The organism is Alloprevotella rava, from assembly GCF_014195585.1.
Classification (GTDB): Bacteria; Bacteroidota; Bacteroidia; order Bacteroidales; family Bacteroidaceae; genus Alloprevotella; species Alloprevotella rava.
In genome coordinates, this window is sequence record NZ_JACICA010000003.1 from 1 (window position 1) to 230,686 (window position 230,686).

At 47.7% G+C, this 230,686-nt stretch carries 174 protein-coding genes, 4 tRNA genes and 5 pseudogenes (1 of these 183 cut by a window edge); 85 read left to right on the plus strand and 98 right to left on the minus strand.

The genetic code is table 11. The features are described from left to right. From FHS60_RS10285 to FHS60_RS03565, 4 genes and pseudogenes are all read left to right on the plus strand, one after another. A pseudogene (locus tag FHS60_RS10285) lies at positions 1 to 195 on the plus strand (hypothetical protein); the annotation flags it as partial. 16 nt (positions 196 to 211) lie between these two features. Then, on the plus strand, positions 212 to 805 hold the full coding sequence (locus tag FHS60_RS03555) for a type 1 glutamine amidotransferase family protein (RefSeq protein WP_077085282.1): 594 nt from the start codon (positions 212 to 214) through the stop codon (positions 803 to 805). A gap of 115 nt (positions 806 to 920) precedes the next feature. After that, positions 921 to 1,544 (plus strand): class I SAM-dependent methyltransferase, encoded by a 624-nt coding sequence (locus tag FHS60_RS03560; RefSeq protein ID WP_244957421.1) that lies wholly within the window; start codon positions 921 to 923, stop codon positions 1,542 to 1,544. 10 nt (positions 1,545 to 1,554) lie between these two features. Next, entirely contained in the window at positions 1,555 to 1,917 is a 363-nt protein-coding gene (locus tag FHS60_RS03565; protein WP_025882206.1) for a VOC family protein, read from the plus strand. Between the two features lie 766 nt (positions 1,918 to 2,683). On the opposite strand, the pseudogene FHS60_RS03570 reads toward FHS60_RS03565, so the two are convergent. Beyond that, positions 2,684 to 3,319 (minus strand): annotated as a pseudogene (locus FHS60_RS03570) (phage integrase SAM-like domain-containing protein); the annotation flags it as partial. 693 nt (positions 3,320 to 4,012) lie between these two features. On the opposite strand from FHS60_RS03570, the gene FHS60_RS03575 reads away from it, so the two are divergent. Next, the gene (locus FHS60_RS03575) at positions 4,013 to 6,052 is read left to right on the plus strand and encodes a TonB-dependent receptor domain-containing protein (protein WP_183695164.1); all 2,040 of its coding nucleotides are present in this window, start codon (positions 4,013 to 4,015) and stop codon (positions 6,050 to 6,052) included. An 840-nt stretch (positions 6,053 to 6,892) separates the two neighbouring features. On the opposite strand, the gene purL is transcribed toward FHS60_RS03575, so the two are convergent. Further along, complete coding sequence (gene purL, locus FHS60_RS03580) at positions 6,893 to 10,594, minus strand: phosphoribosylformylglycinamidine synthase (protein ID WP_183695167.1); 3,702 nt, start codon at positions 10,592 to 10,594, stop codon at positions 6,893 to 6,895. Between the two features lie 267 nt (positions 10,595 to 10,861). Here purL and FHS60_RS03585 point away from each other — a divergent pair, with 267 nt between their 5' ends. Continuing rightward, positions 10,862 to 11,443, plus strand: a complete 582-nt coding sequence (locus FHS60_RS03585; protein WP_221189634.1) for a UpxY family transcription antiterminator — start codon at positions 10,862 to 10,864, stop codon at positions 11,441 to 11,443. Between the two features lie 262 nt (positions 11,444 to 11,705). Here FHS60_RS03585 and FHS60_RS03590 read toward each other — a convergent pair whose 3' ends face one another. Both FHS60_RS03590 and FHS60_RS03595 read right to left on the minus strand, forming a co-directional pair. Beyond that, a complete protein-coding gene (locus tag FHS60_RS03590; RefSeq protein ID WP_183695174.1) occupies positions 11,706 to 11,876 on the minus strand; it encodes a hypothetical protein in 171 nt (56 codons plus the stop codon). Positions 11,877 to 12,041: 165 nt separating this feature from the next. Further along, positions 12,042 to 12,977 carry a response regulator transcription factor gene (locus tag FHS60_RS03595; RefSeq protein WP_183695177.1) on the minus strand — a complete coding sequence of 312 codons (936 nt, stop codon included), beginning with the start codon at positions 12,975 to 12,977 and terminating at the stop codon, positions 12,042 to 12,044. 203 nt (positions 12,978 to 13,180) lie between these two features. Between FHS60_RS03595 and FHS60_RS03600 the strand changes: the two genes are divergently transcribed. Next, entirely contained in the window at positions 13,181 to 15,601 is a 2,421-nt protein-coding gene (locus FHS60_RS03600) for a TonB-dependent receptor (RefSeq protein WP_183695180.1), read from the plus strand. 145 nt (positions 15,602 to 15,746) lie between these two features. Here FHS60_RS03600 and FHS60_RS03605 read toward each other — a convergent pair whose 3' ends face one another. From FHS60_RS03605 to FHS60_RS03620, 4 genes are all read right to left on the minus strand, one after another. Continuing rightward, a complete protein-coding gene (locus FHS60_RS03605) occupies positions 15,747 to 16,292 on the minus strand; it encodes a tetratricopeptide repeat protein (RefSeq protein WP_183695182.1) in 546 nt (181 codons plus the stop codon). Between the two features lie 266 nt (positions 16,293 to 16,558). After that, the gene (locus FHS60_RS03610; RefSeq protein WP_183695185.1) at positions 16,559 to 17,368 is read right to left on the minus strand and encodes a LytTR family DNA-binding domain-containing protein; all 810 of its coding nucleotides are present in this window, start codon (positions 17,366 to 17,368) and stop codon (positions 16,559 to 16,561) included. Positions 17,369 to 17,390: 22 nt separating this feature from the next. After that, the gene (locus FHS60_RS03615; protein ID WP_183695189.1) at positions 17,391 to 18,173 is read right to left on the minus strand and encodes a ZIP family metal transporter; all 783 of its coding nucleotides are present in this window, start codon (positions 18,171 to 18,173) and stop codon (positions 17,391 to 17,393) included. A 141-nt stretch (positions 18,174 to 18,314) separates the two neighbouring features. Next, positions 18,315 to 20,213 (minus strand): heparinase II/III domain-containing protein, encoded by a 1,899-nt coding sequence (locus FHS60_RS03620; RefSeq protein ID WP_183695192.1) that lies wholly within the window; start codon positions 20,211 to 20,213, stop codon positions 18,315 to 18,317. 950 nt (positions 20,214 to 21,163) lie between these two features. Between FHS60_RS03620 and FHS60_RS03625 the strand changes: the two genes are divergently transcribed. Continuing rightward, a complete protein-coding gene (locus tag FHS60_RS03625; protein ID WP_183695195.1) occupies positions 21,164 to 22,042 on the plus strand; it encodes an AraC family transcriptional regulator in 879 nt (292 codons plus the stop codon). 157 nt (positions 22,043 to 22,199) lie between these two features. Here the strand turns inward: FHS60_RS03625 and FHS60_RS03630 are convergent, their stop codons facing one another. The 3 genes and pseudogenes from FHS60_RS03630 to FHS60_RS03640 all read right to left on the minus strand — a co-directional run bounded on the left by FHS60_RS03630 (position 22,200) and on the right by FHS60_RS03640 (position 24,395). Next, positions 22,200 to 23,096, minus strand: coding sequence for a TIGR02391 family protein (locus FHS60_RS03630; protein ID WP_183695198.1), 897 nt, complete (start codon positions 23,094 to 23,096; stop codon positions 22,200 to 22,202). 449 nt (positions 23,097 to 23,545) lie between these two features. Then, positions 23,546 to 23,800 (minus strand): annotated as a pseudogene (locus FHS60_RS03635) (transposase); the annotation flags it as partial. Further along, the gene (locus FHS60_RS03640) at positions 23,793 to 24,395 is read right to left on the minus strand and encodes a master DNA invertase Mpi family serine-type recombinase (protein ID WP_183695728.1); all 603 of its coding nucleotides are present in this window, start codon (positions 24,393 to 24,395) and stop codon (positions 23,793 to 23,795) included. The gene FHS60_RS03640 and the pseudogene FHS60_RS03635, both read right to left, overlap by 8 nt. A gap of 651 nt (positions 24,396 to 25,046) precedes the next feature. Here FHS60_RS03640 and FHS60_RS03645 point away from each other — a divergent pair. The 7 genes from FHS60_RS03645 (at position 25,047) to FHS60_RS03675 (ending at position 30,712) form a co-directional block, all read left to right on the plus strand. Beyond that, entirely contained in the window at positions 25,047 to 25,382 is a 336-nt protein-coding gene (locus FHS60_RS03645) for a helix-turn-helix domain-containing protein (protein ID WP_004365227.1), read from the plus strand. A 6-nt stretch (positions 25,383 to 25,388) separates the two neighbouring features. Then, entirely contained in the window at positions 25,389 to 25,769 is a 381-nt protein-coding gene (locus FHS60_RS03650; protein ID WP_004365228.1) for a hypothetical protein, read from the plus strand. Next, positions 25,766 to 27,826, plus strand: coding sequence for a bifunctional DNA primase/helicase (locus FHS60_RS03655; RefSeq protein ID WP_100019925.1), 2,061 nt, complete (start codon positions 25,766 to 25,768; stop codon positions 27,824 to 27,826). The genes FHS60_RS03650 and FHS60_RS03655 overlap by 4 nt, the downstream gene beginning before the upstream one ends. Beyond that, positions 27,814 to 28,122 (plus strand): helix-turn-helix domain-containing protein, encoded by a 309-nt coding sequence (locus FHS60_RS03660; RefSeq protein ID WP_004365230.1) that lies wholly within the window; start codon positions 27,814 to 27,816, stop codon positions 28,120 to 28,122. The genes FHS60_RS03655 and FHS60_RS03660 overlap by 13 nt, the downstream gene beginning before the upstream one ends. Positions 28,123 to 28,262: 140 nt before the next feature. Further along, positions 28,263 to 29,264 (plus strand): type IV toxin-antitoxin system AbiEi family antitoxin, encoded by a 1,002-nt coding sequence (locus tag FHS60_RS03665; RefSeq protein ID WP_004378812.1) that lies wholly within the window; start codon positions 28,263 to 28,265, stop codon positions 29,262 to 29,264. Then, a complete protein-coding gene (locus FHS60_RS03670) occupies positions 29,242 to 30,096 on the plus strand; it encodes a nucleotidyl transferase AbiEii/AbiGii toxin family protein (protein WP_004378811.1) in 855 nt (284 codons plus the stop codon). The genes FHS60_RS03665 and FHS60_RS03670 overlap by 23 nt, the downstream gene beginning before the upstream one ends. Continuing rightward, positions 30,077 to 30,712, plus strand: a complete 636-nt coding sequence (locus FHS60_RS03675; RefSeq protein WP_081457123.1) for a PP2C family protein-serine/threonine phosphatase — start codon at positions 30,077 to 30,079, stop codon at positions 30,710 to 30,712. Before FHS60_RS03670 ends, FHS60_RS03675 begins: the two co-directional genes overlap by 20 nt. An 86-nt stretch (positions 30,713 to 30,798) precedes the next feature. Here the strand turns inward: FHS60_RS03675 and FHS60_RS03680 are convergent, their stop codons facing one another. The 4 genes from FHS60_RS03680 to FHS60_RS03695 form a co-directional block, all read right to left on the minus strand. Then, positions 30,799 to 37,119 carry a helicase-related protein gene (locus FHS60_RS03680; protein ID WP_183695200.1) on the minus strand — a complete coding sequence of 2,107 codons (6,321 nt, stop codon included), beginning with the start codon at positions 37,117 to 37,119 and terminating at the stop codon, positions 30,799 to 30,801. Between the two features lie 93 nt (positions 37,120 to 37,212). Further along, a complete protein-coding gene (locus FHS60_RS03685) occupies positions 37,213 to 39,303 on the minus strand; it encodes a type IA DNA topoisomerase (RefSeq protein WP_183695203.1) in 2,091 nt (696 codons plus the stop codon). A 21-nt stretch (positions 39,304 to 39,324) separates the two neighbouring features. Further along, positions 39,325 to 40,728 carry a DUF3945 domain-containing protein gene (locus FHS60_RS03690; RefSeq protein ID WP_183695206.1) on the minus strand — a complete coding sequence of 468 codons (1,404 nt, stop codon included), beginning with the start codon at positions 40,726 to 40,728 and terminating at the stop codon, positions 39,325 to 39,327. A 185-nt stretch (positions 40,729 to 40,913) separates the two neighbouring features. After that, positions 40,914 to 41,942 (minus strand): helix-turn-helix transcriptional regulator, encoded by a 1,029-nt coding sequence (locus FHS60_RS03695; protein ID WP_183695209.1) that lies wholly within the window; start codon positions 41,940 to 41,942, stop codon positions 40,914 to 40,916. Positions 41,943 to 42,294: 352 nt separating this feature from the next. Here FHS60_RS03695 and FHS60_RS03700 point away from each other — a divergent pair, with 352 nt between their 5' ends. The 4 genes from FHS60_RS03700 (at position 42,295) to FHS60_RS03715 (ending at position 46,639) form a co-directional block, all read left to right on the plus strand. Then, on the plus strand, positions 42,295 to 42,558 hold the full coding sequence (locus tag FHS60_RS03700; RefSeq protein ID WP_183695730.1) for a hypothetical protein: 264 nt from the start codon (positions 42,295 to 42,297) through the stop codon (positions 42,556 to 42,558). A gap of 60 nt (positions 42,559 to 42,618) precedes the next feature. Next, positions 42,619 to 42,960, plus strand: a complete 342-nt coding sequence (locus FHS60_RS03705) for a hypothetical protein (protein WP_183695212.1) — start codon at positions 42,619 to 42,621, stop codon at positions 42,958 to 42,960. An 86-nt stretch (positions 42,961 to 43,046) separates the two neighbouring features. Next, a complete protein-coding gene (locus FHS60_RS03710) occupies positions 43,047 to 46,298 on the plus strand; it encodes a peptidase M26 (protein WP_221189638.1) in 3,252 nt (1,083 codons plus the stop codon). Between the two features lie 128 nt (positions 46,299 to 46,426). Beyond that, positions 46,427 to 46,639: a toxin PIN gene (locus FHS60_RS03715; protein WP_183695216.1), complete on the plus strand. Its 213-nt coding sequence runs from the start codon at positions 46,427 to 46,429 to the stop codon at positions 46,637 to 46,639. Between the two features lie 190 nt (positions 46,640 to 46,829). Here FHS60_RS03715 and mobC read toward each other — a convergent pair whose 3' ends face one another. The 3 genes from mobC to FHS60_RS03730 form a co-directional block, all read right to left on the minus strand. Beyond that, positions 46,830 to 48,833 (minus strand): conjugal transfer protein MobC, encoded by a 2,004-nt coding sequence (gene mobC, locus FHS60_RS03720; protein WP_183695219.1) that lies wholly within the window; start codon positions 48,831 to 48,833, stop codon positions 46,830 to 46,832. A gap of 69 nt (positions 48,834 to 48,902) precedes the next feature. Further along, positions 48,903 to 50,183, minus strand: coding sequence for a conjugal transfer protein MobB (gene mobB / locus FHS60_RS03725; RefSeq protein WP_183695222.1), 1,281 nt, complete (start codon positions 50,181 to 50,183; stop codon positions 48,903 to 48,905). A gap of 16 nt (positions 50,184 to 50,199) precedes the next feature. Beyond that, positions 50,200 to 50,619, minus strand: a complete 420-nt coding sequence (locus FHS60_RS03730; RefSeq protein WP_183695225.1) for a plasmid mobilization protein — start codon at positions 50,617 to 50,619, stop codon at positions 50,200 to 50,202. Between the two features lie 557 nt (positions 50,620 to 51,176). Here FHS60_RS03730 and FHS60_RS03735 point away from each other — a divergent pair. From FHS60_RS03735 to FHS60_RS03805, 15 genes are all read left to right on the plus strand, one after another. Next, positions 51,177 to 51,974: a ParA family protein gene (locus tag FHS60_RS03735; protein WP_183695228.1), complete on the plus strand. Its 798-nt coding sequence runs from the start codon at positions 51,177 to 51,179 to the stop codon at positions 51,972 to 51,974. Then, on the plus strand, positions 51,971 to 52,501 hold the full coding sequence (locus FHS60_RS03740; RefSeq protein ID WP_183695230.1) for a DUF3408 domain-containing protein: 531 nt from the start codon (positions 51,971 to 51,973) through the stop codon (positions 52,499 to 52,501). The genes FHS60_RS03735 and FHS60_RS03740 overlap by 4 nt, the downstream gene beginning before the upstream one ends. Next, complete coding sequence (locus tag FHS60_RS03745; RefSeq protein ID WP_183695233.1) at positions 52,498 to 53,280, plus strand: hypothetical protein; 783 nt, start codon at positions 52,498 to 52,500, stop codon at positions 53,278 to 53,280. The genes FHS60_RS03740 and FHS60_RS03745 overlap by 4 nt, the downstream gene beginning before the upstream one ends. A gap of 154 nt (positions 53,281 to 53,434) precedes the next feature. Beyond that, complete coding sequence (locus FHS60_RS03750) at positions 53,435 to 53,737, plus strand: DUF4134 domain-containing protein (protein WP_004365137.1); 303 nt, start codon at positions 53,435 to 53,437, stop codon at positions 53,735 to 53,737. Positions 53,738 to 53,741: 4 nt separating this feature from the next. Continuing rightward, the gene (locus FHS60_RS03755) at positions 53,742 to 54,077 is read left to right on the plus strand and encodes a DUF4133 domain-containing protein (RefSeq protein WP_183695236.1); all 336 of its coding nucleotides are present in this window, start codon (positions 53,742 to 53,744) and stop codon (positions 54,075 to 54,077) included. Next, positions 54,074 to 56,587: a TraG family conjugative transposon ATPase gene (locus FHS60_RS03760; protein WP_183695239.1), complete on the plus strand. Its 2,514-nt coding sequence runs from the start codon at positions 54,074 to 54,076 to the stop codon at positions 56,585 to 56,587. Before FHS60_RS03755 ends, FHS60_RS03760 begins: the two co-directional genes overlap by 4 nt. Before the next feature lie 224 nt (positions 56,588 to 56,811). Further along, positions 56,812 to 57,444, plus strand: a complete 633-nt coding sequence (locus FHS60_RS03765; protein ID WP_008823910.1) for a DUF4141 domain-containing protein — start codon at positions 56,812 to 56,814, stop codon at positions 57,442 to 57,444. A 42-nt stretch (positions 57,445 to 57,486) separates the two neighbouring features. Then, positions 57,487 to 58,524 carry a conjugative transposon protein TraJ gene (gene traJ / locus FHS60_RS03770; protein WP_004367642.1) on the plus strand — a complete coding sequence of 346 codons (1,038 nt, stop codon included), beginning with the start codon at positions 57,487 to 57,489 and terminating at the stop codon, positions 58,522 to 58,524. Between the two features lie 50 nt (positions 58,525 to 58,574). Beyond that, a complete protein-coding gene (gene traK, locus FHS60_RS03775) occupies positions 58,575 to 59,198 on the plus strand; it encodes a conjugative transposon protein TraK (RefSeq protein WP_183695242.1) in 624 nt (207 codons plus the stop codon). A gap of 4 nt (positions 59,199 to 59,202) precedes the next feature. After that, positions 59,203 to 59,505 carry a hypothetical protein gene (locus FHS60_RS03780; RefSeq protein ID WP_025068482.1) on the plus strand — a complete coding sequence of 101 codons (303 nt, stop codon included), beginning with the start codon at positions 59,203 to 59,205 and terminating at the stop codon, positions 59,503 to 59,505. Beyond that, the gene (gene traM / locus FHS60_RS03785) at positions 59,498 to 60,769 is read left to right on the plus strand and encodes a conjugative transposon protein TraM (RefSeq protein ID WP_183695245.1); all 1,272 of its coding nucleotides are present in this window, start codon (positions 59,498 to 59,500) and stop codon (positions 60,767 to 60,769) included. The genes FHS60_RS03780 and traM overlap by 8 nt, the downstream gene beginning before the upstream one ends. 49 nt (positions 60,770 to 60,818) lie before the next feature. Next, positions 60,819 to 61,769 (plus strand): conjugative transposon protein TraN, encoded by a 951-nt coding sequence (gene traN, locus FHS60_RS03790; protein WP_183695248.1) that lies wholly within the window; start codon positions 60,819 to 60,821, stop codon positions 61,767 to 61,769. Further along, a complete protein-coding gene (locus tag FHS60_RS03795) occupies positions 61,763 to 62,356 on the plus strand; it encodes a conjugal transfer protein TraO (RefSeq protein ID WP_183695250.1) in 594 nt (197 codons plus the stop codon). Before traN ends, FHS60_RS03795 begins: the two co-directional genes overlap by 7 nt. Before the next feature lie 13 nt (positions 62,357 to 62,369). Next, positions 62,370 to 62,855, plus strand: a complete 486-nt coding sequence (locus FHS60_RS03800; RefSeq protein WP_183695253.1) for a DUF3872 domain-containing protein — start codon at positions 62,370 to 62,372, stop codon at positions 62,853 to 62,855. After that, positions 62,842 to 63,351, plus strand: coding sequence for a glycoside hydrolase family protein (locus FHS60_RS03805; protein ID WP_183695256.1), 510 nt, complete (start codon positions 62,842 to 62,844; stop codon positions 63,349 to 63,351). Before FHS60_RS03800 ends, FHS60_RS03805 begins: the two co-directional genes overlap by 14 nt. 261 nt (positions 63,352 to 63,612) lie before the next feature. Here FHS60_RS03805 and FHS60_RS03810 read toward each other — a convergent pair whose 3' ends face one another. Beyond that, positions 63,613 to 64,326 (minus strand): class I SAM-dependent methyltransferase, encoded by a 714-nt coding sequence (locus FHS60_RS03810; RefSeq protein ID WP_100019908.1) that lies wholly within the window; start codon positions 64,324 to 64,326, stop codon positions 63,613 to 63,615. A gap of 162 nt (positions 64,327 to 64,488) precedes the next feature. Here FHS60_RS03810 and FHS60_RS10320 point away from each other — a divergent pair. Further along, positions 64,489 to 64,694, plus strand: a pseudogene (locus tag FHS60_RS10320) (hypothetical protein); the annotation flags it as partial. A 135-nt stretch (positions 64,695 to 64,829) separates the two neighbouring features. Here FHS60_RS10320 and FHS60_RS03815 read toward each other — a convergent pair. From FHS60_RS03815 to FHS60_RS03855, 9 genes and pseudogenes are all read right to left on the minus strand, one after another. Beyond that, positions 64,830 to 65,048: a hypothetical protein gene (locus FHS60_RS03815; protein WP_036860629.1), complete on the minus strand. Its 219-nt coding sequence runs from the start codon at positions 65,046 to 65,048 to the stop codon at positions 64,830 to 64,832. Positions 65,049 to 65,056: 8 nt separating this feature from the next. Next, positions 65,057 to 65,311, minus strand: a complete 255-nt coding sequence (locus FHS60_RS03820) for a hypothetical protein (RefSeq protein WP_021672826.1) — start codon at positions 65,309 to 65,311, stop codon at positions 65,057 to 65,059. A gap of 27 nt (positions 65,312 to 65,338) precedes the next feature. Next, the gene (locus FHS60_RS03825) at positions 65,339 to 66,613 is read right to left on the minus strand and encodes a PcfJ domain-containing protein (protein ID WP_183695259.1); all 1,275 of its coding nucleotides are present in this window, start codon (positions 66,611 to 66,613) and stop codon (positions 65,339 to 65,341) included. Positions 66,614 to 66,617: 4 nt separating this feature from the next. Next, the gene (locus tag FHS60_RS03830) at positions 66,618 to 67,028 is read right to left on the minus strand and encodes a PcfK-like family protein (RefSeq protein WP_004353629.1); all 411 of its coding nucleotides are present in this window, start codon (positions 67,026 to 67,028) and stop codon (positions 66,618 to 66,620) included. Between the two features lie 6 nt (positions 67,029 to 67,034). Continuing rightward, positions 67,035 to 67,218 (minus strand): annotated as a pseudogene (locus tag FHS60_RS03835) (hypothetical protein). 353 nt (positions 67,219 to 67,571) lie between these two features. Further along, a complete protein-coding gene (locus FHS60_RS03840) occupies positions 67,572 to 67,919 on the minus strand; it encodes a hypothetical protein (RefSeq protein WP_183695262.1) in 348 nt (115 codons plus the stop codon). Between the two features lie 138 nt (positions 67,920 to 68,057). Then, complete coding sequence (locus FHS60_RS03845; RefSeq protein ID WP_183695265.1) at positions 68,058 to 68,522, minus strand: DUF1896 domain-containing protein; 465 nt, start codon at positions 68,520 to 68,522, stop codon at positions 68,058 to 68,060. Positions 68,523 to 68,555: 33 nt separating this feature from the next. Then, the gene (locus FHS60_RS03850) at positions 68,556 to 69,782 is read right to left on the minus strand and encodes a site-specific integrase (protein WP_070668451.1); all 1,227 of its coding nucleotides are present in this window, start codon (positions 69,780 to 69,782) and stop codon (positions 68,556 to 68,558) included. Positions 69,783 to 70,094: 312 nt separating this feature from the next. Beyond that, a tRNA-Ser gene (locus FHS60_RS03855) sits at positions 70,095 to 70,179 on the minus strand. Between the two features lie 336 nt (positions 70,180 to 70,515). On the opposite strand from FHS60_RS03855, the gene fldA reads away from it, so the two are divergent. From fldA to FHS60_RS03880, 5 genes are all read left to right on the plus strand, one after another. After that, complete coding sequence (gene fldA, locus FHS60_RS03860; RefSeq protein WP_183695268.1) at positions 70,516 to 71,004, plus strand: flavodoxin FldA; 489 nt, start codon at positions 70,516 to 70,518, stop codon at positions 71,002 to 71,004. A gap of 154 nt (positions 71,005 to 71,158) precedes the next feature. Then, entirely contained in the window at positions 71,159 to 71,482 is a 324-nt protein-coding gene (locus tag FHS60_RS03865) for a cupin domain-containing protein (RefSeq protein ID WP_183695271.1), read from the plus strand. Between the two features lie 127 nt (positions 71,483 to 71,609). Then, positions 71,610 to 72,911 carry a phosphopyruvate hydratase gene (eno, locus tag FHS60_RS03870; protein ID WP_183695274.1) on the plus strand — a complete coding sequence of 434 codons (1,302 nt, stop codon included), beginning with the start codon at positions 71,610 to 71,612 and terminating at the stop codon, positions 72,909 to 72,911. A 745-nt stretch (positions 72,912 to 73,656) separates the two neighbouring features. Beyond that, entirely contained in the window at positions 73,657 to 76,362 is a 2,706-nt protein-coding gene (locus FHS60_RS03875) for a SusC/RagA family TonB-linked outer membrane protein (protein WP_244957423.1), read from the plus strand. Positions 76,363 to 76,364: 2 nt separating this feature from the next. Then, positions 76,365 to 77,939: a RagB/SusD family nutrient uptake outer membrane protein gene (locus tag FHS60_RS03880; RefSeq protein ID WP_183695277.1), complete on the plus strand. Its 1,575-nt coding sequence runs from the start codon at positions 76,365 to 76,367 to the stop codon at positions 77,937 to 77,939. Positions 77,940 to 78,176: 237 nt separating this feature from the next. Here the strand turns inward: FHS60_RS03880 and FHS60_RS03885 are convergent, their stop codons facing one another. From FHS60_RS03885 to FHS60_RS03910, 6 genes are all read right to left on the minus strand, one after another. After that, the gene (locus tag FHS60_RS03885) at positions 78,177 to 79,187 is read right to left on the minus strand and encodes an alpha/beta hydrolase (RefSeq protein ID WP_183695280.1); all 1,011 of its coding nucleotides are present in this window, start codon (positions 79,185 to 79,187) and stop codon (positions 78,177 to 78,179) included. Positions 79,188 to 79,623: 436 nt separating this feature from the next. Beyond that, positions 79,624 to 81,135, minus strand: coding sequence for a PepSY domain-containing protein (locus tag FHS60_RS03890; protein WP_262886679.1), 1,512 nt, complete (start codon positions 81,133 to 81,135; stop codon positions 79,624 to 79,626). A gap of 175 nt (positions 81,136 to 81,310) precedes the next feature. Further along, entirely contained in the window at positions 81,311 to 82,216 is a 906-nt protein-coding gene (locus FHS60_RS03895; protein ID WP_183695286.1) for a hypothetical protein, read from the minus strand. A gap of 4 nt (positions 82,217 to 82,220) precedes the next feature. Continuing rightward, a complete protein-coding gene (locus tag FHS60_RS03900; RefSeq protein WP_183695289.1) occupies positions 82,221 to 82,919 on the minus strand; it encodes an HmuY family protein in 699 nt (232 codons plus the stop codon). Continuing rightward, positions 82,916 to 85,273: a TonB-dependent receptor domain-containing protein gene (locus FHS60_RS03905; RefSeq protein WP_183695292.1), complete on the minus strand. Its 2,358-nt coding sequence runs from the start codon at positions 85,271 to 85,273 to the stop codon at positions 82,916 to 82,918. The genes FHS60_RS03900 and FHS60_RS03905 overlap by 4 nt, the downstream gene beginning before the upstream one ends. 80 nt (positions 85,274 to 85,353) lie before the next feature. Further along, positions 85,354 to 85,974, minus strand: a complete 621-nt coding sequence (locus tag FHS60_RS03910; RefSeq protein WP_009347162.1) for a DUF4903 family protein — start codon at positions 85,972 to 85,974, stop codon at positions 85,354 to 85,356. Between the two features lie 988 nt (positions 85,975 to 86,962). Between FHS60_RS03910 and FHS60_RS03915 the strand changes: the two genes are divergently transcribed. From FHS60_RS03915 to FHS60_RS03970, 12 genes are all read left to right on the plus strand, one after another. After that, positions 86,963 to 88,102 (plus strand): glycoside hydrolase family 88/105 protein, encoded by a 1,140-nt coding sequence (locus FHS60_RS03915; RefSeq protein ID WP_183695736.1) that lies wholly within the window; start codon positions 86,963 to 86,965, stop codon positions 88,100 to 88,102. A gap of 117 nt (positions 88,103 to 88,219) precedes the next feature. Further along, positions 88,220 to 89,374 carry a DUF4861 family protein gene (locus tag FHS60_RS03920; protein WP_183695295.1) on the plus strand — a complete coding sequence of 385 codons (1,155 nt, stop codon included), beginning with the start codon at positions 88,220 to 88,222 and terminating at the stop codon, positions 89,372 to 89,374. 582 nt (positions 89,375 to 89,956) lie between these two features. Continuing rightward, positions 89,957 to 90,196: a hypothetical protein gene (locus FHS60_RS03925; protein WP_183695298.1), complete on the plus strand. Its 240-nt coding sequence runs from the start codon at positions 89,957 to 89,959 to the stop codon at positions 90,194 to 90,196. A 97-nt stretch (positions 90,197 to 90,293) separates the two neighbouring features. Beyond that, the gene (locus tag FHS60_RS03930) at positions 90,294 to 91,904 is read left to right on the plus strand and encodes a hypothetical protein (RefSeq protein ID WP_183695301.1); all 1,611 of its coding nucleotides are present in this window, start codon (positions 90,294 to 90,296) and stop codon (positions 91,902 to 91,904) included. Positions 91,905 to 92,605: 701 nt separating this feature from the next. Further along, a complete protein-coding gene (locus FHS60_RS03935; RefSeq protein ID WP_221189639.1) occupies positions 92,606 to 95,623 on the plus strand; it encodes a SusC/RagA family TonB-linked outer membrane protein in 3,018 nt (1,005 codons plus the stop codon). Continuing rightward, entirely contained in the window at positions 95,620 to 97,026 is a 1,407-nt protein-coding gene (locus FHS60_RS03940) for a RagB/SusD family nutrient uptake outer membrane protein (RefSeq protein WP_183695308.1), read from the plus strand. The genes FHS60_RS03935 and FHS60_RS03940 overlap by 4 nt, the downstream gene beginning before the upstream one ends. Before the next feature lie 20 nt (positions 97,027 to 97,046). Further along, positions 97,047 to 97,739, plus strand: coding sequence for a DUF4843 domain-containing protein (locus FHS60_RS03945; RefSeq protein ID WP_183695311.1), 693 nt, complete (start codon positions 97,047 to 97,049; stop codon positions 97,737 to 97,739). A 61-nt stretch (positions 97,740 to 97,800) separates the two neighbouring features. After that, positions 97,801 to 99,327 (plus strand): hypothetical protein, encoded by a 1,527-nt coding sequence (locus tag FHS60_RS03950; RefSeq protein ID WP_183695314.1) that lies wholly within the window; start codon positions 97,801 to 97,803, stop codon positions 99,325 to 99,327. 40 nt (positions 99,328 to 99,367) lie between these two features. After that, positions 99,368 to 100,759, plus strand: a complete 1,392-nt coding sequence (locus FHS60_RS03955; RefSeq protein WP_244957426.1) for a leucine-rich repeat domain-containing protein — start codon at positions 99,368 to 99,370, stop codon at positions 100,757 to 100,759. Positions 100,760 to 100,787: 28 nt separating this feature from the next. Next, positions 100,788 to 101,420, plus strand: coding sequence for a hypothetical protein (locus FHS60_RS03960; protein WP_183695320.1), 633 nt, complete (start codon positions 100,788 to 100,790; stop codon positions 101,418 to 101,420). A 679-nt stretch (positions 101,421 to 102,099) separates the two neighbouring features. Then, on the plus strand, positions 102,100 to 102,330 hold the full coding sequence (locus FHS60_RS03965; protein WP_183695324.1) for a hypothetical protein: 231 nt from the start codon (positions 102,100 to 102,102) through the stop codon (positions 102,328 to 102,330). 68 nt (positions 102,331 to 102,398) lie between these two features. Further along, a complete protein-coding gene (locus FHS60_RS03970) occupies positions 102,399 to 104,027 on the plus strand; it encodes a hypothetical protein (RefSeq protein ID WP_183695327.1) in 1,629 nt (542 codons plus the stop codon). Between the two features lie 961 nt (positions 104,028 to 104,988). On the opposite strand, the gene hutI is transcribed toward FHS60_RS03970, so the two are convergent. From hutI to ftcD, 4 genes are all read right to left on the minus strand, one after another. Continuing rightward, complete coding sequence (gene hutI, locus FHS60_RS03975; protein WP_183695331.1) at positions 104,989 to 106,206, minus strand: imidazolonepropionase; 1,218 nt, start codon at positions 106,204 to 106,206, stop codon at positions 104,989 to 104,991. A 1-nt stretch (position 106,207) separates the two neighbouring features. Then, entirely contained in the window at positions 106,208 to 107,719 is a 1,512-nt protein-coding gene (hutH, locus tag FHS60_RS03980; protein WP_183695334.1) for a histidine ammonia-lyase, read from the minus strand. 22 nt (positions 107,720 to 107,741) lie between these two features. Further along, positions 107,742 to 109,751: a urocanate hydratase gene (locus FHS60_RS03985; RefSeq protein ID WP_183695738.1), complete on the minus strand. Its 2,010-nt coding sequence runs from the start codon at positions 109,749 to 109,751 to the stop codon at positions 107,742 to 107,744. A 152-nt stretch (positions 109,752 to 109,903) separates the two neighbouring features. Further along, positions 109,904 to 111,616 carry a glutamate formimidoyltransferase gene (gene ftcD, locus FHS60_RS03990; RefSeq protein WP_183695337.1) on the minus strand — a complete coding sequence of 571 codons (1,713 nt, stop codon included), beginning with the start codon at positions 111,614 to 111,616 and terminating at the stop codon, positions 109,904 to 109,906. A 247-nt stretch (positions 111,617 to 111,863) separates the two neighbouring features. Between ftcD and FHS60_RS03995 the strand changes: the two genes are divergently transcribed. After that, on the plus strand, positions 111,864 to 112,703 hold the full coding sequence (locus FHS60_RS03995; RefSeq protein ID WP_183695340.1) for a DNA/RNA non-specific endonuclease: 840 nt from the start codon (positions 111,864 to 111,866) through the stop codon (positions 112,701 to 112,703). A gap of 1,036 nt (positions 112,704 to 113,739) precedes the next feature. Here FHS60_RS03995 and FHS60_RS04000 read toward each other — a convergent pair. Then, positions 113,740 to 114,651 carry a patatin-like phospholipase family protein gene (locus FHS60_RS04000; protein WP_183695343.1) on the minus strand — a complete coding sequence of 304 codons (912 nt, stop codon included), beginning with the start codon at positions 114,649 to 114,651 and terminating at the stop codon, positions 113,740 to 113,742. Positions 114,652 to 114,798: 147 nt separating this feature from the next. Here FHS60_RS04000 and xpt point away from each other — a divergent pair, with 147 nt between their 5' ends. Next, entirely contained in the window at positions 114,799 to 115,365 is a 567-nt protein-coding gene (gene xpt, locus FHS60_RS04005; protein WP_183695346.1) for a xanthine phosphoribosyltransferase, read from the plus strand. 132 nt (positions 115,366 to 115,497) lie between these two features. On the opposite strand, the gene FHS60_RS04010 is transcribed toward xpt, so the two are convergent. The 10 genes from FHS60_RS04010 to porQ all read right to left on the minus strand — a co-directional run bounded on the left by FHS60_RS04010 (position 115,498) and on the right by porQ (position 124,799). Next, positions 115,498 to 115,974 carry a hypothetical protein gene (locus FHS60_RS04010; protein WP_183695349.1) on the minus strand — a complete coding sequence of 159 codons (477 nt, stop codon included), beginning with the start codon at positions 115,972 to 115,974 and terminating at the stop codon, positions 115,498 to 115,500. Positions 115,975 to 116,084: 110 nt separating this feature from the next. Further along, positions 116,085 to 117,149, minus strand: a complete 1,065-nt coding sequence (locus tag FHS60_RS04015; protein ID WP_183695351.1) for a Gfo/Idh/MocA family protein — start codon at positions 117,147 to 117,149, stop codon at positions 116,085 to 116,087. Positions 117,150 to 117,155: 6 nt separating this feature from the next. Continuing rightward, complete coding sequence (locus tag FHS60_RS04020; protein WP_183695355.1) at positions 117,156 to 118,223, minus strand: radical SAM/SPASM domain-containing protein; 1,068 nt, start codon at positions 118,221 to 118,223, stop codon at positions 117,156 to 117,158. Positions 118,224 to 118,993: 770 nt separating this feature from the next. After that, a complete protein-coding gene (locus tag FHS60_RS04025; RefSeq protein WP_183695358.1) occupies positions 118,994 to 120,694 on the minus strand; it encodes a sigma-70 family RNA polymerase sigma factor in 1,701 nt (566 codons plus the stop codon). Between the two features lie 259 nt (positions 120,695 to 120,953). Then, complete coding sequence (locus FHS60_RS04030; RefSeq protein ID WP_183695362.1) at positions 120,954 to 121,691, minus strand: DsbA family protein; 738 nt, start codon at positions 121,689 to 121,691, stop codon at positions 120,954 to 120,956. Positions 121,692 to 121,758: 67 nt separating this feature from the next. Next, positions 121,759 to 121,831: transfer RNA gene (locus FHS60_RS04035), tRNA-Phe, on the minus strand. A 49-nt stretch (positions 121,832 to 121,880) separates the two neighbouring features. Continuing rightward, a tRNA-Phe gene (locus tag FHS60_RS04040) sits at positions 121,881 to 121,953 on the minus strand. Between the two features lie 66 nt (positions 121,954 to 122,019). Beyond that, positions 122,020 to 122,802 carry a TatD family hydrolase gene (locus FHS60_RS04045; protein WP_183695365.1) on the minus strand — a complete coding sequence of 261 codons (783 nt, stop codon included), beginning with the start codon at positions 122,800 to 122,802 and terminating at the stop codon, positions 122,020 to 122,022. A 23-nt stretch (positions 122,803 to 122,825) separates the two neighbouring features. After that, the gene (locus FHS60_RS04050) at positions 122,826 to 123,788 is read right to left on the minus strand and encodes a polyprenyl synthetase family protein (RefSeq protein ID WP_183695368.1); all 963 of its coding nucleotides are present in this window, start codon (positions 123,786 to 123,788) and stop codon (positions 122,826 to 122,828) included. 15 nt (positions 123,789 to 123,803) lie between these two features. Further along, positions 123,804 to 124,799, minus strand: a complete 996-nt coding sequence (porQ, locus tag FHS60_RS04055) for a type IX secretion system protein PorQ (protein WP_009347134.1) — start codon at positions 124,797 to 124,799, stop codon at positions 123,804 to 123,806. Positions 124,800 to 124,893: 94 nt separating this feature from the next. Here porQ and FHS60_RS10465 point away from each other — a divergent pair, with 94 nt between their 5' ends. The 6 genes from FHS60_RS10465 (at position 124,894) to FHS60_RS04085 (ending at position 130,459) form a co-directional block, all read left to right on the plus strand. After that, the gene (locus FHS60_RS10465) at positions 124,894 to 125,691 is read left to right on the plus strand and encodes a TonB family protein (RefSeq protein ID WP_183695372.1); all 798 of its coding nucleotides are present in this window, start codon (positions 124,894 to 124,896) and stop codon (positions 125,689 to 125,691) included. A gap of 5 nt (positions 125,692 to 125,696) precedes the next feature. Next, positions 125,697 to 126,383, plus strand: a complete 687-nt coding sequence (gene cmk / locus FHS60_RS04065) for a (d)CMP kinase (protein WP_009347132.1) — start codon at positions 125,697 to 125,699, stop codon at positions 126,381 to 126,383. Between the two features lie 13 nt (positions 126,384 to 126,396). Continuing rightward, positions 126,397 to 127,248 carry a 4-hydroxy-3-methylbut-2-enyl diphosphate reductase gene (locus FHS60_RS04070; RefSeq protein ID WP_183695376.1) on the plus strand — a complete coding sequence of 284 codons (852 nt, stop codon included), beginning with the start codon at positions 126,397 to 126,399 and terminating at the stop codon, positions 127,246 to 127,248. A gap of 740 nt (positions 127,249 to 127,988) precedes the next feature. Beyond that, entirely contained in the window at positions 127,989 to 128,180 is a 192-nt protein-coding gene (locus FHS60_RS04075; protein WP_338081916.1) for a type II toxin-antitoxin system YafQ family toxin, read from the plus strand. A gap of 516 nt (positions 128,181 to 128,696) precedes the next feature. After that, entirely contained in the window at positions 128,697 to 128,927 is a 231-nt protein-coding gene (locus tag FHS60_RS04080; RefSeq protein ID WP_183695380.1) for a hypothetical protein, read from the plus strand. A 68-nt stretch (positions 128,928 to 128,995) separates the two neighbouring features. Beyond that, entirely contained in the window at positions 128,996 to 130,459 is a 1,464-nt protein-coding gene (locus tag FHS60_RS04085; RefSeq protein ID WP_244957427.1) for a hypothetical protein, read from the plus strand. 92 nt (positions 130,460 to 130,551) lie between these two features. Here the strand turns inward: FHS60_RS04085 and FHS60_RS04090 are convergent, their stop codons facing one another. Beyond that, the gene (locus tag FHS60_RS04090; protein WP_183695383.1) at positions 130,552 to 131,370 is read right to left on the minus strand and encodes a TrmH family RNA methyltransferase; all 819 of its coding nucleotides are present in this window, start codon (positions 131,368 to 131,370) and stop codon (positions 130,552 to 130,554) included. A gap of 111 nt (positions 131,371 to 131,481) precedes the next feature. Between FHS60_RS04090 and FHS60_RS10425 the strand changes: the two genes are divergently transcribed. From FHS60_RS10425 to FHS60_RS04100, 3 genes are all read left to right on the plus strand, one after another. Beyond that, positions 131,482 to 131,616, plus strand: coding sequence for a hypothetical protein (locus FHS60_RS10425; RefSeq protein ID WP_262886677.1), 135 nt, complete (start codon positions 131,482 to 131,484; stop codon positions 131,614 to 131,616). After that, a complete protein-coding gene (locus FHS60_RS04095) occupies positions 131,600 to 132,934 on the plus strand; it encodes an MATE family efflux transporter (RefSeq protein ID WP_183695386.1) in 1,335 nt (444 codons plus the stop codon). Before FHS60_RS10425 ends, FHS60_RS04095 begins: the two co-directional genes overlap by 17 nt. Before the next feature lie 84 nt (positions 132,935 to 133,018). Further along, positions 133,019 to 134,896, plus strand: a complete 1,878-nt coding sequence (locus FHS60_RS04100; protein ID WP_183695389.1) for a heavy metal translocating P-type ATPase — start codon at positions 133,019 to 133,021, stop codon at positions 134,894 to 134,896. A 317-nt stretch (positions 134,897 to 135,213) separates the two neighbouring features. Here the strand turns inward: FHS60_RS04100 and FHS60_RS04105 are convergent, their stop codons facing one another. From FHS60_RS04105 to FHS60_RS04115, 3 genes are all read right to left on the minus strand, one after another. Further along, the gene (locus FHS60_RS04105; protein ID WP_183695392.1) at positions 135,214 to 135,504 is read right to left on the minus strand and encodes a type II toxin-antitoxin system YafQ family toxin; all 291 of its coding nucleotides are present in this window, start codon (positions 135,502 to 135,504) and stop codon (positions 135,214 to 135,216) included. Beyond that, on the minus strand, positions 135,504 to 135,716 hold the full coding sequence (locus FHS60_RS04110) for a hypothetical protein (protein WP_183695395.1): 213 nt from the start codon (positions 135,714 to 135,716) through the stop codon (positions 135,504 to 135,506). Before FHS60_RS04110 ends, FHS60_RS04105 begins: the two co-directional genes overlap by 1 nt. 93 nt (positions 135,717 to 135,809) lie before the next feature. Continuing rightward, positions 135,810 to 137,150, minus strand: coding sequence for an NAD(P)-dependent oxidoreductase (locus FHS60_RS04115; RefSeq protein WP_183695398.1), 1,341 nt, complete (start codon positions 137,148 to 137,150; stop codon positions 135,810 to 135,812). A gap of 26 nt (positions 137,151 to 137,176) precedes the next feature. Here FHS60_RS04115 and FHS60_RS04120 point away from each other — a divergent pair, with 26 nt between their 5' ends. Then, positions 137,177 to 137,467: a hypothetical protein gene (locus FHS60_RS04120; protein WP_183695401.1), complete on the plus strand. Its 291-nt coding sequence runs from the start codon at positions 137,177 to 137,179 to the stop codon at positions 137,465 to 137,467. 410 nt (positions 137,468 to 137,877) lie between these two features. On the opposite strand, the gene FHS60_RS04125 is transcribed toward FHS60_RS04120, so the two are convergent. From FHS60_RS04125 to FHS60_RS04135, 3 genes are all read right to left on the minus strand, one after another. Next, positions 137,878 to 138,900, minus strand: a complete 1,023-nt coding sequence (locus FHS60_RS04125; RefSeq protein ID WP_183695403.1) for a porin — start codon at positions 138,898 to 138,900, stop codon at positions 137,878 to 137,880. 139 nt (positions 138,901 to 139,039) lie between these two features. Further along, positions 139,040 to 140,056: a YitT family protein gene (locus FHS60_RS04130; RefSeq protein WP_183695406.1), complete on the minus strand. Its 1,017-nt coding sequence runs from the start codon at positions 140,054 to 140,056 to the stop codon at positions 139,040 to 139,042. 213 nt (positions 140,057 to 140,269) lie between these two features. Beyond that, a complete protein-coding gene (locus FHS60_RS04135) occupies positions 140,270 to 140,869 on the minus strand; it encodes a DNA-3-methyladenine glycosylase I (protein ID WP_183695409.1) in 600 nt (199 codons plus the stop codon). A gap of 155 nt (positions 140,870 to 141,024) precedes the next feature. Between FHS60_RS04135 and FHS60_RS04140 the strand changes: the two genes are divergently transcribed. Next, positions 141,025 to 141,555: a nitroreductase family protein gene (locus FHS60_RS04140; RefSeq protein ID WP_183695412.1), complete on the plus strand. Its 531-nt coding sequence runs from the start codon at positions 141,025 to 141,027 to the stop codon at positions 141,553 to 141,555. Positions 141,556 to 141,845: 290 nt separating this feature from the next. Here the strand turns inward: FHS60_RS04140 and FHS60_RS04145 are convergent, their stop codons facing one another. From FHS60_RS04145 to FHS60_RS04175, 7 genes are all read right to left on the minus strand, one after another. After that, positions 141,846 to 143,102 (minus strand): porin family protein, encoded by a 1,257-nt coding sequence (locus FHS60_RS04145; RefSeq protein ID WP_183695415.1) that lies wholly within the window; start codon positions 143,100 to 143,102, stop codon positions 141,846 to 141,848. Positions 143,103 to 143,113: 11 nt separating this feature from the next. Next, positions 143,114 to 143,689, minus strand: coding sequence for an RNA polymerase sigma factor (locus FHS60_RS04150; protein ID WP_183695419.1), 576 nt, complete (start codon positions 143,687 to 143,689; stop codon positions 143,114 to 143,116). 29 nt (positions 143,690 to 143,718) lie between these two features. Continuing rightward, entirely contained in the window at positions 143,719 to 144,396 is a 678-nt protein-coding gene (locus FHS60_RS04155) for a NigD1/NigD2 family lipoprotein (RefSeq protein ID WP_183695422.1), read from the minus strand. Positions 144,397 to 144,512: 116 nt separating this feature from the next. Continuing rightward, a complete protein-coding gene (locus tag FHS60_RS04160) occupies positions 144,513 to 145,067 on the minus strand; it encodes a pilus assembly protein N-terminal domain-containing protein (protein ID WP_183695743.1) in 555 nt (184 codons plus the stop codon). Positions 145,068 to 145,335: 268 nt separating this feature from the next. Beyond that, positions 145,336 to 146,634, minus strand: a complete 1,299-nt coding sequence (locus FHS60_RS04165) for a M18 family aminopeptidase (RefSeq protein WP_183695424.1) — start codon at positions 146,632 to 146,634, stop codon at positions 145,336 to 145,338. Between the two features lie 228 nt (positions 146,635 to 146,862). Next, on the minus strand, positions 146,863 to 148,053 hold the full coding sequence (locus FHS60_RS04170; RefSeq protein ID WP_183695427.1) for a C1 family peptidase: 1,191 nt from the start codon (positions 148,051 to 148,053) through the stop codon (positions 146,863 to 146,865). A 99-nt stretch (positions 148,054 to 148,152) separates the two neighbouring features. After that, positions 148,153 to 149,556 (minus strand): aminopeptidase P family protein, encoded by a 1,404-nt coding sequence (locus FHS60_RS04175; protein ID WP_183695430.1) that lies wholly within the window; start codon positions 149,554 to 149,556, stop codon positions 148,153 to 148,155. A 318-nt stretch (positions 149,557 to 149,874) separates the two neighbouring features. Here FHS60_RS04175 and FHS60_RS04180 point away from each other — a divergent pair, with 318 nt between their 5' ends. Next, the gene (locus FHS60_RS04180) at positions 149,875 to 150,726 is read left to right on the plus strand and encodes an ATP-grasp domain-containing protein (protein ID WP_183695433.1); all 852 of its coding nucleotides are present in this window, start codon (positions 149,875 to 149,877) and stop codon (positions 150,724 to 150,726) included. A gap of 37 nt (positions 150,727 to 150,763) precedes the next feature. Here FHS60_RS04180 and FHS60_RS04185 read toward each other — a convergent pair whose 3' ends face one another. After that, positions 150,764 to 151,051 (minus strand): hypothetical protein, encoded by a 288-nt coding sequence (locus FHS60_RS04185; RefSeq protein WP_183695436.1) that lies wholly within the window; start codon positions 151,049 to 151,051, stop codon positions 150,764 to 150,766. Positions 151,052 to 151,284: 233 nt separating this feature from the next. Here FHS60_RS04185 and FHS60_RS04190 point away from each other — a divergent pair, with 233 nt between their 5' ends. Next, positions 151,285 to 151,761 carry an outer membrane beta-barrel protein gene (locus FHS60_RS04190; protein ID WP_183695439.1) on the plus strand — a complete coding sequence of 159 codons (477 nt, stop codon included), beginning with the start codon at positions 151,285 to 151,287 and terminating at the stop codon, positions 151,759 to 151,761. 75 nt (positions 151,762 to 151,836) lie between these two features. Next, positions 151,837 to 152,868 carry a thiamine-phosphate kinase gene (thiL, locus tag FHS60_RS04195; RefSeq protein ID WP_183695442.1) on the plus strand — a complete coding sequence of 344 codons (1,032 nt, stop codon included), beginning with the start codon at positions 151,837 to 151,839 and terminating at the stop codon, positions 152,866 to 152,868. Between the two features lie 132 nt (positions 152,869 to 153,000). On the opposite strand, the gene FHS60_RS04200 is transcribed toward thiL, so the two are convergent. The 8 genes from FHS60_RS04200 to FHS60_RS04235 all read right to left on the minus strand — a co-directional run bounded on the left by FHS60_RS04200 (position 153,001) and on the right by FHS60_RS04235 (position 160,499). After that, a complete protein-coding gene (locus FHS60_RS04200) occupies positions 153,001 to 153,363 on the minus strand; it encodes a DUF488 domain-containing protein (protein ID WP_183695445.1) in 363 nt (120 codons plus the stop codon). 12 nt (positions 153,364 to 153,375) lie between these two features. Beyond that, complete coding sequence (locus FHS60_RS04205) at positions 153,376 to 153,774, minus strand: BamJ family beta-barrel-assembly machinery protein (RefSeq protein ID WP_183695448.1); 399 nt, start codon at positions 153,772 to 153,774, stop codon at positions 153,376 to 153,378. 79 nt (positions 153,775 to 153,853) lie between these two features. Beyond that, positions 153,854 to 154,486: an HAD family hydrolase gene (locus FHS60_RS04210; protein WP_183695452.1), complete on the minus strand. Its 633-nt coding sequence runs from the start codon at positions 154,484 to 154,486 to the stop codon at positions 153,854 to 153,856. 41 nt (positions 154,487 to 154,527) lie between these two features. Then, on the minus strand, positions 154,528 to 155,154 hold the full coding sequence (locus FHS60_RS04215) for a flavodoxin family protein (protein WP_183695455.1): 627 nt from the start codon (positions 155,152 to 155,154) through the stop codon (positions 154,528 to 154,530). Next, the gene (locus FHS60_RS04220; RefSeq protein WP_183695459.1) at positions 155,138 to 156,316 is read right to left on the minus strand and encodes an iron-containing alcohol dehydrogenase; all 1,179 of its coding nucleotides are present in this window, start codon (positions 156,314 to 156,316) and stop codon (positions 155,138 to 155,140) included. The genes FHS60_RS04215 and FHS60_RS04220 overlap by 17 nt, the downstream gene beginning before the upstream one ends. A gap of 66 nt (positions 156,317 to 156,382) precedes the next feature. Further along, positions 156,383 to 158,530, minus strand: a complete 2,148-nt coding sequence (locus FHS60_RS04225) for a S8 family peptidase (RefSeq protein ID WP_183695464.1) — start codon at positions 158,528 to 158,530, stop codon at positions 156,383 to 156,385. Between the two features lie 107 nt (positions 158,531 to 158,637). Beyond that, positions 158,638 to 159,930 (minus strand): L-cysteine desulfidase family protein, encoded by a 1,293-nt coding sequence (locus FHS60_RS04230; protein WP_009347017.1) that lies wholly within the window; start codon positions 159,928 to 159,930, stop codon positions 158,638 to 158,640. Positions 159,931 to 160,076: 146 nt separating this feature from the next. Further along, positions 160,077 to 160,499 (minus strand): helix-turn-helix domain-containing protein, encoded by a 423-nt coding sequence (locus FHS60_RS04235; RefSeq protein ID WP_009347016.1) that lies wholly within the window; start codon positions 160,497 to 160,499, stop codon positions 160,077 to 160,079. A gap of 844 nt (positions 160,500 to 161,343) precedes the next feature. Between FHS60_RS04235 and FHS60_RS04240 the strand changes: the two genes are divergently transcribed. Beyond that, on the plus strand, positions 161,344 to 163,425 hold the full coding sequence (locus FHS60_RS04240; protein WP_183695467.1) for a TonB-dependent receptor domain-containing protein: 2,082 nt from the start codon (positions 161,344 to 161,346) through the stop codon (positions 163,423 to 163,425). A gap of 94 nt (positions 163,426 to 163,519) precedes the next feature. Here FHS60_RS04240 and FHS60_RS04245 read toward each other — a convergent pair whose 3' ends face one another. Beyond that, complete coding sequence (locus tag FHS60_RS04245) at positions 163,520 to 164,896, minus strand: hypothetical protein (RefSeq protein WP_183695470.1); 1,377 nt, start codon at positions 164,894 to 164,896, stop codon at positions 163,520 to 163,522. A 302-nt stretch (positions 164,897 to 165,198) separates the two neighbouring features. Between FHS60_RS04245 and FHS60_RS04250 the strand changes: the two genes are divergently transcribed. Then, entirely contained in the window at positions 165,199 to 167,547 is a 2,349-nt protein-coding gene (locus tag FHS60_RS04250; RefSeq protein WP_183695473.1) for a GH92 family glycosyl hydrolase, read from the plus strand. A 175-nt stretch (positions 167,548 to 167,722) separates the two neighbouring features. On the opposite strand, the gene FHS60_RS04255 is transcribed toward FHS60_RS04250, so the two are convergent. Then, a complete protein-coding gene (locus tag FHS60_RS04255; RefSeq protein ID WP_183695476.1) occupies positions 167,723 to 168,328 on the minus strand; it encodes a DNA alkylation repair protein in 606 nt (201 codons plus the stop codon). A 394-nt stretch (positions 168,329 to 168,722) separates the two neighbouring features. On the opposite strand from FHS60_RS04255, the gene FHS60_RS04260 reads away from it, so the two are divergent. The 9 genes from FHS60_RS04260 (at position 168,723) to FHS60_RS04300 (ending at position 190,098) form a co-directional block, all read left to right on the plus strand. After that, entirely contained in the window at positions 168,723 to 170,015 is a 1,293-nt protein-coding gene (locus FHS60_RS04260) for a TonB-dependent receptor (protein WP_183695746.1), read from the plus strand. A gap of 50 nt (positions 170,016 to 170,065) precedes the next feature. Continuing rightward, positions 170,066 to 171,346: an imelysin family protein gene (locus FHS60_RS04265; protein ID WP_183695480.1), complete on the plus strand. Its 1,281-nt coding sequence runs from the start codon at positions 170,066 to 170,068 to the stop codon at positions 171,344 to 171,346. An 87-nt stretch (positions 171,347 to 171,433) separates the two neighbouring features. Further along, positions 171,434 to 173,161, plus strand: coding sequence for a di-heme oxidoredictase family protein (locus FHS60_RS04270; RefSeq protein WP_183695483.1), 1,728 nt, complete (start codon positions 171,434 to 171,436; stop codon positions 173,159 to 173,161). Between the two features lie 195 nt (positions 173,162 to 173,356). Beyond that, positions 173,357 to 175,609, plus strand: a complete 2,253-nt coding sequence (locus tag FHS60_RS04275; RefSeq protein ID WP_183695496.1) for a cytochrome c biogenesis protein CcsA — start codon at positions 173,357 to 173,359, stop codon at positions 175,607 to 175,609. A gap of 81 nt (positions 175,610 to 175,690) precedes the next feature. Further along, the gene (locus tag FHS60_RS04280; protein WP_338081917.1) at positions 175,691 to 176,632 is read left to right on the plus strand and encodes a porin; all 942 of its coding nucleotides are present in this window, start codon (positions 175,691 to 175,693) and stop codon (positions 176,630 to 176,632) included. 388 nt (positions 176,633 to 177,020) lie between these two features. Then, on the plus strand, positions 177,021 to 177,209 hold the full coding sequence (locus tag FHS60_RS04285; RefSeq protein WP_157575251.1) for a hypothetical protein: 189 nt from the start codon (positions 177,021 to 177,023) through the stop codon (positions 177,207 to 177,209). Positions 177,210 to 177,275: 66 nt separating this feature from the next. Then, positions 177,276 to 178,736 carry a leucine-rich repeat domain-containing protein gene (locus tag FHS60_RS04290; RefSeq protein ID WP_183695499.1) on the plus strand — a complete coding sequence of 487 codons (1,461 nt, stop codon included), beginning with the start codon at positions 177,276 to 177,278 and terminating at the stop codon, positions 178,734 to 178,736. Positions 178,737 to 178,742: 6 nt separating this feature from the next. Beyond that, positions 178,743 to 182,141 (plus strand): leucine-rich repeat protein, encoded by a 3,399-nt coding sequence (locus FHS60_RS04295; RefSeq protein WP_338081918.1) that lies wholly within the window; start codon positions 178,743 to 178,745, stop codon positions 182,139 to 182,141. A gap of 37 nt (positions 182,142 to 182,178) precedes the next feature. Next, positions 182,179 to 190,098, plus strand: coding sequence for an InlB B-repeat-containing protein (locus FHS60_RS04300; protein WP_183695505.1), 7,920 nt, complete (start codon positions 182,179 to 182,181; stop codon positions 190,096 to 190,098). 172 nt (positions 190,099 to 190,270) lie between these two features. Here FHS60_RS04300 and FHS60_RS04305 read toward each other — a convergent pair whose 3' ends face one another. From FHS60_RS04305 to pepT, 12 genes are all read right to left on the minus strand, one after another. Then, a complete protein-coding gene (locus FHS60_RS04305) occupies positions 190,271 to 192,004 on the minus strand; it encodes a WG repeat-containing protein (protein ID WP_183695509.1) in 1,734 nt (577 codons plus the stop codon). A gap of 38 nt (positions 192,005 to 192,042) precedes the next feature. Then, entirely contained in the window at positions 192,043 to 192,444 is a 402-nt protein-coding gene (locus FHS60_RS04310) for a hypothetical protein (RefSeq protein WP_183695512.1), read from the minus strand. A gap of 484 nt (positions 192,445 to 192,928) precedes the next feature. Further along, complete coding sequence (locus FHS60_RS04315) at positions 192,929 to 194,920, minus strand: dipeptidyl-peptidase 3 family protein (protein ID WP_183695514.1); 1,992 nt, start codon at positions 194,918 to 194,920, stop codon at positions 192,929 to 192,931. A gap of 13 nt (positions 194,921 to 194,933) precedes the next feature. Next, entirely contained in the window at positions 194,934 to 196,388 is a 1,455-nt protein-coding gene (locus FHS60_RS04320; protein WP_183695516.1) for a TrkH family potassium uptake protein, read from the minus strand. A 172-nt stretch (positions 196,389 to 196,560) separates the two neighbouring features. Further along, on the minus strand, positions 196,561 to 197,043 hold the full coding sequence (locus tag FHS60_RS04325) for a hypothetical protein (protein ID WP_183695518.1): 483 nt from the start codon (positions 197,041 to 197,043) through the stop codon (positions 196,561 to 196,563). Between the two features lie 16 nt (positions 197,044 to 197,059). Continuing rightward, the gene (trkA, locus tag FHS60_RS04330; protein WP_183695520.1) at positions 197,060 to 198,403 is read right to left on the minus strand and encodes a Trk system potassium transporter TrkA; all 1,344 of its coding nucleotides are present in this window, start codon (positions 198,401 to 198,403) and stop codon (positions 197,060 to 197,062) included. Positions 198,404 to 198,454: 51 nt separating this feature from the next. Next, complete coding sequence (dxs, locus tag FHS60_RS04335; RefSeq protein WP_183695522.1) at positions 198,455 to 200,347, minus strand: 1-deoxy-D-xylulose-5-phosphate synthase; 1,893 nt, start codon at positions 200,345 to 200,347, stop codon at positions 198,455 to 198,457. 385 nt (positions 200,348 to 200,732) lie between these two features. Further along, positions 200,733 to 203,597, minus strand: a complete 2,865-nt coding sequence (locus FHS60_RS04340) for a choice-of-anchor J domain-containing protein (protein ID WP_244957428.1) — start codon at positions 203,595 to 203,597, stop codon at positions 200,733 to 200,735. Between the two features lie 366 nt (positions 203,598 to 203,963). Further along, positions 203,964 to 204,119: a hypothetical protein gene (locus tag FHS60_RS04345; RefSeq protein ID WP_183695524.1), complete on the minus strand. Its 156-nt coding sequence runs from the start codon at positions 204,117 to 204,119 to the stop codon at positions 203,964 to 203,966. Positions 204,120 to 204,131: 12 nt separating this feature from the next. After that, on the minus strand, positions 204,132 to 206,489 hold the full coding sequence (gene feoB / locus FHS60_RS04350) for a ferrous iron transport protein B (RefSeq protein ID WP_183695526.1): 2,358 nt from the start codon (positions 206,487 to 206,489) through the stop codon (positions 204,132 to 204,134). Between the two features lie 235 nt (positions 206,490 to 206,724). Next, the gene (locus FHS60_RS04355) at positions 206,725 to 209,028 is read right to left on the minus strand and encodes a cation:proton antiporter (protein WP_183695528.1); all 2,304 of its coding nucleotides are present in this window, start codon (positions 209,026 to 209,028) and stop codon (positions 206,725 to 206,727) included. A gap of 66 nt (positions 209,029 to 209,094) precedes the next feature. Next, positions 209,095 to 210,321, minus strand: coding sequence for a peptidase T (pepT, locus tag FHS60_RS04360; protein ID WP_183695530.1), 1,227 nt, complete (start codon positions 210,319 to 210,321; stop codon positions 209,095 to 209,097). Positions 210,322 to 210,403: 82 nt separating this feature from the next. On the opposite strand from pepT, the gene FHS60_RS04365 reads away from it, so the two are divergent. From FHS60_RS04365 to FHS60_RS04380, 4 genes are all read left to right on the plus strand, one after another. Further along, a complete protein-coding gene (locus tag FHS60_RS04365; protein ID WP_009346992.1) occupies positions 210,404 to 210,871 on the plus strand; it encodes a nucleoside deaminase in 468 nt (155 codons plus the stop codon). 118 nt (positions 210,872 to 210,989) lie between these two features. Then, positions 210,990 to 212,294, plus strand: coding sequence for an MFS transporter (locus FHS60_RS04370; protein ID WP_183695532.1), 1,305 nt, complete (start codon positions 210,990 to 210,992; stop codon positions 212,292 to 212,294). A gap of 53 nt (positions 212,295 to 212,347) precedes the next feature. After that, a complete protein-coding gene (locus tag FHS60_RS04375; protein WP_183695534.1) occupies positions 212,348 to 215,020 on the plus strand; it encodes a 4-alpha-glucanotransferase in 2,673 nt (890 codons plus the stop codon). 81 nt (positions 215,021 to 215,101) lie between these two features. Beyond that, positions 215,102 to 216,028: a DMT family transporter gene (locus FHS60_RS04380; RefSeq protein WP_183695536.1), complete on the plus strand. Its 927-nt coding sequence runs from the start codon at positions 215,102 to 215,104 to the stop codon at positions 216,026 to 216,028. 78 nt (positions 216,029 to 216,106) lie between these two features. Here the strand turns inward: FHS60_RS04380 and FHS60_RS04385 are convergent, their stop codons facing one another. Continuing rightward, positions 216,107 to 216,475 carry a winged helix-turn-helix transcriptional regulator gene (locus tag FHS60_RS04385; protein ID WP_183695539.1) on the minus strand — a complete coding sequence of 123 codons (369 nt, stop codon included), beginning with the start codon at positions 216,473 to 216,475 and terminating at the stop codon, positions 216,107 to 216,109. Positions 216,476 to 216,727: 252 nt separating this feature from the next. Here FHS60_RS04385 and FHS60_RS04390 point away from each other — a divergent pair, with 252 nt between their 5' ends. After that, positions 216,728 to 217,180 carry a cupin domain-containing protein gene (locus FHS60_RS04390; protein WP_183695541.1) on the plus strand — a complete coding sequence of 151 codons (453 nt, stop codon included), beginning with the start codon at positions 216,728 to 216,730 and terminating at the stop codon, positions 217,178 to 217,180. Continuing rightward, complete coding sequence (locus tag FHS60_RS04395) at positions 217,174 to 217,485, plus strand: helix-turn-helix domain-containing protein (RefSeq protein ID WP_183695543.1); 312 nt, start codon at positions 217,174 to 217,176, stop codon at positions 217,483 to 217,485. The genes FHS60_RS04390 and FHS60_RS04395 overlap by 7 nt, the downstream gene beginning before the upstream one ends. Positions 217,486 to 217,728: 243 nt before the next feature. On the opposite strand, the gene FHS60_RS04400 is transcribed toward FHS60_RS04395, so the two are convergent. From FHS60_RS04400 to FHS60_RS04450, 11 genes are all read right to left on the minus strand, one after another. Beyond that, positions 217,729 to 218,463: a GIN domain-containing protein gene (locus FHS60_RS04400; protein WP_183695546.1), complete on the minus strand. Its 735-nt coding sequence runs from the start codon at positions 218,461 to 218,463 to the stop codon at positions 217,729 to 217,731. A 76-nt stretch (positions 218,464 to 218,539) separates the two neighbouring features. Continuing rightward, positions 218,540 to 218,613: transfer RNA gene (locus FHS60_RS04405), tRNA-Arg, on the minus strand. Between the two features lie 97 nt (positions 218,614 to 218,710). After that, entirely contained in the window at positions 218,711 to 219,748 is a 1,038-nt protein-coding gene (gene asnA / locus FHS60_RS04410) for an aspartate--ammonia ligase (protein ID WP_183695549.1), read from the minus strand. Positions 219,749 to 219,888: 140 nt separating this feature from the next. Beyond that, on the minus strand, positions 219,889 to 220,905 hold the full coding sequence (locus FHS60_RS04415) for an endonuclease/exonuclease/phosphatase family protein (protein ID WP_183695552.1): 1,017 nt from the start codon (positions 220,903 to 220,905) through the stop codon (positions 219,889 to 219,891). 114 nt (positions 220,906 to 221,019) lie between these two features. Then, positions 221,020 to 221,700, minus strand: a complete 681-nt coding sequence (locus FHS60_RS04420) for a BACON domain-containing protein (RefSeq protein ID WP_183695555.1) — start codon at positions 221,698 to 221,700, stop codon at positions 221,020 to 221,022. Between the two features lie 19 nt (positions 221,701 to 221,719). Continuing rightward, positions 221,720 to 222,295 carry a DUF6624 domain-containing protein gene (locus FHS60_RS04425; RefSeq protein ID WP_183695558.1) on the minus strand — a complete coding sequence of 192 codons (576 nt, stop codon included), beginning with the start codon at positions 222,293 to 222,295 and terminating at the stop codon, positions 221,720 to 221,722. Positions 222,296 to 222,354: 59 nt separating this feature from the next. Next, the gene (locus FHS60_RS04430) at positions 222,355 to 225,171 is read right to left on the minus strand and encodes a putative LPS assembly protein LptD (protein WP_183695560.1); all 2,817 of its coding nucleotides are present in this window, start codon (positions 225,169 to 225,171) and stop codon (positions 222,355 to 222,357) included. A gap of 89 nt (positions 225,172 to 225,260) precedes the next feature. Further along, positions 225,261 to 225,797, minus strand: a complete 537-nt coding sequence (locus FHS60_RS04435; protein ID WP_183695562.1) for an HDIG domain-containing metalloprotein — start codon at positions 225,795 to 225,797, stop codon at positions 225,261 to 225,263. A 507-nt stretch (positions 225,798 to 226,304) separates the two neighbouring features. Further along, positions 226,305 to 228,905, minus strand: a complete 2,601-nt coding sequence (gene clpB, locus FHS60_RS04440) for an ATP-dependent chaperone ClpB (RefSeq protein ID WP_183695565.1) — start codon at positions 228,903 to 228,905, stop codon at positions 226,305 to 226,307. Positions 228,906 to 229,063: 158 nt separating this feature from the next. Continuing rightward, positions 229,064 to 229,576, minus strand: a complete 513-nt coding sequence (gene msrA, locus FHS60_RS04445) for a peptide-methionine (S)-S-oxide reductase MsrA (protein ID WP_183695568.1) — start codon at positions 229,574 to 229,576, stop codon at positions 229,064 to 229,066. Positions 229,577 to 229,639: 63 nt separating this feature from the next. Continuing rightward, positions 229,640 to 230,686: the 3' portion of a sulfatase family protein gene (locus FHS60_RS04450; RefSeq protein ID WP_244957435.1), read on the minus strand. It continues 447 nt past the right edge of the window; 1,047 of the gene's 1,494 nt are visible here — the last part of the coding sequence; its start codon lies beyond the right edge, outside the window — the gene reads right to left on this strand; it ends in the stop codon at positions 229,640 to 229,642.

The following is a 230,686-nucleotide window of genomic DNA, read 5'->3' on the forward strand; positions in this document are numbered from 1 at the left end:
ATCAACAACAAATATACGAAAAATAATCCTCTTTTTGGGCTTTTATTGAAACTTCTTTTGAGGAAAAAGAAGAACTGCTTATCCCGAATTGGGGTCTCTGATATAGCGACTTCTTCTTTTCTGTGGAGAAAAGAGCGAATGACCGAAAACGGCGAGTGGCAAACTGTGGCGAAAGTAACGGCAGAGAGAAAATAAAATAAATGAATTTATTATGAAACAGAAAGTTTTATTTATCTTATTGAATGAATACACAGATTGGGAAGGGGCATTTCTCTCCACGGCTCTTCATGTGGGTGTGATACCGGGAGGTGAAATCAAGTATGAAGTGCATACCGTTGCCCCGACATCAGATGCCGTCCGTTCCATCGGAGGTTTCAGAACATTGCCCGATTATTCTTTCGAGAATATGCCGAAAGATTATGCAGCCTTGGTACTTATCGGCGGCAACCGTTGGGATTCCCCCGAAGCAAAACTTGTCGTCCCATTGATTCAAGAGGCTTTGGATAAAGGGAAAATCGTAGGAGCGATATGTAACGGAGCTTCGTTTCTATGTTCGCACGGTTTCCTGAACAACGTAAAGCATACGGGCAACGGTCTCGATCAACTCAAAAAATGGGGTGCTACCGGTTACACTAATGCGAAGAATTATGTGGAAGCACAAGCTGTCAGTGACAAGAACATTGTTACGGCAAACGGTGTAGGACATTTGGAATTCACTCGTGAGATGCTTTTGTTATTGGAAGCAAACAGTCCCGAACAGATAGATGCTTGGTACGATTTCTACAAAAACGGATTTGTGAGATAACAAATAATTTCATATGGAAAAGAATTGGGAGAAGAACTTATCCGTATATATCAAAAGAACAATTAGTCCTGACGGCAGAGACACATTTGAGTCCACATAAGCATTGAGCGAACGGATGTTTGAGTTTGCAAGTGTTAAGAATGGAGATAGATTGTTGGATTTGGGGTGTGGCTGGGGAAAATCCCTGCAACCATTCGTTCCTCATTTTTTATCCGTTCTCGGAATAGATACGAGCCAAGAGAATATTGCACAGGCAAAGGATGCTTATAAGCACTATGACAATGTTTCGTTTCAGTGTGGTAGCATTCAAAATTTGGAACTGTCGGCAGAAAGCGTGGATTTAATCATTTCCTCTCTCGTTCTGCATCAAATGGAATGGAATGAGCAGGAAAGACTGTTTGAAGCCGTGAAGCAGGTGCTGAAAACAGATGGCGAAATGATAATGGCAGATGAAATCATCTTGTTCGATCCTGACGCATCTCCCGAAAAGTTCAATGAAGTCTATCGCTATCTGTTGGAACATACCACCCCGAAAGAAGTGTATGAAAATCATATCAAGCCATATCTGCAAGAGGGACATATCTATACTTGGCAGGACATGAAAGAGGACACTCCTCCTGAATATTGGTTTCACTCAATCGAAGATTTGAAAACAACACTGGAAAAATCCCATTTGAAACTTGTGGATATTCAAGAGATAACTTCGTTCTTCGGTCTGCTGAAAATCAAACATCAATAATATCAAAAGAATGAAACCGAGAAAGATATACGCATGTTGGATTTATGTGAGTGATTTGCAGAGATCCAAACAATTTTATCAGGACATGGGCTTTGAGGTCAAACTGATAGATAGAGATTGGATTGAATTTAATTTTGGAGAAACCTCATTTGCCATTCTTCAAAGACCGGCACACAAAGGTGATGTAGTTGCAAGCAAAACAAGAATTATGTTTGAAATTGATGACATCGAACTTATATATGAGGAATTAAAGAACAAAGGAGTAAAGACGATCGGAGAAATAAGAACAGAACCTTATGGAAAGTTACTTACCTTTGAAGACCTTGACGGGCATTGGCTGGAATTTTACCAAAGACTTCCTTTTAGTGATTAAAAGGAATATGAGTATTTGATAATGGCTTTTTGTTACTTTTGAGCCGTCTCAACTCACTGTCAAAAGTAACGAGGTGTTTCTCATCGGGATTTCTTTGCTCCGTCTGTTCTTCTTGAACGGTTACCTGTTCCATCCTTACTTCAGAATAAATCATCTTGTCTGATTTTATGCGGATTCCAGAGGAGAGGGAGTTGAGTTTCCATTTCCTTTTTACCTGCTTCTCGCATATCCGACCTTTTTTGCGTCTTTCCGTCGGGTCGGTCGTTTTCGTTTCAGTGGCGTAAAAAGGTAGGGCTTAGGACAAACAAGGTTTTACGGCGAGAATACTACCTGCAATGAAATGGAAGTGTGGAGATTGTCGTCTAAACGGCTTGCCGCCTCGACCTTTTTTGTCCGTAAAAGCCCAGAACTACCTTTGCCGCTGACAACGAACAACCGATCCCGACATGATATATGGGCATAAGTAGAGGATTTGCAGACAGAGAAGCAGGGCGAAAACAGAAAACGCAGCCTTCGGAGACTACATTTATCATAAGAATAGAATACCCGGAAAACAAAAAGCAGCCCCAATGGACAGCTTTACGAAAATAACTCAGAGAAAATTCTTTTTTCTCACGATATACTCTTATCTTTGCAACAAACAAAGTGGTTCTTTGAAATGGCAAAACAAGGTAGAGTATAGAAGCTCGCTGGTTTCCTTATCGTTACCTCCCTTTATTGATAAACAATATAATCAGTTGATTATTTGACATTTATAGAATTGCCTATGCTTTGCCGTATGCGTGGTAAAGGGAAAGGCTATACCCTCTCTAAGGCGCAATGCTTTAAGATACGACTGATAGGTGGCATACTTCATCTGTGGCAGCAGTCTTTCCCTTTCTTCGCCTCGATACTTCTCTATTATCCTAATCGCTTCGGGCAACAACTTAATACGGCAAAGTACACCTGTCTTCTTCCTATTGAACTTCATCCAAAGATTTTCCTCATCATCACGGACAAGATGTGTCTTACTTAATCCCATTAAATCACAATAGGCTGCACCTGTATGACAGGCAAAAACAAACAAATCCCTTGCTGTTTCCATTTCTTCCTCCAACTCTCCGAAGTGGGTATTCATTAGTTTGTCAAGTGAACGTCTGTCAAGTGCCTTTGGGAGTTTCTTATCACCTCTTGCTATCTTTACATTAGCAAATAATAAGGTGTCAGCCAATCCTTCACGGTATGCCAACCTGCATACGGTCTTTATTTGGGATGCAACTGCATAGAAACTACTTTCCTGAAACCCTAATTTGTTCAAGTAGTAGTCCCTGAAATCATAAATGAAATTTTCTGTAAGTTGCGAGAAAGACAAATCTTCCACCTTGTACTTGTCTTCGATAAATGTCCGAAGATTATTACGGGTAAATATCTATGAAAAGAAATTCAAAGATACTGGTTATCTCAACTTCTATCGAGATCGCTCCAAGTTTCCAGAAATAGACTTGCTTAGATTCTCAAGCCTAAAGTGCACACGACCCTAAGTATGGCTGGACGGACAGTGGTCTCATTTTTTTTCTGCGATTTCCCAGTATAACTTGAGTTTCAACTAAATTGAAGATATCCATGTATTTCTGTGACGGTCAAATCCTCACGTAACATATAGTTAATATTTGTTTACTATAACCTGTGTAAGTTAATTATACAGTTAAATAATGTTAGTTTAATTATTTGTTAGCATGGAATACAAAACATAATTGCTATGTTACATGCAATCTTGTAGGTTGATTGAAATGTGATTTAGATTTCACTGAACGATCTTTTGAACGTACAATATAATTGGTATGGGATTAATTGCTTTGTTGGAAATTAGTACTTATGGCATATGGTGCAGAGCAATGGGATTACCCTGATCCACGTTGCCCCAATGCCCCAAACTTCTATAAAGATTTCTATTATGAAGACTGACTTTATCCATGTAAAAAGATACACGATTCTCTTTTTACTATTTTTGCCATCTATATGTGTGGCTCAGAGTCAAGATAGTATAATGTCGAAATGGTTGAACGAGGCAATTGTAAGTGGAAAAAGACCTCTATATACAACACGTCCGGATGCCATGATCTACAATGTAAGTTCGGATTCTTCTCTGATAGGGAAGAACAGTTATGAAGCATTTCGTAATGCTCCATTACTGAACGTGGAGCGTAACGGGACAGTCCGCTCTGTAGGAGGATGGCCAATAGAGTACTTGGTGAATGGCGCACAAGATCAATCATTGTCAGGCAACGTTCATGATGTGTTGGAAACACTGGATTCCAAATATTTGAAACGTATTGAAGTGCGTATAATACGGAATATGAGTGGACAGGAAACGTTGCAAGTCAACTTTGTTACTAAGGGACGCTTGTTAGGCTATCGTGGTCTTGGTAGTTCTACTTTGTCTGACGCCAGTTGGCGGAATGGAGCATATTTGTTTACCAAGCATAGAAAGTTCGGATTCTCTTTCTCTTATTACAACACTTGGATGTGGAGCCATGACAATAAGCAGAAATTGGAGGAATGGCGATATGCCAATCAAGACCTATATTACACGGGACGCGAAACAAAAGAGTCAGGATATAAAGTAGATCTGAATAATTTAGAGATGAATTTGTCTTATGAAATCACTCCTCTAAAATTGCTTTCTGTTTTTGCCAGCGCAATGCTGAAATCGAATCCCCATAGCAAGTCTACAACGGATAGCCATGCGGAAAATGCTGCTGCTGTGCAGACTTATCGGTATAAATATGAGCAGGATTATAAGGCGGATCGAGATGCTGAATATAATGTATCCTTGGATTATGAACAACTCTTTGGGGAAAATGCTGAACGTGGCAAATTCTTCATTGGGTACGACTTCTATTATCGTCCAGTGAAAACTCACACTTTCGGAGCCTTCTCCTCTTTGGAATATGTGAAACCGAGCTACGTGAAGGATTTCTTTAATAATCAGGAGCGAACATCTCGTTATGAGAAATGGCATACGCTGAATGTACTTTACCGCCGTAAATTTCATTCCCATCAGTTTCGTGTGGAAGAAGTCTTGCGCTATCGTGATGAAGGAAATGGAGTTTCGCAGGATCAATCCTACAACTTCGATCCCAATACTGTTCCCTATACCAAAACAGACAGGAGCGAATATAAGTATTGGCAACTATCAAATGAGTTGAACGCAGGTTACGGTTATACAAAAGACAAGATAAGCCTCAATGCGGGTACTACGTATGTTTTCATGCGGAATTTCTCGAAGCAGCCATTGCTGAAAAATTCGTTTTCAGCAAATCATCAGCTGATTACTCCACACGCAGATGTAACGTATGCACTTAATGGAAAGACCAGTTTTCGTTTGTCGTATGCAATGGGCAGGCAAGTGCCAGACATCAAAGCCCTAAATCCTTATGTCTATACAAATGTCCCAGGGCAGGTCTCATATGGTAATCCTAACCTTAAACCTCAGACCAGCCAATCGCTCTCCTTATCATCCAATCTTAGAATAGGGAATTTCAATCTATATGTATCTTCAACACATTCCTTTGCGAAAGACTTGATTTTACAACACTCATTTTTGAATAATTCTGTACTTAATATAACGTTTGATAATATCGGAAAGCGTTATGAAAATCTGACACAGATAAGTGGATCTTCCAAAATCACGCGTACCACATGGATGCAGGTGGACACTAAACTTTTTTATACGAATTACACACAAAACGCATATTATAAACGCAATAAGGGGTGCACGTTTGCAGTCAATGCGTCTTTTGAGCAAGAATTGTCACATAACTTTGATCTCTCTGTCAGTGGAGGATATAACACGCCTTATATCTATATGCAAGGAAAGGGAAAGGAAAACTTCTATTATACAATAGGTGTATACAAGAGTTTTGCGAAGAGACACATTACGATCAGTGCTGAAGCAAATAGTTTCATACCTGTATACTATGAGTCTGTGCGCACGAGTGAAAGCACAAACTTTTACAGTAGGACGAGCGACCGTAGTTTCCACGCTTCATTCCAACTTAGTCTGCGTTGGAGATTTGGCAAATTAAAAGCAGAAGAGTATAAAGTTGAAGAACATTATGAACATGAAGATATAAAAAGAACTTATGACGAATAAATATATATAGACCACATAATTGCTAGTGAAGCAAATCGGCTGAGGAATCAACATGATCCTTTTGTTAGAAATGGATGTATGGGATTGTGCTTGTTTTTATTTAACATGTACGAATTGACAGCAAATATAAAATATTACAATTTAGCACAAAATTTTCTAAGAATACTAAAATCTCTCGGTTTTTGTTTATGTGCGACACCGCTGGTGTCGGAGATCGGAAATGTTTCTTCTCCCGTGGGTGATGCTCGAGCGAGGGCGAGGGTGAACCCGTGGGGAAGTGGACAGAGAGGACTCCGATGCAGGAAGCGTCGCACTGCAAGCGTGGAAGGACAAAAACAATCACGCAGAGAGCGCGGGAATTGCTTCTCTTCTCTACCAGCGAAAACATGAAATTTGTTGTCACGTTGTCACGGATGAAATAATGCGCAGATATACAATAAGTCAGGCGCGTGACAACAATATTTTTATTGTCACACTGTTGTTACGCGTATAACACAAACCGTTTCAGCGCTTTACCCCTAAAATGTGACAACGTAACGATGTGACAACACAAAAACAATATCTGGAGAGGAGAGAGAGTCTGCCCATATTCAGCTTCCTCTTTTGCCCCCTCCGCTACAATAAGCGCGTCGACTGACGGAATAAGCCTATCAGCTGATGCGCTTATTGTATGCTCAAACGCAATAAGGATATTTGCGCTCAAGTCTTTGAGACACTACCAAATGTCTATTCGTGGAGGCAATTTTCTTCTTCTACCGACCCATTATGGAATAGAAAAATGCGGAAATCTTTTTGAGGGATTTCCGCATTTTTATTGTGTTGAGAAATGGAAGGGAGGGCTTATTTGCGCTCTTCAATCCATTTGCGAGCATTCACGAAGGCTTCCACCCAAGGAGTGACCTCGTCGGTGCGGCGTGGCTCGGGATAAGTGCCACACTGCCAGGGGAAGCAAGAGCGTTCGAGGTGCGGCATCATGGCCAGGTGGCGACCATCAGCAGAGCAGATACCTGCTACGCTATAATCGCTACCGTTGGGATTGCCGGGGTATTCGTCGTAGCTGTACTTCAAGACAACGTTGTACTTGTCCTCTGCTTCGGGTAATGAGAATTTGCCTTCGCCGTGTGCCACCCAGATGCCGAGGCGGTCGCCGCTGAGGCTGCCAAACATCACGCTGCGGTTGGTAGGGACAGTAACGCCGAGGAAAGCACTCTCAAACTTGTGGCTGTCGTTGTGAAGCATACGGGCGCGCTGCTTGTGTTCGGGGTTGATGAGGTTGAGTTCCACCATCAATTGGCAACCATTGCAAACGCCCAAACTCAAGGTGTCCTCACGGGCATAGAAGCGATCAAGTGCTGCCTTTGCTTTGGGATTGTAGAGGAAAGCTCCCGCCCAGCCTTTCGCTGAGCCGAGCACATCGGAGTTGGAGAAACCGCCGCAGAACACAATCATGTTGATATCGTCGAGGGTTTCGCGGCCGCTGATGAGGTCGGTCATCATCACGTCCTTTACGTCGAAGCCCGCCAGATATAAGGAGTAGGCCATTTCGCGCTCACCGTTCGTTCCTTTCTCGCGGATGATGGCAGCGCGGATGTCCGTAGGCGTGCGGCGTTCGGGCGTGATGCCGAGGCTCTCAAATGTGCCCTTCCAGTTGGGCTGAACAATGTTAAACTCAATCGGTTGTTGCTTGTAGTTCTCATAGCGTTTACGCGCACAGCCGTTGAAACTCTGTTTCGTGTCGAGGATATAGGACGTTTCGTACCAAACATCGCGGAGGTAGTCGATACCAAACTGATAAGTAGCACCATCCTTTGTGGCCAAAATGTGGCGTTCGTCGGTGGGTTGTCCCAGTTTGACGTATGCCACGCCGGCTTCGTCGAGCACTTTCTTAAAGGCCGCCTTGTTGGCATTGCTCACCTGCACCACCACACCAGGGTTCTCGGCGAAGAGCACCTTGATGAGGTCGTCGCACTTAAAGTTGTCGAGGTCGATCTCAAGTCCGCCCTCCGTGTTGGCAAAGCACATCTCGAGCAAGCAGGTGATGAGACCGCCCGCACTAATGTCGTGACCCGCCACGATGAGGCCTTTCTCCACCAATTGCTGAACGGCGTTGAAAGCATCGCGGAAGTATTCGGGATTCTTCACCGTGGGCACATCGCTACCCACCTTCTTCAGCGTTTGGGCAAAAGCCGAACCGCCGAGGCGCAGGTCGTCGAAACTGAAATCAATGTGATAGAGCGAAGTCTTCGGGTTGTTCTGAACAACGGGAGAAACCACTTTGCGAACATCGCTCACCTCGCCGCCAGCACTCACGATGACCGTACCCGGAGAAATGATTTTCTCACCATTGGGGTATTGCTGTGAGAGCGAAAGACTATCCTTACCCGTGGGCACATTGATTTGCAGCGCGCAACAGAAGTCGGACAGAGCCTGCACACCTTCGTAGAGACGAGCATCCTCGCCCTTCTGTGAGCGGCAAGGCCACATCCAGTTGGCCGAGAGGGACACGCTGTCGAGGCTTTCAGAGAGAGGTGCCCATACGATATTGGTGAGCGATTCGGCCACAGAGAGCACACTGCCCGCAGCAGGGTTGGCCAGTCCGGCTTGCGGCGCATGACCCAGCGCAGTAGCGATACCCTTATGCCCGCGGTAGTCGAGAGCCACCACGCCGCAGTCGCTCAACGACAGTTGCAGTTCGCCCTGACATTGCTGGCGCGCAATCTTGCCCGTTACCGAACGATCCACTTTGTTTGTGAGCCAGTCCTTGCAAGCCACCGCCTCCAACTGGAGCACATTGTTGAGATATTCGTTGAGATGACGCACCTCGTAGGTGGCATCTTCGTAGTGGCGAACAACAGTTTCGTCCACCATGACCGTCTTGGGCGAATGGCCAAACATTTGAGCTACATCGAGATCGAACGGACGAACACCATCGGCCTGTACGAAGCTGAAATGAGCATCGCCCGTAGTCTCGCCCACCACATACATTGGTGCGCGTTCGCGTTCCGCAATCTTGCGCACATGGTCGAGATGTTTCTGGTCGATGAGGAGGCCCATGCGCTCCTGGCTCTCGTTGGCGATGATTTCCTTAGCCGAGAGGGTCGTGTCGCCAATGGGGAGTTTCGCCATGTCGATTTGTCCGCCACATTCCTCCACCAATTCGGAGAGACAGTTCACATGACCTGCCGAGCCGTGGTCGTGGATCGAAACAACGGGGTTTACCTCCTCTTCGCAAAGCGCACGGACAAGGTTGTTGGCGCGCTTCTGCATTTCGGGATTAGCTCGCTGAATGGCGTTGAGTTCTATACCGGAGGAGTAGCGACCCGTATCAACGGAGCTGACACTACCGCCGCCCAAACCGATGCGATAATTGTCGCCACCGACAACCACCACTTTGTTGCCTTTCTCCGGCGTACCTTTGAGGCAATCTCGTTTGGTGCCGTAGCCCACACCGCCGGCCAACATAATCACTTTGTCGTAACCGTATTTCTCGTTGTTTTCCTGATGCTCAAAGGTGAGCACCGAACCCGCAATCAGCGGCTGACCGAATTTATTGCCGAAATCGGAAGCACCATTCGAAGCCTTGATAAGGATTTGTTCGGGCGATTGATAGAGCCATTGGCGCACCGGGAGCACATCCTCCCAGGGCCGACCGCCATCCAAGCGCGAATAGGCTGTCATATAAACAGCCGTGCCGGCCAAAGGCCAAGAGCCAACGCCACCGCCCATGCGGTCGCGGATTTCTCCTCCCGTTCCTGTGGCAGCTCCGTTGAAGGGTTCAACGGTAGTGGGGAAGTTGTGAGTTTCGGCTTTGAGAGAAATGACACTCTCAATGTCGCGAATGATGAAATAATCGCTCGTGGAATGATCTGCTGGTGCAAACTGTTCCACAACAGGGCCTTTGGCAAATGCCACGTTGTCCTTGTAGGCCGAGATAATCTTATGCGGATTTTCCTTTGTTGTCTTTTTGATGAGGTTGAAGAGCGACGATTCGCGCTCCTTTCCGTCGATGATAAATGTACCGCCGAAAATTTTGTGGCGGCAGTGCTCGCTGTTGATTTGGGCAAAGCCGAACACCTCCGAGTCGGTAAGTTTGCGTCCCAGTTGTTCTTCCACGTGATGGAGGTAGCCAATCTCTTCGGAGCTGAGCGCCAAACCTTCCTGCTCATTGTAGGCTTCGAGATTTTCTACATACTCGATGGGCGCCGGCTGATGGTGGATGGTGAAGATGTCCTGGTTGAGGCCATCGTAGAGGCGCTGAAGCATCGGGTCGTGGTCGGCATCCTTGCCTGTCACGGGGAAGTACTCCTCTATACGAGAAATGCCGCGGAGACCCATATTCTGAGTAATCTCTACGGCATTCGTACTCCACGGTGTGACCATTTCGCGGCGCGGCCCAACATATTGGCCTGTCAGGCTTTCGTCTGTTAGCACTTCGGCGTCGCCATAGAGCCAGCAGAGTTCGTTCACTTCGTCAGGCGTGAGCTTGTGATCCACATCGGTGGCAATCACGCTTTTTTCCTTTGTTCTGAAAAAAAGAATCATAGGGGATGATGATTTTGAAATTGCAGCAGCGAAGTTACGACGACTTTAGCGCACCTCAAAACTTTCCTTCATTAAAATTTCGCTTAGCTCCTCAACGAGGGAAAAATCTCTCGCTTCTGTCCTTCCTGGCAGTTATTGTGTTTGTCTTTTGTGCCTTAATTTCTGCCGAGCAGGATTAGACATTTGCTGCCTTTTTGCTGAAAAAATCGAGATAAAAAGGTGAGTCAAAGTGATATAAATTGTATTTTTGCCGTCCATACTATGCTCATGATGGAACAAAAAGAGAAAATTCTCACAGCGACAAATATGCCCGTAGCTACCGCGAAGGAAGAGCTTCGGTGGTGGGCGATGTCGGCCGTTTACAACCGCTCGATGAAAGTCAAGCAAATGCTGGATGGCTGGGGCGTTGAGAACTTTGTGCCGATGAAGACTGTGGTGCGCACTTACGCAGGGCGAAAAATGCGCCAGCGCATTCCCGCCATCAGCAACCTCATCTTTGTGCGTGCCTCGGAGGTGCGTATGCAGGAAGTGAAGGAGCGCAGTCGCATCTTGCAGTATCTCTGTATGCGACAAGACGGGCGCAATCGGCGCATCATCGTACCCGACGACGACATGGCCGCCTTTCAGCGAGTGGCAGGAGCTGAAGAAGAGGTGCTCTACTTCCGTCCGGAAGAAATAGACTTTGAGCGCGGCGACCGCGTGCGTATTCACGGTGGCGACTTCGATGGTGTGGAGGGCATCTTCGTAAAGGTGCAGGGTAAGCGCAATAAGATGGTGGTGGTCACAATCCCCACGCTCGTTTCTGTTGCCACACTTACTTTCGCGCCCGAACTGCTGGAGAAAATCTAAACAGCTTGCATCTCTGTGCGCAGCTGCCTTTTCCCTGATTTTATCATTCTATTTCGCAGAATAGTCCGACTGGTCAACCAGTCGGATGTTTTTTATTTATCGCCCGATTGTTTGACAATTTGCTTTCTCCTTCTGGAGCGCGAAATCGTGGCTCTTACTGGTGAATGGGGTTTAGTTATTTTCTCCTCAGATATTTTTCTGGGAAAATAGCTTTGAAAAACTGCTTTACAACATAAAAAAGCCGTTTCCTTTCCTAAATGTTTCATTCTACCTCCTTCTGTGGCGTGAAAATGCAATAAAGCTGTCGGCCGACAGAATAAGGGCGTGGGCCGACACAATAAGGAAGCCAGCCGACAGCCTTATTGTATCTGCGAATATCCTTATTGCGTTCTCGGCAAGGTGGGCGAAGGGGATTGCCGCTCTTATTTGTCATTGCAAAAGAAGCGATTCTTGGCTTCGTAAAATAAGAATCTGTTTGACAATGAAGAGGGTGCTGGTGGCTTTCTTTCAGTGTTTCTCTGGTGGGTGAGAGACTTCTGGCGAAAGGATAAACGAATCCCCTTCTTTCCTTTGCGAAAAGAAGGGGAGGAGGAATGTTTTATTTCCTATCTCGAATCTCGTCGAGCGTGATAAGGCCATTCACTACGGCGTAAATAGTAAGGCCGGAGATAGAATGAATGTCGAGTTTTCGGAATATGTTCTTGCGGTGGGTCAGGACTGTATTGACAGAAATGAAGAGTTTGTCCGCAACGTCCTTGTTGCTCATGCCGCGCGCAATACAAATGACAATTTCGCGTTCACGTTCGGAGAGTGCCTCATCGTTCTCGTTCTTCTGGATCGGCTGTCCCTTGGTTCGTTCCATCAAGAGTTCTACAGCAGGGAGGAAAAGGTCGTTTTCAACGCCGCGATGCAGCTGGAGATCCTCCTCACAGTTGAAGAGATCGAAAAGAACCATGTTGAGCAGTTCGTTAGGCCCGTCGCCTTTGTAGTATTTAATGATGAGGTTCTTTAGTTCTTGTAGTTTGTGGTTGAAGTTCTCGTTGGAGCGAGCAAACTGCAAAAATTGTGTGTCGGAAATAGAGCCGCCCTGCAACAATCGGTCTACACTCTTGAACATCTTGTTGTTCTCTGCCTCCATGTGGTGGCGAACGTCGCGCATGAACTCATCGAAGAATTGAAGGATGAGGAAAGCCACTTCGTTGGCATCGGAGCAGTTGATGGAACTCACCAAGCGTCGGCGAATGTCAGGGAGTTGGAAATCGAGGAAATAGGAGTGGGCACGCTTGAGATAGTCCGTAAGGGCAGCCGCGCTAACTTTATCTACATAATAAGAGGCTACTTCTGGCCCCACTTTAACGTAGTTGGCCACGGCCAAGAACGTAGTGACATCGACATTACTCTCCTTGCACACTTCGCGCACATTTTTCTCGCCGAAGCCCAGAGGTATTCCGAAGCGACTTAGCATCTGGAAGAGATGGTGTTCGTCGCACAGAACGTCGTACATACGGTCTGCTTCTTTATAACTATCTTTCATTGTTTTTCCTTTTGAAAAGCTATGTTGGCAAAGTTAGGAATTTATCGCGTAGTAGTCACTATATTTTATTGTCTTAGTGTGTAAAAAAGATGGAAAAAGGCATGTTTCGGCAGCATTAAGCTGTTTCTTGTCCCTATAAATAAGGATTTCGAGCGCGTAAGTAAAAGCGTAACTTTGCCGGCAAAATAAAATAACAATTTAAAATGAAGCATAAAAAACTGCTGCTTGGCGCGTTGGTATTTCCGCTAACAGCCAGCGCGGGCATTATGGAAGACACTCCTGTGGATACTTCGCGCGTGTACGATATTGAGGAAGCTGTCGTTGTGGCTTCTCCCAAAGAGCACGCGGCCTTTCGACACCAGCCCATCTCGGCTTCTGTGTTTGGCACAAAGGAGATGGCCTTTCACCACATTGAGGCTGTGAAAAATCTATCGGCTTTTGCGCCCAATGTGTATATGCCCAACTATGGTTCGCGCTTTACGAGTGCCATTTATGTGCGTGGTGTGGGGTCGCGCATCAATACGCCCGCCGTGGGACTTTATGTTGACAATATTCCCTTTGCGGATAAAGCCAGCTACGACTTTTCTTTTCTCGACATTGACCGCATCGACCTCTTGCGCGGACCGCAGGGGACGCTCTACGGGCGCGGTTCGATGAGCGGTTTGATGCGTGTGTTCACGGCCGACCCCTCGCGCCACCACGGCACGACCGTACGCTTGGGAGCATCTGGTCCAGATACGGGGCGGCGCATCAGTGCCACCACTTTTCTCCATCCTGCCAAGGGGCTGGATCTCTCGCTGAGTGGGCTTTATGCTGGCAATGCTGGTTTCTTCCGCAATACGACGACAGGGCGCAAGGCTGATGGCAACAACGAGGGCGGAGGTCGCCTTCGAGCTGTTTGGCGTGCCAACGAACGCCTGCGCTTCGATTTTAGTTCGGCTTATTTTTATAGCGATGAGGATAGTAATTCTTACTACTATCTCGGTTCAACCACCAGCTCTGAGCCTTATCCGCATCTTCTCAACAGCATTTCCCAAAACCGCCAAAGCAGCTATCGCCGCGGACTCTTTCATACGGGACTCAACGTAGAGTATAAAGCCAAGAAGTTCACCTTTTCGGCCATTACTTCCTACCTCCATCTCCGCGACCGCCTGTTTATGGATCAAGACTACGTCCGTGCGGACATCTTCTCCCTTGAGCAGCGGCAGCGGATGAACAGCGTGAGCGAGGAATTGAACTTCAAAGGCAGCAACGGGCGGAACTGGGCGTGGACCACGGGGGCATTCTTCCTCTACGAGAATAAGCGTACCACTTGCCCCGTCAATTTCTATGCAGAAGGAGTCGACTTCCTCAATTCAACGTTCCGCACCGTGATTCCGAGTTTCATTACTTTGCGATTCACCGACTCCCATTTACCATTTGACGCCTTATTGAAAACGCCGGGGATGAATGTGGCCCTGTTCCATCAGTCCACTTTCCACCATTTTCTCCTTGAGGGCTTGTCGTTCACAGCCGGTCTTCGCCTCGACTACGACCATCATGCGCTGACGCTCCATTCTCCCTCTCGTCCCTACAACTATCTCTTCCAGCTCCAAATGCCTATGTTTGGGCTCGACATCAATCGCACCTTCACGAGCGAGGCGGGACTTGCGGGGAAAAGCCATCATGGGAGTTGGCAGCTCGTGCCGAAGGTGGCATTGCAGTATGATTTGTGCAGCGGCATCGGAAATGTTTATTGGGCCGTGAGCAAGGGCTATCGCAGCGGTGGCTACAATCTGGAGAACTACAGTGACCTTTCGCAAAATATCCTGCGCAGAAACATCATGGGGCAAGTGCGCGACTACAGTATCGCTACGCTGCAAACGCTTCCAGGGCTGACGGACGAGAGCCGAGAAAGGGCCATTGGCGGCATGAGCGGTGTGATAGCCGCCAATATGCCTGGAGAGGTGAGCGTGTCCTCATTGGCTTATAAGCCCGAATATAGTTGGAACCACGAGGTGGGCACACATCTCACGCTCTTCGAGGGTGCGCTGCAACTGGATGCCGCTGCTTTTCTCATGAGCACCCACCACTTGCAGATGGCGCGCTTTTCGCCCAGCGGTTTGGGGCGCGAAATTGTGAATGCAGGGCGGAGCCGGACATACGGAGTGGAGCTTAGTGTGCGCTCCTCCCTCCTCGATAACCGCCTGAGCCTGCAAACCTCCTATGGGTGGGCACATAGCACTTTCACACAGTATTTTCTCGGTGTTGCCAAAGGCGAAACGCACGTCACGGACTATAAAGGCAATTTTGTTCCCTATGCGCCCGAACATACGCTGGCGGCTTCGGCCGACTTCCGCCAGCCTTTGTCGCACGCTTTCTTTGAGGCCTTCACGGTTGGGGCAGGAATGGTGGGCGCGGGGCGTATTTGGTGGGACGAGGCCAACACGTTTAGCAGTCCGTTCCATGCAGTGCTCAATGCCCATGCGGGAGTGGAGTTAGCCGGCAAGGTGAGTGTTGATTTCTGGGCGAGGAATCTGACAAAGGCCCATTATCGCGAAATGTCCTTTGTCTCAATGTCGCGCCGCTATGCGCAATATACGCGCCCTTTGCAAGTAGGCGTCGATGTGAAAATAGACTTTTAGGACGCTTCTGATACTGCTATCTTATCCATGACTAAGCGGATTTTTCCGCACAAGAAAGAAAAGCAGAAAAAGCCCAAAGAAAAACTGTCGGACTGGTTGAACCATTCAGCAACGCGCTGATGATGGCAACCAGTCCGACGTGTTTTTATTTCGTTCCCGTAATCCGATTCGCTTCTTCCACAAAGCGCGCTTTGAGTTGTCGGGCAAACGCGTTGTTAGGGTCGAGCTGTAGCGCTTTGTCGAAGCAGTCGAGTGCGTCGCGATAATAGACAGGGCCTTCTTTCATCGGGTCTTTCACGATGAGCGCAGTGAGGTAGAAGCCTTGCAGTGTGTAAACATCGGAGGGCGCAGCGGCTTTCATCCGTCGGAGTTGGCTGATGCGTTGGTTGGCCGCTTTGGTGAGGCCATCGGCCTGGTCGTTTTGGGGATTCATCACAGCAAAGATGAGGCAGAGGCGCGCCGCTTGGTACTTTGGTTGTACACTGTCGGGGAACTGTACCTCTATTTGCTCCATCTGTGCAATGCAGTTGAGCAGGTTTTCGGGCGTGGGAGCTTGCATCTGACTAAGGCAAGCGCTGATTTGCTGCTTCATGTCGAGCGGTTTTTCCTTGGTGGTTTGAGCTGAAGCGGAGAAACTCATGCTTGTAATAAAGAACAAGGCGATGGCGAGGTTTGAAATGATAGTTTTCATAAGTTTTGTTGTTTTTTTAGTGGAACATTAGTGAAAGGGGATCGAAGGAGAAACGACCGTATCTGTTCGATTTTCTGCAACAAAACTATGTAAGGAAAAAGTAGCGCGCAAATAGTTGTGACGCACAACCACTTTTTGGGAGAAATAACTACTGCGTGGGACGAACGAAGAGTTTTTGGGACGAACAACTAAGTTGTTTCTGCGGATAAGTATCAAAAAAACGGACCTATCTTTGAGTTGATAAATCCGATTTTCTTTCTCTGTTTTTATAAGAACGTTTTGAGCTTCGCCACATAGGAGCGCGATACGGGTACGGCCTCTTGGGCTGGAGAGAGCGTGAGGACATAGCCGTTGGAATTGCCCTTGGCGTTCGTGATGTTGTTGAGATTGACAACAAAGGAACGGTGACACTGAAAGACATTGTCGTAGGGGAGTTGCTGCATGAGTTCTGCAATGGTCAGTCGGAACGTTTGGGTGGCAACGGTGTCTTGCCGCTTGTAGTGGACAACGATGTCGTTTCGGATTGATTCGGCAAAGAGGAAATCATTGATGGGTAACTCCAGAGCTTGTCCCCTCACAGCTGCATCGCGGATACTCACGCGGATGTCGGTTTGCTGCTCCGCCGTTTTGTTGAGCATAGAAGCGAGTTCTGTTCGCAGTAGGCGGTTGTAGCTAATGCCTATGGAGATGAACGTGATGAAAAGACCAATGATGAACGTCCAGTAGAGGAAGGAAAAGAGCAAGGAGAAATTGAGCAGGCTCGCCCCGAAATAGAAGCTCCAAAAGGCGAAATTCCCCACGCCGATAAAGACGACGAGCAGAATCGTGGCGATGCTGGCATCGAGGATTGTCCATTTCGTTTTGCGCTTCATCACCTGTCGCGCAACGGAAGTGTGCACCAGTTCGAGGAGAAAGGTGATGAGGCCCGACGCAAGGCACGGTAGCAAAATGTTGCTCTTGGCAGCTGCCAGCCCAAAGGGGCGCAGCAAATAGAGAATAAGGAAAACGATGAAAGCGTATAGTAATTGTTCTTTCCAGGTGCTCTCCTTAAAAGGGTATTTCCGTCGTAGTATCATTTTTCTGCTGTTTGTCTAATGTTTATCCCAATGCCACATCAAGCATCATCATCACACTGAAGCCCACGGCAAAGAAGATGGTGCCGATGTTGGAGTGAGGCCCTTCCGACATTTCCGGAATCAGCTCTTCCACTACGACATAGATCATGGCTCCCGCCGCAAAGGCCAGCGTATAGGGGAGAACGGGGAGCAAAACACTTGTAGCCACGAGCACAAGGACGGCCGCAATGGGTTCTACCACGCCCGAGAGGAAGCCCATAAGGAAGGCTTTCGGCTTGCCCATTCCCGCACTCTTCAGCGGCATCGAGATGATAGCTCCCTCGGGCACGTTCTGGATGGCAATACCGATGGAGAGCGTCAGAGCCCCTGCCGCCGTCACGCTGCTTGAGCCGCCTAAGAGTCCGGAATAGATAGCTCCCACGGCCATACCTTCGGGGATGTTGTGAAGTACGACGGCAAGTACCATCATTGTGGTACGCTGCAAATGGCTTTTCGGACCTTCCGGCGCAACGGCTCCCGCATGGAGGTGGGGGATGATTTTGTCGAGCAGCAACAGAAAAAGGATGCCTGCCCAAAAGCCGATGACAGCAGGAACAAAGGACCATCGCCCCATCTGGCTACTTTGCTCGATGGCGGGGATGAGCAGACTCCACACAGAGGCCGCCACCATCACGCCAGCGGCAAAGCCCGTGAGCATGCGGTTGACAGAAAGACTCAATTCTTTTCGGAGCAAAAACACAAAGGTGGCGCCCAGCGTTGTACCTAAGAGGGGGATGAGTATTCCCCATATAATATCAGTTGTCATATTTCTTCTCTTTATTTTTCTTATGCAAAGATACGGAGAAGTTGTGAGCTGTAAAATACACGCTTTGAGGTAGGAAAAAAGCGGTATATAGTTGTTGGGACATAAGAACTTATTTGTTTTAATGCAGCTCTTTGTTCCATTTTATGGAGTACATTCAAACCGATATTCTATATCGCTCACCTCCGTTTTCGGTTTTAGCTCTATGCGATACACGTTATCGTCCCATTGCTTTTTCATCATCCCCTCGGGCATGACGACTTTCTGCCACGCAACAGTTGTTTTATCAGCGTCATACACAAGTTTAACTCCATCAGCGAGCAGCAATTGTCCATTCTTTTGCATTGCAGGACAACCATAACACATCAAAGTGATGATTACATCATGAGCCTGGTAATGCTCCGACACCTCTACTCGATTTCTCTTTTTGTTCAACATCACAGTACGTTGCCATTTTGATACTCCTGCTTCCTTGGGATATGCGTTGGCAATGTCAAGCGTAAAGATGGAAGCAGAGTCGCTAACTGTGTGCTGTACATCGGTAGCATGGTATTGCAATCCGCTGTGTTGTTCCACACCATTGATGAGGGGCACGTTGTGATACATAGAACGGTTGTTTATCAATTCATAGCGCCGCGAGCTGAACGTTTGCGCTGTATAAATATCGCGCCCAAGGTCTATGATTACGGGCTTTGCTTTACGATAGACGACAAACGAACCGACATCGTTGTGATTATGGCTCTCGCCATTCGTTCCCCCTTTTGCTGCAACGAGCCAATTGCGATTGCCAGCTACCATTATCTGCAAATTCTGAAGATAGGCCTCCTTTGTTTGCGGCTGCAATGCTTTACTCTTGCGAAGCTGAGGAAGCATGGAAAGGAGCATCAGCTCTCGTCCCAATGTTGGCCAACAGCCCGTTTTAAGAAAGAGAGTAGAGGGTTTTCTGTAATAATCGTATTGATTAGCTACATAAGCAGCAAACTGCATCAATTGAAGTCCCACTTTCTGCAGAGCAGGTTGAGTACTGTGGCTACTGTTGAGCCAAGCACCGTATGGGAACATGATATTGATATTGGGAACGTTGTGTACCTTAGCATCTGAAAAATTGACGAAAGAGAGGTTGCCGATGTGCATTGTAGAAATGAAACGCCCCATTGCTGCCACTTTCTCCTCTTCTGCTGGTGTGAGAACATATCGGTGGTCAGTAGGCAGCATCGTAGATGCGGCAGCACGGAGCATCCACAACGATTCAAAAAACGAGGCACTGGCACGATCCCAATAACCCGCCCCCTCTTCACATCCACCATCATCGGGATAGCCTTTGAGGAAAAGACGCAAACACGCCTCGCTTACATCCAATGCCCTATGGAGTTCGTTTGAGCCCGATGGTTCACAAATAAGACTTGTTGCAAGGAAGTTGCTCGTTATCCAAGAATTCCAGTTGTTAACTTTCCGCATCCAACTCTGTTTCTCTGTCACCGTAGGACGGAGGAAACGACGCCTTATCTCGCTGTATGTTCGCTCTGTCAATCCTTTCTCTACGTTGTCAATCTCTTCGCCAAGCATATACAATGACCATGCAAGCATAGAAGATGTTTCGGCATTGAAGAGATCTACCACTTGCTTGGAAGAGTCGGGATGAGCTTTGGGGTAATGAGCCGGCACTCCCCACCATGGTTCTTTATCAAGAAAATAATGCAACCCCTTGCAGATTTCTGGCATGAAACGCCCCCGATACTCCATTATCTCTGCCATTACGAGGCAAGCAAACTGACGCCGACGCAGAAAACAAGAGGCTTCATAATTGGTGCGATTACCATTTTTGCGAAACTCGGCAAACGCAGAATCTGGAATACTCTCCCAAGTTGCCAATTGATATTTCTTGCCCAATCGGATATAGTCCTGGCGCATCGCTTTCGGCACCTGATTGCGCCAATAAGCGTCGGAAGCTTTTGGGAAAGGCGCGAAAGCAGATTGAGCTACCGCCTCAGCAAAAGAAACAACAAATAAGCAGAGAAATAATATAAGCTTTCGTACTAACATATCAAATAGATTTTATTCGTAAATAAAGGTAAACCATGACAGCTTCTTCTTCGAGCAACAGGCATAAGATCCAAACGCACATTTGTTTCTGCTGTTGTTCAGCTTCCGTATCATGTTCGCAGCAATATAGCGTTCTAAAAAGCGCGTATAAGCACCAATCTTTTATAGAAAAACTATTTGCACCGCAAATATAAGAAATTTGAAAGTTACTATCATTCTTAAGTATTCTTGCATTGATAATTACTGAGCGTTAAGCCACACATGGATCGGGAAGCCTGCACGAAATTGGAAGCACTGCAAGTATCAATGAGAGACAGGCAATCATGCAATAGTGGGGGATTACACATCTACTCCTACCAGTAAAAATGTTGAATTTTGTTGTCACGTTGTCACACATGGGCAAAACAAACTGACTGACAGAGACTTATGGGGTGTGACAACAAATATCTATTCCTTTTTTGTTGTCACGCTGTTGTCACACATATAACTCAAACATTTTCAACAGCTTAACAGCTGAACGTGACAACGTGACGACGTGACAACGTGACAACAAAAAAGCAACATATAGGAGAGAGGAAGACTTCTTCTAAATTCCGCCTTCCCTCGTGCCTCCTTCGCTACAATAAGCGCGTCAGCTGACGCAATAAGGATATCAGTTGACTCCCTTATTGTATCTGAAAACGCAATAAGGATATTTATGAAAACTGTTCTCCTTTTCCTCCAGAAAATGTTTGGAAAAGTGATTCAGATATGAAAAACTTAGCGCCAGCGTGGATGCACTGCAAGCGTGGATGCAACGGCCTACACCATCAACGCTTTCACTAAGTTCTGCAAATCAGTTTTAGAACAATACACTTCTTTCTGTAATCATTTGTCTATTTTTACGCATATTTTTTGCAAGTCTGAAATTTTATTTGCACTTTTGACACACAGTTTGTAGGATTACTTTTATGACAGGGATTAAACAAATAAACTTAAACGATATCCGGCACTATTCATCGTATGAAGTACCAGGCACAGATGGGAATCTATTTTTTATAGATAAATTCCATGAAATAGACTTCAAAGAAAAGTCGCTACAACTAGGCTTCATGTTCTTCGTGTATTGCAAACAAGGAACTGTAGAAATAACCATCAATGATACCTCCTATAATGTAAAACCAGGCGATCTCATTGTGGGGCTTAACGAACTTACCATCGCGGAAACAAAGCCTAGCGAGGACTTCATGGGGCGCATCATTATAGCGTCGCAGAATTATTGCCGCGAGAGTTTTGTAGGAATGCAAAACCTTTGGCCCAATCTGCTCTACCTCTACAACAATCCCATCATCCATCTCACTGAGAAAGAGCAATCGAGACTTGCCGACACCCTCACGCTCTTCCTTGAGCGCATGAGCGATGTGAATTACACCTACCATACCGAAGCCGCACTGGCTCTCTTGCGCCTTTTCTATTTTGATGTCTGCAATATGCTGCAAGTGCGCGTAGGAAAACCCGATGAGGCCTCTATGCGTAGCTACGATATTTTCAACAAATTCCTCCACTTGGTGCAAGAAAACTGCTGCCGAGAACGCAGTGTGCAATGGTATAGCGAACAACTCTGTCTCTCCGCAAAATACTTCTCCGAAGTGGTGAAATCCGTGAGCGGACGCACCGCAGGGCAATGGATCACCAACATGGTAGTGCTCGAAATAAAAGCCTTACTCCTCAACCCCGAACTCTCCGTCAAAGAAGTGGCTCAAAAACTGAACTTCCCCAACCAGAGCTTCATGGGGAAATACTTCAAAAACGCCACCGGAATTTCCCCCTCGGAATACAGGAATTCATAATAACTCAACGCGCATATACAAGAAACAACGAATGCCTATAGAGAACGCTCATCCGTTGAATTTAGAAGCCATACAAAAGAGACGATTCTAATATATTTATAAATACATATATCAAGAAGCTCATTTCATGTACTTCATAAGTTAGGGAAATATATAATTACATAGGTTTTAATTTAGAACTATCAAGCAATCTATGTAAATGGCTTATAAAGTAGAGTTGTTCAAGACACTCTTCTCTTGTAATTAGACAATTTAAGTTATGTGCATTAGCATTCCTAAGCGCCATTACGGCTCCTGAAAATAACCACATAAATCCTTGCTGAATGTCTTTATTTTTAGCAATCTCTAAAATAGGTTTATTGGGTGAAAAAACAGTCTGCATAAGTGGAGTATTATCCAATTTATAACACAAAGATTTCTGTTTTACTCGATTAATCAAGCCTATAGCTGAATCTAAAACAGCCTGTCTATAATACCCATCTATAAACAATTTTGAGGAAGTTTTAAGAACCTCTTTGTGTAAAGATTTCAATGAGTTATCGTCTTGAAAGGATTCTATAAAGAATATATTATCAATAGCCTGATTCATTCTCTTTTTTACGCTTGAAACATATGGTACTATTTGGTTTGCAAAATATTCAAAACTATACGCTGTAAAAACTTTACCATTGATTATAAATTCAAATGGAGTTTTTAAGACAATAAATTGCCGTATACCACAATCAATTATCATTTTTTCCATCTCTTCAATAGCCCCTCTAAATGGATAATACTCAGATTGCATAGCTTCATTCAAGGAAAGTACACTTCCCGTTGGATAACGTCTAATTTCATTTCCATCTTTATCATAAAAAATTACAGGTATCTTTCTATATTCTGGCACCTCAACATTTGCATCATATCCATAAAGTTCATTTACACACAATTGCTTCAATGTCATATCTCCGACCCTTTGAGCAAGATCAATTATGGAAGGTAAAACTTCAGATAGTTTTTTAGAATTAAGTTCTCTAACTATTTGTTTTTTAAGACTATTAATATCTACTATTTCCATTTTAGGTATTCCTTTTTCCCGTTTATAAATTTGGATTACTCCTTTTCCTGTACAGAAAGAGGACATAACAAAATTAAGAAAATATTAAAGTATCAGGTAAATTTAGTACCCTATTTGTTTCTCCACTAATACACATAACCAAATATTCTGACGAAAAATATTTGAAACCTCCTCTAAAATTAAGTTCAGGAGCTGTCAACCAAAAGATAATTTAATAAACAGAACTTTCAACCTTTTCCAGTACAGAGCATATTGTACATTGATGTTGAATTGTCTTTATGATGTTTGGTAAGCCTTCGGAATCCCTTTTGAACGGCTCTGACACCGCAAAAGAACTTATTAACTCCAATTCAGTTTAAGGAAGTCTTTCTATTTTGGTATTAATAATGCACAGTTTCTCCTTTCGATCTTTATTCTCGACCGAAAGAAAAGTGTTTCACAAAAAGTTTTTAGAATAGAGTCAACTGTTTCGCTTTCTCTGTTTCTCCCATCTCAAACTCCATATTGATGGAAGGTTTGGTGTCGTAGAAAGCATACGCAGCTATGCCAGCTAAAAGGTTAACGATGAAATTAGAGATACTTCTATGGCGCGTGTGAACTATCTGTGCAACGTTCTTCAACATATCATTGATAGTTTCTATGATACTTCTCTTGCGCATAATTTTATCATGCACATCCATTAATCTGTTCTTCATATTAGTCCGACAGATTAGTTCGTTGTAGAAATAAATAAAGTGTATTGCGACTGACTTTTAGTTTATGGGCTAAATCTGTTTTAGATATACCTCTTTCCAAACTCTTTTTTATCAGCATTTCTTTGTTATCCAATTTGTGTTTCTTATTTTTACTGCCCTTACGTCGTCCCAGCACAATACCCTCTGCTTTCTTTCTCGCCAACGCTTCTTTTGTGCGTTGGCTGATAAGGTTACGCTCAATCTCTGCCGATAGTCCGAATGCAAAAGCGAGAACTTTGCTCTGAATATCATCCCCAAGGCGATAGTTGTCTTTGATAGTCCAGACTCTGCATTCCTTAGTCATGCAGATATTCAGTATTTCCATAATCATAAAGAGATTCCTGCCAAGACGTGATAGCTCGCTACAAATAATAATATCGTTCTTGTTTATTTTCTTCAACAGATTTCCCAGCTGCCGTTTGGTATAGTTCTTTGTGCCACTGATGGTTTCTTCAATCCAGTCATCAATTGAAAGATTTTGATACTCACAAAAATTGCTAATTTCGAAGCGTTGATTTTCCACTGTTTGCTTATCGCTGCTTACTCTAATATATCCGTAAATCATATTTGTATGTGTGATAGTTATTACTTTCACGAATACAAACGAATATTGTAAAAAAAAATGCGATAAGTTTTCTAAGACAATGAAGTTTTTGGGTGTAATAAAGGGTGTAAATCACGTAACTCATTGATTTACACCCTTGTTTGCGGAGAGAGAGGTTTGTGAACCAAACTCTGCTAACTCGTTGTAATTAAATGTCCTATCAATTTTGACAAATCAGTAGTGTAGCATTTTTGTAGCAGTATTTTGACCGCCTAATGACTACCATTCTGACTACCTTATGAAAGCACAACTGCTCTCTTTTCTTGAGTACAAAGGTATATAAAATTGTACTAACCTCCAAATCTTTGTGCCATAAATATTTAGAAATTTTACTGCTACACTTTCCAGTGCAAGGTGCAAGCCCCTATATATAAGGGGACTTGCACCTTGCACTGGAGGGATTTTCTCAAAATTATTTGATTTTGTTCTGGAATGATTGTTCTTACAATGTATTTCCGTTTATGAATTATAGAAAACAAACCAATTAAATCATCCCATGCCGACATCGCTCATCATATTCATCTGCACCTAATGCAAGCCACCTTGCATGGGGTGTAAACATTTGAATGTAGCGGGTTGCTCAAATTTAGGTGTCTTTGTAACTTTATACATATGAAACAGTTGCACAAAACCCTAAAGGAAAAGCGAGAGCTTGAAGGTTACTCACAAGAGTATGTCGCTGGAAAACTGAATGTTAGCTCAAGTACCATTTCACGATGGGAAACTGGAGCTGTGTCGATGACCACCTCACAAACTTACAGTTATGCCAAGGTATTGGGATGGGATGAACTCGACCTGCTTGCATCTATTGCACAAAGACAACAGGCAAGACCGCTTCCACTCGCTCAGATGAGTATCGAAGTGTTTGACAAGGAATCCTACGACAGAATTATAGATCTTGTAAAGGAGCTTGGGCCGCAACACATTATTTTACAAACCAAATTATAAAGGCGGATGGAAATAATCGCAGTAGAAAGCCAAGCCTATCAGGAACTGATAGACAGGCTCAACCGAATAGAGCGGTATGTTGAGCGCACTTCTCATCTTATCCAAGATATAGATGACGAGCTGGAGATGACAACCAAAGATCTTATCGGGACTCTGAATGTTTCAGAGTCCACCCTTTATCGCTGGCGCAAGAAACAGTTGGTACGGTATCGCTACACGGAGGGTGGCGATGTACGCTACTTCTTCAAGTCTATCGTGATAGCCACGAAATGTAACCGACTCCGTGTCTCAGGCATGAGAAACGACGAGGTTCTTGGTCGGCTCAACCGTTTTAAGGACAATCTCATCATAAGTTCATGTCTTAATCCTAAAAACCGACAACTATGATAGAAAAGGAACAGATTCTTTTGCTTACACAGGGAGGTCTGAATGTGTTTTCCCATTTCCTCGGCTTTGAGGTAAACCTTCATCGCAACTTCCGAAGCCCCTTCTATGACGACAGACGGGCTTCCTGCCATATCTACTACGACAGGAAAACTTCTTCTTACAAATTCTATGATCATGGCGATACCACCTATTCAGGGGATTGCTTCTGGTTTGTGGCAACCCTCCGTAACTTGAACCTGAAAACAAGTTTTCCCGAAGTCTTGGAAACTATTGTACAAGAACTTGGATTGTATTCTTTATGTGATGGTGAAAAGCATAGCAACCATATCACGTTATCATATAAAAGAACTATCGTTCCCACTCCTAAGGCTGATATAACCAAGTGTACGGAAGAACGTCCATACAGTTTTGAGATACAGCCTTTTGACGATGGACTGATGAACTATTGGGCGCATTATGGTATCCATGAAGATACACTTCGGCTTTTTCGTGTACGGAGTCTTAAACGGTATGATAGCGTATCAGCCGAAGGTAAGAAGTTTGAGCTTCACAGTTCGCCGACAGAACCGATATTCGCCTATATTGGAAATGGCTATGTCAAGATATATCGCCCTCACAGTCCGAAAATCCGCTTTCTCTATGGCGGGCGGATGCCTATGACCTATTGTTTCGGCATGGAGCAGATTCCCACCAAAGGAGATATGCTCTTCATTACAGGTGGGGAAAAAGATGTGCTCTCGTTGTATGCGCACGGGTTCAATGCAATCTGCTTCAACAGTGAAACGGCACAAATACCGGAAAGCATCATAGAGAGCCTTCAACTTCGCTTTCGGCATATCATTCTCTTGTATGATGCAGATGAGACGGGTGTACGGGAAGCGCATAGACAAGCTGAACATTTGGCAGAATACAAGGTATTGAATCTTACACTCCCACTTAGTGGAACCAAGGCGGAAAAGGACATTTCTGATTTCTTTGCCTTAGGCAACGGGGCGAAGGAACTGAAAGAACTGCTTGCCAAGATGTTTACAGACCTATATAGCCAAACCATGATGATGCTTCGCTCCTGTGAGATTGACTACGACAATCCACCGGATATTTCCAAGACTGTGGTGGCTGTGAATGGTGTCCCTTTGGGAACGCAGGACAATCTGTTCTGCATTACCGGAGGTGAGGGTACGGGCAAGAGCAACTATGTAGGAGCCATCCTTGCCGGAGCTTTGGGGAATAAACGGCTGCCGATAGAGAAAACCTTGGGATTGGAGATTACCGCCAATCCCAAAGACTTGGCAGTCCTACATTATGACACAGAACAGTCCGAGGCTCAACTGCACAAGAATCTGGGCAAGACATTGCGCCGGGCTTCATTGACGGCAGTACCGAAGTTTTACCATTCACTCTACCTTGCCTCACTCTCTCGTAAGGACCGCTTGAAACTTATCCGTGAAAGTATGGACTTGTTCCATCACAAGCATGGTGGAATACACCTCGTTGTCATTGATGGTATTGCTGATCTGATACGTTCTGCGAACGATGAAACGGAAAGTATAGCCATTGTTGACGAACTTTACCGCTTGGCAGGGATATACAATACTTGTATTATCTGCGTATTGCACTTCGTGCCGAACGGCATCAAACTTCGGGGACATATCGGCTCGGAACTTCAACGTAAAGCAGCAGGCATTCTCTCTATTGAGAAAGATGACAATCCAGAGTATTCGGTGGTGAAGGCATTGAAAGTCCGTGACGGAAGTCCGTTGGACGTACCGATGATGCTTTTCGGCTGGGACAAGGAAGAAGACATGCACGTCTATCGTGGTGAGAAGTCCAAGGAGGACAAGGAAAAGCGCAAGACTGATGAGCTTATTGGCGTTGTCAAAGAAGCCTTCCGAAATTCTTTCAAGCTCACTTACCAAGAACTTTGTGAGGTTCTGATGCGAGAGATGGAAATCAAGGACAGGACCGCAAAGAAATATATTGCCTATATGAAAGAGCAGCGTATTTTGATACGAGATACAAGTGGGAATTATCAAAAAGGAGAATTATGCCATACTTAGATCAACAGCCAGAAGATACATGGCAGAAACGCCTGTTTGATAAACTGAAGAATATGGAAGACAAGCTCGACCGTCTGCTTGTCCTACGGGAACAAGAAGTAGATACGACCATTCACCCTCCATTGAAACCCGAATACTTGGATATCATAGATGTCTCCAAAATTTTGAAGGTGGAACAAAAGACCATTTACAACTGGGTTTGGGCTGGAAAAATTCCTTATCTTAAAGCCAATGGCAGATTACTTTTCCTTCGGAAAGAGATAGATGAAATGCTACGGAAACAAGGGAACTGGTAGGCACCCGTTCATTATTTAATGCTTGTTCAATTTTGTTGAACAAGCATTAAATAATGAACGAAAAAATTTGCAGTTTGATTTTTGTTCACTATCTTTGCAGTGTTCAATCCTATTGAACGACTATAAATATTGAACAAGATATGTACGGAATACAGATTATAGATCAGGCGGTTAGTGCGATAAGGAGACAGTGGGAGGATTCTCAAGATGTCATAATCGATGCGCTTCAGCCGGAAACGCCTTCGATGGAACAATACGTCAGAATTATGGGCATAGAGTTCCGATGCCTTGTTGAAAATGAGATAAATGGAACAAATATCCTGCGCATTGAAGAAAAATCAAAGAGCTGTATGGGGACTTACAAGGGACCTGTCATATTGGTTGCAAGATATGTACAGCCATCTGTCTATGGAACTTTGCGTAAAATGGAACTTAACTTTGCTGACACGGCAGGTAACTACAATATACAGTACACGAAGGGCAGGAAAGTGATATTCCACCTTTCTCACACAGGGGAGAAAGCCCCTGTGAATAACAACAAAAACTATCCTATATTCCAAGAAGCAGGCCTGAAGGTAATCTTTTATCTCTTGCAAGCTCCTGAGAATGTGGGCAAATCTTTTCGGGAAATCAAGGAGTATAGTGGAGTTTCGATAGGTACTGTCAAAAATGTGATTGATGAATTGGAAGTCCGTAAGTTTATTCTCGTAACTCAGAAGAAAAGAGTTCTGAAAAAACGTCGTCTTTTGCTCGATTTATGGTCGGAAAACTATCATCAGATATTAAAGCCCAAGTTGCTGTTGAAGCAGCTGGATTTTCGGACACCGGAACAAAAAGAAAAATGGGAAGAAATAGCATTGCCAAATGGTATGTTATGGGGTGGAGAGTGTGCATCTAATTTATTGAATGGTTACCTTACTCCGGAACTTTTTGAACTCTATACAGAGACATCTTTCTCCAATCTGATGAAGACTGGCGCAACACGGACTACCGAAGGAGTTATTTATGTATATCAGAAGTTTTGGAAAGGCGATGTAATGCCCTGCATTTTGATATATGCCGATTTAGTAAGTAGCGGAGACAGCCGTTGTATTGAAGCTGCAAATAAATTATTAAAAGATGAACTTTCAGATTTCGAGTAAGAAGATTGGCAACCCCCTGTTGGTTGAACTGCTAAGAAAAGTCAGTCATTGTTTTGCTGAGATTGGGCAGGATTTCTTTGTTATCGGGGCTACTGCGCGAGATATTTTAATTCGGCAGTTAGTAGGTATAAGTTCAGGGAGAAAGACGAGGGATTTAGACCTCGCCATAGCCATTCCCGATTGGGATGCATTCGAAGAGATTAAGCGGGCATTATTAGCACAAGGGTTTCAAAAAGACGGACAGATGTATCAACGGTTCTATGATGGCGACTACGAAATGGACATAGTACCATACGGAGATATAGAAAGAGAAGATGGATACATATACTGGCCTCCTGAGGAGGATATAGCTATGTCCGTTAAGGGGTTTGCTGATGTGCTGAGTGGTGCTATTACCGTAACGATTGACAATGAATTCGACATCAAGATAGCATCGTTGCATGGATTATTTGTATTGAAGTTCAATGCTTGGTTAGACAGGAATATCCAAACGAATAAAGATGCCGTAGATATGGCATTCATTCTGGAAAACTATTTCATTGCTAACTTGAATAGGAACTTGCATGCAGAAGTGTATGATTGGGAAGACTTTGATGAGATTGTTGTCGGAGCTTATTGGCTTGCTTATGACATTGTCGGATTTCTATCAAAAGAGCATCTTTTCCACTATGAGCAATGTCTGCGGAATGAGATAGAGAAAAGAGAAAATAGCAGGCTGATACAACAGGTTATAGATAGTAGCAGTGTTTTTTCTTATGAGAAACTGCTCCTCGCATTTCAAAAAATGATTGCCGTATTTGATAAAGTTTTGCATGGTGAAGATTCAGATTGAAAGCTTAAGTATTCCGGCTGGTAAAGAAAATGGAGATTACATTCTCCAACGAGAATTGCCTAATGGAGCAACACTCATTCTACTTGCAGATGGGATGAGTGGTTTGTCGTTGCCGGAAAGTGCTTCAAAAATTGTTTGCGAAGCTATCTCAGAATATTTTGTAAAAACCGATATAATTGATTGTACGGAACATATCCTCAGGAGCATCAAATATGCTGATGAGCGTTTGGCTGCTTTTTGCAAGGAGAAGAAATCCAAGATGGGTTCGGCTTTACTTCTTGTATATATCAGTGATGCTATGCTCTTCTACACATCTTTGGGAGATGTGCGCCTATACTATCGAGACAAACAAGGAGAAGTAACTCAACTAACAAACGATGATACCATTATGCAAGGAGCAGACACTTATCTGACAACTTGCATTGCGGGAAGAGGTTTTAGAAACCCCATTCAGGTTCAACGTTTGCCATTGAACATGGGTGATTCTCTGCTGCTTTGTAGTGATGGCTATTACAAAGTTCATGATATTCCCCATTGTTTTCATCATAAAGAGCAGACACCTCCAACATTGGTAGATGACGACAGCTCTGTTGTCAGAATAGAAATTATACAATGAATCTGTCAAATTCTCTGATACGGTTTCTCAAAAGCGTCAAACACTTTATTTCAAGTACTTGGCGCTTTTCGATACAATAAGACATTCTACATCTTCCACTTTGGTTTTGAGATAATAACTTTGCTCGTAATGTCATTGTTGTCGGATACATTCTGCTGACTATTGTTCTTGGGAGATGTGGGCAAAGGTATGTTGTCTGTGTTTTTTGAGAATGAATTCTTATAAGAACGGGGTTCTGATATATCATCTACTGATTTACTTTGCTGTATGGCACCATGCTGTGCCTCTTGCCCTATATCCTCTTTTTCCTCCTCCGGTGGAGCAAGGGTAAGTGCAATTCGCCTATCCAGTTCGGCTGCCTCGCCTTTGAGCGTGCGAAGCTCTTCTTCCTTTTTCCAAGAGCTGCCCGCAATGTTGGTGTAAACGTCTTTATTGGCTGCGACCTTTTCCATCTCCTTTTCGTGCGACTCTATTACCTTCGGGATACGCTCCAAGGCATTGATAAAGTTCTGGCAAGCAAGTTTCGGATCGGATGCCAGCTTACCGTTATTATAGGTATAGTAGATACTCTCCTGCCCCTTCACAAAGAAACGATTTACAGAGCAATCAAACAAGTCCTTGGAAGTGCTCTCCGTCTTAACCATAATAGAAAAGCCATAAATCTCACCGATTTTGTTGTATTCCCCCTTGGTGCGTGCTTTCTCGTCTATTTCCTGCAGACGTGCAGCAATGGCCTTGATATCGGTGCTGTCTTCCACACCTTTGATAGTCAGCTTATTGATAGGCACACCTTCCTCATCACGCTCCACACGCTTCTCAAAGAGAGCCAAGTCAGACTGTGCCTCCTTGACTTTGTCTGTATGGAAAGACACGGAACTCTCAATCTCTGCCAGCTTGCCCGTTGCGGCATCACGCTCACGGAGAAAGTTCTTGCGCTCTGATTCCAAGGTGGTAATCTTCTTATCCAATCTTGCTTTTTCCAAAAGGTCGGTATTGCCTGAAAGTACTGCTACATATTCTGAAAAGTTCATACCGCTGTCCTCGTCCATCGATCCCTCGTCAATGGTACGGCTCCCTAAAGTGTTCGTCTTTAACTGGTTGATGAAAAGCTGCTTGTTGTGCAGCAGGTTGAACTTGTAACTGTCCAACGAGCGTTCCACGGCATAAATAATCACATCGACCTTGTTGTCGGCAAACTCCTTGGCAACAAGATTACCTTTACGGATGGCACGCCCGTTACGCTGCTCTAAGTCCGATGGTCGCCACGGCGTGTCAAGTTGATGGACCGCTACTGCCCGCTGCTGGGCATTCACACCTGTGCCCAACATGGACGTAGAACCGAAGATAATGCGAATATCACCACGGTTCATCGCATCTACCATTGCCTTCTTTGCTTTCTCGTTCTTGCACTCCTGAATGAAGCGTATCTCATAAGATGGAATATGATAGTCTTCTACCAACTTTCTCTTGATTTCCGAATAGATATTGAAGTCTCCACCAGGCTTGTAAGTACCCAAGTCTGAGAAAACAAACTGCGTTCCTTTCTGTGCATCGTACTTTTGGTAATAGTCATTGAGCATTTTGGCACAGTGACTTGCCTTGTTGTCGATATGATCTGAGTAAGCATTTTCATCAATCATGCGTAAATCAAGGCTCATCTTGCGGGCGTAATCCGTTGCGATGAGCATTTTTGCCCTTTCCTCGCTCTCACTCAGAGGTGCTCGTCCCAAGAGAGTGGCATCGCCACTCTTGGCAAACTCCATCAACTTGCCGATAAAAACCTCCTGCTCGGGCGTGGGCGGTATGTTATGCAGTATCTCGTTCTTCTCGGGGCGGTCGATACCGATGTCCTTGGCTGTGCGAAAGTCGCAAATCTCCGCATAGAACGAGGCAAGCTCCGGCACTTTGATAAAGGTGCGGAACCGCTCTTTCTGAATGATATCGTTTGTGATGGAGAACTCATAGTCAGTAGATTTCTTGGCAAAGACTGCTGCCCAAGCATCAAAACTGTTGATACCCTGCTTTTCCAAAGCCTGCGGACGGAGATACTTGAACAGAAGATACAACTCTGTCAGGCTATTGGAAATAGTAGTTCCCGAAAGAAAAGTTGCCCCCAAGTCCTTACCGGAACGCTCCTGTATGGTGCGGATGGCAAAGAGCATATTTAAGGCACGCTGTGAACCGTCGGGATTGCCCAAGCCCGACACACGGTCGTGGCGTGTGTTGAACATCAGGTTCTTGAATTGGTGGCTTTCATCGACAAAGAGGTGGTCAATACCCATCATCTTGAAGTCCACGGTATCGTCTTTTCTCTCGGCGATGCTGTCCTGTATGTTCTGCAGCTTCGCTTCAAGCGTCTGCTTGCGCTTCTCCAATCCTTTGAGCATACCACGGGAGATGTCCGCTCCCTGCAGTCGCAGGACTTCAAGGTTCTCCTCCACGGAGTCCATCTCCTTCTGCAGGATAGCCTCCTGTATCTCCAATGCCTGCGGTATCATACCGAACTGTTCGTGCGTGAGTATGATGCAGTCCCAGTCGTTGTTCTTGATGTCGTTGAAAATGCGTTGACGGTTCTGCTTGCTGAAATCGTTCTTGCCCGGATATAGGATCCTTGCATTGGGATAAGCTTTCCTAAAGGTATCGGCAATGTCGAATACATTTGCTTTCAGCCCGATAATCATCGGTTTGTTTGCCAGTCCCAATCGCTTCATCTCGTAGGCAGCCGTACACATGATGAGCGTCTTGCCGGCACCCACCTCGTGGTCACATATACCGCCGCCATTGGTTTTGAGCATCCATACCGCATCCTTCTGACTTTTGTAGAGGTCAGCAATACCCAACCTTTTCAGGTCAAGGTCGGGAAACGTTTGGTGCGTACCGTCAAAGTTTGGTCGCACAAAACAGTTGAAAAGGCGGTTGTACCTGTCGGAGAGTTGTTGTTTGAAGGTATCGGGTGTGCGTCCGAGCCAATCGACAAAGCCCTGTCTGATTTCCTCAATCTTGGCATTCGCCATCTGGATGGCATGTCCGTCCCTGACTTTAATGGTCTTGGTCTCTCCCGTAACCTTGTCCGTCACTTCCTTGCTCTTGTTGATGTCGGGAATGGTATTGTGCAGGGCATGCTTCAGGAGATTGATACCGTCATAACGGCGGAACTCACCCTGTACGGCATACTTGTGCCAGATATTGGCATTTTTATGGTCACATACAATGCTGTACTCGTCCATGTTGGAATGGTAAGATACGCTAATATCCGTCCCGAAAAACTCCGAGGCGAACCTGCCATAGACCTTTGAGGGTATCCAGCGTTCACCGAGATTGAAGTCAAGGTCTACAAATGGAATGGGTGTTGGCGTGGCTGCACGTAGGGCAGCAAGGCTCTGCTTAGCCTCTTCGTGGTCGGGATGGTCCAAGAGCCACGATTCGATACGTTCCGCCTTTTCTATTACATTGCCCGAAATGAACTTGTCCGCAACCTCGTAGGCATTCTCTTCGGGATTGAAATAGATGCGACCTTCCAAGGAAGAAATGATGTCGCTTTCCTCCATATCAGGTAAAAGCGAACTCATGTAGTCAGGTTCCACCGTGCCGTACTTGTTGAGCGATGCACCCAATGCCTCCATCGGGTCTGCGGCAATGGTCAGTTCGGTGGTGGCAAATGCCGTCGGATGGTCGAAAATGTCCGCCTTGATATATTTGCCGTTTTCAGAACGTTCCAAGAACAGCATTTCCACGCCTGTAGCATCCATCTTGATGATGTCGGTGTTCGTCTTCTGATTGAAGTAGCCCCAGCGTGCAACATAGTCATTATACAGGTGATTGAGTCTGCTGCGGTCTTCCCTGTCTTCTGCATGGTTCTCTGCCTCGTAGTCATAGAGACGATGATAGCACTCCCGTATCTCGATATAGGCTTTGAGGCGGGAAAGCTGCGCATACGGCAAGTCCATCGGGTTAAAGGTCGGATGTCGCTTTAAGTCAGAAAGAAACCCTATCTGCCCTTTCTGCACGACAATGGAGCCGTCTCTCAGGTGAGAGTCCGGCGAAGAGAGAAAAGGGCGCGGTGAAGCGTCAAACTCCTTTCTGACTTCCGCTATCGGCTGCGGCTTGCGCTCCTCGGCTTCGTTCATAAAGTCGAAAAGTGACGGCTCACGTGGGGAGGAAGAAGCTGCTTTCCTGCTACTACGGGTACGCCATTGAGGAGAGGTCGCTGCCTTTTGCATTTTGAACTCCGATGGTTTCTGGGGAGCAGTTTGTGTTATAGGACGGCGTGCCTGTGAAGTTCCTGAATTATTCTTGATTTCATGGTTCATACGGGTAACTTCTCTTGTCCAAAGGCTGTATTCCTCCGGGGCAAAAAGTGACAGCTGCTCCGGTTGTCCGATGTCTTCTATGTTATTGTCCACCACCGGATGATGATCGTCGTCAAAGAATATCGTCTGCCCGTTCATCTCTCTCGGAGCTTCAATATCCGTACGGATTTCTTGTGGTTCCTGCTCGTATTGATGATGAAGTGTCAAGGCGGGTACGCCTTCGGGAGCAGGTTCAACAGTTATGGAAGGCTGTTCTGATACTAATTGTTGTGGGGCAGACTCTGATGATGACGGCTGTAATGGGATTGTCTCTCCGCTATGAACGGTATTTTCCATTATCTGCGTATCGTTCTCAGAAGCAATGGTTACAGTTTCCTTAACCTTATTTTCTGTTTCTGTCTTTGTTGCCAATTCTTCCTTGATTTCCTCTGCCACCACTTCTTCTTTGGTATATTGTCCCCTGACGATTTCTTCCAACTCTGCAATTTCGTGCAGTTTCTTAGGAGAGAAGTACAGGTCACGTTCAATCCCCAGTCCTCTTACCTTCACGCCTTCCATCTCATCGAGGGACATATTGCCAAGTTCCCAGCCGTAACCCATCGTGACAGCACCGAAACCAATGCGGCTCTTAGGATCATATTCCAGAAGATAGGCTGTGTATGCTCCCATAGGGAAGAAATAGCGTGCATAGGCAACCTTATCGCCAATGAGTTCCTTTTCCGTGCTGTAAAGTTTTGGCAACTGTTTCCTAATACTGTCGGGCATAAGGTTATAGGCATCGTTTATACCCTTGTCTTCAGTCTTTGTCTTCTCTGTTTCTTCTTCCCGAATTATGGTAATACCCAACTTGCGAAGCTGTTTCTCCGCTTCTGCCTCTCGCTCTGCCTCTGTCATCGGTATACCGGTCTCATATAGCTTACGGTCGATACGTTGTCCCATTTCAAGGGAGAGTTGTGTTCGGAGACTTTCTGCCATTTCCTCAATCCCTCCTGAGAACCGATACTCCCATGCAGGTCTTCCATAAGGATCTGTACCCATTATGCGCTCTGTGGCAACGGTGCGATGAGAAACGTCCTTCCAATCTCCTACAAAAAGTGAGTTATGCTTGAAGACGACAGAAGAGCCTTCTTCCTTGGGAACAGAAACGGTTTCTACGAACTGCTGCTCAATGCCCTTGCTGATTTCTTTACCAGTCTGCTTCTGCAGGACGATGAGGTCACTGCCCACGTCCGTTCCTGCATTGTCTGAAAACATACCCGATGGCAGTCGGAGAGCGGAGATAAGGCGGCTGTTCTGCATGAGATAACGACGTATGGCTTCATTGCGAGGACTGTCCAAAACACCCTGTGAAGTGATGAATGCCAAAATTCCACCTTCCTTGATGCAGTCCAGACCTTTCACGAAGAAGTAATTGTGAATGGCACGTGTGGACTCACGTTTAAGAGTGTCCTTGCCTTTGCTGTATTCTCGGTCATAGACCATAAAATCACCGAAAGGAATATTACTTGTAATAAGGTCGTATTTGTCTTTGTCTTCCAGCTCTCCAATGGCTTCAAAAGGCTCGTTGTGAACGAAAATGTTACCTTTGCCATAAGGGTGCAGGGCTTGGCTGATGCGGGCAGTGAGTAGGTCCTTTTCCATTGCATCTACAACTCCCGCTTGCCTTGCAAAGGTCTCAGCAAATGCTCCCATGCCAGCCGAAGGATCCAAACATCGACGTATGGGTACATTTACAGAAGTGAGAGCATCGGCAATGGCGGTGACAATACGGGTATCAGTATAGAAGGAGGTCAGTACGCTTGCCTTGATGCTCTCCCAATACCGCTTGGCGGTGTTGGCATCTACGGCTTCTCGATAAATCATCTGCTTGAGCTGTTGGGTAGGTTCAAAGAGATTCTGCTCTGACTTGCTCCAATAGCGTATATCATCGGGATTGTCTGTGCGGTTGAGTACACATTTCAAGCCACCGAAACCCTGATAGTTCCGCAAGATACTTTTCTCAGCTTCGGTGGCTTCGCGGCGTTCTTTCTCCAGGCGCAAGACCACACGGATAGCTTCCGTGTTGGCTTGCAGGACTTCTTTCTTATTGTATGCCATAGTGTTTTCTTTTAATAAAGTGGAGGTAAAAAGGTCGGCAGGTAGTACTTGTATCTCCCGATCTATATCTGTTCCTCTCTGTTTCTGTCGGGATTATCTCCCTCGTTGTTTTCCTTTCTTATTTTCAAATACAAAGGATGTGGTATATTCTTCATTCAGCACCAGACGGGCGTTGAACTTCTTACCGGCCTTGCTGGTCAAGCCATTGAGGACGGGTGTTCGTCCTGTGGTTATCAAGTCCCGGATATTGTCCTCTGTAAGCAGCGTGCCACAGATCTCACGGAAGACGTGGAAGTCGCAACCCTCGTTCCGACATTTTGCTACCTTAGCATAAATACCCACACTCTGCTGTCCGCACTTGGGACAGCGGTAGGTGGGATAGGACTTTTGTACCTGTGGGGAAAGGGCAAGGAGCTCTTCGCAGATGGTGCCAACGTATGAGTTAATGCCTTTCGCAAACTTCTCTGCCGGCATCTGACCTGCCTCGATAGCGGCAAGAGCCAGTTCCCAGCTACCTGTCATCTCCGCATTGGCAATCTTCTTGTCCTTGACAATCTCATAGACTGCCAGGCCTTTCTCTGTCGGGATGATGGATTTCCTGTCCCTGCGGATATAATCACGGAGGATGAGCGTTTCGATGATATTGGCTCTTGTAGCAGGTGTGCCAATACCGCATTCCGCCATTGCCTTCTTGCTTTCTGCATCCTCCACTTCCTTGCCTGCGTTCTCCATAGCGGAGAGCAGGGTGGCTTCGGTATAGAGCGGTTTCGACTTGGTCTTGTGTTCGGTAATCTCGGCATTGAGAAGTGGTAGGAGTTCACCCTCTGTTAAATTGGGCAATGTGGCAAGTAACTCTTCCTCGTCATCTGATTTGACTTCTTTCTGCACGGCTTTCCAGCCCAAGGAGATTTGTCGGCATGCTTTCCAAGTAAAGGTGTTGGTGCCGTCCGTGAACAGCACCTGCATACGTTCTTCCTCGGAGTCAGGCGAAAAGGCTTCGATAAAACGGGTTACCACCATATTATATAGGATTGCTTCATCCGCCAATAAGCCGGAAGGTGTTTCTCCCGTGGGGATAATAGCGTGGTGGTCGGTTATCTTAGCGTTGTCCACCGAGTGGCGGTTAAGCGGATTGGATAGGGGCTTACCTATCTTGTGGAGCAGGGCGGGTACTTCCTCAAAGACATCCTCGCTGATGTATCGGCTGCCTGTACGGGGATAGGTCGTGATTTTCTTCTCATAGAGGCTCTGAGCAATTGAGAGGGTCTTGTCTGCTGAAAAGCCGTGGCGTCTGTTGGCTTCCTTCTGCAAGGCAGTAAGGTCGTACAAGAGTGGTGGCGATGTATGCGTTACCTTTATTCGCCCATGCTCATCAACCCGTCTTGTGACCGATTCAACTTTAAGCCGGCTCTGACTGCGAAGCGTAGCGAGGGCAGTCTGTGCCGATGCTTCACTCTCATAGTCGGTAATGCCAATGGCTTTCAGCGACACGCCCTCTTTCTCCATCAGGGCGGAGAGTTTCCAATAAGGCACGGAAGAAAAATCACGGTTCTCTATGTACCGACGGCAGACCATAGTGAGGGTTGGAGTCTGTACCCGTCCCAACGAATAGCCTCCCCTGCGGGCAATGGAAAGGGCACGGCTCGCATTGATTCCCACGAGCCAGTCGGCTTCGCTTCTTGCCTTGGCGGAATAATAGAGACTGTCGTAATGGTTCCCTGACTTGAGATTTGCCATGCCCTCACGGATAGCTTTGTCCGTGAGCGAGGAAATCCAAAGGCGGTAGAAAGGCTTTCGGCAACCTAGATGTGCATAAATCCATCTGAATATCAGTTCACCCTCCCTGCCTGCATCGGTGGCGACGATGATGCGGTCTGCCTTATCAAAACAGGATCGTATCACCTTGAGCTGTTTTAGTGCTGCTGGATCAGATATATACTCCTTGTCCTTACGTACTTGTCGTACCACTAACTGAAAAGGATTGGGACGGATGGGCAGCTCCTCAGCTTTATAGGCAGAAAAACCGTAGGTTTCGGGCATGGCAAGGGCGATGAGGTGTCCCATTGCCCAAGTAACGAGATACCCGTTACCCTCCATATATCCGTCCTGTCTGCTGTTTGCTCCGACAATGCGGGCAATGTCTCTGGCTACCGAGGGTTTCTCGGCAATAATACAAGTTGTCATAGTCGATAATAGAATTAAGGGTTACATCTTACGTCCACGGGACTTCTTTTGTTTGTTTTCGTCCTGCTTTTGCTTCTGCTCGACAGTAGGCTGTGTCTGTCCCGTCTTCAAGGGCTCTTTCACATTCTTGGTAGCTTCATTCGTCTTGCCGTGGTTATTGACAGCTACCTGCGTTTTGTGTTCTTCGGCTACGGCAACCACCTTTTCCTTGCCGGTTTCCTGCTTCTTGTCAGGATTCCACTTGTAAAAACGTGGGCGGTTCTGCTCCTTGTCCATGCGGACATAGGCGTTGAATGATTGTCCCTGTTTGTCCACCATATTCTTTAGATATAGTGTACGACCGCTATCCAAGGCTTCACGCTGTTTATCTGACAGCTCCAAGCCGCAGAGCTTATGTGGTACGCCTTGCTGCTGTGTCTGCTGCTGCCGTTCCTTAAATCCACGGTTGCTGTCAAAGATAAACTCAATGCCTTTCTTCTCGGCATTGACCTGAAGCGTGGCGTTGAAAGACTTGCCGCTCTTGGCGGTCATGCCTTCCACCTTCACAGCTTTGCCTTCCACAAGATCTTTGTACTGGGCATCAGAGAGCGTTACGCCCTTGATCTCCTTAGGGATGTTCACACGGTCGGCACGCAGGGCGATGATTTCATTCGTTTGCGGGTCAATAGAAACGTATGCAGAGAAAGGTTCGGCGTTCTTGGGTGTTACCTCGATGGTCTTGCCCAGATTACCCGTAGTGAGGAGTTGCTCCTTTTCTTCGGGAGAGAACTTGTAGCCCATATAGGGAAAGTCAAGCTGTGGCTCTTTTCTCAGAGGATGAATAGCCAAACCGATATTGCCGTTATCGTCCGTACGGAACGCAAGGCGTGCTTCAGTGTAGATGGTGGTGTCGCCGATAGGAACAGCAATTGTAATGAGATTGCTCTTCTGCCAATTGAGCATCTTTTCCAATTCTCCACTCTGCTCCAATCGTTCACGGGAAAGACCGAGATTGCCGAGCATCTTCCAATCCACCTTTTCAGGATCGATAGTGGTGGCATTCTTCTGCTGGGGCAGATAGTCCCCAAAGGGAATGCTCATCTCTGCTAGTTGCTGTTTGCTTTCGGGCTTTTCACGGCTTTGCAGCATGGTGCGCAGGTTGTCCACGCCTTGCTCCACATTGTCTGCCACGACCTTGTACAACCCGAAATGAGTCGGGTTATTGAACTGTTTGAGGAAGTTGGTCATGAAGTTCTTCAGAAGTCCGTCCTTGTTGTTGAACTTCAAGAACGCTGCCTGATTGGCAGCGGTAGCCTCTGTGGTCTTGAGGTTTCCCTTGTCGTCAATACCCGATACAACAGAAAGTTTGCCCGCTTCCTGCTCGTTCTTCACTTCCGTGCGGTCTTCCAAGACCAGCACATAGTTGTCATTGCTGTTTGATTCCATTGCTTGATAATTTTAATGATGAATACTGTTATCAAGCAGCTAAATTATAGGTATATGAAGAGATTGGAAAACTTTTGGGAAAAGCGGGAAATACAGGGAAAAAACAAGAAGCCATCATCCGAATCTGTATGGAAAGCGGATAATGGCATGTTATAAATAAATATGAACGTTTCCGGTAGAGGAACTTATTTATTTATTTCCTCCTTTTTCGAATATTCTTTTTCTATCAATAAATTGATGAGAAATTTCTGCAAGTCTTGGTCAGTAGGTACATTGAGTTTCTTGCGGATGTGGTTACGCGTCACGTCGACGTTGTTTTCGGTTTTGTCGAGTAGTAGGCCGATTTCGCTCCGCTTCTTTCCCGCGAGAATGAGGCGGCACACATCCGTTTCTGATTTAGTCAGACAGGGAAAGTGGTGCCCCAGATCGCAGTCATCCATCAAGTGTTTTTTCAGATGCAGGCGCACGGCGTTGACGAGGTTCCGTTGCGATGTCGGCTTGAGCATGGAAAACAGGCGGTCGGTGTCCTCGGGTGAGGGGTGGTCGTTTCCGCTCATGCGCAGATATGCTTCTATTTCCCGTCTGTTCAGCCTGACGGCGTGCATCAGTGCCGTCTCACGATGGTGCAGGTCGGTATTCTCTTTCGACACGCTCATCACATTGTGTCGCAGCAGTTCGCCCAGCGCACAGAGGAAAAACTGCACGAAGAAAAAGAAACCGAACAGGCACCAAAGAGAAGGCTCATCAAGATAGGCAGACACACAACCATAGCCAATCACACTGATGGCGGAGACGATAAAGGGAGTAAACCGGACAAAACTTATCACAAGGAAAAAGACTGCCAGCAACGACGCTATCTGATTGACGAGGATGAGCTGCAGAAAATGGTCGGGGCGCACCGTAGCGAAATAAAAGAAGCGCACGGCGATGGTACACTGTGCCACGAGCGCCACGAGTGAAAAAGCCTTGGAAAGCGTCAGCCGCCGCGTGAGGTAGAGCGACAGCGAAAGGAGGCACATCGCCAGATGGATGCCGCTCATCGTCTGGGGCAACGCTTCCTGCGAACCTCCAAGCCCCATGAACTGCAAGGAGATGACGGTAACAACGAGTACAGAGTGGAGCAAATACACGATGACGCGGTGCCGCTCAATGGTGTTTGTAGTGCGCGACCGTAGGAATGCCGATACCTTTTCTGTGAGAAAATGAATGATCATTGTTACCGTTTTTACTTTTTATAACGACTGCAAAGATACGTTTTTATTTTCTCTTTACCAAGCTTTTATTAAGTGTTTTTAGGGGGTGATTAAGGTTTTTAGGGGGCGGAAATACCTTTAAAATGCTCTTTTCTGTCATAATCCTTAAAATAACAATTCTCTTTATGTTATTTTTGCATCATCTTTTGCTGCTCTCGCAAAGATTTTTCTTGTGGAATTGCTCAGAAGAGCACCATTAGGCATGCGAAATTCAGCAGAAAGGAATGCGAAATGAGAAAATGAGAAAGTAGAAATATATTTAATTCATAATTAGCAAAAAGAGTTATTCATAAAGAAAATGAGATTATGGCAAATGAAAAACAACTGTTGGGTATATATTTTAAGAAATGAAAGCGGAGAATTCATCATCGGCTTTTCACTCGATATGGATAAAAAGTTCACCGAAATCTCCACGCGAAAGGAAAAGCTGTCTTATCTCCGTCCGTTTGAAGAACCGTTTGACGGCTTGGCGCATAAGCATCTTTTGGATTCCCTTTCCAAAGATACGATCAACCATCTTGTACGACGTAATCGGGAACAGACAGAAATATACAAGGAAGTCTTCCGGAAAACGTAGTAACTACGCCACGCCCCCGATAACCAAAAGAATATTTATTTTTTTAATTTCAAATTCAATATGAAACAACAAAACATCATTCAGAGGCTCAGCCTCTTCTTGCTTGCCCTCGTGCTGACGATGCCGACGTGGGCGCAGGGCGGCTCCGGAAACGAGAGCGAGACCATTACGATTGCCTCGAAAGAAGACTGGAAAGCGTTTTGCAATCGGGTGAACAGCGGACAGACCACCCTCAACGCCAAGCTGACAAAGGACGTGGACCTCGGCGAGGAGATCGTGATGGCAGGAACAAAAGACCTCTATTCCCCTGGCTATATAACTATTTCTATTACACCGGCACGTTCGACGGACAGGGACATACGCTCTCGTTCAACTGGGATGCCGGCTCCAGAAACGATATAGCCCCCTTCAAGTATGTGAAGGACGCCACGATCAAGAACCTGCGCACCCAAGGGAAGATCACGACGAAGGGTGACTACTTGTCCGGAATGGTTTATGCAGCCTTTGGCACCACCACCCTCACGGGCTGCATCAGCGACGTGGACATCACGGGGGGCAGTGGTTCGGATGCATCCAGAGCCGCGGGCATGGTTCAAGTTGTAACCAGCGGTGCCTCGGTTCAAATCACCGACTGCCTCGTCAAAGGCAGCATCACCGACAATGCGGATGAAAGCGAGAGAATGATGGCCGGCTTTGTCCTTTCTAATAATGGCACCTACACGCTGACTCGCTGCCTCTACGTCGGCAAGAACAACGCCCCCAACGACAGCTACACCTTCGGCACGGAACACGGCATCAGCGCCACCTTCACCGACTGCTACTACCTCAACACCTGCGGCAAAGCGCAGGGCAAGCAGGTAACCGCCGAGCAGCTCAAGAGCGGCGAGGTGACAAAGAAGTTGCAAGGCGACCGCACCGAAAACGTCTGGGGACAGACCCTCGGCACGGACAACGAGCCGCTGCCCACCACCGACGCCACGAAACGGGTGTACGAGGTAAAGTTCGTCTACAACGGCGAGGTGAAGGCAACGCGCTATGCCACCAACGGGCAGAGCATCCACGGCGGTCTGCCCACCTTTACCGCAAAAGACCTCTTAGGCACGGGCTACAACCCTCATCATTATTATGCCATCGCCTTTGAGGGCGGCTTCAACGGCTCAACCACCGTCAACACCGACCGGACCGTGGCAGTAACCTTCAACAAAAAAGACTACTACGAAATCGCGTCGAAGGCTGACTGGAAGGCGTTCTGCGACATCGTAGGCAGCGGACAGAACACCGTTGATGCCAAGATGACCAAGGACGTCGACCTCGGCGAGGACATCGCGAAGGTGGGAACTTCCAATAGTCCTTATGGCGGCACGTTCGACGGGCAGAACCACGTGCTCACCGTCAACTGGGATGCCGGCTCGACCAACGACGTCGCCCCCTTCGGGAGAGTGAAGGGCGCCACCATCAAGAACCTGCGCACCGAAGGAACCATCCGGTCGAACGGTTACTACCTGTCAGGATTGATCGACGAAGCGACTGGCGAAAACACCGTTACGGGCTGCGTGAGCAATGTGAACCTCACGACCAGCTACGACAAATCCTCATGCGACGCGGCGGGCCTGATTTGCTATATATACTCCAGTGGCCGCGTTACCATCAGCGACTGCCTCGTCAAGGGCTCGATCAACGCCACGACCGACAAGGGCAAGAAAGGCATGGGCGGCTTCGTATTTATCCAGCACGGCAGCTGCATCATGAACAACTGCCTCTACGCCGGCACGAACAACGCCAGCGGAGGCTACACCTTTGCCTCGGACTCTGACGACAAGGCTACCCTCACCCTCAACAACTGCCACTACCTCAACGCCTGCGGCAAGCTGCAGGGCGAACAGGCAACCAAGGCGCAGCTCAAGAACGGCTATGTGGCTCATAAGTTGCAGGGCACGCGCGAGGAAACCGTGTGGGGACAGGTGCTCGGAACGGACACCATTCCGCAACTCACCGCCGAGGCTGCAAAACAGGTGTACGAGGTGAAGTTCACCCTCAACGGCAAGGTGAAGGCCATGCGTTACGCCAACCGCGGCGGGCACGTCAGCCTGCCCACCGTGCAGGAGCTGCTCGGCGCTGACTACGCTCCCAACATTACCTACGCGCTCAGCTTTGAGGGCGACTTCTCGGCGTCCTCTACCGTTACCGGCGATACCACCGTGGTGGCAAACGTGGTCTTCAAAGACATCAGCATCGCCACGAAAGAAGACTGGAAGAAGTTCGGCGACCTCGTATTGTCCGGGGAGGGAAAACTCAACGCCAAGCTCACCGCCGACCTTAACCTCGGCACGGAGATCCTGAAAATAGGCAGCGAGAACACCGGCTATTCCGGCACCTTCGACGGACAGGGGCACACCATCACGATCGATTGGAACGTTTACGGCAGTGAGACCTACGTCGCGCTGTTCCCCTCTGTAACAAATGCCACCATCAAGAACCTGCGCGTAACGGGGCAGATGACGTCCGACAGCGAGCCTTTGGGCGTATTTGCTTTGAATGCGGATGGCAACACCACTTTCTCGGGCTGCGTCAGCGATGTGAAAATCACTAACGGCAACACGAACAGCTCCAACTGCGCCGCAGGAATGGTACTCTCGGCATACAGCGAAGGCAAAATCACCTTCAAAGACTGCATCGTGTCCGGCGATCTCAATGGCACCACCGACAACAGCAGGCAGGGCATGGGCGGTTTCGTATGTGGCCAATACGACGACGCCACCTGCACCTTCAACAACTGCCTCTACACCGGCACGAACAATTCCAAAGGCGGCTACACCTTCGCCCCGAACCCCACGCTCAACAACTGCTACTACCTCAACCCTTTCGCCAACACGCAGGGCGAGCGGATAACCGAGAAGCAGCTCGAGAGCGGCGAAGTGGCCTATAAGCTACAGGGCGACCGCACCGACAGCTGCCACTGGGCACAGGTGCTGGGCGAGTGGCCGGGCCTTTACCGCGAGACCGACAAGGCGAAGCCGAACTATGTGTATTATAACAAGGAGAACAACGGCTGGACGTGCGACGACTTCCGCCTCACCGACGGACAGTCGCTGCCCATCGGGCTCGACTTCACCGCCACGAAGGCTACCTACGACCGCACCCTCGCCGCCGGCAAGGCCACGCTCTGCCTGCCCTACGAGCTGCCCGTGCAGGGCTTCAAGGCCTACACCCTTGCCGACAGACAGGAAAGCCGCACCGCGGTGCACTTCAAGGAGGTAAACGGCACGCTCGGAGCCTACAGGCCCTACCTGCTCGTGGCCGACGGCACGCCACAGCTCGGCGGAGAGAACCTGCAGGTGAAGGCCGACCTTAGCAGCATCGTCCTATCTGCCGGCAACTACTACTTCAAGGGTGCGGTGCATGACGTGGTGAACTGGTGGCTCACTTCCGATCACGCCTACATCCTGCAGGCCGACGGCCTGTTCCACAAGGTAACGTCCGACAACCCCTCCGTCACGGTGCCTGCCTACCGCGCCTACATCAGCTACAACAGCCATGAGGGTGCCAAGCGGCTCTCCATCGTCTTCGACGGCGAGACCACCGGCATCTACGGCACGACAGACGGTGCGACCGACGGGAAGAACGGTCCGGTATATGACCTGCAAGGCCGCCGCGTGGCCGACCGCCTCGACGACAGCGTGCGCCGACAGATTCCCGCCGGTGTGTATATTGTCAACGGTCGAAAGGTGGTAGTGAAATAAAAAAAGAAGTCTCTCTTCATCGGGGGTGCGGCACGCCGCAGGGGCGTGATTCATCACGTTCCGAATCCCACGGAAACGGGCGGTGTGCTCCCCCCGATGATTTAAAACAAACAGTTAATTAATAAAAAATGAACAATTACATCAAACCGGAAATCAAAGTGGTACCCATCACATTAGAAAACTCTATCCTCACCGGCTCCATCAGCGTGGGCATCAGTGAAGACCCCGCCACGGGGCCTGCACTCTCGAAAGGTAATAATTTCTTTGGCGACGACGATGAGGAGGAAGATGAGGGCTATGCTGCTCCGATTTGTCGCTCGAAATCGCTGTGGGATGATTAAATCCATTTTTATCGAGGGCGTGGTGCATAACAGGTGCCACGCCCTTTTGATAATTAAAGAAAATGACGTACACATACAGTCCGAAAGATGTTCTCTCGAACATATATCTTTCTATTCCCAATAGTAAGGTAACTTTTCTCGGAAACCTTTGCAAAGAACAGATGCTTTGAGACATCGGTTGGCAAACGGTCTACTCCTTAGACAAGTGAGCAAGAGCCGGGTCGGCCTTGATGCGTTCCTTCTCCGATTCCACAAGTGAGATAATCTCTTGTTTGACACGTTTATAGTTGGCTTCGATAGTCTCTTTGAGATTGTCGAAGCCGTCTTCGTTTGTAAAGTCTGCGATTATAGGGATTGGTTGATAGGCTTTCATTTCTGCCGATACCTTGGCACTATCAACTACTATCTCTGCATGAAAAATCTTTTGGTCGATGCGCTCATCGAAGTTGTCGGATACGGCACCGACAAACATGCCCTGCGTGAGGTTGCTGATTTTGGAAGCCGGGATAAGGCTGTCCATCTGTGTGGAGATAGAGGTCGATTTGTCATTACGATTAATGGTCATGGATTGTCGTTGTTGTAACACCTTGCCGAAACGCTCTGAAAGCGTCTTGGCCGTTTCTCCTACCACCTGCCCACTGAACACATTACCTACTGTGTTCTGTATCACTTTGCTCTCCTTATCACCATAATCACGGGTAAGCTGCGAGAAATCCTGAAAACCAAGGCACACCGCCACCTTATTGCTTCGGGCTGTGGCAATAAGATTATCCAAACCACGAAAGTAAATGGTAGGCAACTCGTCTATAATCACCGAGGATTTGAGTTGTTTTTTCTTGTTGATGAGTTTCACGATACGACTGTTATACAGACCGAGTGCCACTGAATAGATGTTCTGGCGGTCGGGATTATTACCAACAACAAGGACTTTCGGCTCATTAGGGTTATTGATGTCGAGTGAGAAATCATCACCCGTCATTACCCAATAGAGAGCAGGAGAAATCATACGTGAAAGCGGTATCTTGGCACTGGCTATCTGCCCCTGCAACTGATCCTGTGCTCCGCCCTCCCAAGCGTCCATAAAGGGAGAAAGATAATTGGCTAGTTCATCGTAGGAAGTGAGTATCGGAAATATCTGTGCATAGGGTCTGTTCAGAAACTCTATGGCGTGAGGAAAAGTGCAATACTTCCCATTCTCATAGATTTTCAGAAACCAGATGATGGCTGCCAGCAAGATAATCGGTGACTCCACAAAGAAGTCTCCCTGCTTTTGTATCCACGAGCGGTTCAGATTGAGCATGATGGTGTAGGCACTCTCATAGGCATCCGATATATCCGTCATAAATGCTGGATTAATGGGGTTGCAACGATGCGACTTTCTCGGATCATCGAAGTTGATGACATAAAACTGCGGTTTCACCTTATAAGCATCCAAATGCCGAAGCAGATGATTGTAAGCAATCTCGGAAAGGTCGGGAAACTTGTAATCATAGATATACATGGCAAAGCCTTTCCGAATCTGTTGCTTGATATAGTTGTTCACAATGGCGTAGGATTTACCCGACCCCGGAGTGCCCAGCACCATCGAGGCACGAAATGGATTGACCACGTTAATCCAGCCTTTGTTCCACTTCTTTTTGTAATAGAAGCGTGTAGGAAGATTTACCGAGTATTCATTCTCCATCAATCGTGTTTCCTGCATGAAACTCTCGTTCTCCGTATTGAATACATCGTCCATCAAGTTGTTTTTGAGCAGTCGGCTCATCCATACGCCACCCATCAGCAGACAGATATAACCAACGGACAGCGTGAAGATATATAGCGTAGCTGCACCAATTTTGCCGATGGGCAATGCTAAGAGCCACCAGTTGAGAAAGAAGAACACAAAACCTGCGAAAAGCACCGTCCAAATCTTTGGCCACGTGATTTTCTCTTCCTTCACGCCTTTTGTTCCCAAACAGGACAGTGCAAGGAATACCACACAAAAGAGTTTCGTCCAAAGTATGGACGAGAACAAGCCCGCCGTGCGTTGGAAATTCATCAGAATCTTGTCCACTATAGCTATTGTAAAGTGCCATGTATGGAAAGCCTCATAGCAGAACCAATAACAGTTAATCAAGAGGAATATCACCGATATACCCCGCATAAAGTCCATAACTTTACCCAATGCCCTTAAATCATCTTCTTGTGCCATTGCAGTTTTATTTAGAATATCGTTTGAATACTATTTGAAAAGTTTTTGAATATAATTTGAACAGTGTACTTAGCGCTTTCTGCGTTTAAGATTTACCTTATTTTGTCTGCGGAGTTTACGTTGCCAAGCCGCTTCTTTCCAATCATCGTTGCCCGTAGATGTGAAAGAGTCACCCACCATGTCCTCGATAAGTTCATCGATAAGGTTATCCCCTTCTTCTGCATTGGATTGTAAAGGCTGGACAGTTGCCGATTGTTCCAAACGGGCAGAAGGTCTGCCATACAGCGTTTCGTCCAAGAATGGGTTATGGGCAGGATTGGAGAAATAACCATTGAATATATTGGCGGCATATCCCTTGCCCAATCTGGAACCATTGAGTGCAACACCCTGCTCGTCATCAATAAAGGTAATGCCGTAAATTCTTCCATTATCATTCTTTCGGATTACCACACGCAAGCCTTGTTCCTCCAATCTTTGCCGAAGCTCTTTCTCCGTATTGGGAGAGGTACGCATAGTTTGTAACACTTTGTTCCTGATGGTTGGTATCAGTGGTTTGACGTTTTGTTTCGACTTCTGTATTCTGTTCTGTACGGCAGTATAGCCCACACCACGACCGATGTCCGATGCGTTGATGGGTGTACTTATTTTGCCTCCCTTATCATCAGTCGGAACATAGACCAGTCCATCGTATTTCTTTCCCCGAAACTCCGTCTTTACTTCTTCTACGGCAAGGTTATATTTGCTCAGAATGGCGTTCAGTTCTCCTAATGAACAAAACTTATAATGTTTCAGCACCATGCGGACAACGCTTGCCACCTGCTCCTTGATATTCCCTTTTATGGTATCCACCTTGGGCGTTTCTGCTACTGCTTTCTCAGTAACCTTTGAACTCGGAATAAGGTTATACTTTCTCTCCAAGGCATCGGTAATCTGCTTGCTCCTTCGCTTTTCAAATCTGTCATTGATTTTCTTTCCTTCACTATCCACCCGAAGCGACACGATGTGTATATGCTCACGGGCGATGTCGTTGTGCTTGAACACGATATAGGGTTGCTTGCCGTAGCCGAGTGCCTCCATATACTCCCTGGCTATCTGTGTGAGCCTTTCATCGGATAGTTTCTCGTCCGGGTGCGGATTGAGCGAACAGTGGAACACCGTTTTCTTGGTACGGCAGTTCTTCGGTATCAATGCCTCCATATCAGCAAGCACGTCCTCCATCGTATAACGTCCTTCCTTGCTCTGATACAATTCAGCGGCAAGAAGAATATTCGCTTCTCCTTTTTCCACCTTTTTGAAGTTGTAGCCGAGTGCTCCTCCGAGGTTCTCCGTTGCTGAAATTTTTGCTATCATTTTTCTAACTAAATTCTCAATACTTCTTCTTTCTATAATCAATGGTTAGATTGATAGCCTGCTCTTGCAAGGCAATGATTTGAGCCGACAATTTCTCCAACTTCTCAAGCATAATCTGTGCAGTCTTTATGCTGTGATAGCTGTTGATGGCACGTACGGTCTGGTTATAGAGCACGCCAATCTTATGGATTTGTGCTGTCAATTCAGAGAGCTTTCGGTAATATTCCACGGCGGATTTGTCCACCGTAATCACCTTGAAACTCTCTCCAAGAATGCGAGTGCGTACGAAATCCGACTTGGTTTCTGCGCCTGAACGCTGAAAGAGATCAATCGCTCGTTGCTGGTCTTTCGGGTTGGGCAACCGTACATGCCAGTTGTCCCAATGGGGCTTTTCTGCTTGTTTTCGTTCTGAACCATGTTTCGTTTCCTTTTTCATATCTGTTCTGTTTTCTTAATTACGACTTTGGAGTAATTCATCCCCCTTCGGGGCAAGGGTCTTTGTGGTACAAACGGCGGTTTGTGTTACAAAGACACACCTTGCCAATATCAAGAGTTGATACGATTGAAGTATTCACCCTTTTGGGGTGTCTGCTTCGGGATATTACCTCCATGTATTATTCTCGCCTGCAAAGTTACGGCGGATTTTCAAATATCTCATTATCAATGATATTCACTCTTTTTCCTTGCATCTCCCTGTACTTCACAGGTAGTTGAAACTTAGGATAAAACCTTGTTATTTTGCAAGCAGATTCAGTTGAAAGACAGCTTGAAACCTATATGGATGAAGAGTCCAAAATAATGATTTCAACTTCAAAAATCTCAGTCAAGAAAGGTTTGAACTGCGGAGGGTTTTATGTTTTTGAGCTGAGTCAAAATTGAGCTGGGTCAAAACCAGACTTTTAGGTCGAGTCAAAAATATGGTTTCAACAACAAATATGACATGACTTGTCAGTCAAGATATACATCAACTTATAACATAAGTAACAACCGACTATGAATATGGAAAAGAAAAAAAACAATCCCATCTATCTGGGTTTCGCCTCACAGAAAGGAGGAGTGGGCAAAAGCAGTCTTGCCGAAGTGCTGGCATCCATTCTGTACTACGAGAAGAACATCTCCCTTGCCGTCGTGGATTGCGACGGTACGCAGGAATCTTTCTACAAACTCCGCGAACGCGACAGAGACCTCATCGAGTCCTCACCCGAACTGGGCAAGGAACTTCACGAGCGCCTGTCCCGCTACGGCAAGAAATCGTATCATATCATCAGAAGCAAACCAGAAAGAGCCGTTTCCGATGTCATGAAATACCTGCACAAAATGAAGACGGCACCGCAACTGATTATCTTTGACTTTCCTGGTCATGCCCTTACCAGTGCCATGATGGATTTGTCCATTACGATGGACTACATCATCTCACCTATAGAAGCCGACCCACAGTCGCTGGCATCGAGTTTTGCATACGCCAAGACAATCAGGGACTTGGGCATCGGTTTCGAAGGCTCACGTATTCAGGACTTCTTCCTGCTTTGGAACAAAATCAACCGCAGTGCCAGTACCACGGTCATCGACCTGTTCAGTCAGAATGCTGAGGAACAGGGACTGCCGATTTTCGATACCCGTATCTATAATTCCGTCCGATTCAGCAGGGAATTGGCACAAGGGGGTGTCAAAGGTGTATTCCGCTGCTCCTACCTGCCCCCTGCACCTGCTCTCCGCCCTCAGACCGGAGTGGATGAGTGGGTAAAGGAGGTCATGGAGAAACTCAACCTGAAAACTGAGAACGGCGTATGAAATCACTGAAAGAGCAACGTGAAGAGCTGCTTCAAGCGAAATTGGAGGAGATGGCAGACATTGGTGTCAAGAAGCGCACAGAGGAAAACACACCAGACTTTGACGACCCCATTGATTTGGATGATGATTCAGACTCTGTGGAAGAAGATGCAAGTGCCTCTCTTTCTAAAATTGACGAACAGGAGGAAATACCGGAAGAAACTTCGTTTAATGGCAACAATGCCAAAACAGCGCCGCCCTCGAAAAGAAAGAGAAATGCCAGAACGAAGGATTCTTCCCCAGCAATGGACTTTCCTGAATACGAACAGCGATTTCTGACGGGTGTCCGCAACGGGCGCAACAAGTCGGGCTTCAGTATCCATACTGAGATACTCCAGATACTGCGTGATGTGCTGAACGACATCAGATCGGAGGCTTCCATCACGGGATATATTGAGAATATCCTTCTCGATCATTTGAAAACGTATCAGGATTTGTTGAACCATACCGCCTCACAGCGCAGGCGCGATAAAACCATAGACTTATGATAATCAATTTATTGTTAGGCGTATTGCTTTTGCTGGGTATAGCATGGATAGCTCTCGGCATCGCATTTCTCTGGAGGCTGTTCCAAGACTCTACAACCCAATCGGGGGAAAACAACCCGAACCGGAAAGGAAACAGGCAAGGCGAACGTCCAAAGCCTTCTGTTTCCCAAGAGCAGATTGACAATGCCCGCCATCTTTTGGTGGGCAGGAGTAAACCTTTCGTTTCCCCGTCTATCTCCAAAGTTCCCGCTGTTTCCTCAACTGAAAATCCAGCCGATAATCCCAATACCTTTGCAGCGGAAAACTCACTGGTGCCCGAAGAAACAGAAGATGCGGAAGGCATGGAAGAGGACAACGAGCTGCAGGTTAACTACACAATGGACGAATCTGACGAAGACAGCATCGTTCGTGAAGAGCTGCAAATCGCTGACGCTGCTTTACCCGAAGTCTCACCCTCCGCTATTCTTGCAAGGGAAGTAGTCCGTATTACCGGCTGGCACAAGAATGACGATGCGCTTGATGAGGAAAACGAAGCAGAGGTGCAGAATATGCTGCAAAGCATATGGGGCACGCAGCTTATGGACTATATCAAGGAGGCAACGCTCAAGCAGGAGAAAGACCATCAAAAGCTACTTGCTGCCATTCGCAAAGCGGAAGAAGCGGAATTAGAGGAAAGTAATATTAGCTCTTCTTCTGACTTTGAAACGAACTTAAACGTAGAGAGCAGCAACAGCGATGCTTCGGAAGATGACGAGCGTCCACTTTCATACTATCTGTAAAACTAGTGTTTTTGTTCATATTGTACAGTGTTCGAGGGGTGGCTCAAAAGTAAAACAATCATCCCATATCTGTCATACGATAAAACCGAGCCACCCCTTACCACCTCTATCTAAAAGAAAACAATTCATTTAACAACTTAAAATAAAAAGAACAATGAACAACAAAAAGAAAATCACAATGCTACTCCTGATGGCTATCACTGCCGTAGGAGCATACGCACAGGGCAACGGCATGGCGGGTATCAATGAAGCCACAAAGATGGTAACAAGCTATTTTGATCCCGGAACAAAGCTTATCTATGCCATCGGAGCCGTGGTAGGTCTGATTGGAGGCATTAAAGTGTACAACAAGTTCTCAAGTGGTGACCCCGATACGAGCAAGACCGCAGCCTCTTGGTTCGGTGCGTGTATCTTCTTGATTGTGGCTGCCACTATCCTGAGAAGTTTCTTCCTGTAAGGCGATGGCTGCATTTGAAATCAACAAGGGTGTAGGCCGGACGGTAGAGTTCAAGGGCTTGAAGGCGCAGTACCTCTTCCTCTTTGCAGGAGGGCTGCTGGCAGTCTTCATTCTCGTGGTCATTCTCTATCTCTGCGGCATCAGTCAGATAGCCTGTCTTGTCATAGGTGTAGTGGGTGCCACCATAGTGGTGTGGCAAACGTTCACCATGAACAGAAAGTACGGGCAGTACGGACTGATGAAGAAAGGAGCAGTGCGTATGCATCCACGCTACCTTGTGAACCGCCGTACGGTCTGCCACCTTATCCGTAACTTTCAACCAAAGAAAGCGAAGAAATGAGAAATAAAAGCAAGATAACCACCTTGGAATCTAAGTTTCCACTGCTCTCCATAGAGCAGGGCTGTCTGGTGAGCAAAGATGCTGACATCACGGTGGCTTTCCGTGTGGAGCTGCCCGAACTCTTTACCGTCACCTCTACAGAATACGAAGCAATGCACTCTGCCTGGCATAAGGCAATCAAGGTGCTACCCAATTACAGCATCGTACACAAGCAGGACTGGTTCATCAAGGAGGACTATCAAGGAAAGCTCTCCGATGGCGGACTGAGCTTCCTTGCCCGTTCCTCTGAACGGCATTTCAACGAACGTCCGTATCTCCACCATTCAGTCTATCTCTTCCTTACCAAGACCAACAAGCAGCGCATGGCACAGCAGAGCAACTTCTCTTCACTCTGCCGTGGACACCTGTTACCCAAGGAAATCACCAACAAGGAGGAGGTGATGAAGTTTATGGAAGCCGTAGACCAGTTCGAGCGTATCATCAATGATACCGAGCAGATAAGGATTGTCCGCATGACTGAAGACGAGTTAGTTGGCACAAATGAAAAGGGCGGTCTGCTTGACCGTTACTTCTCCCTTTCTGAAGAGGGACATGCTTCATTGGAGGACATCCGTCTGGGCGCAGACCTTGTGCGTGTGGGCGACAATATGCTTTGTCTACACACACTCTCCGACACGGATGACCTGCCTACAACGGTCAGTACGGATAGTCGGTATGAGCGACTATCAACAGACAGGAGCGATTGTCGTCTTTCCTTTGCCTCTCCCGTGGGTCTGATGTTGCCCTGCAACCATATCTATAACCAGTATCTCTTCATCGAGGACAGCGATGCCAACTTGGAACGCTTTGAGAAGCAGGCAAGGAATATGCACTCGCTGGCACGCTACAGCCGTAGCAACCAAATCAACGAGGAATGGATACAGGAGTATCTCAATATCGCCCACTCACAGGGACTGACCTCCATCCGTGCCCACTTCAACGTGCTGGCATGGAGTAGCGATAAGGAAGAACTTCGCCAGATCAAGAATGACGTGGGTTCAGCACTTGCTCTTATGGAATGCCACCCTCGCCACAACACCATTGATGCGGCAACGCTCTACTGGGCGGGTATTCCCGGCAATGCGGCAGACTTTCCCGCAGAAGAGTCATTCTATACTTTCATCGAGCCTGCCCTCTGTTTCTTTACGGCAGAGACGAACTACAAGGATTCGCTCTCTCCCTTCGGTATCAAGATGGCCGACCGCCTATCGGGAAAGCCTGTCCACTTGGACATCTCCGACCTGCCTATGAAAAAAGGCGTCATCACGAATAGGAATAAGTTCATCTTAGGGCCCTCGGGCAGCGGCAAGAGTTTCTTTACCAACCACATGGTACGCCAGTATTACGAGCAGGGGGCGCACGTCCTCTTGGTCGATACGGGTAACTCATATCAAGGATTGTGTGAGCTTATTCACCGCAAGACCAAAGGCGAGGACGGTGTGTATTTCACCTATACGAATGAAAGTCCGATTTCCTTCAATCCTTTCTACACCGATGATTACTTCTTCGATGTGGAAAAGCGGGAAAGTATCTGCACGCTCTTACTGACCCTTTGGAAGAGTGCCGATGAGCATATCACAAAGACCGAAGCTGGCGAACTTGGTTCAGCCGTAAACTCCTATATCGAACTGATATGTGCAAATCACAGCGTTACGCCCTGTTTTAATACCTTCTATGAGTATCTGCGGGACGTGTACCGCAAGGATATGGAAAAGCGTGACATCAAGGTAACGCTCTCGGACTTCAATATTAACAACCTCTTAACTACATTGAAGCAATACTATCGTGGCGGTCGTTATGATTTCCTGCTGAACTCGGACAAGAATATTGACCTGCTCTCCAAACGCTTCATCGTCTTCGAGATTGACCAAGTGAAGGATAATAAAGACCTCTTTCCTGTGGTAACGATTATCATCATGGAAGCCTTCATCAACAAGATGCGCCGATTAAAGGGTATCCGCAAGATGATTCTCATTGAGGAAGCGTGGAAAGCCATCGCTTCGGCAAACATGGCGGACTATATAAAATATTTGTATAAGACTGTCAGAAAGTATTTCGGGGAAGCCATTGTCGTGACGCAGGAAGTGGACGATATCATCCAGTCGCCCATTGTCAAGGAAAGTATCATCAACAACTCCGACTGCAAGATACTGCTCGACCAGCGCAAGTACATGACTAAGTTCGACGGCATACAGGCGATGCTCGGTCTTTCGGAAAAGGAAAAGAGCCAGATACTATCCATCAACCAGAACAACGACCCGAACCGGCTCTACAAGGAAGTGTGGATAGGGCTGGGCGGTATGCAGAGTGCTGTCTATGCTACGGAAGTGAGCATGGAGGAATATCTGACCTACACCACGGAGGAAACCGAGAAGGTGGAGGTGATGAACAGGGCGGCACAGCTTGGTGGGGATATCGAAACGGCTATTCGTCAGCTTGCACAAGAGAAACGGGCTGCACGAAATCGTTAATCGGACAAGACATATAAAGGATATGTTGGTTTAGCCAAACGTAGACAAATAATGCTCCAAACGTAGATAAACAATTGGACAAACGTGTCCAATCAATTAGACAGTCGTGTCCAAATACTTGGACTAACTTGTCCAACTTATCTATATAAAACAGCAAGCTGAATAGACATCCCTTAGTGGACATTCAGACAAACATAGTATTTACATCATAAACAAAAAGAACAATGAAAACAAGAATTTTAATGCTGCTGATGGGCACCGTCCTTTTATTCAGCGGAAAAGCCCACGCACAGTGGGTAGTAACCGATCCCGGTAACTTCGCGGGCAACATCGTCAATTCGGTCAAGGAGATTGCCACCGCCTCCAAGACGGTGAAGAACACCTTGGACGGGTTCAAGGAAGTGGAGAAACTCTACAACGACACCAAGAAGTATTACGATGCCTTAAAGAAGGTGAACAATCTCATCGGGGATGCCTACAAGGTCAAGGAGTGTATCCTGATGGTGGGCGACATCTCGGAGATTTATGTTACCTCGTATAAGAAAATGCTCTCGGACAAGAACTTCCGCCCTTCGGAGCTCGCTGCGATGGCTTCGGGCTATGCCAAGCTCTTGGAGCAGAGCGGTGAGAGTCTCAAGGAACTAAAGTCCATCGTCAAGTCGGGTGTCCTCTCGATGAACGACCACGAGCGCATGCAGGCAATCGACCGTATTTATACCACGCTTAGGGAAAACCGTTCGCTCGTGTCCTACTACACAAGGAAAAATATTTCCGTAAGCTACGTGCGTGCAAGGGAAAAGAACAACCTTGCTTCTGTCAAGGCGCTCTATGGTAATACGGCAAGCAGGTATTGGTAAATCTACAGAATAAAAAAGAACTTTCATAAAAAACTTTTGCTTATGGATTTTGCCAGTTTACATGAGCTGCTCCGCTCCACCTATGATGAGATGATGCCGCTCTGTGCCCAGATGACGGGCATTGCCAAGGGTATTGCGGGCTTGGGTGCACTCTTTTATATTGCCCTTCGGGTATGGGCTTCCATAGCCCGTGCCGAGGCGATAGACGTCTTTCCCCTTCTCCGTCCCTTTGTCTTGGGTTTCTGCATCATGTTCTTCCCGACAGTCGTACTGGGTACGATGAATGCCGTTCTCTCGCCCGTAGTGCAGGGAACGGAAAGCATGGTGCATCAGCAGGAGACCAACTTGGCGGAGCTTACCGCCAAGCGTAACCGTCTGCAGGAGGAAGCCTACCTGCGCAATCCCGAAACAGCCTACTTGGTATCCAACGAGAAGTTCGACCAAAAGATAGAGGAAATGGGTATCATCGGACCTGAAGATGCCGTGACGATAGCGGGTATGTATGCCGAGCGTGCTGCCTATCAGACCAAGCAGTGGGTGATGAAAATGGTGCACGACCTCATGGAGCTGCTGTTCCATGCCGCAGGGCTTATCATCGACACGCTGCGCACGTTCATGCTCATCGTCCTTTCCATCCTCGGCCCGATTGTCTTCGGCATAGCCGTATGGGACGGTCTTGCAGGTTCGCTCACGGCTTGGTTCTCACGCTATATCTCTGTCTACCTGTGGCTGCCTGTCAGTTCTATCCTTACGGCACTGCTTACGAAGATACAGGTGCTGATGGTACAGAAGGACATCGAAGCGCTCAGTGACCCCAACTACCTGCCTGATTCGGGGACGTGGTACTACATCGTCTTCTTCCTTATCGGTATCGTGGGTTACTTCTGCGTTCCCACCGTTGCAGGCTGGATTATCGAAGCAGGAGGCGGTATCGGCTCTTATGGTCGCAATGTCAATCAAGCTGCACAGCGCGGTGCACAAAGTGCCTACACGGGCGGACGATATGCCGCAGCAGGTGCCGGGTCGGTTATCGGCAATGTCGGTGGACGTATCAAGGGTGCGCTGCTCAAAGGAAAATAGAAATCAAGCAACTATGCTTAATTAATCAACAGCTATAAAAGGAAAAAGAAATGGAATTCAAATCACTTGGTAATATCGAGACCTCATTCAGACAGATAAGGCTCTACGCCTTTGTCTTTGCCATCGTCTGCGTGGCGATAAGCGGTTATGCCGTCTATGCCTCGTACAGTTTCGCTAAGGAGCAGCGGGAGAAAATCTATGTGCTTGACCAGGGAAAGTCGCTCATGCTTGCCCTCAGTCAGGATGCAAGTCGAAACCGTCCCGTAGAGGCAAGAGAGCATGTACGTCGCTTCCATGAGCTGTTCTTCACCATTGCGCCTGACAAGGATGCCATTGAGAAGAACATGGAACGTGCCTTCGTACTGTGTGACAAGTCGGCTTTCAACTATTACAAGGACTTGGCAGAGAAGGGCTATTATAACCGTGCCATATCGGGCAATGTCAATCAGCGCATAGAGGTGGACTCTATCCACTGCAACTTCAATACTTACCCTTATACGGTAACGACTTATGCACGGGAGTTTATCGTCCGTCAGAGCAACGTTACAGAGCGCAGTCTTGTTACGACCTGCACGCTGCAGAACTCTGTCCGTTCGGACAACAACCCGCAAGGCTTCCTGATGGAGAACTTCCTCGTCAAGGAGAACAGGGACATACAGACTTATAAACGATAAGGCTATGGCAAGGAAAAGAAACTTTTTACTCTCACGTCACTATCTGCGCTTTCACCTGTGGCTCCGCCATCGGTGTGAACGGCTCACGATAAGGCAGAGAAAGGAAATCGTCTATGGGCTGAGTTTCATCTATCTGCTCTGCTCGCTTTGGATGATAGCGCAGTTCTTCCTTCCTCCAAAGAAGGAGAAACTACCCATCCCCACGGGAAAGCTGACGGACAGTCCGATACGGACGGACAGCACTTTACATGAGTTACACGGCAATTTTTACCTACAACATCATCAAACAATCAAGGAAAATGGATAATAAACAGAAAGAACAAATGAAGAAAGGCTTGGTCTTCGGAGGACTGGGACTGCTGTTTGCCCTCTCGATGTGGTTTATCTTCGCACCTTCGGGCAAGGATAAGACTGCAGCGGAGCAGGGACTCAATGACAGTATCCCGCAGGCAACGACAGAAAAGCTCACCGAAAACAAGCTCAAAGCCTATGAATTAGGCGACAAGGCACACGAGGAGGAACAGACCCGCGAGGAGATGGGCAGACTGTCGGACTATTTCGCGCAGGACACTGCTCCATCAGAGGCGCAGCGTGCAGAGACGGCTGCTTCTACGGCAAAGATAGAAAGCTCCATGCATCGCTATGAGGAGAACAATCGCCTCTTGAACTCCTTTTACGCTCCCGACCCGCACGAGCAGGAGCGTGAAGCCCTGCGCTCGGAGATTGATAACCTTAAAAAGGAACTCTCTGCCAAAGACAGCAAGGAGGACAATGAAGAGAAACGGCAGCTTGCCTTGATGGAAAAGGGCTATCAGATGGCAGCGAAGTATCTTCCCAAGGCTTCTGCCGTTCCACCATCTTTGGGTAATGACTTTACCGAGGGTAAAGGGCAAACGTCAACGAACAAAGGTCAGAGTATGGGCAGTAATATAAGCGGAGGTTCGGCCGACTTGCCTGCAATGGAAATCTTGGCGGAACGCAAACAGGTAGTGTCCTCACTGGGGCAGCCGATGAGCGACGCTGACTTCATCAAGGAGTATGGCACGAAAGCACGCAACTTGGGCTTCCATTCGCTCGCAAGCACGGCTGCACCCACGATGCGCAACACACTCAAAGTGGTGGTGGACAGGACAACGACGCTCAAAGAGGGCGATAATGTCGTGCTCCGTCTGCTTGAAAGTGCCAAAGTGCAGGGCTTGCGTATTCCACGACAAAGCCGACTGATAGCCGTCGCCAAGATAGAAGGTAACCGTATGCACCTGCTTGTCAAAAGCATTGAGGTGGACGGACATATCATAGGCGTCAAGCTCTCGGCATACGACATGGACGGACAGGAGGGTGTGTATATACCAGGTTCGGAGGACATCAATGCGCTTAAGGAAGTCGGGGCGAACATCGGCGGTTCAATGGGTACATCCTTTACCTTCGCTTCCTCTGCCAAGGACCAGATTATCTCCGAGGCTGCCCGTGGGGTGATGCAGGGTGCAAGTCAGCTGCTTCAGAAGAAACTGCGCACCGTCAAGGTAACGCTCAAGGGTGGCTACCGCCTTTTCTTGGTTCAGTCCAAATAAAACAATCGAAAATGATAAGTAAAAAATAACATCAAATAAAAAAGGAACAATGAAGAAATTTATTTTATCAATGGCTATGCTTACCATGGTGGGAGCAACAGCCACAGCACAGGAAAACAATGATGGTCTGACACCAAGCCGTCCGCTTACTTCGGGCGAACTCTTTCAAGGTATGAGCCGTGCCATACCAAAGGGGCGTGTCGTTCTGCCGTATGGTCTTGACGTTACCTTTGACAAGACCGTGCATCTTATCTTCCCTTCTGCCATCCGCTATGTAGACTTGGGTTCACAGAACATCATCGCAGGGAAGGCGGAGGATGCTGAGAACGTACTACGTGTAAAGGCTTCAGTGAAGGACTTTGAGACGGAAACCAATATGAGTGTCATCTGTGAGGACGGCTCATTTTACGCTTTTAATGTAAAATATGCCGATGAACCGGAAAAGTTAAGTATCGAGATGAAAGACTTTCTCTCTACAACAGAAGGCAGGCTGCCAAGCAATCGCTCTGATATTTACTTTAAGGAACTTGGCAACGAGTCGCCCGTATTAGTAAAACTGATGATGCAGACCATCTACCAGAATGACAGACGCAGCATAAAGCATATCGGTGCGCAGCAGTTCGGCATGAAGTTCCTGCTGCGTGGCTTGTATGCCCATAACGGCTTGCTGTATTTCCACACTCGTATGGAAAACGGCACGAATATGCCATATTCGGTGGACTTCATCACATTCAAGGTGGTAGATAAGAAGATGGCAAAGCGCACTGCCATTCAGGAGCAGGTATTGCAGCCGCTTCGTGCCTATCATCAGGTGATGCAGGTGCGTGGCATGGGTAGTGAACACGCTGTGTTTGCGCTCGAGCAGTTTTCTCTTGCAGAGGACAAGCAGCTTGAAGTGACACTTTATGAGAGAAATGGCGGTCGCACGCTGACCTTCCATGTAACGGCAGAAGACCTACAACTGGCAAAAAAGATTGATAACCTCAAACTGAAATGGTAGACATTATGAAGAAGAAAATCATTTTATCGGTTTGTGCAGCGGTGGCAATGGCTTTTAGCTTGCCATCGCAGGCACAGCGACTGATACCCAAGCAAAGGGGCGTAGAGGTCGTAGGGAGTGTTCCGCTTATCAAGGGTGAAAAGTTCCTTGCTGCTGACAATTTCGGTATGGGAGCATCACTCACCCGATATTTGGGTCGTGAGAATTATACCTTTGTTATGGCAGAGTATGAACAGCAGAATATGCCGTACAGAAGTTATAACGTAAAACTCAAGGATGCTCTCTTGCAGGTGGGCTATATGCACCCTGTTCTCTCCGACAGAGGTAAAAACGTGTTTCTCTATGGTGGTATATCCGCCTTGGGTGGCTATGAGCAACTGAATGAGGACAAGAAGCTGCTGCCCGATGGGGCGACACTGCTCGACCGCTCCCGCTTTGTCTATGGCGGTGCCGTGCATGGTTCGGTGGAAGTGTTTCTGACGGACAGGGTGCTCTTTCTTGTAAAGGCACAGGGACGTTTCCTCTTTGGATCGGACGTGCATCGTTTCCGTCCGGCTGTTTCAGCAGGACTTAGGTTTAATCTTTAAGCAAGAATAGAAAATGAAAAAGAAAATATTAAGTTCGATATGGATAATGGGTGTGCTGACCCTTGCCGTGTTTTGCCTATCTGCTTGTGATAGGGATTTGGATGTTCAGCAGTCTTATCCGTTTACGGTGGAGACAATGCCGGTTCAGAAGGACATCATAAAGGGACAGACGGCTGAGATACGCTGCACGCTGAAGCGGGGCGGTGAGTTTGCTGACACTCGCTATACGATACGTTATTTCCAGTCTGACGGCAAGGGCTTGCTAAGAAATGATAATGGTACGGTTTTCAAGCCTAACGACCGTTATCCGCTGACGAAGGATGTGTTCCGCTTATACTACACCTCGCTGTCAGCCGACCGCCAGACCATTGACGTGTATGTGGAAGATAACTTCGGCAGGGTGCAGCAACTGACTTTCAGTTTCAACAACGAAAAGGCGGAAAATAAGGAAAAGTTCTCCGCAACAGTTACCAAAGTATTGAAAGATGCGAACAACTAAACACTTTGCTTTATTCTTTATTTTATGTTTATTCTGCCAGCCCATCCTTGCCCAGCGCAGGGTGCGGTTGGCAGACTTGTCTCCTTTCGAACGTGGTGTAGTTGTTGTTAAATACTTTGAGGGACTTCATAATAAGCCGAAGGATTTTCCTTATGTAGGGTATGGTCATCAGTTGCAACCAGGAGAGCACTTCACGGCGGATATGACGGAACGGCAGGCAGACTCTCTGCTCCGTGCTGACCTATGGAAATGCTTTGAACACTTCAAAGACTATGGTAAGGATGCGCTGCTACTCAGCCTACTTGCCTATAATGTGGGCGTGGGGAGATTGCTTGGTTATGGCAAGTACCCCAAAAGTAGGTTGCTGCGAAAAATTGAGGCTGGAAACAGGAACTTTTATCAAGAGTATGTTTCATTCTGCCGATACAAGGGAAAAGTTTTGAAAGGATTGGTGAAACGGAGGCAAGTGGAGTTTGCCATGTTTTATATACCTTGATACATCTATCCATCCACGCAACAGACTTGGTAAGAGTTTAGCTCTAATTTGAAGGCTCTTTTGTAGGATACAACTATACTTTCAAAGAGAGATTCCTTATCAAGAGTTGATGGATAGGTTATCCTCTTGCTTAGCCTTTTCTTTCATTCTTTTCTTTCATCCACCCTTCCTGATGTAGCAGAATGCCGTTGACTCCTTGTACGATGGTGATGTTTTCTTCGTCGATGATTTTTGTTACGCTCATAGTCTTATGTTTTGGGGTTATTGTTCGTTTTCAGTGCTTTCTCTTTGTGGTTTCACGCAGCGGAACAAGCAGACGGAAGCCATTTTTTCTGTCAGCACGTCATCGCCATACATACTCCGAAGTCGGCTTTCGGCTTCAGCGAAGGTGTCGTATGGAGGGTGGAAAAATCCTTTTCTTTCCATGACTTTCTTAACAAATAAATCAGCCAATCGGCGTTCGCCCTTGACATAAAAGCAGCCGCAGAAGCAACCGCCGGGTTTCAGCACGCGGAAAATCTCGGCAAAGGCTTTTTCTTTCTCTGGGAAAGCCTGAAAGCCGTTCATCGACAGTACGCAGTCGAAGATCTCGTTGGCATAGGGAAGTTCTCCGACATCTCCTTGCTCCAAAGACAGGTTGGCTATCTCCTCTGTCTCTTTCCGCAAAGCCGCAATGGCTATCATTTCTTCCGAATAGTCCAAACCAACGATCTCGGCATCTTTCATCCGGCGATACTTCTCGGCGGTGAAAATGGCAGTGCCGACAGGCACGTCAAGCAGTCGTCCCCGAAAATCGTCCGGTATGAGATCAAGCACTTTCCGAGCCAAGAGATTAGTGTCTTCGTTCCAAATAAATCGCATATATATCCTTGACCACCACTTCCGTCCGGTCAATAGGTCGTCGTAATGTTCCATCATCCTTTGGTAGGAATTGCTCTGTCTGTTTGCCATCATCTTCTTATCAAGAATGTTCATTTCTTATTTTGCAAAAGTACGATATCTGCTTCGTCTCTGCAATCGCCAATAATAATGATTTTTATTTCGAACATCCTCCATGTATGTGGATTGGGAATCACAGAACATCATTGTGGATAAGGTAGAAGATATTGAGAATACACTGTCTATAAAAACAGCAATGGTAACGGCAAGGATGCTTTACTGCTTACCTTGCTTTCCTACAGTGTGGGCGTGAAGCGACTACTTGGTTACGGTAGGCAACCCAAGAGAAAGATAGAGGCTGGTTACGAAAAATTTGTCGTGAGTATGTATCCTTTTGCCGATGCAGGGGCAAAAGATTGGTGAAGCAGAGACGTGTGGAGTTAGCCTTGTTCTTTCTTCCTTAGCAAATATGAAATATAATTTCCCTGCGACTTTCTTTTGCTTCTTTGCTTTGGTCGCCTGTTCGCTCAAAGACAAAGAAAAGAAGCCACGCAAATTTTCGGTTTGCGTGGCTCTTGGTCTTATTCAAGGTGCTGTTTCTACACTTTCGTTATTTTGTCTATTCGTCTGTTAGGGTGTATATCGAAAGCCCAATTTATCTCATCATCGGGCAAAGTGCTGTGAATGCTTCCACCCATAGCCAACCCACAATTTTGTAGGACTTTCTGCCGTGCTTCCTCCTTGCTCTCGGCAACCACATCGAATACGCCGTCAAAAACATATTCCGTATAGACTAAAAATCTCTGTTTCTTCATCATTCCTAATCTTAAAATTCAACCTTTAATAATCTGTACTGCTTTGGCTCTCCATTGGATAACTTGCGGTGTGTGAGCCAAAAGTGATGTGCGCCATAACCATAGGCGAAAAACTTGTCAAGTTCCGTTTCTTCGGCTATTTTGCCTATTGCCGTCCTTAACTCTTCCTCATTGTCGGATAGGGTTATCGCATTGATAACCCTGATGAGAATATGCGGTATCTCGTCCGTGTAGTTATAGATGATGTTTTCTATCTCTGTTTTCATATCTCTGATATTTTAATGGTTCATACTTCATGCAGTTGCTTTCATTCTTCGGCTTATTAGTTCTCGATTAGCATTAACAAGGTTCACTATCTGTTCGTGATACTCCGTATTCTTGTTGCACACTCCACGACTTTGCACCACTTTGAGCGTGTCCAGATTGACCTCAATCGTTTCTATCCGTCTGCCCTCAATGGTTGCCGAAAGGATAAGCGAGTTTTCTTTGAGATAGTAAGCATTGTCGAACACGCAATGGTGCATTGATACTCCTTCCTCCAAATGTTCCTGCACACTCTCCAATACGTGAACTTGGATTGTGCCGTCCGTGAAACAGATACCGAAGAACTTGGATTTGAGTTCGTGGAAACGCTTCTCTTCCTCCATTGCCTTTTTGCGTTTCGCCGCCTTTTCTTCCTTTTCCCTTTGTCTGCGGAGTTCGCTTTGTCTTAGGTCGTGTTCCCTATGCAGGTCGGTGGGGCAAACATACTTCGGGCTGTGTATGTCTTTATTCAATCTGCGGAGCATATCCACATAGTCGCACCATAGAGAAATATCCTCTATCTCATAGCCGTTGCGAGTGGCAACTTTGTAGGACTGCCAACAAGCGTCAAATGTCGAATTGTTGTTGAGGAAATAGCGTAAATGCTCCATTCGTCCTGCTTTCATCAATGTTTCAGCCCGGCTGTCAGAAAGCAATGCAGGAATGAATATTGTCGGGGCTATATCGTGAAAATCATCCTCAAATCCATTCCTGCGGAGTGTGTCTGTAACCTTGAATTTAGGATATATCTGCGAATAGGCTGCATATTGGTAGGCTTCGTTATCGTTGCGGATTGCCATAGGGCTATAATAGGAAAAGGTATCAACATAGTGTCCCAATACCCTCTGTATGGCAACCACTGCTTTTCGTCCTTGCATATTCCACCAATATTGCCCAATCTCAATTATGGAAGTTTGTGCTTTGTAACCTTTCTCCATACCCACAATAAGTAGGAACATACGCAATACTTGAAACTCTCCACATGTGGTAAGTAGGGTGAAATACTGCTTCTGCTGCAACTTGCGTTCGTAGGTTTCCTTGACCTGCAACTTTGCCCTGCAAACCGTGCAAGTGCAAGTTTCTCTCTGTTTGTCCATTACCCAACTATGCCCACAATCCATACAAGTAGTACGACCTTTTGGCAAGCGGTAGGCAAAGTGGTCTATGCACTCACGGAAAGCCCACTTGCTTTGTGTCTTGGTTATCGGGCGAAGATGCTTGCTTTGCCCCAAAACCGCCTTTTCAAATTTGTTTCTCGGTTTCATAGGCTTAATCGAATAAGGAGGGTTGCACAACCTTGTTTTCCGCTTTCTTGGTACGCTCGCTGTGGCTACGCATCTTGGCAAGCTGTTCGCGTTGGTACTGCTCGATGGCTTGTCTGCGTGCTTCTGCCTTTTCCTCGTCCGTGAGCTGTACCACATGGTTTACCGCCACATGGCAATCAAGGGGTTTGCCGATGTCGATATTATCCTCATCGAAAAAATGCACTGCCATAGAATAGATTTCATCGTCGTCGAAACCATTGCAACCGCTTTTCTTCACCTCGTTTAAGATGTAGGTTACACAATCTTCTATGTTCTTGTTAGGCTTCATCAAGTTGGGGGCAAACAAGGGGTCTGTCGCTGCACGCTGGTTGAGATACTCTGTAATCGTCCGTGTAAAATGTTCTGTTCCTTTCATAGTTCTTTAATATTTAGGAATTTCTACAATTTGATTGATGCGTCCATATAGGTAGGCTCTTAGGCTTGTTCTGTCGGGTGCGTAACACTTGCTCACTTTTTTCAGCCACAGGGTTAATGCGGTAATGAGAGGAGGAGCTATATCCTTTGCTGTTCATCGAAGATGTTGTATTTACTTTTTGCTTATCCATAGCGACATTTTTTTTATGCGTCCAAAGATCGGAGTATGCTGATTCCTTTTTGTAGCAAAAAAGAGGTGGCGGGGCGGGCTTGCACAAGGTTTTGGCGGAAAATACAACCCGTAGGTGTGGAGATTTTCCAGACAAACCAAAGGCTTAAGACCTTGAGAAAGCCACAAGCCCCGTACTACCTTTGCGGATAAAAAGGGAACAGCATCCGTCTCCTTGTCATCGCATATCGTGGAGCATAGGAAAAGAAGCAAAAGTGCAACGCTCGTAGTGGAAAATAGAAAAGGTGGCTATCTCAATATGCGAGATAACCACCTGATGAACGATAAATGAAAGGTATTACAGAGCCGTGCTTCTCAAAGCACGCAAAGCAGGATGGCACAGAGAATTGCCAGCCAGAAGAGAATGCTCAGCAGCGTAATTGTCACTTTTAGAATTACCCTGACTATAAAGCGTAGTATCAGAAAACCTGCAATGACAGAGACGGCAGTTACGACTTGCGGCGTTACCATCTTCGAGATAAGCCAAATGGCACCGATAACGACGGAAAGCAGGATAGCGAGTTCGATGAAGCGTGTCCAACCGAAGCGGCGGACTTGCTTGGGAGAATTCGGCTGCTGCTTGATATTGTCGGTTTTGTTCGATGCGTCTGCCTTGATGAAGGCAGGTGTGTGAACGTCTTGATTCATGATGTTTATATTCATATCGGAGCTTTTAATAGTTCAAGAGCAATAACAAGATATTCTGCCTCACAAAGCCAAGTGTTTGCCCAAACTCTTGGTGTGTGGGGAAGAATAGTTATCTTGGCTCTTGACACTACAAAAGCTCCCGATGGTGTTACATCAAGTCATGTTCTCACTATCGACTGTTGGCAGACCATTAACCTCGATAAGCAGAACGATTGTCCCTGTCAGTTCGGTGTAGAGTTTCTCATACTCAGGACTTGCGCCAAAATCGTCCGTGAGTTCATACTTGTCGAAAACGCTTTGCACAGCCTTGTTCTTCAGGAGTATCGGGGATAGTCTTTCGGGAAGAGGAGAAGGGAGTTCTTTTTCAAACTCATTCTCTAAAACTGAAACAAGGGTGTCGTACTTGGAAAAATGCAAACCTTGGTATAACACTTCGCTTGCCATTACCTCTGCCTCTGGGTGAGAGAATCCTTGTGCCATTGCATCACAGTAGGTAGTAAGGGCTTCATCGGCTCTTGCCGTTATGAATGGTTTGTCACTCAGCATTTCGGGGAAATGCTCACTGAGGTAGTTCTCTAACTTCAGACGGAAGTAGGATAGTTCTTTCTTAGTTGTCATAATCTTCTTGGTTTAGGGTTATACATTATTATATTATCGGATTCCCATTGCCTTGTTGAACTTACCGAGTTTGTCGGCAAGCTGTTCCATGTCATGCTCAATCTTCTTGTTGGTGATGCGAGCATAAATCTGTGTGGTCTTTATGTTGGTATGTCCCAGCATCTTCGACACACTTTCCATCGGAACGCCCTTACTCAAAGACATGGTGGCAAATGTATGCCGGGCAAGGTGAAAGGTCAGGTTCTTCTTGACACCGCAAAGGTCGGCTATTTCTTTCAAATACGCATTAGTCTTCTGATTCGTCAGTATGGGGAATAGTTTGCCGTCCCGATAGGTCTTTCCACTATACTTTGCAATGATGCGCTTCGGAATATCGAGAAGTAGGACATTTGTTTCCACGCTTGTTTTCTGCCTTTTGGTCATAATCCACTGCTTGTCATCGAGCGTGACGATGTTGTCCGGTGTGAGATTGGACACGTCAATGTATGCCAGCCCTGTAAAGCAAGAGAAGATGAAAACGTCCCTTACCAGTTCCAAACGCTGGATGCCGAAATCCTTGTTGGCTATCTTCATGATTTCTTCGTCCGTGAGGAAACCACGGTTTACCGGCTCCAAGTGGAAACGATGATTGAGAAAGGGGTCGTGAAGGAGATAGCCACGCTTTTGTGCATATATGGTTACGGTTTTGAGAGCCTTCATTTTCTTGACCGACGTATTGTAAGCGCAGCCTGCCACAGTACTCAGATATAACTCAAAGTCTTGTACCACGGATGGTGTGAATTCTGTCAGTCCTATATCCTTTCTTCCATATTTATGGATAAGGAACTCTGAGAAATGTCTTCTCAAAACACTGTACTTTTGCAGACTGTCTTTGCTGATGGTGTGTCCGACACGCTGCTTGATGTCTTCGTTGAACTTGTCGAATACCGGGAGGAAAGTTGTGTACTCCCTGTCTTTTCCTATAAAGAAAGAACGGATTTTCTCCAATGACAGGGACTCGTCATCCTCAAACTTGCGGTAAATTCCATTCAATGTAGTGGAAATAGAGTCCAATGCGGCATTGACGGACAAGCTTTCTGCCGTCCTACCTTTAAGCCGGCTTGTGGCATTATTCCACATTGTCTTATCCACGAAAATTTTCGTAGAGCCAAAATTTGCCATTTCTCCGTTAAGGAATACACGGAGCATTACAGGCGACTTTCCTTCTTTGTTCTCATAGTTTGAGCGTAGGTAGAAGGATACCTTGAAATTTGTTCTCATAATGCATCATTCTTTTGTGTAGCACTCGGCTGCAAAGTTAATATATAACATACTGAAACAGAAAGAATTGATGCCGTCAAAATGGTATTCAGAATTCCGTCACTGCTACATTTTTTATTGCTACAATTTTTGTGTAGCAGTTTATGTAGCAGAATTTGACCGAATAATGACTGTCAAAACATAGGGTTATGCCGTCAGGCGATAGAGGTATATACAAAGAAAAATCGTTGTAAAACCTTGATTTTACAACGATTAGCTAATTTTTGAAGGCTAAATTGACAACCTTTGTGAAGTCCTTTTGAAGCCTATTAGCGGAGAGAGAGGGATTCGAACCCCCGGTGCCTCTCAGCACGGCGGTTTTCAAGACCGCTGTAATCGACCACTCTACCATCTCTCCTTTCAGTCGCTTGACGCGATGGCTTTTAGTCGAAAAGCGGTGCAAAGATAAAGGTATTTTTGGATACAACAAAGGGAAAAGGCATTTATTTTATATTTTTTTGAAATTTAGTTGATTTGGCCCAAAATAGAACAGGGGACACTGATTCGCGCGCCAAAGCATGGGGATTTCATTTTCAAAGGTGTTGGGAGGTTTAAGGTGGAGGAAACAAGATAGGAGGAGTATTATACCGCGAAAGGGGTAGTTGAGACAGGAAAGGCTTTGCGTAATTTTGCAACCACCAAAAGAAATGAAAGTTTAGAAATATATTCATTAAAGAAAATAACAAAGAAAATTATGAAGAAGACATTAGTGGTGTTTGGTTCCAGCACCGGAACTCTCGAGGGCATTGCAGAAGACATTGCCAACAAGTTAGGAGCCGATGTTAAGAATGTATCAGAAGTGGATGCAGCTTTGCTCGAAGAATATGACAACCTGCTGCTTGGCTCTTCCACTTGGGGCGCTGGCGAAGTTCAGGACGACTGGTACGATGGCCTCGAAGTGCTGAAACAAGCCAATTTGGCAGATAAGACAATCGCTCTCTACGGCTGTGGCGACGCTGAAAGCTACGGCGACACCTTCTGTGGCGCACTGATCGAGCTCTACAATGCAGTGGCTAACAGTGGTGCTAAACTGGTGGGTGCTGTTGATGCTTCAACCTACAACTATGTAGATTCTGAGGCCGTTGTTGATGGTAAGTTCGTAGGCTTGGCTCTCGATATCAACGAGGACAACGACGAGCGCATCGCCAACTGGCTGGAGGAAATCAAGGGCCAATTGGCCTAATCTCTTCCCGAAGCTTAGCTGGGCACATTTGTTACCCGACCTAACAGCCCTTCCTGTTCGGCATTCCTTTTGTTCAAGGAGTTTGTCAGAAGGAAGATTCCGCTTGCGGAACGAATAAAGGGCTGGTCCCGTAACTCACAAACACATTTTTATTATGGCAAAGTTTGAAAAAGGTAAGATTTTCGTAGCAAACGATTTGGTAGACTATGCAGAAGGTGGCGTAGTAAGTAAGGAATTGGTACACAGCAATGCTGGCAGCGTAACACTGTTTAGTTTTGACGAAGGCCAAGGTCTCTCCGAACACCTCGCACCTTTCGATGCCTTCATCCAAGTGACTGATGGCGAGATGCTACTCAACGTTGAAGGCACGGACAATCGCATCAAAGCCGGCGAGAGCTTCATCATTCCCAGCGGGGCACGTCACAGCGTAAAAGCAGAACGCCCCTTCAAAATGATTATTACAATGATACGAGGGTAGACACGAGGGGGACGACAACAAGATACAAGGGACGAACGTTGGGGAGGAGCTTTCTCCTTCAGTCAGCATCTCGTACGAAGTAACTTGCAAAATCGTCTCCCGCCCCTTGTTAAAAACAAAAGAAACAATGAAAATTGAAAAAATCCACGCAAGAGAAATCCTCGACTCAAGAGGTAATCCCACGATAGAGGTAGAAGTGACACTCGAAAACGGTGTAATGGGTCGCGCCAGTGTTCCCTCTGGTGCTTCTACGGGTGAAAACGAAGCACTCGAACTTCGCGATGGCGACAAGGCTCGCTATGGCGGTAAGGGCGTTCTGAAGGCTGTTGAGAATGTCAATAACATCATTGCTCCCGCGCTTCGTGGCGACAATGTGCTCAATCAGCGCGCCATCGACTATAAGATGCTTGATCTCGACGGTACACCGACGAAGAGCAACCTGGGTGCTAATGCCATTTTGGGCGTGAGTTTGGCCGTGGCTCAAACGGCGGCCAAAGCACTGAATATGCCGCTCTATCGCTACATTGGTGGTACCAACACCTATGTACTCCCTGTTCCGATGATGAACATTATCAATGGTGGCGCTCATAGTGATGCTCCCATCGCCTTCCAAGAATTCATGATTCGCCCGGTAGGTGCAAGTTCTGAGAAGGAAGCTATCCGCATGGGCGCTGAAGTGTTCCACGCATTGCAGAAGGACCTCAAGAAGCGTGGCCTCTCCACGGCTGTGGGCGACGAAGGTGGTTTCGCACCAGCTCTCGACGGCATTGAAGACGCCCTGCAGAGCATTGTCGACGCCATTCGCAACGCCGGCTACGAACCAGGCAAGGACATCCGCATCGCTATGGACTGCGCAGCGAGCGAGTTTGCCTCTGTTCGCGATGGTAAGTACTATTACAACTACAAGCAACTTTCTAACGGTATGCCCAAAGACCCGAACGGCAAGGAACTTTCCGATGACGAACAGATTGCTTATCTCGAAGAACTCATCACCAAGTATCCTATCGACTCTATTGAGGACGGTCTGGATCAGAACGACTGGGAAGGCTGGAAGAAGCTCACTGCTGCCATTGGCAACCGCTGCCAGCTTGTGGGCGATGACCTCTTCGTCACCAACACACGTTTCTTGAAGAAGGGTATCGAACTCGGCGCGGGTAACTCTATCCTGATCAAGGTCAACCAGATTGGTTCGCTCACCGAAACCCTCGAAGCCATCGAGATGGCCCATCGCCACGGCTACACTTCCGTAACTTCTCACCGCTCGGGCGAGACGGAGGACACAACGATTGCCGACATCGCTGTGGCTACCAACTCTGGACAGATTAAAACAGGTAGTATGAGTCGCACCGATCGTATGGCTAAATACAACCAGCTCATTCGCATCGAAGAGGAACTGGGAGCCTGCGCACGATATGGCTATGAGGCTTAAAATTTGGACAATTTAGATGGGCACTACTGCCCGTTCTAAAAAATACTCAAAACGAGGTACAAGAAAACGAAGGGCTTTCTCTCTCCACTTGTACCTCGTTTTTCTTTATTCCGTTCATTTATGGGGAAAAATCCTGGAGAGGGAAAAAGTATATTATATATATCATCGTCCATATCCTTATTGTGTTTGAGAATACAATAAGGCTGTCAGCTGACACCCTTATTGCGTCAGCCGACGCCCTTATTGTAGCGGAGCAAATAATAAGGAAGACTGAAACGAAGAGGAAACTTGCTCCTCCTCCTGTTTTGTTTTCGTGTTGTCACGTCGTCACGTTGTCACGTTTTTGCTATAACGGATTGGAAATGTGCGTATTGTGCGCGTGACAACAGTGTGACAACAAAATCAATGGCGAAATTCATTGTCACGCACTTAAACAATTATATATCAGCGTGTTTACTTCATAGTGACAACGTGACAACATGACAACGAAATCGAGCAGTTTCTCTGGTGGAAGAGAGAGAGCTTATATCCTTCAACTCATTCTGTGCAACATCCCCTTTCCATGAAAGGACTCGGACCTATAATATCTCGCACTACTATTTTTAGTTTCTCTTTATTTGCACATTGACTAAGGCTTCTGTGTATTTTGTTGAGAAATTTCGTATTTTCGCAAAAGAAAGGATATAGACGAGAAAACAGTCGGTCTCTTCAGGATAGTTTGTAACCCCTCTAAAAACAGGAACGCATGAAAAGGAAGTTGTTGTTTTTGTTATTGATGTCGGAAATGTTAGGAGTCTCTGCCGTGGCACAGACCACCATTCCGCAGTTGTACACAGATAGTATATTGTTCGGTCAGAAAGGTTCGGCAGATGTCATCACCCGCGACCGCATGAACAAAGGCTTAGTGGGTACTCCGCTGGAGGCACTCAGTGGGCAGGCGGCAGGTGTGAATATTGCCTCGAGCGGTGCTGACCGCATGGCAATGCTCTCCTCGGTACGCGTGCGCGGTACTACTTCTCTAACGGGAGGTAACGATCCCTTGGTGATTATCGATGGGGTATATAGCGACCTCTCCGCGCTCAATAGTATCTTCCCCGCCGATATTGAGAGTTTCGCCATCTTGAAAAACGCAGCAGAGACCGCCCCCTACGGTTCGCGCGGAGCTTCGGGCGTCATACAGGTGACGACGAAGAAAGGCGCGGGCAATCATTTCCATATCTCCTACGATACCAATCTGGGACTGGAATCCGTCTATAAAACCCTTCCGATGCTCACAGCCGCGCAGTATCGGAGCGAAGTGGCACGCCTCGGACTGACAATTCCAGACGGTGGATTCAACACCGACTTTCAGCGCGCCATCACGCGCACAGGTTTTATCCAAAATCATCATTTAGCGTTCAGTGGGGGCAGTGAGAATTCCAACTATCGAGCCTCCTTGGCGCGCATGGACCATAATTCTATCATTCGCCTTCATGGCAGCAACAATTTTGCCGCAAAGGTCGATTTGATGCAACGCGCCTTCGATGGATTGCTACAAATCGACATGGGACTCTTCGGCACCTCGATGCAGAAGGACAATATCTTTGACGTGCAAAAACTCTTCTACTCCACAGCCGCGCAGAATCCCACCCTCGACTATGCCCCTAAGGCTTCAGGCGGTTGGGATCGCAATTCGCAAGCCTCACAAATCGTACCGCCAGGCGCGCTCCTTAATGAACAAGACAAGGATAAGCTCCTGAATTTTAACACCCATCTCCGACTGACAGCGCGCCTGTCGAAAGATGTGAGCCTCTCGGCTTTTGGCTCTTATTCCTACAACTCCTCTTCCAACGGGCAGTATCTCCCCACCTGGTTGTGGGCACAAGGGCAGGCCTATCGCTCCGAACTCAAGAGCGAAGACTGGTTGGGCAATCTGGAAGCGCGTTGGAGTCACACCTTTGGCCGTCATGCACTGAGTGCGCTCTTCTTTGCCGAATTGCAAAAACTCGAACAGCGTGATTTCTACACCACCGTGAAAGGCTTCACCAGTAACGAATTCGGTTTCGACAATCTGGCAGCTGGCAGTCTGCGCCCCTATGGCGGCACAGGCAGTAGCTATGAAAATACAAATACCACCTCCTTTATGGCACAAGCCGAATATGGATACCGCGATTTGTTCACGCTGACGGGCAACATCCGTGCCGACGGTTCTTCCATTTTTGGTTCGGGCAACAAATGGGGCTTCTTCCCCTCCGTGTCGGCAACGTGGGACGTGCTCAATACGCTTCCCCAAATGCGCACAGCGTGGTTCAATACGTTCAAACTGCGCTCCGGCTATGGTCTTTCGGGCAATACGGGCGGCATACGCTCCTATAATTCGCTCCTCCTGCTCAATCCCGTTGGGGTGATTTCTTGGAAAGGCACACCCGCCACCACGTTTGGCATCCTCTCCAATGCCAACCCCGATTTGAAGTGGGAAACGCGCAGTTCCTTCAATGTGGGAGCTGATATGGGCTTTTGGAAAAACCGCGTGGTGCTGACGGCGGAGTACTACTACTCTCGTACGCGTGATATGCTCTATATGTACGATGTGCCCGTACCTCCTTTCGTTTATCCGCAAATGCTGGCGAATCTTGGCTCTATGAGCAATAGCGGTTTTGAATTTGGGCTTGGCGTCACCCCTTTGCAGCGCAAGGATATGGAACTGAACATCAATGTCAACGTGTCGTTCCAGAAAAACAAACTCCTATCGCTGAGTGGAAACTATCAAGGACGCTATTTGTCGGCCTCTACGGTGACGCCCATTGGAGGCTTGAACGGTGCCGGCTTCCACGGTGGCGACAACAATATTGTTTATCAAATTATCGGACAACCCTTGGGTGTTTTCTATCTGCCCCATTGTAAAGGTCTTGTGAAGCGCGCTGATGGTAGTTATGCTTATGATATCGCCGACTTAAATAAGGATGGAAAAATAGACCTTTCCGACAGCGGCGACCGCTACATTGCTGGACAAGCCACGCCAAAGATGACGCTCGGCTCGAACATTAGTTTCCGCTACAAAAACTTCGATGTGGCGCTGCAAATGAATGGCGCGTTCGGGCATAAGATATACAACGGCACAGCGCTGACCTACATGAACATGACCAGCTTCCCTTACTACAACGTGATGGCGAAAGCGCCTGCGGCCAACATTACCGACCAGATAGCTTCCGACTACTGGTTGGAGAGCGGAAACTATCTCAATTTCGACTACCTGACGGTGGGGTGGAACATCCCCGTGCAGCAGTGGTCGCGCTATATCAGCAGTTTGCGCATCTCTATGTCGGTGAACAATCTCGCCACGATAACGAGCTACAGCGGACTGACGCCCATGATCAATAGCTATGCCGTCAATAGCACTATCGGCATTGACGACAAACGCACTTATCCCATTTATCGCACCTATAGTTTCGGACTTTCAATACAGTTCTGATTATGAAGAAATCGCTCTTTACCATAGCACTTTGCCTGCTGCTGACGGGATGCCTCAGTGAAGATCCCAAAGGGCAGCTGACAGAAAAGGATGCTTACGCCACGGCTGCTGGCGTGGAGCTTCATCTTGTGAACAATTTGTACAACTATATCGGAGGAAACCAAGATAGTCAGGGATTGATGGGGACGCCGCGCGGCGTTTACGACTTCAATTCGCTGACGACGGACGAACAAATGCTACCCATTCGCGGCGGCGACTGGTATGATGGTGGTTTCTGGCAACGTCTGCACACCCACCAGTGGACAGATTCGGAAGAGCCGCTGCAAAACACTTGGAATTATCTTTACAAGGTGGTCATGCTCTGCAATCGTTCGCTTTATAAAATAGACCGCAATCGCAATGTGCTGACATCTGCGCAGTATGAGAGCTATACGGCGGAGGTGCGCGCCATTCGGGCAATGTACTATTTCTACATTATGGACCTCTTCGGACGTGTACCACTTGTGACCAGCTATTCCGAAACTCCTGAAACAACGGGGCAAACAGAGCGCAGCGCAACTTACGCCTTTATCCTGAACGAGCTCAATGCTGCTCTGCCCAATCTCTCTATGGAGCGGAGCAACTATGTGGGGGCAAACTATGGGCGAGTGACGAAGCCTGTGGTGTGGTTCCTTTTGGCAAAACTCTATCTCAATGCGGAAATTTATGCCGACGACGATTGGACGGATGCGCATCGCCCTTCGGGGAGTGGTTTGTTCTTCCAGGTTGATGGGCATAAACTGAATGCTTGGCAGGCTGCTATAGCTTATTGCGAGAAACTCACGGCGGCGGGCTATGGTCTTGAAGCCGATCCAGCGAAGAACTTCTCCGTTCAGAACGAAACTTCAGCTGAAAACATTTTTGTCATTCCGATGGACAAGCTTCTTTATGCCAATCAGTTCCTTTATCTCTTCCGCAGTCGCCACTATGCCCACGGTTCAGCCCTTGGTATGGATGCCGAAAACGGTACATCGGCCACTCTCTCCACCGTTCGTGCTTTCGGCTACGGAACGGAGAATCTCGACACGCGTTGGGCGATGGATTTCTTTGCCGATACGGTCAGTGTGGACGGCAAGGTGGTAATGCTCGACAATGGCAAACCGCTTGTTTACAATCCGCTTGAAGTGCGCGACAACCTCACGGGATCTCCTTACGAACAAACAGCGGGTGCACGCATGAAGAAATATGAAGTGGATCGCCAGGCTTATTCCGATGGGAGATTACAGAATAACGACATTGTGCTCTATCGTTATGCCGACGTGCTACTCATGCAGGCCGAAGCCCTTGTGCGCAATGGCGATGATGGCTCAGCCCCCTTTGATGCCGTCCGCGCCCGCGCAGGAATGCCCCTCCGCTCGTGTACGCTGACAAATCTGCTCACCGAGCGACTTCTCGAACTCATGTGGGAAGGTTGGCGCCGCAACGATCTCGTTCGCTTTGGCGAGTTCGATACCAATGCCTATCTCACTGTCTTCCCCATCCCTCAAAACGTGCTCGACCTTAACGGAAAATTGACACAGAACAAGGGGTATAAATAGCGGCAGGTACACCCTCTGCAACACAATATAGAAAAGCATCTGTAAGTCTATGTTCTAACATAGCATTTGCAGATGCTTTTTTCAACGGCTGTATTCGCCTTTTTCTGACTCTTTTTCTTTTTTCGGACACATTTTTTGAAGAGTTAGAAAAGAGGGTGATAGCCAAGTGTTTTCCTACAATCTCTCAGGATTTTATATGTGGTAACATATAAAAAGAGCGTTGTTGAAATTCTTTTTCTATTGGATGTCGTTTAGGAAATTACTGACGGTTTTGACTGCTTCGGCAAATGCTGTGGGCTGTCCAGAGACGGTTATGAACAGATGCGAAGCGGTTGGGTAGATATGATAGGTTACGGGGCGGTTCAGTTTTTGTAACCGTTTGACAAAGTCGGCAGTCTGATCCAGCAGAATATCGTGACCAGCAGAGATAAAGAGTGCTGGCGGCAAAGCCTTCAATGCTTTGTCGCTACATAAACCTACTGACACAAGCGGATTCTTTTCGTTGTGATGGGCATAAGCCTCGTTGAATGCCTCAAGTAGTTCTGCATCATTTCCATACCCTTTCGCATACTTTTCCCACGAAGCCGTCTGCTCTGTAAAGAGTTTTGTGACAGGATAGATAGAAATGACTTTGAAGATATTGGGAACAGACATGGTTGTTGCCAATGCCAAATTCCCTCCTGCACTATCTCCTCCAATCGAGATCTGTGTAGAGTCGCAGTTCCACTCCTCCGCATGAGCTTTCAGAAAGGAAATGGCTCGCTGACAATCTTCGAGTGGAGCGGGGAAAGGATGAGTCGGTGCGAGGCGATAGTTGAGCGCGGCCACAACACAATCTGCCTCCAAGGCAACAGCAGCGCAGAAACGGGCGCAACTGTTGATGCTGCCAAAACACCATCCGCCGCCATGCAGATAGAGCAGTATGGGGCGTTTGCGCGTTGAGGCTTTCTTCGGAGAGAATAAACAGATGTTAGGTGAAGGGTAAAACGTTTTGACATTTTCCGGTAGTGTCGGTGCTTGATTCCTGCTCTCTCTTATTTTTTGTAAGTTCGAATCGTTGCCTTGCATGGCAGCACGAACAGCAAGCATCTGCGTGTGTTGCAATCCTGGTTTCATCTTTGCCAGAAAGGCCTGTTCTTCAAGCAGCATCTTTTGTTGCAGCACAGAATCTGGGTATATGGAATGGGCCGTTAGTGAGGATAACGCCATGAGTGCGGAAGAGATATATTTAAGAGAACGTAGTTTCATTGGTCAAAGTTTTATGCTTTTATATTTACCTTTATTTTGCTTTTGTGCGAAGTTAGAGCTTATATTCGTTTTCGGCAACGGCTGTTCACTAAAATAAGGTTTTATGGGAGAAAAAAGCAAGTTCGTATGGAGAGAATCACGGGGACAGAAGCATATATTTGGCAGAGAAAACATCTGTATGTAACCTCTTTGCTCCCACTAAAAAGAGGGAAATTCCTCAAAAGGCTTCATTTTGAAACTTTTCTGGAGATGTTGTACAAGTGCTATATATGTACTCGTAAATATCCTTATTGAATTTGAGAATACAATAAGGCTGTCAGCTGACGCAATAAGGCTGTCAGCTGACGCCCTTATTGTATTTTTACAGAATTGTCCTTCCCCTCACTGCGGGTAGTGAGGAGGGAAGGACAATTATTGTAGGTGGAGATATATGGGATTAGTGTTTTGTCCGATGATTATTGTAGCGAATTTTCCAACCTGTCCAAATGCACCAAGCGAGGGCCAGACCTATGAGGAAAATGTATAAAAGAGTGCCTTTGCCTAAGAAGGTGTAGATGCGGCCAGTGTGGATTTCTATGCAGACATTGCGCAGCGACATGGGGAGGGAAGCCATGCGAGGCGGCATGGGGAGGGCGGGAGTGCCGTGATAGTAGTCGACAACGATGGGAGATTTGCTGAAGTGAGAGGTGAACCCCGCCACGGCATTTTTCCCAAGGGGGATTCCGCGAATGGGTTCGGCGGGGCGCCCCGTGAAATAATCGGTCACAGTGCCCTGTTTTCTGTTCCAGCGAAACATACCATAGAAAGAGCCGATGAGCCACTGCCCCTGGCTGTCCTTCTCCTGCGCGTTGATGCCCATAACGCTCACGGGCGGTTGCGTTGTCAGAGCTTGCGGTTGTGCGTGTAAATCCTTGAGAGAAAAGAAGCCTTCAGAGGAATAGAGCAACCATTCCTGCTCATCAGCATCGTAGCGCAGCGTGCGGAGTTTTTCGTGCCAAGGATTGTTGCTATCCATGGTGGTGAAGGGGATGGGAGGGATTTTTCCCGAAGCAATAGCTATGAGTGCTGGTGGGCGCAACATCCATCCCGTGATGCAAAGAAAAAGCGTCAGGGCAATGGTGAGTTTTCCAATGTGGTTGTGCCATGCCGAAAGTTTGCGCCGAAGCAAGCGCCCTCTTTCTTTGCTCAAATGGGGGAGAAACCAGTACACAACGCCCGTTAGCGTTAAGAAAATGAGGACGATTGCGATACTATCAACGAGGAGTACGCCCACGATTCCGAAAAGCTCCCCACTGTGTAAGAACCAGATGGTGCGAAATAGCGATACTTTACCTTCGTCGTTAGCTGCTTTCGTCAGACTGATGCGGGCGAAGTTCGCGTAAGGAGGGCGAGCCAGGAAGATGTGCGAGCGACCCGTCACGATGAGGCTGTCGCCCTGTGTGGTGATGTCGCTCAGCTTTTCGTCCTCTTCCCGAGGCAGAGCCTCTTCGCTCCATTGCCCATTGGGCTGCAAACGATAGAGCCCATACTGCCCCAGCGCAAAGACTTCGCCAGCGGGCGTAGTGACCATTCCGCGAATTTGGCGGAAGTCGGCTCCGTGGGGTAGTCCTTGGTTGAAATCGGTGACAGACGCTGCCGTGCTATCCGTTAGCCAAATGCCGCTATTGCCATAGATAAGCACCTGCTGTTGCCAGCGTATAGTTCCGCGCAGGAGTCCGCCGTTCCACTGTTTGTAGCGATAGTCGGAAGGAAGTGCGGAGCGACTGATATTGACATTTGAGAAAAGTTCAGCATGGTTCAACACCAGTCCCGACACGCAGAACATGATGATGAAGAAACCCAATATCAGTCCGAACCATTTGTGGTGCTTGCGCCAAGCAGCCTTTTTCATTTCTTTTCTTCTTTTTTGTAAGTGATCACAGAGATATGAATCTTCTGCTTTATCCAGAGGTAGAGAAGCAGAGAAGAGGAGGAGAAGGATGCGCAATGAGGAAAGAAAAATTGTACACCTATGTACAACCAGCTGTACATAGGTGTACAATTCACTTTTTACTCATTAAAAGCTTACATCCTCTTTGCAGTTTATGCTCTCCTTTAGCTGAGAGAGCAGAGAAGCGTACCTCTTAATTTTCTTTTTCTGCTGAAGTTTGAGGAGCGTTAGTGCGTTTCTTCACAGCACCTTTTCGCCAGAGATAGATACCTAAGGCGATGAAAACAACGAGGATGCTACTCATCTCGAAAGCATACTTATCGGGCTCTACCCAAAATTCGTGGAAGAAATTTATACGTCCCAAAATCTCTACGGGCGTCCAGAAGATGATGACCGTAGCGATGGACATACGGATATTAGCTCCCCAAGAAGCCAACTTGAGTTGATTCTTAAACATGAAGATGGAACCGATAAAGCAACCTATTCCCACGAGGAACGTGATGGGGTGGTGATCGCCGAGAAAGTTCTTATCGTAGCAGAACATCAAGAGCAAGTAGAGCGCCCAAAGAATCATGTTGATTTCCATAAAGGTGACGATACTTGTGTGGCGCGTCATGGGTTGCGTGACGATAACCTTTCGTTTGTCCTTGAAACATACTTTCTGAATCCATGTGATGAAGTCGCAACCGTTGCGCGTGCTGAAGACGTACATCACCATCATCATCATCCACATACCAAAGGAAGCAGGCAAGATGAGGTATTCCGGCTTTGTCACAACTACTCCATTCTCGATTTCAGGATTCACGCCGTGGCGGCGCGCGTAGTAGAGGAAAAGAAACTCTACCCAACCTGTCCAGAACAGTAATCCGCCGATGAGTCCCCAAAGCGTTTGACGCGTGTCGCCTTTGACAAAGACGCCTATGATGACCATGCACAAACCCACAAAGCCCAGCATGAAACCCGCAACATGCATTGCGCCTTCGCTCATAAACTTCTCCATCAAAATCATCAAACCATGTCCCAGTGGCATAGAGAAGAGAACGAGGAGAAAGGAAGCGATGGTTCTCCCCCAATAATTCTTTTTTACTTTCGTTTCCATGTTCTTATTTTAATTCATCACAATAATAACTTATTTGCCCTCCTGTATCGCCAATTTTAATGTTGGCTTTGTACCAACTGATGAGTTGCAATTTGAAATAACGTTTTCCGTCGGCAGTTCTCACAATGTAAGTGTGGAAAGACGGCGTATAAACAGGTGGAGGCCCTGTAAAGGTCATTGCCTTTGCCAAAATGGGGTTGGCATCTGTTAGCGTCGTAGCTGGGCCATTGTTGGGGTCGAACCAAGGGTTTTCTTCAAAGTTGAGATGGTTAGCGATGAGATATCTGTTCCAATCCTTGCGCGACATGGTGATAGAAACCGTGTGGTCGTCTACTGCCCATTGCAAGTCAGAAGGGAGTTGCGACACAGAAGTCCATTTCTCATACTGTCCCTTGCCCAAATCGGCCGCAGCCCCTAGTCCGTTGCCCGAAGTGCCACTATTGGTGCGCAAGCGGTAGCCGCAGAAGGCGATGTCCCAGTCGAGCCGGTTTTTCTGTTCTCCCTCGGCAATATCTTCGTTCACCTTATTGCGGTTGAACATTTGCCCTGTGCGCAGGTTGATATAGAGCCAATCATTGGTGACGCCTGTGGAGTAGCCTGTAGTTCGTGGAAGCTCTTTCCCCGTGAAAGGTTGAGCATCGTAGTCCACGCAGGAGGTAAGCAGAGCGGCCGCTGCCATTATGGTAAATAGAAAATGTCTCATTTCTTACGTTTTAATGATTTTACAATATCGTCGACGAGAAATTCCAACTGCATATATCCTCTTGCTCCGCAGGTGGCAGGTACGTTGAACATGGTGATACCTGAGCCCAAGGTGTGAGGTACATGGTTGAAGATATTATCAACACCCAGCGTCACTTTCACCTTGTTGTAGAAAGTTTGCACCACAGCCAAGTTGCACAAAACATAGGCGGGGAGCGTACAACGGAAATATGCATCGTAGCTCTTCTTGTGTTCCTCCACCCACACGCGATCTTGCACGTCGAATTTCTTTTCGCCCATGAGCGAAGCACTGAAGATGGTTTTCAGACGATAGTTGGGGCGACTGAAAACATAGTCGAGACTACCCGTTGCAGCATGGGGCGAAGTGGTATTTACCTGAATGCCATTCTGCTTGCTCACATTCACATAGCTATATGTGGCGTTGAGCGTGAAGTTGTCCGTCATGCGCCATTTCAGAAGTGCTTCAACGCCCAACATACGCTGACTGCTGAGGTTGATGTATTCGAAGTTGTACTGCATATCATAGATGTGCCAGATACCTTCTATCTTTTTGCGGAAGAAATTCCCGTAAGCGTTCACGTTGATGAAAAAGCGATCTTTGCTGTATTCTGCACCAATGGAGAAATAGTTGTTCTTTTCTGGTTTGAGCTCCTCACTACCTCTGATTTGGAACATACCCAAGTGGTCCCAGTTGAAGAAGAGTTCTTTGATGCTCGGTGCGCGATATCCCATAGAATAGTTGGCGCGGATAGCCCAATGGTTGTCGGGGGAGAACTTCACCGCAATTTTCGGCATCCACATGAAGCCGAACGCTTTGGAGAAGTTGGTGCGCACGCCCGTGGAAAGCATCCAATGGTCGTTGGGTGTCCACTCGTCCTGCAAGAAGTATTCTGTTTCGTGGAGCGAGCGGGTGGTCATCTTGCGATTAACAAAGCGGTCGCTTGTGAGGTCGTCCGTAGTGTGTTCCACGCCGAAGATCATGCTGTGTCCGGCAAAGTAGGTGCTTGTTAGCGTGAGGCGCGGTTCGAGGATACGACTTTTGTAGACTTTCTTTCGTTCGTCGATACGCTCATGACGCTTAAAGCGGTCGTAGAAATCGCCGTGCAAACTTAGGTTCACAGAGAACCAATTCTTCACGTCGTATCTTGCTTTCATTCCTGCCATAAAGTCGCGACTCTGCGAGAAGGTCATGTCCTGAATCAAATCGTAGGAGTTGAGGAAAAACATAGAGCCATACACCTGCAAGGAGAGCTTGTCGCTGGGTTCGTAGTAGAACTTCTGCGCCACAGAGATGTGCTCCGTACCTTCAATACCCATGGGCGAACGTTCGGCCGCACCTGTCAGTGTGATATCGTGGGGGAGGAATGGGTTGGCCTCTTTTGTGTACACTTTTTTGTCGTGTTCCGACTGGTACATATAGAACGCATCGCTTTCGCTGTACAACACATCCGTTTGTGAGGTGAATGCTCCCTGCTTCATACCTGCCGAAACCCACGCTTGCAGGTTAGGGCGGTCGCTGTTTTTCTCAAACATATAGAGGAAGTCCTTGGGCTGAGGATTCTTGTAGTTGCGCTCATTCCTTTGTGCCCATCTCATACCCGCCTGAATATCGAGCGGTTTTGTGGCCTTTTTAGAAATGAGGTTGATCACCGCGCCCGAAGCACGGCTTCCATAGAGCGTGCTGCTCGCACCCTTTACAATCTCTACGCGATCGATGGCGTGGAGGTTGAAGCGTTCGTAGTCGAGGTTGCCCGCCATATCGCCCGTCATGCGCTCGCCGTCTTGGAGGAACAGGACATGGCGCGCATCGAGTCCCTGCATAGAGATTTCGTTGCCGAAGCCCACTTTCTGGATGTTCATGCCCGGTGTTTCTTGTTGCAAGGCGTGTTGTAAATCGCTATATCCAGCATCGACAAGCGCCTTACCGCCCAAAACCTGTGTGGTGATGGGTGAGAGTTTCACGGGGCGTTCTGTTCTGGAGCCTGTGACTACTGCTCCGTTGATATACATCACGTCCTCGCTCATCTCCACCTTCAGTTCTTTTTCTGCGAGTGGGAGAATGTCTGTGATAGGAACATAACCTGTTACACTTATCTTATAAAAATAGTGGGCTATATCTTCTTTTTCCAAAATGAGAAGAGCCTTACCATCAGTGTCTGTGACTGCTTTTATAGCATGAGTAAGTTCTTTGTTGGTAGAAAAGCTCACCAGTGCACCCACTAAGGGATGTTGTGTTCCTTTCTCCACCACAGTCACCTTCACTTTGTGCTCTGCCAAAACATTTATGGAGCAGGCAAAGCAGAAGAGAATAAGTAGTATGATTTTCTTTTGCATAATCGTTCTTCTTCACAAAAAGGGGAGTGAAAATTATTTATTCCCACTACCCTTCATGACATTTCTTTTTCTTTAGCTTCTTACAAGCCGTGTTCTTTCTTATAGGCTTCGAGTTCTTCTTCGAACTTCTTAAATTCCGCCTCATAGTTGTTGGTGCGGCTCTTATCAACAATTTGCAAGAAACACTCGGAGCTCACGTTCATCATATTGAAATCAATGATAAAGTTAATCTCATGTGTCTTGACATTATAGAAGCCTTTCACTGAACTGCCTTTCGATACGGGATTCTTTGTTTCGTTGTTGATAAGAAGCTGGCCGTCAACTCCTTGAAACTTTACCCAGCCATCTCCCTTGTACTCATTCTTTTCCCAAGAAGTGAGCTGCATAATTTTCGCATCGCAAGCAAAAGTGATGACAAGGGGCATTTGTCCCACTGTAAATTCATCTAACCGAATGGTAAAGATGTTCTTGTTTGGTTTATTCCAGCTGAAGTTAACCTTTGTGGGGCATCCTTTGGGGAGTAAGGTTTTATTTACTCCGTTCATCAAAACGCGTGTGTTGAGTACGAAATCTCCATTTAAGAAGTTTTTTGTCTCAGTCACCAATGCTTCTGCAGCATCTTTCTTCTCTAAGTTCTCATCAGAAGAACAGGAGGCGAGTAACATGAAGAAGCCGAAAATAAGTAGATACTTGATATTCATCAAAATATAGTTTTTTTTAAATGTTTCATTAGGATTCAGCACAATGTTGTTAGCATTGATGGTGACGTTGCCAGGCATACGCCCCAGTTTGAACGCATCGATATGGAGATTGATGGAAGAGCTGGATTGACTTACTTTCGTTGTGAAATCCTTTGCGTCTATTTTTTCCTCTCCGTTCATGTAGATGCGTGTGAATGGACCTAAATGATTGCCACTGACAACCTATTGTGCTGATATAGTTAGAGCCATGCTGAAAAACAACACAACCATAAGTATGAACCGTCTTATCATGCAGAATTTCTTAGAGAATCTAAGTTTTAATAATTCATTATCTTTTATCAGTGGATTAAATTAGTGCAAAATTGAGGAGATTTTAAGAGATACTAAATACCCTCTAATGGGGATTTTGAACTAATAAAACAGGTAAAACTGTGGAGGATGCCTCAAAAGTGTTCTTCTAAATGTTGTATCCTTATTTATGAGGAGGCCGTGTAGTAAGGCTTTTGCCGCTATTTTAATGAGAAAAAGCAAAGAGTACCCCTAAAAGTGTAATATTTCTTTTAGGGTGAAGTTTGAAATGAAAAAGGTTTGTCGGAAGCTTTCATGAATAAAAGGAGAATATGGGAATAGAAAGTTAAAAATGGAAATGATTTTTTGCAGCTTTTGGGGTGATAAAAATCTTGAGAGAAGAATCTCTTATTGTTAATGCGAATAATAAGGCGTCAGAAAACATGGGATTTTATAAATTTGCACCAGCACTGATATTCGTACCTGCTCCTTGTCGACAAATTCCTATGAACGGCATTTTATGGAAGGACGATATTGGAATCGAAGCAGTTGACCGATAACCACCACTTGTGGATTCTGGTTCGATTTGGGTATAGTGTTCTCTTATTGCGTAAATAAAATAACATGATAAAAAGTAATAATGAATAAAATAGCAATGAATAAAATAGCAATGAATAAAATAGCAATGAATAAAATAGCAATGAAGAAAGTATGTCTGTTTCTTTTATTAGCGATAGTGGCGTTCCCTTCGTCTGCAAAGACGTGGACAACCGATCAAGTGAAGGAGCTAATAAATCGTGTAAATACCTACTGGCAGCAGAACCATAAAGCTGAGGTGCGTGCGCATTGGCATCATGCTGCTTACCATACGGGAAACATGGAGGCGTATAAAGTGTTGAAAGATGAAAAGCAACTTGATTACAGTCGCCGTTGGGCTTACTATAATAATTGGAGTGGAGCAACTGAGGCTGATCCGCGCCGTTGGAAGTATGCCACTTATGGTGAGGGCAAAGAGTTTGTGCTTTTCGGCGATTGGCAGATATGTTTCCAAACATATATCGATCTGTATAATCTTGCGCTTGCCAGTGGTGGCACTGATGCCGACAATTATTTCATGGTGAAGCGTGCAAAGGAAGTGATGCACTATGAAGCTTATTCCAAGAACGATGACTACTGGTGGTGGTGTGATGCTCTGTATATGGTGATGCCGGTAATGACAAAAATGTACCAGCTCACGGGGGATACAAAATACCTCGACAAACTTTACGAGAATCTACTTTATTCTGATCGTATCATGTTCGACGAAGAAACGGGATTGTATTTCCGAGATGCTCGTTATGTATATCCGAAGCACAAGAGCATCAATGGGAAAAAGGATTTTTGGGCTCGTGGCGATGGTTGGGTACTTGCCGGACTTGCTAAGGTTCTACAAGATATGCCGAAGGATTATAAGCATTATCAGTTCTTTGTTGATAAGTTCTGTCGTCTTGCCAACACCGTGGCAAAGACACAGCAAAAGGATGGCTATTGGACTCGTTCTATGCTGGATCCCGATCATGCGCCTGGAGCAGAAACAAGCGGTACAGCATTCTTTGCGTATGGTATACTATGGGGTGTAAACAACGGTTATCTTGCAAAGAAGGACTATAAGAAATGTATCGATAGAGCATGGCAATATCTATCAGAAACAGCCGTGCAGGCCGATGGCAAGGTGGGCTATGTGCAGCCTATTGGTGAGCGTGCAATTTCCGGACAGATTGTTGATGCAGACTCACAAGCAAATTTTGGTGTGGGAGCTATGTTGTTAGCTGCTTGTGAGTATTACAGGTATATTAAGTAGCGCGGTATTCTTTTACAAATGTTGCCGTCTAAAATGGATATGAAAAAGTTCTCTACAAAAAGGATAGTATTTCTTCTTATTTTTCTGCACATCTCTCTTGCGGCCTTTTCCAAAGTCATGCTTTCTGTTAGAAACACGTCGGATGTCCAACGCCATGAGATTGTAGCATTTGATGCTTCTAAGGTGTGTAAGTTATTGAGCGTGGAGGGGATTGAGCAGATAGTTGTAAAGGACTCATACGATCAGCAGCTTCCCCGTCAATTTACCCACGACGGTAAGTTGCTTGTAGAGGTCTCGGTTCGTCCCCATGGCGAAGCTCGCTTTGTTGTAGAAACAGGCGTACCAAAGGCCTTTCGTCGTTATGTCGATAGTTATTTATCGCATTGGCGTGCAGACGATGTAGCATGGGAAAACGACCTTTGTATTTACCGTGCCTATGGACCATTGCTGCAGCGCAGCGGAGAGAAGGCTTTCGGTTTTGATGTGTGGGTGAAGTCAACTGAAGAACTGGACGCCCGCCGTCGCTACCAACTACATCGTGAGGCTTGCGAGGAGCGTGATCAGTTGCGGCGTAAAGGACAGAAAGTAGCAGCAAATGCGGCTTATAATAGTAAGTCATACCATATAGATCACGGTCGCGGGTTGGATTGTTACAAAGTTGGGCCGAGTCTTGGTTGCGGAGCACCTGCCGTTATGATTGGAGATAGTATTGTCATGCCGTGGGCATACAAGGAGTATAAGGTTTTGGACAATGGGCCGCTTCGTGTCACTTTCGAACTTGAATATCCCAAAGTGATTATTGATGGGCAAGAAGTGGTGGAGCATCGAGTGATAACGCTCGATAAAGGTTCACGTTTCAACCGCATCTTGGTATGGTACGATGGTTTTAATCGCCCTATGACTGCTGTTAGTGGAGTTGTTGTACATACTGACAATACTGCCGACCTCATTTTCAATAAGAATTATATAGCATATTGCGATCCCACCGACTCGCCCGAACGCCACAACTTCCAGATATATGTTGCTACGATATATCCCGAAGGCATTGATACGACTCGACTCATTCGTGATGCAGGGCATAAGAAAAACGGTATCGTTGGCAATGCTGTCGGAATAAAGAACGGAATAAAGAGTGGTGAACTTTGGACCTATTGGTTTGGTGCATCATGGTGCAGGATGGGGACAGCCAATCAAGCTGAATGGCTTCAGCAAATCCAAACTTTCATCGATAATCAGAAAGCCCCATTGCAAACAGATGTTATAGAAATATAAGAGGTTCATCCTCGAATTGCGTTGGTATTTTTCTTTACTCATAAATACCAGTGCAATTCGGGGATGAATCTGTATTCTTATATACTCTCTTTTTATATTTTTGTGTTTTTATTTGGCCTTTCCGAAAAACTTTCTGTATTTTTGCGGCTGGCTATAACAACCATTGAATGAACGTATTAGAGAATTATAAGAATTTGCATCATCTTTCTTTATCCGCTAAAGATACATATATAGAGCTGTGGGATGTAAGCTTTTCTGCGAAAAAAGTGTTGAATTATTTGGCAGTTTCAAATAATTTTATACTCTCTCTCTCTCTCTCTCTCTCTCTCTCTCTCTCTCTCTCTCTGTATAGTATATTATAATATAGGCGTACTTCCGCTTATATTCTCTTCATTTAGTATTTTCTATATTACAGCTCGCGGCAGAAGCTCGCGGGCAATTATAGGCAAAGGACTCTCAAGAGTTTCCTCTGCTTATTTTTTTTGTATCCCCAAGCAAGGTGATATAAGAACGTAATAATAGTATTTTTCGCAAAAATCATTCAGAACTAACTAGTAAAATATCAAGTTTAATTTTTTTATTATGAACAAAGGACAAATAGCAAAACTGAGCTACACCAAGCCCGAGTCCTATGTGCTGCATATTAGCACAGAGATGCAGCCGCTCTGCGGTTCATTCCAAGGTGGTCATAATGGTTCTACTTCAGGAGGCGATCTCGGCGATAGTGGCAACAATGGTCACAATAGCGGTGAGTCGGGCGGTTCTATGGGCGACACTCGGAGAGAATGGAATCAGTCTAGCAGTTTCAGTTTGTGGGATTAAGCATCCGCTCTTTCTCTTTCTTTGAGTGTAGAATAGAGATAAAACGAGCATGCGTAAAAAAACTTTAGTAAACCAAAATAATAAACAAATAGAGACAATGAAAGTAAACAAAATCTATCTAAACCTCCTCACTGTAGGAATGCTGTCCTTTATGGCAGGTTGTGCTGGAGATGAAAACATTGATCACACAGAAGGAAAAGAAACAGATAATTCTTCAGAGCTGACTGCTTTTTCCTGTGTATCTTCCAATCGCTTAATGAAGTATGCTCCGCGTACCTCTATGGGTGGTCACCAATATCTCACGGGAAGCGACTTCTACTGGGAACCAGGAGATCAAATCTATGTAAAGGACGATAACAATGCGCTGCAGAAAAGCACTATGACCAATATCTCTGCTACTCAACCCACGGCGCGCTTCCAAGTGCCTGGTGCATATACGGCTCAAAACAGCTATGAAGTGTATTACACCGGTGCATCAGCAGGTGCTACTTCTGACAAGGTGGTCATCTCAACAACTCAGACTCAGACCGCCCCTAACACAGCTAAACATATAGGCGGAGTGGGCGACTGCGGCACATCTACTGCAACTCGTGTGGGCGACCATTTTGAGTTTATGCTCAACCACAAGGCCGCTTATCTCTGCTTCCTGCCCCGCGTTACGAACGCTGAACTTGGTAAGAATATCTATCTGACAAAGATTGTAGTGAAGTCGGACAATGCCATTGCAGGCGACTATACCCTCTCAATGGGCGGCCTTTCATCAGCCCCTACGGCTAATGCTGCTAATGAAATCACCCTTACCACGCTGGGGACAGGTATGGTAAATGGTCCTTGGGACATAACGAGAAACATCTACACACAAGTATCTGCACCGGGTTTCCCTTTGTCTAACACCATTACGAATTTAGCAACGAACGCCGCCTATATGGTTATAGCTCCAGGTACGCACTCGCTCACTGTGGACTATTACATCAAGGATCCAGTGACCAATGTAGAGGGAGTCATCACCAAGACCCTGCCCGTAGGCAAGAACTACGAGGCCAACAAGGTGTACGATGTGACCGCCAATCTCACGCCAAAGGATTACAGCGACAGGAAGTATTACATGTGGGACGCACAGCAGGAATATTGGTATGGTGTAAGTGACTATCCGACAGTGATAGATCAGTCAAATTCAAACTATGCTCAGAACAATTCCGACCCTCGCTGGTACAATGGGGTGAATGACGCTGGCGCAACACAGGCTTCTCACTCTTGTCAGGCTTGTCCTAATGTAAATGAAGCATTTTGGTATATCATGCAAGGTGATCCACACTGGGATGGCGAAACATTATGGAGTATGATGTCTCATCTATACAAAGGAGGAATATGGCTTAAAAAGAAAACTGAAATTTCTGGATTTAATGCAGAATCCTACACTGATCCAACGTCTGGCGTAGCAATTGATTATCGAAGAACCCACATGTCTTATGTTAATACGCCAATTTCGGGCAAACCTGTCAATATAACTCACTATTTTTATCTTCCAGCTTTAGGCTCTAACTTTAATGGAACGCTCTACAATGTAGGTGTAACCAGCAATTATTGGTTATCGAGTCCACAATCCTCAGATGTCGTGCACGCCTATAATATGTATTTTATTCATAACCATATTCATGTAGATGGGTTCTACCGCTACAATGGCTACCCACTCTGGACAGGAGAATAAATCCTAAATAACGTGAATTCGTCGAACTCACGTTATATTATGTTCTAATAGAATTGTCCTCTCCGCAGTACCTTTAAGTCGGTATTGCGGATTTTTGTTGGCAAGCGTCGCACTGCAATCGTTGAATCACTCCTACCAGTAAAAACTCAATTTTTGTTGTCACGCCGTCACGGCTGCGTAAACAGTCTGATAAATAGGTAGTTAAGTGTGTGACAACATTTTTTGTTGTCACACTGTTGTCACGGGGGCAATCCATACATTTTCAGTTAGTTATGCTCAAAGTGTGACAACGTGACGACGTGACAACGAAAAAACAAACTCTGGGGAGGAGTGTGTTTTCTCTTAATTGCGGTCTTATTTGTTGCGCTCACAAATACAATAAGGGCGCGGGCTGACGCAATAAGGATGTCAGCTGACAGCCTTATTGTATTTTTAAACGCTATAAGGATATTTGCGGATGGGCAGGTAGTGCTTGTTCTTCTCCTCCAGAAGCTTTTAAGCATTTTAATTGTTCAGATGTGAAAAAATAAAATATAAATATTTTTGTTTCATTCTGCTGATTCGTTCACGATGCTGAGTGCCAGCTGTCCGGAATAGCTGTTGTGCTGTATTTGTTACTTTATGAAATACCCACTTGAGGGTATTGTCCTATTTTCGGAATTGTGCCTCCTTTGCACCGCAAAATAACCCAAACTTAGGTGATGATAATATCTCGTTGCTTTTTTCAAAGTAGCCTTTATATACTTGTCTTATTTTTTTTCTGTTTGCCGCTTTCAGCCCAAAAGGGTATGGTAAGCGGCGTGGTGCATGCTGACGACGGAACGCCTTTGGAGCATGTTTCTATAAAAGCTACAGATGGCAAAAAGGTGTTGGCTACCACACAGTCCGATGCAAAAGGCCTTTTCACTATCAAGTTGCCTGCAACGGCTGTTGAACTTTCTGCTCAGTTGCTGGGGTACAAAGCTGCAGTGCTGAAAGTGTCGGAAAGTCGTACTACTTATCATTTTGTTCTCAACGAACAGGCGGAAAAGATAAGCGAGGCAGTTGTTACGGGGTATGTAAACAAGCGAAAAGAAAGTTATACGGGGGCGAGTTTTGTTATAGACCATGAGACGCTCATCAGGCAGACAAATACGAACCTGCTGGATATGATCAAGAACAATACTCCGGGTTTTGAACTGATACCCAATAATGAATATGGTGCAGACCCCAACCATATTCCCGATATGGTTTTGCGTGGGCGCAGTAGTTTTGTGGAGGGCGATCGTACTAATTTGCCGTTGTTTATTCTCGATGGAGTGGAAACAGATGTGCGCGTGATCTTTAGTTTGCAGCCTGCGTCGATTAAGCAAGTTTCGGTGTTGAAAGATGCCGCTGCTACTGCATATTACGGTTCTAAAGCGGCCAATGGTGTGGTTGTGATTACTTCGATGCCCACAAAAGCTGGCCGGTTGCAGGTTGATTACGATGGGCGTTACCAACTGTCGGTTGCGGACCTTTCGGCTTACCGTCTGCTCAATGCCGCAGAAAAATTGGAATACGAGCGTATGGCAGGTATTTATGGCGACTTGAAAGGCAGTAGTCAAACCGACTTGGAGCGACAGAAAGTGTATTACGAAAAACTGGATCGTGTGAAAGCGGGCGTGAATACCAATTGGTTGCGTATGCCACTACGTACAGGCGTAACACATCAGCATAACCTGTCGTTCATGGGCGGTAGTGATATTTTTCGTTATCGACTCATGGGAGGCTATAGTGGCACTAACGGACTGATGCAAAAGAGCAATCGACATACGGCATCATTGTATGTCAATCTGGTGTACGGAGACTGGACACGGCTTTTCATCCAATATACGGGTAGAGTGGAAAGCGCCTTGACCGACGATGTGCCTTACGGTAGTTTCAGTAACTATGCGCTGCTTAATCCTTATGATGCCCCCTATACCGCAGCAGGGGTATTAAACAACGAACTTTCTTTTGGAAAGCCCAATCCCCTTTATGAGAAAAGTTTGAGCAGCTATATCAATAGTAGCGCTCGCACCATGAGCAATAGTCTGCGCCTGCGATGGAACATTGGTGGCGGATTGCGCATAGAGGGCACGGCAGCATTGACCAGTACACAAACCGATGATGAGAGCTTTTTCTCGCCGTTGTCGCAACGCTTTCTGTATGTGGAAAAGCAAAAGCGGGGGAGTTTCGACATCTTGCACAGTCGTCATGCCGATATATCGTCCAGTATTTTTGCCGTATGGAATAAAGCATTGGGTAAGTATGGGCAGCACCTGCTCAATCTTACGTTGGGAGCAAACGTTCAAGCCATAGAGCAAAAATCTGATGGATTCATTGCAACCGGACTGTTGTCCGACAAGGTGGATCATGCTTCCATGGCGAAATCTTTTGCCGAAGGGTCTACTCCGCAAGGTAACCGAGATCGTGCACGCATGTTGGGCGGCTATATCAATGCGCAGTACGTCTATGATAACCGCTATTTTATAGACGCTTCTTTTCGTCGTGAAGGATCTTCTAAATTTGGTGCACAGCAGAAATATGCTCCTTTCGGAATGTTGGGCATAGGTTGGAACGTGCACAAAGAAGGCTTCATGAATCATGGCGTTGTAACGCTACTCAAAATTAGAGCCAGCGCAGGCATTGTGGGCAACGTGAATTTCCATTCTTATCAAGCAAGGCAGGCATATAGCTATCGTTCGGATTTGATTTACAACAACCAGATAGGAGCTGTACCAACGGCATTGGCAAATACCCATCTGAGATGGGAACGCACCTTGAAGCGTAATGCAGGCGTCGACTTTGCGCTATTTGACGATCGTGTAAGCGGAAGCTTCGATGCTTACCTAAACACCACCAACGATTTGGTGATGACTGTTGCCAAACCTGCTCACACAGGTTTTTTGAATGGCAAAGAAAACTTGGGGCAGATACGCAATGCAGGTGTTGAACTCTCGCTTAGAGGGCGCGTTTTTAGCGGCAGACCGTTAGGCTTGAATGTTTACCTTACGATGAGCCACAACCGTAACCGAATAGTGAAGATAAGCGACTATCTGCGCAATCGCAATGCCGACAACGTGAAGCAGGGAAACAGTCGTTTGCCCGTTCCTCTTTATGCGGAAGGCGAATCGCTCACGGCTCTCAAAGTGATGCGCTCTGCGGGTATCAACCCAGCCAATGGTAGAGAGGTGTTTATCAAAAGAAATGGTGAATATACTTACACTTATGACTATAATGAGCGACAAGTGGTGGGCGATACCTCGCCAAGGGTACAAGGCACATGGGGCTTTTCGGCAACCTGGAAAGATTTTTCGCTTACAGCTGCGTTCAACTACCGATTAGGTGCAACATTATATAATAGTACGCTTGCCACAAAAGTGGAAGGGGCAGATCCTCTCACCAACGTAGATAGGCGTGTTTTTTACAGTCGTTGGCGGGAACCAGGCAATGCGGCACTTTTTAAGCACATTGCCTTGCGTGAGGCAACACCACCAACATCGAGATTTGTTGCCAAAGAATATGTGCTGGAGGGTACATCGTTGATGCTGGCATATCAAGTTCCGAGCAACCTTTGTCGCGTATGCCGCGTTGCAGATGCGCGCATCTCGCTTTCTACGGGGCAGTTTTTTTATCTATCCACCATCAAGCGTGAGCGCGGACTTGCCTATCCTTTCGCACATGTTTTTGAAATAGGACTGAATGTAAAGATATGAGAAATATAATAGTCACTTTATTGTTGCCGCTTGTTCTTACAACAACAATGTTGCAAGGATGCGGATTTGTGGATATAGACACGCCCGGACAAATAGACGGAAAGAAAATGTATGCCGACGAACAAGGTTTCGAGGACGTACTTACAGGAATATATGCAACATTGGCAAAGCCAAATCTTTACGGCCGCCAATTGTCGTTCGGATTTGTTGACGAGATTGCGCAGTTGTATTATAACGACCACGAGGCAGCACTCACTACGCTGACAAAAACTTACGACTTGCAATATCGCGACACTGACGTAAGGAAGCAAATAGATCGTATTTGGGAATCGGCGTTCTTTGCAGTGTATACCATAAACGACTTGCTTCAACAAGCCGAGGGGAAACATTTTGCGCATTTAGATACTTATAAAGGTGAGGCGTTGGCTTTGCGAGCTATGCTACATTTCGATATGTTGCGTTTGTTTGCTCCGAACTATTCTCGTCCTCACGAACTTTCCATTCCCTATGTTACCAAAACAAGTACGCAACCTTCGCCACGACTCACCGTCGACGAATGCTACCAGCACATACTTGCCGACCTAAATAAAGCCGATAGTTTGTTAGCATCATCGTCAGCCAAGCGCACACCTGCTGAAATGTATGTCAGTCGTTATGCGATAAAGGCTCTTAAAGCAAGAGTATATATTTGGGCAGGAAACAAGAGCGAAGCTGCTAAGTACGCCAAAGAGGTGACGGAAGGGCCTTACCGGATGGTGAAAGAAGAGAAAGTGTTGCAACTCTTTATGGGGTATGCTGCCACGAGTGAATGTGTTTGGGTGCTCAATGCACCAAAAGCCTATCTTGATGTTCGGCAAGCGTTCTATCCAGCGCGTAGTACCGCCACTTGTAATATGGTGCGAAATAATTACAAACGTCTGTTCAGTACGTCTACTTTTACCCCAACCAACAACGATTATCGTTTTCAGGCATACTTCACACAGACTAATTGGGGGCGGCCAATTGTGGCTTTCACCAAGCTGTACGACAAAAACTATGAAGAGACGCAAGAGTGGCAGGCGGGCAGAATACCTGGAATAAACATGATACGATTACCCGAGATGTATTATATCCTGGCTGAAGCATTGTACGATACCGACCGCAACGCTTCTCTCGAAGCGCTCAACACCGTGATTACCGCTCGCGGATTGCAGCCTCTTTCATTTTCAGATATTGATACACCAGAAAATTTCCGCCAAGTGCTTGTGGATGAAATAAAGAAAGAATACTGGGGAGAAGGACATATCTTCTTTACTTACAAGCGGTTCGAAATGCCGATGGAGGGGCTCAACAGTAAAGTGTTTGAGCCAAACGATGCAACTTACATACTGCCTCTGCCTGCGAGTGAAGAAAATAAAGACTGAAAAAGAAAATACGAATCGCAATGAAAAAAGCATACACTATAATGTGGCATTTATGCCTGTACGCGATGTTGGCATTGAATGTTTGTTCGTGCACGCAGGATGAAAGTTTTTCGTTTCGAGGCGCATCGGGAATCAGTTTTGAACGTGCTTCTTATCGTCTCGCCATGGGCAGTTTACCCTATTCCGTTGCCGATACGGTGATACGCATACCCTTAACAGCAGTTGGTTCGGCGAGTACATCACCAAGAAGCTATCGTTTGAAGGTGATAGATACGGTAACAACAGCAAAAGCAGGTGTGCATTTCCAGCCATTCTCCACCGAGCGGATATTACCTGCTGGCGCAACAAGCGACACGCTCCGCATAAACATTCTTCGGAGAAATCTGAACGAAGATAGCTTTTATGTGTTGGCAATAGGCATCAGCGAAAAGACCGAATTGCCTCCCATCATTGCCGAGCTGTCAAAGATGCAACTCGTTTTTGATAATCGCCTCGATATGCCGACATGGTGGGCAGAACTGGCATATTGGTTGGGCGAATATGACAAGAAGAAGTATCAAAAGTTTATCGAGTGGAACGGTTCTCCTGTCACTCAAAAAGAGATGAATGAGCGCAAATACGAATACCTGCGCATTTTCAAAAAAGTGAAGGCGTATTTTGAGGCTCATCCGCAGGAGGGCGTCAACTTCCCCGATGTGCATTGGGAGGTGTAATTCCAAACTTAGAATCAAAATAGAAGACGTGTGAAATATAATTCAAAATAACAATATAAAAATGAAGAAAATTTACAATTTCCTTTATGCCTTGCCGCTTCTAATAGCACTTTTCGCGGCATGTAGCGATAAAGAACCTAACAATGTCGAAACTCCTACTGCAAAACTTGTTGCTGTGACGGGAATAGAAAAAGCATACAGCATAAAGCAGAATGCGCATTTGAAGCTTAAGCCAGTGCTTAACTTCTCGGAAGGAACAAAGCAGACAACCACCTATGAATGGATTATTGACAACAACAAGGTGAGCACGGCAGATTCTCTTGATTATGAATGTACTGTATTGGGCAAACATACGGGTACGCTGAAGGTTATTGCCGAAGATCAAACGGCTAAGTTTGCCGACTTTACATTTTATGTATATTCTGGCTACGACCAAGGCTTACTACTCTTTACCGAGGGAAAAGACGGCGCCATGCTTGCGTACAAATCTCTCGACGTACAAGAAGCACCTGCTGTGCGCAATGTTTTTGCAGAGAGCAACCCAACGCTTTCGTTAGGTAAAACGCCATTAGCACTTTGCTGGACAGGCGAGTGTATCACCAACCCGAATAATATTGACGATACGGGAGGTCTTGAAGTCATCGTAAGTACCGATTCTCCGCGACGCATCTATGCTTTGAATGCCAGTACGATGAGCGTGTTAAGCAAGATTGACTACGACGGAACGGCAACCGATTTTTCACCGAATCACGCCTTTGTACCTTTCGGTATGCAAAACCGACTTTGGGGCGCAGAGGGCGGAAGTGTTTATTTCACCGGCAACGGGAAAGATTATCTTATGACACCCGAGCGTCGTTTTGTTGTGGGGAAACGTCGTCATCAGCTGCCCGCAGGTGCAAAAATTGCTGACCTCTCTTGCAGTTTGATAACCAACCCCATGGATATGCTTCGCGTTTATTTCGACACTGCGTCTAAGCATCTTGTATATATTGGCGGCATACGTGGTATGGTAGAGGGAAAAGTAAGTTGCCCTGTTACGCCGATGGTACTGTTGGCGTGCGATGGTAGTTACGCTGAAGCAAATGCTGATAACCGTTACGAGCCTAAACATGCGCTGCTTGTAGGCAGCAGAAGTGGTAATGGAGTAACTGTGTACCGTTTTGCCCCTACGGCGAATAAAGCAGAAGAGAGTTTGTTGGGAGAAATAGATGCCACGGGGCATATTCTGCCTACTTCTGCCGTTGGCGTAAATCCTGTGCGCCCATTGCTTTATTATGCCGATCATGCGGGCAATATCTATGTTATGAACTACGAGGGAAAGAGTTTCTCTTCAACTCCTTACGTCAGTCTTGGTCAGCAATACAATGTAAAAGCAATTGTCTTTAATCCGTATAATCCCAATCGCATGTATGTGGCTGCCGAAGACTCAAAGGCTGAACCAACGGCGTGTGCGTCGATATTCATTGTTGATGTTAGCAACAAATCGGTAGCAAAGGTGCTTTATAAAGAAGATCGTGTAGGGGGTAAGATACACCGACTCATATATAAGGGTAACGGCAAAGAGAACCGGGAAGCCACACACGACTGATGAACCAAAGAAAAAAATGATCAAATTTAATTTTATAAAAATGAAAAAAACTTTACTTTTTTCAATGTTGTTTGCTGCTTCGGCAGTCTTTACTTCTGCTTTTGCAGGAGAAAGAGCAACAACATTCTATCCTCTTCAAACTCTGATGGCGGCAAACAAAACGCCAACGCCTATACCGAACGGAGTGAAGATAGAAAACAATGTCGTGGTGTCATGGCCCGCTGCACTTATTCCTGAGGACCGACAAATCGTTCTGCCAGAAGGTATCGTGGGGATTGGCTATCAAGCATTTGCCGAAACTCCGTTGCGCAACATCGTTCTTCCCTCTACGTTGCGCACCATTAGCAAAGAGGCTTTCTTTGCTTCTGCGCTTCAGGCGATTGTCATACCTGAGGGCGTAGAAACATTGGGCGAAGCGGCTTTCTCCAACTGCCATTCGTTGATTGCTGCTTCTTTGCCGTCGACCATCAAAAACATGGGCAATAATATGTTTATGTATTGCGGAAAACTTAACAATGTGCAACTCAAAGAGGGGCTTACCGCCATTGGCGAAAGTGCGTTCTTCAAATGTACGGCATTAGCAAATATCGCTCTGCCGAAATCGTTGGAGAGCATTGGCGACGGAGCATTTAATGGCTGCTCTGCTTTGGAAGAGATTACCATTCCCAATGGCGTTACCGAGATTGGAAACAATGTTTTTGACGAATGTAGTTTTTTGCAAAAGGTAAACTTCCCCGCAAGCGTGACAAAAATTGGGCGTTCTGCCTTCCACAATTGTGTAGGTTTGTCCAATGTTTCTCTTCCTGAAGGATTAAAGACAATCGACGGACTGGCATTCTATGGTTGTACTTCGCTCTTCGAAATCACAACTCCTGAAGGTCTGGAATTGCTGGGAGCTTCGGCTTTTGAAGACTGCACCTCACTTGCTTCCGTTACGTTGCGTAAGGGTTTCACCGTTCTCAATCAAAAGGCTTTCAAAGGTTGCAAAGCTCTGCAACAGATAACGCTGCCCGAAGGCGTTGAAGAACTGAAGCCTTTTGTCTTCCAAAATTGTACGGCACTTACAGAGGTAACCTTTCCCTCTACATTGAAAAACATCGGTCTGAATGCTCTTGTGAATTGTTCGAGTCTGTCGAAAGTCACTTGTGATGCCACAACGCCGCCTGCTCTGAAAGGTAATGTGTTCAACAAAACGCCGAACGGAAAGACCTTGGTAGTGCCCGAAAACAGCATCGCGCAATATCAAGCCACTCAGTATTGGGGTGCTCCCAGTTTTGCAACAATTGTAACGGGTATCAATAGCCTTGAACCAGCACAAGATCAAAAGGCAGGTGTATATACATTGCAAGGCGTTCGTTTAGGTACGAAAGCAATATGGCCGTCACTACCAAAGGGCCTTTATGTGGTAGGAAATAAAAAAGTAGTAAAATAATTTATTTAATTTTTTAATATATAAAACAATGAGAAAATATCTACTAACAGCAGTTATCGCGCTCTTAAGTATGGAAAGTTTTGCACAGAGCGTTGCCGTGTTTAATTTTGCAACTAACCCATGGGGGATAGAAACTTCAACAGTGGGTGATGATCCCGAAGTGGGGAAGATTGAAGATGGTAAGATCCTCGAGCAAGATGGCATCAAACTTTCTTGTCAAAAAATAAGCGCAAGGTATTGGAACCGCATAATGGACGATAAGTTCAAATGGTACACAAACAACACCGTGAGTTTTACTGCTCCGGAGAATGTGGTGATAACAAAAATCGTGTTCAAATGTCTTTCATATCAATGCGACTTAGAAGAGATTACGCAGACCGGTGGCGTTTATAAATGTGACGACGAAGACAGTGAAAAGCAATTTTCATGGACGGGACGTGCTGCAATGGTGATGTTTAAGGCTACAAAGACCTCTACGTTTAAGAGTATAGAGGTTACTTATGAGCCCGAAACAACAACTTCCATTGCCGCTCTCAAGACGAAGAAGGCACAAGGTAAATATATATATACCTTGCAAGGAAAGCGCTTAGGCACGTCAGATTTGCTCCCATCGCTGCCGTCAGGTATCTATATCGTTAACGGGAAAAAGATCATAAAATAAAGAAGTTGTGTTTTTGTTGTCACGTCATCACAGAGAACCAGAATTGTTTGATATACTAAGTTCTTATATGACGTGACAACGTTCTTTTGGGGTTCATCCCCGAATTGTGTTGATATTTATGAGTAAAGACAATACCAGCGCAATTCGGGGATGAATCTATATTCTTCTATACGCTCGTTATATATTTTTGTATTTTTATTTGGCCTTTCCGAAAAACTTTCTGTATTTTTGCGGCTGGCTATAACTACCATTGAATGAACGTATTAGAGAATTATAAGAATTTGCATCATCTTTCTTTATCCGCTAAAGATACATATATAGAGCTGTGGGATGTAAGTTTTTCTGCGAAAAAAGTGTTGAATTATTTGGCAGTTTCAAATATTTTTATACTCTCTCTCTCTCTCTCTCTCTCTCTCTCTCTCTCTCTCTCTGTATAGTATATAGTATAGGCGTACTTCCGCTTATATTCTTTATCTTTCATTTTTCTATATTAAAGCTCGCGAGAAAAGCTCGCAGAGTAATTATAGGCAAAAGGACCATTCTACAGTTCTTTTGCCCGACTCTCTATATCTTTTATTTAGTTTTTTCTGTTCGGAAGCAGCAGAGATGAATATCAATTTTAGGTTTTAGGATAGGAAAAGACTATAGAAAATTCAATTAACAATATACCCCAAAAAACATGAACAAGAATCAATTAAGAAGACGGGCATACCTGCCGCCCACAACGTGTGCTATAGCCACGAGCTGTGAAGGTAGGCCTCTTTGCGGTTCCTTCGAAGGTGGCCATAATGGTGGCACTTCTGGAGGCGATCTCGGCGATAGTGGCGATAATGGCCACAATGGCGGTGAGTCTGGCGGCTCTATGGGCGACACCCGGAAAGAATGGATCAATTCCAGTTTGTGGGATTGAGAATCCTCCTTTTTGTAAAGAGTAACAAAGTAATAATCCGAAACGTAAGAAATTAAGAACGAACGACAATGAAAACAAAAATCTATCTAAACATTCTCGCCGCAGGCATGTTAGCCTTTATGGCAAGCTGTGCTGGTGATGAAAACATCGACCGCAATAAAGGAAAAGAAACAGATAATTCTTCAGCGCTGACCTCTTTTTCCAGTGTGTCTCCCAATCGCTTAGTGAAGTATACTCCGCGTACCTCTATGGGTGGTCACGATTATCTTGCAGGTAGTCGTTTCTATTGGGAACCAGGTGATAACATCTATGTAAAGGACGACAACAATGCTTTGCAGAAGAGCAGTACGAGCAATATCTCTGCAACTCAACCCAGGGCACGCTTCCAAGTGCCAGGTGCATATACGGCTCAAAACACCTACGAGGTGTATTACACCGGTGCTGCAGCAGGTGCTACATCTGATAAGGTGATTATCTCAACATCTCAGACCCAGACCTCTCCCAACACCGCCAAACATATAGGTGGGGTGGGCGACTGCGGCACATCTACTGCTACTCGTGTGGGCGACCATTTCGAGTTTATGCTCAACCACAAGGCCGCCTATCTCTGCTTCCTGCCCCGCGTTACAAATGCTGAGCTTGGTAAGAATATCTATCTGACAAAGATTGTTGTGAAGTCGGATAATGCCATTGCAGGCGACTATACCCTCTCAATGTCCGGTCTTTCCTCTGCGCCTACGGCTAATGCTGCTACTGAAATCACCCTTACCACGCTGGGAACAGGTATGGTAAATGGTCCTTGGCATGACAGCAGCAACTCCTATGTACAGGTTCCTGCACCGGGTTTCCCCTTGTCTACCACCATTACGAAATTAGCAACGAACGCTGCCTATATGGTCATTGCTCCTGGTACGCATTCACTTACTGTTGACTACTATATCAAAGATCCCGTGACCCAAGTTGAAGGAGCTATTACTAAAACCTTGCCCGTTAACCAACTGTTTGAGGCAAACAAGGTGTATGATATTACTGCGAATCTCACACCTACAGACTATGATGATAAATATTATATGTGGGATTCACCCCAGCATTATTGGCAAGGCTATGAGCAATATCAACCCAAAGTACATAGGCAGATTGATATTACACATTATCCTAAAGTCTCTACCGATCCCCGTTGGTTTACCCCAAGACTTGCTCCTGATTATGCACATAATCCGCATATGATGCATTGTCCTAATGTGAATTCAATCTTATGGTATATCCAAAACGGCGACCCACACTGGGATAATAAAACCTTGTGGAGCACAATGGGACATCTCTATTGTAAAGGTATATGGATGAAAAAAAGCACTAATATACCTGGATATGACTGGGAAAAAGCTCCTGATGGGCAGGATTGGCGAATTGTGCAATATCCTACTGTTGTTGGAAATCTATCGAATGTCCCCCTTACTGATAGCGAAAAGGACTCTTATTTCTATCTGCCTTGTTTAGGTCGTTATATGCATGGAGAACTCGTTGTGGGCGACTATGGTTTGTATTGGTCTAATACTGCAGGATTAGCAGATCCTATTGCTGACGGAGGATATTGGTTCCCAAGCCTTTATTTCTATGAGAATTACATAACGCTACATTATGATAATGGTACTCGAGCACAAAAAATATGGAGGGAAGATATGGTTCCTACAAAATAAAATTTACCTCACTGTTTTTTCTGTATTTGTGATTTTCTCTCGCTTTTCTCCTATAAATGAGAGAGCATAAATACAAAATAATCTTGTAGGGGTATGCCGAACAAAAAGCTATAAAAATTGTTCGGCGTACCCCTATAATTAAAGCTTAAAGGGAAAAAGATACTCACGCCTCCGGCGGAGGCGCACCATGCTTAACCGCGGGTGATGCCCGCGCGGCGCGAGGGTGAACCCGTGGATAGGGAGGACATCACCAACTTCCGACGCCGGCGGCGTCGCACTGCAAGCGTTGAGGGAATAAAGAGATGTGTGGGCGGGAGTGGATGTTGTGCGACACCTTTGGTGTCGGAGGTTGGGGCAGCCTCTCTCTCCACGGGTTCACCCTTCGGGCATCACCCGCGGTTACGCATGGTGTGTCCCCTCCGGGGACAGTGGGTGAGCATGCGAGAAGTTCTCCCTTTGCTGCTCTCTCGCCCCCCTCGTCAAAAGTTTGTGTGTAGGTCTGTGCCCAACTCCACTTACTGAGTTGCTGTTTCTTCACCCCGCGGTTACGCATGGTGTGTCCCCGCCGGGGACAGTGGATAGAAACTGTTGCTTCTATTATCACTCCTACCAGTAAAAAATCGAATTTTGTTGTCACGTTGTCACGGCGGAGTAAACGCGCTGATAAACAGATGCTTGCGGGCGTGACAACAAAATATTTGTTGTCACACCGTTGTCACGCCTGCAATCCATACATTTTCAGTTAGTTATGCCTGAAGTGTGACAACGTGACGATGTGACAACAGAAAAACAAACTCTGGAGAGGAGAGTGTTTTCTCTTAGTTATGGCCTTATTTGTCGCCTTCACAAATACAATAAGGGCGTGGGCTGACGTAATAAGGATGTCAGCTGACAGCCTTATTGTATTTTCAAACGCTATAAGGATATTTGCGGGAGGGGCAGAGGGAGTACTTGCTCTTCCTTAGAGAATGACTTCTCGGACGAGGTTGGAGGTGTAGGCGTAGGGGAGATAAGCCAGCGAGGGGGCATTGATGAGCTGAAGAGCTGCCCGCTTGCCGCGGGTGATGCTGCCGTGAGTTTGGCTGAGCCCCATGGCGTAGGCGGCGTTGATGGTGGCGGCGTTGATGGCCTCTTCCGGAAGTAGGCGTTGCTTGATGCAAGCCAAGGAGAGGATAAACTTCATGCTGCCCGAAGGCGTTGAACCGGGATTCCAATCGGTGGCGAGTGCCACGGGGAGGCCTGCGTCGATGAGTTTGCGAGCGGGAGCGTAGGGCATATTGAGGAAAAAGGACGTGCCGGGGAGCAGCGTGGGCATGACATCGGACTGCTGAAGGAGCGGAATGGCGCTGTCGGGCATTCGCTCCAGATGGTCGACGGAGAGAGCGTTGTGCTCTACTGCCACGGCGATACCTCCCGAAGCGGCCAACTCTTCGGCGTGAATCTTGGGGCGCAAACCATAGTGAGCACCTGCCTTGAGTATGCGCGCTGTTTCCTCGGGCGTGAAGAAACCTTCGTCGCAGAAAACATCGATAAAGTCGGCCAAACCCTCTCGTCCCACTTCAGGAATCATCTCATTGATGACGAGGTCGACATATTCGCTCTGTCGGCCCTGATAAGCGCGCCCAACGGCGTGTGCACCAAGGAAGGTGGCGCGGATTTCGAGGGGGGAAGTTTCCCGCAGGCGGCGGATGACGCGCAGCATCTTGAGCTCGTCTGCCGTGTTGAGTCCGTAACCGCTTTTGATTTCTACGCTGCCCGTTCCGCCCGTGCGCATCTCGCTGAGTCGCTGTTGAGCCTGAAGGAAGAGTTCTTCCTCCGTTTGCTCGTGTAAGCGGTCGGCCGAATTGAGAATACCTCCACCGCGACGGGCTATTTCCTCATAGCTAAGGCCGCGTATCTTGTCCTCAAATTCTTGTTCGCGACTGCCAGCATACACTATGTGAGTGTGCGGGTCACAATAGGAGGGCATGACGATACCGCCCTGGGCGTCGATGGATGTGTATTCGCCGTCAGCAGGCACGGGAGAGCCATCGCCGAAGTCTTTTATCAATCCATCTTCAATCAGTAGCCACGCATGGCGGAGCGTTTGGATGGAACGCATTTCCTCGCCGACCAATTTTTCTTTGCCCGAAGGCAAGATGCCGGCGAGGATGCCTATTTTATGAATCAGTGTTTTCATTTCAGAGAGTAGGGTTGGTATCGGGCAAAGTCTGGGTTTGGAGGAACTCAACCGACTTGGCAATGTAGGGATACATCACGACATCGTCGCTGATAAATGGAACCACCTGTCGATAGTTCGCCACGAGGCGTTCGAGCGCGGGAGACGTCTGTTCGGGGCGGCGGAATTCGAGCGCTTGCGCCGCGTTGAAGAGTTCGATTGCCAAAACGCGCTCCGTATTGTTTAAAACGGTGTAGAGCTTCGTTCCGGCATTCGCTCCCATACTGACATGGTCTTCTTGTCCCTGCGAGGTCGGGATGCTATCGGCAGAAGCCGGCATACACAAACCTTTGCTTTGGCTCACAATGGAGGCTGCCGTGTACTGCGTTATCATGAAACCGCTATTTACTCCTGGATTGGCAACGAGGAAACTGGGCAATCCGCGTGTTCCCGACACCAATTTATAGGTGCGGCGTTCGGAGATATTAGCCAGTTCGGACATGGCCAGTGTCAGGAAGTCCATGGGGAGGGCGATAGGCTCTCCGTGGAAGTTTCCAGCGGAGATAACGAGGTCTTCGTCAGGGCAAACGGTCGGGTTGTCCGTGGCGGCGTTGATTTCAGTGTCGAGAACGTGTTCTACATACTGGAGGGTGTCCTTCACCGTTCCGTGTACTTGCGGAATGCAGCGGAACGAATAGGGATCTTGCACGTGTGTTTTGGCTTTTCTGATGATCTGGCTACCAGCAAGAAGTTGGGAGATGCGAGCAGCCGTATCGAGTTGGCCTTTGTGTGGTCTCACCGCATGAACAGCATGGTAGAACGCTTCTATCCGCCCATTGTAGGCATCAAGCGACAACGCCGCGATGCAATCCGCCCATTGGCTTAGCTGTTTTGCCTTTATGAGAGCCCAGCAGCCGAACGCCGCCATATTCTGCGTACCATTGAGAAGCGCGAGTCCCTCCTTTGAAGCCAAGGCGATGGGTTCCCAATGCTTCAGTTGCAGCAGTTCAGCACCGCTCATCTGCCGTCCCTCAAACTCTACTTCGCCCAAACCCACGAGCGGCAGGCAGAGATGCGCCAGCGGAACGAGGTCGCCCGATGCACCCACCGAACCTTGCATATAGGCAATCGGACAAACGCCTGCATTGAAGAAGTCGATGAGGCGCTCCACGGTGACCAACTGACAACCAGAATAGCCGTAGCTGAGGGATTGTATCTTGAGGAGAAGCATGATGCGTACAATGTCGCGCGGCACACGGTCGCCACAGCCGCAGGCATGGCTCATCATGAGGTTTATTTGCAGTTGGGAGAGTTGGTGCTTACTGATGCTGATGTTGCAGAGTGAGCCGAAGCCCGTTGTAACGCCGTAGATAGGAACTTCCGAACGCGCTATTTTCTCGTCCAAATATTTCCGGCAGCGAACGATGCGCTGGCGAGCATCCTCGCTAAGGCGCAACTGATAGTTGTGATATATGATTTCAGCCACTCTCTCCAAGGAGAGATGTTCGGCACTTATTTCGTGAATCTTTTCCATGTTTGTGTTTTTTAGAGTGAGGTTAGAAGAGGGAAGCCGCCTTATCGATGACGGCATCGTCCACAAGGTGCGGCATTGTGACACGGAGTTGTGGCGTGCGCTCCATTTCGCGGCGGATAGCATCCATCGAACCTTTGTTGCGCGCCCAAGCTCGGCGACTGATACCATTGTTCACGTCCCAGAAAAGCATATTGCGAATGTGGCGCGCAGCATCTTCGCTACCGTCCACCACCATGCCGAAACCGCCGTTGATAACTTCGCCCCAACCTACGCCGCCTCCGTTGTGGATGCTCACCCAGGTGGCTCCGCGGAAACTATCGCCAATGACGTTCTGAATAGCCATGTCGGCGCAGAATTGAGAGCCGTCGTAAATGTTGCTTGTTTCGCGGAAGGGAGAGTCTGTTCCCGACACATCGTGATGGTCTCTACCGAGCACTACAGGCCCTCGCAGTTCGCCCCGCTTCACGGCTTCATTGAATGCCAACGCAATCTTCATTCGCCCTTCACTATCGGCGTAGAGAATGCGTGCCTGTGAACCCACCACGAGGTGGTTGCGCCCCGCTTCTTTGATCCATAAAATGTTGTCGTCGAGCTGATTCTGAATGTCGGTAGGTGCTTCGGCGCGCTCAGCTTCCAGCACTTCTGCAGCCAAGCGATCGGTCAGTTCAAGATCGCGCGGGTCGCCCGAAGCGCACACCCAGCGGAATGGGCCGAAACCATAATCGAAGAACATCGGTCCCATAATGTCTTGAACGTAGGAAGGATAGCGGAAACTGCCGTCTGCTTGCAGAATATCGGCTTCAGCGCGTGAAGCTTGCAACAAGAAGGCATTGCCGTAGTCGAAGAAGTACATACCACGCTCCGTCAAGCGGTTGATGGCGTCCACCTGTCGGCGCAATGATGCGTGCACGCATTTGCGGAATTGCTGCGGATTGTCAGCCATCATCTGCTTGCTCTCCTCCAATGTCAGCCCTACGGGGTAGTAACCACCCGCCCAAGGATTGTGGAGCGACGTTTGGTCGGAACCTAAGTTCACTTCAACGCCTTCATCTGCCAAACGTTCCCAGAGATCGACAACATTTCCCACATACGCCATAGATACGACGCGGCGCTCCTCCACAGCTTTGCGAATGGCGGGGATGAGTTCATTGAGCGATGTATGGAGTTCGTCCACCCATCCTTGTTCGTGTCGTTTTTCTGCCGCCTTCGGGTTGATTTCGGCCACAACGCTCACCACGCCAGCAATGTTGCCCGCCTTGGGTTGTGCACCACTCATGCCGCCCAGTCCCGATGAAACGAAAAGCGGCATCTTGTCTTTGCCGCCCATCACTCGGCGCGCTGCGTTGAGCACGGTGATAGTCGTACCGTGTACGATGCCCTGCGGACCGATATACATATATGAGCCAGCCGTCATTTGACCGTACTGACTCACGCCGAGAGCGTTGCTGCGCTCCCAGTCGTCGGGGCGAGAATAGTTGGGGATTACCATACCGTTTGTCACCACTACGCGCGGCGCATCTCGATGGGAGGGGAAGAGTCCCAGCGGGTGACCGGAATACATCACAAGGGTTTGCTCGTCGGTCATCTCACTGAGGTATTTCATCACGAGGCGGTATTGCGCCCAGTTCTGAAAGACAGCACCGTTTCCGCCATAGGTAATCAGCTCGTGAGGGTGTTGAGCCACACGCGGATCGAGGTTGTTCTGAATCATCAGCATGATAGCTGCCGCTTGCTCCGAGCGATGCGGATATTCATTGATGGGGCGAGCATACATAGCGTACTGTGGACGGTAGCGATACATATATATGCGTCCGTATTGCTTGAGTTCTTCCGCAAATTCGGGAGCTAACTGTGCGTGCAGTTCCTCTGGAAAATAGCGGAGAGCGTTGCGCAGCGCCAAGCGTTTCTCCTCGGGGGTGAGGATGTCTTTGCGCTTCGGCGCGTGATTGATGTCGGTGTCGTAAGGAGGTAGCTCCGGCAGTTCGGCAGGGATACCCTGTCGGATGTCAGCCTGAAATTGTTCGAGACTTATATTGTTATCCATGCTTTCCATGTTGTTCTTTTTTGAGGGATAGAAAGAGAGGAGGAAGCGAGGTTTTCAGCGAGGAACTCCCCGCTTCCGTTTGGGATTATTGAAGAACTTCCGATGTGCTCGATAAGGTGGAAGCACACGGAGTCAGCTATTTATTCGCCGCAGATTTTTGCTTCGACGATGGCGGTAATGGCGGCTTCCTCCGCATCGGCTTTGCGAATGAGTTCATCGGCTTCGGCCGTCAGTGCGTCAGCTGTAGCACGATCGTGGAGGGAGACAGCATTGATTTTTACGTTTAGTCCCGCACCGCGCACTGCAGCACGAATCGCCAAAGCCCCTACGCCCGCATCGGAAACACTGTTAGGGTTGCCCGTCTCGGCCATGGCGCGGCAGAGAGCAAAACCCTCGTAGGATGCCTTCATAGTGCGCAGCGGCACTTGTGTGGCGTAGAGCGTGGCTTGCTGAATGGCTTCGGCGCGCAGGCGTTTCTCTTCGTCGTTCCTCTTCGGCATACCGAAAGCGGACATAATGGCGTTGAACGCTTCTGTGTCTTCGTCCACCAACAGGAGGAGTTGCTCCATGAGTTGCTGCCCTTTGTCGGCGTGTGCGCTAAACTCTTGCCAGCGCTCGTCCCAGCCCCGCTTGTGGGCAGAGAGATTCGCCACCATTGTTCCCAATGCAGCGCCCAGCGCACCCATATAGGCTGAAATCGTTCCGCCCCCCGGTGCGGGAGATTCACGCGATGTTTCTTCTGCAAAACCGCGCGCCGTCAAGTCCACCAAGCGTGTTGTGTCGGGTTGCGCCTCCAGCATATATTCTATCACCTTTTCTTCGGGGCGGAAAGGCTTGAGATCGTTCAGCCCCATGGAGCGGATGGCTATTTGCACAATGTCTTTCTCTGGAATACCCGTGGAGCGTTCTTGTCGTTCTAAGAAGTAGCGACCTGCTTCGAGGAGCGTTTGTTTCGGAATAAGTCCCACAATCTCCGTTCCCGTTACCCGCACGCCGCGGTTCTGTGCACATCGGCACACTTCCTCGAAGGCGCGATGGAGCGGCGTGAGGCTGAGATCGGTCATATTCATAGACACTTGCGCAATGCCGTATTCATCGATGTACCACCCAATGGCTTTTGTAGCTTTGAGCGTGCCAGGTTGCATGATGGTTTTCCCATCAGCGTCTTTCATAATTTTTCCCGTCAGCGTGTTACCCTCGCGCATCGGTCGTCCCTTTTCTCTCACGTCGAACGCTATGGCGTTGGCGCGGCGCGTGGAGGTCGTGTTGAGGTTGAAATTGACAGCGATAAGGAAATTGCGTGCGCCCACCGCCGTACAACCCGTGCGTGCCACGCCCTCATCGAAGGGGCGCGCTCCGAAGTCGGGTGCCTTGGCTGCATCACTAAGTTTGTCGGGTAGAGCTTCATATTCTCCTTGGCGGCATACAGCCAGATTGCGGCGTTCAGGCTTCAGCGCTGCCGCCTCATAGCAGTAGGTCGGGATGGCCAGTTCTTCCGCCAAGCGTTGTGCCAGTTTGCGCGCCAGTTCGGCACACTCTTCCAGTGTGACGCCTGCAACGGGGATGAGCGGAAGCACATCGGTAGCTCCCATGCGCGGATGTGCTCCATGATGTTGCCGCATATCGATGAGTTCGGCAGCACGGCGCACGGCCTTAAACGCTGCTTCGCAAACGGCTTCCGGTTCGCCCACAAAGGTGATAACGGTGCGATTCGTAGCCTCGCCCGGATCCACATTGAGAAGTTTCACACCACGACTTCCGGCAATCACTTGCGCAATGGCATCAATAGTTGCTCGGTTGCGTCCCTCGCTGAAATTGGGGACGCATTCAATAATTTTTTTTCCCTGCTCCATAGTATAAATTGGGGATGTAGTTAGTATCAGTAGTATTTTCAGAGGTTGCGAAAACCTCCATTGGCAAATATAGGTTCTTTTCTGATAGGAAGCAAATTTTTTGCTGATAGCCGAAATTCATGAACTCTGTCTGCTCCGTCAGCTTGGAGATTTTCTTGCGCAAAAGTTTCGGAAAAAGTGTTTGGTTTGCAAAGAGGCTCTACAAAGAAATCGCTATCTTCGTCTGCAAAACGTTATATACCAAAGGATGAAACATACTCGTATTTTGAAAGGACTTATTCTTATCCTCACTACGCTCGCTCTTACTTCGTGTCAGCTTCGTGGGTCAAAAGGAACAATGCCCATTCTGCAAGATGTAAAGGCCGAGGCCGATTCAGCCACTGCGGTGGATGCTTCGGTGCTGGATTCGCTCACCGTAGTCGTCACTCCCGATAGTTTGTCGGCTGTTCTCTTGCAGCGTGTGGGCTATGTGGTTTCTTACAATCCCGAAATGCGCATCCCCAATTGGGTGGCGTGGCATCTGACGCCCCAACGCCTCGAAGGTTCGGCTTCGCGCAAGGGACATCCTTTTCAAGCAGATGAGGACATTCCAGCACCGCGTGTAGACACTTATGATTATATGCGCTCTGGCTACGACCGTGGGCATATGTGTCCAGCGGCAGACAACAGATGGGATGCTGAAGCCATGCGGGAATCTTTCTTGTTCACCAATATCTGCCCACAAAACCACAACCTAAACGCGGGCGATTGGAACGAAATGGAGATGCAGTGCCGTGCATGGGCAAAAACGTGGGACGGTATCTATATCGTTTGTGGCCCTTTGCTTTATCGGCGTCAGCACAAAAGGATTGGTGAGCATAAAGTGGTAGTGCCCGAAGCGTTTTTCAAAGTTGTGTTGTGCTTGAAGGGTACTCCCAAAGCTATCGGATTTATTTATAAAAATGAGAAAGGAAATCGCCCGAAAGGGGATTATGTGAATACCATTGACGAAGTGGAACGCCTAACAGGTTTCGATTTCTTTTCCGCTCTTCCCGATAGTTTGGAAAACAAAATTGAAGCCACCGCCAACCTCGAAGATTGGTACTAAACATAAGGCTGTAGCCCTTCTTTTGTATCCAAAAGCAGCTCCGCTCAATTCCTTGCTGGCCCTATTTTTCTTATCCGCAATACCTTCTCAATGGGTGTTGCGGATTTTCGAAGGAAGCGAGGAGGGAGTAGATTATGTGCACAGGAAGCGTCGCACTGCAAGCGTGAAGAGGTAGATTGCACTCAGATTGATAGCGGGGAATGCTCTTCTTCTCCTACCAAGAAAAACTCATTTTTTGTTGTCACGTCGTCACGGAGGAGTAAACATGCTGATAGACAGATGCTTGCAGGCGTGACAATGAATTATTTGTTGTCACACTGTTGTCACGCATATAATCCGTACGTTTTCAGTTAGTTATGCTCAAAGTGTGACAACGTGACGACGTGACAACGGAAAAACAAAATATAGGAGAGTGTGTGCGCTTATTCTTAGCTTTACTTATCCGGCTCACAAATACAATAAGGGTGTCGGCTGACGCAATAAGGATGTGAGCTGACAGCCTTATTGTATCCGTGAACGCAATAAGGATATTTGCGCAGAAGCGTTCTATATGCTTGCCAATATAGGCGAAGAGCAAGCGTAGAGTTGGGCAAGTGGGCGGAGCGTGGGAGAAATGGAGGATTGCCGTCCTTGTGTTTTTACATAAAAAAAGGTCCGCCAGCGCTGTCTCACGACGGCCCCGACGGTTACCTTAAGAAATTTTGTTATCTATCGATATTGCAAATATACAAAACCGAGAAAGAACTTTCAAATATCGTTTTAGTTTTTTTGAATAAAGCTGCGTCTTCATCATTTGATAGGCGCGTAAAAAATTGCTACAAACGCCTCTATTAGGGTGTTTCTGAATTTTATATGTTTTATAACATAAAAAGAAAACTACCCGAATCTTTCTAAAAATTGTACTTTTGCAAATACAAAGAACTTAACCATACGCAAGTGAAACATTGCTAGTTTTTATGAGTTGAAAACTCTTTAAAAAGATACCGTTCGCCAATGAGGTAGAACGGTATTTTTTTCGTTTTTTCTGTTTGAGTTTCTATTCAGCTTCGTATTTCTCGATGGCTTCAATCGTTTTTTTATAGCCAAGGCGGATGAGGCGTTCGGATTTTTGGAAATCGAACGTGTTGTAGCGAGCCATGGGGAGATCAATGAGAATGTCGGGCGGGGTCATCTGTAAAGCCATGCGCGCATTGCGATTGATCATGATGGATATGGTGCGGGAAATGAGTGTGACGTAGTTGTCGCTCGAGGAGGTATCTTGTGACAAGAAATGATTGAGAAGGGAGCGCGGACTGAAATTGGAGTTGTCGTGCTTTTTTGCCATTCGACGGAGTTGAACTTGTCCTTCATAGTCGTGGCCGCTCACATTGACGGCTACGAGCAAGTGTTTCTTGTTGCGCTTCACTCTGTTGAGCGGTAGCGGATTGGTGATGCCGCCATCGATGAGGAGGCGGTGGCCCATTTCAACGGGGCGGAAAAAGGTGGGGATAGATATGGAGGCGCGAATGGCTTGGAAGAGGCTGCCGTGGGAGAAGATGACTTCTCGCCCGCTGTTGTAGTCAGTGGCTATGGCGCGGAAAGGGATGGGGAGCGTTTCGATATTCGTATCGGGAACGAATTGCTTGATGGTTTCGATGATGCGGTCGCCCTTGACAATGTGGTTAATACCGAGTGAGAAATCCGTGAGCGAAAGGATTTTTCGGCGGTCGATGGTGCGCATCCATTCGCGGAAATCTTCCAAATGGCCCGTAGCATAAATGCCGCCAATGAGTGCTCCCATGGATGCGCCAGCGACGGAATGGATGCAATAGCCTCTTTCTTCCAGTGCGAGAATGGCTCCGATGTGTGCCAGTCCGCGTGCGCCACCGCTGGAGAGAACTAAATCGACGTCCTTGTTGGGCGTCGGCGTGAATATGTTGAAGAGTTTATGAATGCTGTGCGCTTCCATTGTATGGCTAGTTTTTTATGCTCTTGCAAATGTAAAGATTTATTGAGTATAGATTTCGATGGAAGTATAGTTTTTTCTGTAAATCCGTGCACGGTATAGTATTTTGCCGTATTTTCGCACAAAATACAAGTACAAAAAATAAGGATTATGCAGGAGTTAAAGGATAGGATTATGCGCGATGGGCATTGCCTGGAAGGGGGCATACTGAAGGTGGATAACTTTATCAATCATCAGATGGATCCCACGCTGATGAAGGCGTGCGCAATAGAATTTGTACGTTTGTTTGCTAACGAAAAGTTTAACAAGATTGTGACGATTGAGGCCAGTGGTATTGCACCTGCTATATTGGTGGGGTCGTTGCTCAATCTGCCCGTGGTGTTTGCTAAAAAGAAGGTGCCGAGCACGATGGACAACTACTTGATGACGGAGGTTTTCTCTTTCACCAAGCGGCGTTCTTATGAGATTGTAGTGGATAAACGTTTTCTTGGTCCTAACGACCGTGTGCTTTTCATTGACGACTTTTTGGCCAACGGTAATGCGGCAAAAGGTGTTCTCGACCTCGTTAATCAGTCGGGCTCTTCACTGGCTGGTATGGGCTTTATTATTGAGAAAGCTTTCCAGCAGGGTGGTGAAGAACTGCGCCGACAAGGTATCCATGTGGAAAGCCTTGCAATTGTGGAAAGTCTCGACAATTGCGAAATAAAACTTAGATGAGAGGATGTTTAATGTGCTAATAAGAAAATGTGCTAATGTGCTAATGTGGCTTACGCCGTGTATCCCGTTAGGTCATTAGCACATTAGCACATTTAAGCGGCATTGTCGCGCCGCATTAGCACATTAAAAAAGTTATTCAACTCCCATGGCGCGTTTTACGAAGTCCATTTCCATTGCCGTAACGGTTTCGGGCTGAACATCGTACCACCCAGCTTCGGCACTAAAGCGCTTGTCGCCCAGTTCTGTATCGTCCTTGAAGAAATAGAAGGCGAGAGCTTTTGTGCGATTCTTTTTAACGTCGAAGAGTTGCTTCACATAATAGTGCGTCATTCCCTCCACTTTTAAGTCGGGGCAGAGCTTTGCAATGCGTAGAGCCTCCTGCTGACCTTCAGCAGTCTTTGTCAGTACGCGCTTTTCCCAAATGATGTAAGGATTCTTGTCTGAATTAGCTAAAACGGGATTTATGTAGAACACAACTGCGGGCGTTTCGCAAACATAGTCGAACGTATTGGTGACAGCTTGAATAGTATCTTGCGTATTTTTACCAATTTCCTGAGCCATCATCCCCATTGGGATGAGCATCATCAGCGCTAAAAGAATTCTTTTCATGCAGATAATTTCTCTATTTAGTTGTTATAATTGGCCGCGAAGTTAACCATATTCGTCAGACACTCAAAAGTTTTCAGTTTTTTTAAGCAGGGTGATAGAAGTATTATGAGTTATTTCTTGCTGGTGTGTTCTTTTATTTCGGCTATTAAGGAATAAACTTGTTCGACGCTTTCCAGATTGTAAGAATGTGTCTTCTTGCATCTGTTTTCTACTGTATCGGCAAAAGTTTTAATCTCGGAGAAGAAGCCTTGCGCAACGAGCTGATTATTGCCTACGGTTGGAACAAAGGCATTCCTTCCGTAAAGATTGACGAGCGCCGAAGTGTTTCGGAATACTTTTTCCAACGGAATTCCTAATACGGCAGAGTGTCTTGGAGAGAAATCAAGTCTTTCCATTTTATCTAATATATACAGTCCTTTATCCGTGCTGATACTTAGCTGCTCTTGTGCTTCCTGCCAGGAATAATCTGTTGAAAGTTCCAACATTCCTGTAAGTTCTTGATGTTCTAATATAAGGAATAAAGTTTGTCCGCCATCTTTACTGTTGATTATATCTGCCACTTTAACCTTTGCATGCCCAAAGAGCAAGATGACATAGTCAAGGGGATGAATGAAAAGATCGAGTAAGGCGTCACCTTCTGGATATAGTCCCGTTAGATAACGATAATGATAATGTCGTTTGTTTTCGCCTTTCAGCCTCTTTTGCAAAATCTGGGTGGCGGGGGCAAAGCGTCTTTGTAGTCCGACAATTGTGTGTTGTGAATTGTTGTTCTTGATAGTATCTATTAAAACCTTTAGTTCTCTTTCGTCCCTACAAGGCGGTTTCTCTATGAATAAAGATTTTCCGGATTTGATGACTTCACTTGCTATCTGAAAATGCGCCTGTGGATGGGCGGCTACAAAAACTCCAGCAATGCTTTCGTCATGCAAGATTTCTTGTAGTGATGTAGTTCCTTTTATGTCCTTGTACTTTTGAGAAATCAGTGCAGCTTTTCTCTCCGAAGTGCAACAGATGTATTTCAGTGGTAGCTGAAGATGCTGCATGATTGGCAATAAATTACTGACACAATGATTGCCAAAACCTATAAGCGCATACTGCCGATTATAGGTCTGATGTAGTTCCCTCATGCTGCGTATGTTCTTATATCTGCCGATGATATTGTCTAAAAATCTCATACTCGTTTATGATATTATTTTTTTGAGATGTTTTTTGTAAGTAGTATGTTTGTTATCCGTCCAATGATATTTTCCGTAAAACAATTCTATTAGCCGTTTGGGCAGGATTCTTTCCAGATTTCTCAATAGGATTATATCATACTTCCGATGATAGTTTATCCAGCATTGGTTGCATTCTTTGGAGTGTTCGCATTGGATTTTGCAGGTTTTTCGTGAATTAAATATTTCGTCAAGTGTCTTTTCGTGAATGTTTCCCAAAATTACATCTAAATTTTGGCATAAAGGGACATTTCCATTCGAATGAATAACCAACTCGCTAAAAATGCTATGACATCGAAGCTTTAGCTTATTGTTCTTCCATTCGTCATACAAGGCAACAAAATCGAAGTTCTCCTCTGTTTGATGTATGGAGGCTGGTATTTGGTTGATGAAGTTCTTATCTTTGGATTCCATCAGCCCTTTTGTTGTGTCGAAAAAAGAGATCGTGTTGTAAATACCAATGCGTACATCGATATCATATTTTCGGGCAATGTTTATAACATGCTCCATATCTGTGAACGAATTCCATGGCGAAAGGCAGAACATCAAGGAAATGGGCACTATGTCTTTACACGCTTCAATGACTTCAATAACTTTGTCATATCCATCGCGTCCACGCATATGTTTATAGGTTTCTCTGTTGCCGTCAAGCGATATGTACAGATGTTTGGGACGATGATTTTTCACAGCAGCAATCACTTTGTTTGCTGCAAGGCAATTGGATAGTAATGTATAGTTAGGATGATGTGTGTCAAACCAACTCAAGATTTTGTCTGCTTCAGGGTGAAGAATAAATTCGCCGCCTTCTAAACCAACTACGGTGCGTTTTGTGACGCACTTACTGTTCATGATATTGATTATATCGTTTAAACTTAGATTCTCAATGGGTTTCTTCCAAATGGAACAATGTTGACAGCGAGACTGGCAGCTTGTTGTGGAGTATATCATTAGCGAACTAAGCTCTTTGTGCTGTTTGCGTACTACATTGTTGATAAAAACTATTCCGTTGTGGAGGTAGTCGTAGATACTATACATTCTTTTTTCGGTTTATCATTTATTTAGTAAGAGCCGAAAAGAGGAGAAAGACTGCAATAAAATTGTAATATTTTTCTAAATATTCAGAAGAGAAACATTTTAATTGAACTGTTGAGGGGTGTAGAATAAATGGCAGTGTTTTGCTATCTTGGATGGGTAGCCGATAGTAGAGAATAAGGTGCTGCGTAAGATGTCTGTTTTCGTTCGTTTTATTTGACAATCGGTTTTTGCGTTTTAGAAGCGAATGTTATAAAGCGTTAATGAAAAATGTATGTTCAGGCAGAAAAATAGAGTGGTTTTAGCGATGCATCACTCAATGGCTGGATGAAAAAGGAGGCGGAAGAGCCAATTTTGCATGAAATCAGTGGTCGGAATATGCCGAAAAGGTGTTTTTTTTCCTTATTCTGTCAGCTGACACAATAAAGATGTCAGCTGACAGCCTTATTGTGTTCGCGATTTTCCTTATTGTATTTCAAATTTGTCGGCGAGGAATTTAAATTTGCCCTATAGAAAATAAAATTTGGCCTATAGAAAATGAAAATAGGCTTATTTTCGTACTATGAAAAATAGGCCTTCTTATCAACCGTAAGTAAAGATTTTGATTTGGAAGCCATTCTCGACCTTGTAGACTGAGAATTATTTTGACAAAAATAGGGGACTGCTTAATTTGCTCCTTTTTCTTGTGTTTTTGAAAGCGAAACGAGAGTGTGGCTCTTCTAAAAACTATTGTTTCATAGCTTTTAGAGAGCCACACTAAAAGAGAGTTTTGCCTACCAGGTAAGTCGCAACCCGAAAGGTACTGTTATGAAGAATGGGTGCTTTGTTCGGTAAGTCTCTATGCCGCTGCCGTTTCTAAAATAATAGAACATGTTGGGTTCTAAATACAAGCTGAAAGGTTTGAATATTTTGTATTGCACGCCAAAGCCTAAGTTTGCAGACCATTGAGAACGAGGCTTGATTCCCTCTTTTAGAGTAAATGAAGAATCAGCCGTTACGATATACTTCTTGTCAAGCGAACTGTTCATGGGCATTTCAAATGTTACGCCTCCTGTTGTGTATGCGCAGAAGCGTCCCTTGTTCCATATGCGGTAGGTCAATCGCAAAGGTACGCCCAAGTAGTCAATCTTTTGGGTTTTTACTAATTTCGCTTTGTTATATTCACTTTCAAAATCAGATTTTAGTTTGGTGTAGGTAATACCCGTTCCGAAAGTCCAATGAGGGCTTAGCTGTTTGCTGAGTGAGATACTAAAGGTCTTGGGGCGATAATGGTGTACTTTCTCTCCTAAAGATGCTTTTCCGCTTGTTTTATTGTTCTGAACAATCCAAGACATCTTTGCTCTCTCAATAGAGTCCATCAAGGCAGTGTTTCGAGTTAAGTAGTTTTCAAGATCATCCCATGTGTATAGTCTGGCTGTTGCCCCACCGTTGGCATAGTCCACTACTGACAGATAACCCAGATTTGACATGCTTCCATTGGCACCTGTATTTGAAGAAAAACCAAAGTTGAAAGTCCATGGGCTTTTCTTCTTGTGGTTGATATTGAGGTTTGTATTCCTATTCAACGCCATGGTCTTATTTGCAGGAATCTGTGGAATACGGTAGAGCGTATCCTTAATTGTAATACTCTTTGCTAAAAACTGATGTAAGGAATCGACACAGAAAGGCAGCGTTGCTTTTTCGGATGATATGCTGTCTGTTTTAATCTGTGAGAGAGAATTTTCTTGAGGTGCAAAAGCTCTTGCAGGAAGAGTGTTTTTATCCTCTTTATTGTTTGAAGATTTGGAACTTTCTGCTTGTTCAGTTTTTGCCGTTTTTGGTTCTCTCTGGATCTGTGTCTGCTTCTTGCGAAAGTCTATGGCTGTTGCTATTCCATAAGGAGTTTTCGTGGAATAGTATCTTTTTATGAAATAGATATATATTGGTGTTAGGATAGGCAATAAAAGTAGTGCCCAATAGTTGGAAAGAATCTCACGCAACAATTTCTTTGCGCGAAACAGTTGCGAGGAAGAACTGTGAGGATTGATGCCAAGCAGTTTTCCTATTTCTTTGTGGGACAGACCATCCAAAACCGAAAGTTTGAATATCTCCTTACTTCCCTCTGGTAAGGATTCTATGACCGATAGTAAGAGTTCTATATCTATGTGTTTTGTCTCCTCGCTGTCTGTTCCGAGAAACTCTGTTTCTAACGAGGAAAGGGGAATGTTGTCCTTTCCTGTGCTTTGAAGGTATCTTAGAGAAAGGTTTCTGACAATGGTTATCATCCATCCCTCTAATTTTGAATTGTCTTTGAGTGTCTTTATAGAGGTAAAGATGATAATGAAAGCATCGTGTAAAATATCTTCTGCTGTGCTTTCATCTTTTACGTAATGTTGGCATATTCTCCTTAGTTTGTTGGAATATGCCTTATATAAATCTCCGAGAGCTTCTTGCTCTCCCTGCTTACATGCGTCTATATTAACATCTATCTTCATAGATATACTTTTCCTTTTTATTAAAAGGAGCAGATTATATCTAAAAGACTGCATGAAAAATAAAACTTTTTTGAAAATCTAAAAATGAGAGGAGGTTAGACTTAGATACGTATTTTTTATAGACAAAGTGTTGCCTATTAGACGTGATACAATTTTCTGTGTTCTTCGTCTGCCTTTCTCGTGGAGTGTGGAAGCTGGTTTCTTAATTATGTAGGAGATATAAAACAGAAAGTTAGGTGTGTTATTTTGTTGAATAAATCTATAAATAACACACTCCATCGTGGCAACCGTGGCGGGGAGCTTCGTCTTCCTCGTCCTCTTCTGTGTCCTCCGCTGCAATGGGCTTGCCCGTCAGAATCTTTAGGAGGCGTTCTTCTAAGAGCTCGTATGGAGCATAGCCTTCTTCGAGTTTGTAGCGGTCAGTGCCGTTGATGAGCATGAGGGTGGGGTAGATTTCTGCGTGGTCGTTGGCGCGGTTGTAGCTTTCTTCGGCAGCCTGTTTCACTTCCTCTTTTAGGTATTCGCGAAGTAGGTCTTCAGAATTGATACCTATAGTTTCTCCAATTTCAGCAAAGAGAGTGGGATTGTCCAAAAGGAGGCCTTTGTGGAAACGTGCTGTCAGCAGAGCTTCAGCAAAGGCAAAAGCTTTATTGGGAGCTATTCGCTTGACAGCTTCTATGGCGCGGCACGACGCGTCACTGTTCCAAAGAGCGTCTTCTTCGCTGAGAGCACGCAGATATCCTTCGCCCATTTTGCGCCCCGTATCGCGCTGCACTGCTTCCATAGAGCGAAGTATGGCGCGCTCCATTCGTGGCGTGTAGTGCATTTCATGTTCGTCACGAAGCATTCCTGCTGGCAACAACTCGAAGTCGACCACATCGTGGTAGGTATTATAAAGCTGAAGAATGTTCTGCGATCCACCGTAGCACCAAGAGCAGTAAGGATCCATCACATATATGATTTTTATCTGTCCAAAGGGGGAGTTCTTTTCTGTCATAATCGTAAAGAATAAAATGTATAGAAACAAAAAAGCGACATTCTGTGAGGAATATCGCTTCTATAAGTGGTACCTCCAGGAATCGAACCGGGGACACACGGATTTTCAGTCCGATGCTCTACCAACTGAGCTAAGGCACCGTCTTCGATTTTTGTTTTGGAAGAGAGTATCGAAGTTTCTCTCTTTAAGTGGTACCTCCAGGAATCGAACCAGGGACACACGGATTTTCAGTCCGATGCTCTACCAACTGAGCTAAGGCACCTTGCTTATTTGCGGGTGCAAAGATATGTATTGTTATTGAAACTGCCAAATGTTCGATAACTTTTTATTAAATTGCAAAAAGATTTCGTGCATTTTCTGTGGTTATGCGTGCCACTTCCTCTGTTGTGGTGTCGTAAATCTCTGCTAATTTGTCGATGATATGCGGGATGTATGCGCTTTCATTTCGCTTGCCGCGATGGGGGACAGGCGTGAGATAGGGCGCATCTGTCTCGAGCAAAATTCGGTTGAGAGGAACACACGTGTGGAGTACGGCGGGGAGCGTACTTTTCTTGAATGTCACAATGCCACCAATGCCAAGATAGAAACCGTCGAAGGTGAGCAGTTCGCGCGCTTCTTCTGTTGTTCCGCCGAAGCAATGGAAAATACCGCCAGGTATTTGCGAGGCGTCTGCTTCTCGAAGCGTGGTAACAATTTCTTGATGAGCATTGCGCGCGTGAATCACCAAAGGCTTGCGGAGTTCGTTAGCCCAACGAATCTCTTCGCGAAACACTTCTATCTGTTCCTCGCGTCGGCTCTGATCCCAATACAGATCTATACCCACCTCGCCCACAGCGCAGTAGCGCTCGGGTGTGGTGTAGAGCAAGTGTTTCATCTTCTCCACCAGCGGCCAAGGATCAGCCGGGAGCTCCTCTGGTTGCAGTCCCATCATTGGCAAACAAAGGTCGGGGAAGTCGTCGCACATCTGCAACATTCTCCCGATGCTCTCTTCATCCACATTCGGCAAGAGGAGTTTCTCTGCCCCTGCCTCACGAGCACGCTCCACCATTTCGGCTCTATCAGCGTCGAACTCTTCGCCATAGAGGTGTGTGTGGGTATCTATAAATGTCATATTGTGAGAATCAGAGCTGGAGACTATTTCTTGCGGCTTAGTAACTTCTCGGCATAGTCCCACAACGGTTGTTTACGCTCTGCGGCAATGGGTAGACAGTCGAAGATGCGGCGCGCTTCGGCATAGAGCGTTTCCATGCGTTCGTGGCAGAGTGCGGGAATCTCCAATTCATCGTAGAGAGTCAGTACGCCCGCCACTTTCTCCTCGCGTTCGTCCACCTCGTTGAGCAAACGATTGATTTCTGCTTTCTGCGCATCGTTCGCACGGTTGAAAGCATTGATAAGCATGAATGTTTTTTTTGCACAACAGATGTCGCCGCCAATTTGCTTACCAAACACAGCGGGATCACCGTAGCAATCGAGATAGTCGTCTTGCAACTGGAATGCCAATCCGATTTTTTCGCCAAACTGATAGAGCAGTTCGCAGTCTTCTTTGGGCGCATCGGCTATCAACGCCCCCGCCTTTAGGGCACAAGCCAGCAGCACACTTGTCTTTAGGCGAATCATCTCGATATATTCCTCTTCCCGAACATCGTTACGGTTTTCAAAATTAATGTCGTACTGTTGTCCTTCGCAGATTTCTTGCATCGTTCTCGCTGCCAGGTTGAGCACCTCCGGTAGGCGGTGACAATCTGTGTGGAGGATGTGCTGAAACGCCATGATGAGCATGGTGTCGCCCGAGAGAATGGCCGTGTTCTCGTCCCACTTCTTATGAACCGTCGCTTTGCCGCGGCGCATATCAGCTTTATCCATCAAGTCGTCGTGCAGCAGCGTGTGGTTGTGGTATGTCTCCAAGCCAATGGCAGTGGGGAGTGCGCGCTCCGTGTCCTCCTTGTAGAGTGCGTAAGCCATGAGCGTCAGCGTCGGGCGCAGGCGTTTACCTCCCATGGAGAGCACATAGCGGATGGGTTCGTAGAGTCCCTCTGGTTGTTGAGGATAGGGGATAGCAGCGAGAGCTGCTTCTATTTTGTTCAGGATTGTTTCCATAGTTGTTGTTAGGGATTATAGATTATCGAGACTGTAGGCCACGCTGAATTGCAGTGAAGAGAAACCTACATGATATTTTGCGTATGAAGCACCGAATTTGAGGCGTTTGAGTTGAAGCCCCATACCTGCTGTGAGTCCGGCCCACTTTGATGCACCGGCCGATTTTAGTTCGTTGCCGCGCCGCACATTGTAGCCCAAACTCAGGTAGAGCCAGTCAACGGGTAAGATGTCCACACCTAAAACGAGATGATTCAGTGCCATTTTCATATTGCTCATTTCTCCCTCGTCGGAAGCATGGAAATAGTAATTTTTCTTCCAACGTGTCAAGTCGGTCAGTGTCACATTCAATCTCACGGGAAGCGACTCCAACCCTTTCGTAAAGCCGAAAGTCATGTTAAATGGTAAGTGTCCCGACTGGCCTTCGTGGAAATCTTTGAGTTGTGCTCCCACATTGCGCAGCGCAAAGGAAGCACTGAAGTCGCGCTCTTCATCGAAATAGTTGAGGCCCAAATCCACTCCCAAACCGAAAGCATGATATTTATCGTAGCTGGGACATACCATTTTGATGTTCGCACCACCAGCCCAGCGGTCGGAGAGTAAGTAGCTATATCCCATAGCCAGTATAATATCATTGGCACTGAATGTTCCCAATATCTTGCCTTGTTCGTCGGTTTCTTTCATCTCTCCATAATCCATCAGTTGCCCCATCAGAGCCACTGTATGGCGTTGCCCGATGGCCTTAACGCCTTGAACGCCTAAATACTTGCTTCCGGCACCGTATGTCATAAAGTTGAATCCCACGCTATAGTCCGTCACACCGGAGAGTAAGGCGGGATTGCTCCACCCCACATCAGGGCGATCCTCCACGTGGGAAATGTTATCGCCGCCCAAGGCTGAAGCATGACTCGAAACAGGAAGTTTCAGTACATTATAAGACGATGTGGATTCTTGAGCTTGCAAACCGAGCGGTAATAGCAGTGACAATATTATATAGATGACACCTTTTTTCATTCTTTAACTGAAATTGTGTTCAAAGATACAGAGAAATCCCGGAATCTGAACTACTTTTGTATCCCAAAGCGGGTAAAACTTGCCCTTATATAACGTGTTTCGAGACGAATTATTATCAAAGGAATGGTGTAATCTGATCTTCCAAGGACGGAATAAGGATTATGGTGCTTACGTGATGAGAAAGAACGCTGGCAGGCGGCTCACGTGGGCACTTTCTATTGTTGTGGGCATTGCCCTCCTTTGTGCCGCTATCCCTTTGGCTGTGGTAGCTTATATCAACTATGAGATTCGTCAAGCCAGCACAGAGATAGAGCGGCTCACACAGTTCAAACCGCTCGAGTTGAACCAAGAGAAAAACATCAAAGCCATAGCAGCCGGACGTTTTGTGCCTCGGCGGCAAGGCCCAGAGGGAGATGAAATGTCCGTGTTTGATATTGTTGATCATATTCCCCCTCCGCTAAAATTCGGTATTGAAGGTCCTGAAACGCTGACGGTCAATGACGATGAATGGGTGGCTCTTCCCGACACTGCCCACAATGCTGAGCGCGACGACCTCCCTGATGAGGGCCGCCAGCTCACACCCACCCAAGTGGTGGAGGAGATGCCGCAATTTCCTGGCGGTATTGATGCGTTGGTAAAGTTTTTCGACGAAAACGTTGCCTATCCGCAGAGCGCGATAGATGCCAAGAAAGAAGGCGACCTTGAAGTATGTTTCTTGGTAGATGCAAAAGGCAACGTGGCAGAACCGAAAATTTCTCGCAAACTCTCCCCCGAACTCGACGCTGCAGCCTTGGAGGCATGTAAGAAGATGCCACGCTGGAAACCTGGAAAGGTAGGAGGGAAAGTCACGATAGTACAAGTCACAGTGCCCATACATTTTCAATTGAAATAAATAATATGAAAAAGATAATAGTAGCCATAGATGGCCATTCATCATGCGGTAAAAGCACGATGGCAAAAGCCTTGGCAAAAGAGATTGGATATATCTACGTTGACACAGGTGCGATGTATCGTGCCGTCACGCTTTTTGCACTTCGCCGCGGATTCTTCCACGGTAGCGACATTGACGCTCCAGCCTTGGAAGCAGCAATGGGAGAGGTCCGTGTCAACTTCCAGTTGGATGCTGCAACGGGGCTGCCACTCGTTTGTCTCAACGGCGAGGTGGTAGAGAATGAGATTCGCGGCATGGAGGTAAGCAGCCGTGTGAGTCCCATCGCTGCGCTGCCGTTTGTGCGTATTGCCATGACGCGTCAGCAGCAAGAAATGGGGCGTGAAAAAGGTATCGTTATGGACGGTCGCGACATCGGTACGGCTGTGTTTCCCAACGCCGAACTCAAAGTGTTTGTCACTGCCAGTGCGGAGGTGAGGGCGCGCCGCCGCTACGACGAACTCATCGCCAAGGGGCAGCAAGTGGACTTCAATGAGATTCTGAAAAATGTGGAGGAGCGCGATTATATCGACTCCCATCGCGAACTCAATCCGTTGCGTCAGGCCGATGATGCACTGGTTTTGGACAATTCCACACTCACCCGCGAAGAGCAAAGCCAGTGGCTGTTGGACGCTTTCAAACATGCCTCTCTTTAATGAACCTGCCGTTATGAACATCGAAATTGATAGTCACTCTGGTTTCTGTCATGGTGTGACCACTGCTATCAAAAAGGCTGAAACAGAACTTCAGGGAAAGGAACGCCTCTATTGTTTGGGCGACATCGTCCACAACGATCGTGAAGTGGAACGATTGCGCTTGGCCGGACTGGAAACCATAGATCACAACAGTTTTTCTCAGCTCCATGATGCCAAAGTGCTGTTGCGCGCACACGGCGAACCGCCTGCTACCTATGCCTTAGCAGAGCAAAATCGCATCACGCTTGTGGATGCCACTTGCCCCGTTGTGTTGCAGTTGCAAAAACGCGTAAAAAATGTCTACGCCCAAATGCCCGAAGCTCAAATCGTTATCTTCGGTAAGCGTGGACACGCGGAGGTTGTAGGTTTAGTGGGACAAACCGAGGGACACGCCCTTGTTATTCAGAGTGTGGAGGAAGCTGCGCGCCTCGATTTCAATCGCGATATTTATTTGTTCTCACAAACCACTATGTCGCTCGATGGTTTCCATCAAGTCATCGACTATATCACCACCCACATTCTCGAACCCGCCCACTTCCATTATGCCGACACCATTTGTCGCCAAGTGGCTAATCGTTTGCCCAATATCCGTAGTTTTGCAGCTCGGCACGATGTTATCATTTTTGTAAGCGGATTGAAGAGCTCCAACGGCAAGATGCTCTACAATGCCTGTCTGCAGGTCAACCCTCGCTCATATATCGTCGACAATCCTGCAGCCATTGAGCGCGAGTGGTTCACCAATGCCGAAACAGTAGGTATCTGTGGTGCCACCAGCACCCCCACTTGGTTGATGGAAAGTTGCAAAGAAGTGATCAGTAAGTTTTAGTGTTTTCCACTAAGTTTTCCACAGGGTTTTCCACAGCATAAATTTTTGAATATCTCTTTGGTAGTCAATAGGAAAACATCTGTATGAAGCTCTTTCTTAAAGCGGAAAACTAACAAGCCTATATATAGCTCCACCGAAACTCTTTTGGCGGAGCTTTTTCATACCCCAAAGTTTCTTTGCGATACGCACCAGCGTGAATTTCCTTATTGCGTTTGCAAATACAATAAGGCTGTCAGCTGACATCCTTATTGCGTCAGCCAGCGCCCTTATTGTATTTTTGAACGCGACAAATAAGGCCACAACTATGAGAAAACACACTCCTTTCCAGAGTTCGTTTTTCTTGTTGTCACGTCGTCACGTTGTCTCACTTTGACTATAACTAATTGAAAATGTAAGGTTTGAATGCGTGACAACAAGGTGACAACGGTGTGACAACAAATATTTTGTTGTCACGCCCGCAAGCATCTGTTTATCAGCAGATTTACTCCTCCGTGACGACGTGACAACAAAAAACGGATTTTTCTTGGTAGGAGACGGCGATGGATAAAGCTATATATATCAATATTCAGTTGAAATGTTTGGATTTTTCACTTATTTTATATTACATTCGCATACAAAGAGGATAAGAAAATGGATACTACGACAGTAAGAAAGCCAGCATCTTTCAGATTGAATGCCGAATTGCTCGAAATGCTGAAGCGCTATAAGCATGAAAAAGGAAACTTGAGAATCTGAAAGCTGTGCTTCGCTATCTTTGCGAACATGGAAAAGTGCCTCGCAAGAATCGTCCGCACTCCTTGTTGGGCGAGTACAAAGGTTGTATGGAATGTCATGTAGAAAACGACTTCCTGCTCATTTGGATGGACGAAACCAAAGGCATTATTAAATTGCTAAGACTTGGTAGCCATTCCGAACTTTTCAGTAAATATTAATACTCTCTTTTTATATTTTTGTATTTTTATTTGGCCTTTCCGAAAAACTTTCTGTATTTTTGCGGCTGGCTATAACTACCATTGAATGAACGTATTAGAGAATTATAAGAATTTGCATCATCTTTCTTTATCCGCTAAAGATACATATATAGAGCTGTGGGATGTAAGTTTTTCTGCGAAAAAAGTGTTGAATTATTTGGCCGTTTCAAATAATTTTATACTCTCTCTCTCTCTCTCTCTCTCTCTCTCTCTCTCTCTCTCTCTGTATAGTATATAGTATAGGCGTACTTCCGCTTATATTCTCTTCATTTAGTATTTTCTATATTACCGCTCTCGGCAGAAGCTCGCAGAGTAATTATAGGCAAAGGACTATTCTACCGTTCCTTTGCCCGAATCTCTATATTCTTTTATTTAGTTTTTTTCTGTTCAGAAGAAGCAGGGATGAATATCAATTTTAGGTTTTAGGATAGGAAAAGACTATAGAAAATTCAATTAACAATATACTCCAAAAAAAACATGAACAAGAATCAATTAAGAAGACGGGCATACCTGCCGCCCACAACGTGTGCTATAGCCACGAGCTGTGAAGGTAGGCCTCTTTGCGGTTCCTTCGAAGGTGGCCATAATGGTGGCACTTCTGGAGGCGATCTCGGCGATAGTGGCGATAATGGGCACAATAGCGGTGAGTCGGGCGGCTCTATGGGCGACACCCGGAAAGAATGGATCAATTCCAGTTTGTGGAATTAAGAATCCTTCTTTTTGTAAAGAGTAACAACGTAATAATCCGAAACGTAAGAAATTAAGAACGAACGACAATGAAAACAAAAATCTATCTAAACATTCTCGCCGCAGGCATGTTAGCCTTTATGGGCAGTTGCGCAAGCGATGAGCCTATAGAACGCGGCAACGGGACAGACGGTGGCAGTTCTTCAGCTCTGACCTCTTTTTCCAGTGTGTCTCCCAATCGCTTAATGAAGTATACCCCTCGAACCTCTATGGGTGGTCACGATTATCTTGCAGGTAGTCGTTTCTATTGGGAACCAGGTGATAACATCTATGTAAAGGACGACAACAATGCTTTGCAGAAGAGTGGTGAAAACAATATCTCTGCAACTCAACCCAGGGCACGGTTCAAAGTGCCAGGTGCATATACGGCTCAAAACACCTACGAGGTGTATTACACCGGTGCTGCAGCAGGTGCTACATCTGAAAAGGTGATTATCTCAACATCTCAGACCCAGACCTCTCCCAACACCGCCAAACATATAGGTGGGGTGGGCGACTGCGGCACATCTACTGCTACTCGTGTGGGCGACCATTTTGAGTTTATGCTCAACCACAAGGCCGCCTATCTCTGCTTCCTGCCACGCGTTACGAACGCTGAACTTGGTCAGAATATCTATCTGAAGAAGATTGTAGTGAAGTCGGATAATGCCATTGCAGGCGACTATACCCTCTCAATGTCCGGTCTCTCCTCTGCGCCTACGGCTAATGCTGCTACTGAAATTACCCTCACCACGCTGGGGACAACGCTTCCCAACGGATTCCCTCTCTCTAATACAGCTACTGATGTAGCAACAAATGCTGCTTATATGGTCATTGCTCCTGGTACGCACTCGCTCACTGTGGACTATTACATCAAAGACCCAGTGACTAAGGTTGAAGGAGTCATTACTAAGACCTTACCTGTGGGCAAACTCTTTTTGGCTAACAATGTTTATGATATAACAGCGAATCTCACGCCTAAAGATTATGCAAGCGAGTATTATACAGCGGAAGAATCTGAAATATTCAATCTTGCTCCCAATAGTAATTTGATGGTATGGTATGCCGAAAAAGGATCACCGCATTGGGACACTCAATCAATTTGGTCTACGCAGGGACATCTTTATTGTAAAGGAATGTGGTATAAGAAAGCCAGTGTTATTGCTGCAGAGAATGGTCTTAGTGTAGCAGAACTAAATGAGCGAGATCCACAAGGAAATGATCTACGACCACAAGTGTTCTCTAATTTGAATGGTGATGCCCTTGTAGTACATGGTCGTCCATTAATGTCGAATATTAACGATTACTTCTATGTACCTGCATTAGGTGGTAAATTAAATGGTGAAAACTGGTTCTTTGGTAAATCAGCACTCTATTTTACGAGCAACACGCAAGGGAATGCAGTAGGTATACATTTGTCGGCTGATCCACAAGCCTCGCGTGTAGATCCTTTTTATTCTTCTAACTACCAACTGCCTTTGTGGTTTGGAGAAAGTAGTTCTCCCCTGAAATAGAAATAATAATTCTTCTTATTTTAAGCAAAGCCCTCATTTTCGAGAGAGAATGAGGGCTTTGTTACTTTCTTTTTATTTGTCATCAACTTGTTTTATTCAGACAGCGCGGGGGAGGGGCTTCTCAACTCCCAAAATGTGACGGCGGCGGCAGCGGCTACGTTGAGCGAATCAACTTGGTGAGACATCGGGATGCGCACCACATAGTTCGATGCAACAATGGTTTCTGTGGGGAGACCGTCGCCCTCTGTGCCCATGATAATGGCCAAGCGTGGGATGGCTTTCAGTTCGGGCGCATCGAGAGGGATGGAGTTGTCCGAAAGGGCCATAGCGGCCGTTTTGAAGCCGAGGGCGTTGAGACTGCTTATTGGGCCGTCGAGCCAGGTCCAGGGAACTAAGAATACCGAGCCCATCGACACGCGCACCGCTCGCCGATTGAGCGGGTCGCAGGAGTTGCGCGTCAGTAGGACAGCATCGATGCCCAGTGCGGCTGCTGAACGGAAAATCGCCCCTATGTTGGTGGTGTCTACAACGTTGTCGATGACCACGATGCGCCGTGCGTTGCGGCAAACGTCCTCAAGTGCGCGCGGTTGCGGCCGACGCATGGCGCAGAGCACACCGCGCGTCAGTTTGTAGCCCGTGAGTCCGGCGAGGAGTTCGCGCTCCCCTGTGTAAACGGGAATGTCTCCGCACCGACGGATGATATCCGCGGCATCGCCCGTGATATGGCGGCGTTCGCAGAGAAGAGCCACGGGGGTGTAGCCAGCCCGCAACGCCACATCGATGACCTTGGGACTTTCCACAATGAAGATGCCGCGGTCGGGTTCGAGGCGGTTGCGTAGTTGTGCTTCAGTCAGGGCGCTGAACATCTCCGCTCCCTCTTGTTGTAGACTTTTGAGTTCGATGAGTTTCATTTAGCGTTCTTTTGTTACGTGGCAACAGTGGCTTCGATTCCGCATCTTGCCGACTGTCAAAGCCTTTCTGAGCAACAAAGTTATGGATTTCGAGCCAAAACGGGGGAACGTATGAAGGGAAAAGGCGGATGCGGCAGTGGGCAGCTCTGCGAAACCCATGAGGGGAAGGGAGAGAAGGATGGCGGTGTCTGTCAGGCGTTTTATTGTGTTTTTCGTACCTTTGTGGGCGATGAAAGTAACGGATAATTATGCCTTTCTGACGAAAGGCCCTATTCACCAGGTGATAGGGACACTGGCCGTGCCTACTATTATCTCGATGCTGATAACGAATGTCTACAACATTGTCGACACCTTCTTTGTGGGGCAGATCGATACGCAGTCGACGGCGGCTGTCGGCGTGGTCTTTTCCCTCATGTTTGTGGTGCAGGCTTTTAGTTTCTTTTTTGGTAATGGCTCGGGCACTTACATAGCACGTCAGTTGGGGGCGCGCGATCGTCATCATGCGGAACGTATGGCGTCGACCGCCTTTTTCTACGCCCTTTGCTGCGGTACTTTGTTGGCCGTTTTCGGTCTTGTTTTTCTCACTCCTATATCTAAAATGTTGGGCAGTACGCCCACGATTTTACCTTACACGGAGAGCTACCTCGGCATCTCCCTTTTCGGCGTGCCTTTCTTGATGGGCTCGTTTTGCATCAACAACCAAATGCGCTTTCAGGGGTATGCGCGCTATTCTATGTATGGCATGGTGAGCGGTGCCGTACTTAACTGCGTGCTCGACCCTATTTTCATCTTCGGCTTGCGTATGGGCGTGGCCGGTGCAGCCCTCGCAACGGTGGTGGGCTATATCTTCGGGTTCATCGTGATGCTGCGAATGACGCGCATGAGCCCTAACATCATCCGCTACTCCGTGAAGCGTATCAGTTTCTCCTTCGCCTACGTCAAAGAGATACTGGCAGGCGGCACTCCCTCTATTTCGCGACAGGGCTTGGCCGCTGTATCCACCATTGCCCTTAATTTTGCGGCTGGAGCTTATGGCGATGCAGCCATTGCAGCCATGAGCATCGTCAATCGCATATCAATGTTTGTGTATAGCGTTGTGGTGGGGCTGGGGCAAGGCTTCCAACCGCTGTGTGGTTTCTGCTTTGGTGCAAAACTGTATGGGCGTATCAAAGAGGGGTATAACTTCTGCTTGAAAGTAGGTACGGTGTTCCTCGTGTTTTGGGCTGTACTTCTCTTTTTCTTTAGTAAGGGAGCTATCGCGCTGTTCCGCAACGACCCAGAGGTGATAGCCGTGGGCACTTCTGCGCTCCACTATCAAATCATTTCTTACCCCCTCATAGCGATGCTTACAGTCTCGAATATGCTGATGCAGACTTGTCGGAAAACCATTCGCGCCAATATCTTGGCGGCAGCACGTCAGGGATTGTTTTTCGTTCCGCTCATTATCCTTTTGCCCCACTACTTCGGGCTGACGGGCGTGGAGTGTTGCCAAGCCGTTAGCGATGTGTTGGCGTTCCTTTTGGCCGTTCCGCTGGTGAGGTGGGCTTTTCGAGAGATGAAGTAGCGGGAGCTGCCCAGCAACTTTGCAACCGAGTTGCAAAACCTTATCCCTACCTTTGCAAGCAGAACAAATAAAAGGTAGCGTCTTATGCATTCACACAACAAACTTTTTAGGATCATCGTTGCGGCCTTGCTGTTAGTGGTGGCCGTCCTTATTGTCCACAATGTACAACTGCCCGTGTGGCAGCAGTTGCTAATTTTTCTCGTGCCTTACCTCGTTGCAGGCTACGATGTGCTGGGAGAAGCGATTGAGGGCATCATGGAGCGCGAACCGTTCAATGAGGACCTACTCATGAGCATCGCTACTCTCGGCGCGCTTTCCATTGGTTTTTTGCCCGGAGCAGCCACAGAGTTTCCCGAGGCGGTCTTTGTGATGCTTTTCTTTCAGGTGGGTGAACTCTTTGAGCATTATGCTGAAGATAGGAGCCGTAAGTCAATTGCTGAATTGATGGATATTCGTCCCGATGTGGCTCATGTGGAGCGCGAGGGAGGAGTGCAAACCGTTGAGCCGACAACCGTTGGAGTGGGGGAAATCATAGAGGTGCGCCCTGGCGAGCGAGTGCCCATGGATGGTTGCATATTGGAAGGGGAGACCACCCTTGACATCGTTGCGCTGACAGGGGAGAGCGTGCCCCGCATGGCCCATTCCGGCGACAGCATCATCTCTGGCTCTGTCAATCTGACGGGCGTGTTGAAAGTGCGCGTTGAGAAAACTTTTGGCGAATCCACGGCGTCGAAGATTATCGACCTTGTGGAGAATGCTGGCGAGCACAAATCGAAGAGCGAAACCTTCATAGCGCGCTTCGCAAAAGTCTATACGCCCATCGTGGTTTATGTAGCCATCGCGTTGGCTTTTCTGCCACCGCTTTTCGCAGAGAATTTCGCCACGGCATTCCCCGTGTGGCTCAATCGAGCTTTAACATTCCTCGTGGTGTCCTGTCCCTGCGCCCTCGTCATCTCTATTCCGCTTACTTTCTTTGGCGGCATTGGCGGTGCTTCCCGTCGCGGCATTCTCATCAAGGGATCAAACTATATGGATGCCCTTTCTAAAGTTGATACCGTGGTGTTTGACAAAACGGGCACGCTGACGCGCGGTGTGTTTAAGGTGACGGCGATTCATCCCGAGCAGTGTGATGAAGAACAACTCCTGCATCTTGCCGCTCATGTGGAGCGTTTCTCAACGCATCCTATTGCAGTTTCGCTGCGCGAGGCTTATAGTCACGAGCAGGACGGTTGCACCGTGGAGCAAGTGGAGGAAATGAGCGGGCAGGGCGTGCGTGCCGTTGTCAATGGTAAGACGGTTTGTGTGGGCAATACGAAGATGATGGAGCAACTCAATGTTCGTTTCCAGCCCTGCGAATTGGTCGGGACGATTGTTCATGTGGCAGTTGATGGCGAATATTTCGGACACATCGTTATCTCCGACGAAGTGAAGAGCGATGCTCGCGAGGCTGTCGAAGCCCTCAAAGCTGCCGGTGTGCGCCGTACTGTGATGCTGACGGGCGACCGTCGGGAAGTGGGTGAGGATGTAGCAAAGCAGCTCGCGCTTGATGAAGTTCATACGGAACTCCTTCCTGCTGAAAAAGTGGAACGGGTGGAAGCGTTGCTGAAAGCGAAAGCCGACGGACAGAGCTTGATTTTTGTGGGCGACGGTATGAATGACGCCCCAGTGCTGGCTCGTGCCGATGTGGGCATGGCTATGGGCGGTCTGGGTTCAGATGCTGCCATCGAAGCCGCCGATGTTGTCATCATGGACGATAAACCTTCCAAAGTGGCACTGGCCATCGCGCTTGCGCGGCGTACCGTGGGCATTGCCATGCAAAACGCGTGGTTTGCCATCGGTGTGAAAGTGCTGGTGCTCTTCCTTGCTGCTTTCGGCATTGCCACAATGTGGATGGCCGTCTTCGCCGATGTTGGCGTCATGGTCTTGGCCGTGCTCAATGCCATGCGCGCACTGAAGAGTTAAGCTCTCAAGAACTCGAACAAGCCGCCCTATGCGGAGCTTCAACCAAGTAGGGGCTTGTTGGAGAAAAGGATAATAATAAAAGGGTATATCATGATTCTGATATGCCCTTTTTCTTTTTCTCGATGATAAAACTCAGTATAAACAATCAATAAAGGCTTTTTCTTTGCTCCTTTAACGTTCCTCACGCTTGTTGGAAAAGGGAGAAGCATTTGTGGAGTCTTTGGAATTTCCGGCAGGGGCGATATACCTGTTTGCAGATGTCTATAAATCACGGGGAAGAAAGGCATAAAAAACGCCAAGTGCATGTCCACTTGGCGTTATCTTTTAGTTTTGCCAAACAAATCGGCGTGTGTTCCTGTGTTCAGCATGAGTAGGGTAAGTTCTTTATCGTTCTGTTCCCAGATAAGTAGCCAGTCGGGTTGTATATGACATTCCCATTGACCGTTTCTATTACCGTGGAGCAAGTGAGGCTTGAACTTACCGGGCACTCTTCCGCTTGCCACCAACTCTCTGATAATCTCTTTCAGTTTCTCCATTGGTAGCCCCCGTTTCTTGCATCGTTTGAGGTCTTTCTCAAACTGATGTGTGGTAAAGAGTCGGTATGCCATCAGATTCCCATTTTGGAGAACAGTTCTTCAGGGGAATCATACTCATTGACGCATCCGTGCTCTTTCTCGTCAAGTGCTTGTTCGTAGGGCGTAGGCTTTGTTGTAGCCTTCACTGTCCAGCCCATTCGTTTAACGAGTGACTTTAGTAGTGAACTATCAGCCTTGGGTATTTCCAAGAGGAAGGTGTCCGTCGTAGTGTTATTCGTTTCCATTTTTTATCCTCCTGTTTATATTGTTAGCTTGGTGTATCTTGACTTTTCGCTCCTGCTTTTCTCCTGATGGAGAGGAGGACTGGAGCAGAATTTTTATTTGCTTCCTTGCTCGATTTCTTCGAGCAACTTAACGGCGTTTACGTATTCCTCGATGCCTAAAGCTACTTCTTGTGCGGCTTTCATCGCCAATACCACGGTTTGTGGGCGATGCACGACGTCACCTCCTGCGAAAACGCCGCGGCGAGTGGTCATGCCGTAGGGGCGTTCTACAATTTTGACATAGCCCTTTTCATCTGTTTCGATGCCGTCGGTAGTTGTCACAATGCGGCTTGAGGGGCGCGAACCAATGGCTAAGAAGATACGGTCGAACGGCTCAATGCGGTCGCCCTCTTCGCTGTGGATGCGCACGCTTCCCAAGCGGCCGCGGCGTCCTTCGATAAACTCCGTGGCGGTGGACTTCCACCAAAATTTCACTCCCTCTTTCAAAGCCTCTTCGTACTCGGCTCGAATGGCCGGCATCTCGGCATCGGTGCGGCGGTAGATAATCGTGACATCAGCGCCGAGGCGGATGGCGGTGCGGGCAGCGTCCATAGCCACATTTCCACCTCCGATAACGCCCACGCGCTCCCCTGCCTTGATGGGCACATTGCGCGCGCTGATAGCCCCCTCATTGAAAGCATTGACTTGGTGGAGCAGATAGGTGGCTTGGTTCACTCCGCGCAGGCGCGCACCTTTCACATCGTTCATGTCGATAGGGACGGACGTGCCTGTTCCCATGAAAATGGCGTCGAAGCCTTGCGTGAAGAGCGAATCAACGGTCAGGCCGTTTTCTCCCACCATGGTGTTGGTGATGAAGTTTACGCCCAGCTCCTCTATCTTTTCTATTTCCGCTCGCACAACGGTTTTGGGCAAACGATACTCGGGGATGCCGAACATCAGCACGCCTCCTAAATCTTTCTGTCCTTCATAAATCGTCACGGAGAAGCCTTTGCGCGCCAGATTGCCCGCCACCGTCAGACCGGCGGGGCCTGAACCAATCACGGCGATCTTGCCGCGACTTTTCTGCACGATGCGCTCGCGGTTGAACTGCATCTTCGTGTCGAAATCGGCAATAAAGGATTCGAGTCGCCCAATCTGTATGGGGTTTCCTTTCTTATTGAGTATGCAACTGCCTTGGCATTGTTTCTCGTGCGGACAAACACGGCCACAGATGGCGGGGAGGTCCGATGTTTCGTTGATGATGGCCATGGCGTCGCCAATGTTCCCTTTCGAGAGCTGGTGGATAAACTCCGGTATGTTGTTGTTTATCGGGCAGCCTTTTCGGCACAGTGGCACTTTGCAGTGGAGGCATCGTTTGGCCTCGTCGATGGCTTCGCGTGTGCTGAAAGATTGGTGGACAACCTTGAAGGCTTCATTTGTTTCTTGTTGAGTCATAGTAAAACCTGTGATACAAGTTATAAATGCAAATTTACGATATTTTCCCTAATTCGCCAATCTTGCCTTTCTTCCTGCCTTTCCGAGGTGTTGGATTATACCTGCTGCCTCTTGCTGGAGTGATGGCTGTGGTTTCGGAAAGAAAGAGGCGTGGAGATTCTGAAAATGGAGCTGTAAAACCGCCTTATATTTTGACATTGAGGTTTCTCCTTCTGGCGTTCAGAAAGAGGGGATATGCTGAAGTTTTTATCAGATTCATGGCAGCATATCTTAATTTTCTTGAAAAATACCTTGCTTTTGATGTTCGAAAGCACTAAACAGGGCTTTCTTTTGCTAAAGTTGACCAGCTTTTGCCTTGTTGGGTGCAAAAATCCTATAAGGCTGTGGGCTGACGCAATAAGGCTGTGAGCTGACGCAATAAGGGTATCTGTCGGCAGCCTTATTGTATCTGCTGGCAGAGAGCTTTTCTGCTGTTGCCAGAAGGAGCAGAGTTCTGGTCTCTTTATTTGTTGTTGGATTTTGTGCGATTCTCATGCGTAGAAAGTAAGAGAATCATTTACAAAAAGGTTGCTGCTTCATTGGCTCAAAGAGCCAATGAAGTCTTTCTTGATGTTCTTGCATTAAAAGCCCCGCCGATGTCTGAATGGCTTCGCAGCGGTCGGGCAGCGTGCGGGAACTTTATCAAGAAATCTCCTTGAGGTTGAAGATTTCTCACTCATCTAATAACTTATAGTATCTTCATTCTCCACGTTAGTCCAAAATCAATATATGATTGTTTGGGACGTACCACAGCATTGGGTGTGGTGTTGTGTCCGAACGCATAACTATAGTTGGCGTGCAAGCGGATGCGGTCGTCTTTGAGTGGGAAGAATTCCATACCCGCACCTACGCGTGTGATTTCTGTACCTTGGCTCAGTCCGAGATCCTTATCGGTGTGGGTGCGATTCACATCGTAGCTGGCTTTGGCAAAGGCACTGACCATCGGTGAAAAGCGATAGGCGAAGCGGCTCATAATGGAGCAGTCGCGGAAGAATACCGGTTGGCCAGATGCAGCACGGTTCATGAAGTCGATGTCCCACTCGATGTGACGGCCGATATTGAAGCGATTGCCCAAGCAAAGGTAGCTGATGTATCGACCAGGGGCATAAGCCATTAGGTTCAGGGATGATGAACTGTGATAGAAGCCGTGGTTGCCATACCATACGAGGTTGAAAGCATACATCTCGCCTGCTTCTCCGTTCTTTTGCTTGTATTGTCTGCGGAATGGGCTTTCGCACACCTGTGCAATGAACTTGTCGTTGCCTTTCTTGGTGGAAACTATTGCGTTGACGCCCCAGTTGTAGCAGGGGAAATGGTAGCAGAACTCTCCGAGCTGGTACACATCTATCGGGGCGGGATCAAACTCCCAACAACCTGTTAGTACCACCCATTTTCCGGCCATAAACGTGAGGCGTTCGCTGGGCGAATAGGCCATATAAAGCCAGTCTGTAGCATCAAAAAAGTTGTATTCGCGATTGATACCATTGAGGCGTTGTCTGTATTTATAAGAAAATTTTTGGCCAATACTGCCTTGCAGGTATACATCAAGAATTTCGCCCTTAAAACCTGAGGGATCTTTTTGGTACTGCCCATCAACGTATTCTCGCTTATAGTCGCCGCGAGCTTCGAGGCGCAGACTGATGGGCTTCTCCTCTTGCGCGAAGAGCGAAGAGGCGAGAAGGAATGTTAGGATAGAGAGAGTGGTGCGCATATATGTAGTTGAGATATTCGAGAAGGAAGGGACGATGCTCCAGGCAGGGGAGAAGCGGAAGTTTTCCTATGCGCGGAAGCAGTTTTGCCCCATCTGCTGCGTGGCGGGTTTTAGCCGTGGCTCACCCGCACATTTGTTCTTAATGGTTGAATCCGTTTTCTTCTTCTTTGCAAGCTTGCTTTCTGCCTAATGCTTGGGCACGCTTGTTGTTCCAAAGTCCCATGATGGCGCTTACCTTATCGGCCGACATGAAGGATTGGATGTTTTCCTTGGCCATAAAGTCAATCAGACGGGCATAATCATCTTGGTCGAGGATGATTTTGAGTTCCATCTTTTCTTTTTTACTATAGCCACCAATCACTCTTTGCAGCGTGACACCGCGACGGATATAGCCCGTGACGAAGTTGATAATTTTCTCGTATTCATCCGTGATAATGTAAACACGGATTTTGGAACTCATCTCTCCCATAAAGTAGGTCACGGTGAGGCCGTTGATCCATGTTCCCAAGAGGCCTATAATGACCAGTCCGACATCGTTGATGAGGAATGCAGTACAGCAAATGGCGCCTCCAGCAATGCTAACCGCTGTGCCGAGGTTGATGTGCATGTATTTATTGACAATTTTAGCCAAAATATCCAAGCCGCCCGTTGAGGCGTTGATGCTGAAGAGAATGGCTTGGGAGGCACTCAAGATGAGCACAAAGCAAAGGAGATCAAACCACGGGTTGGCGATGACTTGCCCCGTTCCAGTAATGGTCGTGGAAAAGAGAGAGCCCTGCACCGGGAAGAGCCATGCGAGCAGGTCTATGAAAGGGCCCAGGATGAGGGCTGTGTAGACCGTTTTCGCCCCAAACTCATTGCCGATGAGTATGAAGGAAAGCACCAGGAGTATGGCGTTGATCACAAAAATAATGTTACCGACCGAGAGGATTGGAAATAATTTTCCAATCACCAGCGAAAGTCCTGTGATAGACCCCACAATTAGTTTGCTCGGAATGAGAAAGAAATAAACGGCAATAGATGCAACGAACATTCCGGCTGTCATGATGAATAGCTCCCACCAGAATTTCTTCGTCTTTAGTAGTTTGCCGAAGTCTTGTGCCAGTTTAACAAGGCGTTCGCCTATTGTTTTCTTCGCTACAGCTTCGTTTTCCATAATGTAAGTAGTTTGTGGTTAAAACTGTATCAGTCGTCCTATTCTCTTATGTTATAGGGCTGACTTTTTCAAGGAACCTTTCCTTTTGTCAGTTTGTTTGATGCAAACATACATACGCTTTTGCTACTTTACCAAATAAAGATACGTTTTTTTATCTTAAAATGTTATAAAACATATTTAAGATTCTTTTTTTGAGAGTAAAAAGGGTGTTTTTTATTGCTCCTGCATCTCTATTTCGGCCTGTTGGCATACTTCGGCAAAGCGGAAGCATGTGGGCAGGTGGTCGTTGATGATACCGATGGCTTGGAGGTGGGAATAGATGATTACTGTACCAACAAATTTGAAACCGCGTTGTTTCAAATCTTTGGCCACAAGGTCGGAGAGAGCGTTGTGAGTAGCGGGTGTGTGAGCATGAGAGGGGTAGACAAAGGTTTTGCCGTTTGTGAACGACCATATATAGCGGTCGAAGCTGCCGAATTCCTGCTGAACTTTCAGGAAGGCTTGCGCGTTGGAGATCATGGCTTTTACCTTGCGCCGTGAGCGTATCATGCCTTCCGTTTGGATGATGCGCTCCATGTCGGCCTCTGTGAAGGCAGCCACTCGGGCAGCATCGAACTCTGCAAAGCAGCGGCGCAGGATTTCGCGTTTGCGGAGTATCAACTCCCAACTCAAGCCGCATGACATACATTCCAGCACTAGAAATTCGTAGTGCTTATGGTCATCGTGAAGAGGTAGTCCCCATTCTTCATCGTGATAGCATCGGTAGAAATCTTTCTCTAAAGCTTTGCCCCATTGGCAGCGTGTTTTTTCCATTTTATGCATTTTTGCGCAAAAATACATCGTTTTGAATTTATAGTGTATGCTTCTTGGAATTTTCTTTCTACTGAGTGGCGTGGAACAAATGGAGGAAAAGCGTAACTTTGTGCTTGTAAACCAATGAATATATCAGTTTTTTTAATTTTTCGGATATGGAAAATCAAGTGTTGAAAGCGCTCAAGGAGCGCCGCAGTGTAAGGAAGTATAAAGCAGAACAAATCACAGATGCCGAACTGACGGCTGTGCTCGAGGCGGGCACTTATGCGGCCACGGGTAAAGGCTTGCAAGACCCCTGGATTGTGGCTGTGCAGAACGAAGAGATAAAGGCGCAGCTCATCCGGATGAATGCCGAGGTGATGGGCACTACGGGGAATCCTTACTATGATGCTCCGACGATTGTCCTGGTCTTTGCTTCTGCTCCCGAGCAATGGCCTAACGCGCTGCAAGATGCATCGCTCGTTTTGGGCAATATGATGCTGGCTGCTCATGCAGTAGGTCTGGGTTCGTGCTGGATTAACCGCGAATTGCAGATGTTTTCTACTGATGAGGGTAAGGCTCTGATGAGTCGTCTTGATCTGCCCGACGGACTCATCGGAGTAGGTGCGCTTTCTCTGGGCTATGCAGATGGAGAGCCGCGTCCTGCAAAACCACGCAAGGAAAACTACTATCGCATCGTGAAGTAGCATTCTTTCTTGACTTGTAGTGACGGACTGATTTGTTTTTAGCTACAAAACTTAACACAAACGCCTGCGGCGGATACAGAGGTTCTTCTTGTTTAGAACCATGAGAGTTCTAATGAAGAAACGTTTTGTAGCCGCCGCAGGCGTTTGTATTATGTTGATGGATAATCAAGCACTAACGTGTTAGTGTCTGATGGTTTGATAATTAGTGAGAGTGTTCCAAAAATGTGTACAGACTTTATCTGATATTGAAACGCACTACAACTCAAGAGATTTTATGAAGTAGAATTTCTTTATTTATTCAAATTTACTCTGATTCCGATATTGAGATTGAAATTTGTAGGTTTGTCCTTATAGATGTTCTTTACAGAACTGCCATTGTTGAAGTGATAACTCACGCCAGGCTCAACATAAGCACTGACATCCTTATTGAATCTATATTCTCCTCCAATAGCAGCATTGAGCGAGAAGATTGGACGATTTTCTTTGATGGAGATGCCGCTCTGTTTTTCCTGCGGATCGTTCCCCTCAATCTGTTTAGATTCGCCTTTCACAAGTTTCTCAATCTCTCCGCCTGCTGTTGCATAGGCATTAAATCTCTTTGTTTTGACGAAACTATAACTTACGTTCACTGGCAGACCGATATAGTGTAGGGTTTGTCTTTCCGAGTGGCGACCAGCTCCCTTTCCAAACGAGAAATCAGAAATGAGAAAACTGTACGTAAGGCCTGTTTGCAAGCTCCAATGGCGGTTAAGATTGTATCGCATAGAAATACCAAACTTGATGGGCTGGCGGTGTTTCACTTGCGTTATTATCTCGTCCGACTTCGCTTTTTCTCCAGAAAATTCAGGGTCATAATTGCCGTATGGGTCTGCTGTGCTCAACAACAATCTTTCACCATTGTTGGCCGTCCCTGTTGCGCCGCTATAAGATGTTGCAATACTAAGGCGGGAAGACTTAACATAATAATCCGTACATCCATAGCTATACGTTCCAACATTGCTCCCTTTTTGTGGTGTTTTGGTTGAGGAATCAGTTGTATTGTTCTTTGCGCTCGGCTCTACACATCCTGGCGGAGTGTGATTATCGTCTCCCTCATTAGTCTTGACAATTATCTGCGCTACATTTTTATTCGCATCGGAATGATAAGCAAGTAAGGTTTCCCCTTTAGCCTTTCGTGAGTTTTTCCAAATATGCTCGGCTGTCTCTTTGTTGTTTGAAGTATCGTAGCTCGCAGCGTATCCGTTCAGTGAAGGATTTGGGTTTGAATTTGCCTTATCTTTAGTCACTGAGGCAATCTGTTCCGGCATAGAATACGGAGCGATAATGATATTGCCCAAATACAGACAGACAGCAACAACGGCCGCAACAGAGACCGAACGATACAGCCACAAAGATAGTCTCTGCGCTTTTTTTCGAGTAGGAGGCACAGGAGCTACACCCCGACGAGCCATCTCTTTTTTGATGTCGTCGAGAAGACCTTCAGGTGCTTTTACATCGTGCTCGTTTTGAACACGTGTCTGCAATTTATCAAGCCACTCTTTTTTCATAGTCTGTCTTTCTATTTCATTTGTTCTTTCAGCATCTTAGCAAGCATGCTTCTTGCTTTATAAAACTGCGACGCGGACGTGTCCGGTTTTATCTTAAGGAGTTCTGCTATTTCCTTATGGCTTTTTCCTTCTATCGCAAATAAATTGAACACAGTCCTGTAGCCAATGGGGAGTTGGAGGATTGTGTCTGTTATCTGTTGTATAGAAAGATTATCTATATCCGGTTCTGTTCCACTGTCTGCTTCGACAGCTGCAGTATCCGGAAGATCCCCTTCGTTATCTACAAAAGCATGCGCATCATTATCTCTGAGAAAATGGAGAGCCTCATTGATGACAGTCCTTGTAAGCCAGGCTTTCAAAGAGCCTTTATCTCGATATTCAAACGTATGAATTTTCGTAAATATCTTAATGAAAGCTTCTTGAAGCACATCGTGCAGGTCGTCCGTATTTCCGATATATCGCGAACATACTTTGGTAAGGAAGTCTGCATACTCGCTATAGAGCACATCCATAGCACGGGTATCGCCTTTTGCAAAAAGGCTTATAATATGCTGCTCTTTATTGTAGTACCCTGATAGTAGGCTCATGAAAAGGTATACAGGCTTCCCTGTTACTATTACTTACGACTTTTATATTTGAATCGAACACTTTTTATGCCTGAGAACGACTGCCACTTCAATGTAAGGTCCACCGTCTTCCCTTGTGTATCTGGAAGATCGCTTAGTCTGAATGCTACCAGACCATCACGGATAAGACCTCTTGTATCGCCCATCGCGTTATGATGAAGTATTACCTCATACGGATTTTCTCCTTTGACAAGATTCAATACATGTTTCTTTCCGTTGTTAAAATAGGTTCGGAAGCGCAGCGTGATATAGCCGTCTTCCACTATCGTTGTCCAATCTTTGACAATCTCCACAGGGTCTTTCCCATAAGTCTCATTGTCTTTCTGTCCTAAGCTGGGCGCCATTTCCTTTGTACGTATTGTATCAATCCAGTTGACATACGCACTTTTTGAATAAGGGGCACTCTGCCCGTTCTGCATCTTTAAGTTCACCAGAGCACGCAACTCCTTCTTTGCATAGGACAAATTTATCGAGTTGGTTGGCAGGACTGTTGTCGAATCATCCAACTGAAAATAGACCTGTCCCGTAGAACTGTTGGTTTTAATCGTAACAAGTGCGTTGGGATAGTTAATAGAGCCAGTGAAATCATCGTCTTTCGTACACGAATGTAAAGACAACGCGCTCAATAAAGCTGCAAGAGCAAAAGCGCAACATAATAACCTTTTCATTTTTGTTCCTCCTTTTTTTATTTCTGCTACAAATATACGAACTTTAAATTAAGGAAAATACGGGGAAATACTGTTGCCAATTTCCCCGTTCTCCAACGCTTTGGATATTTAACAGATTACTTCACGGTAACAACAACCGTTCCGGCTAACTTATTCTTATCAAGAACACTGATAGTAGTAGTTCCAGCCTTGACGCCTTTAATCATAATTTTGGAATCTTTTACCATAGCAGTAGCAATCTTGTTATCTTTCACCATAGCTGTGTATGGAGCTTTTCCGGACTTAACGACAACAGTCTCCTCCTTGCCTACTGCAACTTCCACTTGTTGCTTGTCGAAATCAAGAGGTTTCATCACATTAATAGCCAGAGTAGCAGACATTTTCTTTTTATCCGTAACAACAACAGATGTTTTGCCTTCTTTCACACCCGTAATTGTCATAACATTTTTATCTAATTTAACCGTAGCTACCTTTTCGTCTACAGATCTTACTGAATAGGGTTGCGTTCCGTTGCTGATAGCCACTCTGGCTGTAGCACCAGATACCATATCAACTTTGGCAACACTTAACTTTAGTTTGTTGTTGTCTTCATTATCGCAAGAAGTCAACACTGCAACACCCAGGCAGCTTACTGCCACCATCATTGTTCTAAAAATGTTTTTTAATTCCATTGTTTTATTGTTTTTTATGGTTAAAAATTGAACTTTCATTACTGTTGATGTACCTATTAAATCCAAACATTTAAAGAACTTGCCTGGGAAATCACTTAAAAGAAGTTAAACATTTTTGTCTGCCGTTTTTCCTATTTCTTTCTAGAATATGCTTTTCCTTTATAAAAAGCCTGCGACAAACTCTTACAGGTAGAGTTTGTCGCAGATATTTGTATAAAGTTTGTGGTTAAAGTGATTATAGTGATGGTTATAAAAACTTACTTCATCATTACATCTCGAAGAATTGTTCGAAGGCTTTGACGCAGTATGCGTGGTCTGCCACACTGCCCGTTTCGCGACAACTGTGCATGCCCAAAACGGCGTTGCCCATATCGACACCACGGAGAGGGAGCGAAGAGGCTAGGATGTTACCCAAGGTGCTACCGCCTGCCACATCGCTATGATTCACAAAACGCTGGCAAGGTACGCCTGCTTCCTCGCAAATGCGGGCGAAAACGGCCGCTGTGACGGCGTCGCTGGCGTATTTCTGGGCTGCGTTGAACTTGATCACTGGACCTCCGCCCAACTGCGGGTGATTTGTTGGGTCGTACTTCTCGCTGTAGTTGGGATGCCAACCATGAGCGTTGTCGGCCGAAATCATAAATGCTTGTTCGATGGCTTGATAGAATGCTTCTTCTGAACCGCTCTGCGCAAAGCAGATGCGCTTCAGCATCGATGCCAAGAACGGACTTCCTGCACCTTGCTTGGTCTGTGAGCCTGTTTCTTCATTGTCGAAGATGGCCAAAACTTGCGTTGTGTCGGTGGCAGGCGTGTGGAGTAGCGCAGTCAGTCCGGCGTAGCACATAGAAAGGTCGTCCAGACGGCCAGAAGAGATAAACTCGTTGTGAACTCCGAAGGTGCACGCGGGGGTAGTATCGGCCAAGTAGAGATCAAAGTCGAGGATGTCGTTGCGGTCCACGTGCTCTTGCTTGTTCAGTTCCTCCACGATGACATTCATAAGGAGATTTCCGCGTTCCAGTTCGTCGCTGATGATGCCGAGTAGGGGAAGCACATCCTTCTGCCGAGAGAGTTTCATGCCGTCGTTCACTTCTCGATTGAAATGAATGGCCAAATTACTGATTTGCAGCAAGGGGCGCTGAATGTGAATGAGTAGCGTTCGGGGATGTAGGGCATCGCTGCCGCGCAGGATTACGCGACCTGCAAGCGTCAGCGGACGATCGAACCACGTAGACATGATAGGGCCGCCGTAGACCTCTGTGTTGAGTTTTACAATACCTCCCTCGCAGGTCATTTCAGCATTGGGTTTGATGCGGAACGTGGGAGAGTCGCAATGGGCACAAAGCAAGCGGAAACCAGCTTCGGCCAATGGGCGCGCGCCTATTTGGAAGGCGTAGATGGAAGAGTCGTTTTTGGTGACATAGAAGCGATCTCCAGCTTTTACACTGCCCAAAGCCTCGGCAGGGTTGAGATGACGATAACCAGCCTTATCGAGTTCGGCCGCGATGTTCTTCACCGCCAGAAAGTTTACGGGCGATGCGTCGAGAAACTTCAGAAGGGAATCAATCATAGTATGCCTTTTGTATTTGTTATTATTTTGTTTGACATTTGATGTAGCGAAGTTACGGAAAAAGTTTAATTGCTGCTCGCAAAAGTCCTCGAATCCGTATTCCTTCTTATTCTGTCAGTCTAATGTCCGTATTTTTCAGCCATCAGCCCAATTTCTTTTTCCGCCAGCCCAACAAAAAAGACCACCCTGAAAGAGGTGGTCTTATATACTTATATATGTGTCGGCAGATTAGATACCGAGTTTCTTGCGGATGTCCTTGGGGATAGCGTTTTTGTTGATGAGAATGTTCATCGTCTTGTAGGCAACGTAAGGTTTGCTTGCGTAGAAGATACCTTTGTAGCGGCCGTATTCGCCCCAGCTATTCTTCACCATGAAATACTCCTTACCTTGAGGATCTTTAGCAAGACCATAGATAACCATACCGTGGTCGTCCGTAGTTTCCCAATTATCGTAAGCAGTCTGGCGAAGTTGCTGCGTGATGGTCAGCTCGTCCTTGCTGTCAGCTTGATTCACCTGCTTGCCGTTTGTACCCATCCAGCGAGCAGCATCAGAGCCAGTTAAATCGTTCTTGTAAGACTTTGCAGGAACAGTTGCAATACCGTTGCGGCTGAAGCCTGTTTCGCTGACATCGGCACCCCATGCAAAGGTGTAGCCATTGCGGACAGCGCTTTCCATCACCGTCATAAACTCGTCTATAGGCAAGTTGTAGCTCTCTGCCCAGCGCCAGTTGTCCTGCACTTCAATAATGAATTTGCTGTAGAAAGGATGGTGCGTGAAGCTTGTCAAACTTACGTAGTCATCGAGGTTAAGTCCGAGGCTCTTCTGGAAGCTTTCCGGCGTGTAGCTCTTGCCTTTGTAAGTAAAGGTCTTGGGAAGTTCACCGAAATAACCTGCATAAATATGACTCAACGTAGATTTCCATGAGAGAGGAATTTTCTTCATTTCGCTATTCGCAATGGATTTAACGTAAGCACTGGCCTGTGCGTCGAGCGTATTGAAGTTGAAGAGGCTATCTCCGTAAAGGCTGCCAGGGAAAGGCATAGCTTCTTGAGGAACAATGCCGTAGTGACGGAAGCAATAGAGAACATCATAGAAAGAACCACCTTGGCTGAAGCTTACATCGCCGTGCATACGGATGGCCTTATCGGCGCGGTCCATATAGGTATGGTAAGCCACGAAGCTCTCGCACAAATCGTGTGTGCCCTTACCGAGACGGAGAAGTTCAGCCTCGAAGAAACCGAGAGAACTATAAGCCCAGCAAGTACCTGAACGATTCTGGTCCTTGATTGAGGTAATGGGGTTGGCTTTCACTACGGTAAACTCTACCGTGTCACTCTTGGCCGCTGCTGGCTTTGCTTGAGCAGCCATTGTCCCTGGGAGCAGCATCATTACAGCTGCAATGAGGAGATTTTTGTTCATATAAAGATAAATTTTAATTGTATGTGCGTGTTGAAAATGCCGCACTAGTTGAGCGGCATCTTTGAGATGTCACATTTTTTGGAGCGTTGGAGCAGAGTTTTAGTCTCTGTTAGCGAGGAATTCCTCCACTTCATCCACATGGTAAGGTATGCGGTCCTTGCCTAAGAAGCGGCAACCGTCGGCAGTAATGAGCACGTCGTCTTCGATGCGTATTCCGCCGAAGTCTTTGTACTCTTCAACCTTGTCGAAGTTGATGAAATCGTCGTATGTGTGCTGAGAGCGCCACAGGTCGATGAGGTCTGGGATGAAATAGATACCCGGCTCGTCGGTGACAACAAAGCCCTCTTCGAGGCGGCGTCCCATGCGCAGACAATTCGTGCCGAATTGGTCGAGATTTGGTCGAGTTTCGTCATCGAAACCAACGTAGGTCTGTCCCAGTCCCTCCATGTCGTGAACATCCATGCCCATCATGTGGCCCAGTCCGTGGGGCAGGAAGAGCGCGTGAGCCCCTGCGCGGAGTGCGGCCTCAGTGTCGCCTTTCATCAAGCCCAGGTCTTTCAGTCGGTTGGCCATGAGTCGGCACACATCGAAGTGTACATCCCACCAGCGAACACCAGGCTTGGCCACATTGAGGGCTAAGTCGTGGCAGTCCACCACAATCTGGTAAATATCTTTCTGCTTCTGTGTGAAGCGGCCGCTAATTGGGGTAGTGCGCGTATTGTCCGAACAGTAGTGTTCGTTAGTTTCCGCGCCCGCGTCGCAAAGCATAAGTCGGCCGGCTTCAAGGGCGCGCGGCGACGGATTGCCGTGCATGATTTCCCCGTGCATAGTGACGATGCTCTGGAACGAAGGTACTGAACCGTAGGCCATAGCAATACCGTCGATAGTGCCTCCGATAAATTGCTCCGTCACGCCCGGCCGGCAAAGGCGCATAGCCGTTGTGTGCATTTTATAACCAATGGCAGCAGCGCGTTCGAGCTCTTCGATTTCTTCTGCCGTCTTTTTGCTGCGTTGTTTAACAACGGCCTGGATGAGAGGCAGAGAGGCAGCTGCACGCTGTTGTGACGGATGGATATGCAGCAGATCCATGATTTGAATCTGCGTATCGTAGCGATAGGGCGGGAGGAAATGAACCTTACGTCCTTGTTTGACGGCTTCGTCTACGATGTCGGCCACACGGCTCATAGGAGCATGATTGGGAACTCCTGCTTCCTGTGCCAAGTCGCTCACCGACTGTACGCTACCGTACCACACGATGTCGTCAATGTCAATCTCGTTGCCGCAAAGAACCTCGTAGTCCGTGTCGGCATCCATGACGCCAACCAGCCCTTCGCGGTGCTGTGCGAAATAGTAGAGGAACGCGCTATCCTGCCTATACTTATAGGCGTTAGAAGGATAGTTCATCGGTGCATCATTATTGCCAAAGAGCAAGATGATGCTATCGCCTACAAGCTTCCGAAGTTCTTGGCGGCGCTGAACGTAAGTCTCTTTGCTGAATAACATAGTAGTATGAATAGGTCTCTGCTGAGACCCCTTAATTAGAATAAATGTTTCCCCGCAAAGATAAGACTTTTTTATGAAAAGTGCTATCTTTGCAAGACTTTTTCGTATTCCTTTTTCAACAATGAAAGAGTCTGTAAAAGAAGTTCCTAATTTTCTCGTCAATGTTCCGCCGTCTATGATGTGGCAGCACGGAGATTCTCATTGTCTGCATAGGCGTTTCAATGGTGTTGTGTACTCTTATTTTTTCCTCCTTGGCTTGTGTTTTCTGGCTGCTACTTTTTGCATGGAAGTACACCCCAAATATGCTTGTTTTTCTCTATGAAACTCCTCATTTTTAATCCCTCTCACGATGAGGCCCTGGCCTCTAATTCGCCTTATTATTATCCCTCGAAAGCCGCTCAGTTGCAGGCAGAACGTTTTGCGGGACAACGCTTTCCGTGGGCTAAAGAAGAGGATGTTTGCTGGACTCCTGGCGAAGCTGTGGATTGGGATGCTATCACGGAGATTCAGCCTTGGGGCTGGGACCCTTTACTTCGCCATCAGTTATTGCGGGCCGGTGCGCCAGAACGCCTGTTGCCTTCGGAAGAACAAATACAGCGAATTCGTCAACTCAGTTCGCGGCAAACGGTCGTGACGCTTCTACCTTTGCTTCGCACGGATGTGGCAGAAAGTTTCGGTGATGCGCAGTTTTGCAGTTCCTTTGAAGATGTGGAGCGCGCGTTGCAATGCTGGGGAGATGTCATACTGAAATCGCCGTGGAGCTGTAGTGGGCGCGGCGTGTTTAGAGCCAATGGCTCTCTCACCGAAGCTCAGCAAGGGCGCGTCCATCGGATTTTGCGCGAGCAAGGCGGAATTGAAGTAGAGCCTTTTTATGCTCATGAACAAGACTTTGCGATGGAATTTTCTTACTGTGATGGAAAACTCCATTACGAAGGTATCAATGTTTTCCAGACCACCCCTTCTGGGCAATATCTGTCCAATCTTTCGCCCGAACTCTTGCGCGTTTCGCCCGATGTGCTCGCAGCAGTGCGCCGAAGCCTTCAGCAGCACCTCCCCTCTATTCTCGGTGCGGACTATCGAGGGCCGCTCGGTGTCGACATGATGCAGCAAGCGGGCAAAGTGCATCCCTGTGTGGAAATCAACCTCCGGCGAACGATGGGGCAGTTTTGATTGTTAAGCAAATTTAAGTTTTTCTATAACCGTCCTTTTATTTTACATTCGCTCTTGCTGAAATAGAAAAGCGAGTGTCTACCTTTTCATCGTTTTCCTTATTGCGTTGGCCAATACCATAAGCGCGCTGGCCGACATCCTTATTGTGCTGGCTGACACAATAAGGAAATCTGCGCAGCTTCTTATCATGTTCCTGGTTTTCTTTGTCAGAAAAGACAGAAAAGTATAGTGAGAAGTGGGACTTTTTGGCAAAATTGAAGTTTTCGTTATCCGACAGATGCGCTCCCATAAGGAAACCAAACGCTTCTCCTTGCGATATTTTCAAACAATTTATCGAAGTTGGATTTCGCGCGATTCTCAGGGCGGTAGAATGCGAGAATAGTTTACAAAAATAGAGCTGCTTCTTCTCTTTTCTGTCTGCCTCATTCTCTCTCCCAAAGATGGAGGCGAACAGAACCATACCGCTCTGTGAATAGGTATGATTCCCCTTTTTTCTTTCGTCAATCCTCTTTTTCTCCGAAAAAACCGTATCTTCGCGTTTATTAAACTAGAAATTACATGAAAAAGATTATTTCTTTCCTCTTTGTGCTTTTCGTTGCAGTTAGCGCGAATGCGCAGTTCCGTGAGGGTACTAAGTATGTCAATGCCTCTCTGTCCAACTTAGGTTTCTCTTATAGCAAGGCCGACCGTTTCCGCTTCGGACTTCAGTTGGATGCAGGCTATTATATTGCCGACCGCTGGATGGTCCACGCCAATGCAGGCTATCAGCATACGAAAGCCGTTGATGATCTCTTTGTTGGTGCAGGTCTTCGCTACAACATTACGCAGAATGGTCTCTATCTTGGAGCTGGTGCCGAATTGGCACATCATACCAAAGGAAGCACCGACCTTTACATTCCAGCAGAGGTGGGCTATACGTTCTTCCTCAATCGCTACCTCACCATTGAGCCAGCTGTTTATTACAAGATGAGCTTGAGCCACTTCGGCGATAACAGTACGGCCGGTGTTCGTATTGGTCTGGGTTATTATTTCTAACATCATAAGTCCCCTCCCTGTGTGGCCCATTGTCGGCCTACTTCGGGAGGGGCTTTTTATCTTTTATATATCATCATGACACAGATTTCAGAACTGGGAGAGTTTGGGCTGATTCATCATCTGACGGATAAGTTCGAGAACAAAAATGCTTCGACCATTAAAGGCGTAGGCGATGATTGCGCCGTGCTTTCTTATCCCGACAAGCAAGTGCTTGTGACGAGCGATATGCTCATGGAGGGCATCCACTTCGACCTTGTTTACACACCGCTGAAGCATCTTGGTTACAAAGCCGCGCAAGTGAATTTCTCCGATGTGTATGCCATGAACGGAACGCCCCGACAGCTCGTGGTGTCGATGGCCTTGGGACGCCGATTCTCTGTGGAAAATGTCGAGGAAATATATGAAGGTCTGCGTTTGGCCTGCGAGCGTCATCAGGTGGATCTCGTTGGCGGCGACACTTGTAGCAGTGTCACGGGCCTGGCTCTCAGTTTGACGTGTATAGGTGAAGCACCAGCCGACGATGTTATTTATCGTAGTGGTGCAAAGGAGAACGACCTCATTTGCGTGAGCGGTAATCTCGGAGCGGCCTACATGGGACTCCAACTGATGGAGCGGGAGAAGCGCGTCTTTGAAAGCCGCCCCGCACAGGACGCTGAAGCCGCGCAACCCGATTTTGCAGGACGCGAATATCTCCTTGAGCGTTTCCTCAAGCCCGAAGCCCGTCGCGACATTGTGGAACGCCTGCGCGCTGCTGGCGTTCGCCCAACGGCCATGATGGACGTCAGCGACGGCCTGTCGAGCGAATTGCTCCACATCTGCCGCGCGAGCCATTGCGGCTGCCGCGTCTATGAAGAGCGCATCCCGCTCGACTATCAGACGGCTGTGACGGCAGAAGAACTCAATCTGAATGTGACGACCTGCGCGCTCAATGGAGGCGAGGACTACGAACTGCTCTTCACTGTGCCACTTACCGCCCATGAGAAAGTGGCGGCGATGGACGATGTGGCCGTTATCGGCTCTATCACGCGCGAAGCCTTAGGCCCACAGCTCGTGGCACGCGATGGACAAGAGTTTGAATTGAAAGCACAAGGGTTTAAGGCTTTTTGAGATAGGAATTATCCGACAGGAGTAACTAAAAGCCCCCTCCAGTATTCCCGCAAAGGGAACAGGAGGGGGCTTTGCTTATTAGTTGGACAGGTCAGACTAGTCCGACCTGTTCGAGAACTTCCTTTTTCTTTTTTACAACCGCTTTTTCAGCCAGTCGCACAGGACGATGGCGTGGTTGTGTTGCTCGTCTTTAGCACCATAGAGGAGAGTGACGTTGTGCTGCAGGAGTTGCTCGTGGCAGAGCTCAACAAAGGCCGGAGCTTCGGGGTTGGCGTTGAGTTCGGCCGTATATTGTTCCGAGAAGTCAGGGAAGCGTTCCGGCTGATGATTGAACCATTGGCGCAAACTCGTTGTAGGCGAAATCTGTTTGGCCCAATAGTCGATGGCAGCTTTTTCTTTCGCCATGCCACGCGGCCAAAGTTTGTCGGTTAGGATGCGATAACCATCTGTTAGCTCAACCGGCGCATAGATGCGTTTTACAATAAGCTGATACATATTCTTTAATTTTTAAGAAATACTTATAAGTTCCAAATCGAAGATGAGCGTAGAGCAACCAGGAATATCTCCTGAGGAGCGCGTGCCATAAGCCTCAGAGTGAGGGATATAGAGCGTCCAACGGTCGCCAGCATGCATAGCGCGCAGGGCAATCTGGAAGCCCGTGATGAGATCACTCACGCGGAAGGCTTCAGGATAGCCACGTTCCCACGCGTCATCAAACACCTTGCCCGAGATGAGGCTTCCACGATAGTAGCACGTTACGATGGAGCGCGGCCCGACATCGCGCGTCCCGTCGCCCGACTTAGTGATGCGATACAAGATGCCGTGGGGCAATTCGTGGATGCCCTCTTCTTTGCGAATTTCTTCGAGAAATTCCTCGTTTTTTCGGCGATATTCTTTTTTGCTCATATTGTGTTTTGGGAAAAATAAAGGGGCTGCGGCATAGGCCAGTCAGCCCCGTTTAGATGTAGGGATATGTCTGAAAAAGTTAGGGGAGGCGCAATAGTTGGAACAATTTTGTCGTCCAATCCTCACCGTTGACGGCTTGGAAGGTGACTATGCCCAATTCCTGCGCAGCAGAAATGTTGTGGGGCGAGTCGTCGACAAACAGGAGTTCCTCGGGGCGTACGCCTTCAGCTTCGAGCACGCGGCGGAAGATTTCGGCCGACGGTTTCATCACCTTCATCTGATAGCTCAGATAGAGCGCGTCCACATAGTCGGCAAGGGAATGTCCGTTGCCGTCAAAGTCCTGGCTCAACGCCCAACCCATCATGAAGGGATTGGTATTAGAAAGGATGGAAAGGCCATAGCCCTCGCGGCGAAGGCGCTGCAGGGCTTCAAGATTGCGTTGCGGAAGTCCGTCGCAATAGCCGCGCCAAGCGTAGCTACAATCCTCGATGGTCACGGCACGTCCGATGAGCAAACTCAGTTGCCAGCGGAAGTCCTCCGCCGTAATCTTTCCTTCTTCCAATTCGCCAAAGAATCCCTGCTGCGTGTAAGCACCCAGTCGCTCCTCCGCGTCGAGGAGTCCTATCTGCTTGAAGCGTTCCACGGCCTGTTGTTGGTTCTGTCGGATGATGACTCCTCCGAAATCGAAAGCAATCCTTTTGATTTTATCCATTGCGTTATCCTTTTGTTTGTTGCGGCAAAGTTAGTGATTTCTCACCGAATGATTCTGAGCGCCAGTCGGCGTGCACGTTGCAAGTCTTTGGGCGTGAGCGGATGTTTCTTTGTGCCGCCCCGCTCCAGCGTTCCACAGATTCGGAAACCGCTCCATTTCAGGATTTCTTTCAAGGCTCGCACCACGCCGCGCGTTTGATGGAACCAGATGTTGAACGGCCAAAACGTGGTGCTGGTGCTGACAATGGCCGCCCGCTTGCCCTTCATCAATCCGATGGGAATACCATGTTTGTCTTCGTCCATCATTCCGTAGACGAGGCGATCAAAGAGAATTTTTAATTCGCCAGGGATGTTGCCCCAATAGCAGGGCGCGCCGATGACGAGGAGCTCACACGCCTGCAGTTCCTCCAGCACTCGCACGGAATCGTCCTCGGGCAGACAGCAAGCGTGCTTACTGCGGCAGTACATACAGCCCGTGCAATGCCTCATTTGTAGGTCGGCCGTTCGGATGAGACGCACCTCTTTACCCGCTTCTTGCAGCGTGCGTTGCATTTCTCCCAGCATTTGCGCGATGAGTCCTTTGCGGCGCGGACTAGCATTGATGATGAGCACCCGTCCCTTGATGGTATCCGTGGGGGCAGGGGAGCAATGGTTATCCTCTGACGGCATATTCGTAGATTTGACGCGTGTGTTTTTCGTTGAGCGGTACGAAATTACCCACCAATTCGCCTTTGGTCACATGGAGGTGGCTATTGATGAGTTCCAGGTCGAAATTGTCGATGCCCAACTCGGCGATGTTTGTAGGCATTCCAATTGCGTGGAAAAATGCCTTTAAGCGCGCAATGCCTTCAAGCGCATCGGCTCGTTTGTCGGCCGTAGCAGGAACATTCCACACCTTATGTGCGTAGTGGGCCACTTTATCTACATTGTGGTCGGCCATAAATGTCAGCCAAGCCGGGAAGATAACTGCCAATCCTGCACCATGTGTGACACCATAGAAAGCACTGAGTTCGTGCTCAATGGCGTGTGACGACCAGTCCTCCTCGTTGCCCGTCCCGCAGAGTCCCGTGTGTGCCAGCGTACCACACCACATCAGGGCAGCGCGCGCATCATAGTCGTTGGGACTTGCCAAGACTTTCGGCGTCACCTCAATGATGGTGCGCAGTAGCGACTCACTCAGTGCGTCCGTCACTTCGGTGTGCGGCGTATTGGTGAAGTAACGCTCTTGGATATGTGCCATCATATCGACCGCACCGGCCGCTGTCTGATAGGGCGGGAGCGTCATGGTAAGTTCGGGGTTCATGATAGCAAACTTCGGACGCAGGGCGCGTGGCGTTCGGAGGCTGATCTTTTTGTTTGTGCTCACTTGTGTGATAACGGAGTTGCCCGAGCCCTCACTACCCGCAGCCGGAATGGTGAGAACAACGCCCACGGGCAGTGCGGTTTGAACAATGGCCGTACCTGCATAAAAGTCCCAGAAATCGCCATCATAAACCAGTCCGGCAGCAATGGCCTTGGCCGTGTCGATAACAGAACCGCCGCCAACAGCCAGCAGCATATCGACCTGTTTTTCCTTACCCAAGCGAATACCTTCATAGACCATCGTGTCCGTGGGATTGGGTTGGATACCGCCAAAGAGCGTGTAGTCGACGCCCGCCTTACGGAGTGATTCCTCCACTCGGCCTAACAATCCTGTACGAACAATGCGTTCGCTACCATAAACCAGCAATACGTGGCGGCCACCATACCGTGCCACCAATTCTCCCGTTCGTTCTTCCGTGTTCTTACCGAAGACGAACTCCGTAGGGCTATAAAATTCAAAGTTGTTCATACCTGTGTGTTCTTGAAATAAAAAAGGCCTCATCCAGAAGGACGAGGCCTATGAGAGTTTTTATACTTATTTGACAACGACCTTCTTGCTCACCGTGGCATTTGCCGTGGTAACGTTGAGGAGGTAGACGCCAGCGGGGAAGCCGTTCAAGCTGATGGTTTCCTCCTGGCCTCGGCTGATGCCTTGCAAGTTGCGCTGGTTCAGCAGTTGTCCACTCACGTTGTAAATAGCTATGCGGGTAAAGTTCTCATCGCTGTTGAAGAGAATGTTCCAAGCCTCGGGCTTCATGTTGATAGTGACGGGCTGGTTGGTATATTCCACACGGTTAATACCCGTACTATTACTCATAGTGAGAGCCATTTTGAGTCCTTCGTAGACATCTAGTTTTCCGTAGCCAAATGTAGGAGTCCAAGTGTCATTTCCCGTGTATCTGTCGCGGCGAGCCGTTTTCTTGAGAATCTCAACGACTTGTTCAGAAGTCAGCTTAGGATTGGCTTGCATCCAAAGGGCTATCGTGCCCGTAACAACCGGTGTTGCCATGGAAGTTCCGTTCATTGCACCATAGTAATAAGTCTTTCCGTTGATGACCAGTTTGTGTGTCACTTCTTCCTGCAGATCGTCAAGGCTATGGTCGTATTGGTTGAAAGCTGAAAGTATGAAAGTTCCTGGCGCAGCAATGGTGGGCTTCATGATGGTAGAGTCGCCCAACCATGGACCAGGGCTAGAGAATTTCGCAATCTTACCTGCGGTGTAACCCGGTAGCGTGTAAGTACCTCCATCTACGTTTTTGAAACGCGTAGAGAGGGTGTAGGCTGCAACGGAAATAGCACTCGGTACGTTAGCACCACCTTCGCTACTCAGATATTTACTGTCGCCTCTGAGGAAAATACCCTGGGAATTGTCAAACTCACCATATTCAACTTCCATCCAGCAGTGGACTTCAGCATCCTTTTGACCCGTGATTTCAACACCAAACTGTGCATCACCACCTCCGATAGACTCGATAGTAGAACTATTCAAGACGAAAGAGAAGAAGTGCTTGTTATTGTTTTGGTCGATGTCGTCATCAATGCCCATACCGCCTCCGCTGAGCGTAGCAATCTGGCTGTCTGTCAGATATGTTTTTGCACCATTATTATAGTAGAACGGACGGAATTTTACGTGTTTTTGGCCGTCTGCAATAGTCTCCCAGCATTGTCCAATCAGGAGCGTTTTACTTCCGTTGTTGGGATATTCTGGCGTTTTTACGAGGAATGATTTTGATTGATTATTGGCCGTGAATTTATGATAAGTGTGGATGGGATCTTCGCCTTCGTTACCCGCAGCAGCTACGAGAACGCCATTGTATCGCTTGAAGAGGCGGTCCATTGTGCGGTCGTAAGTGGTGCTACCATCGTGCGGGCCGCTCTGTGCACCTAAGCTCATGTTCACCACGAAGGGTTGTTTTTTTTGCTGTGCATATTGTGCAATAGCGCGGACATCCTCCAGCATTTCTTTTTCATCGAACGAAGAAGAAATGAAGTAGAGATCGGCAGCTGGCGCAATACCCTGCAAATCGTTGCCGAGGTTGCGTCCGCCAGCGATATTAGCAACGTGAGTGGCGTGTCCTTGTGCTTGCAGACCATCGCCCTGGTTGGGAAGAACCGTTGTGGGAGTGGATGTTGTGGGCTTTGCTCCGCGTCTCCACCACATCTTCACGCGGGTTTCGTTGTTTGGGTTGGTGAACGCCAAGTGCTTGGGATAGAAACCTTGGTCTATCACACCGATGAGCACACCTGTACCATCAAATGGCGTGTCGAGGTTTGTTCCTGCGTGCACTTTGTCGGCTCCAATGTCGTGGCGGGCCTGTTTGAGCAGCGGGCGGAACTTTCTAGAAACTTGCATGATGTTGACATCGTTGCGTGTAGAGAGTTGTTGGATTTGTGCCGCAGTGAGTGTGGCCGAAAGGATGTTTTCATCGATGGCTGTTACATCGAAACCCTCAGCTTGAAGTTCTTTCTCCAAAGCTTCAGCGTTCTTCGCATCAATAAGGATGGAGAACTGTTCGGGTTGGGAGGCACTGATTCCGCGAGCTTTTGCCGCAGTAGCTTGCTTTACGAGGCGCTCCAATTGGGTAGACATTTTGCTACCATTGCCGCAGAGGGCAGTCTGCGCCATTACAGAAGAACTGAAAGTTAGCCCAAAGGCCAACGTGTAAAGTATTTGTTTCTTCATTGATAAATATGAGTATTTTGTTTATATGTACGCAAAATTAAAAAAATATCCAGACACATTCCAAAAAAGAAGTGTCTGGATAGCTATTTTTTTATTTGTGGTGCTAATTATTTTTTGTGCGTCATAATATTGAGCACGCAGCGGTCGGTTTCATCCATGGCATTGGCACCAATAGAAACGAGGTTTCGGATACTTTGTTCCACATCGTCGTCGATAATTCCTTCCACACTCGTGACATATTCGTTCTGCATGGCCAGCATTGCACACATCACGGCGGTGCTAACGCCTGTGGTGAGCTTCATCGCACAGCTGGGCTTTGCTCCGTCGCAGATCATACCCGTTAGGTTGGCAATCATATTTTGAACCGCGTATGTAATCTGTTGGTAGTTGCCGCCCATCAAGTAAGTGATGCCGCAGCTCGAACCCGTAGCAGCCACCACGCAACCACAGAGAGCCGAAAGCGTGCCGAGATGTTCCTTTATATATATGACAGTAAGGTGCGAGAGCATGAGTGCACGAATCATTTCTTCCTCCGTATTGTTGTTTTCGCGAGCAAAGACCACAATGGGATTGGTAGCACATATGCCTTGATTGCCACTGCCGCTGTTGCTCATCACGGGAATCATTGCTCCCGCCATTCGAGCATCGCAAGCGCAGGATGTGCTAGAGATGATGTGTGAAAAGATGCTGTCGCCCATAATGCCACGCCCAATGGGGCGAGAAAGAATCTTACCCAATCGATGACCATAGTTACCTTTCAGCGAGAGTTGTGCAGCTTTCTCATTGAGTAGGCGTGCTTCGTCTATAAATCGGATTTCCTCAAGGGGAGTTGTTGTTGCAAATTCATAAACCTTTTTGAGAGAGAGCCCTGATTTTTCTTTCTTTACCTCTTTATTTCCTTGTTGCAGTGTTTGTTCATCTAATAATGTTTCTCTGTCTTTTTTGAGGAGCGTAAAGCGAGTGTGTTCATAGGCTATGACAGCCGTAGCCGAGTGGTCAGCAGCCGTCACACAGATTTCGACATAGAGCTTGTCGCAAGCATTTTGAGCGAGATGAATTTGGATGCGTTCTTCAGCGATGAATTTCTTTCCTTCTTCTACAGCCGTAGTGTCGACATCGCGAAGAACTTCTAAGCCGTAGTCAGACTTTCCAACCAAGGCTCCGAGAGCAATGGCAATGGGAAGGCCTACCATGCCGGTGTTGGGGATGCCTACTCCCATGGCGTTTTTTAGGATGTTTGCACTTAAGTGTGCTTCAATGCGTTCTGGACGTTGTCCAAGCAGTTCCGTAGCTTTTGCTGTTGCCAGAGCCACGCAGACAGGTTCGGTGCATCCGATAGCGGGTACAACCCAATGACGTACCAAGCGGATGATTTTTTCACGTTCTTGCGTATCTAACATAGTCTTTTCTTAGTATAAAGAGACTTATTTAGGGGAGGGGAAAGCCTTCCCCTATACCTGATTTATATTTAAAGATTTCTGTTATTGCCCAAGGCGTGTTTTCCTGTCCTCTGCCATAAAGCGGAAGGATTGCCTCTTTGTTGGGCTTAATCCTTTTTTAATTTCGTGCCGAGGGCTTTTACTCGGAATTGTCGTGGGGTCATTTTCTCTTCTCGGTGGAAAGCCAAGTAGAAAGCCTGACGAGAGGCAAAACCGCAGTGCAGGCCTATTTCCTCCACGGATTGGTCGCGGTAGCGAGGGCTAGAAAGCATCTTGCGGGCATCGCGCAATCGGTAGTTGTTAACTAGAGCGTTGTAATTGTCACCCGTGTGTAGGGCCACCACCACTGAGATATATCTCGGGTTGGTTTTCAGATCAATTGCCAATTGGCGAGCTGAATAATCTGGATCTCGGTAAAGTTTCTCCACTCCAATTTTTTGGATGATTCGAACGAAAAGCTGGTCGGCTATGTCATCTTTTATTCGAGCATAAGATAACTTCTCCGTGTCAATAGTTTTGGAGTTTGCCATAGTTCTCTGTGTTATTATAATTTATGCAACAGGTATTTATTTATGCAAAGGTATTGATTATATTTAAGAATTCCACAAAAATAGAGTATTTTTTGTTTTTTATTTTTTCTAATACTATAACCTATCTGTTTTTCTTTTTAATATAAAGATTTACAGCGTTTTATGACTAATCTGCGGGGCATTTTAAGTATAATATTTATAACTCAAAATATGTTGCGAAACATATATATGAGGTCTTAACATCTGGTTTTTTATGTTAAGTGGCATTCAAATTGTATTGATACGGCCCTCAAAGATTTGATTTTTTTGCTTTAGAGTATGATTAAATACTTGCTGTTCAGAGAAAAACCGATGAATGTCAGACATTTATTTCTCTATTCGACGAAGCGATAATCTATGCTGACTTTATACCGTTAATGGCAAGAGGAAGAGAGCGGTATAAATACTCCTAAAAGCTCCCTTACAGCGAGTGAAAAATATCCTTATTGCATTTTCAAATACAATAAGGGCGTCAGCTGACAGCCTTATTGTGTCAGCTGACACAATAAGGATATTTTTGCCTTGATGGGAGATGGTTGTGGGTGTTATGCGTGGGTGCGTGTAAAAGCTTTGTTTATAGGTTTTTATGTGTGTTTTTCTGATTGGTCGCGTGTGTTCTGTTTCTTTGCAACATGGCGATTGCTTCTTGCGCGAATGTACCTTTCTTTGCTCTCGCTTATTCTCTGGGAAAGTGAGTCCTTCCTGTTTTTTTCTCCATTCGGTAAGCCCTTCTTTTGCTGGCTCGGGGCAAAGCGTTAATTTTGCAGGCGCGAGAGGAAAGTCCTCTATATTTTTTCTAAAACAAATGAACAATTCAACTAAACTGAAGCTCAAGCCGGTGGTGTTCCACCACTTCAGCCGCAAGCCTTATGCGCTCTTCTCCGTCCTGAAGCGAGAAGTGACGGTGGGCGTGCTGAGTGTGGCCACAATCACGACGGCTTCCGCTGCCATTACGTTGTCCGATGTACGCCCCATTCCAGCTGGGCGCATCGATACCGTAGTGCTGAACAGCGCCGAGGTAACGGCCTCGCGAGCTCCTCTGGCTGCTCAGGTAGCAGCCCGTCAGGTGACCACGTTGAGCCGCGCGGACATTGCGGCTGCGGGGGTCACGAGTGTGAACGACGTATTGAAACTGGCCGCGGGTGTAGATGTCCGTCAGCGCGGCGGTTTTGGTATTCAGACGGACATCAGCATTGATGGAGGCACTTTCGACCAAATCACGCTGCTTGTGAACGGCGTTCCCATCAATAATCCTCAAACTGGCCATAATGCGGCCGATTTTCCCGTTAATGTTTCCGACATTGATCACATTGAAATCCTGCAAGGGGCTGCTTCGCGCATCTTCGGTTCGCAGGCTTTTAGTGGTGCCATCAATATTGTGACGAAACCGCTGGGCGATGCTCTTTATTTGAAGACAGAAGGCGGTTCGTATGGCACGTTCCGCAATGAGTCGCGTTCCTCTCATCATTGGGGAAGTTTCGATATGACGCTGTCGCGCTCCACGCAGCGTTCGGACGGAGCTGTTGAAAATGGCGACTACATGACCAACAAAGTGTTTTGGACAGGCCGCCTGCGTCTGCCGCGCTTTGTGCTGAAATCTCAGACCAGTGCGTTGTGGAACGACTTTGGCGCTAATACGTTCTACTCCGCTGCCTATCCCAATCAGTGGGAGGCTACGCGCCGCTTCATGGTGGCGCTGCAAGGCGAGTGGAGCGGGCGTATCCATCTCTCCCCGCAACTTAGCTGGGCACGCAATGTGGACCATTTTCAGCTGATTCGCGGCACGAAGAAAGCCGAGAATTTCCATCGCGGTAATGTTTTGAATAGCGGACTCAATGCTTGGACAGATTGGGCCGCTGGTCGTACGCTTCTCGGCGTGGAGTTGCGCTATGAAGACATACAAAGTTCCAATCTCGGACTTCCCGTCGATTCATCGAAATTTGTCCGTGTCCACGGGCAGCGCAATAGCTTCTACACGCATCGCGACCATCGCACCAACACGTCGCTCTTCTTGGAACATACGCTGGTGCTGAATCGCTGGACTTTCTCGGCGGGCATCATGGGACAAACCAATACGAGCGTGCGGGGCGGCCTGCGTTTCTATCCGGGCGTGGATGTGGCTTACCGACCGATGCAGAGCCTCAAACTTTTTGCCAGCTTCAACCGCTCAATGCGATTGCCTACGTTCACCGATCTCTACTATAAGAGTCCGACGCAGGAGGGCAACAAGGATTTGAAAGCCGAAGAGAATAGCTCGTTCCGTGTGGGAGCGGACTACGCTCTGAAAGGCTTTAAGGCGCAGGCCTCGGCTTTCTACAACCGTGGTAGCCACATGATCGACTGGGTGATGCGTTCGCCTACGGATAAGTTCCACGCCACTTCGTTCGACCTTGACAACGTGGGCGTTAGCCTACAGATGGATGCCGACTTCCGCGTGTTGCTCGGACGGCATCAGCCGTTGGAGCGTTTCGCTGTGAGCTATGCCTATATCCATCAGCATCGCCGCGACGGAGCAGCTTATTTCAAATCCAATTATGCACTGGAGTATCTGCGCCACAAATTGGTGCTTCGCCTCTCACACAATATATATAAGCAGCTGGGTGCAGACTGGAGTTTGCGCTTGCAGCGCAGAGAGGGAAACTACCTTGTCTACGAGAACCACAAGAGTACGGGACAGCTTCATCCCTACGGCACGCACGCCCTTCTCGACCTGAAACTGAAATGGGCAGCTAAGAACTGGACGGCTTACGTGGATATGTCGAACCTCACCGCAACGCGCTACTTCGATTTGGGCAATGTGCGCCAACCGGGCTTTGTGGTGATGGCCGGCGCCGATATTCGGTTGAACGATTTCAACTTTGTGAGAAAAGTTTTCGGCCGTCCCTAAAAGTTTTACTCCCGACTTTCTTCTCGCAACACAAAAGCCGCTGCAACTCCCTGAAGAGTGCAGCGGCTTCTTTTTGTATAGTCCGACGCGGGGTTTACTTCACGTAAACTTTCTTGCCGTTCTGAATGTAAAGGCCCTTAGCGGGGTTCTCAACGCGACGGCCTTGGAGGTCGTAAGTAGCATTGGATACGCGAACCGCAGTATTGGGCGTTGTGATACCCGTATAGGCATTAGCTTCTTTTTGGTCGTAAGTCAAATCAAGACCAACAGCCCAGTTGAAAGCATGGAATTTACCATCGTTATCAAACTGGAAGATGTTGATGGAGATAGGCAGATCTTTGTAGTCCTTACCATTGTAGGAGAAAGAAATAGCTCCATAGCCAGTTTGTCCATCAGACATTCCTTTGGAGATTATAGGTACTAAGCTGAATGCTTGAGTGCTCGTTGCGGAAGGACGCAAACGAAGCAATACGTTCTGATTGATTGCGATGGCTTCCTTAGCCGAGAAGTGAACCACATAAACAGCAGCTTGTTGGCCTTGTGCGGGGATAAGAGTTACCTTATCGGCTGTCAGTTGAGCCTGCATGGGCTCGTTAGCCGGACGGCCGTTTTCAAGTGGAATAAGTTCCACCACAACATCAGAAGCCTTCACTTCTTGCGTGCCATCAGAATAGAACATAGCTTCACCGCCTAAGATGTAACCCGTTGCGTTGCTGTTGAACCTGAAGAGCTCATAGGCCGCAGTCAGCTTTAGGTCTTGGTTGCCGTATTTCTTACTGAAAGCTTTGGTGATATTGGTGTTAGCTTTTTCGTTGTTAAAGCCGAAGTAGTCGCTGATATTGACAGTACCTGCCATATGGCGTACGTCGTAGTTTACAGAGGGGAAAAGCGTTTCTCTGCGCAGTGCGCGACCACCGTAAGCAATCACATTGCCCACTGAGAATGTATCTGCTTTTGTCTTAGCTGTGAGTGGAGAAGTACCCACCTTGCTCGTGCTGATGAGTTGTGGTGCGGGTAGCGCAGCAGCTGGATATGTAACGGTCAGCACGGAGTCTGTGCCGCCATGGATATCCTTTGTGAGGTAAGTGTAATCTTGTTGATCTTCAGTGAGGTTTTGTGCAGGGTCAGGGTACATCCATTTGCATTTCTCTCCCACCATGACGCCTTGAAATTCGAGGGCTGTATTGGCCGGTGCAATGAGGTAGCCTTGGTAGGCATTAAACTGGTTGTTTGCTCCAGCCCAGAAGCAGCCCGCTGGACGTGCGTAGAAAGCGGAAGGAGTAACGGTAGTGATGCGAACGCCCACTTTGTTGGCTTGGAGAGCCTTTCTTGCTTTTTTCACAGCTTTCTGGTTGAGCGACAGAGTTGTCACTGCGTTGCGGCCACTAAGGCTCACCTCGTGGAGCTGAGTCTGAGCCGAAGATGTAAGGGCGAAGGCTGCGAGAGCCGAAAGGAGTAAAGTTCTTTTCATAAGCGTATGTTTAGATGATAAAAATTTAATGAGCTGTTTCTTAGCTTTAGGCAGACAGAAGTCTGTCGGATTGATGGAGCGAAACTAAATCTTTTTTTTGAAGGCTGCAAACTTCAGTAATCTTTTTTAATAAAAGAGTGGGAAAAATACTTTGTTTTAGTTACCATAATTTGCAAAACTTGATTTTCTTCTTTTCTCTTCTTGTAGGTGAGCTTTGTTTTGCGAGATATATTAAAAACGGAGAAGGGCGGATAGAAAGTGAAAAATATCCTTATCTTTGGGGCGAAGAAAATCCCAAGATTATGAAAAAAATAGCTTTAGCCTTTTTTGCTGCCGCTTTGAGTGGTGCAGCGATGAGTCAGACAGTCGATTTGGCTTCCTATGTCAATCCGTTTATCGGTACGGGCGGACACGGCCATACTCACCCCGCAGCCGTCGTTCCGCATGGTATGATTCAGCCGGGGCCTGACACGCGGCATCATGGCTGGGATGCTTGTTCGGGCTACTACTATGAAGACAAAACCATCAATGGCTTTTCCCAAACGCGCTTGAGTGGTACGGGTTGCGCCGACCTTGCTGATTTTCTGCTGATGCCTTTCACCGGCAAGGCCGACTTGGCTCATGTGGGCGAGAAAGGCGGAAAATATCGCTGTCCTTTTGCTTCTGAATTTAGCCATCAGGAGGAAATAGCAACGCCTGGCTACTATTCCGTGTTTCTCCAACGTTACGGAATCAAAACTGAGATAACATCCACGGAGCGCACGGCTCTGTACCGCTTTACCTACCCCGAAGGGAAGAACGCAGGTATGATCCTCGACCTCGACTATAACAACCAGAATCAATATATGCTGGAGTTTGACTACGAGCAATTGGACGACCGCACGATGCGCGTATTCCACCGCTCGTTGGGTTGGGCCTATAATCAGCCTATCTTTGGCGTGTTTGAATTTTCGCAGCCTTTCACCTACGAAGTAGTACGCGACACGGTGCACGATGCTAACCGCGACTATCCTTGCTGCAAGTTGGTGCTCCATTTCAAGGAAGTACCGACCAATACGCAGCAGTTGTTCTGCCGCGTGGCTCTCTCTTATGTCGACAGTAACGGCGCGCTCAACAATCTGCGCTCTGAGCAGCCCGGTTGGGACTTCGAGGGAACGTGCGCTGCTGCACGTGCGCTCTGGAACGACGAATTGAGCAAAATACAGATCAATGATATGGCAGGCAATGCCGATTCTGTTCGCCAAATTTTCTATACGGCTCTTTATCACGCCCAATTAGAACCGATGCTCTTCAGTGATGTCGACGGTCGCTATTTGGGTATGGATTTGAAAGTGCGTCAAGGATTGCAGGACGATCCGATGTACACGGTATTCTCCTTATGGGACACTCACCGCGCCTTGCATCCGCTCATCAGCATCATCGACCCCGCGCGCAATGAAGCCTACATCCGCAGCCTTATCCGCAAGGGCGACGAGCTGGGAATAGTGCCAAAGTGGGAGCTGGCAGGCAACGAGACGGCTTGCATGATTGGCTACCACTACGTGTCCCTCGTGGCCGATATGTACACAAAGGGCTACCACAATTTCAACCTTCAGCGCGCCTACCGCCATGCGTTGCGCTGCGCCGAGTACGACACCACGGGCATCGCTTCCGTATTCCCGCGTTGGAAGATGGAGGAAATCGAACCTTCGGCCAAATACTATAAGAATACGCAAGCCTACATACCGTTCGACAAAGCCAGTGAGAGCGTGGCACGCGCCTTGGAATTTGCTTACAACGATTGGTGTATCAGTCAGCTCGCTGAGGCTGTGGGCGACACGGCCAATGCGCGCCGCTATCAGCAGTTCGGACAGGCTTATCGTCAATACTTCGATGCTAAAACAGGCTTCATGCGCGGTAAGGACTCACAGGGAAATTGGCGCACACCATTCAATCCCGTGAGCAGTACGCACCGCATGGACGATTATACGGAGGGCACAGCGTGGCAGTGGACTTGGTTCGTGCCGCAGGACCCTGAAGGACTCGCCTCCCTCTTTGGCGGGCGCAAGAAGATGCTCCATAAGCTCGATTCGCTCTTTACGATGTCCAGCCAGATGATAGGCGACAATGTCAGCCCAGATATTAGCGGCATGATTGGCCAGTATGCCCACGGCAACGAACCCGGACATGGCACTATATTCCTATATAATTATATGCGTGCACCTTGGCGCACCCAAGAACTCTGTGATAGTATCCTCTACGGCCTGTATTATGCCGGCCCGAACGGCCTAAGTGGCAACGAGGATTGCGGCCAGATGTCGGCCTGGTACCTACTCAACGCGATGGGCTTCTACCAGTTCTGCCCCGGCCGCCCAGTCTACACCATCAGTCGCCCCATCTTCGGCGAAGTTTCCATCTCTCTGCCCAATAATCGCAAGTTCACAGTGCGCACCATCGGCAACAGCCGTCAGAACAAATACATTCGCCGCGCGCGCCTCAATGGAGTTGTTCTCACGACGCCTTTCTTCACCCACCAGCAACTCATGGAGGGCGGCGTATTGGAAATAGAGATGAGCGCCACTCCCACTAAGTGGGGCACAGATGCCAAGCCCGTGAAACTCTATATGCCAAAGCGGCCGATAAAGCCCATAAAGCCCGCTCGCATTCGTTGAGTTCTCGGAAGTGACGGATTTGTTTGGCTGGTTTGTTCAGTCCTGCAAATCACCGCTTCCACCTTCTAAAAAATCCCTGCTCCAAATTGGAGTAGGGATTTTGTTGTTGTTTGGAAAATCTGAGTTCTTCTCCTCGTGAGAGAAGAGAAGGGGGACTTTCGATAGGATAGTGTTCTTACATTCCCACACTCTCCAACACCTGGTTTCCCAAGCGTTCTTGACCGATGCCTAAGTCCATAAATTTCATCAGGCTGCGCCAGGCAGCTTGCTTCACCATTGTGTTGTCCGCGCGGAGGTCGGTGGTGGTGTGGTCGAGGTATTCCAGCATATCTCGGCGATTGGGCACTTTCTTTTCGGTAAAGAGGCGGCCCAGCAGCTGGTAGCCCACATAGCGGAACATAGGGCGTTCGTCGGCCAGCCATACGAAGGCGCGTTCCGAAGCATAGGAAGTGCGTGAGAGTAGATAGAACACCAAATTGTCAGCCTCCTCGGGGAAGAGGATTTGTTCCACCCAAACATCCGCAAGGTCGGCAGGGAAATCCGCTACCGGCATCAGCATGCCAGCCAGCAATCGACATTCGCGAATGTTCTCTTTCCACAGAGCCGCCGCCAGCTCGTAAGTCTTAGGCAGTTCATGGGAAAATTCTTCCAAACGCGGTTTTTCTACGCCGAAGTTTACTTTATAGGTCAAGCCCTTGTTGCGCATGGCTTGCGAAACAGGGCCGTTCATCATCGAATGGAGTGCGCGCTTGATTTGGCGCAATTGTTCTTGTAGTTCCATACTGCAAAGATACGATGAAAAGCCGAAAGTGAGGAATTTTCTGTTTCTGCCCTTTTCTGTGCGATGAAGAAAGGCCGTAAATACAATAAGGGCGTCAGCTGGTAGCCTTATTGTGTCAGCTGACATCCTTATTGTATTTTCAAACGCAATAAGGATATTTTTGGAGGTGATTATAAAGAGGTGTTTCCTTATGCTGTGGCTTTGTGTAGACTCCGTTTTTGTGGAAGAATATCTGTATTTTCCAGCTTCTTAGTCTTTATTTACCTTTTTTAGGGCATTGGGTATGGTAAGGCGTTTTTGTTCTTTTGTACTGAAAATATAATGGTATTCGATACTCGCTCAAGTCTGGACGAGATTTCAATATACGATAATAGTAATCAGACAATTATTTATGATGAAGAACGAAAAGTTAAAACTCGTTTTAGGCGTCTTGGGTTTGAGTATGAGTATGACTATCTCGGCTCAAGTCAATGCTGCCGATTCAGTGATGAATCATGTGAAGGGGAATCGCTTGAGTGTTGGCGGATACGGTGAAGTGGCTTATTCCCGCAACTTTTATAGTGACAATGTTTATCGTTATGCCAATCCTGCGAAATACAAGAATGGCAAGAGTCACGGACGTTTCGATTTGCCTCACGTTGTAGTTTATTTGGGCTACGACTTCGGTAAAGGCTGGAGCATGGGTACAGAAATCGAGTTTGAACATGGCGGTACGGGTTCGGCTTACGAGCGCGAATACGAAGAAGGTGGCGAATGGGAAGTAGAGACCGAGAAAGGCGGCGAAGTGGAGCTGGAGCAGTTCTGGTTGCAGAAATCCTTCTCTCGTGCTTTCAACCTCCGCGCCGGACATATCGTAGTGCCCGTTGGCCTTAACAACAGCCACCACGAACCGCTCAATTTCTTTACCGTCTATCGTCCAGAAGGCGAAAACACTATCCTGCCCTCCACATGGCACCAGACGGGAGTGAGCCTCTGGGGACACTTTCGCAACTTCAAATATGAAGTGCAGTTCCTCGAGGGACTTGACGCGATGCAGTTCGACCGTGATGGCTGGATTAAGAAAGGTCCTCACAGCGCGTTCGAATTCTCTCCTGCCAGCAAATATGCTGTGGCAGCACGCCTCGACTGGTATGCGATGCCAGGTATGCGCTTAGGTGTGAGCGGCTACTATGGCCACTCCATCAATAATACGCTGATGAACGATGCCAATGAGAAACTCAAAGGCGCTGTTACGATAGGTAGCGTTGACTTTACGCTGAATAAATACAACTGGATTGTGCGCGCTCAGGCCACTTATGGACATCTCGCCGATGCCTATTTCGTGAAAACCCTCTCAGGACGTAGCACAAAGACTAGCCCTTACAGTTCTTCGGAAGTAGGTAAGAACGCTGTGGCCCTCGGTGTTGAAGCTGGCTACGACCTCTTCTCGCGCTTCGACAAACTGCGTGCTAACGAGAAAAAACTATATGTATTCGGTCGTTACGACTACTATAACCCCTACATCCGCGACCATCGTCAAGCACCTTATCCCTATGAGGAAAGAAACAAGCTGACCTTTGGTTTCAACTACTATCCGTTGCCGCAAATCGTTATCAAGGCCGACTACGGCGTGCGTATGTTCAAGTCGCCCTATAACAATGAGCCAAGCCTCAATTTCGGCGTTGCTTACGAGGGCTTCTTCCTCTAATGAACGCGTGATATTCCAACAGACAAACAATTCTTTTATATAACACAACAATGAAAAAGATTTTCATGTATGCTTTGCTGTTCGCAGCAGCTAGCGCAACCGTTCTCGGTTTCAATTCTTGCAGTAGCGATGATCCCGATCACACTCAGACGCTTACTGAGGAAGAAATGTATCTGCAAAAGGTGCTCGGTTCTTACGTGGACAACACGATCAATCCCACCTATGCCAGCATGGCTCGCAATGCAGAGACTTTCTATGAGCATATGAAAGCTCTCCGCGATGCAGTGGAGAAGGGTACGGCCACCCAAGCTATGGTGGACAAGGCTTGTGAGAGCTGGAAAGCTACGCGTGCCGACTATGAGAAGAGCGAAGCCTTCTTGCTCGGTGCTGCCAGCGACTACAACATCGACCCGCACATCGACACTTGGCCCCTTGACCTGACGGCTCTCCACAACCTCCTGTCAAGCCCCAACCTGCTGAAGAACATCACTACCTCTGATGACGAAGCCAACATCGAGTATGCCCACAACAACCTCAACCAGAACCTCCTCGGTTTCCACGCTGTAGAGTTCGTTATCTTCCGCGACGGTGCGCCCCGTAAGGTGGCATCTTTCACCAGCGGTAATGACAACTTCAACGATGGCGTTGACTTCACGGACATCAGCGCACTCGATGAGCTGAAGTATTCAGTGGCTGTTTCTGGCGACCTGAAGTATTCAATCTTCGAACTGGAAGTGTGCTGGGCTGGCGGTACGGAAGCTCACAAGAAAGCCCTCGAAGCACAGGAGAGAAAGACTACGATGCCTAGCTCTACTATCACTTATGGCGAAAACATGAAGAAAGCAGGCCAGCCAGGTAGTCTCTACACCTCTATCAAAGGTGCAGTGTCCGCCATCCTCAGTGGTGACCACGGCTGTGTAGGTATCATTGACGAGGTAGGTCAGACTAAGATGGGTAAACCCTATGGTCTCGGCACGAACGATGAGAACAAGGAATCCGACCCTAACTATATAGAGTCTCCTTTCTCCCACAACTCGCTGACCGACTTCTGGGACAACATCGAGAGTCTGAATAATGTATGGAACGGCGGTTATGATGCCAGCAAGCGCAGCACTATGTCCTTCGCAAGCTACTTTAAGAAGTACAACCCCAAACTGGGCGCAAAGGTGCAGAAAGCTATCAACGATGCACAGGCAAAGATCAAAGCTTGTCCCGCTCCGTTCGTGACCAACTACAAGAATGCTCAAGTGCTGGCAGCTATCAATGCTTGCGATGAGCTGACAAAGGCTATCCAAGAAGCTGACGAATTTATCCAGCAGAAGAAAAAGTAAACGACAACGAATCATTTAACAACTGAAAGCAAACACCCATCTACCCTAAACGGGGTAGGTGGGAGTTCGCGGCTAAAACAACATACAATGAGAAATTTATCATCTTACTTGTTGATGGGTATCGCTGCATTGTCCGCTGCATCCTGTACGGACAATACCGACACGCCTGTAGGACCTTCTTATCACAAGGATTCCCTCGCCGTGTTCTCACAAGCCGAATGGCTACCGGGAGGTGAGAAAGGAACCACCAGTAATGAGCAAGGTTGCTATTCAAATCCCGCTCCCGCTGTTGAACTGGCAGGTTTGGATCTCACGTTTAAGAATGGCGAGAACTTCTTTGAGCACAACGCCAACCTCTTTACGCGTCCGTTCTGGGGACTTGGTCCTGCTTGGGTTCGTACCGGTTGCGAATTTTGTCACCCTTCTTACGGTCACGGTAAGCGTCAAACAGAGTACCGCGCTAACAAGATGGGCAACGGCTACTTGCTCGTGATTTATCACCCAACGGCAGGCGTCGACGGAAACGGCAAACCCTATGCTGCAAACTCTTACATCACCGAAGTAACGGGTATGCCGCAAACTCAGGCTATGCACCCCTTCAAAGCACCTGTTGACGAGAAGGGTATCACTATTACGTGGAAGAATGCAACGGATGAACACGGCAATAAGTTTCCCGATGGCGAAACTTACGAACTCTCTTATCCTGATGTGCAAATAGCCCAATCGGCCTTCAATACAAAACCGCTGCCTACTAACTATGAGGTGCGCCTCGAGTCCACTATCGGTATGTACGGTACAGGCCTTATCGACGCCATCAGTCAGGACTCTATGCGCGTTCAGTACCAGCGCGAGGCTCGCTTCGCAAAGCTGAACCCCGGCATGTGGGATCACGCTACTAACGACTGGGCTACTACCGCTTGGTACAAACTGGCAGATGGTCAGAAGCGTATTAAGAAGTTTACCTACGGTATGACACGCGCCACATTGCTCGATGGCCCTGGTGGTAATGCAATATGGAACATCACCAATGTGACCCGTTCCGATCGTCACTACCTCTACACTACCGCTGCTTGGGCTAAGGCCATGAGCGAGGATGCCGATGTAATTGAAAGCATCAAGAAGGAAGGCGGTAGCTTCTCCTCTCTGCTTCATCCCTACTATGGCGACGGTTCAACAGACAGTATCAAGACGCTTGTCAACAAGCTCCTCGGACTGAACAGAAATACGCCTGAAATGCGCGCCGACTATGAGAAGTATATCGTTAATGCAGCACCTTGGAACGGTCGCGAAGAGATGACCGATGAGGACTTCTATGCTTTCGGTGTTTGGCACCGTGGTCTCGGTGTGCCCAAGGCACGTAATTTGGACAATCCCGAAGTGCAGCGTGGTAAGAAGCTCTTCTATCAGATGGGCTGTACGAACTGCCACCGCCCTTCTTGGACTATCAAGAAGGACAACATCTGGATTGACAACGCCAGCAAGGCTTATATGGCTACACATCCTAACGCTAAGTTCCCCACTTACGATGATACGGTGATCTGGCCTTATACCGACTTGGTTCAGCACAAGCTCCACATGGTCAACGATATTCGCGCTGGTTGGTGCCGTACTACTCCGCTCTGGGGGCGTGGTCTTTCCACGCAAGAAACGGGTGAAGGTTCACGCCTCCACGACTGTCGTGCTAAGAATGTTATAGAAGCCATCATGTGGCACGGATATAGCAAAGAAAGCGATGCTTACGCTGCTTCGCAGAAGTTCTATCGTTTGTCGAAGAGTGACCGCGAAGCCGTTGTAGCATTTATCAATGCTATCTAATTTAGCTAACTCTTAAAAACTCCGAAACTCCTCTTCTCGTTTTGATGGGAGAGAGTTTCGGAGTTCTGCTGTCCTGACGATACGCTTCCTTAGCGTGCGCGTAGTGTTTCTGAATAAGCTGGAGGAAACAATTTTTTTGCTGTTGGCGCGTTAAGAGAGGACAGTGGAAACAATATCTAAATAACATAGCGCGAGATGCTGAAGAAAATAGTTATAACTCTCTATGTGCTGATAGTAGTGTTGTTAGCTGCCATTACAATCATTGAAAATACCTACGACACCACTTTTGTGAATCAGCACTTCTATGGTAGCTGGTGGTTTAGCCTTTTGTGGGCTTTGCTCACTGCTGCTGGCATTACCTATATAGTGCAACGCCGACTGAAGCAGTGGGGCTTGCTCTTGCTCCACCTCTCCTTCGTCGTGATTCTATTGGGCGCGTGGCTCACCCATGTCACTTCGTTCAAAGGCACGGTACACCTGCGCGGCGACCAACCTACGAACCAGTATTCCGTGATGACGTCGATGACCGACACAGAGCACCACACGCTGCCTTTCTACGTGAGGCTCGACCGCTTCCAAGTGGTCAATACCGCCGGAACGCTTGCGCCTACGGACTATGTAACGAACTTCGTCATTATTGATGGGGCGAAGAATCAGCCCGCACAAGTGTCAATGAACAAAGTGTACACTTATCGCGGCGTGCGTTTCTATCAAGCCAGCTACGACACCGATGAGCGCGGGAGCTACCTCAGTGTGAACAGCGACCCTTGGGGGCTGCCCGTCACTTATATAGGGTATGCGCTCCTTTTCTTCTCTCTGCTCTGGTTGCTCCTTGAGCCGAAGGCCACTTTCCGCCGCCTTCTCAAGAGTCCGCTGCTTCGCAAGGGCGCGCTCATGTTTGTGCTGGTGGCTTTCTCCTCGTTCCTGCCCGCTGCGAGCCAGGCAGCCACCACGGTGGACCGTGCTACTGCCGATAAGTTTGGCCGACTTTTCATCAACTACAACAACCGCATTTGTCCCGTTCAGACCTTTGCTTGCGATTATGTGAAGAAGCTCTACGGCAAGCGTACCTATGAAGGACTCACACCCGAACAGGTGCTGACAAGCTGGATTTTCTTCCCCCGCGAATGGCGCAACGAGCATATCATTCGCGTGAAGAGCAGCGAGCTGCGCGAACATTTTGGATTGTCGGACTATGAGAGTGTGCATTCCTTCTTCCGCGATGGCAACTACATACTGGGCCCTTACGCCCATGAGTATGCCGAGGGGCAGACCGATGCCCTCCATAAAGCCTGCGCTGAGATGGACGCCAAACTGCAAGTGTGTATGTTCTTGCAAGAGGGTAGTGCGCTCACCATCTTCCCCCACACGGCGGGAGCTAACACTATCTGGTATAGTCCTGCTGATAGTCTGCCATCCTCTCTGGGGCAGATGAACATTCTTTTCTTCCGCAACGCTTTCCCTTTGCTCTACGATCAGATTGTTTCGGGCGATGTGTCGAGTGCTAACCACGTGCTCGACAAAATGCTCTCCTATCAGCAGCAGAATGCAGGCCAGAGTCTGCCCACACCCATGCAGGTAGAGGCCGAGCGCATCTACAACGTAGTACCTTTCGCCACCATCTTGGCCATGGCGAACCTCGCGCTGGGTTTTCTGGCCTTGTTCTTGACCATTCGCCGCTTGATGCGAAATGACGGCAAGGCTCTATCGCGCAAGACCGACTATGTGCTGCTCGCGCTCTTAGGCGTGTCGTTCTTGACGCTTACTTTCAGCCTGGCTCTTCGCTGGATTGTTTCCGGCAATGTGCCGTTGAGCAACGGCTATGAGTCGATGCTCTCTGTGGCATGGTTTGTGGAATTGTTGAGCATCGTGGCCTATCGCAAAGCTCGTATTGTCCTCGTCTTTGGTTTCTTGCTGAGCGGTTTCTTCCTCTTGGTGAGCCATATCAGTCAGATGGACCCCGCCATTGGCCCTATGATGCCCGTGCTCAATTCGCCGCTGCTCTCGATTCATGTGAGCATCATCATGATGAGCTACGCACTGCTGTCGCTCACTTTCATCTGTGCGCTCACGGCCGTTCTCATCCATTTCTTGATGCGTAAGGCCATCTCGAAGGCTGAGCGCGATTTGCGCGACGAACGCTTAGAAGCCTTGCAGGTGTTGAGCCGCCTTTTCCTCTATCCCTCTATCACCACCATGGGGCTGGGCATCTTCATCGGTGCCATTTGGGCCAATATCAGTTGGGGGGCTTATTGGAGTTGGGACCCCAAGGAAACGTGGGCACTCATCACTTTTATGATTTATGCCGTTGTGCTCCACACGCAGAGTCTGCCCACCTTCCGCCGCCCCATGGTCTACCACCTCTATATGCTCGTGGCTTTCCTCAGCATCGTGATGACCTATTTTGGCGTGAACTATATCCTCGGCGGTATGCACAGCTATGCGTAGGGGAGAAATACAATAAGCGCGTCGGCCGACAGCCTTATTCTGTCAGCTGACATCCTTATTGTATTTTCAAACGCAATAAGGATATTTACGCTCAAGGATACTTATTTACAGTATAGTTTCCAGAAGAATAACTTCCTTCGTGCCGGTTACTACACCGTGCCCTTCGGTCTCTCTTCTGCTTACAGCTCTGCTAAGAAAGAATACATGGACGAGCCAGAAGGAAACGTGTATCAAGTGGGCCGCCGCCTTGGTGTGATGCACACTATTTATAACAAGCCTTTCTGGGGACAGTATGGTGTGTTTGCCGACAATTCTGCACTGACAAAGAGTACCGACAAGAGTGGTCGTCAGGGCTACACGTTGGCTGCTCGTGGCGTTTGGCGTCCTATCATGACTCAGGATTATGGCTTCCATGTAGGTTTCTCTTGGAACCGTGTGCAAGCTGAGGCTACCTCTAAGGGCAAACATGCTGCCATTGCTTACAACAAACGCTATCTCACCGTAGTGGATAAGACCGTGGCAACGGGGCTGACTCTCACAGATGCACGTTGGGAGAATAAATTTACAGCTGAGTTCCAAGGTATCTACCGCAACTTCCAGCTCTCCAGCCAGTACTATTGGTCGCACATTGCTCGCGAAGACGGTAATAGCTACGATACGGATGGTTTCTACGTTTCAGCACGTGGTATCATTGTGAACCCAGGTAACTACAAGTACAACTTTGCTGGCTCTGGCGTTGACAATCCTTCTAATAACAACCTCGAATTGATGCTCGGCTATGGTTATCTGAATCTCCGCGATGGCGATGCTTATGCAAAGAATCAGGCAGCTATTGCTGCTGGCATGCCAAGCGTTGACCTTTCCAAGGCTGGCCGTATGAGCGACATCAGCGCAGGTCTTTCCTACTTCTTGAACAAGCACGTCACCTTCCGTTTGAACTATCACTATGTGACGGTGAAGAACTTCGATCTTGAGAAAAAGAACGTCAATGTGCTTCAGGCCCGCGTTCAGTATATGTTCTAAACTGAATTTCCAACCTACTCATCTGCCGAACCTTATTTTTCGGCTAGATAAAACTAAAGGGATGCTCCTTCAAATGGGGGTATCCCTTTTTCTTGGCATGATGGCCTCCAGCAGTAACTTTTTCCTCTGTGTTTTTCTTAGTGCTTTGTGTGCTCTTTTGCCCTTTTTTTTACTTTAGTTGGGAATAAAATGATGAAAAAGAGAGGAAAAGTAAAAAAAAGTGGTAAGTTCTTATGCATTTCTTTATATTTGCCAAGTAGTCCATATTGTATGCTGTTTTGACTTTTTCGCAAAAACCGATTATAACCAAGCTTTTAAGGTAAGACAGGATATACTATTGACGAACATAAAAGATGAAAACTATAAAATCTAAAAAACAAAAGAGCAAATGAAAAAAAGAAGTTACCTTAAACCTTTGTCCAAATGGCAGGACATAGTTTTAGAAAAGAGTCTGCTTTTAGATGGCTCCGTCGGAGGTGGAAAGTTACCAGGGGGCGGTAATGCCAGCGAAGGCGGTAATCCACCTGCTGACACACGCCGTTGGACGTGGAATGAAGACTCTTGGAGCGATGACTGATATCCAGAGAGTCATCGGAAAAGCCAGGTGACTGGCGAGTTTTTAACCATAACATTTTACTATATTATGAAACCAATTTACTCTATTTTATATGGGTTGTTGGGGTTGACGCTGTTTTTTTCAGCAGGTTCGCTCCATGCCCAAAATAATTATGTACAAGTATCTGATGCTAATGGTAATCTACTGAGGTATTATTGCAATACTACGACCGGGCAAGCTTCTTTTATTGGTGTTGCCCAGTATGCAGTAGATGACGGTACAGCTTCAGTAGTGATTGCCGATGAGGTGACAGCAGCTGGTGGCCAGGTATTTCCCGTGACGGAAGTTCGAGCATCTGCCTGTAAATCTAATTCCAGTTTGGGGCAGTTGACCTTGGGGAGTAAAATCCATATGCTGGGTAAGGAAAGCTTCTATGGCTGTCGGAATCTGAAGAAAGTAGTTCTCAATAGCCAATTAGACACTATTGCTTCTAATGCTTTTCAAGACTGTAAAGTCTTGAAGGATATTCAGTTGGAGCAGGCAACAAAACTACGCTTTATTGGAAATTATGCGTTCAATAATTCTTCCATCATGCAGGTCATCATGCCTCCAATGGTGAAAACTATAGGTATGTCGGCTTTCTCTAATTGTAAAAACTTGCGGCAAGTAAAAATGAACGATGCCTTGAGTTACATGGGAAGCAAAGCCTTTCAGAGCTGCGATAGTTTGAAGACTGTTGAGTTTGGGAATGGACTTCGCACCATTACTTCCGAAGCGTTCTATTCATGTAAGGCTCTGACTAATGTGAAAAACTTAGAGCGTATAACGCGAGTTGAGAGCAACGCTTTTAAGTTTGCTACAAGCGTGCAGGAGTTAACTTTCGGAGATTCATTACAGAATGTTGATATGTATGCTTTCTCATGCTGCTACAATCTGCATACATTGACCTTTGGAAAGAGCTTAAAGAATATTGGTAATTACAGTCTTAGTCAATGTTTTTCTTTGCAAAAAATTATACTTCCAGGCTCTATTTGTCCGTTTGGCCAGTATTTTTCCTTTCCCAAAACAGGAATAAATCTATATGTTCCTCTTGAAATGGTTGCAGTGTATCAGGGGAAAAATAATATACGTGGGCAGAACATTATAGCATTGGGTATGCCGGTGACGTTTGATGTGACGACAACGGCGGGAGGCGAACTCCAGACGAAGGTGGAAGCTTTGGGGCTTGCTACCAATGTGATGGAACTGACTGTCAGCGGGCCTATCAATGGTACTGATATTGACTATATTCACGGAAAACTAAGAGTTTTGCAGAAGCTTGACCTCCAGCAAGCACAGATTGTGGGCGGTGGCGATAGCTATCATATGTGGGGATTTACATCTAGTGGAATTCCTGCGAAATATCCCAACTATAGCTTTAATACAGAGCCGAATGTCGTGGGCGATTATATGTTTTACAATATGCCACAGCTTCGGAGCTTAAAGCTACCTGTTGATGCCATTAAGATTGCCTCTTATGCTGTATCAAGAGTAGGATTGACTGAATAGGTTGATATTCCTGCTCATGTTGAAGAAATTGGTGAAGGAGCTTTCTCAGGATGTGGTAGTTTGCCTGGCGTTGTATTGAACCCAACTCTTAAAGAGATAGGTAAAGGAGCTTTTACCTCTTGTATCAGCTTGGCAGGAATAGATATTCCTAACTCTGTAAATTCTATTGGTCAAGAAGCTTTTTCGAAATGCGAAAATCTGCAAAATGTGAAGTTGCCCGATGCTCTGAAAGTAATTAATAGAGAGACTTTCGAACATTGTAAAAATTTGGAGCGTGTGACGTTGCCTTCTCGCTTAGAGGTGCTTGAAAATAGAGCTTTTTCTAATTGTGGTAATCTGTCATCTCCTATCACGATTCCCGGTACGGTAACGAATATATGTTTTTATGCATTTGAAAACTGTGTGAAAATACCCGAGCTAATCATAGAAGAAGGAGTGGAACAGATTTCTCAAGGTGCTTTCATGGCATGTAGGCTACTGACAAAGGTGACACTTCCTTCCACATTAAAAACAATTGAGCAGGAGGCTTTCTACAAATGTTCTCACCTAACAGATATTAGTATCCCAGAAGGTCTTTCCACACTGGGGGATGAAGTTTTCTTTAGTTGTGACAGTTTGCGCTCTATTACTCTTCCTGTATCAATAACGGAGATACCCAAAGGTACGTTTTTAGGATGTAAAAAATTAGAGACAGTCAATCTGTCATCAGAATTGACGACTATCGGGACAGACGCATTTATATATTGTGAGAACTTGAAGTCGTTTGACTTTTCTGCTTATCCGAAACTGACTACGCTTCAAAAAGATTGTTTTAGCCAAACAGGACTACAACGCGTGGAACTTCCAGATCAGATAAATACGATAGAAATTGGAGTTTTTGGAAAATGCTCGAAGCTGGAACATATCAATGTGCCAACAGCGTTGACGGCAGTTCCTGATTATTTTGTATATAAATGTCCGGTATTGACCGAAGTGGTGATGCATGCGGGAATTAAAACGATTGGGCGTAATGCTTTTTCAGATTGCATCGAATTGGAACATATAGATCTGCCCAATGGAATCAGCGAGATATCTAGTGGTGCTTTCTTACATTGCAAAAAACTACAAATAACGGAATTGCCTTTGGGACTTACCAACATAGGTTCTTATGCTTTTTCAGGAACTTCCGCACTTGATAGTATCAGCATCCCCAGAGGAGTTCAGATTCTGGGACCTGGTGCTTTTGAAGAAAGTGGCGTGCGCATTGTGGAACTTCCCGAAGGAATTAAAACATTTTACGATAAGGTCTTTAATAAATGTCAGCGGCTAACAAAGGTTGTTTGGCCTGCAGATCAGAAGGAGATACCTTCTAAGACTTTCTACCAATGTGATACACTCTCAACTTTTGATATTCCATTAGGGGTAACAGAGATTAAAAGTAGTGCTTTTGCAGAATGCAAAAACCTCTACAGTGTTAGCTTTCCAGAAACACTAAAGAAAATAGGATGGAGAGCTTTCGATAATTGTGCCTTAAAAGAAGTGGAGATTCCTGATTCCGTTACAGAAGTCGGCAATGAAGCTTTTGCAAACAATAAGTCTTTACGCAAAGCCTTTATGGGGCGTAATATTGTCTATAAGAATGGAGCTAAGTTTAATTTCTTTTCCCAATGTGACTCTCTTCAGTTGCTCCGCATCTTTGTTTCAAAACCGATACCGATGTCAGAATATGATGCTTCTACTTGTATGTCGTATCGGAAAAAATGTGTGCTTGAAGTGCCCTCTGGCTGTGATAGTATTTACCGTGCTACTGATGTGTGGAGAGATTTCAAGGAAATTCGCGGTGTGACAGTTGGGGGCGATACGCTTGCCGCAGTCGATTTTGCACTGCTCAAGATGATTTATGACCGATTGGATGGGAAAAACTGGACTAACCAGTGGGATCTCTCCTCTCCGGATCGCTTTGAGGGAAAGTGGCATGGTGTGACAACGGATGGCGATCATATCACTGAAATAGTGTTGTACAACACCGAACTGCGCGGAGAAATCTTTGCAGAACTCTTCACGCTGCCTACACTGACTCGTCTTGAATTGACTAACGGAGAACTGAGGGGGAGTATCAATAAAGTGCTGGAAGGTAAGGAACAAAATGTCAGTCCTGTACTGAAAACAATAGCTCTCTCTTGCAATCAGCTGACGGGCGACTTGTCTCCTTTTGCTAATAGTTTTCCTGCTCTGGAGAAACTTTATGTCGACTATAATCAACTGACTGCTATTTCTGTACCTATCCATTCTTCGATCAGAGAGTTGGATTATTCGTGGCAGTTTATTGATCCCAATACACAAACCCCTGTAGTCTCCGATTCTTGTCCTGTTGTGCAGGTAGCTCTCGGTACTCCTTTTGAGCCCATAATTAGCACACTGCAAACTTATGATCATGAGAAGCAGGACTATAGTCGGGATAACTTCCGTAAAAATAAAATATATCATTACACTATACTTGACGAAAATGAACCTGTACTTATGGTTAATCCATCGGCTTTCATTTACGACTCTTCCATAGACAAATTTAAAGTTGGTAGTGACCAATTTGCTAAAGTGCCTCGGAATACGCCACAACCGTTTTGTTGCACTGGTTCTCCTTATGTGCCATTTTATTTCTCCTTGGACTGGATTGATGGTGATGTGAATATGGACAGAAATGTGGATCTTATCGATTTGCAATCTCTCATATATTATTGTGCTCATGAGAGCTCTTCATCTCAATTTCCTTTCAATTATATGACGGGTGATACCAATGAGGACAAAGAGATAGACGTGCGCGATGCAGTAGTTACTGTCAATCGTATTTTGGACTGGAAGGGCGAAGAGCCGCATCCGTCGCGTCCTTACTTTGCTGCACCCACAGTGGCTTGCAATGTAGTTGCTATAGAGGGTAACACGCTCCGTCTTGTCAACGCGGAAGAAGTGGCGGGTATCCAGCTCTCTCTGCAAGGTGTTAGTTCCGACGAGCTTCGCAAAGCTTCTGCGGTTAGTGGTATGAAGATGGCTTGCCGACAGACGGAAGAAGGGCTTCGCGTTTTGCTCTATTCTTTCAGTGGGCAGACACTACAGCCCGGACAGCACGACCTCTTTGTTCAACTTCCGGCTGGAACTACAGTGTCTAAGGTTATATTAACCAATTTGGATGCTAAACGTCTTGATGCCGTCGTTGCTTCAACGCTAACGGGATTGAATCAGATTTCACAAAATGAGATAGACCGTCTCTTTGCTGACGCTTCAGGGGACACAGTGCTATGTATCTATGCTCTTGACGGCCGTTTGCTCTATCAAGGGCAGCCACATATTGAACACTTTACCTCTCTTCCAAAGGGCACTTATGTGCTTCGTCTCGGAAACCGAACATACAAGGTGACGAGAGCTAAGTGATAAGTTACAAGTTATAAGAAAAAAATAAAATAAGACTATGAATATCCGACATTTTTTCAGTTTCGTAGTGCTGATGCTCTGCTCTCTTGTGGTACAGGCGCAGACAAATATTCTGCAAGTGCCCGACATGGACTACGCCGCCGGAAAGCGTCTCGACATTCCGGTGGAAATGGAGAACACCAGCAATGTGGTGGCTGTTCAATTCGACATTCAGCTGCCTTATCATTCGGTGGCCGACTCCTTGCTCCCTTCTCGCTTAAAGGGGCATGAAATGACCGTAACAAAGCTGAGTTTTTATAAATACCATTCAGATTTTGCTTATCGTGTAATTATTTATAGTGCTAACAATAATGAACTGATAGGAAGTTCAGGAGCGTTGGCTACATTCTCTGTGAAACTGCCTGAAAACTTAGAAAATGGTAAAAAACTCAACGTGAAGCTCCACAATGTCATACTGAGCGATCGTGACGGAAAGAATGTGGCAACAGGTAGTAAGGATGGAGTTATTACGGTGAAGTTAGTACCACGCCCAGACCTTGTTCCTACAGATGTGAAAGTGGCACAAACACAGGCCTCACCGAAAGATCTTCTCGATTTTAATTGGACGGTTCGAAACCAAGGTGATTCTATTGCCGCTGCTGGCTGGACGGAGAAAATCTTTCTCCAGAATGAAGATGGAACCAAAGTGTATGTAGGCATGACTTCCTATGAGGGAGTATTGGCCAAAGGTGCTTCTGTGAATCGTTCTTTGCAGCTACAGTTAGACGAGTTTCCCGCTATCAATGGTAACGTTCGTCCTATCGTACAGATACTGCCAGCTGCTGATTGCGGCGAGATAACTCTCGATCAAGGCAATAACACTGCAGCGGCAGACAATTACTCGCTTTACGTGAAGAAGTATCTTGTACTTACACCGTATCAGAAACCGATCCCCGAAAATAGCACGAGTGTCTACGCTTGTGAACTACGACGCACTGGTGATATCTCCTTTTCCGAAACATTCAAAGTAAAAGTGACGGATCGCAACGGAAATGAAGGTCGTCTGCGACTGATGGACGAAGGTAAGGTTACTTTTGTTCGAGGAACCAGTAGAGCCTATATAGGAGTTCAGCCTGTTAATGACGATATTGTAAGTCCTGACGATGTCATGCTGCTAATCGTGAACTCCGAACTCAATAACGGCTATGGAATGGTTCGCGATACGCTTCACATAGAGGAGGATGAACTCGCATCCCTTACGTTGACGCTTGACAAGCAGGATTATAATGAGGGTGATATTATCCATGGTACGCTAACAGCAGAACGTCTATTTAGCGGACTACTTACCGTAAATCTTGCAATTGAAAATCAGGAACGTTTCTCGATTCCTCGGCGTGTAATTTTTGCCGAAGGGGCTACAACGGCTAATTTTGATATCAAGGTTCTTGATGACAAACTACCGGCAAATGACATTACTGTGAAGCTAACGGCTACTGCCAAACGCTATACTCCAGCAAATGTTCTTTTCCTGCTTCACGATAATGATATGCCTGCTATTTCCCTCACGCTGACTCCGAAGACTGTCGGCGAGAATGCTGGACCACAAGCCATTTATGGTACGGTGACGCGTAGCGAGGTGACGGACAATAAAATCACCGTGAAGCTTTCCGATGACAGTCAGGGCGATATTTACTATTCTGTAAGAACGCTTACGTTGCCGCCGGGAACAACTACGGCACACTTCCCGCTCGGTGTGGTCGACAATAACAACAAGGAAGGCGACCGAATGGTACATATTCGTGCAGCTGTTTATATGACAGATTGCGACTGTGATGCTATCGGCGACAAGCAAGGTGCTGTTTCCGATTCTATTCTGATTACGGATGATGACGGCCCGATGCTTTCTGTTACAACCTCCAAACCGACAGTGTTGGAAGGCGATGAGTCGGGCACTCGCTTAACCGTAAGGCGCAACACAGAAACGTCTTCGCCACTTACGGTAGAGCTGAAAAGTGATGGAACCGATGTGGAACTGCCGTCCAGCGTAACGATTCCCGCAGGACAATCTTCTGTCACTGTTACCTTCAAAGCACTTGCCAATGGTGTTCAAGAAGGCGATCGAACAGTTAGCGTGACTGCTACGGCCAACGGATTTAGTACAGGTTCTTGCTGGATGTTGATTTCCGACCGCACTCTGCCCGATGCAGCTTTTGGTACCCTGAGTCTTTCCAAGACTCAGGTGGATGCAGGAAGCAACGTTGATGCCACCATACTGCTGAAGAATATTGGTGCTGCTCCATTGCCAGCAGGCGTTATCATACAACTGCTGCAGGATGGGAAGGAAATCAGTAGCATGCCGCTGCCTGAAGCTCTGCCTGTTGCTTCTGAACGCGAGCTGACGATGCACTTCCGTGCTTCCGACGTGCCGGGTGACTACCGGATTACGGCCGTGGTGAACAGTGGAAAGAAAGTTGTTGAACTACTGTATCTCAACAACAAGTCAGAAGCGGCCGATTTGAAAGTTCTTTCTCTCTATACATTTACTATTGCTGCCGATAAGGCTGTTTATAATGAAGGTGACACTATCCGCTTGACAGGACAAGCAATGAAGAGTGGGGCAGGCGATGTCAATCAGTTGCGCGTTGAGCCGTATATTATCTTCAATGGTGACAGACAAGCTCTTGAAGTGCAGACTGATGCTTCTGGACACTATGAAACTAATTATGTTTTGCCAACAGGCTATCGTGGTTCGTTCAGCTATGGTGTATGTATTCCAGGAGAGAAACTCACGGACGAGATGGGTACGTTCAATGTTTATGGCTTCGAACGCACCTCAAAGGATTTCCTCAAGCATGAAGTGTTCAAGGGAGAACCCTATCAGGGCTCTATTATGCTAAAGAATATGACAGGTCTGTCTCTCCATAATATTACGCCTACCATAACATCTAATGCGGGAGAGTATCTGCTGGAAATGACGCCTATTGCAGAATTGTCTGGCAGCAATACGGTAGCATTCCAATACACGCTGACAGGACAGAAAAGAACTGTCGGTAGGTCTTGGGAACGCGTAGAGCTGAAACTAACTTCCGAAGAAGGAGCAACACTTCCGCTCACGCTCTATTGTTACACCCGTGAGCACCACGCTAAATTGGTGGCTAATATCGATAATATTACGACAAGCGTAACTAAGGATCAGAGTCGCACCTATCCTGTCCAACTATCTAATACGGGATTAGCCGAGACGGGACGCATCAAAATAGTTCTTCCCGAGGGGCTTTCATCCTTTATCAGTCTTGTGACACCACAAGATGTTCCGTCGCTCAAGAAAGGCGAGAGCACAACTGTTATGCTTCGCTTCACAGCTGGCAATAAAGATATCAACGCTATCCAAAAAGGTAGTTTTGCCATCAATTGTGCTAACGGTAATGGAATAACCGTTCATTTCAATGTTAAAGTGGTGAGCGAAAGCAAAGGAAACTTCCATGTTCGTGTGCGCGATGAGAATACCATCTATGGTAATAAAGAAGGAGAACATCCCTATGTAGAAAATGCTTCTGTACAGATAAAAGATGTCAACACAGGAGCTCTTATCGTTGAGGGAAAGACTGATGCCGATGGTCGCGTCAATTTCGACAATCTGAATGAAGGGTATTACAGCCTTTATGTCACGGCCGACAAGCATGGCAACCATCAGCAAAACATTCTTGTCAGTCCAGGAGAAACAACAGAACTTCTGGCTACAATTTCCTATCAAGCTATTTCCGTGACTTGGGATGTGGAAGAAACAGAAGTGGAGGACGAATATAGTATTGTGCCCACTTTGGTCTATGAAACGCAAGTGCCTGTTCCCGTAGTGCGCATGACGCTGCCCGACACCGTAGCACTTGATCGTATTGAAAAAGGGCGTGCAACGCTTTTCAATATTCTTCTCCGTAACGATGGTCTTATCGCAGCTCAGAATGTGAGAGTAAATCTTCCCAAGGTTAACGGCTTCACGTTCCAGCCACTGATGGAAGTGTTCGGTATCACCCTTGGCGCAGGACAAAGCAAGACAATTCCTGTACGCGTCACACACGCTACACCGTCTTCTGGCACGCGTCGACAAGCACCAGTAGAAAATAACATTCCTTGTTCCACCAGCATACAGGTTAATTATGAATGGCCTTGTGGAGAAAACATGAAAGTAGCATGGGTAGCAAATATCATGATGCTGTCAGCAGATCAATATAAGTGTACAGGAAAGAAAAAACCGGGAAGCACAGCTGGTTATGTCTCTAATGACAATGTAGATCCTGCCGACCTTATAGGAATCAATCCTGAAGACTTACCCTCTGCTGGCTATTCTTCTGGCTCTGAAAGTTCCGTAGAAAGTATGGCAAAGCTTCTCTGTACTATGTTGGAATGTATTCCTTTCGATATTCCGTATGAATCATGCTTTGCTACAGGACAATCAATAGCCTCAGGAGATTCTGCGATGGCTTATGGTATTCTTAGCGGAAATTGGGAAACCCTCAGTTGTTTAGCAGAACTTGTAAAAAAAGCAATGCCTTACGATGAATATCTCAATTGTGTCAAAGGCATTTATAATAATTCCTTTATTCGTCAGGAACGAAAAGCTCCTTCTGGGAAGCCTGAAATGCCAGAACAGCTCAGAGCCTACACTAAGAAAGCATATCCCTATGTCGACTATCTGAAAACATCGAGTCTTATTTATGATGAGTTCTCCGGGACAACCTCCATCTTAAATATCTTGACACCTCAGTTGGCCACTTCTCTGCATCGTATCGATTCTGTATTGATGGCACAACACGCTCAGGGTAAGCTCGAACAAGTCGACACGCTGAAGATTCCTCTCTATGCTCAACCTGGGCAGTCGGAAACTTCTCTGGAAGCAGAGTTGACGGGATTGATGCCCAATGGTGTTGCCAACATACAGGGTTTCCGCCTACGCCACTATGTGGATCGCATAAAGAATAATTTCCGTATAGCTGATGGCTTGGCGGCCACCAGTGACAACTACATGCATCGAACCATTCTCGATAAGTACACCGCTCATCTCGATTCTTGCCAACAAGCTATGGTAGATTTAGGCTTTGCCAGCTGGGAAGAACTTGTAAAGAGTGCCAATAGGGACAAACAGGAATTTTTCGACAATCAGTCCGCTAATACTTGTGCGAAAGTAAAGCTCGAAATCGACCAAAAACTCGTGCTTACGCGCCAAGCTTTCCGCGGGACGCTGACCATTGAAAACAGCATGGAAACCGAATTGAAAGACATTGATCTGAAAGTCACGGCCACAAACCTCCTTGGCGAATTGGCTACATCTCATGAGATGCAGATCAACTTCGAGAAGATTACGGGCTTTGCAGGCGCATTGGAAGGGCCGTGGACATTGGGCGGAAAGTCGAAAGGTGTGGCCACAATACTCTTTATACCTACGAAGTATGCAGCTCCCGATACGGTAACCACTTACTCTTTTGGTGGAACACTGAATTTCACGGCCGATGGCGAAAGTCGTTCGCGAAACCTCTGGCCTGTCAAGCTACAAGTGAAACCTTCACCCGAACTCGACCTTACCTACTTTATGCAGCGTGATATCTATGGCGATAATCCGCTAACAAAAGATGTTGTAGAACCTGTTGTGCCGGCAGAATTCTCCGTGCTCATCCATAATAAGGGTAGAGGAGAGGCCACCAATGTGCGTATATTAAAGGAACAACCTAAGGTGGTGGAAAATGCGAAAGGACAGAATGTAAACTTTGCCATCGTAGCTTCCAGCCTTAATGGGCAGCCGCAAGCACTTGCCCTTGATTCTACTATTGCTACAGACTTTGGTAACATTGCACCTGACTCCTCGTCTTATGCAACGTGGTACCTGACAAGTTCGCTCCTTGGACACTTCACAGGATACAACGTGAACGCCAGCCATGTGACGAGCTATGGAAATCCAGATTTGAGCCTGTTGGATCGTGTAACTATCCACGAACTCATTCATAGCGTCAACGCCTCTGTCGGCACGCAGAAACGGCGCGGATGGGTGGTCAACGATGAGGAAGATGAACTCTCACAGCCTGATCGCATCTATCTCTCCGATGGAACAAACGAACCAGTTGATCCAGTCTCTGATATGTCGACACTCAAAAGTCTCGGAAATTCTAAATTCGAACTCAAGCTAACAGTGCCGCAAAAGGGATGGTTCTATACTGCTGTACCTGATCCGACACAGAGTTTAGGAAAGATTGTTAGTGTTAGGAATCAGACCACGGGAGAAGATGTTGATCCACAGAATTTCTGGCAAACTCGCTATACGATGCAAGATGGCTTCGATCCTGTTCGAGACAATCGCCTCCATCTTGTAGCTTACGCTGGTAGCCCCGTATCAATGACCTATGTCATTACCTTTGAGCCTACACCAGAGAAGCGATTAGTGGTTGACAGTATCCGAACAGTTCCAGCCGATGACCAACTGGCCGAAAAGCCCATCGACCAACTGACGGTTTATTTCAACAAACCAGTGGATGCTTCTTCCTTTACACGTGCCGATATCGAACTGCGGTATGAAGGGACAAAGTTGAACACTGAGATCCCCATTGCTGCTAAAAACGATTCTACTTTCACCCTCAACACCAGCTCCCTGACGAAGAACGGATTCTATATGCTGAGTGTCAACACTGACAGTATCCGCGACCGTGAAGGCTTCTGGGGTTATGAGGGGCAGCAAGTACGCTGGATGCTCTTCAAGGATGGTCTCGTGCATTATAATATCTCAGCATGGCCGAGTGAAGCAGCAGGAACAGTAAGTAGCTCCGAAAACTCCAGCGAAGGCTCTATGGGATATGGCGATGAAATCACTCTTACCGCTAATCCTGGTGAGGGGCATGAATTCGACTATTGGGGAACGGAATCCTCAGGACAGAATTCTGGCAGCGGCATTCGCCCAATGAAGAGTAAAGCTCCAACAGCAGCCCGTTCGGAAAAAGATTTCACGCGTATCTCGTCCGAAAATCCGCTCCACTATGCACTTCGTCGCGATGAGAAGATTGTGGCAGTCTTTAAGCCCAAGACCTACAAACTGCGAGTGAACTGCAAGGCCGAAGAAGGCACTACGAGTTGTGGATCGGGAGTTTACGACTATGGTTCAGTGGTCAATATCAAAGCAACAGCTAACGAGGGCTATTCACTCATTGGTTTTGTTGTTGAAGGCGATACAGTGAAGGCCGACGAAACGCAACTGACTGTTGATAAGGATATCAATGTTGATGTTGTGTTCAAGAACTGCACGCCACAAGGCGTTCTGATGCTGGAGGATGCCGAATATCTTCCCGTCAGCATCGAACTAGCCAATGTGACACTCAAACGCACGTTCCGTAAAAATTCTTGGAACACTATCTGCTTGCCGTGTCCTGTTCAAAATCCAGCGAATGTCTTTGGAACGGGAACAGTAGTGGCCCGTCTGACAGGTGTTAGCAATGGATACATGCGTTTCTCCATCGTCAATAATATGGAAGCCAACGTGCCGTATCTCATACAAGTGGGAAGTCTCAACAATAGTAGTGTTGGAGAAAAGTCCACACGCACTTCCTTCTATAGTATTGAATCAACCACGGTGGTTGCTCCCACGAGTCAGCCACAGGATGTTCAGCAGAATGTAGCTTTCCTCGGCACTTACAGCCCGCTGGTATTACCACGTAATGATGGCTACTACTACATCAGTTCTGATATGGTCTACTATGTTGATGCAGCAGCCAATGTTCCGATGGGGCGTTTCCGCGGCTATTTCCACCTCACAGGAAACAATCCCACCCGCATGGGACTCGTTTTCGGTGATACCCCAACAGGCATCGACGAGTGTGAAACTGCAGGCAAGTACGATGTCTACAACCTTGCCGGCATCTGTGTTCGTAAGGCAGGCGAATCCCTCAAAGGACTCTTGCCCGGCATCTATATCATCGGTGGGAAGAAGACCATCATCCGATAGTCTTTTCCTCCTATTCATAGCGAGCCAATGCCGAAAGGCATTGGCTCGTTGCTTTATTTGTTTTTACCCAATAAAAGAGAGAATGCCTATGTTGACATTCCCTCTCTATTGTATGAATATTATTGCTGTCTGGAAAATGTTTTAATCAGATATGAGGCTGCCTTTTCTTTTTTTAGTATTTAACCGTGTCGAATCTTGAGAGGTCGATGTTCTTTCCCCAAGTGGCAGAGATGCCTTCTTCGTCTTTCACGATAATTGCCGTGCAACCATTGTTCATGGTAAAGATCGTGGCATTGGAGTTCTCTTTCACGATGCGCCCCATCTGCTTGAATTTAGCGCATATTTTTTGGTAGAGATATATCACCTTGTTTTGTTTGACGTTGGAGAGATTTATGTCGAAACTAAAGGAAGAGGGTTTGATGTCGTTGAAGACGTAGCTCGTAGAACTTCCTGCGCACGTTTCATTTTCTTCATCAATTTCTTCTGCGGTGTAGATTCGCTGGCTGATTTCAGAAGGGAAACTGATGCTGATGGTCACGGGGATAGAGTTAAACACTTTTGTGTAGTTCAACTCCTCCATCACATCGTACCAGTAGGGATCTGTGCCCGGGTGTTCTGCATCGCCTTTGTCGGAATTTTTCGCATAATGAGCCACAATCTTTTGAACAGGGGTGTTGAATGTAAGTCCGTCAACCCCATTTGGGATAATACCCAATGCGACCATAAAGGCATCAATGTCCATGGAATCGCTCTGTATGTAGCTATCCCCTGTATTAAAGTTTACATCCCACATTTTGGGTTGCTTTTCCACGGCTTTCCCCTTCTGGTCGATGAGAGCAAACTTGTTGTCAGCTATCATCACAACGGTGTACTTCCCTCCGAAATAGCGGAAAGTGAAGGCTTCAGGAAATTCTTTATTGAAAAGTTTTTCCCCCTTTTCATCAATAAAACTGTAGCTGTATTCTTCTTCCTCTTTTCCCGCATCTATGCTGGCCATTAGATTGTCGCCATCTAATCTTAGAAGGTCATATTTAGGGCGAAGAAGGGTTTCTCCCTTCAAGTTCATAAGGCCATATTTCTCATCGTGTTTGTAAACAAATTTGTCCCCCTGGATGTCTTCGATACCTTGAATCTTTTCTGTGGGTCTTACTACCTCTTCTCCTTTCTCATTGATGAGTCCCCAGCATTCTTTTCCGTTTCTTCTTACAGAAATGTCCAACAGGCCGCTCTGAAAGAATCCTCCAATCCATTCATATTTGGATCTTTGTATGTCGCAGAGTTTTTTTCCCGAAGTGTTTAGAACCGTGAAAAAATAATCTGAATCGTCTTCACCTCGAAAGTTCTTTTCATATTTCTTGTCGATGGCAACAAATTTCCCATCGCTACAGTTGTATATGTTGCAATACTTTGCTGGGATCACCGACTTTCCGTCCGCATTGATCACACCACAATAGTCCCCCGCTGTTTTATAGACTGCGTAGCCCTCCGAAAAATCTTCTACGCCTGTCACAATCTGATTGTCGATTTTGTCGAGCACTTTTACGGTCTGGCCCTCCTTGTCGATGATGGATACAGGCTTGTTGGGCTCTGTCACTAAAGCGCGGCCATCATGGAAACACGTGGCCCACACATACTCTTTGCCTATCTTCTTTGGCTTCTTTTCGGCCGTGTAAATTTCCCACAAATCTTTTCCGTTTTTCGTCATGAAACGGCCCTCAACGGCCATGGTGATTGGGGTTTTAAATTCATTGGAAAAAATCACTTCTCCGTTGTCCGTAGAAATCATACTCCATTTTCCGTTCTCCCTCTCTTGGAACGGAACGCCTTGAACTCCATTGCTGTTTTCTTCCGAGCAGGAAACGAATCCTATCACGAGCAGGAGCATCAAAAAGAGGTTTTTATTCATGTGAGTGAATGTTTTTTAGTTTGTTGTTTTTTAGTCGTTTATGTATTTTCTGCCAATAATTCAAGCAGGCCTTTCTTTTTGCAAATATACGGAGAAGTTGCTTTTCTTCTCTGAAAATGGTACAAGAAAAGTTTCAAGAATATAACTCCCGCACCTTTCCTTTTATGAAAAATATCCTTATTGCGCTGGCTGACGGAATAAGGGTGTTGGGGGATAGAATAAGGCTGCTGGCTGACGCAATAAGGATGCGGACGGAGAGGGAAGAAAATGTGGGAAAAGGGAGGGGAAATGTTTGGCAGGAGTAGGGAGAATGTTGTATCTTTGTGGTGTGAACGAAGCAATATCCCGTTCCGAAGCGTTCTTTGACAATCTAAGACCATTGAAAAATAGTATAAAAATCTTACCGCAATTTTAGTTCTCTTTCCGGCTGCTTTTCTCATTGCAGAAATGTCGTTTTTTTCTCACTCGTTGAGAGAGGGAGGAGTGTGTCTGCGTGTTGTGAAAAATAGTTCCTCTCAAGTTTCCTTTTCCTTGCTACGTTTCGAAAGTAGGGCAACAGCCTTTCTCCTCTTTTCCTCTTGCACGCTTCTCGCCTTCAGTGTGCCTCCTCCTTTCACACATCGCTCACACATCTGCACTCATCTTGCACTCATCTTGCACTCATCTGTCACTCATCTGTCACTCATCGCAAGAAGAAGAAAAACGAAGAAGAAAAACATTCCCCCCACACCCCCTATAAAAAGAAGAAGATAAAAGAAGAAGAAAACCCAATATTCTTCCTTACGTCAGAATATTGGGGCGCGAGAGAAAAATTTCAGAGATTTTCGGCAAAAGTGAAGGGGCTTTTGGCTAAATCTTGGAGCAAGTTGGACAAGTCGGACGGGTCAGACTGGTCGGACTGGTCCGATTTCTCCGACCAAAAGCTTATTCGTTCACATCCGGCAGCGTATTGTAGTCGCGGCTGTAGCGGAGCATTTGCTTGTCGTAAGGCTCGGTGTAGTCGAGTTTCACGTCAGTGATATTGCCTTGTGCGTCGCGAACGGCCGAGTAAACAGGATTGATGAAGCCCTTGTAGGGTTTGAGGTTGAGCTTGTTGTAGCGATCGAGGATTTCCTTGTGGAGCTTCGAGTCTACCTTCACGCCGTAAGTCTCCACGAGTTGGCGTGCGGCCTCATAGTCGCCCTCGCTCTTGATGCGCTGCACCTCAGCCAAGAGTTTGCCGAAGAGCTGGCGTAGAGCGGGGTAGTCGTTGATGCGAACGTAGGTTTTTCCGCCACGCTTCACGAGTTCCACCACCTTCTTGTCGCGGCCCTGCTCGTAAGCCCAGTGGGCGATGAAGGCGCGGTTGCGCATGTGAGCTTCCTCAATGTTGTTGCCCGGTTTGATGCGCACCAGCTGCGTGAGCAGGCCGTTCTGCATGTAGGTGTAGTACTGCGCTTTGTAGGCTTCAGCATCGGGCGTAAGACCAAGTTCCGTCATTTTCGGGTCGGCCACATAGTAGAGGCCGAAGAGGTCGGCGCGTCCCTCCTCGATGGTAGAGCCGTAGGCCTTGAGCGAGTCGGGGTCAGTGCCAGGAAGGAGTTTTCCCGAGCCATGGCCAAGACATTCGTGGAGGTCGGTGTGTAGATCGTCCGTGATATCGCCATAGCGATTGATGAGTTGGCGCGTAGCCTCGTCGATGACAAATTCCTTGTCCATGCCCGAGCCGTGAGCCGCCTTGCTGTAGGCATCGGTCAGGTTGCCGATGGTGACGGACTTAGAGCCGTGTTCCTTTCGAACCCAGTCGGAGTTGGGCAAGTTGATGCCGATGGCCGTTGAGGGGTAGAGATCGCCGCCGAGGATGGCCGCAGTGATGACCTTTGCGCTCACGCCTTTCACTTTCTCCTTCTTGAAGCGAGCATCTACGGGCGAATGGTCCTCAAACCATTGCGCGTTGGCACTGAGCGTTTCGGTGCGGCGCGTGGCTTCGATGTCCTTGAAGTTGACGATAGCTTCCCAGCTGGCTTTCATGCCGAGCGGGTCGCCGTAAGTTTCCGTGAAGTTGTTGGTGAAGTCCACGAGGTCCTCCGTGTTTTTGAGCCAAAGGATGGACCAAGCGTCGTATGTGCAGAGGTCGCCGGTGCGGTAGAACTCGATGAGCTTGTCGATGACGTGTTGCTGCTTCTCGGTGTCGCAGAAGGGGCGAGCCTTTTGCAGACAATCGATGATGCGCGTAATGGCCGAGCCATAGAGGCCGTGTTCGCGCCACACTTGCTCCGTGAGTTCGCCGTCCTCCTTCACCAAGCGGCTGTTAAGGCCCATCATGATGGGGTGCGGGTCGTTGATGGCCTTGCGCTGGGTATAGAACTCTTCCGCTTCAGCCTGCGTAACGCCCGGTCCGTAGTAGTTTTCGGCCGAAGTGAGGATGAGGTCATCGCCGTCCTTTTGGTTGACGCGCATGGGCATCACTTCCGGATTGAAGATGACGGGGAAGATTTCCTCATCAAGCGAGTAGTTGAGATCAGTCAGAGTCTGGCGGAGCCATTTCTCCGAGAAGCCCGGCTGGAACTTCTCCGAACCGTAATGGTGGTGGATGCCACTGGAGAACCACACCCGCTTGAGATACGTGGTGAGTTCGCGGAAATCCTTGCTGTTGCGGTCGCCGCGGTATTGCGTATAGACTGTTTCGAGCATACGCCGTATGCGCAGGTTGTAGCGTCCGTTTTGATCGAAGAGGATGTCGCGGCCTTGAAGGGCAGCCTCGCTGAGATAGTAGACGAGAGTCTTCTGGCGGAGGGTCAGCTTCTCGAAGCCTTCCACTTTGTAGCGAAGCATCTGAATGTCGGCAAAGGCCTCGTCAGTGTAGCGAAAGCCCGCCGTTTGGCTGTTAGCAGCCATGGTTGCAGTAAGCATCATTGCAGTGAGAATTTTCTTCATGTGATAGTTATTTTTAGTTGTCTCTCCAGAAATCAGGAATGAACGGGAGGAGCAGCGAGAAGATCTCCAAGCGGCCGGCCAGCATGAGGAACGAATTGATCCAAAGGGCGGCATCGGGGAGAACGTTCCAAGAATCGAGCGGTCCGATGCGGTAGCCATAGCCCGGGCCTACGTTGGAGAGCGAAGTGATACAGCAGCTCACGGAGTCCATCATGCTGAGCCCCATCGCCATGAGAGCTATGGAGCCAAACAAGGTGAGGCCGAAATAGCAGGCCACGAAAACGAACACGTTGCGAACCACGGCCGGCGGAAGGGGCTGACTGTTGATGCGGAGCGGGAAAACGGCGTGGGGATGAAGGATGAGGCGGAACTCATTGACGATGGCTTTCCATATCGTGAGGATGCGGATACATTTGATACCGCCACTCGTGCTGCCAGCACAGGCTCCCACCATCGTGATAAAGGCAACAAACATCCAGGTGGAGGGATGCCACAGCATGAAGTCTTCCGTGGTGAATCCCGTTGTCGACTGTATGGCTATGGTGTGGAACGTGCTGAGTCGGACGGCTGTTTCCCACGGGCGGTGGTCCACGAGGTGGAGCACAAGAGCCCCCACCACGGTCACACTAACGAGGATGAGCAGGAAGCAGCGCAGCTCGCCGTCCTTCCATACATCCTTCCAGCGGTGTTTTATGATGGCCAGATACAGCAACGTGAAATTGATGCTGGCAAAGAACATGAAGAGGATGAGGACGTATTCAATCTGTATAGAATCAAAGAAAGCGATGCTCGTCTGGTGGGTGGAGAAACCTCCCGTACCCATGGTGGAGAACGCGTGGCAGATGGCGTCGAACGGAGTCATGCCAACGAAATATAAGCTCACTGCGCAAGCCATTGTGAGGAAGAAATAGAGGCCTCCAATCCAGCGAGCCGTGGTGCGGATGCGTGGATGGAGTTTTCCGATGTTTAGTCCCGAGGCTTCAGCGGAGAAGAGTTTCTGTTCCCCTACGCCCATGTTTGGCAGAATGGCGATGGTGAAGAACACGATACCCACACCGCCCACCCAATGGGTCAGGGTGCGCCAGAAGTTGATGCAATGAGGGAGGGAATCGATGTTGTTGAGCACCGTGGCCCCCGTAGTGGTGAATCCGGACATGGCCTCGAAGAATGTACAGCTCACGCGACTTTCCGTGCCGCTCAGCAGGAACGGCAGCATGCCCACCACGGAGAACAAGACCCATGTGGAGCTCACTATCAAGAAGCCCTCGCGCCGCCCCATGCGGTTCTCAAATCCTCGTCCTGCAAACTTTAGCAACATGCCGCCGAGGATGCTGAGAAAGGTGGGAAGACCGAACGAGAGCAAGGCGTCTTCGTGGTAGATGTAAGCCACGCCCCATGTACCCAAGAGGAGAACGGCTTCGAGGAAAAGCAACTGTCCGAGGACGGACCAGATTATTTTGTAGTTCATATTGTTTTGTCTTGGACCTATCGAGGAGTTCCATTTAGTGAAACACCTCGAACGAAATCCTGCACTATCCACGACAAAGTTACGCCTTTTCGGAAAAAGTGCAAAATAAGGGGGCGAGGATACCTCTCCTTGCTGGAAGTCGTCCCCGCCCGTTAGTGTGTCAGAAGGAAGTTTAGTTCCACTTTTCGGTGATGGTGTAGAGCTTGTCTTCGCCCACCACGCGTGCCAGTTCTGCCTTTAGTTCGTTGGCAGCCTGCGCATTGTTGGTGCTCTGCGTGAGATAGTGACCCGGAAGTCCCTCCACCCAAACTTTCAGCACATAAACGCCGTCGAAGCTAAGGCTGTATTGCTCGATGGAGTCGTACTTGATGGGGAAATTCATAAGGAGGAGTGTGCGCGAAGCATCGAAGAAGAACGCGTTGTCGCTCACGTCATCGATGTAGTGGGACACAACCACCTCTTTCGTGATGGGACCATACTGCTCCTCAAGGGCAGCCTTCTTGCTCTCCCATGCATCGGGTTCGCGCAGGGCTTCCTCGATGGGTTTCTGCAATGTGCCGCCTTTGCGGTTGTTCCAATAATACTTCACGTAGCCACTGATGAAGAGCACGATAAGGAGTCCTACTAAAAGACCAAGGAAGAAATCTGAATACATGATTACTATGGGTGTTTTAATTAAAATATTTTCCGAGTTTATTGATGCTTCCTTCGATGCAGAAGGCCATCACCGTGTCGCCGGCCTGCAACTGTGTCATACCATTGATGAGCGACCCAACGCCATTGCGCATCATGCCGCCCAGGGTTAGAGTGGAAGGCAAATTGAGGTCGCGAACAGGGTGGCGCGTGGCGCGTGAACCTTCCTTCACCACGAGTTCCGCCACATCGGCTGCGGCAATGATGAGGCTTTTCACGTTTGTCACGTCCGACTGTAGTATGCGGTTGTAGATTTTGTCGGCGGCCAGTGTTTTTTTGTCTATAATAGAACCGATGTCGAGGCTCTGGGCCATCGTCACATAGTTGGAATTGTCAATCAAAGCCACAGTCTTTCTCACACCGAGCTTTTTGGCGTTCAAGCAACTCAAAACGTTCTCCGAACTGCTCGAGGTTGTGGCCACAAAGGCTTGTGCCCGATGGATGCCCTCTTCTTCGAGCAGGTCGATATTGCGGCCGTCTTCGTTGATACACATGATGCGGTTGTCCTCATAGAGCGACTGGAGATGCTCGATGCGGCGCGGGTCGCTTTCGAAGACTTTTGCGTGCATATAGTCGGGGAGGAAAGCCAAGGCTCTCTCCGTGGTGTTGCCGCCGCCCAAGAAGAAAACGTTGCGCACATCGGGATAATCCTGTTTTCCGGCAATCTCTTTGATGTAGCTCGCCTCGAGCTCCGTTGTCATGAAGTAGACCACATCCTGGTCGAGTAGGCAGTCGTTGCCGTGGGGGATGATGGTGTCCTCTTTACGCTTGATGGCCACAACGTGGTAGGGGCTGTCGGGCTTGGAGATATCGCGAAGCGGCACGTTGAGAATCCTAGCTCCCGTTCTCACTTTGATGCAGAGCAACACAAGCTGATCGTTGAGCATCGGAATCCACTGGCGGGTCCAGCTGCGGCGGATGTTGTCCATGATTTCCTTACCAGCGGCCATTTCGGGATAGATAATGCTGTCCACACCCGTCCGACTGAAGAGCTCGCGGTTGCTCTCGAGCGCGTACTCATGGTTGTTCACGCGCGCCACTGTTTGCTTTGCCCCTAACTGCTTGGCCAGCATGCAAATGGTGAGGTTGTGTGCCTCGTCGGGAGTAACAGCGATGAAGAGGTCTGCATTGCGCGCTCCAGCATCACGAATCACATGGATGGAGGATGGGTCATCGTTGAGGGTGAGAATATCGAAGTTGTTACCAATGTCCATCAGTCGGGCCATATCTTCATCAATGAGCGTGATGTCATGGTTCTCCAACGAGAAAAGTTTGGCCAGATGAGTTCCTACTGAGCCTGCACCGGCAATGATAATTTTCATAATCTTATATAGAATGAGTCGTGCGCTCCTCTTTCATGGAGAAGTGCGTTCCTATAATCTTCTTTTTATTTCGCGGACAATGCTGTCCTTGTCGAGCCCTACGATGCGGTAGAGTTCGTCCACGCTGCCGTGCTCCACAAATTCGTCGGGCAAACCGAGGCGATGGATGCGCGCGGGCAAGTCGTGGTCATCCATAAACTCGAGTACGGCACTACCCATGCCTCCAACTCTTGTTCCGTCTTCGATGGTGATGATGTGGCTGAAGCGACGGCCCACTTCTGTCAGCAGCTCCTCGTCGAGGGGCTTGAGGAAGCGCAGGTCGTAGAGCGCGATGGTCTTATCCGTCTCTTTCTCCACTTCAGCAATGGCATCGGCAGCTGTGTTGCCGAGTGGGCCAATGCTGACGATGGCCAGATCGGCTCCGTCCTTGATTTTGCGCCCTTTGCCAACGGGCACCTCCTCCAGCGGACAGCGCCAGTCCGTCAGGCGGCCGCTTCCGCGGGGGTAGCGTATCACGAAAGTTCCCTTGCCGGGCAACTGTGCCGTGTACATGAGGCGGCGCAACTCTTGCTCGTCGTAGGGCGAGGCGATGGTCAGATTAGGGACGGGACGCAACGCGGCCATGTCGAACACACCGTGATGCGTAGGTCCGTCAGCTCCCACGATGCCGGCACGATCCAGACAGAGCACTACGGGCAAATTCAAGATGGCAGCATCGTGGATGATGTTGTCGTAAGCGCGCTGACTGAAGGCGCTGTAAATGTTGCAGAACGGAATCATGCCTTCCTTGGCCATCCCCGCGCTGAAGGTCATGGCGTGGCCTTCGGCAATGCCCACATCGTAGGCGCGGCGGGGGAGGGCTTTCATCAGAATGTTCATGGAGCACCCCGTGGGCATGGCGGGCGTCACGCCGATGATTTTCTCATTCTGCTGTGCCAGTTCCACCAAGGTTTCGCCAAACACATCCTGGAATTTGGGCGGTTGGTTGGCGTCACTCTGCTCCACGCGCTCACCGCTGTCGGGATCGAACTTTCCGGGAGCATGCCAAACGGTGGGGTCGTCTTCGGCGGGGGCTAAACCCTTGCCTTTGGTGGTGTGAATGTGGAGTAACTTCGGTCCGCCCATGTCTTTGATGCTGCGGAGCGTGCGTACGAGTTCTATTACGTTGTGTCCGTCCATCGGACCGAAATAGCGGATATTCATGCCCTCGAAGATGTTCTGCTGATTGGCTATCAGCGACTTCAGGGCGTTGTTGAAGCGAATGGCGGCACGCCGGCGGTTCTCATTGAGCCAGCCCCATTTGTAGAGCAAGCGAGAAAGGCGGAAGCGCAAACTGTTGTACTTGCTGCTCGTGTGCAGATGCAGCAGGTATTCCTTCATGCCGCCCACGGAACTGTCGATGCTCATGTTGTTATCGTTCAGAACGATGAGCATATTGTTGGGCGTGTCGCTGGTGTTGTTGAGGCCTTCAAAGGCCAAACCGCCACTCATGGAGCCATCGCCGATTACGGCCACTACATGGCGGTCCACTTCGCCCTTCTTCAGCGCAGCCACGGCCATACCTAAGGCTGCCGAGATGGAGTTGGAAGCATGACCGCAGGTGAATGTGTCGTATTCGCTCTCGGTGGGCGTGGGGAACGGACAAATGCCGTTGAGCTTTCGATTGGTGTAGAAATTGTCGCGGCGGCCTGTCAAGATTTTATGACCATAGGCCTGGTGTCCTACATCCCACACAATGCGGTCGTAGGGGGTGCTGAACACATAGTGGAGGGCTACGGTGAGTTCCACAACGCCCAGGCTCGAAGCGAGATGCCCCGGGTTGTGGGACACTTCCTCGATGATGTCGGTGCGCAACTCTTCGCAAACGGCGGGAAGTTCCTCAACGCGCAACTCTCGAAGGTCAGCAGGTGAATTTATTTTGGATAAGTACTTAAACTTAGGCATTTCTAATGTCTTTTTATGCCCCAAATGTAGTGTAAAGCCAGGGAAATGCAAAAAGAAACGTTCTTTTGTGTGCTTTCCTCTGCTCCTTCCTGCTGATAAGGAAGAGGAGGAAATCGAGAGGAATAGGCTGAGAAAAGAGGCTAACTTCGTGTTGCCCACCTTGTTTCTTCTCTGCGTCCTGATTGGGGAGAGATGGAAAAATAGAATAAGGCTGTCAGCTCACGCCCTTATTGTGTCAGCTGACAGCCTTATTCTATCCGCCAGCATCCTTATTGTATTTTTCAGTGCTGTCAGAGTGGGAGGCTGATGGTAGGGAAAAAGAAAACAGCTGCACGGTGTTGTCACCGTGCAGCTGTTGGAGTATTAAGAAATAAATGTGACTTTCTTATTTGTTGATCTGCTTCTTGCCGTTGCTGATATAGAGGCCTTTGAAGGTCTTGCTAACGCGGCGGCCAGAGAGGTCGTAGCGCGGAGCATTCTCATCGGCAGTAGTTGCAGTTTCTGTCGTTGCGATGCCTGATGTTGTACCAACCTTGGCAGCGTTGGAGAAGCGAGATTCGCCCTTGTCGTAAACGGCTGTTACGGTGTAGGTATATTGTCCACCGCCCACAGTGTCTGTGAACTGATTGCCTTGAACCGGTGTGCTGTTCAGCTTAACGCCATCGCGATAGATGTTGTAGCCCACGAGTGTCAGCTGTTGTGCTGCTGAAGAGTCGGGCAAGAAGGTGATGTCGTCAATGAGTGTGGCGAAACCATCCTTGCTGGATGCCACGATAGCAAAGTATTTAGCACCCTCGGGCAGGTTGTATTCTGCCTTAGCCCAGTCTGTCGGAACCACATGAGCGTCAGCAATCAGCTGGAAGTCGGCGCGGTTGAAGCCCGTAGTAGAGTAGTACACGCTGTAAGTCTCGTTGTTCTCGGCCTTGAATGCCTTTTCCCAGAGCGAGATGGTCTGCGCCTTACCCGGAAGTTCGGGAGAAACGAGCCAGTTCTGCGTCACGGCGCGCGGAGCACCGAAGGAGATGAGCAGCTTGTCGCCGCTGTGTCCCTTCCAACCTGGACCGCTGGCAGGAGTTGTTGCTGAGTAGTTGAACACCGTCCATGCCTGGCGGTCGCCCATACCGGGGAAGGTGGATTCGTTAAAGCCGTAAACGGTGTGGTTGTCTACATCGTAGAGCGACCAGTCGCCAATGTTCTTGTACGTGAAGTCGTCGTAGTTTTCGAAGCTTTCAGTGACAGGTTCGTCCTGTGTGCGCGGTGCGTTGGGAGTTCCCCATGTCAGCTTGTTGTTTGTACCAGCAACAGCTTGCAGTTGTTTTGCTGCGGGGTAGGAAGGATATTTCACGCTGACGCTAACCGTGTCGGTCGTGTTGTCCGTCAGATCTTGGTCAGCTGTATATTCCACCTTTGCGTAGAGGTTGGCCACATCGCCTAAGTCGCGCTGCGGAGTGAACGTTAGCGTATTTTCCACCTTGTTACCTTGAGCAACGGCAGCGCCCTTCATGCTTACCAAACGCTTGTCGCCGTTGTAGAGTACCACATCATAGTCGTTGACATCTGTAGCACCGATATTGGTCACGCTCACAACAACAGATGCGGGGAGGTCGACACGCAGATGAGCGGGAGCTTCAGTAAGCTCTGCCTTGAGGTCGTTGTCCTTGCGATCCACCAAGCTGATGTTGTCGAGGTAGATATTGCTTGCATTGCTCTGACCCTTATAGTCGAAAGCCAGCTGGATGAATTTGCTGCCCACAAACTGCTTCAGAGACAACTCCACCTTTACCCACTGACGCGTTACAGTGGTCTTCATCGGGATGGCCTTGATGGTATCGAGGGCTGCATAGTCCTTAGAAACCGACACAACCAATGTGTCCTCAGCTTGTGTGTGAGTCTTGTAGTAGAATGTCAGCATCGGTTCTTTGGCAGTGCCAAGATCAATCAAACCGCTCTCCAAGCGCGACCATTCTCCGTCGAACATCGGCGTGAAAGCGATAAAGCCGCGGTCAGCGTCTTGTGAGAAACTTCCTTCGTCGGCCAGCGGAGTCCAACGAACACGATTGTTGTAGTCGACCAACCAGAAGTTGGACATCTTACCATTCTTGAAAGATTCGTACATCGGCAGCGTGTAGGGCTTACCCGTTACCACCATCTTTGAGTATGTCACCTTTCCTTCGCCTGCTTCGTTCTTCGGCGTGATGCTGTAGTAGAGCAATTCCTGCTGTTCAGGCACTGTGGGCGTGTCCTCATAGGTGTTAGCCGTCAGCGTGGAGGTAAGTTCTGTGGATTTTCCACGCTTCAGTGTGTAGGTGATGCTTGCGGGATTCACATAAGCACCATTAGCGCCTGTTGTCACTTTGTCCCAAGCGAGCTGCGCCTTACCGTTGGCATAAGTCAGATTGAGTTTGGCAACGGCAGCAGGTACATCAATACCCACAAATGCGCTCACGCTCACTTCCGAACCCTGACCTTGTGCGTTGGACGGTACGAGCTTGTAGGTCGTTGTACCATTGGGGACATTGGTGTCAGTATAGCTCAGTGCGCTACCTGGCAGCGGGTTTTCAAAAGTATGAACGAGCTGGTCGCCACGATAAACTTCAATCTTCGTCAAGCTCGTGAGAACGCCGCCCGATTGGTCGGTGCTGGGCGCGGTGAAGTTGATAACGGCAGAGTTGCCACCGTTGGCAGCGGGCGTAACCGTTGCGTTTGTTACGCCTGTGGGAGCTCCGGCAGCGAGTTGTTCCTTGAGTTCTATACTATATATATACAGCGCACCTTCGTTGAACTGGAAAGCGGTGTTGAAGTGCCAGCCAATGTTGTATTCGCCATCGGCAGGAACAGAGAAAGAGGTTGTCACCGTAGCTTTCTCAATGAAATCTTCCGGGGCTTCCTTTTCTTCTACGAGCGTCTTAGTCATATCGTCCACCGTAGTGCCTTGACCGATTTTCACTTCGTAGGTTTCCTTTGCATTCTGCGACTCTCCGCTCACAACAAAGGCCAGAGAATAGGTCTTACCAGCTTTGAGCGCTACCTTAGGACTGAACAACCAGTCGTCAGCCTGTATCGTGCGCGAACAAGAAGCTGCCTGAGAAATGAGATTAAACTTGAAGGCTTGATCGTCTGTGTTTGCGTCAAGCACTGTGAAGCATTCGAAAGCGGATTCCTCTTCGAACGTCTGTGTCCACGGCAGCGTAATATTTTGCGCTTGTAGGGCCAGTGGAAGCATCATCATTGCTACTATAGTACTCCTCATGACAAAATGGATTTTGAGTTATAAATAGAAAATTTTGCGGCAAATATATTAAATACTATGAATAATGCCTAACAAAATGGGATTATTTAGTTTAAGAAGTGAGTTTTTGCGCCTTTCGGTCTTTTTAGCTTTTGCTTTTTTCTGTTTGAGAAATTCATATAGAAGAATAATCTACTTGTATACTTCTGTAGGATGTGGATTTTTCTGTGGGGTATTTTTCTTCTTTATATAATAGGTGCTGACCAACAAAAAGTCCGCAGCACCCACTAAAGGTGTTGCGGACAGAGTTTTTTATGTTGATTTGTATTTATTGCCTAAGAGGAAATTCCAACTCTCTATGGCGAAGTGTTTCTTTCTTTGTGGCCCTCATTCCTTGTTGAGGAGCTCTTTGAGCGCACAGCCCTGAGCGTGACACGTTTCACATTTCTTTTTGTTGTGCCGATGCTCAAGAATCTTTTTTGTCAGCACGCCCACCACGATAGCCACGATGAGCAGTAGCAAGAGAATACTTTGTAGATTCATACGACGAATGTGTTAGAAAATAAAAAGAGCAAGGCCGTAGGCTATGAGAGCGCACAGCCAAGCGATAGCCGTTTGCCAGAACACAAGACCAATGGCGTAGTTGCGCCCCATTTCTTGCTTCACGGTGGCGATTGTTGCCACACACGGCGTGTAGAGCAAAGAGAAGACGAGCAGGGAGATGGCCGCAGGGAAAGCCAATGCAGCGTGGAATCCCGTAGTGTTGCCAAAGAGCACCGTCATGGTGGCCACCACGCTCTCCTTTGCCATGAAGCCGGCAATGAGGGAAGAAACAAACTTCCAGTTGCCGAAGCCCAACGGACTAAAGATGGGGGCAATCAGATTGGCGATATGCGCCAGCATACTTTGTTCGGAATCGGTCACAGCGTTCAGACCGAAGTCGAACGACTGGAGAAACCATATCAGAATTGTTGCCACGAGGATGATGCTAAAGGCGCGCTGGATGAAGTCCTTCGTCTTGTCCCAGATGAGGCGCAAAACGCTCTGCGCACCAGGCAAACGGTAGTTGGGAAGCTCCATAACAAATGGTACAGCCTCGCCGCGGAACGCTATCTTCTTCATGATAAGCGCCACGATGATACCCACCAAGATCGACAGTAGGTAAAGCCCCGTCATGATAAGGCCGCCGTTGTGGGGGAAGAAGGCCGCGATGAAGAAACCATAGATGGGGAGCTTGGCAGTGCAACTCATGAACGGCGTCAGCATCACCGTCATGCGGCGGTCGCGTTCGGAGGGCAGCGTTCGGGTTGCCATCACGCTCGGAACGGAGCAACCGAAGCCCATCAGCAGGGGAACGATGCTTCGCCCAGACAAGCCAAGCTTTCTCATACTCTTGTCCATGACGAAGGCTATACGTGCCATATAGCCGCTGTCCTCCAGCATGGAAAGGAAGAAGAAAAGAATGATGATGATGGGTAAGAAACTAACGACAGTGCCCACACCCGTGTAGACACCTTGGATGATCAAATCGTGGAGAATGGGGGAGACGTTCCAAGCAGTAAGGGCTTGATCGCTCACTTCGGTAAACCAGTCGACACCCTCTTGTAACCAATCCTGAAGTGTAGTTCCGAGGAGGTCGAAAGTAATGTAGAAGATACCCGCCATAATGAGGAGAAAGGCTGGAAAGGCTGTCCAACGCCCCGTGAGGATGGTGTCGATGCGCCTGCTGCGGGCGTGTTCTTTGCTCTCCTGCGGCTTCACCACCGTGTCGGCACATGCTGACAGAATGAAGCTGTAGCGCATATCGGCAATAGCGGCCGCGGCATCGAGTCCGCGCTCTTCCTCCATTTGTTGGCGTATGTGTCCCATCATTTCCTCCTCGTTTTTCTCCAGTTGCAGGGCTTTGTTCACGAGCGCATCGCCTTCGAGGAGTTTCGTGGCGGCGAAGCGTGCCGGAATTTGTGCCTTCTCGGCGTGGTCGTAGATGAGATGCGTCATGGCGTGAATGGCGCGATGCACCGCACCTCCGTGTTCGTGAGCACCGCAGAAGTCCTGACGCGCAGGGCCTTCGTTGAATTTTGCCACATGAAGGGCGTGTTCCACGAGTTCTGCCACACCCTCGTTTTTCAGTGCTGAAATCGGGATAACGGGGATGCCCAAGCGACTTTCCAACTCATTGACGAGAATCGTTCCGCCGTTGTTGCGCACCTCGTCCATCATGTTGAGCGCCAGGACAGTGGGGATGCCCAGTTCCAGAATCTGCATTGTCAGGTAGAGGTTGCGCTCAATGTTGGACGCATCCACGATGTTGATGATGCAAGTAGGGTGGACGTTGAAAATAAACTCTCGGCTCACGATTTCCTCATTGCTGTAAGGCGATAGCGAGTAGATGCCGGGCAGGTCGGTAACGGTGGCTTCGGGGTGGCCTTTGATAGTCCCAGTTTTCTGGTCTACTGTCACGCCAGGGAAGTTACCTACGTGCTGATTGGCGCCCGTCAGTTGGTTGAAGAGCGTAGTTTTTCCGCTGTTTTGATTACCCAAGAGCGCAAAGGTCACTTTCTCGTTAACGATATGTTTGTGTTCGCCCTTGCGCCCCTCCAGCGGGTTCATTTCGCCATAGCCCGGGTGAGCCTCCTCATGCCCGTAGCTGGCGCTGAAGTTGTGTCCGCTCTTCAGAGGTTCAGGGTTTTCTTGCAGCTCTATATCGATTTTCTCAGCATCTGCCAGTCGGAGCGTCAGTTCGTAGCCTTGCACGAGCAGCTGCATAGGGTCGCCCATTGGCGCATATTTCACTAATTTCACATCAATCCCTGGAATAACGCCCATGTCGAGGAAGTGCTGGCGCAGTGCGCCCTCTCCTCCCACAGCTGTCACCCGTCCGGTTTGACCTATATTGAGTTCTTTTAATGTCATGATTGTTATGTTTTGAAAAAGCAAAGTTACGCGTGTTTTTTCATACCTGCCATACCGCGTTTAGGGGATGGTAGCAAAAAATATCCTTATTGTGTCAGCTGGCTTCCTTATTGCGTCAGCTGATACAATAAGGAAGCCAGCTGACAGCCTTATTGTATTTTTGAGTCAGAGCCAGCTGGCTTGAAGAGTGTCGGACAGGTCAGACTGGTCGGACTGGTCCGACACTCTTCTGCTCTTATTCCTGATTTTCTTTTTTCGGGAGGCTGTATTGGCGGAGACGTTTCAAATCATCGCTTTCGCCCACCAGCCAGATGGTGTCGCCCGCATGGATGACACGGTCGGCCGAGGGGAGGTCGATAGCATTACTCGTTTCGTCGTCATTGTCGAAGCCTACCACCAGGCATTGGAAGTCCGTGCGGATATTTGCCTCGAAGAGGTCTTTGTCGCAGAGCGGAGAACCCGTGTGAATGGTGAAATGGTCGATGTCGAGGTGATGCTTCCTATCGTTGGGCGTGGCCTCTGCAATTTCACTATTCATTCGTTTCGACAGATTGTGGAGGCTCTCGTCATCGCCTATCACCTCTATGCGATCGCAAGGAAAGAGCATGGTTTCACCGTCGGGGATATTGATGCGACTGTTGCCGCGGATGATGGCCGCAACGTGCACACTGTCGCGATGCCCCAGTTGGAGTTCGCGCAGCGTTTTCCCGCCCCAGCATGAGTCTTCGGGCAGTGCAAGTTCGGAGAGGTGGACATCATGCTTTTGCAACGTGTTGGCATAGCCTGGACGGCGCGATGCCGCGTGTATCTCACGTGAGCGCAGATTGGTGGTGAAGGTACGCTCTAAGCGGATAGAAATGAGTTTCACCCACAGCGCGAAATGGTTGTGGACGGCAAATTTCTCCAGCACAAAGGAGAGCGTGAGGACAACTGCACACAGGGCGTTCCAGTACCAACGCAGCGGGCAGAGAAATTCGATGATATAGAAAATTCCAGCAGTGGCAATGGCGAAGCGGATAAGCACAGTGATATTGAAGAGAATGAGATTCATCGTGGAGTGCTCCCTGCGCCACTCTTCCACCTGCGGAGAAAAGTATTTCTTCGTCACAATGGGGCGTAGGAAAATGCTCACGCCCACATAGGTAATGATGCCGCTCAAGATGTTGCCTGCCCAGTGGCCAAAGATACCGCGAGAGAGAGGGAGTACCGTGGAGAACGAGATGGCAACAAAGGCGGCCGACAAGACGAGGTACGCTCCCGTGATGATGAGCTGACTGGTCAGCATTTTCTTCCAAGGGTGTGCAGATTTTTGCTTTTCTAATGCTGCGCCTCGCTGCTCCAAACGGCGCGTGACAGTATGGGGCAAAAGCCGCTGTACGAACCCATAAGCAGGTTCAGCCAACTTGATGAGGTAGGGGGTGGTGAAAGTGGTGATGATACTTACTGCCACCACCACGGGATAGAGGAACTTGCTCGTCACGCCTAAGCTGACGCCAAGGCTGGCAAGGATGAATGAAAACTCACCTATTTGGGTGAGCGAGAAACCGCATTGCATACTCACTTTGAGCGTGTGGCCAGAGAGCAGGAAGCTCAGCGAGCCGAAGAGAGTCTGCCCGATGATGATGGCCAATACGATGACCACGATGGGTTGCCAATAGGCCACAAGAATAGAGGGATCTACCAACATACCCACGCTGACAAAGAAAATGGCACCAAAGAGGTCTTTGACGGGAGCTACTACGCGCTCAATGCTTTCTGCCTCGATGGTTTCGGCCAAGATACTACCCATCATAAACGCACCAAAGGCCGAAGAGTAGCCGGCTTTGGTGGCGAGAACTACAAGGAGGAAACACAGGCCCACGCTTACGATGAGCAGCGTTTCCTTGCCGATCCATTTTGAGTTGCGCCGTAAAACGAGCGGAACAATAAAGATGCCCACCACAAACCAAAGCACGAGGAAGAAGCCGAGCTTCAAAAAACTTTCGAGGAGTTCTGTGCCTTCAAACTGGCTGCTGACGGCCAAAGCCGAGAGTATCACCATGAGCAAGATGCCCAAGATGTCCTCCAAAATGAGTACGCCCAGTACGACGTTGGCAAACTTCTTTTGTCGCAAGCCTAACTCGTCGAGGGCTTTATAAATGATAGTTGTGGACGACATAGCCAGCATGCCGCCTAAGAAAAGGCTGTTCATGTGGCTCCACCCGAAGCTGCGCCCTACGAGAGAGCCTATCGTAATCATAAACGTGATGACGCTCACCGCCGCAATGATAGGGCGAAGTCCCATTTTCACAATCTTCTTGAAAGAGAACTCAAGGCCGAGGGTGAACATGATGAAGATGACTCCGATACTCGACCATGTGTCGATACTGCTTGTGTCGGACACGGTGGGTACCCAAGTCATGTGAGGGCCTGTGAGAAAGCCGGCCAGAATATAGCCCAGAATGAGGGGCTGCTTGAGGCGCTTAAAAAGAAGGGTGGTGATTCCGGCTACAATCAGAATGAGTGCAAGATCGGATACGAGTTGTGGAAGTTCAGACATAGGAAGAAAAAAAATGAGCCTCAACTGTTTGTTAGCAAAGGTTGAGGCTCTATGAGGAAAAGTTTCTTATTCGTTGAAGTTGCCCACGATGCGGCAGATGTTCACTACTACTTCCATCGCTTTTTCAAGGTTGCGGATGGGGAGGAACTCGTGAGGACCGTGGAAGTCGAGCCCACCGGCGAAGATGTTCGGACAGGGCAGCCCGCGGAAGGAGAGTTGTGCACCATCTGTTCCGCCTCGGATGGCTTGGATGCGAGGACTGACGCCCGCTTCCTCCATGGCCTTGATGGCTATGTCCACTACGTGGTAAACGGGGTCTATCATCTCCTTCATGTTCTTGTATTGATCGTGGATGTGGATACTGACAGTGCCTTCGCCATACTTCTCATTGAGCTGCGCTGCCACTTCCTTAATAGTGCGTTTGCGGGCTTCGAATTTCGGAGCATCGTGGTCGCGAATGATAAAGTGCATCGAGGCTTTCTCACAACCTGACTCAATGCCAAGGCAATGGTAGAAACCTTCGTATCCCTCTGTCTGTTCGGGGATTTCGTCCTGCGGAAGGAGGTTCATGAACTCTACGGCAACGCGCGTTGCATTGACCATTTTGTTCTTGGCATAGCCTGTGTGTACGCTGACGCCTTTGATTTCTACTTTTGCTGCAGCGGCGTTGAAATTCTCAAATTCCAATTCGCCAATGTCGCCGCCGTCCATCGTGTAGGCCCATTCGCAGCCAAACTTTTCAACGTCGAACTTGTGAGCACCTAAGCCGATTTCTTCATCGGGATTAAAGCCCACGCGGATTTTGCCGTGCTCGATTTCGGGATGTTCCTTGAGATAAACCATTGCCTGGACAATTTCGGCAATACCTGCCTTGTCGTCAGCACCCAGCAGGGTGTGGCCGTCGGTCACAATGAGATCTTCACCGATATGTTGGCGGAGTTCAGGGAAAACTTTAGGACTTGTGACAAGACCTCCCTTTTCCAACTCGATATCTCCACCGTCGTAGTTCTTAACAATATGCGGTTTGATATTAGCTCCCGAGGCGTCGGGACTGGTGTCCATGTGGGCAATGAAACCTACCACGGGGGCGTCCTTCTTAGTATTGGCTGGGAGTGTGGCATAGAGATAGCCTTCGTCAGTCAGTTCTATGTCTTCCAAACCAATCTCCTCGAGCTGATCGCGCAGGAAGCGCGCAAAGACAAGTTGCTTGTCCGTACTCGGCGTCTTACCCGTGTCTTCGGCAGATTGCGTGTCGAATGTCGTATATTCAAGAAATCTTTGAACAATATCCATATTTTGACGTTTATTTATATGCTTTTTGCAAAAATAGAAATTATTTCTTACTTTTGCCTACAAACAACTTGATTTTATACTAATGGAAAAAATAGACTTCATGCGAGAGGCTGTCCGTCTCTCTGCTGAGAATGTGAAGAATGGTGGTGGCCCATTTGGTGCCGTAATCGTAAAAAATGGTGAGATTATTGCCACAGGTGTCAATCGTGTTACAGCCAACAACGACCCTACGGCGCACGCCGAAGTGAGTGCTATCCGCGCTGCCGGACAAAAGTTGGGCACGTTCGACCTTAGTGGCTGCGACATTTACACGAGTTGCGAGCCTTGCCCCATGTGCTTGGGAGCTATTTATTGGGCACATCTCGACCGTATGTATTATGCTTGCAATAAGGACGATGCAGCGGATGCTGGTTTCGACGATTCTTTCATTTATAAGGAATTGGAAATAGATCCCAAAGACCGTCGTCTGAAGTCGGAGAATCTTCTCCGTCCCGAAGCACTTAAAACTTTTGAAATGTGGAAAGAAAAGGGCGACAAAGTAGAGTATTAAAATTAGAATCACAGTAACACATTCCGAGGAGTAATCAGTAGAGAGCAACGCCCCGGCGGCTCATGCTGATTGCTCCTCTTGGTGTATTTCGGGATAACAAATACAAACTAAATCTTTTATGAAACAAAAACCTAATTTGAATTTCTGGAAGCTCTGGAATCTTAGTTTTGGATTCTTCGGCGTACAGATTGCTTATGCCCTACAAGGGGCTAATATCTCACGCATCTTTGCCACGCTGGGGGCAGACCCTCATAGCTTGGGGTACTTTTGGATTCTGCCTCCGCTGATGGGACTTCTTGTCCAGCCCATCATTGGTACGCTGAGCGACAAAACGTGGACGCGTTTCGGCCGCCGCATTCCCTATCTTTTCGTAGGCGCTGCTTTTGCCGTAGCCGTGATGTGTTTGTTGCCCAATGCGGGTTCGTTCGGTCTCACCATTGGTGGAGCGATGATTTTCGGCTTGATAGCATTGATGCTCCTTGATACGTCCATCAATATGGCTATGCAACCCTTCAAGATGTTGGTGGGTGACATGGTCAATGAGAAACAAAAAGCCAGAGCCTATTCCATCCAAAGTTTTCTTTGTAATGCCGGCAATGTGGTAGGTTTTGTCTTTCCTTACGTTTTTGCATGGATAGGACTGAAGAACCAAGCTCCCAAGGGCGTTGTGCCTGATACAGTCATTTGGTCGTTCTATGTAGGTGCAGCTATCTTGATTCTCTGTGTTGTTTACACGGTTTTGAAGGTCAAGGAATGGACACCTGCTGAGTATGCGGAGTATAATGAAGCCAAGGAAGAGGTGAAAGAGGAAAAGGCCGACTGGCTGACGCTCTTGAAGAATGCTCCTGCCACGTTTTGGAAAGTAGGCCTTGTTCAGTTTTTTTGTTGGGCTGGTTTCCTTTATATGTGGAATTATACGCCAGGTGCAATCTCCGAAACAGTTTGGAATACGACGGATACCAGTACGCATGCTTACCAAGAAGCTGGAAACTGGGTGGGTATTCTCTTTGCCGTTCAAGCTATGGGAAGTGTGGCTTGGGCGCTTGTCTTGCCCCGTTTCCGCAACACGAAAGTGGCTTATGCCATCAGTTTGGTGATTGCCGGAATAGGTTTTAGTATGGTGCCGTTCATCCACGACCAGTATCTGCTCTTCGTTCCGTTCCTTCTGATTGGTGCTGGTTGGGCTGCCATGCTCGCTATGCCGTTTACATTTGTCACCAACGCCCTGCAAGGTTACGGTCACATGGGTGCATATCTCGGTCTCTTCAATGGAACGATCTGTGTGCCGCAGATAATTGCCGCGACCGTTAGTGGATATGTCCTGACGCTTGTTGGTTCTCACCAGAGCAATATGATGTTCGTGGCTGGTATCTTCCTCTGTCTCGGCGCTCTCTGTGTTTCTTTCATTCGAGCAGAGAAGTAGCTCATCCTCTCTTTTGCACATCACACATTTGTTATATTAGCACATTAAAATATATGGAAGTAATTTTTCATTTAGACTATAAAACGTCCTACGGAGAGGAACTCTACGTGAACGTTGTTGGCGATAGCCAGAAATATATTATGCACACGCCCGACGGTCTGCATTGGGTGGCACAGTTGAAGCTGAAAGGCGATGTTTCAGTGCTGAACTATTTTTATAGTGTTGAGACTTCCGATGGACTCCGTGCCGTGGAATGGACGGCCGAAACGCACCGACTCGAACTTTCGGCAACACACGCCAAATGCTATCGAGTTTACGATCGTTGGATGGATATTCCCGAGGATTCCTATCTCTATAGTTCAGCTTTCACGGATTGTGTGAACCACCGCGAGAAGGCAGCTGTGGAACGCAACAATTATGCCCGCACTGTGCGTCTCAAAGTGCGTGCGCCGCAGCTGCGTGCCGATGAGCGTTTGGCCCTATCGGGAGCTACGCCAATGTTGGGAAATTGGCAAGAAGATAAGGCGCTGCCCATGATTGAGCACAACTACAATGAGTGGATCATAGACCTCGATGCAGATAAGTGTGCGGACGGTAGACTCGAATTTAAGTTTGTGGCGCAGGCGCTCAAAGATGATCGCGCCGAAGTTAGATTTTGGGAAACGGATATGAATCGCATCATCACGCTTCCTAAGATGGCGGATGGCGATGTGGTAGTCTATGAGTTGGACCAAGCTTTCTTCCCCATCTCCAACCGTCGTATGGCAGGAACGCTCATTCCCGTTTTCTCCCTGCGCTCTCAGAGCAGTTTCGGCGTGGGAGATTTCGGCGATTTGCGCAAGATGATAGATTTCGTAAGTGCCACGCGTCAACGCGTACTACAGGTGTTGCCCATCAACGACACTACCATCTCGCACTGTTGGACCGATTCCTATCCTTATAGCTGTATCAGCATCTTTGCTCTCCACCCGCAGTATGTCGACCTCACCCAGTTACCCGCGCTCAAGGACAAGAAACGCGCCGCTCACTTTGAGGCGCTGCGCAAGGAGCTGAATGCGTTGCCCGAAATCGACTATGAGCGCGTCAATGCAGCCAAGACGGAATATCTCCACGAACTCTTTGCTCAGGAAGGCGATAAGGTGATGAAGAGCCAAGCCTTTAAGGCGTTTTTCCAAGAAACGGAGCAGTGGCTCGTGCCTTATGGGCAGTACTGCTATCTCCGCGACAAGAATGGAACTGCCGACTTCTCTCAATGGCCCGATCATAGAGTGTGGGACGAGAAAGAAAGGAAATTTCTCTCCACTTCCAGTACAGCGGCCTGGAAGAACGTGGCGTTCTACTATTACGTACAGTTCTTGCTCAGCACGCAGATGGCAGCCGTCCACGATTATGCTCGCCAGAAGCGCGTCATCCTCAAAGGCGACATCCCCATAGGTGTGAATCGCCACGGCTGCGATGTGTGGATGGAACCCAACTATTTCAACCTCAACGGACAGGCAGGTGCTCCGCCCGACGATTTCTCTGTCAATGGACAGAACTGGGGTTTCCCTACCTACAATTGGGATGCTATGATAGCCGATGGCTGTCGCTGGTGGGTTCGCCGTTTCCAGAATATGCAGAAGTATTTTGATGCCTACCGCATTGATCATGTCCTCGGTTTCTTCCGTATTTGGGAAATACCCATCCATGCCGTTCACGGATTGCTCGGACAGTTCGCGCCCTCGCTCGGTATGACGCGGGAAGAAATAGAGTCCTACGGTCTCCATTTCCAAGAAGAATTTTTCACCAAACCATTCATCGCCGACTGGGTGCTCGACCGAATCTTCCATGAGCATACACAAGAAGTCAAGGACACTTATCTCAACCACCTCCACGACGATATTTGGGAAATGAAGCCCGAATATGATACGCAGCGCAAGGTAGAAGCAGCTTTTGAAGGCCGCACGAGCGAGAAAGACATCCTGTTGCGCGACGGACTTTATGCTCTCATCAGCGACGTGCTCTTTGTGCGCGACCGCAACGATAGCAACAAATTCCACCCGCGTATTACTGTGCAGTTCGCCTTCATTTATGAAGCACTCTACGATTCCGATAAGGCTGCTTTCAATCGCCTTTATAATGATTACTACTATCGTCGTAATAATCAGTTCTGGTATGGCGAGGCGATGAAGAAACTACCTCGACTGGTCAACGCCACAAGGATGCTCGTTTGTGCAGAGGACCTCGGTATGGTGCCCGCTTGTGTGGCGTGGGTCATGCAGGAGCTACGCATCCTGAGCCTTGAGATACAGTCGATGCCAAAGGACCCCAACGTTCGTTTCGGCCTTCTATCAGCCAATCCTTACCGCTCCGTGAGCACCATCTCTACCCACGATATGCCCACCTTGCGCCAATGGTGGGACGAAGATATGGAACGCTCACAGGCCTACTACAATACGATGCTCTACCGCGATAGTATTGCGCCCCATCCTATGCCCGGCTGGTTGGCCAACGATATTGTCTATCGTCATCTCAATTGCCCCTCCATGCTCTGTATTGTGAGTCTTCAGGATTGGCTGGCTGTTGATGAGGAACACCGTCATCCCAATGCCGATGCCGAACGTATCAATCTGCCCTCCAATCCTCGCCACTATTGGCGCTATCGTATGCACCTCAGCATTGAAGAACTTATGAAATCTTCCATGGTGCAAACGATTTCGGAAATGGTGGAAGGAACAGACCGATAATATCCCTGTTGGCAAAAGGAAGCAGGATTTCTTTCCATAAGGAGGGGCTGAAGAGTTCCTCCTTCTTTTTACACAACTATTATGACCAACAAACTAAAAGGTACCATATGCGGCGTGTTGGCTGCAATCTGTTATGGGACAAACCCTGTTGGCGCACTCGTTTTGTATGCCGACGGCTTCAATTCGTCCAGTGTACTGTTCTATCGCTTTGCCATCGCCACGCTTCTGCTGGGCGCGTTGCTTCTCGTGCAGCGAAAATCGTTTCGGATCACTCGGAAAGAGTTTTGCATCATCTCTGTGCTTGGCCTCCTCTTTGCTTTCTCGGCCCTTTCGCTCTATATGAGTTTTCTTTTCATGGCTGCCGGCATCGCCTCGACCTTGCTGTTTGTCTATCCCATTATGGTGGCCGTGCTCATGGCTCTTTTTTTCAAAGAAAAAGTAACGCTAACCACGGTTCTCTCCATTCTGTTGTCGCTCGTGGGCGTAGCTCTGCTCTATCGCGGCGATGGGCAGTCCACGCTTAGTTTGATGGGCATCATCCTCGTGCTGCTCTCCTCGCTCACTTACGCCCTCTACATCATCGTTGTCAACCAGAGTTCGCTGCGTATGTCGTCCGTGAAGCTCACTTTCTATGTGTTGCTCGTCTGCACATTAGCCATCGTGGTTTGGTCGTTTGTCAGTCCTGAAAATCATCTGATGATGCTCCACACGCCTTGGCACTGGTTCATGGGTTTCTGGATGGCGATAGTGCCCACCGTACTCTCCCTTGTGTTCATGGTCATTGCCGTTCACGACATAGGCTCTACGCCAACGGCCATCATGGGCGCACTCGAACCCGTCACTGCTGTCTTCATCGGCATCTTCCTCTTTGGCGAAGTTTTCTCCCTCCGCCTTGCCGTAGGCATACTGCTCATCCTCGTTGCCGTCCTTCTCATCATTCTTGGTAAGCACCTCCGCTTCCGCCTCATGCTCTTTCGCCTCCGCAAGTATTGGCGCTGGAGATATTGAGGCCTGGAGCATTCGCGAATACAAAGAAAGCAGTAAAACCATGCCTGGGATTTACTGCTTTCTTTGTAAGAACAACTTTTATTTTAATAGATAATTCTTTCGCGCTTCCATTATATCTTCCATATTTTCGCTTGCCCAAACCAATAAATTATCAATGAGCGGCAAGAGGCTCTTACCTTTGTCGGTGAGCGAATACTCCACGCGAGGCGGAATTTCTGGGAAAGCCTCTCTCAGGATAAGTGCATCGGCCTCCAGCATCTTTAGAGTTGCAGTCAGCATCTTTTGAGAAATATCGGGGATATTGCGCTGTAGTTCTTTAAATCTTTGTCTTTCGTTGGCCTCTAACGTGAACAGTACCAGCATAGACCATTTGTCGCCTACCCTTGACAAGACGTTGCGCACGGGGCAGTTGGGATAGAGTGCATCTCGCAATTCATTTCTGTTCATTGCTGAATGATTAGGTTTAATTATTGTATTACTATACAAAAGTAATTATTACACTTTGTTGCCTTGAGAAAATCATTGTTAAACTATTTTAAAAATGAAATACAGCAATAACTCTGTTTTCAATGTTACTTACTTTTTGGTAACCGACTGACCTCTTCGTGCCTTCTTGTACAACCTTTTGAAACATAATACCTTTGCATCGTCAAAACAAACAAAGAACGAAAACAAACAACTAATAAAAACAAAGACATTATGAAACAAGTAGAAACAATCAAGGTAGGTGAGAACTTTACGGCAGTAAATGTTGGTAAACTCAGCAGTATCAAAGATTATGTCCTCCCATTGGGCGATATAGAGATTCCCGGAAAGGTCTTTGTGGGACAAGCTTTGCAAGCTACAGGTAGTGAGCTTTCTTTTCAAACCTTAGTGCCTGGTCAAGACAGTGGCTTCCTACACACCCACAAGACCCACGAAGAACTCTATTTCATTCTCAAAGGTGAGGGCGAGTACCAAGTGGACGGAGAAATCTTCCCCGTGTCAGAAGGTAGTATTATTCGTGTAGCTCCTGCTGGCAAACGTGCCTTGAAGAATACAGGCAAAGATGAGATGCTCATGCTTTGCATCCAATATAAGGCCAATAGTTTTACTGAAAATGATTCGCCTGCTGGTGATGGCATTATTTTGAACGAAAAATTGGAATGGTAGTAGACCCACAATTCCCAAAATGTCCGATTCGCAATGTTCTTGCCAGAATTTGCGAACCGGACTTATTGTGGATTGTTCATATAGTTGGAAAAAAGGATTCGGCAACATTGGAAGAACTTCTTCAAGAAATGGAGGATCGAACACAGAAAGAAGTAGAAACAGCTCTTTGCGAACTAATGACCGACGGAATTATTGAACTATCTGCAAAGTCTTTTTCCCTTGCAGATAGAGGTCTGTCATTATTTCCCCTTGCCGAGGAATTGGCGTATTGGTGTGAACAAAATTTTTGTTCCAAGCAGTTTTAAGCTATACTTCTGTGCCCTTTATTTTTCCTTATTGCGTTTGAAAATGCAATAAGGATGTCAGCTGACAGCCTTATTGTGTCAGCTGACGCAATAAGGATATTTTTCCTTAATGCCTATCTACAGAATTCCCTCCATATCCCTTGTGAATGCGCATGCTCAGTGCTCTCCAAATAGGAGGCTACCGAGCGTTGCTACTCATAGGAGATATGGAGGGAGCTTTGAAAAATGCTTATTTTTCTGTTCTTATTTCACTTCCAATCCTTTCGTGTTGATTTTTCCCAAGGAGGAGTTCGTTTTTTTGAGTTTGTTGGTGTGTCCTTTCAAGGTGATAGAGCCTATACCGCTGCAGTTAGCCACTACGCTCTTACAATTGACAGTGGCGGTGATACTACCCACGCCACTGCTCTCCAGCTTGCAGTTGTTGCTCTTCACAGAGAATGTGCCAGAACCTACACCCGAGAAATCGAACGAAGCATTGCCCGAAACGGTGAAATTGCTATGGCTAAGACTGCCTACGCCTTCGCAGTCCACTTCAAGGCTCGTGCAGCTAACATTGCCAAAGCTGGCAGAGCCCACGCCTTCGAGGCTAATATCTAACTCTTTGGTGTTGAGTGCTTGGCAGGTGAAATTGCCCACGCCTTCTTGTTCGAGACTTCTCAAACTGGGAGCTGTCACTTCAATGGTGCAACGGGAATTGTTGTTCTTCAAATTTCGCCGTGTAGTGATATAAAGTGTATTTTCTTTTACATACACTGTGTCGATACCAGGGCGGAAGGCCGTGGCTGTTACCTTATAGGTGTTGCCCTGCGTGAAGCGGACGTTGGCAACAGATTCCATCTTGATGTTTTGAAAGTCTCGCAGATTGAAGGTTCGGTCAACTGTTTTCTGTGGCTTTTTCTCGTTAGTGTTCAGCGTAATAGAACAACTGGTGAAAATCACCATGAAGGCGAACAGTGCAAGGGAAAGAAAACTTTTCATATTAGTATCTTTTGGATAATAAAAAAGCAGGAGAGAAGGAAACATCTTTCCAACTCACCTGCCGGATAAAAAGAAGTGACTCCGATGGGACTCAAACCCATGACACATGGTACCGGAAACCATTGCTCTATTCAACTGAGCTACGGAGCCATAGTCCTATAAGACGATTGCAAAAGTAAGACTTTATTTGGAATTAGCAAAAAAATCATCGGTTCTCGCCGCGCTGTGGGGGAGAACCGATATGATGTCAAATGAGCGGAATGCCTGCGGCGCTACATTGCTTGCGCATTTCGGCCGGCCAGATAGAGGCTTGAATCTCACCGATATGCGCTTTCTTCAGATACATCATGCAGAGGCGCGATTGCCCAATACCGCCACCAATGGAGAGAGGTAGTGTGCCGTCCATCAAGCGTTGGTGGAAGTAGAGCCCGAGGCGGTCTTCCTTTCCTGTGGCTTTGAGTTGGCGCAGTAGGGCCTCTTTGTCAACACGAATACCCATCGAACTGATTTCTACGGAGCGATCCAGCGTGTCGTACCACAAAAGCAAGTCGCCATTAAGTCCTGCCGTTCCTTCCTCGTTGATGCTGGTCCAGTCATCATAGTCGGGGGCGCGCAGGTCGTGGGGCATCCCATCGCCCAACGGACCTCCAATGCCGATGATGAAGACGGCGCCGTATTCCTTACATATCTGATGCTCGCGCTCTTTGGGTGCCAGTTCAGGAAAGCGTTGGCGCAGCTCTTCCGCATGGATAAAATGCACCTTTTCAGGCAGACTCGGGCGGAGCTGTGGGAAGCGTTCGCAGATAAGAAACTCCGTGCGGAGCATAGCATAATAGATGTTCTTAACAGTCTTCTTGAGGTAGCCGATAGTACGGTCCTCTCTGTTGATAGAGCGTTCCCAGTCCCATTGATCAACGTAGAGGGAATGGAGATTATCCAGCTCTTCATCGGCACGAATAGCATTCATGTCGGTATATATGCCATAGCCCACGGGCACTTGTTGGTCGGCCAACATCAGTCGCTTCCATTTTGCCAGCGAGTGGACCACTTCGGCGCGCGTGTCGCCCAAATCCTTGATAGGGAAAGAGACGGGACGCTCCACACCGCTCAAATCGTCGTTGATACCAAGGCCGCGCTGCACGAAGAGCGGGCCAGTGATGCGGCGCAGCTTTAGCCCCGTAGCCAGATTAGTTTGGAAAAATTCTTTTATCTCTTTGATGCCCTGCTCGGTGTCGTTGCGTCCGAGTAGGGCTTTATAGCCTTTAGGTAAGATTAGTTCGCTCATTTATGTGTTTTTGTGTTACTGATGCAAAGATAATACGGCTTTTTGAAAGAGAAAAGAGAAATAAGGAAATGTTGTGTAAATGTTTTTGGCCTTTTGGGGTCTATTATTCATTGCAGAGGTTTTGTTTGTCGTAAGTTGCCTCACTCGTAGAGGTCGAGCAGGAGGGGGAGATGATCGGAAGTACCGCCGTGATAGTGAGAGCCGAGGTAAGTGTAGCGAGGTTTGAGGCCGCCGCTGGGATCTGGCTCGGTTAGGAATGGGAAATGGACAATTTGGCAATTGGAAGGCGTGGTGCGGAGACCTTCCGAAGCCTGCAAGAGCGCACCATTTACTACGAATTGGTCAAGTTGGTTCCATTCTCCGCGAAATTTATAAGTGCCGCGAATGCCTTCAGGGCCTTTGAGATTGGCCGAAAGGATGTAGAGCGACGTGTCGGCAAATGGCGGTTGGGGCAATAGGGCGCGCAATCCCTCGCTCAGGCTGCGATTGTGAAACTCATCGTTGCAATCGCCCGTGATAACAAGGGCAGGGCGCAGGCGGTGCAGCATCAAACTGTCGGTAGCAGCGCGGATGCGTTGCGCAGTGCGGATGCGGTAAGGCTCGGTCTTTTCTTGTCCGCCAGCACGACTGGGCCAGTGGACGGCCATAATATCGAGCGTGTCGCCCGAAGCCACTCGTCCGCTTACGCGCAGCACATCGCGTGTGGGCTTTTCGGTGGCGGGATGGTAGGCAATGCGCAGCGTGTCGGTTTCAAAGGGGCGGAATGTCATGGGCTGGTAGAGCACCGCCACATTGATACCGCGCCGGTCGGCACTGTGGGTCACAATGTATTCGTAGCCCAAGCGGCAGAGCGATGTGTGGCGACAAAGGTCGCGGACAACGCTGTCGTTCTCCACTTCGCAAAGCACAATGACGTCGGGCGGGAGTGCGCCACCCACAGCAACAATGGCGCGGGCCAATTTTCCTAATTTGGCGTGGTACAAGCTGCTTGTCCAGCGATATTTCCCTTGTGGCGTGAAGTCCACATCCTGTTTGCCAGGCGCGTGGATAGTGTCGAAGAGATTTTCAACGTTGTACTCCATGATTCGGAAGCGGCTATTTTGTGCCGTAAGGGAGAGCGAGATAAAGAGGAGAAACAAAAGTAGCGTGTGTTTCATTGTGGGTGAGTTTTGAAGGTGAACATAAAAAAGTGCGCGAACCTTGTTTACGCAAGGGAGGTAAGAAAGGTTCGCGCTAAGGGAGACGGCGAAGAATGCCGTAAGAATGTGGGTTTAGTTGGCGGCTGCCTGCACCACTTCAATAGTGTCGGTGATGCCCGCAGAGGTCAGCGTGATTTGTCCAGCTCGCTCAACCTTGGTCGTGTTAGGCGTGATGGTGAGCGAAAGGGGGTGGTAGCCCGTTGTCTGAGCTGCCGTGGGCACTTGAATCCACGCAGCGTTCGTTTGCACCATTGCACCGTCAGTGTAAGTAGTGAAGTAGAAAGGCAGAGCCGTTGCTTTGGCGTCGAGTTTAACCTTGTAGTACGCTCTGTCGTTCACTTTGTCGTTGTTGAGGTCTTTGTAGGTGGCTGCCGGGGCGGAAATGTTGAGCCAGCCCACTTGAACCACGGGCATATTGATGGTGTGTCCACCCTTCACATGGAAATACGTTTGGCGCGTAAGGCGGTTGGTATTGGCAGTAAAGGCAAATTTGAGCAACGTATTATAAAGAGCACCTTTGTATTTAGGTGTCATTTCGTTGGGGGTAACTGCCAGCCAAGAGTCGTCGACTGTCAGTTTCCACGCGTCTGTTGAGAGCACATGGATGGTATCTGATGTTTGGTCAGCATAAGTCACCATGTTGGGTTTCATAGGTGCAAACTGCATCATGTGCTGTTCAAATTCGCTTTTGCAGCTCGTAAGGGTCAGCACACCGGCTGCCACTACGGATAGAATCAATGAAACGTGTTTCATACGTATGAAAAATGAGTTTTTATTGAGTGTTTAGTATGGTTTCAATAGTGAGCGTGCGGTCCCATGTATAGTTCCATTCGGGGTGACGCTTTGAGAGTTCGTCGATATAGGCTTGTTCTGTGGGCAAACCCAATGCAGCACGGCGTTCATCGAGTTTGTCAACGTCGGCAACAGGCCAGAGATACGTTTTCCCGTTCATCTCCATGAATTGTGTACCATAGATTTGCGGTTCGAGCTGATCAAATCGTATGCCGTCTTGGAAGGACGCATAATAGATGGCTTCCAGGCGTTTTTTCTGCCATGCTTTTTCGATGAGGTGAGCCATCGGCAGGCGGAAAGCCAGCGGAGAGTGGGACAGAACCAAGTAGAGTCCTTTATTGGCTTTAGCCGAACAACTGTCGGGATTGTAGTCTGCGACGAACTCTTTGAGTACCGCGCGATTCACGCTGTCTTGTGCTTCGATAAGGCTATCAACCGTTTCGGTTTTACGAATCTGCTGATCCACATCAAAGAGGCGTTCGAGACGCTGCGAAACGCTCTGCGCCGAGCAATTCAGGGCTGCGAGAGCAAATAGGGATAAAACAATTTTCTTCATAATGATATATGTAGGGGGCACTTTGATAACAGCCCTTTTGTTTTAGTAGTTGTTGTTTGTTAGTACCATTCAATGTTGCTGGAGTAGCTGCTGCGTTTGTCCCATTTGAGAGCATCGGCAAGTTCGCTGGCAATGGCACGGAAGGTGAAGTTGAACGAAGAGTAGGGCCTGAGCACTACGCTACACGACATTTCAAAGCAGTGGAGATTGCGAGAAAGTGATGCAGTTGTCATAGAAATGCGATGCTGCTCGAAGTCGTAGCCAGAGGAGAAAGTGATGTTCCAACCATCGGAAATACGAAGATAGCCCGAGGCATTGAGCGTTTGCGTAAAGCCAAAAGGATAGCGCATGGTGCGCGGGTTGATGGGCTTATTGCGATTCTCAAACATCGTGATACCATAGGAGAGCGTGAGCGACCACGGCAGTTGGAAACGGAGATAGCCTTCTTTGTCGACCTTGGCCTTTTCTTTCTTAACTGTTTTCTTCTTTGTGGCCAACAAATCGGGGTCGATGTTGGCATCTTCCACATCTGTTTGCTCGTCCTGTTCTTTTTCGTTGTCTTTCTCCTCCATTGTGTTGCTGCGGCGTCCAGAGAAGAGATCGCGCAACTTTGTGAGAGTTTGGTTGTTGAACGTGTAGGAGAGGTTTTGGCTCATGCCTTGAAAGCGTCCGAAGCGTCCGTGACTCCATTCGGTGCGGTCGCCCACTACTACATTACCCTTATTGTCGAAGACATAGGCGTAAGTGGCAAAGAGTGCAGCGAGGGAGAAGGTGTAGCTCTTAGAGAGTTTCAGACGCAAGCGTGTTGTCAGGTCGCTCCATTGGCGCGTTTTTGCCGCCATATTGTAGGAGAGCGAAGCTGAAAGTTCATCGATGAGCGAAATCTTCTTGTAGCCCGTTGTATCCTTGTCGCTCTTGACCTTCATCTCAAGGTTGTTGGAAACGCTCATCGTTACCATTCCCTGCTTTGTACTGGAGGGATAACCGAAGATGCCGCTTTGGTACGGCGAATACTGCACTCTCTCCACATTGCCACTGGCATCCGTCTTGTCATAGTGGCGCACGTAGCCGTAGCGCGAGGTTGTGAAGTCGGGCGCGTAGCTGAAACTTACGTTGGGCTTAAAGACATGGCGGATGGCAACAATTTTACTGCCGAAAAGCTTTTTCCAAGGTTTGTAGAAACCATAGAGAGTGGTGTTGGCACTTACAGAAACATTCCAGTTGTAGAGATTGTAGAAACCATAGGTGGTATCTGCCACTTCGCGCAGTGCTGCTGCGTCCCAATTTCGCATGATGCGGTTGGTGTACATCACATCGTTGAACGAGAAACTCGGGGAAATGTTGATGTATTTGAAGAGCTGGAACGTAGCATCAACAGGGATGCGGTGCTGCATACCATTGCGCCAGTCCTTGATGAGGTTGGAATGGAGCAGCTTGTTCTCTTTCGTTGCTATGGAGTTGCTGAGTTGTCCCGTGTAGGACATAGAAATTTTTTCGTACCAACGTTCTTTCCCCACCTGGTGCTTGCGGCGGAACGGATAGAAACGGGAGAGCGAGAAATTCAAATCGGGGAGCGACATGGTGATCGTACTGTCGCGCATGTTCTGCGTAAGGTTGGCAGAACCAGATACCGACAAGCCGATGCCCGAAAAGAGATGGCTAAAACTTATCGAACTGGCGCGTGTGCTCTGCGTATAGGAGAGCGGGTTGTACATACTCTCCAGGTTCTTACGCTCATAATTTTCCGACGCGAAGTTAACGCGAGCGGAGAACGTAGTATTGCCGCCTGCAGCAGCGTCCTTTGAATGGCTCCACTGCACCTTGAGGCTTGTTGTTTTCATGTAGTCCGGCAAATTCTTTTCGCCCTCCACTGTGTTGAGATAAGAGATGTAGAAATTGCCGTTATACTTGTAGCGTTTTTTATAGTTGGTCTCCAAACTCAAGCCCCATGACCCTTTCGTGTAGAGTTCGCCTAACAACTTCAAGTCCATGTAGTCGTTGAGCGCAAAGTAGTATCCGCCGTTGCGGAGATAGAAGCCGCGGACGGTCTCATCGCCGTAGCTCGGCATGATAAACCCACTGGAGTATTTTTTGTTAAAGGGGAAGAAACCATAAGGTATGCCGAGGGGGAGCGGCACATCCTCTACCACAAGATAGGCCGGGCCAAAGACAGTTTCCTTGCCGGGAACAACCTTGGCGCGTGATAGTTTCAGATAGAAATGGGGGTGTTTGGCGTTACAAGTGGTGTATTTGGCAGATTCCAAATACAGCGTTCCGTCATCCGTACGTTTGGAACGTTCGCTCTGGATAAAGCCGTTGCCCTGTGTGGTATTGACGTTTTGGATGAAACCTTTCTTCGTCTTGAAGTTATAGCTCATCTGCTCGCTCACATATTCGTCGCCACCTTGCTTGAATGAGGGCTTCTGTTCGAGCACACCAGCCGTATCGACAATGGCTTTAGCGTGGACAAGGCTCGAGTCCATATTCATCGAGATATGGCCCGCATCGAGCGTCATATTCTCGTATTTCACCTCCGCTTTGCCGAAGAGAAACGCCAGTTTTGTGTCGGCATCGTAAACGATAGAGTCTTCGGCCGCAAAGTCCACGGGCTTCTCCAAACCGCCACGCTTTTTTCGCACTGTGTCCGAACGGAGTGTGTCGGTGCGGATGGAATCGATAGTGATGGCTTGGGTAGCGCGAGAGGTCGAGTCCATCTGTGCACGGCGTTGGCGGATAAGTGCCGTGTCGGGCGTAGTTGTTCGAGTGGTATCGGTCGCTGTTGGGTGCTTCGGCTTGTCTGCGACATGGCTCTCTATGCCTGCTGCCACGCACAACGCCATCAGCGCCGATAAAAGTATCGTTATAAAGGTTCTCACCTGGATTGATCAATTTTAGTGGGCGAAGATACTAATTCTAATAGAATTAGGGCGTTTTCTCACTCTTTTTAACAGCGGCTACAACTGTCTCAATCGAATTGTTCCACCCACTTACGGAAGATTTCTACACCTTTGTCGCCGAATTTTTCAAGACTTTTCACCGTGTCCTCCACCGTACGCTCTCGTTCGGGATGACTCTTCGAGAAAAATTTGTCGGCATAGCAAATCACCTGTTCCTCCAGCGTTTCGGGGCAGAGGTCTGTGGCGGGAGGTTCCACTCCGCGCTCTCTGAAAGCTTGGCGCGTCATGCCTGTCCCTGTGTGGCGTTCGCAGATGCGGGCGAGGTCTTCGCGCCCCTCTCGGCGCATGAGTTCTGCGCCCAACATACCATGGAGCAGATAGTGGTAATGCCCGTGACAATGAATGCCTGGTGCATCGGTCAAGAAAATTCCGATGTCGTGGAGCATTGCCCCATTGCGCACGAGTTCTTCGTTGAGATGGAGCTCGGGATGTTTGCGACAAACCTCAAGCGCTTTCTTTGTGACCTGCTGGCTGTGGTGGATAAGCAATTGCCGGAGGGCGTTGTCATCGGGGTAGTATTTGTCTATAATTTCTAAAGGATTCATGTTGGTCATTCTCTTTGTTCTGTTGCAAAATTACTCAATTCGGAGGATTCAGCGAAGTAGGGGAGTGGCGCTTTCTTTTATAAAAGAATAACAGCCCGATTACTTGACAAAGCCTTCTTTCCTTTTAGCGCAGCTTCATCTGCTGTTCTCCTCAATTTTTCACGAAGATAGCTTTTTCTTCGCTCGATTTTCTAATTTTTTTCTTCTAAATGCCCATTTTTTTGCTTCAGCAACTCTTTTCCTTCTCTTTTTGCTCCATCGGCTTGCTTTTCCTGCTCGAAAATACAATAAGGCTGTCGGTCAACATCCTTATTGTGTCAGCTGATAGCCTTATTGCGTCAGTCAGCATCCTTATTGGATGGACGGAAAAAGCAGAGCCTTTCGCAGCCCTCCCTGTTTCTTTCTGATTTTTGTGCGATTCTCGCGCAGGTAAAGTAAGAGATTATTTTACAAAGTATAAAAAGCCGCGACAGTATCTGCTGTCGCGGCTTTGAGAGAAATAGAGTCTTAGTTGTTTGCAAAAGTGAGGTGGTCGCCTTCGGCCTGTGCCGTTATCGGGCGACTCTTGTCAATGCTTCCGCTCAGCAGAGCTTTGCTCAAATCGTTGAGCAACAACCGCTGGAGCGCACGCTTCACGGGACGCGCACCAAACTCAGGGTCGAAACCAGCTTCGCTAATGAGCGCGATGGCATCGGGAGTGACGGTGAGCTGCACCTCCTGTTCGGCGAGTCGGCGGATGACGGCTTCCACTTGCAGGCGAACGATGAGCTCGATCTCGTCCTTCTTGAGCGGCTGGAACATGATAATGTCGTCGATGCGGTTCAAGAACTCTGGGCGGATGGTCTTCTTCAGCATCTCCAGCACTTCGTTCTTCGTTTCCTCAAGGATGTTGGCCTGCTTAGCGTCGGGAAGTCCGCGCATAGCCTCGAACTTCTGTTGGATAAACTGGCTGCCGAGGTTGGAAGTCATGATGATGATGGTGTTCTTAAAGTTGACCACGCGGCCCTTATTGTCGGTCAGACGGCCGTCGTCGAGCACTTGCAGCAAGATATTGAACACATCGGGATGTGCCTTTTCAATCTCGTCGAAGAGTACCACCGAGTAGGGTTTGCGCCGAACAGCCTCTGTGAGTTGTCCGCCTTCTTCGTAGCCCACATAGCCCGGAGGCGCACCCACAAGGCGACTAACGCTGAATTTCTCTTGATACTCTGACATATCGATACGCGTCATCAGCGTTTCGTCGTTGAAGAGATATTCGGCAAGAGCCTTTGCCAGCTCCGTCTTACCCACGCCCGTCGTGCCCAAGAAGATGAACGAACCGATGGGACGCTTGGGGTCTTGCAGACCTGCCCGACTGCGGCGAACAGCATCGCTTACGGCCTGAATGGCCTCGTCCTGTCCGATGACACGTTTGTGGAGTTCGCCTTCCATGTGTACAAGTTTTTCGCGCTCGCTTTGCAGCATTCGGCTGACGGGTATTCCCGTCCAGCGGCTCACTACATCGGCGATATCGTCGGGCGTCACTTCTTCTTTGACAAGAGCTTCTGCGCCTTGGCGCTGATGGAGTTGCTCCTGGATAGAGTCGATTTCGTCCTGCAAGGCCTTTAGTTTGCCGTAGCGAATTTCAGCAACTCGCTCGTAGTTACCTTCACGCTCTGCGCGGTCGGCCTCAAACTTGAGTTGCTCCATTTGTTTCTTATTGTCCTGAATCTTGTTGAGCAATTCGCGTTCGCCTTCCCACTTTGCGCGGAAGTCCTTTTCGCGTTCCTCCAATTCGGAAATTTCTTTGTTGAGGGCAGCAAGTTTCTGCTCGTCGTTTTCCCGCTTGATGGCCTCCCTTTCAATTTCGAGCTGGCGCAAGCGTCGCGTGATTTCGTCGAGCTCTTCTGGTTGGGAGTCGCGCTCCATTCGCAGTTTTGCGGCAGCCTCGTCCATGAGGTCTATGGCTTTGTCGGGGAGGAAACGGTCGGAGATGTAGCGATGAGAGAGTTGGGCAGCGGCAATGAGAGCATCGTCCTGAATACGCACCTTGTGGTGGTTCTCATAACGTTCTTTCAGGCCGCGAAGAATGCTGATGGCATCCTCCACACTTGGTTCGTCCACCAACACGGTTTGGAATCGGCGTTCGAGTGCCTTGTCCTTTTCGAAATACTTCTGGTATTCCTCCAGCGTGGTGGCTCCGATGGTTCGGATTTCGCCACGTGAGAGAGCCGGCTTGAGGATATTGGCAGCGTCCATGGCTCCCTCGCCTTTGCCCGCGCCTACAAGGGTGTGGATTTCATCAATGAAGAGGATAATCTCTCCGTTGGAGTTGGTCACTTCATTGACAACGCTCTTAAGACGTTCCTCAAATTCGCCCTTATATTTGGCACCAGCCAGCAGTGCACCCATGTCAAGACTGAAAAGCTGCTTGTTCTTCAGATTCTCAGGCACATCGCCACGAACGATACGTTGCGCCAGACCTTCAACTATGGCTGTTTTACCCGTACCTGGTTCGCCGATGAGGATAGGATTATTCTTACTGCGGCGACTCAAGATTTGCAGAACGCGGCGAATCTCCTCGTCGCGACCAATAACGGGATCGAGTTTGCCTGTGCGGGCTTCGTCCACGAGGTTGCGGGCGTATTTGCCCAGTGCTTGGTAGGTGTCCTCGCTCGAAGCAGAGTCGGCCTTGCGTCCACCGCGCAATTCTTTGGTGGCAGCTATCAAACCGTTCTCCGTAACGCCTGCATCGCGCAGCATCTGGCTGGCCAAACCTTGGGTTTGAAGGATGGCGAGCAGGAGAGGCTCGAGGCCCACGAATTGGTCGCCATCTTTCTTGGCAATGTCAGTTGCCTTAGTCAGTGCCTCGTTGGCATCGCGGTCCAGATAAGGCTCGCCGCCACTCACACGGGGCTGACTTTGGAGTTCGCGGTCTACAACCTGCTGCAAAGTATTGGCGTTGACGCCCATCTTACCGAAAAGAAATTGTGTGACGTTTTCCCCCACTTGCAGGATACCTGCCAAGAGGTGCAGAGCCGTAACGGCTTGTTGCCCGCCGCTTTGTGCGCAGTTGACAGCCTGTTGTACGGCTTCTTGTGCTTTAATTGTGAAATTATCGAAGTTCATAAGTTTTTTATTTTTATTATTTTGCCATACAATAAAACAAAGGCCGCGCCAAATGGAATAAGAGTGACATTTTGTCAGTGGTTCGTGCAAAATAATACAAAAAACATCCGCCAGAATGAGTGGCGGATGTTGATATGGGAAGCCTATGAATAGGCGGATTAGTTGTCGATGCGCTGCGTTTCGCGGGCCATTTTGATGAGCTCGGGGGAGATGTGGCAGTAGCCACTTGGGTTCTTATCGAGGTAGTCTTGATGATATTCCTCGGCAGCATAGAAATTCTTCAGCGGCATTACTTCTGTGGCAATCGGATCAGAGAAAGCGAAACTTTCCTCGGCGACGGCGTCCTCTATGATGGCTTTGTCAGCCTCGTCCTCATAGTAGATTCCTGTTCTGTACTGTGAACCTTTGTCTGCTCCTTGTTCGTCGACCTGCGTAGGGTCGATCGTCAGGAAATACATACGGAGCAAAAAGAAAAGAGGTACTTTCTTATCGTCGTATTCCACCTTTACGGTTTCGACGAAGTGGGTTGTGTCGGAGCAGACCTCCTCGTAAGTTGGGTTTTCCGTATTGCCGTTGGCATAGCCCACGGTTGTATTAACCACTCCGTGTATCTGTTTGAAATAGTGCTCAGTGCCCCAGAAGCAGCCACCAGCTAAATAAATTGTCTTCACTATTTTGTTTGTATTTTAATGTGCTAATCGCGAGCGGTATATCGCACGGATTAGCACATTTCTTTATTTCAGTTGCGATTCGATCGGGTCACGGTATTGCGCTTGTAGGCGGCGTAGCTCCTTGCGAAGCTCTTTCGTGATTTTCTCCGTACCAGGCTGACCGTAGATATTATTGAGTTCGTGCGGATCATTCTTCAAGTCGAAGAGTTCCCATTCGTCGATGTCGTTGTAGAAGTGAATAAGTTTCCAGCGATCCGTACGTACGCCGTAATGGCGCTTGACACTGTGTTCCGCAGGATACTCGTAGAAGTGGTAGTAAATACTCTTGCGCCAGTTCTTCGGGTGCTGTCCTTTCAGCAGCGGCAGAAGGGAAACGCCATCCATGTCGGCCGGAATCGGCGCACCTGCCAATTCGAGGAAAGTTGGGGCATAGTCGATGTTTTGTACCATCTCTTTGATTTCTCCGCGGCCTTTGAAGTCAGCGGGAAGGCGCATAACGAGTGGCGTGTTAAGGCTCTCCTCGTACATGAAGCGCTTGTCGAACCATCCGTGCTCTCCCATGTAGAATCCCTGGTCGGAAGTGTAGACCACAAGGGTTGAATCGAGCAGGTTGAGGCGTTTGAGCTCATCCAGTACTCTACCTACGTTATCATCGAGGGACTTTGTCACTTTGGCGTAGTCGCGCATGAATCGCTGGTACTTGAATTCGGCCAACTCGTGCCCAGAAAGATTGCGCTGCTCGAAGTCGGCTGTAATACTGTCATAGAAGCAGTCGTAGTCGGCACGGTCGCGTGAATCCATACGTCCAATCATGTTGAGGTACGAATCTGTTAGGCGCGTGGCTGCTCCAGGTGTATAGATTTTGTCATCATAGACAATGTCCATGTCGTGGGAGGAAGCGATGCTCATTTCCTGAGCTGCTGCTGCGACTCTGCCTTTGTAGTCGTCGTAGAAAGTATCGGGTACTTTGAAAGTCTTATCCTCGTACTCGCGGAGATACTTGAGTTCGGGCAGCCAACAACGGTGGCAGGCCTTATGATGGATGAAAAGAGCAAAAGGTTTGGACTTGTCGCGCTGCTTCTCTAACCAGTTGATGCTTTTGTCCGTGAT

Excerpts from the sequence above, each read along its gene's own strand:
- FHS60_RS04240 (WP_183695467.1), top strand. The coding sequence starts at position 161,344 with ATGAACAATTCAACTAAACTGAAGCTCAAGCCGGTGGTGTTCCACCAC.
- FHS60_RS04285 (WP_157575251.1), top strand. The coding sequence starts at position 177,021 with ATGAAAAAAAGAAGTTACCTTAAACCTTTGTCCAAATGGCAGGACATA.
- FHS60_RS03620 (WP_183695192.1), bottom strand. The coding sequence starts at position 20,213 with ATGTTAGTACGAAAGCTTATATTATTTCTCTGCTTATTTGTTGTTTCT.
- FHS60_RS03645 (WP_004365227.1), top strand. The coding sequence starts at position 25,047 with ATGAAACAGTTGCACAAAACCCTAAAGGAAAAGCGAGAGCTTGAAGGT.
- feoB (WP_183695526.1), bottom strand. The coding sequence starts at position 206,489 with ATGACATTAAAAGAACTCAATATAGGTCAAACCGGACGGGTGACAGCT.
- dxs (WP_183695522.1), bottom strand. The coding sequence starts at position 200,347 with ATGCCTAAGTTTAAGTACTTATCCAAAATAAATTCACCTGCTGACCTT.
- FHS60_RS04365 (WP_009346992.1), top strand. The coding sequence starts at position 210,404 with ATGGAAAAAATAGACTTCATGCGAGAGGCTGTCCGTCTCTCTGCTGAG.
- FHS60_RS04145 (WP_183695415.1), bottom strand. The coding sequence starts at position 143,102 with ATGAAAAAAGAGTGGCTTGATAAATTGCAGACACGTGTTCAAAACGAG.
- FHS60_RS03830 (WP_004353629.1), bottom strand. The coding sequence starts at position 67,028 with ATGAAAGGAACAGAACATTTTACACGGACGATTACAGAGTATCTCAAC.
- FHS60_RS04375 (WP_183695534.1), top strand. The coding sequence starts at position 212,348 with ATGGAAGTAATTTTTCATTTAGACTATAAAACGTCCTACGGAGAGGAA.
- FHS60_RS04230 (WP_009347017.1), bottom strand. The coding sequence starts at position 159,930 with ATGTTAGATACGCAAGAACGTGAAAAAATCATCCGCTTGGTACGTCAT.
- FHS60_RS03965 (WP_183695324.1), top strand. The coding sequence starts at position 102,100 with ATGAACAAGAATCAATTAAGAAGACGGGCATACCTGCCGCCCACAACG.
- FHS60_RS04190 (WP_183695439.1), top strand. The coding sequence starts at position 151,285 with ATGAAAAAGATTATTTCTTTCCTCTTTGTGCTTTTCGTTGCAGTTAGC.
- FHS60_RS04395 (WP_183695543.1), top strand. The coding sequence starts at position 217,174 with ATGGTAGTAGACCCACAATTCCCAAAATGTCCGATTCGCAATGTTCTT.
- FHS60_RS03865 (WP_183695271.1), top strand. The coding sequence starts at position 71,159 with ATGGCAAAGTTTGAAAAAGGTAAGATTTTCGTAGCAAACGATTTGGTA.
- FHS60_RS03885 (WP_183695280.1), bottom strand. The coding sequence starts at position 79,187 with ATGAAACTACGTTCTCTTAAATATATCTCTTCCGCACTCATGGCGTTA.
- FHS60_RS03850 (WP_070668451.1), bottom strand. The coding sequence starts at position 69,782 with ATGAGAACAAATTTCAAGGTATCCTTCTACCTACGCTCAAACTATGAG.
- FHS60_RS03805 (WP_183695256.1), top strand. The coding sequence starts at position 62,842 with ATGCGAACAACTAAACACTTTGCTTTATTCTTTATTTTATGTTTATTC.
- asnA (WP_183695549.1), bottom strand. The coding sequence starts at position 219,748 with ATGAGCGAACTAATCTTACCTAAAGGCTATAAAGCCCTACTCGGACGC.
- FHS60_RS03660 (WP_004365230.1), top strand. The coding sequence starts at position 27,814 with ATGCCATACTTAGATCAACAGCCAGAAGATACATGGCAGAAACGCCTG.
- FHS60_RS04340 (WP_244957428.1), bottom strand. The coding sequence starts at position 203,597 with ATGAGGAGTACTATAGTAGCAATGATGATGCTTCCACTGGCCCTACAA.
- FHS60_RS03940 (WP_183695308.1), top strand. The coding sequence starts at position 95,620 with ATGAGAAATATAATAGTCACTTTATTGTTGCCGCTTGTTCTTACAACA.
- FHS60_RS04400 (WP_183695546.1), bottom strand. The coding sequence starts at position 218,463 with ATGAAAAGTTTTCTTTCCCTTGCACTGTTCGCCTTCATGGTGATTTTC.
- FHS60_RS04045 (WP_183695365.1), bottom strand. The coding sequence starts at position 122,802 with ATGACATTTATAGATACCCACACACACCTCTATGGCGAAGAGTTCGAC.
- FHS60_RS03670 (WP_004378811.1), top strand. The coding sequence starts at position 29,242 with ATGAACTTTCAGATTTCGAGTAAGAAGATTGGCAACCCCCTGTTGGTT.
- FHS60_RS04435 (WP_183695562.1), bottom strand. The coding sequence starts at position 225,797 with ATGAATCCTTTAGAAATTATAGACAAATACTACCCCGATGACAACGCC.
- FHS60_RS04110 (WP_183695395.1), bottom strand. The coding sequence starts at position 135,716 with ATGGAAACGAATAACACTACGACGGACACCTTCCTCTTGGAAATACCC.
- FHS60_RS04215 (WP_183695455.1), bottom strand. The coding sequence starts at position 155,154 with ATGCCGTCAGAGGATAACCATTGCTCCCCTGCCCCCACGGATACCATC.
- FHS60_RS04210 (WP_183695452.1), bottom strand. The coding sequence starts at position 154,486 with ATGGATAAAATCAAAAGGATTGCTTTCGATTTCGGAGGAGTCATCATC.
- FHS60_RS03595 (WP_183695177.1), bottom strand. The coding sequence starts at position 12,977 with ATGAAAGATAGTTATAAAGAAGCAGACCGTATGTACGACGTTCTGTGC.
- FHS60_RS04265 (WP_183695480.1), top strand. The coding sequence starts at position 170,066 with ATGAAAAAGATTTTCATGTATGCTTTGCTGTTCGCAGCAGCTAGCGCA.
- FHS60_RS04345 (WP_183695524.1), bottom strand. The coding sequence starts at position 204,119 with ATGAATCTACAAAGTATTCTCTTGCTACTGCTCATCGTGGCTATCGTG.
- FHS60_RS04270 (WP_183695483.1), top strand. The coding sequence starts at position 171,434 with ATGAGAAATTTATCATCTTACTTGTTGATGGGTATCGCTGCATTGTCC.
- traJ (WP_004367642.1), top strand. The coding sequence starts at position 57,487 with ATGGATTTTGCCAGTTTACATGAGCTGCTCCGCTCCACCTATGATGAG.
- FHS60_RS03875 (WP_244957423.1), top strand. The coding sequence starts at position 73,657 with ATGAAAAGGAAGTTGTTGTTTTTGTTATTGATGTCGGAAATGTTAGGA.
- hutI (WP_183695331.1), bottom strand. The coding sequence starts at position 106,206 with ATGAAAACACTGATTCATAAAATAGGCATCCTCGCCGGCATCTTGCCT.
- FHS60_RS04175 (WP_183695430.1), bottom strand. The coding sequence starts at position 149,556 with ATGTTATTCAGCAAAGAGACTTACGTTCAGCGCCGCCAAGAACTTCGG.
- FHS60_RS04160 (WP_183695743.1), bottom strand. The coding sequence starts at position 145,067 with ATGGAATTAAAAAACATTTTTAGAACAATGATGGTGGCAGTAAGCTGC.
- FHS60_RS03810 (WP_100019908.1), bottom strand. The coding sequence starts at position 64,326 with ATGAACATTCTTGATAAGAAGATGATGGCAAACAGACAGAGCAATTCC.
- FHS60_RS04105 (WP_183695392.1), bottom strand. The coding sequence starts at position 135,504 with ATGGCATACCGACTCTTTACCACACATCAGTTTGAGAAAGACCTCAAA.
- FHS60_RS03745 (WP_183695233.1), top strand. The coding sequence starts at position 52,498 with ATGATAATCAATTTATTGTTAGGCGTATTGCTTTTGCTGGGTATAGCA.
- thiL (WP_183695442.1), top strand. The coding sequence starts at position 151,837 with ATGACACAGATTTCAGAACTGGGAGAGTTTGGGCTGATTCATCATCTG.
- FHS60_RS03910 (WP_009347162.1), bottom strand. The coding sequence starts at position 85,974 with ATGAATATCAAGTATCTACTTATTTTCGGCTTCTTCATGTTACTCGCC.
- FHS60_RS04290 (WP_183695499.1), top strand. The coding sequence starts at position 177,276 with ATGAAACCAATTTACTCTATTTTATATGGGTTGTTGGGGTTGACGCTG.
- FHS60_RS03605 (WP_183695182.1), bottom strand. The coding sequence starts at position 16,292 with ATGAAAACTATCATTTCAAACCTCGCCATCGCCTTGTTCTTTATTACA.
- FHS60_RS03690 (WP_183695206.1), bottom strand. The coding sequence starts at position 40,728 with ATGGAATCAAACAGCAATGACAACTATGTGCTGGTCTTGGAAGACCGC.
- FHS60_RS04115 (WP_183695398.1), bottom strand. The coding sequence starts at position 137,150 with ATGACTCAACAAGAAACAAATGAAGCCTTCAAGGTTGTCCACCAATCT.
- FHS60_RS04130 (WP_183695406.1), bottom strand. The coding sequence starts at position 140,056 with ATGGAAAACGAAGCTGTAGCGAAGAAAACAATAGGCGAACGCCTTGTT.
- FHS60_RS04180 (WP_183695433.1), top strand. The coding sequence starts at position 149,875 with ATGAAACTCCTCATTTTTAATCCCTCTCACGATGAGGCCCTGGCCTCT.
- FHS60_RS03750 (WP_004365137.1), top strand. The coding sequence starts at position 53,435 with ATGAACAACAAAAAGAAAATCACAATGCTACTCCTGATGGCTATCACT.
- hutH (WP_183695334.1), bottom strand. The coding sequence starts at position 107,719 with ATGGAAAAGATTCACGAAATAAGTGCCGAACATCTCTCCTTGGAGAGA.
- FHS60_RS03995 (WP_183695340.1), top strand. The coding sequence starts at position 111,864 with ATGAAACATACTCGTATTTTGAAAGGACTTATTCTTATCCTCACTACG.
- FHS60_RS03845 (WP_183695265.1), bottom strand. The coding sequence starts at position 68,522 with ATGACAACTAAGAAAGAACTATCCTACTTCCGTCTGAAGTTAGAGAAC.
- traN (WP_183695248.1), top strand. The coding sequence starts at position 60,819 with ATGAAGAAATTTATTTTATCAATGGCTATGCTTACCATGGTGGGAGCA.
- FHS60_RS04070 (WP_183695376.1), top strand. The coding sequence starts at position 126,397 with ATGAACATCGAAATTGATAGTCACTCTGGTTTCTGTCATGGTGTGACC.
- FHS60_RS04260 (WP_183695746.1), top strand. The coding sequence starts at position 168,723 with ATGAAGAACGAAAAGTTAAAACTCGTTTTAGGCGTCTTGGGTTTGAGT.
- traM (WP_183695245.1), top strand. The coding sequence starts at position 59,498 with ATGGATAATAAACAGAAAGAACAAATGAAGAAAGGCTTGGTCTTCGGA.
- FHS60_RS03555 (WP_077085282.1), top strand. The coding sequence starts at position 212 with ATGAAACAGAAAGTTTTATTTATCTTATTGAATGAATACACAGATTGG.
- FHS60_RS03630 (WP_183695198.1), bottom strand. The coding sequence starts at position 23,096 with ATGGAAATAGTAGATATTAATAGTCTTAAAAAACAAATAGTTAGAGAA.
- FHS60_RS03925 (WP_183695298.1), top strand. The coding sequence starts at position 89,957 with ATGAACAAAGGACAAATAGCAAAACTGAGCTACACCAAGCCCGAGTCC.
- FHS60_RS03825 (WP_183695259.1), bottom strand. The coding sequence starts at position 66,613 with ATGAAACCGAGAAACAAATTTGAAAAGGCGGTTTTGGGGCAAAGCAAG.
- FHS60_RS04100 (WP_183695389.1), top strand. The coding sequence starts at position 133,019 with ATGCATTCACACAACAAACTTTTTAGGATCATCGTTGCGGCCTTGCTG.
- FHS60_RS03740 (WP_183695230.1), top strand. The coding sequence starts at position 51,971 with ATGAAATCACTGAAAGAGCAACGTGAAGAGCTGCTTCAAGCGAAATTG.
- FHS60_RS04000 (WP_183695343.1), bottom strand. The coding sequence starts at position 114,651 with ATGGAAGCGCACAGCATTCATAAACTCTTCAACATATTCACGCCGACG.
- FHS60_RS04355 (WP_183695528.1), bottom strand. The coding sequence starts at position 209,028 with ATGTCTGAACTTCCACAACTCGTATCCGATCTTGCACTCATTCTGATT.
- FHS60_RS03730 (WP_183695225.1), bottom strand. The coding sequence starts at position 50,619 with ATGAAAAAGGAAACGAAACATGGTTCAGAACGAAAACAAGCAGAAAAG.
- FHS60_RS04420 (WP_183695555.1), bottom strand. The coding sequence starts at position 221,700 with ATGAAACACGTTTCATTGATTCTATCCGTAGTGGCAGCCGGTGTGCTG.
- FHS60_RS03935 (WP_221189639.1), top strand. The coding sequence starts at position 92,606 with ATGATAATATCTCGTTGCTTTTTTCAAAGTAGCCTTTATATACTTGTC.
- FHS60_RS04015 (WP_183695351.1), bottom strand. The coding sequence starts at position 117,149 with ATGAGATTTTTAGACAATATCATCGGCAGATATAAGAACATACGCAGC.
- FHS60_RS03705 (WP_183695212.1), top strand. The coding sequence starts at position 42,619 with ATGAAACAACAAAACATCATTCAGAGGCTCAGCCTCTTCTTGCTTGCC.
- eno (WP_183695274.1), top strand. The coding sequence starts at position 71,610 with ATGAAAATTGAAAAAATCCACGCAAGAGAAATCCTCGACTCAAGAGGT.
- FHS60_RS03755 (WP_183695236.1), top strand. The coding sequence starts at position 53,742 with ATGGCTGCATTTGAAATCAACAAGGGTGTAGGCCGGACGGTAGAGTTC.
- FHS60_RS03800 (WP_183695253.1), top strand. The coding sequence starts at position 62,370 with ATGAAAAAGAAAATATTAAGTTCGATATGGATAATGGGTGTGCTGACC.
- FHS60_RS03900 (WP_183695289.1), bottom strand. The coding sequence starts at position 82,919 with ATGAGACATTTTCTATTTACCATAATGGCAGCGGCCGCTCTGCTTACC.
- FHS60_RS04080 (WP_183695380.1), top strand. The coding sequence starts at position 128,697 with ATGAACAAGAATCAATTAAGAAGACGGGCATACCTGCCGCCCACAACG.
- FHS60_RS03615 (WP_183695189.1), bottom strand. The coding sequence starts at position 18,173 with ATGACAACTGATATTATATGGGGAATACTCATCCCCCTCTTAGGTACA.
- FHS60_RS04390 (WP_183695541.1), top strand. The coding sequence starts at position 216,728 with ATGAAACAAGTAGAAACAATCAAGGTAGGTGAGAACTTTACGGCAGTA.
- FHS60_RS04140 (WP_183695412.1), top strand. The coding sequence starts at position 141,025 with ATGGAAAATCAAGTGTTGAAAGCGCTCAAGGAGCGCCGCAGTGTAAGG.
- cmk (WP_009347132.1), top strand. The coding sequence starts at position 125,697 with ATGAAAAAGATAATAGTAGCCATAGATGGCCATTCATCATGCGGTAAA.
- FHS60_RS03680 (WP_183695200.1), bottom strand. The coding sequence starts at position 37,119 with ATGGCATACAATAAGAAAGAAGTCCTGCAAGCCAACACGGAAGCTATC.
- FHS60_RS03815 (WP_036860629.1), bottom strand. The coding sequence starts at position 65,048 with ATGATGAAGAAACAGAGATTTTTAGTCTATACGGAATATGTTTTTGAC.
- FHS60_RS03650 (WP_004365228.1), top strand. The coding sequence starts at position 25,389 with ATGGAAATAATCGCAGTAGAAAGCCAAGCCTATCAGGAACTGATAGAC.
- FHS60_RS04385 (WP_183695539.1), bottom strand. The coding sequence starts at position 216,475 with ATGAACAGAAATGAATTGCGAGATGCACTCTATCCCAACTGCCCCGTG.
- FHS60_RS03915 (WP_183695736.1), top strand. The coding sequence starts at position 86,963 with ATGAAGAAAGTATGTCTGTTTCTTTTATTAGCGATAGTGGCGTTCCCT.
- FHS60_RS03905 (WP_183695292.1), bottom strand. The coding sequence starts at position 85,273 with ATGCAAAAGAAAATCATACTACTTATTCTCTTCTGCTTTGCCTGCTCC.
- FHS60_RS04320 (WP_183695516.1), bottom strand. The coding sequence starts at position 196,388 with ATGAACTACAAAATAATCTGGTCCGTCCTCGGACAGTTGCTTTTCCTC.
- FHS60_RS03950 (WP_183695314.1), top strand. The coding sequence starts at position 97,801 with ATGAAGAAAATTTACAATTTCCTTTATGCCTTGCCGCTTCTAATAGCA.
- FHS60_RS03675 (WP_081457123.1), top strand. The coding sequence starts at position 30,077 with ATGGTGAAGATTCAGATTGAAAGCTTAAGTATTCCGGCTGGTAAAGAA.
- FHS60_RS04090 (WP_183695383.1), bottom strand. The coding sequence starts at position 131,370 with ATGAAACTCATCGAACTCAAAAGTCTACAACAAGAGGGAGCGGAGATG.
- FHS60_RS04030 (WP_183695362.1), bottom strand. The coding sequence starts at position 121,691 with ATGACAGAAAAGAACTCCCCCTTTGGACAGATAAAAATCATATATGTG.
- FHS60_RS04125 (WP_183695403.1), bottom strand. The coding sequence starts at position 138,900 with ATGCGCACCACTCTCTCTATCCTAACATTCCTTCTCGCCTCTTCGCTC.
- xpt (WP_183695346.1), top strand. The coding sequence starts at position 114,799 with ATGCAGGAGTTAAAGGATAGGATTATGCGCGATGGGCATTGCCTGGAA.
- mobC (WP_183695219.1), bottom strand. The coding sequence starts at position 48,833 with ATGGCACAAGAAGATGATTTAAGGGCATTGGGTAAAGTTATGGACTTT.
- FHS60_RS03565 (WP_025882206.1), top strand. The coding sequence starts at position 1,555 with ATGAAACCGAGAAAGATATACGCATGTTGGATTTATGTGAGTGATTTG.
- FHS60_RS04380 (WP_183695536.1), top strand. The coding sequence starts at position 215,102 with ATGACCAACAAACTAAAAGGTACCATATGCGGCGTGTTGGCTGCAATC.
- pepT (WP_183695530.1), bottom strand. The coding sequence starts at position 210,321 with ATGGATATTGTTCAAAGATTTCTTGAATATACGACATTCGACACGCAA.
- FHS60_RS03820 (WP_021672826.1), bottom strand. The coding sequence starts at position 65,311 with ATGAAAACAGAGATAGAAAACATCATCTATAACTACACGGACGAGATA.
- FHS60_RS04155 (WP_183695422.1), bottom strand. The coding sequence starts at position 144,396 with ATGAAAAGGTTATTATGTTGCGCTTTTGCTCTTGCAGCTTTATTGAGC.
- FHS60_RS03945 (WP_183695311.1), top strand. The coding sequence starts at position 97,047 with ATGAAAAAAGCATACACTATAATGTGGCATTTATGCCTGTACGCGATG.
- FHS60_RS03560 (WP_244957421.1), top strand. The coding sequence starts at position 921 with ATGTTTGAGTTTGCAAGTGTTAAGAATGGAGATAGATTGTTGGATTTG.
- purL (WP_183695167.1), bottom strand. The coding sequence starts at position 10,594 with ATGATTCTTTTTTTCAGAACAAAGGAAAAAAGCGTGATTGCCACCGAT.
- FHS60_RS03590 (WP_183695174.1), bottom strand. The coding sequence starts at position 11,876 with ATGACAAATAAGAGCGGCAATCCCCTTCGCCCACCTTGCCGAGAACGC.
- FHS60_RS03765 (WP_008823910.1), top strand. The coding sequence starts at position 56,812 with ATGAAAACAAGAATTTTAATGCTGCTGATGGGCACCGTCCTTTTATTC.
- FHS60_RS03930 (WP_183695301.1), top strand. The coding sequence starts at position 90,294 with ATGAAAGTAAACAAAATCTATCTAAACCTCCTCACTGTAGGAATGCTG.
- FHS60_RS04315 (WP_183695514.1), bottom strand. The coding sequence starts at position 194,920 with ATGAAGAAAATTCTCACTGCAATGATGCTTACTGCAACCATGGCTGCT.
- mobB (WP_183695222.1), bottom strand. The coding sequence starts at position 50,183 with ATGATAGCAAAAATTTCAGCAACGGAGAACCTCGGAGGAGCACTCGGC.
- FHS60_RS03695 (WP_183695209.1), bottom strand. The coding sequence starts at position 41,942 with ATGATCATTCATTTTCTCACAGAAAAGGTATCGGCATTCCTACGGTCG.
- FHS60_RS04310 (WP_183695512.1), bottom strand. The coding sequence starts at position 192,444 with ATGAGAAAAGCAGCCGGAAAGAGAACTAAAATTGCGGTAAGATTTTTA.
- FHS60_RS04025 (WP_183695358.1), bottom strand. The coding sequence starts at position 120,694 with ATGAAGATAGATGTTAATATAGACGCATGTAAGCAGGGAGAGCAAGAA.
- fldA (WP_183695268.1), top strand. The coding sequence starts at position 70,516 with ATGAAGAAGACATTAGTGGTGTTTGGTTCCAGCACCGGAACTCTCGAG.
- FHS60_RS04245 (WP_183695470.1), bottom strand. The coding sequence starts at position 164,896 with ATGAAAAGAACTTTACTCCTTTCGGCTCTCGCAGCCTTCGCCCTTACA.
- FHS60_RS03640 (WP_183695728.1), bottom strand. The coding sequence starts at position 24,395 with ATGATTTACGGATATATTAGAGTAAGCAGCGATAAGCAAACAGTGGAA.
- FHS60_RS04370 (WP_183695532.1), top strand. The coding sequence starts at position 210,990 with ATGAAACAAAAACCTAATTTGAATTTCTGGAAGCTCTGGAATCTTAGT.
- FHS60_RS03610 (WP_183695185.1), bottom strand. The coding sequence starts at position 17,368 with ATGATACTACGACGGAAATACCCTTTTAAGGAGAGCACCTGGAAAGAA.
- FHS60_RS03895 (WP_183695286.1), bottom strand. The coding sequence starts at position 82,216 with ATGGAAACGAAAGTAAAAAAGAATTATTGGGGGAGAACCATCGCTTCC.
- FHS60_RS04325 (WP_183695518.1), bottom strand. The coding sequence starts at position 197,043 with ATGTATTCAGATTTCTTCCTTGGTCTTTTAGTAGGACTCCTTATCGTG.
- FHS60_RS03715 (WP_183695216.1), top strand. The coding sequence starts at position 46,427 with ATGAACAATTACATCAAACCGGAAATCAAAGTGGTACCCATCACATTA.
- FHS60_RS03685 (WP_183695203.1), bottom strand. The coding sequence starts at position 39,303 with ATGACAACTTGTATTATTGCCGAGAAACCCTCGGTAGCCAGAGACATT.
- FHS60_RS03795 (WP_183695250.1), top strand. The coding sequence starts at position 61,763 with ATGGTAGACATTATGAAGAAGAAAATCATTTTATCGGTTTGTGCAGCG.
- FHS60_RS03960 (WP_183695320.1), top strand. The coding sequence starts at position 100,788 with ATGAGAAAATATCTACTAACAGCAGTTATCGCGCTCTTAAGTATGGAA.
- FHS60_RS03735 (WP_183695228.1), top strand. The coding sequence starts at position 51,177 with ATGAATATGGAAAAGAAAAAAAACAATCCCATCTATCTGGGTTTCGCC.
- FHS60_RS04235 (WP_009347016.1), bottom strand. The coding sequence starts at position 160,499 with ATGGCAAACTCCAAAACTATTGACACGGAGAAGTTATCTTATGCTCGA.
- FHS60_RS04225 (WP_183695464.1), bottom strand. The coding sequence starts at position 158,530 with ATGAAGAAACAAATACTTTACACGTTGGCCTTTGGGCTAACTTTCAGT.
- FHS60_RS04135 (WP_183695409.1), bottom strand. The coding sequence starts at position 140,869 with ATGGAAAAAACACGCTGCCAATGGGGCAAAGCTTTAGAGAAAGATTTC.
- FHS60_RS03655 (WP_100019925.1), top strand. The coding sequence starts at position 25,766 with ATGATAGAAAAGGAACAGATTCTTTTGCTTACACAGGGAGGTCTGAAT.
- FHS60_RS03710 (WP_221189638.1), top strand. The coding sequence starts at position 43,047 with ATGGTTTATGCAGCCTTTGGCACCACCACCCTCACGGGCTGCATCAGC.
- trkA (WP_183695520.1), bottom strand. The coding sequence starts at position 198,403 with ATGAAAATTATCATTGCCGGTGCAGGCTCAGTAGGAACTCATCTGGCC.
- porQ (WP_009347134.1), bottom strand. The coding sequence starts at position 124,799 with ATGAAAAAAGGTGTCATCTATATAATATTGTCACTGCTATTACCGCTC.
- FHS60_RS03840 (WP_183695262.1), bottom strand. The coding sequence starts at position 67,919 with ATGAATATAAACATCATGAATCAAGACGTTCACACACCTGCCTTCATC.
- FHS60_RS04220 (WP_183695459.1), bottom strand. The coding sequence starts at position 156,316 with ATGAACAACTTTGAATTTTATAGCCCTACGGAGTTCGTCTTCGGTAAG.
- FHS60_RS04415 (WP_183695552.1), bottom strand. The coding sequence starts at position 220,905 with ATGAAACACACGCTACTTTTGTTTCTCCTCTTTATCTCGCTCTCCCTT.
- FHS60_RS03600 (WP_183695180.1), top strand. The coding sequence starts at position 13,181 with ATGAAGCATAAAAAACTGCTGCTTGGCGCGTTGGTATTTCCGCTAACA.
- FHS60_RS04305 (WP_183695509.1), bottom strand. The coding sequence starts at position 192,004 with ATGAATAAAAACCTCTTTTTGATGCTCCTGCTCGTGATAGGATTCGTT.
- FHS60_RS03880 (WP_183695277.1), top strand. The coding sequence starts at position 76,365 with ATGAAGAAATCGCTCTTTACCATAGCACTTTGCCTGCTGCTGACGGGA.
- FHS60_RS04275 (WP_183695496.1), top strand. The coding sequence starts at position 173,357 with ATGCTGAAGAAAATAGTTATAACTCTCTATGTGCTGATAGTAGTGTTG.
- FHS60_RS04255 (WP_183695476.1), bottom strand. The coding sequence starts at position 168,328 with ATGGAACTACAAGAACAATTGCGCCAAATCAAGCGCGCACTCCATTCG.
- FHS60_RS04010 (WP_183695349.1), bottom strand. The coding sequence starts at position 115,974 with ATGAAAAGAATTCTTTTAGCGCTGATGATGCTCATCCCAATGGGGATG.
- clpB (WP_183695565.1), bottom strand. The coding sequence starts at position 228,905 with ATGAACTTCGATAATTTCACAATTAAAGCACAAGAAGCCGTACAACAG.
- FHS60_RS03920 (WP_183695295.1), top strand. The coding sequence starts at position 88,220 with ATGCTTTCTGTTAGAAACACGTCGGATGTCCAACGCCATGAGATTGTA.
- ftcD (WP_183695337.1), bottom strand. The coding sequence starts at position 111,616 with ATGGAGCAGGGAAAAAAAATTATTGAATGCGTCCCCAATTTCAGCGAG.
- FHS60_RS04120 (WP_183695401.1), top strand. The coding sequence starts at position 137,177 with ATGCAAATTTACGATATTTTCCCTAATTCGCCAATCTTGCCTTTCTTC.
- FHS60_RS04020 (WP_183695355.1), bottom strand. The coding sequence starts at position 118,223 with ATGTATAGTATCTACGACTACCTCCACAACGGAATAGTTTTTATCAAC.
- FHS60_RS03700 (WP_183695730.1), top strand. The coding sequence starts at position 42,295 with ATGAAAAACAACTGTTGGGTATATATTTTAAGAAATGAAAGCGGAGAA.
- FHS60_RS04085 (WP_244957427.1), top strand. The coding sequence starts at position 128,996 with ATGAAAACAAAAATCTATCTAAACATTCTCGCCGCAGGCATGTTAGCC.
- FHS60_RS04165 (WP_183695424.1), bottom strand. The coding sequence starts at position 146,634 with ATGATTGATTCCCTTCTGAAGTTTCTCGACGCATCGCCCGTAAACTTT.
- FHS60_RS04150 (WP_183695419.1), bottom strand. The coding sequence starts at position 143,689 with ATGAGCCTACTATCAGGGTACTACAATAAAGAGCAGCATATTATAAGC.
- FHS60_RS03780 (WP_025068482.1), top strand. The coding sequence starts at position 59,203 with ATGGCAAGGAAAAGAAACTTTTTACTCTCACGTCACTATCTGCGCTTT.
- FHS60_RS03760 (WP_183695239.1), top strand. The coding sequence starts at position 54,074 with ATGAGAAATAAAAGCAAGATAACCACCTTGGAATCTAAGTTTCCACTG.
- traK (WP_183695242.1), top strand. The coding sequence starts at position 58,575 with ATGGAATTCAAATCACTTGGTAATATCGAGACCTCATTCAGACAGATA.
- FHS60_RS03665 (WP_004378812.1), top strand. The coding sequence starts at position 28,263 with ATGTACGGAATACAGATTATAGATCAGGCGGTTAGTGCGATAAGGAGA.
- FHS60_RS04095 (WP_183695386.1), top strand. The coding sequence starts at position 131,600 with ATGAAAGTAACGGATAATTATGCCTTTCTGACGAAAGGCCCTATTCAC.
- FHS60_RS03955 (WP_244957426.1), top strand. The coding sequence starts at position 99,368 with ATGAAAAAAACTTTACTTTTTTCAATGTTGTTTGCTGCTTCGGCAGTC.
- FHS60_RS04250 (WP_183695473.1), top strand. The coding sequence starts at position 165,199 with ATGAAAAAAATAGCTTTAGCCTTTTTTGCTGCCGCTTTGAGTGGTGCA.
- FHS60_RS03585 (WP_221189634.1), top strand. The coding sequence starts at position 10,862 with ATGATGGAACAAAAAGAGAAAATTCTCACAGCGACAAATATGCCCGTA.
- FHS60_RS04050 (WP_183695368.1), bottom strand. The coding sequence starts at position 123,788 with ATGGAAACAATCCTGAACAAAATAGAAGCAGCTCTCGCTGCTATCCCC.
- FHS60_RS04200 (WP_183695445.1), bottom strand. The coding sequence starts at position 153,363 with ATGTATCAGCTTATTGTAAAACGCATCTATGCGCCGGTTGAGCTAACA.
- FHS60_RS03625 (WP_183695195.1), top strand. The coding sequence starts at position 21,164 with ATGACAGGGATTAAACAAATAAACTTAAACGATATCCGGCACTATTCA.
- FHS60_RS10425 (WP_262886677.1), top strand. The coding sequence starts at position 131,482 with ATGAAGGGAAAAGGCGGATGCGGCAGTGGGCAGCTCTGCGAAACCCAT.
- FHS60_RS03575 (WP_183695164.1), top strand. The coding sequence starts at position 4,013 with ATGATCTACAATGTAAGTTCGGATTCTTCTCTGATAGGGAAGAACAGT.
- FHS60_RS04170 (WP_183695427.1), bottom strand. The coding sequence starts at position 148,053 with ATGAACAAAAATCTCCTCATTGCAGCTGTAATGATGCTGCTCCCAGGG.
- FHS60_RS04425 (WP_183695558.1), bottom strand. The coding sequence starts at position 222,295 with ATGAAGAAAATTGTTTTATCCCTATTTGCTCTCGCAGCCCTGAATTGC.
- FHS60_RS03970 (WP_183695327.1), top strand. The coding sequence starts at position 102,399 with ATGAAAACAAAAATCTATCTAAACATTCTCGCCGCAGGCATGTTAGCC.
- FHS60_RS04300 (WP_183695505.1), top strand. The coding sequence starts at position 182,179 with ATGAATATCCGACATTTTTTCAGTTTCGTAGTGCTGATGCTCTGCTCT.
- FHS60_RS04205 (WP_183695448.1), bottom strand. The coding sequence starts at position 153,774 with ATGAGCAAAAAAGAATATCGCCGAAAAAACGAGGAATTTCTCGAAGAA.